At 68.8% G+C, this 226,252-nt stretch carries 195 protein-coding genes, 4 pseudogenes and 1 riboswitch (2 of these 200 running past the window's edge); of the genes and pseudogenes, 98 read left to right on the top strand and 101 right to left on the bottom strand.

Going from position 1 to position 226,252, the window contains the following annotated elements:
• The 5 genes from BO996_RS27715 to BO996_RS27695 form a co-directional block, all read left to right on the top strand.
• Window positions 1-106: the end of a carboxymuconolactone decarboxylase family protein gene (locus tag BO996_RS27715; protein WP_016448373.1), read on the top strand. Its footprint begins 479 nt before the window's first position; only the last 106 of its 585 coding nucleotides appear in the window; its start codon lies beyond the left edge, outside the window; it ends in the stop codon at window positions 104-106.
• Window positions 96-1,193 (top strand): acyl-CoA dehydrogenase family protein, encoded by a 1,098-nt coding sequence (locus BO996_RS27710; RefSeq protein ID WP_013800534.1) that lies wholly within the window; start codon window positions 96-98, stop codon window positions 1,191-1,193. Before BO996_RS27715 ends, BO996_RS27710 begins: the two co-directional genes overlap by 11 nt.
• Window positions 1,190-2,005 (top strand): ABC transporter ATP-binding protein, encoded by an 816-nt coding sequence (locus tag BO996_RS27705; protein ID WP_043821690.1) that lies wholly within the window; start codon window positions 1,190-1,192, stop codon window positions 2,003-2,005. The genes BO996_RS27710 and BO996_RS27705 overlap by 4 nt, the downstream gene beginning before the upstream one ends.
• Before the next feature lie 93 nt (window positions 2,006-2,098).
• Complete coding sequence (locus BO996_RS27700; protein ID WP_043821692.1) at window positions 2,099-3,340, top strand: ABC transporter substrate-binding protein; 1,242 nt, start codon at window positions 2,099-2,101, stop codon at window positions 3,338-3,340.
• Entirely contained in the window at window positions 3,337-4,089 is a 753-nt protein-coding gene (locus BO996_RS27695) for an ABC transporter permease (protein ID WP_170962118.1), read from the top strand. The genes BO996_RS27700 and BO996_RS27695 overlap by 4 nt, the downstream gene beginning before the upstream one ends.
• A 21-nt stretch (window positions 4,090-4,110) precedes the next feature.
• Here the strand turns inward: BO996_RS27695 and BO996_RS27690 are convergent, their stop codons facing one another.
• Complete coding sequence (locus BO996_RS27690) at window positions 4,111-5,037, bottom strand: LysR family transcriptional regulator (protein WP_071956903.1); 927 nt, start codon at window positions 5,035-5,037, stop codon at window positions 4,111-4,113.
• 165 nt (window positions 5,038-5,202) lie between these two features.
• On the opposite strand from BO996_RS27690, the gene BO996_RS27685 reads away from it, so the two are divergent.
• The 8 genes from BO996_RS27685 (at window position 5,203) to BO996_RS27650 (ending at window position 15,013) form a co-directional block, all read left to right on the top strand.
• On the top strand, window positions 5,203-6,219 hold the full coding sequence (locus BO996_RS27685) for a porin (RefSeq protein WP_071956902.1): 1,017 nt from the start codon (window positions 5,203-5,205) through the stop codon (window positions 6,217-6,219).
• Window positions 6,220-6,255: 36 nt separating this feature from the next.
• Window positions 6,256-7,233, top strand: coding sequence for a Bug family tripartite tricarboxylate transporter substrate binding protein (locus BO996_RS27680; RefSeq protein ID WP_083571234.1), 978 nt, complete (start codon window positions 6,256-6,258; stop codon window positions 7,231-7,233).
• 11 nt (window positions 7,234-7,244) lie between these two features.
• Window positions 7,245-9,104: a CocE/NonD family hydrolase gene (locus tag BO996_RS27675; RefSeq protein ID WP_071956901.1), complete on the top strand. Its 1,860-nt coding sequence runs from the start codon at window positions 7,245-7,247 to the stop codon at window positions 9,102-9,104.
• Between the two features lie 82 nt (window positions 9,105-9,186).
• Entirely contained in the window at window positions 9,187-9,999 is an 813-nt protein-coding gene (locus tag BO996_RS27670) for an SDR family NAD(P)-dependent oxidoreductase (protein ID WP_083571205.1), read from the top strand.
• A gap of 109 nt (window positions 10,000-10,108) precedes the next feature.
• Window positions 10,109-11,785 (top strand): VRR-NUC domain-containing protein, encoded by a 1,677-nt coding sequence (locus tag BO996_RS27665; protein WP_071956900.1) that lies wholly within the window; start codon window positions 10,109-10,111, stop codon window positions 11,783-11,785.
• Window positions 11,782-14,136 carry a helicase C-terminal domain-containing protein gene (locus BO996_RS27660; protein WP_071956899.1) on the top strand — a complete coding sequence of 785 codons (2,355 nt, stop codon included), beginning with the start codon at window positions 11,782-11,784 and terminating at the stop codon, window positions 14,134-14,136. The genes BO996_RS27665 and BO996_RS27660 overlap by 4 nt, the downstream gene beginning before the upstream one ends.
• 67 nt (window positions 14,137-14,203) lie before the next feature.
• On the top strand, window positions 14,204-14,557 hold the full coding sequence (locus BO996_RS27655) for an energy transducer TonB (RefSeq protein ID WP_012207609.1): 354 nt from the start codon (window positions 14,204-14,206) through the stop codon (window positions 14,555-14,557).
• Between the two features lie 66 nt (window positions 14,558-14,623).
• On the top strand, window positions 14,624-15,013 hold the full coding sequence (locus tag BO996_RS27650) for a VOC family protein (RefSeq protein WP_012207608.1): 390 nt from the start codon (window positions 14,624-14,626) through the stop codon (window positions 15,011-15,013).
• A gap of 33 nt (window positions 15,014-15,046) precedes the next feature.
• Here BO996_RS27650 and BO996_RS27645 read toward each other — a convergent pair whose 3' ends face one another.
• The gene (locus tag BO996_RS27645) at window positions 15,047-16,831 is read right to left on the bottom strand and encodes a monovalent cation:proton antiporter-2 (CPA2) family protein (RefSeq protein ID WP_071956898.1); all 1,785 of its coding nucleotides are present in this window, start codon (window positions 16,829-16,831) and stop codon (window positions 15,047-15,049) included.
• Window positions 16,832-17,107: 276 nt separating this feature from the next.
• On the opposite strand from BO996_RS27645, the pseudogene BO996_RS27640 reads away from it, so the two are divergent.
• The 4 genes and pseudogenes from BO996_RS27640 to BO996_RS27625 form a co-directional block, all read left to right on the top strand.
• Window positions 17,108-17,821, top strand: a pseudogene (locus BO996_RS27640) (ABC transporter ATP-binding protein); the annotation flags it as partial.
• Between the two features lie 5 nt (window positions 17,822-17,826).
• Window positions 17,827-18,678 carry an ABC transporter permease gene (locus tag BO996_RS27635; protein WP_071956896.1) on the top strand — a complete coding sequence of 284 codons (852 nt, stop codon included), beginning with the start codon at window positions 17,827-17,829 and terminating at the stop codon, window positions 18,676-18,678.
• A 5-nt stretch (window positions 18,679-18,683) separates the two neighbouring features.
• The gene (locus BO996_RS27630; protein ID WP_065347664.1) at window positions 18,684-19,499 is read left to right on the top strand and encodes an ABC transporter permease; all 816 of its coding nucleotides are present in this window, start codon (window positions 18,684-18,686) and stop codon (window positions 19,497-19,499) included.
• 335 nt (window positions 19,500-19,834) lie between these two features.
• Complete coding sequence (locus BO996_RS27625; protein ID WP_012207603.1) at window positions 19,835-20,305, top strand: RidA family protein; 471 nt, start codon at window positions 19,835-19,837, stop codon at window positions 20,303-20,305.
• Window positions 20,306-20,328: 23 nt separating this feature from the next.
• On the opposite strand, the gene BO996_RS27620 is transcribed toward BO996_RS27625, so the two are convergent.
• The 8 genes and pseudogenes from BO996_RS27620 to BO996_RS27590 form a co-directional block, all read right to left on the bottom strand.
• Window positions 20,329-20,538 (bottom strand): oxidoreductase-like domain-containing protein, encoded by a 210-nt coding sequence (locus BO996_RS27620; RefSeq protein WP_013800552.1) that lies wholly within the window; start codon window positions 20,536-20,538, stop codon window positions 20,329-20,331.
• 97 nt (window positions 20,539-20,635) lie between these two features.
• Window positions 20,636-24,901: an IPTL-CTERM sorting domain-containing protein gene (locus tag BO996_RS27615; RefSeq protein ID WP_071956895.1), complete on the bottom strand. Its 4,266-nt coding sequence runs from the start codon at window positions 24,899-24,901 to the stop codon at window positions 20,636-20,638.
• A 29-nt stretch (window positions 24,902-24,930) separates the two neighbouring features.
• A complete protein-coding gene (locus BO996_RS27610; protein ID WP_232240562.1) occupies window positions 24,931-25,314 on the bottom strand; it encodes a phage tail protein in 384 nt (127 codons plus the stop codon).
• 33 nt (window positions 25,315-25,347) lie between these two features.
• A pseudogene (locus BO996_RS29910) lies at window positions 25,348-25,473 on the bottom strand (phage tail protein); the annotation flags it as partial.
• A 28-nt stretch (window positions 25,474-25,501) separates the two neighbouring features.
• Window positions 25,502-26,002 (bottom strand): phage tail protein, encoded by a 501-nt coding sequence (locus tag BO996_RS27605; RefSeq protein WP_013800555.1) that lies wholly within the window; start codon window positions 26,000-26,002, stop codon window positions 25,502-25,504.
• Between the two features lie 18 nt (window positions 26,003-26,020).
• Complete coding sequence (locus BO996_RS27600; RefSeq protein ID WP_013800556.1) at window positions 26,021-26,542, bottom strand: phage tail protein; 522 nt, start codon at window positions 26,540-26,542, stop codon at window positions 26,021-26,023.
• Entirely contained in the window at window positions 26,539-27,381 is an 843-nt protein-coding gene (locus BO996_RS27595; protein WP_071956893.1) for a GNAT family N-acetyltransferase, read from the bottom strand. The genes BO996_RS27600 and BO996_RS27595 overlap by 4 nt, the downstream gene beginning before the upstream one ends.
• A 291-nt stretch (window positions 27,382-27,672) precedes the next feature.
• Window positions 27,673-28,593, bottom strand: coding sequence for a LysR family transcriptional regulator (locus tag BO996_RS27590; protein WP_071956892.1), 921 nt, complete (start codon window positions 28,591-28,593; stop codon window positions 27,673-27,675).
• Between the two features lie 83 nt (window positions 28,594-28,676).
• Between BO996_RS27590 and BO996_RS27585 the strand changes: the two genes are divergently transcribed.
• The 5 genes from BO996_RS27585 to BO996_RS27565 all read left to right on the top strand — a co-directional run bounded on the left by BO996_RS27585 (window position 28,677) and on the right by BO996_RS27565 (window position 33,775).
• Complete coding sequence (locus BO996_RS27585) at window positions 28,677-29,912, top strand: alpha-hydroxy acid oxidase (protein ID WP_071956891.1); 1,236 nt, start codon at window positions 28,677-28,679, stop codon at window positions 29,910-29,912.
• A gap of 59 nt (window positions 29,913-29,971) precedes the next feature.
• A complete protein-coding gene (locus BO996_RS27580; RefSeq protein WP_034400240.1) occupies window positions 29,972-30,649 on the top strand; it encodes an RraA family protein in 678 nt (225 codons plus the stop codon).
• Window positions 30,649-31,713, top strand: a complete 1,065-nt coding sequence (locus tag BO996_RS27575; RefSeq protein ID WP_071956890.1) for a hydroxyacid dehydrogenase — start codon at window positions 30,649-30,651, stop codon at window positions 31,711-31,713. Before BO996_RS27580 ends, BO996_RS27575 begins: the two co-directional genes overlap by 1 nt.
• Before the next feature lie 65 nt (window positions 31,714-31,778).
• Window positions 31,779-32,774, top strand: a complete 996-nt coding sequence (locus BO996_RS27570) for a tripartite tricarboxylate transporter substrate binding protein (RefSeq protein ID WP_043824367.1) — start codon at window positions 31,779-31,781, stop codon at window positions 32,772-32,774.
• Between the two features lie 44 nt (window positions 32,775-32,818).
• On the top strand, window positions 32,819-33,775 hold the full coding sequence (locus BO996_RS27565; protein WP_071956889.1) for a Bug family tripartite tricarboxylate transporter substrate binding protein: 957 nt from the start codon (window positions 32,819-32,821) through the stop codon (window positions 33,773-33,775).
• Window positions 33,776-33,852: 77 nt separating this feature from the next.
• On the opposite strand, the gene BO996_RS27560 is transcribed toward BO996_RS27565, so the two are convergent.
• Window positions 33,853-34,857: a fimbrial protein gene (locus BO996_RS27560; RefSeq protein WP_232240428.1), complete on the bottom strand. Its 1,005-nt coding sequence runs from the start codon at window positions 34,855-34,857 to the stop codon at window positions 33,853-33,855.
• A 285-nt stretch (window positions 34,858-35,142) separates the two neighbouring features.
• Window positions 35,143-35,547 (bottom strand): annotated as a pseudogene (locus BO996_RS27555) (aminotransferase class V-fold PLP-dependent enzyme); the annotation flags it as partial.
• Between the two features lie 229 nt (window positions 35,548-35,776).
• Here BO996_RS27555 and BO996_RS27550 point away from each other — a divergent pair.
• On the top strand, window positions 35,777-36,817 hold the full coding sequence (locus tag BO996_RS27550) for a S41 family peptidase (protein WP_232240559.1): 1,041 nt from the start codon (window positions 35,777-35,779) through the stop codon (window positions 36,815-36,817).
• Between the two features lie 26 nt (window positions 36,818-36,843).
• Here BO996_RS27550 and BO996_RS27545 read toward each other — a convergent pair whose 3' ends face one another.
• From BO996_RS27545 to BO996_RS27510, 8 genes are all read right to left on the bottom strand, one after another.
• Window positions 36,844-38,760, bottom strand: a complete 1,917-nt coding sequence (locus BO996_RS27545; RefSeq protein ID WP_071956886.1) for a family 2A encapsulin nanocompartment cargo protein cysteine desulfurase — start codon at window positions 38,758-38,760, stop codon at window positions 36,844-36,846.
• 12 nt (window positions 38,761-38,772) lie between these two features.
• On the bottom strand, window positions 38,773-39,705 hold the full coding sequence (locus BO996_RS27540) for a family 2A encapsulin nanocompartment shell protein (protein ID WP_013800566.1): 933 nt from the start codon (window positions 39,703-39,705) through the stop codon (window positions 38,773-38,775).
• Window positions 39,706-39,788: 83 nt separating this feature from the next.
• A complete protein-coding gene (locus BO996_RS27535) occupies window positions 39,789-40,061 on the bottom strand; it encodes a helix-turn-helix domain-containing protein (RefSeq protein WP_012207587.1) in 273 nt (90 codons plus the stop codon).
• Entirely contained in the window at window positions 40,058-40,972 is a 915-nt protein-coding gene (gene epsC / locus BO996_RS27530; RefSeq protein ID WP_071957232.1) for a serine O-acetyltransferase EpsC, read from the bottom strand. Before epsC ends, BO996_RS27535 begins: the two co-directional genes overlap by 4 nt.
• A gap of 12 nt (window positions 40,973-40,984) precedes the next feature.
• The gene (locus tag BO996_RS27525; RefSeq protein WP_071956885.1) at window positions 40,985-41,464 is read right to left on the bottom strand and encodes a rhodanese-like domain-containing protein; all 480 of its coding nucleotides are present in this window, start codon (window positions 41,462-41,464) and stop codon (window positions 40,985-40,987) included.
• 149 nt (window positions 41,465-41,613) lie between these two features.
• Entirely contained in the window at window positions 41,614-42,984 is a 1,371-nt protein-coding gene (locus BO996_RS27520) for an Nramp family divalent metal transporter (protein WP_071956884.1), read from the bottom strand.
• 47 nt (window positions 42,985-43,031) lie between these two features.
• A complete protein-coding gene (locus BO996_RS27515) occupies window positions 43,032-43,262 on the bottom strand; it encodes a hypothetical protein (RefSeq protein WP_071956883.1) in 231 nt (76 codons plus the stop codon).
• A gap of 91 nt (window positions 43,263-43,353) precedes the next feature.
• Window positions 43,354-44,325, bottom strand: coding sequence for a ferritin-like domain-containing protein (locus BO996_RS27510; RefSeq protein WP_065348051.1), 972 nt, complete (start codon window positions 44,323-44,325; stop codon window positions 43,354-43,356).
• A gap of 312 nt (window positions 44,326-44,637) precedes the next feature.
• On the opposite strand from BO996_RS27510, the gene BO996_RS27505 reads away from it, so the two are divergent.
• The gene (locus BO996_RS27505) at window positions 44,638-45,201 is read left to right on the top strand and encodes a fasciclin domain-containing protein (protein WP_013800571.1); all 564 of its coding nucleotides are present in this window, start codon (window positions 44,638-44,640) and stop codon (window positions 45,199-45,201) included.
• Window positions 45,202-45,242: 41 nt separating this feature from the next.
• Here the strand turns inward: BO996_RS27505 and BO996_RS27500 are convergent, their stop codons facing one another.
• The 4 genes from BO996_RS27500 to BO996_RS27485 all read right to left on the bottom strand — a co-directional run bounded on the left by BO996_RS27500 (window position 45,243) and on the right by BO996_RS27485 (window position 48,279).
• Window positions 45,243-46,202 carry a DMT family transporter gene (locus BO996_RS27500; RefSeq protein WP_232240427.1) on the bottom strand — a complete coding sequence of 320 codons (960 nt, stop codon included), beginning with the start codon at window positions 46,200-46,202 and terminating at the stop codon, window positions 45,243-45,245.
• A gap of 13 nt (window positions 46,203-46,215) precedes the next feature.
• Window positions 46,216-46,836: a GlxA family transcriptional regulator gene (locus BO996_RS27495; RefSeq protein WP_071956881.1), complete on the bottom strand. Its 621-nt coding sequence runs from the start codon at window positions 46,834-46,836 to the stop codon at window positions 46,216-46,218.
• A gap of 103 nt (window positions 46,837-46,939) precedes the next feature.
• Window positions 46,940-47,743 (bottom strand): helix-turn-helix transcriptional regulator, encoded by an 804-nt coding sequence (locus BO996_RS27490; RefSeq protein ID WP_071956880.1) that lies wholly within the window; start codon window positions 47,741-47,743, stop codon window positions 46,940-46,942.
• An 8-nt stretch (window positions 47,744-47,751) separates the two neighbouring features.
• Complete coding sequence (locus BO996_RS27485) at window positions 47,752-48,279, bottom strand: winged helix-turn-helix transcriptional regulator (RefSeq protein WP_043824381.1); 528 nt, start codon at window positions 48,277-48,279, stop codon at window positions 47,752-47,754.
• 160 nt (window positions 48,280-48,439) lie between these two features.
• On the opposite strand from BO996_RS27485, the gene BO996_RS27480 reads away from it, so the two are divergent.
• Together BO996_RS27480 and BO996_RS27475 are read left to right on the top strand one after the other, a co-directional pair.
• Window positions 48,440-49,246, top strand: coding sequence for an SDR family NAD(P)-dependent oxidoreductase (locus BO996_RS27480; protein ID WP_071956879.1), 807 nt, complete (start codon window positions 48,440-48,442; stop codon window positions 49,244-49,246).
• 71 nt (window positions 49,247-49,317) lie between these two features.
• A complete protein-coding gene (locus tag BO996_RS27475) occupies window positions 49,318-49,734 on the top strand; it encodes a tautomerase family protein (RefSeq protein ID WP_013800576.1) in 417 nt (138 codons plus the stop codon).
• A 15-nt stretch (window positions 49,735-49,749) separates the two neighbouring features.
• Here BO996_RS27475 and BO996_RS27470 read toward each other — a convergent pair whose 3' ends face one another.
• Window positions 49,750-50,739 (bottom strand): tripartite tricarboxylate transporter substrate binding protein, encoded by a 990-nt coding sequence (locus BO996_RS27470; RefSeq protein WP_012207573.1) that lies wholly within the window; start codon window positions 50,737-50,739, stop codon window positions 49,750-49,752.
• A 234-nt stretch (window positions 50,740-50,973) separates the two neighbouring features.
• On the opposite strand from BO996_RS27470, the gene BO996_RS27465 reads away from it, so the two are divergent.
• On the top strand, window positions 50,974-53,184 hold the full coding sequence (locus BO996_RS27465) for a rhodanese-like domain-containing protein (protein WP_071956878.1): 2,211 nt from the start codon (window positions 50,974-50,976) through the stop codon (window positions 53,182-53,184).
• 817 nt (window positions 53,185-54,001) lie between these two features.
• Here the strand turns inward: BO996_RS27465 and metC are convergent.
• From metC to BO996_RS27415, 10 genes are all read right to left on the bottom strand, one after another.
• Window positions 54,002-55,225 carry a cystathionine beta-lyase gene (gene metC / locus BO996_RS27460; protein ID WP_071956877.1) on the bottom strand — a complete coding sequence of 408 codons (1,224 nt, stop codon included), beginning with the start codon at window positions 55,223-55,225 and terminating at the stop codon, window positions 54,002-54,004.
• Window positions 55,222-55,893 carry a cysteine dioxygenase family protein gene (locus BO996_RS27455; RefSeq protein WP_071956876.1) on the bottom strand — a complete coding sequence of 224 codons (672 nt, stop codon included), beginning with the start codon at window positions 55,891-55,893 and terminating at the stop codon, window positions 55,222-55,224. The genes metC and BO996_RS27455 overlap by 4 nt, the downstream gene beginning before the upstream one ends.
• 26 nt (window positions 55,894-55,919) lie before the next feature.
• Entirely contained in the window at window positions 55,920-56,798 is an 879-nt protein-coding gene (locus BO996_RS27450) for an amino acid ABC transporter ATP-binding protein (protein WP_043823875.1), read from the bottom strand.
• Window positions 56,785-57,606, bottom strand: a complete 822-nt coding sequence (locus BO996_RS27445) for an amino acid ABC transporter permease (protein WP_071956875.1) — start codon at window positions 57,604-57,606, stop codon at window positions 56,785-56,787. The genes BO996_RS27450 and BO996_RS27445 overlap by 14 nt, the downstream gene beginning before the upstream one ends.
• The gene (locus BO996_RS27440; protein ID WP_013800583.1) at window positions 57,596-58,345 is read right to left on the bottom strand and encodes an amino acid ABC transporter permease; all 750 of its coding nucleotides are present in this window, start codon (window positions 58,343-58,345) and stop codon (window positions 57,596-57,598) included. The genes BO996_RS27445 and BO996_RS27440 overlap by 11 nt, the downstream gene beginning before the upstream one ends.
• The gene (locus tag BO996_RS27435) at window positions 58,342-59,607 is read right to left on the bottom strand and encodes an aminotransferase class I/II-fold pyridoxal phosphate-dependent enzyme (protein ID WP_071956874.1); all 1,266 of its coding nucleotides are present in this window, start codon (window positions 59,605-59,607) and stop codon (window positions 58,342-58,344) included. The genes BO996_RS27440 and BO996_RS27435 overlap by 4 nt, the downstream gene beginning before the upstream one ends.
• Complete coding sequence (locus BO996_RS27430; protein WP_071956873.1) at window positions 59,604-61,157, bottom strand: FAD-binding oxidoreductase; 1,554 nt, start codon at window positions 61,155-61,157, stop codon at window positions 59,604-59,606. The genes BO996_RS27435 and BO996_RS27430 overlap by 4 nt, the downstream gene beginning before the upstream one ends.
• The gene (locus tag BO996_RS27425) at window positions 61,154-61,972 is read right to left on the bottom strand and encodes a transporter substrate-binding domain-containing protein (protein ID WP_071956872.1); all 819 of its coding nucleotides are present in this window, start codon (window positions 61,970-61,972) and stop codon (window positions 61,154-61,156) included. The genes BO996_RS27430 and BO996_RS27425 overlap by 4 nt, the downstream gene beginning before the upstream one ends.
• Complete coding sequence (locus BO996_RS27420; protein WP_065347966.1) at window positions 61,969-62,883, bottom strand: transporter substrate-binding domain-containing protein; 915 nt, start codon at window positions 62,881-62,883, stop codon at window positions 61,969-61,971. Before BO996_RS27420 ends, BO996_RS27425 begins: the two co-directional genes overlap by 4 nt.
• 102 nt (window positions 62,884-62,985) lie before the next feature.
• Complete coding sequence (locus BO996_RS27415; RefSeq protein WP_071956871.1) at window positions 62,986-63,846, bottom strand: transporter substrate-binding domain-containing protein; 861 nt, start codon at window positions 63,844-63,846, stop codon at window positions 62,986-62,988.
• Between the two features lie 224 nt (window positions 63,847-64,070).
• Between BO996_RS27415 and BO996_RS27410 the strand changes: the two genes are divergently transcribed.
• Window positions 64,071-64,484, top strand: a complete 414-nt coding sequence (locus BO996_RS27410; protein ID WP_012207561.1) for a lysozyme inhibitor LprI family protein — start codon at window positions 64,071-64,073, stop codon at window positions 64,482-64,484.
• A 162-nt stretch (window positions 64,485-64,646) separates the two neighbouring features.
• On the opposite strand, the gene BO996_RS27405 is transcribed toward BO996_RS27410, so the two are convergent.
• A complete protein-coding gene (locus BO996_RS27405; RefSeq protein WP_083571203.1) occupies window positions 64,647-65,261 on the bottom strand; it encodes a TonB family protein in 615 nt (204 codons plus the stop codon).
• A 332-nt stretch (window positions 65,262-65,593) separates the two neighbouring features.
• Between BO996_RS27405 and BO996_RS29350 the strand changes: the two genes are divergently transcribed.
• Window positions 65,594-66,196 (top strand): energy transducer TonB, encoded by a 603-nt coding sequence (locus BO996_RS29350; protein WP_156898009.1) that lies wholly within the window; start codon window positions 65,594-65,596, stop codon window positions 66,194-66,196.
• Window positions 66,197-66,673: 477 nt separating this feature from the next.
• Here the strand turns inward: BO996_RS29350 and BO996_RS27395 are convergent, their stop codons facing one another.
• From BO996_RS27395 to BO996_RS27365, 7 genes are all read right to left on the bottom strand, one after another.
• A complete protein-coding gene (locus BO996_RS27395) occupies window positions 66,674-67,867 on the bottom strand; it encodes a fimbrial protein (protein WP_232240426.1) in 1,194 nt (397 codons plus the stop codon).
• A gap of 235 nt (window positions 67,868-68,102) precedes the next feature.
• A complete protein-coding gene (locus BO996_RS27390; RefSeq protein WP_232240425.1) occupies window positions 68,103-69,071 on the bottom strand; it encodes an ADP-ribosylglycohydrolase family protein in 969 nt (322 codons plus the stop codon).
• Window positions 69,068-69,649: an NADAR family protein gene (locus BO996_RS27385; RefSeq protein WP_071956868.1), complete on the bottom strand. Its 582-nt coding sequence runs from the start codon at window positions 69,647-69,649 to the stop codon at window positions 69,068-69,070. Before BO996_RS27385 ends, BO996_RS27390 begins: the two co-directional genes overlap by 4 nt.
• Window positions 69,650-69,677: 28 nt before the next feature.
• Window positions 69,678-70,289, bottom strand: coding sequence for an HAD family hydrolase (locus tag BO996_RS27380; RefSeq protein ID WP_071956867.1), 612 nt, complete (start codon window positions 70,287-70,289; stop codon window positions 69,678-69,680).
• The gene (locus tag BO996_RS27375; protein WP_047327826.1) at window positions 70,267-70,851 is read right to left on the bottom strand and encodes an RNA 2'-phosphotransferase; all 585 of its coding nucleotides are present in this window, start codon (window positions 70,849-70,851) and stop codon (window positions 70,267-70,269) included. The genes BO996_RS27380 and BO996_RS27375 overlap by 23 nt, the downstream gene beginning before the upstream one ends.
• A 56-nt stretch (window positions 70,852-70,907) precedes the next feature.
• Complete coding sequence (locus BO996_RS27370) at window positions 70,908-71,840, bottom strand: sugar kinase (RefSeq protein WP_071956866.1); 933 nt, start codon at window positions 71,838-71,840, stop codon at window positions 70,908-70,910.
• A complete protein-coding gene (locus BO996_RS27365) occupies window positions 71,827-72,900 on the bottom strand; it encodes an SPFH domain-containing protein (protein WP_071956865.1) in 1,074 nt (357 codons plus the stop codon). The genes BO996_RS27370 and BO996_RS27365 overlap by 14 nt, the downstream gene beginning before the upstream one ends.
• Before the next feature lie 87 nt (window positions 72,901-72,987).
• On the opposite strand from BO996_RS27365, the gene BO996_RS27360 reads away from it, so the two are divergent.
• Window positions 72,988-73,722 (top strand): NUDIX hydrolase, encoded by a 735-nt coding sequence (locus tag BO996_RS27360; RefSeq protein WP_016448794.1) that lies wholly within the window; start codon window positions 72,988-72,990, stop codon window positions 73,720-73,722.
• Window positions 73,723-73,747: 25 nt separating this feature from the next.
• On the opposite strand, the gene BO996_RS27355 is transcribed toward BO996_RS27360, so the two are convergent.
• Both BO996_RS27355 and BO996_RS27350 read right to left on the bottom strand, forming a co-directional pair.
• Window positions 73,748-74,710, bottom strand: coding sequence for a threo-3-hydroxy-L-aspartate ammonia-lyase (locus BO996_RS27355; RefSeq protein ID WP_071956864.1), 963 nt, complete (start codon window positions 74,708-74,710; stop codon window positions 73,748-73,750).
• A gap of 44 nt (window positions 74,711-74,754) precedes the next feature.
• A complete protein-coding gene (locus BO996_RS27350; protein ID WP_013800599.1) occupies window positions 74,755-75,396 on the bottom strand; it encodes a helix-turn-helix transcriptional regulator in 642 nt (213 codons plus the stop codon).
• 66 nt (window positions 75,397-75,462) lie between these two features.
• Here BO996_RS27350 and BO996_RS27345 point away from each other — a divergent pair, with 66 nt between their 5' ends.
• The 11 genes from BO996_RS27345 (at window position 75,463) to BO996_RS27295 (ending at window position 90,106) form a co-directional block, all read left to right on the top strand.
• Window positions 75,463-75,954 (top strand): YbaK/prolyl-tRNA synthetase associated domain-containing protein, encoded by a 492-nt coding sequence (locus tag BO996_RS27345; RefSeq protein WP_012207551.1) that lies wholly within the window; start codon window positions 75,463-75,465, stop codon window positions 75,952-75,954.
• Between the two features lie 69 nt (window positions 75,955-76,023).
• Window positions 76,024-76,905, top strand: a complete 882-nt coding sequence (locus BO996_RS27340; RefSeq protein ID WP_071956863.1) for a CHAD domain-containing protein — start codon at window positions 76,024-76,026, stop codon at window positions 76,903-76,905.
• Between the two features lie 38 nt (window positions 76,906-76,943).
• Window positions 76,944-77,224, top strand: a riboswitch (cobalamin riboswitch).
• Between the two features lie 129 nt (window positions 77,225-77,353).
• The gene (locus BO996_RS27335) at window positions 77,354-79,594 is read left to right on the top strand and encodes a TonB-dependent receptor (RefSeq protein ID WP_071956862.1); all 2,241 of its coding nucleotides are present in this window, start codon (window positions 77,354-77,356) and stop codon (window positions 79,592-79,594) included.
• Between the two features lie 10 nt (window positions 79,595-79,604).
• On the top strand, window positions 79,605-80,546 hold the full coding sequence (locus tag BO996_RS27330; RefSeq protein WP_071956861.1) for an ABC transporter substrate-binding protein: 942 nt from the start codon (window positions 79,605-79,607) through the stop codon (window positions 80,544-80,546).
• Window positions 80,543-81,565 carry a FecCD family ABC transporter permease gene (locus BO996_RS27325; RefSeq protein WP_071956860.1) on the top strand — a complete coding sequence of 341 codons (1,023 nt, stop codon included), beginning with the start codon at window positions 80,543-80,545 and terminating at the stop codon, window positions 81,563-81,565. Before BO996_RS27330 ends, BO996_RS27325 begins: the two co-directional genes overlap by 4 nt.
• Window positions 81,562-82,326, top strand: coding sequence for an ABC transporter ATP-binding protein (locus BO996_RS27320; RefSeq protein ID WP_071956859.1), 765 nt, complete (start codon window positions 81,562-81,564; stop codon window positions 82,324-82,326). Before BO996_RS27325 ends, BO996_RS27320 begins: the two co-directional genes overlap by 4 nt.
• 4 nt (window positions 82,327-82,330) lie before the next feature.
• Window positions 82,331-83,353, top strand: a complete 1,023-nt coding sequence (locus BO996_RS27315; RefSeq protein ID WP_071956858.1) for an LLM class flavin-dependent oxidoreductase — start codon at window positions 82,331-82,333, stop codon at window positions 83,351-83,353.
• A gap of 27 nt (window positions 83,354-83,380) precedes the next feature.
• On the top strand, window positions 83,381-84,430 hold the full coding sequence (gene cobW / locus BO996_RS27310) for a cobalamin biosynthesis protein CobW (RefSeq protein ID WP_071956857.1): 1,050 nt from the start codon (window positions 83,381-83,383) through the stop codon (window positions 84,428-84,430).
• A 29-nt stretch (window positions 84,431-84,459) separates the two neighbouring features.
• On the top strand, window positions 84,460-88,290 hold the full coding sequence (cobN, locus tag BO996_RS27305) for a cobaltochelatase subunit CobN (RefSeq protein WP_071956856.1): 3,831 nt from the start codon (window positions 84,460-84,462) through the stop codon (window positions 88,288-88,290).
• Window positions 88,287-89,435, top strand: coding sequence for an ATP-binding protein (locus BO996_RS27300; protein ID WP_071956855.1), 1,149 nt, complete (start codon window positions 88,287-88,289; stop codon window positions 89,433-89,435). The genes cobN and BO996_RS27300 overlap by 4 nt, the downstream gene beginning before the upstream one ends.
• A gap of 209 nt (window positions 89,436-89,644) precedes the next feature.
• Complete coding sequence (locus BO996_RS27295; RefSeq protein ID WP_082848303.1) at window positions 89,645-90,106, top strand: vWA domain-containing protein; 462 nt, start codon at window positions 89,645-89,647, stop codon at window positions 90,104-90,106.
• Window positions 90,107-90,124: 18 nt separating this feature from the next.
• Here the strand turns inward: BO996_RS27295 and BO996_RS27290 are convergent, their stop codons facing one another.
• Both BO996_RS27290 and BO996_RS27285 read right to left on the bottom strand, forming a co-directional pair.
• Window positions 90,125-91,198: an ATP-binding protein gene (locus tag BO996_RS27290; protein WP_013800609.1), complete on the bottom strand. Its 1,074-nt coding sequence runs from the start codon at window positions 91,196-91,198 to the stop codon at window positions 90,125-90,127.
• Window positions 91,199-91,232: 34 nt separating this feature from the next.
• Complete coding sequence (locus BO996_RS27285) at window positions 91,233-91,967, bottom strand: response regulator (protein ID WP_016448779.1); 735 nt, start codon at window positions 91,965-91,967, stop codon at window positions 91,233-91,235.
• A gap of 383 nt (window positions 91,968-92,350) precedes the next feature.
• Between BO996_RS27285 and BO996_RS27280 the strand changes: the two genes are divergently transcribed.
• Together BO996_RS27280 and BO996_RS27275 are read left to right on the top strand one after the other, a co-directional pair.
• Window positions 92,351-95,491 carry an efflux RND transporter permease subunit gene (locus tag BO996_RS27280; protein WP_071956853.1) on the top strand — a complete coding sequence of 1,047 codons (3,141 nt, stop codon included), beginning with the start codon at window positions 92,351-92,353 and terminating at the stop codon, window positions 95,489-95,491.
• 365 nt (window positions 95,492-95,856) lie between these two features.
• Window positions 95,857-97,482, top strand: coding sequence for an ABC-F family ATP-binding cassette domain-containing protein (locus tag BO996_RS27275; RefSeq protein ID WP_071956852.1), 1,626 nt, complete (start codon window positions 95,857-95,859; stop codon window positions 97,480-97,482).
• On the opposite strand, the gene BO996_RS27270 is transcribed toward BO996_RS27275, so the two are convergent.
• Window positions 97,479-98,186, bottom strand: coding sequence for a Crp/Fnr family transcriptional regulator (locus BO996_RS27270; protein ID WP_065348165.1), 708 nt, complete (start codon window positions 98,184-98,186; stop codon window positions 97,479-97,481). The genes BO996_RS27275 and BO996_RS27270 overlap by 4 nt on opposite strands.
• 126 nt (window positions 98,187-98,312) lie before the next feature.
• On the opposite strand from BO996_RS27270, the gene BO996_RS27265 reads away from it, so the two are divergent.
• The 3 genes from BO996_RS27265 to BO996_RS27255 all read left to right on the top strand — a co-directional run bounded on the left by BO996_RS27265 (window position 98,313) and on the right by BO996_RS27255 (window position 100,914).
• Window positions 98,313-99,974 carry an adenylate/guanylate cyclase domain-containing protein gene (locus BO996_RS27265; protein WP_071956851.1) on the top strand — a complete coding sequence of 554 codons (1,662 nt, stop codon included), beginning with the start codon at window positions 98,313-98,315 and terminating at the stop codon, window positions 99,972-99,974.
• A gap of 150 nt (window positions 99,975-100,124) precedes the next feature.
• Window positions 100,125-100,484, top strand: coding sequence for a DUF4148 domain-containing protein (locus BO996_RS27260; RefSeq protein WP_012207534.1), 360 nt, complete (start codon window positions 100,125-100,127; stop codon window positions 100,482-100,484).
• Entirely contained in the window at window positions 100,471-100,914 is a 444-nt protein-coding gene (locus BO996_RS27255) for a DoxX family protein (RefSeq protein WP_227468487.1), read from the top strand. Before BO996_RS27260 ends, BO996_RS27255 begins: the two co-directional genes overlap by 14 nt.
• A gap of 165 nt (window positions 100,915-101,079) precedes the next feature.
• On the opposite strand, the gene BO996_RS27250 is transcribed toward BO996_RS27255, so the two are convergent.
• From BO996_RS27250 to BO996_RS27235, 4 genes are all read right to left on the bottom strand, one after another.
• Window positions 101,080-101,754 (bottom strand): GntR family transcriptional regulator, encoded by a 675-nt coding sequence (locus tag BO996_RS27250; protein WP_012207532.1) that lies wholly within the window; start codon window positions 101,752-101,754, stop codon window positions 101,080-101,082.
• A gap of 71 nt (window positions 101,755-101,825) precedes the next feature.
• Entirely contained in the window at window positions 101,826-102,881 is a 1,056-nt protein-coding gene (locus BO996_RS27245) for a threonine aldolase family protein (protein ID WP_071956850.1), read from the bottom strand.
• A complete protein-coding gene (locus tag BO996_RS27240; RefSeq protein ID WP_071956849.1) occupies window positions 102,882-103,907 on the bottom strand; it encodes a tripartite tricarboxylate transporter substrate binding protein in 1,026 nt (341 codons plus the stop codon).
• A gap of 82 nt (window positions 103,908-103,989) precedes the next feature.
• Window positions 103,990-105,156: an ABC transporter substrate-binding protein gene (locus BO996_RS27235; protein ID WP_043825611.1), complete on the bottom strand. Its 1,167-nt coding sequence runs from the start codon at window positions 105,154-105,156 to the stop codon at window positions 103,990-103,992.
• Window positions 105,157-105,559: 403 nt separating this feature from the next.
• Between BO996_RS27235 and BO996_RS27230 the strand changes: the two genes are divergently transcribed.
• Genes BO996_RS27230 through BO996_RS27205 form a run of 6 tightly spaced genes read left to right on the top strand, consistent with a single transcriptional unit; the run spans window position 105,560 to window position 112,124 of the window.
• Window positions 105,560-106,309: a DUF969 domain-containing protein gene (locus BO996_RS27230; protein ID WP_012207528.1), complete on the top strand. Its 750-nt coding sequence runs from the start codon at window positions 105,560-105,562 to the stop codon at window positions 106,307-106,309.
• 1 nt (window position 106,310) lies between these two features.
• Window positions 106,311-107,264: a DUF979 domain-containing protein gene (locus BO996_RS27225; protein WP_043825613.1), complete on the top strand. Its 954-nt coding sequence runs from the start codon at window positions 106,311-106,313 to the stop codon at window positions 107,262-107,264.
• 16 nt (window positions 107,265-107,280) lie between these two features.
• Window positions 107,281-107,949, top strand: coding sequence for a pyroglutamyl-peptidase I (gene pcp / locus BO996_RS27220; RefSeq protein ID WP_013800620.1), 669 nt, complete (start codon window positions 107,281-107,283; stop codon window positions 107,947-107,949).
• Between the two features lie 34 nt (window positions 107,950-107,983).
• Window positions 107,984-108,742, top strand: a complete 759-nt coding sequence (locus BO996_RS27215; protein WP_012207525.1) for a LamB/YcsF family protein — start codon at window positions 107,984-107,986, stop codon at window positions 108,740-108,742.
• A 9-nt stretch (window positions 108,743-108,751) separates the two neighbouring features.
• Window positions 108,752-110,347: an urea amidolyase family protein gene (locus BO996_RS27210; protein WP_071956848.1), complete on the top strand. Its 1,596-nt coding sequence runs from the start codon at window positions 108,752-108,754 to the stop codon at window positions 110,345-110,347.
• Between the two features lie 49 nt (window positions 110,348-110,396).
• Complete coding sequence (locus BO996_RS27205) at window positions 110,397-112,124, top strand: acetyl/propionyl/methylcrotonyl-CoA carboxylase subunit alpha (RefSeq protein WP_071956847.1); 1,728 nt, start codon at window positions 110,397-110,399, stop codon at window positions 112,122-112,124.
• A gap of 775 nt (window positions 112,125-112,899) precedes the next feature.
• On the opposite strand, the gene BO996_RS27200 is transcribed toward BO996_RS27205, so the two are convergent.
• Complete coding sequence (locus BO996_RS27200; protein ID WP_071956846.1) at window positions 112,900-114,810, bottom strand: bifunctional metallophosphatase/5'-nucleotidase; 1,911 nt, start codon at window positions 114,808-114,810, stop codon at window positions 112,900-112,902.
• 148 nt (window positions 114,811-114,958) lie between these two features.
• Here BO996_RS27200 and BO996_RS27195 point away from each other — a divergent pair, with 148 nt between their 5' ends.
• Entirely contained in the window at window positions 114,959-117,478 is a 2,520-nt protein-coding gene (locus tag BO996_RS27195) for a heavy metal translocating P-type ATPase (protein ID WP_071956845.1), read from the top strand.
• Between the two features lie 13 nt (window positions 117,479-117,491).
• Here BO996_RS27195 and BO996_RS27190 read toward each other — a convergent pair whose 3' ends face one another.
• From BO996_RS27190 to BO996_RS29515, 3 genes are all read right to left on the bottom strand, one after another.
• A complete protein-coding gene (locus BO996_RS27190) occupies window positions 117,492-118,196 on the bottom strand; it encodes a riboflavin synthase (RefSeq protein WP_012207520.1) in 705 nt (234 codons plus the stop codon).
• Between the two features lie 100 nt (window positions 118,197-118,296).
• The gene (locus BO996_RS27185) at window positions 118,297-119,172 is read right to left on the bottom strand and encodes a hypothetical protein (RefSeq protein ID WP_026062924.1); all 876 of its coding nucleotides are present in this window, start codon (window positions 119,170-119,172) and stop codon (window positions 118,297-118,299) included.
• Between the two features lie 155 nt (window positions 119,173-119,327).
• Complete coding sequence (locus BO996_RS29515) at window positions 119,328-119,477, bottom strand: hypothetical protein (RefSeq protein ID WP_013800628.1); 150 nt, start codon at window positions 119,475-119,477, stop codon at window positions 119,328-119,330.
• A 196-nt stretch (window positions 119,478-119,673) separates the two neighbouring features.
• On the opposite strand from BO996_RS29515, the gene BO996_RS27180 reads away from it, so the two are divergent.
• Genes BO996_RS27180 through BO996_RS27170 form a run of 3 tightly spaced genes read left to right on the top strand, consistent with a single transcriptional unit; the run spans window position 119,674 to window position 125,140 of the window.
• Window positions 119,674-120,357 (top strand): DUF2760 domain-containing protein, encoded by a 684-nt coding sequence (locus tag BO996_RS27180; RefSeq protein WP_043782922.1) that lies wholly within the window; start codon window positions 119,674-119,676, stop codon window positions 120,355-120,357.
• 2 nt (window positions 120,358-120,359) lie between these two features.
• Entirely contained in the window at window positions 120,360-122,225 is a 1,866-nt protein-coding gene (locus BO996_RS27175; protein ID WP_071956844.1) for an Hsp70 family protein, read from the top strand.
• A 59-nt stretch (window positions 122,226-122,284) separates the two neighbouring features.
• The gene (locus tag BO996_RS27170; protein WP_071956843.1) at window positions 122,285-125,140 is read left to right on the top strand and encodes an Hsp70 family protein; all 2,856 of its coding nucleotides are present in this window, start codon (window positions 122,285-122,287) and stop codon (window positions 125,138-125,140) included.
• An 82-nt stretch (window positions 125,141-125,222) separates the two neighbouring features.
• Here the strand turns inward: BO996_RS27170 and BO996_RS27165 are convergent, their stop codons facing one another.
• On the bottom strand, window positions 125,223-127,175 hold the full coding sequence (locus BO996_RS27165; protein WP_071956842.1) for a trypsin-like serine protease: 1,953 nt from the start codon (window positions 127,173-127,175) through the stop codon (window positions 125,223-125,225).
• Between the two features lie 203 nt (window positions 127,176-127,378).
• Between BO996_RS27165 and BO996_RS27160 the strand changes: the two genes are divergently transcribed.
• Entirely contained in the window at window positions 127,379-128,821 is a 1,443-nt protein-coding gene (locus BO996_RS27160) for an NAD-dependent succinate-semialdehyde dehydrogenase (protein WP_071956841.1), read from the top strand.
• Window positions 128,822-128,878: 57 nt separating this feature from the next.
• On the opposite strand, the gene BO996_RS27155 is transcribed toward BO996_RS27160, so the two are convergent.
• The 4 genes from BO996_RS27155 to BO996_RS27140 all read right to left on the bottom strand — a co-directional run bounded on the left by BO996_RS27155 (window position 128,879) and on the right by BO996_RS27140 (window position 133,178).
• Window positions 128,879-129,412 carry a GNAT family N-acetyltransferase gene (locus BO996_RS27155; protein ID WP_071956840.1) on the bottom strand — a complete coding sequence of 178 codons (534 nt, stop codon included), beginning with the start codon at window positions 129,410-129,412 and terminating at the stop codon, window positions 128,879-128,881.
• A gap of 81 nt (window positions 129,413-129,493) precedes the next feature.
• Window positions 129,494-131,479 (bottom strand): FUSC family protein, encoded by a 1,986-nt coding sequence (locus tag BO996_RS27150; protein WP_071956839.1) that lies wholly within the window; start codon window positions 131,477-131,479, stop codon window positions 129,494-129,496.
• Window positions 131,476-131,937, bottom strand: coding sequence for a MarR family winged helix-turn-helix transcriptional regulator (locus BO996_RS27145; RefSeq protein WP_012207511.1), 462 nt, complete (start codon window positions 131,935-131,937; stop codon window positions 131,476-131,478). Before BO996_RS27145 ends, BO996_RS27150 begins: the two co-directional genes overlap by 4 nt.
• Window positions 131,938-132,092: 155 nt before the next feature.
• Window positions 132,093-133,178, bottom strand: a complete 1,086-nt coding sequence (locus tag BO996_RS27140) for a YeiH family protein (protein ID WP_013800637.1) — start codon at window positions 133,176-133,178, stop codon at window positions 132,093-132,095.
• Between the two features lie 132 nt (window positions 133,179-133,310).
• Here BO996_RS27140 and BO996_RS27135 point away from each other — a divergent pair, with 132 nt between their 5' ends.
• A complete protein-coding gene (locus BO996_RS27135; RefSeq protein WP_071956838.1) occupies window positions 133,311-134,216 on the top strand; it encodes a LysR family transcriptional regulator in 906 nt (301 codons plus the stop codon).
• A gap of 6 nt (window positions 134,217-134,222) precedes the next feature.
• On the opposite strand, the gene BO996_RS27130 is transcribed toward BO996_RS27135, so the two are convergent.
• From BO996_RS27130 to BO996_RS27120, 3 genes are all read right to left on the bottom strand, one after another.
• Window positions 134,223-134,705 carry a CreA family protein gene (locus BO996_RS27130; RefSeq protein ID WP_180318779.1) on the bottom strand — a complete coding sequence of 161 codons (483 nt, stop codon included), beginning with the start codon at window positions 134,703-134,705 and terminating at the stop codon, window positions 134,223-134,225.
• Between the two features lies 1 nt (window position 134,706).
• Window positions 134,707-137,280, bottom strand: coding sequence for a cyanophycin synthetase (cphA, locus tag BO996_RS27125; protein WP_063328360.1), 2,574 nt, complete (start codon window positions 137,278-137,280; stop codon window positions 134,707-134,709).
• A gap of 66 nt (window positions 137,281-137,346) precedes the next feature.
• Window positions 137,347-139,539, bottom strand: a complete 2,193-nt coding sequence (locus BO996_RS27120; protein WP_071957229.1) for a cyanophycin synthetase — start codon at window positions 139,537-139,539, stop codon at window positions 137,347-137,349.
• Window positions 139,540-139,757: 218 nt separating this feature from the next.
• Between BO996_RS27120 and BO996_RS27115 the strand changes: the two genes are divergently transcribed.
• The 3 genes from BO996_RS27115 (at window position 139,758) to BO996_RS27105 (ending at window position 143,149) form a co-directional block, all read left to right on the top strand.
• Complete coding sequence (locus tag BO996_RS27115) at window positions 139,758-142,052, top strand: cyanophycin metabolism-associated ABC transporter (RefSeq protein ID WP_063328359.1); 2,295 nt, start codon at window positions 139,758-139,760, stop codon at window positions 142,050-142,052.
• Window positions 142,053-142,055: 3 nt separating this feature from the next.
• On the top strand, window positions 142,056-142,559 hold the full coding sequence (locus BO996_RS27110; protein ID WP_071956837.1) for a cyanophycin metabolism-associated DUF1854 family protein: 504 nt from the start codon (window positions 142,056-142,058) through the stop codon (window positions 142,557-142,559).
• A 155-nt stretch (window positions 142,560-142,714) separates the two neighbouring features.
• Window positions 142,715-143,149: a hypothetical protein gene (locus tag BO996_RS27105; protein ID WP_012207503.1), complete on the top strand. Its 435-nt coding sequence runs from the start codon at window positions 142,715-142,717 to the stop codon at window positions 143,147-143,149.
• Window positions 143,150-143,173: 24 nt separating this feature from the next.
• Here the strand turns inward: BO996_RS27105 and BO996_RS27100 are convergent, their stop codons facing one another.
• The 17 genes from BO996_RS27100 to gspG form a co-directional block, all read right to left on the bottom strand.
• Window positions 143,174-143,653 (bottom strand): EF-hand domain-containing protein, encoded by a 480-nt coding sequence (locus BO996_RS27100; protein ID WP_013800644.1) that lies wholly within the window; start codon window positions 143,651-143,653, stop codon window positions 143,174-143,176.
• Window positions 143,654-143,715: 62 nt separating this feature from the next.
• Window positions 143,716-144,636: a 5'-nucleotidase gene (locus BO996_RS27095; RefSeq protein WP_012207501.1), complete on the bottom strand. Its 921-nt coding sequence runs from the start codon at window positions 144,634-144,636 to the stop codon at window positions 143,716-143,718.
• A gap of 16 nt (window positions 144,637-144,652) precedes the next feature.
• Window positions 144,653-145,879, bottom strand: coding sequence for a type II secretion system inner membrane protein GspF (gspF, locus tag BO996_RS27090; RefSeq protein ID WP_016448742.1), 1,227 nt, complete (start codon window positions 145,877-145,879; stop codon window positions 144,653-144,655).
• 144 nt (window positions 145,880-146,023) lie between these two features.
• The gene (locus BO996_RS27085) at window positions 146,024-146,668 is read right to left on the bottom strand and encodes a glutathione S-transferase family protein (RefSeq protein ID WP_071956836.1); all 645 of its coding nucleotides are present in this window, start codon (window positions 146,666-146,668) and stop codon (window positions 146,024-146,026) included.
• Between the two features lie 88 nt (window positions 146,669-146,756).
• Window positions 146,757-147,446: a helix-turn-helix transcriptional regulator gene (locus BO996_RS27080; RefSeq protein WP_013800648.1), complete on the bottom strand. Its 690-nt coding sequence runs from the start codon at window positions 147,444-147,446 to the stop codon at window positions 146,757-146,759.
• Between the two features lie 4 nt (window positions 147,447-147,450).
• Window positions 147,451-148,452 carry an LLM class flavin-dependent oxidoreductase gene (locus BO996_RS27075; protein WP_012207497.1) on the bottom strand — a complete coding sequence of 334 codons (1,002 nt, stop codon included), beginning with the start codon at window positions 148,450-148,452 and terminating at the stop codon, window positions 147,451-147,453.
• A gap of 85 nt (window positions 148,453-148,537) precedes the next feature.
• Window positions 148,538-148,822 carry a hypothetical protein gene (locus BO996_RS27070; protein WP_225971007.1) on the bottom strand — a complete coding sequence of 95 codons (285 nt, stop codon included), beginning with the start codon at window positions 148,820-148,822 and terminating at the stop codon, window positions 148,538-148,540.
• 63 nt (window positions 148,823-148,885) lie between these two features.
• On the bottom strand, window positions 148,886-150,247 hold the full coding sequence (locus BO996_RS27065) for a GspE/PulE family protein (RefSeq protein WP_034397094.1): 1,362 nt from the start codon (window positions 150,245-150,247) through the stop codon (window positions 148,886-148,888).
• 14 nt (window positions 150,248-150,261) lie between these two features.
• A complete protein-coding gene (gene gspD, locus BO996_RS27060) occupies window positions 150,262-152,625 on the bottom strand; it encodes a type II secretion system secretin GspD (RefSeq protein ID WP_071956835.1) in 2,364 nt (787 codons plus the stop codon).
• Between the two features lie 3 nt (window positions 152,626-152,628).
• A complete protein-coding gene (gene gspN, locus BO996_RS27055) occupies window positions 152,629-153,432 on the bottom strand; it encodes a type II secretion system protein N (protein WP_065346788.1) in 804 nt (267 codons plus the stop codon).
• 2 nt (window positions 153,433-153,434) lie between these two features.
• A complete protein-coding gene (gene gspM / locus BO996_RS27050; protein WP_043822084.1) occupies window positions 153,435-154,001 on the bottom strand; it encodes a type II secretion system protein GspM in 567 nt (188 codons plus the stop codon).
• A complete protein-coding gene (gene gspL, locus BO996_RS27045; RefSeq protein WP_013800654.1) occupies window positions 153,998-155,242 on the bottom strand; it encodes a type II secretion system protein GspL in 1,245 nt (414 codons plus the stop codon). Before gspL ends, gspM begins: the two co-directional genes overlap by 4 nt.
• Window positions 155,243-155,286: 44 nt before the next feature.
• Window positions 155,287-156,267, bottom strand: coding sequence for a type II secretion system minor pseudopilin GspK (gene gspK / locus BO996_RS27040; protein ID WP_071956834.1), 981 nt, complete (start codon window positions 156,265-156,267; stop codon window positions 155,287-155,289).
• On the bottom strand, window positions 156,264-156,971 hold the full coding sequence (locus BO996_RS27035) for a prepilin-type N-terminal cleavage/methylation domain-containing protein (protein ID WP_013800656.1): 708 nt from the start codon (window positions 156,969-156,971) through the stop codon (window positions 156,264-156,266). Before BO996_RS27035 ends, gspK begins: the two co-directional genes overlap by 4 nt.
• Window positions 156,972-157,370, bottom strand: coding sequence for a type II secretion system minor pseudopilin GspI (gene gspI, locus BO996_RS27030; protein WP_034397089.1), 399 nt, complete (start codon window positions 157,368-157,370; stop codon window positions 156,972-156,974). It abuts the gene before it with no gap.
• A complete protein-coding gene (locus BO996_RS27025; RefSeq protein ID WP_071956833.1) occupies window positions 157,367-157,822 on the bottom strand; it encodes a GspH/FimT family pseudopilin in 456 nt (151 codons plus the stop codon). The genes gspI and BO996_RS27025 overlap by 4 nt, the downstream gene beginning before the upstream one ends.
• Before the next feature lie 82 nt (window positions 157,823-157,904).
• A complete protein-coding gene (gene gspG / locus BO996_RS27020) occupies window positions 157,905-158,381 on the bottom strand; it encodes a type II secretion system major pseudopilin GspG (protein ID WP_012207486.1) in 477 nt (158 codons plus the stop codon).
• Between the two features lie 22 nt (window positions 158,382-158,403).
• On the opposite strand from gspG, the gene BO996_RS27015 reads away from it, so the two are divergent.
• Entirely contained in the window at window positions 158,404-158,877 is a 474-nt protein-coding gene (locus tag BO996_RS27015; protein WP_034397087.1) for a type II secretion system protein N, read from the top strand.
• Window positions 158,878-158,883: 6 nt separating this feature from the next.
• On the opposite strand, the gene BO996_RS27010 is transcribed toward BO996_RS27015, so the two are convergent.
• The 3 genes and pseudogenes from BO996_RS27010 to ilvA all read right to left on the bottom strand — a co-directional run bounded on the left by BO996_RS27010 (window position 158,884) and on the right by ilvA (window position 161,878).
• Window positions 158,884-159,486 carry a histidine phosphatase family protein gene (locus BO996_RS27010; protein ID WP_071956832.1) on the bottom strand — a complete coding sequence of 201 codons (603 nt, stop codon included), beginning with the start codon at window positions 159,484-159,486 and terminating at the stop codon, window positions 158,884-158,886.
• Window positions 159,483-160,295, bottom strand: coding sequence for an adenosylcobinamide-GDP ribazoletransferase (locus BO996_RS27005; protein WP_071956831.1), 813 nt, complete (start codon window positions 160,293-160,295; stop codon window positions 159,483-159,485). Before BO996_RS27005 ends, BO996_RS27010 begins: the two co-directional genes overlap by 4 nt.
• 30 nt (window positions 160,296-160,325) lie before the next feature.
• A pseudogene (ilvA, locus tag BO996_RS27000) lies at window positions 160,326-161,878 on the bottom strand (threonine ammonia-lyase, biosynthetic).
• 366 nt (window positions 161,879-162,244) lie between these two features.
• Here ilvA and BO996_RS26995 point away from each other — a divergent pair.
• Complete coding sequence (locus BO996_RS26995) at window positions 162,245-162,697, top strand: OsmC family protein (protein ID WP_071956830.1); 453 nt, start codon at window positions 162,245-162,247, stop codon at window positions 162,695-162,697.
• Window positions 162,698-162,805: 108 nt separating this feature from the next.
• On the opposite strand, the gene coq7 is transcribed toward BO996_RS26995, so the two are convergent.
• Entirely contained in the window at window positions 162,806-163,423 is a 618-nt protein-coding gene (gene coq7 / locus BO996_RS26990; protein WP_034397083.1) for a 2-polyprenyl-3-methyl-6-methoxy-1,4-benzoquinone monooxygenase, read from the bottom strand.
• 331 nt (window positions 163,424-163,754) lie between these two features.
• On the opposite strand from coq7, the gene BO996_RS26985 reads away from it, so the two are divergent.
• From BO996_RS26985 to BO996_RS26975, 3 genes are all read left to right on the top strand, one after another.
• Complete coding sequence (locus tag BO996_RS26985) at window positions 163,755-164,810, top strand: porin (RefSeq protein WP_071956829.1); 1,056 nt, start codon at window positions 163,755-163,757, stop codon at window positions 164,808-164,810.
• A 182-nt stretch (window positions 164,811-164,992) separates the two neighbouring features.
• On the top strand, window positions 164,993-166,141 hold the full coding sequence (locus BO996_RS26980) for a porin (RefSeq protein ID WP_013800664.1): 1,149 nt from the start codon (window positions 164,993-164,995) through the stop codon (window positions 166,139-166,141).
• Window positions 166,142-166,275: 134 nt separating this feature from the next.
• A complete protein-coding gene (locus BO996_RS26975; RefSeq protein WP_071956828.1) occupies window positions 166,276-167,502 on the top strand; it encodes a M20 aminoacylase family protein in 1,227 nt (408 codons plus the stop codon).
• Between the two features lie 15 nt (window positions 167,503-167,517).
• Here the strand turns inward: BO996_RS26975 and BO996_RS26970 are convergent, their stop codons facing one another.
• The gene (locus BO996_RS26970; protein ID WP_071956827.1) at window positions 167,518-168,120 is read right to left on the bottom strand and encodes a TetR/AcrR family transcriptional regulator; all 603 of its coding nucleotides are present in this window, start codon (window positions 168,118-168,120) and stop codon (window positions 167,518-167,520) included.
• Window positions 168,121-168,326: 206 nt separating this feature from the next.
• Here BO996_RS26970 and fabF point away from each other — a divergent pair, with 206 nt between their 5' ends.
• Window positions 168,327-169,652, top strand: a complete 1,326-nt coding sequence (gene fabF / locus BO996_RS26965; protein ID WP_071956826.1) for a beta-ketoacyl-ACP synthase II — start codon at window positions 168,327-168,329, stop codon at window positions 169,650-169,652.
• A 28-nt stretch (window positions 169,653-169,680) separates the two neighbouring features.
• On the opposite strand, the gene BO996_RS26960 is transcribed toward fabF, so the two are convergent.
• A complete protein-coding gene (locus BO996_RS26960; RefSeq protein ID WP_016448717.1) occupies window positions 169,681-170,526 on the bottom strand; it encodes a MurR/RpiR family transcriptional regulator in 846 nt (281 codons plus the stop codon).
• Between the two features lie 208 nt (window positions 170,527-170,734).
• Between BO996_RS26960 and tal the strand changes: the two genes are divergently transcribed.
• From tal to BO996_RS26945, 3 genes are all read left to right on the top strand, one after another.
• Window positions 170,735-171,688: a transaldolase gene (tal, locus tag BO996_RS26955; protein ID WP_012207472.1), complete on the top strand. Its 954-nt coding sequence runs from the start codon at window positions 170,735-170,737 to the stop codon at window positions 171,686-171,688.
• 4 nt (window positions 171,689-171,692) lie between these two features.
• Complete coding sequence (pgi, locus tag BO996_RS26950; protein WP_071956825.1) at window positions 171,693-173,315, top strand: glucose-6-phosphate isomerase; 1,623 nt, start codon at window positions 171,693-171,695, stop codon at window positions 173,313-173,315.
• A 231-nt stretch (window positions 173,316-173,546) separates the two neighbouring features.
• Complete coding sequence (locus BO996_RS26945; protein ID WP_012207470.1) at window positions 173,547-174,446, top strand: transporter substrate-binding domain-containing protein; 900 nt, start codon at window positions 173,547-173,549, stop codon at window positions 174,444-174,446.
• Here BO996_RS26945 and pdxR read toward each other — a convergent pair.
• On the bottom strand, window positions 174,431-175,957 hold the full coding sequence (pdxR, locus tag BO996_RS26940) for a MocR-like pyridoxine biosynthesis transcription factor PdxR (protein ID WP_071956824.1): 1,527 nt from the start codon (window positions 175,955-175,957) through the stop codon (window positions 174,431-174,433). The genes BO996_RS26945 and pdxR overlap by 16 nt on opposite strands.
• Window positions 175,958-176,199: 242 nt before the next feature.
• Between pdxR and BO996_RS26935 the strand changes: the two genes are divergently transcribed.
• The 7 genes from BO996_RS26935 to BO996_RS26905 are packed head-to-tail and all read left to right on the top strand — an operon-like array spanning window position 176,200 to window position 184,392.
• Window positions 176,200-177,795 carry an ABC transporter substrate-binding protein gene (locus tag BO996_RS26935; RefSeq protein ID WP_071956823.1) on the top strand — a complete coding sequence of 532 codons (1,596 nt, stop codon included), beginning with the start codon at window positions 176,200-176,202 and terminating at the stop codon, window positions 177,793-177,795.
• Window positions 177,796-177,812: 17 nt separating this feature from the next.
• The gene (locus BO996_RS26930; RefSeq protein ID WP_071957228.1) at window positions 177,813-178,790 is read left to right on the top strand and encodes an ABC transporter permease; all 978 of its coding nucleotides are present in this window, start codon (window positions 177,813-177,815) and stop codon (window positions 178,788-178,790) included.
• A 4-nt stretch (window positions 178,791-178,794) separates the two neighbouring features.
• Window positions 178,795-179,703 (top strand): ABC transporter permease, encoded by a 909-nt coding sequence (locus BO996_RS26925; RefSeq protein WP_043790046.1) that lies wholly within the window; start codon window positions 178,795-178,797, stop codon window positions 179,701-179,703.
• The gene (locus tag BO996_RS26920) at window positions 179,703-180,731 is read left to right on the top strand and encodes an ABC transporter ATP-binding protein (RefSeq protein ID WP_071956822.1); all 1,029 of its coding nucleotides are present in this window, start codon (window positions 179,703-179,705) and stop codon (window positions 180,729-180,731) included. Before BO996_RS26925 ends, BO996_RS26920 begins: the two co-directional genes overlap by 1 nt.
• Window positions 180,728-181,750: an ABC transporter ATP-binding protein gene (locus tag BO996_RS26915; protein WP_071956821.1), complete on the top strand. Its 1,023-nt coding sequence runs from the start codon at window positions 180,728-180,730 to the stop codon at window positions 181,748-181,750. The genes BO996_RS26920 and BO996_RS26915 overlap by 4 nt, the downstream gene beginning before the upstream one ends.
• Window positions 181,751-181,769: 19 nt before the next feature.
• Window positions 181,770-183,434, top strand: a complete 1,665-nt coding sequence (locus tag BO996_RS26910) for an amidohydrolase (protein ID WP_071956820.1) — start codon at window positions 181,770-181,772, stop codon at window positions 183,432-183,434.
• A 1-nt stretch (window position 183,435) separates the two neighbouring features.
• Window positions 183,436-184,392 (top strand): CobW family GTP-binding protein, encoded by a 957-nt coding sequence (locus BO996_RS26905; RefSeq protein ID WP_071956819.1) that lies wholly within the window; start codon window positions 183,436-183,438, stop codon window positions 184,390-184,392.
• On the opposite strand, the gene BO996_RS26900 is transcribed toward BO996_RS26905, so the two are convergent.
• A complete protein-coding gene (locus BO996_RS26900) occupies window positions 184,367-185,287 on the bottom strand; it encodes a LysR family transcriptional regulator (RefSeq protein ID WP_012207461.1) in 921 nt (306 codons plus the stop codon). The genes BO996_RS26905 and BO996_RS26900 overlap by 26 nt on opposite strands.
• A 166-nt stretch (window positions 185,288-185,453) precedes the next feature.
• Between BO996_RS26900 and hglS the strand changes: the two genes are divergently transcribed.
• Complete coding sequence (hglS, locus tag BO996_RS26895) at window positions 185,454-186,869, top strand: 2-oxoadipate dioxygenase/decarboxylase HglS (RefSeq protein WP_034397069.1); 1,416 nt, start codon at window positions 185,454-185,456, stop codon at window positions 186,867-186,869.
• Window positions 186,870-186,980: 111 nt separating this feature from the next.
• Entirely contained in the window at window positions 186,981-188,258 is a 1,278-nt protein-coding gene (locus BO996_RS26890; protein ID WP_071957227.1) for an aminotransferase-like domain-containing protein, read from the top strand.
• Window positions 188,259-188,367: 109 nt separating this feature from the next.
• On the opposite strand, the gene groL is transcribed toward BO996_RS26890, so the two are convergent.
• Complete coding sequence (gene groL, locus BO996_RS26885; protein WP_013800679.1) at window positions 188,368-190,011, bottom strand: chaperonin GroEL; 1,644 nt, start codon at window positions 190,009-190,011, stop codon at window positions 188,368-188,370.
• A gap of 46 nt (window positions 190,012-190,057) precedes the next feature.
• The gene (locus BO996_RS26880; protein WP_012207457.1) at window positions 190,058-190,348 is read right to left on the bottom strand and encodes a co-chaperone GroES; all 291 of its coding nucleotides are present in this window, start codon (window positions 190,346-190,348) and stop codon (window positions 190,058-190,060) included.
• Window positions 190,349-191,015: 667 nt separating this feature from the next.
• On the opposite strand from BO996_RS26880, the gene BO996_RS26875 reads away from it, so the two are divergent.
• The 5 genes from BO996_RS26875 (at window position 191,016) to BO996_RS26855 (ending at window position 198,707) form a co-directional block, all read left to right on the top strand.
• Window positions 191,016-191,582, top strand: coding sequence for an RNA polymerase sigma factor (locus BO996_RS26875; RefSeq protein WP_185070464.1), 567 nt, complete (start codon window positions 191,016-191,018; stop codon window positions 191,580-191,582).
• On the top strand, window positions 191,579-192,652 hold the full coding sequence (locus BO996_RS26870) for a FecR family protein (protein WP_013800681.1): 1,074 nt from the start codon (window positions 191,579-191,581) through the stop codon (window positions 192,650-192,652). The genes BO996_RS26875 and BO996_RS26870 overlap by 4 nt, the downstream gene beginning before the upstream one ends.
• Window positions 192,653-193,026: 374 nt before the next feature.
• A complete protein-coding gene (locus BO996_RS26865) occupies window positions 193,027-195,432 on the top strand; it encodes a TonB-dependent siderophore receptor (protein WP_071956817.1) in 2,406 nt (801 codons plus the stop codon).
• Window positions 195,433-195,498: 66 nt separating this feature from the next.
• The gene (locus BO996_RS26860) at window positions 195,499-196,716 is read left to right on the top strand and encodes an efflux RND transporter periplasmic adaptor subunit (protein ID WP_013800683.1); all 1,218 of its coding nucleotides are present in this window, start codon (window positions 195,499-195,501) and stop codon (window positions 196,714-196,716) included.
• Entirely contained in the window at window positions 196,713-198,707 is a 1,995-nt protein-coding gene (locus BO996_RS26855; RefSeq protein WP_232240424.1) for an ABC transporter permease, read from the top strand. The genes BO996_RS26860 and BO996_RS26855 overlap by 4 nt, the downstream gene beginning before the upstream one ends.
• Before the next feature lie 31 nt (window positions 198,708-198,738).
• Here BO996_RS26855 and BO996_RS26850 read toward each other — a convergent pair whose 3' ends face one another.
• The gene (locus tag BO996_RS26850) at window positions 198,739-199,317 is read right to left on the bottom strand and encodes a TetR/AcrR family transcriptional regulator (RefSeq protein WP_071957226.1); all 579 of its coding nucleotides are present in this window, start codon (window positions 199,315-199,317) and stop codon (window positions 198,739-198,741) included.
• An 85-nt stretch (window positions 199,318-199,402) separates the two neighbouring features.
• On the opposite strand from BO996_RS26850, the gene BO996_RS26845 reads away from it, so the two are divergent.
• Window positions 199,403-199,870: a nuclear transport factor 2 family protein gene (locus BO996_RS26845; RefSeq protein ID WP_013800686.1), complete on the top strand. Its 468-nt coding sequence runs from the start codon at window positions 199,403-199,405 to the stop codon at window positions 199,868-199,870.
• 71 nt (window positions 199,871-199,941) lie between these two features.
• Here BO996_RS26845 and BO996_RS26840 read toward each other — a convergent pair whose 3' ends face one another.
• Window positions 199,942-200,268, bottom strand: coding sequence for a hypothetical protein (locus BO996_RS26840; RefSeq protein ID WP_047326459.1), 327 nt, complete (start codon window positions 200,266-200,268; stop codon window positions 199,942-199,944).
• Window positions 200,269-200,408: 140 nt separating this feature from the next.
• Window positions 200,409-201,908 carry an efflux transporter outer membrane subunit gene (locus BO996_RS26835; protein ID WP_083571233.1) on the bottom strand — a complete coding sequence of 500 codons (1,500 nt, stop codon included), beginning with the start codon at window positions 201,906-201,908 and terminating at the stop codon, window positions 200,409-200,411.
• Window positions 201,909-201,997: 89 nt separating this feature from the next.
• Here BO996_RS26835 and BO996_RS26830 point away from each other — a divergent pair, with 89 nt between their 5' ends.
• From BO996_RS26830 to BO996_RS26815, 4 genes are all read left to right on the top strand, one after another.
• A complete protein-coding gene (locus BO996_RS26830; RefSeq protein WP_071956814.1) occupies window positions 201,998-202,615 on the top strand; it encodes a TetR/AcrR family transcriptional regulator in 618 nt (205 codons plus the stop codon).
• A 76-nt stretch (window positions 202,616-202,691) separates the two neighbouring features.
• Window positions 202,692-203,867 (top strand): efflux RND transporter periplasmic adaptor subunit, encoded by a 1,176-nt coding sequence (locus BO996_RS26825; RefSeq protein WP_071956813.1) that lies wholly within the window; start codon window positions 202,692-202,694, stop codon window positions 203,865-203,867.
• Window positions 203,860-206,928 carry an efflux RND transporter permease subunit gene (locus BO996_RS26820; protein ID WP_071956812.1) on the top strand — a complete coding sequence of 1,023 codons (3,069 nt, stop codon included), beginning with the start codon at window positions 203,860-203,862 and terminating at the stop codon, window positions 206,926-206,928. Before BO996_RS26825 ends, BO996_RS26820 begins: the two co-directional genes overlap by 8 nt.
• Before the next feature lie 76 nt (window positions 206,929-207,004).
• A complete protein-coding gene (locus tag BO996_RS26815) occupies window positions 207,005-207,592 on the top strand; it encodes a peroxiredoxin (RefSeq protein WP_012207449.1) in 588 nt (195 codons plus the stop codon).
• 18 nt (window positions 207,593-207,610) lie between these two features.
• Here the strand turns inward: BO996_RS26815 and BO996_RS26810 are convergent, their stop codons facing one another.
• The gene (locus BO996_RS26810) at window positions 207,611-207,985 is read right to left on the bottom strand and encodes a DUF779 domain-containing protein (protein WP_071956811.1); all 375 of its coding nucleotides are present in this window, start codon (window positions 207,983-207,985) and stop codon (window positions 207,611-207,613) included.
• Window positions 207,986-208,052: 67 nt separating this feature from the next.
• Window positions 208,053-209,576, bottom strand: coding sequence for an acetaldehyde dehydrogenase ExaC (gene exaC, locus BO996_RS26805; RefSeq protein WP_012207447.1), 1,524 nt, complete (start codon window positions 209,574-209,576; stop codon window positions 208,053-208,055).
• A gap of 322 nt (window positions 209,577-209,898) precedes the next feature.
• Here exaC and BO996_RS26800 point away from each other — a divergent pair, with 322 nt between their 5' ends.
• Window positions 209,899-211,854: a sigma-54-dependent Fis family transcriptional regulator gene (locus tag BO996_RS26800; protein ID WP_071956810.1), complete on the top strand. Its 1,956-nt coding sequence runs from the start codon at window positions 209,899-209,901 to the stop codon at window positions 211,852-211,854.
• A gap of 15 nt (window positions 211,855-211,869) precedes the next feature.
• Here BO996_RS26800 and BO996_RS26795 read toward each other — a convergent pair whose 3' ends face one another.
• Window positions 211,870-213,288 (bottom strand): RtcB family protein, encoded by a 1,419-nt coding sequence (locus tag BO996_RS26795; protein WP_034397062.1) that lies wholly within the window; start codon window positions 213,286-213,288, stop codon window positions 211,870-211,872.
• 163 nt (window positions 213,289-213,451) lie between these two features.
• Window positions 213,452-214,216: an IclR family transcriptional regulator gene (locus tag BO996_RS26790; RefSeq protein ID WP_043822117.1), complete on the bottom strand. Its 765-nt coding sequence runs from the start codon at window positions 214,214-214,216 to the stop codon at window positions 213,452-213,454.
• A gap of 70 nt (window positions 214,217-214,286) precedes the next feature.
• On the opposite strand from BO996_RS26790, the gene BO996_RS26785 reads away from it, so the two are divergent.
• Window positions 214,287-215,474 carry a M20 family metallopeptidase gene (locus BO996_RS26785; RefSeq protein ID WP_071956809.1) on the top strand — a complete coding sequence of 396 codons (1,188 nt, stop codon included), beginning with the start codon at window positions 214,287-214,289 and terminating at the stop codon, window positions 215,472-215,474.
• A 51-nt stretch (window positions 215,475-215,525) separates the two neighbouring features.
• On the top strand, window positions 215,526-216,530 hold the full coding sequence (locus BO996_RS26780; protein ID WP_046986376.1) for a tripartite tricarboxylate transporter substrate binding protein: 1,005 nt from the start codon (window positions 215,526-215,528) through the stop codon (window positions 216,528-216,530).
• A gap of 16 nt (window positions 216,531-216,546) precedes the next feature.
• On the opposite strand, the gene BO996_RS26775 is transcribed toward BO996_RS26780, so the two are convergent.
• The gene (locus tag BO996_RS26775; RefSeq protein ID WP_071956808.1) at window positions 216,547-217,401 is read right to left on the bottom strand and encodes a LysR substrate-binding domain-containing protein; all 855 of its coding nucleotides are present in this window, start codon (window positions 217,399-217,401) and stop codon (window positions 216,547-216,549) included.
• A 131-nt stretch (window positions 217,402-217,532) separates the two neighbouring features.
• On the opposite strand from BO996_RS26775, the gene BO996_RS26770 reads away from it, so the two are divergent.
• Window positions 217,533-217,946 (top strand): VOC family protein, encoded by a 414-nt coding sequence (locus BO996_RS26770; protein ID WP_012207434.1) that lies wholly within the window; start codon window positions 217,533-217,535, stop codon window positions 217,944-217,946.
• Window positions 217,943-218,914, top strand: a complete 972-nt coding sequence (locus tag BO996_RS26765) for a 2-hydroxyacid dehydrogenase (RefSeq protein WP_071956807.1) — start codon at window positions 217,943-217,945, stop codon at window positions 218,912-218,914. Before BO996_RS26770 ends, BO996_RS26765 begins: the two co-directional genes overlap by 4 nt.
• A 17-nt stretch (window positions 218,915-218,931) precedes the next feature.
• Here BO996_RS26765 and BO996_RS26760 read toward each other — a convergent pair whose 3' ends face one another.
• On the bottom strand, window positions 218,932-219,822 hold the full coding sequence (locus BO996_RS26760; RefSeq protein WP_071956806.1) for a LysR substrate-binding domain-containing protein: 891 nt from the start codon (window positions 219,820-219,822) through the stop codon (window positions 218,932-218,934).
• Window positions 219,823-219,978: 156 nt separating this feature from the next.
• On the opposite strand from BO996_RS26760, the gene BO996_RS26755 reads away from it, so the two are divergent.
• On the top strand, window positions 219,979-220,374 hold the full coding sequence (locus BO996_RS26755) for a RidA family protein (protein ID WP_016445482.1): 396 nt from the start codon (window positions 219,979-219,981) through the stop codon (window positions 220,372-220,374).
• 86 nt (window positions 220,375-220,460) lie between these two features.
• Here the strand turns inward: BO996_RS26755 and BO996_RS26750 are convergent, their stop codons facing one another.
• Complete coding sequence (locus BO996_RS26750) at window positions 220,461-221,405, bottom strand: LysR family transcriptional regulator (RefSeq protein WP_013800697.1); 945 nt, start codon at window positions 221,403-221,405, stop codon at window positions 220,461-220,463.
• Window positions 221,406-221,560: 155 nt separating this feature from the next.
• Between BO996_RS26750 and BO996_RS26745 the strand changes: the two genes are divergently transcribed.
• The 3 genes in view from BO996_RS26745 to BO996_RS26735 are tightly spaced (at most 14 nt apart) and all read left to right on the top strand, a layout consistent with a single transcriptional unit that may run on beyond the window.
• On the top strand, window positions 221,561-222,421 hold the full coding sequence (locus BO996_RS26745) for a fumarylacetoacetate hydrolase family protein (protein WP_071956805.1): 861 nt from the start codon (window positions 221,561-221,563) through the stop codon (window positions 222,419-222,421).
• 14 nt (window positions 222,422-222,435) lie between these two features.
• A complete protein-coding gene (locus tag BO996_RS26740) occupies window positions 222,436-224,532 on the top strand; it encodes a hydantoinase/oxoprolinase family protein (RefSeq protein ID WP_016450909.1) in 2,097 nt (698 codons plus the stop codon).
• Window positions 224,529-226,252, top strand: partial view of a hydantoinase B/oxoprolinase family protein gene (locus tag BO996_RS26735; protein ID WP_071956804.1) — the 5' portion only. The gene runs 67 nt beyond the window's last position; 1,724 of the gene's 1,791 nt are visible here — the first part of the coding sequence; its start codon is at window positions 224,529-224,531; its stop codon lies off the right edge, out of view. Before BO996_RS26740 ends, BO996_RS26735 begins: the two co-directional genes overlap by 4 nt.

Below are 226,252 nucleotides of genomic sequence, written 5' to 3'. Positions count from 1 at the left end.
GTGCAACTTTGCCAACAGCCTGGCGCAAAGCCCCGTCAACCCGCAGCTGCAGCCCTATCTGCCCGAACAGTTCCGACAACCGCAGGAGAACGCACATGCTGGCTGATTCGCTGCGGCAGTGGCTGGACGCCCATGCCGACTCCCTGGACGAAGGCCCCGCGCATGCGCACGAAGTGCTGCCCCGGCTGGCGCAGCACGGCCTGTTCGGCCTGGGCGTGCCCGTGGCCGAGGGCGGGCAGGGCGGCAGCCTGGGCGATGCGCTGGAGGCCATTGCCGGCGTGGCCGGGCATTCGCTGACGGCGGGCTTCGTGTTCTGGGCGCAGCGCGCCTTTGTCGAATACCTGCTGCAGTCGCCCAACGCGGCGCTGCGCCAGCGCTGGCTGCCGGGCCTGCTGCAAGGCACGCAGGCGGGCGCCACGGGCCTGTCCAACGCCATGAAGTACCTGGGCGGCATCGAGGCCCTGCAGGTCGAGGCCACGCCCGTCGGCGCTGTCGGCGCCGACAGCGCCGACGGCCTTGCACTGCGCGGGCGCGTGCCCTGGGCCACCAACCTGGTGCCGCCGGGTCGCTTCGTGGTGGCCGTCGCCGTCTCGCGCAGCGACGGTGCAAAGCCCTTCGTGGCCGCGCTGCCCGGCGATGCGGCGGGCCTGCAGCGCAGCGCCGACCTGGACCTGATCGCGCTGCGCGGCAGCCATACGGCGGCGCTGTCCATCGAGGGGCTGCAGATCGGTCCGGCCGATGTGATCCATGCCGACGCCAACCATTTCCTGCCGCGCGTGCGGCCCGCCTTCATGGGCCTGCAGCTGGGGCTGTGCATCGGCCTGGCGCGCGCCTCGCTGGCGGCGGCCTCGGCCCGTGCCGGCGCCGGGCGCGATGTGCTGGGCGGCCCGCTGCAGCAGCAGCGCCACGCGCTGGAACTGGCCACGGCCACGCTGCATGCCGGGCTGTCCGATGGGCGTTTTCTTGACCGACCTCAAGCACTGTTCCGCCTGCGCCTGGAATTGAACGACATCGTGCAGCAGTCCCTGCAGCTGGAGCTGCACGCCAGCGGCGGGCGCGCTTATCATCGCGACCAGCCGCTGGGATTTGCGCGCCGTTGGCGCGAGGCGGCCTTCATCCCCATCGTGACGCCCAGCGTCACGCAGCTACAGGGTGCGCTGGCTGGCGCGGCCCTGGCAACCACCAGTTCATGACCCAGACGGAAGCTTTCTCCCCTGACGCTCCCGCGCCCGTGCTGCAGGCACGCGGCGCGGGCTTTGGCTATGCGCCCGGCAAGGCCGTGTTCGAGGACATCTCCCTGAGCATTGCCCCGCGCGAGATCGTCTGCCTGCTCGGCGGCAGCGGCTGCGGCAAGTCCTCGCTGCTGCGCGTGCTCGGCGGCCTCGAATCGCCGGACGGCGGCGCCTGGAGCCGGGGCGAGCTCCAGTTCCTCGGCCAGCCGCTGACCGCGCCGCATCCGCGCGCGGGCTTCGTGTTCCAGCAGCCCAGCCTGCTGCCCTGGCTGGACGCGCGGCGCAACGTGGGCTTCGGCCTGGACTTCGAGCGCCAGCCGAAGCTGGAGGCCGAGGCCCGCAGCCAGCGCGTGGAGCAGGCGCTGCAGGCCGTGGGCCTGGGCGGCAGCGGCGCGCTCTACCCCTCGCAGCTGTCGGGCGGCATGGCCCAGCGCGTGGCCCTGGCGCGCGCCTTGGCGCGCGAGCCGCAGCTGCTGCTGGCCGACGAGCCGTTCTCGGCCCTGGACGCCATCACGCGCGCCGAGATGCAGGAGCTGATGGTGGACGTGGTCCACCGCTGGCACACGGCCGCGCTGCTGGTCACGCATGACATCGACGAGGCCATCCTCGTGGGCGACCGCATCCTGCTGATGGGCGGGCGGCCCGGCCACATCGTGCGCGAATGGCGCGTGGACATAGCGCGCCCGCGCGAGGACCAGGCCGCCGCCGTGACCGCGCTGCGGCTGGACATCCTCTCGGCCCTGCACGGCGTGCGCCATGCGGCCCAGGCCTGATCCGGCTCGCCTGCCTGCCTGCCCGCCTGCCGATCCGCCTGCAGATCCGCCATTTCTTCGACTTCAACCATGCTCTTCTGAAAGGTCTTTCGCATGAGCTTCCAGGACCACCCTTCCTACACCCACATCTGCGCCTCGTCGGACTGCGGCTGCGGCCTCACGCGGCGCGACATGCTGCGCCTGGGCGCACTGGCCACGGCCTCGGTGGCCGCGCCGCTGCTGGCCGCAGGCGATGCGCGCGCCCAGGCCTTCAAGGGCGATGACCAGCCCGTGAAGATCGGCTACCTGCCCATCACCGACGCCACGCCGCTGCTGGTGGCCCACGGCAACGGCCTGTTCGAGGCCGAAGGCCTCAAGGCCGAGGCGCCGCGCCTGTTCCGCTCCTGGGCCCAGATCGTCGAGGCCTTCGTCTCGGGCCAGGTCAACGTCATCCACCTGCTCACGCCCTCCACGCTGTGGGTGCGCTACGGCGCCAAGTTCCCCGCCAAGATCGTGGCCTGGAACCACGTCAACGGCTCGGGCCTGACCGTGCTGCCCGAGATCCAGAAGGTGCAGGACCTGGGTGGCAAGACCGTGGCGATCCCGTTCTGGTACTCCATCCACAACATCCTGCTGCAGGACGTGCTGCGCAAGGCCGGCCTCACGGCCGTGACCCGCGCGCGCGGCGGCGCCATTGCGGCCAACGAGGTCAACCTCGTCGTGCTGGCACCGGCCGAAATGGTTTCGGCCCTGGCCGGCAAGTCGATTGCGGGCTTCATCGTGGCCGAGCCCTTCAACGCCGCCGCCGAGATCGCGGGCGTGGGCAAGATGCTGCGCTTCTCGGGCGATGTCTGGAAGGACCACGCCTGCTGCGTCACCTTCCTGGCCGAGCGCGATATCGTCGACAAGCCCGAATGGGCCCAGCGCGTGACCAATGCCGTGGTCAAGGCCCAGCTGTGGACGCGCGACAACCGCCTGGCCGCCGCGCGCCTGCTGTCGAGCACCGGCGAGCGCCGCTACACGCCGCATCCGCAGCAGACGCTGTCCAAGGTGCTGGCCGCCACCGACTACGCCAGCTACGAGGCCAGCGGCGTGGTCGTCAACAAGGGCTGGCACCAGCGGCGCATCGACTTCCAGCCCTATCCCTATCCCTCGTACACCGAGCAACTGGTGCGCGCCATCAAGGCCACCAAGGTCGAGGGCGACACGCGCTTCCTCGACAAGCTGGAGCCCAGGTTTGCGGCCACCGACCTGGTGGACGACCGCTTCGTGCGCAAGGCCATCCAGGCCGTGGGCGGCCCGCAGGTCTTCGGCATTCCGGCCGATTTCTCGCGCCGCGAAACCATCGTGGTGTGAGCCAGGTGTTGCGACGTATTGGATTGCCGCTGCTGGGCGCGGCCCTGGTCCTGGCCCTGTGGTGGGTGGGCGGCGCGCTGCTGGCGCGCAGCACGCCCGTGGCTGCGGCCTTCGCGCCCTGGCCTTCGCTGCAGGCGCTGGGCCAGCTGCTGACGGGCGCCGACATCTGGATGCACACCCTGCTGAGCCTGCAGCGCGTGGCCGTGGGCCTGCTGCTGGCCTTCGTGGTCGGCGTGCCGCTGGGCGTGCTGGTGGGTCTGTCGCGTGGGTTCTCGCAGGCGTTCTCGCCCGTGTTCCAGTTCCTGCGCATGATCTCGCCGCTGTCGTGGATGCCCATTGCCGTGATGGTGCTGGGCGTGGGCGACGCGCCCGTGTACTTCCTGCTGGCCTTCGCCGCCGTCTGGCCCATCCTGCTGAGCACGGCGGCCGGCGTGGCGCAGCTGGACCGCAACTGGCTGCTGCTGGCGCGCAGCCTGTCGGCCACGCGCACCGAGACCGTGCTGCGCGTGGTGCTGCCCGGCATCACGGCCCAGATCCTCACGGGCGTGCGCCTGGCCATCGGCATCATCTGGATCGTGCTGGTGCCCGCAGAAATGCTGGGCGTATCGGCCGGCCTGGGCTACTTCATCCTCGACACGCGCGACCGCCTGGCGTATTCGGAGCTGATGGCCGCCGTGGTGCTGATCGGCGCCCTGGGCTATGCGCTGGACCATGCGGCGCGCTGGCTGCACCAGCGCTGGATGCACTGAGCGGCCGGCATCACCGGGGCATCAGGCCTTCGGCATGTCGCCCACCGGGGCGGCATGCCCGGTGGCCACGATGGCCTGGACCAGCAGGGCGATCAGCGTGTCCTGCAGGGGCGACGGCACCGCCGCCTCCAGCGAGGCAATGGCCAACTGGTAGCGGATGCGCGGCCTGAACGGGCGGCTGGACAGGGCGCCGGGCTGGCAGTAGCTGGCCAGCAGGCCGTTGACCATGGACACGCCCAGGCCCTGCGCCACATGGGCGCAGGCCTCGCCCACGGAATGCACCTCCACGGCCACGCGCGGCTGCACGCGCGCATGGCGAAAGGCCATGTCGATCTCCTGGCGGATCTCGCGCTGGCGGCCCAGCAGGATCAGCGGGGCGTCCACCAGATCTGACGGCGTCACCTCGTCCAGCGCCTGCAGAGCATGGCCTTTGGGCATGATGCAGACGGCCTCGGACTCCAGGCAGGCCCGCGTGCGCAGGCCGGGCATGGTCATGGGCAGGCGCACCAGGCCGATGTCGGCGTCGCGGCTCAGCAGGGCCCGCTCGGTCTCGGTATAGGAGCCCGACAGCACTTCCAGCACCACGTCGGGATGCGTCTGCATGAACTGGTGGGCAATGGCCGGCATCAGCGAGGTGGCCAGGGTGCCGGGCACGGCCACCTTGAGCAGCCGGCGCTTGAAGCCGCCCAGCCGCAACTGCTCGGCATGGCGGCGAAAGCACTGGGCCGAATCCATGAGCACCTGGGCGTCGTGCAGCAGGGCCTCGGCCTCCTGCGTGGGCACCAGGCGGCCTTTTTCGCGGATGAAAAGCCGCAGGCCCAGGTCCTGCTCCAGCTGGGCCAGCAGGCGGCTGATGCCGGGCTGTGACAGCCCCAGGCGCTCGGCCGCACCCGTGGTGGAGCCGCTGAGCATGATGGCCTGGAAGGCTTCGAGTTGCTTGAAATTCATGGGTTGTACAGGCGGTGCTTGCATGATGGCAGCGCGGCCGGGGGCGCGCACGGCGCATCACGAATCGCATAGGGTAATACGCGTCCGTCATACCGTTGTGGTGGATGCGGGGGCTCCTGAGAATCGGCGGCGTCAGAACACGCACAACACAAGGAGCAAGATTCCATGAAGGCCCTGCCAAGCATTGCCGCCGTCTGCAGCCTGTCCATCGCGGCCCTGGGCCACCCGATTGCGCATGCGCAGGACATGCAGGTCTACGGCCAGGTCCGGCTGACCGTGAACCACCTCAAGACCGGCAATGCCGGCTCCACCATGGAAGAGCGCGACAACGCCTCGCGCCTGGGCTTTCGCGGCAAGGAGGAGCTGGGCGGCGGCCTGCAGGCGCTGTTCGGCATGGAGATGGGGCTGGATGCGGACACGGGCTCGCTGACCACGCCGGCCTTTCGCAACAGCTACGTGGCGCTGCGCGGCAGCCTGGGCACGGTGGCCCTGGGCCGGCTGGACTCGGCCAATCCCACGGGCTCGCCGCTGTACTCGCAGGTCACGGGCATCACCTCGTTCGCGGCCAATGACGCCGGGGCCACGGCCATCGGCACCTCCATGCTCAATGCGCGCAACCGCACCTCCAACTCGCTGGGCTACCAAAGCCCGTCATGGGGCGGCACGGTGTTCCGTGCGCGCTACTACCTGCGCGGCGATGCCAAGGCCCCAGGGCTGGAGGACGACGCCAGATCGCTGGACCTGGGCCTGAGCTACGCCGCAGGCCCGTGGGCGGCCGGCCTGGGCTACGCCAAGGACACGCGCGCCGGGGGCCTGCTGGCCAACGAGTTCGACAGCAAATGGCAGATGGGACTGCGCTACAGCTTTGGTGCCATCGAGCCCTATGTGCTGCTGGGCCGCGACCGCTTCAACCACAAGCCCGGCGTCTCGCGCGCCGACGTGGACTACTGGATGCTTGGCACGCGGCTGCGCCATGGCGCACACGCCGTGGTGCTCAACCTGATGCAGCGCGACGTGCAGACCTCGCTGACCGGCAAGCGCAGGCGCCAGCAGCTGGCCTATACCTATGCGCTGTCCAAGCGCACCGAACTGCAGGCCTTCGTGGACCACGACGGCGTGGACTCCAGCCGCCCCAACGTGGCCGTGCGCGCCATCGGCGCGGGCGTGCGCCATGACTTCTGACCGTCCTGCACACCCGCATCAAGAATGGAGATTCCCATGACCCACTTCCAACGCTTCCTGTCCATGGCTTTCCTGGCACTGGGCCTTGCGCTGGGCCTGGCGCCCTTGCCCGGCCATGCGGCCGAATTCCCGGAAAAGCCCGTGCGCATCGTCGTGCCGTTCCCCGCCGGTGCCGCAGCCGATGCCGCCATGCGCGTGGTGGCCCGCAAGATGTCCGAGCTGTGGCGCCAGCCCGTGGTCATCGACAACCGCCCCGGCGTGCATGGCTTCCAGCTGGTGTCTTCCGCGCCGGCCGATGGCTACACCCTGCTGCTGGGCGCGGGCTCGGGCATGGTGACGGCGCCGCTGCTGTCCAGCAAGCTGTCCTACAACCCCTCGCGCGACTTCGTGCCCGTGGGGCGGGTGCTGATCAACGTGCCCATCCTCACCACGCACCCCAGCCTCAATGTGAGCACCGTGCAGGAGCTGGTGGCGCTGGCGCGCAAGAACCCCGGCGCGCTGAACTACAGCTCCAGCGGCAACGGCACGCCAGGCCATCTGTCCATGGAAATGTTCCAGGCTGCCACGGGCACGCGCATGCTGCAGATTCCCTACAAGGGCGGCGCGCCCGCCGTCAACGAACTGGTGGGCGGCCATGTGCAGCTGGGCATCAATGCCGTGCCCAGCGTGGTGCTGCAGATCAAGGCTGGCAAGCTCACGCCGCTGGCCGTGGCCAGCGCCACGCGCTCGCGTGCCCTGCCGCAGGTGCCCACCATGGCCGAGGCGGGCGTCAAGGACTTCGAATACGACATCTGGTATGCCCTGTTCGCGCCCACCGGCACGCCGCCTGCGGTGGTGACCAAGGTCAATGCCGCGCTGGTGCGCTCGCTGCAGGACCGTGAAGTGGCCAAGTCTCTGGAGGCGCAGGGCGCCGAGCCCGCGCCCACCACGCCCCAGGAGCTGGCGCGCTTCATGCAGGAAGACACGGCGCGCTGGGCCAAGCTGGTCAAGGAACGCAACCTCAAGCTCGACTGAGCGCCAGCAGCATGAGCAACACATCAATCACTCACCTGGGCGGCGTGGTCCGCCACAGCCTCGCCGTGCCCATGCGCGACGGCGTGCGCCTGGCCACCGACCTGTATCTGCCCGAGAGCCTCGGCCCCTACCATCCCGGCCCGCTGCCCGTGCTGCTGGAGCGCACGCCCTACGGCAAGAACGAGGAAACGCGCCGCGAGCGCAGCGCGGCCAACCCCCTTCCCATGCGCCGGGGCGAGGTGGCGGCCCGCTTTGCGCGCGAAGGCTATGCCGTGGTCGTGCAGGACTGCCGGGGCCGCTTCGGCTCCGAAGGCCAGTTCACCAAATACCTGGGCGAGGCCCACGATGGCGCCGACACCCTGCAATGGATCATGGAGCAGCCCTGGTGCAACGGCAGCGCGGGCACCTACGGCCTGTCCTACGCCGCGCACACGCAGACTGCGCTGGCCACGCAAAGGCCGCCGGGCCTCAAGGCCATGTTCCTGGAATGCGGCGGCTTTGCGAATGCCTACCGGGGCGGCATACGCCACGGCGGTGCCTTCGAGCTGAAGCAGGCCGTCTGGGCCCTGCGCAATGCGCGCAGCGGCAGCAACCACCTGGAGCCCGCAGCGCGCCAGGCGCTGGAGCAGGCCGACATCGGCCAGTGGTGCCTGCGCCTGCCCTGGTCGCGCGGCGACTCGCCGCTGCAGTGGGGGCCCGAGTACGAGGACTACCTGTTCAGCCAGTGGGAGCGCGGCAGCTTTGACGACTACTGGCGCCAGCCCGAGCTGTACGCCGCCGGCCACTACGGCGCCTTCGACGGCCTGGCCGTGATGCTGATGTGCGGCTGGTGGGACCCGTATGCGCAGACCACCACGGACAACTACCTGGGCCTGTCGCGCGGCGATGGCCGGGTCCGCATGGTGCTGGGCCCCTGGACGCATGGCGAACGCAGCGTCCCGCATGCGGGCGATGTGGATTTCGGGCCCGATGCGGTGCTCGACGGCGCACTGGCCGACGACTACGTGGCCATGCGCCTGGCCTGGTTCGACCACTGGCTCAAAGGCCGGCCCATGCCCGCGCGCCAGCAAGCCGCCGTGCGCTACTTCCGCATGGGCGGCGGATCGGGCGCGCGCACGGCCCAGGGCCGGCTGGACCACGGCGGGGCCTGGCGCAGCGCCGACCACTGGCCCGTGCCCGGCACGCAGCCCACGGCCTGGCACCTGCACGCCGACGGCAGGCTTGCCCGCGAGCCCGCGCCGCAGCCCGGTGTGCGCAGCTACCGCTTCGACCCGGCCTGCCCCGTGCCCACCCTGGGCGGCTCCATCACCTCGGGCGAGCCGCTGATGTTCGCGGGTGCCTACGACCAGGTCACGCACGAGAGCACCTTCGCCGCCCGCCCACCCTACGGCCCGCTGGCCGCGCGCGGCGACGTGCTGGTGTTCCAGACCGAGCCGCTGCAGCAAGACCTGGAGGTCACGGGCACCATCACCATCGAGTTGCAGGTGTCCTCGTCCGCGCCCGACACGGACTTCACCGCCAAGCTCATCGACCAGTACCCGCCCAGCGCCGACCATCCGCAGGGCTATGCGATGAACATCACCGACGGCATCCTGCGCTGCCGCTACCGCAACTCATGGGAGCAGCCCGAGCTGATGACGCCCGGCGAGGTGGTCTCCATCACCATCGAGCCCATGCCCACCTCCAACCTGTTCCGCAAGGGCCACCGCATCCGCCTGGACATCTCCAGCAGCAACTTCCCGCGCTTCGACGTGAACCCCAACACCGGCGCGCCCGAGGGCAGTGCGGGGCCAAGGCAGGTGGCGGTCAACAGCGTGCATCTGGGCGGCTGCCATGCCTCGCGCATCGTGCTGCCGGTGGTGGCGGTCTAGTCGGGGAACACGCGCGTTTGGCAGTCTGGCATGTTCTGCAATTTGGTTGTACCATGCAACCAAATTGCGAAGGAACATCGCCATGGACATGCAGCAGCGTCAGTTGGAACTGGCCGGCCCCCTGCCGGCCCTTGCACCATCGGGGCGGCTCCGGGGGCGTGTCTGCCTGGTGGTGGGCGCCACCAGCGGCATAGGCCGGGCCACCGCCTTGCGCATGGCCGAGGAGGGCGCCGCCGCCGTGGTGGTCACGGGGCGCCGCCGTGAGCTGGGCCTGCAGCTGGAGCAGGAAATCCGGCAGCGGGGGGCGGACGGCCTTTTCCTGGCCTGCGATGCAACGCGGCAGGAGGACATGGCGGCGGTGGTGGAGCAGGCCGTGGCGCGCTTCGGGCGGCTGGACGCGGCCTTCAACAATGCAGGCTTCCAGGAGCGGCGCGCCGCGCTGGCCGAGCAGGATGATGCGGTCTTTTCCCAGGTCTTCGATACGAATGTGCGTGCGGTCTTCCACGCCATGCGCCATGAACTGGCGGCCATGCTGGCCACGGGCGGCGGCACCATCGTGAACAACACCAGCGTCAGCGGCATACGCAATCCCAACCCGGGCCTGTCGCTGTACGGCGCCTCCAAGGCGGCGGCCCTGTCGCTGACCCGCGCCGCCGCCATGGAGTACGCGCCGCGCGGCATCCGCATCAATGCCGTTGCCCCTGGCCGCGTGGTCACGGACATGATGCTGGGCTCGGGCATTGCCGACATGCATGCCGTGGCGGCGGGCCTGCCGCTGCGGCGCATGGGCCATCCGCAGGAGGTGGCCACGGCCGTCGTCTGGCTGATGTCGGACGAGGCGGCTTTTGTGGTCGGGCACTGCCTGGCGACCGATGGCGGCTTCCTGGCCGGATGAGCCTGCCCGGGGCAAGTCCGTTGCGCGAAGTGAGCACTACCGGGTTTGATATGATGACTGTATAAAGATACAGTTTTCGAGCGGCCTGGCTGCCCGATCTGCCAGGCCCATGCTCCCTCCCCACCGCTTCTACTACCTGCACAACTTCCAGCGCGCGCTGGACTGGATTGGCCAGCGTTACGGCGATCTGCTGGACGCGCCCGAGCAGGCATTCCTCACCCGTTTCACGCAGCTGCCCCAGCCCTCGCAGGCGCTGATGGTGCGTTTGCTGATGCGGCGCGGGCCGTGGTTTCGGGCCGGCAAGCTGGTGTATGAAGAGATTCCCGGCATTGCCGAGGCAGCCGCGCCCCTGCTGGAGCTGGGCTGGCTGGACGCGGACCACCCCATGGCGCTGGAGGAGCTGTTTGCGCTGCACACCAAGCCCGAGCTGCTGCAGCTGTTCGCAGGCGCACCCGTTCACTCAGGCCTGCGCAAGGCCGAGCTTTTGCAGGCCCTGCAGCCCCTGCATGAGGCGCCCAGGCCCTATGCGCAATGGCAGCCCCAGGGCGCCGCAGCCGGCGAAGCCGCCTGGCGCGTGATGGTGGGCGCGCTGTGCGAGCGCTTTCGGCTGATGTTCTTCGGCAATCTCTACCAGGACTGGTCGGAATTCGTGCTGGCCGACCTGGGCGTGTTCCGCTACGAGGCCGTGGCCTTCGATGCGGCGTCGCGGGCCTTCCAGTCGCGTGCCGATGTCGATGGCTACCTGGCCCTGCAGGCCTGCCGCGCGGCGCTGGATGAGGGCGTGGAGATGGATGCGCTGCTGCAGCAGGTGGCCGGCTGCGCCAGCGGCAATGCCTGGCTGGAGCAGCGCCGCGCCAAGGTGCTGCTGCGCATAGGCCAGGCCTGCGAGCGCATGCAGGACTGGGAGCGTGCCGAGCAGGCCTATGCGCAAAGCCGCTACCCCGGCGCCCGCCACCGGCGCATGCGCGTGTACGAGCGCATGGAGCGCTTTGCCGATGCCATGGCGCTGGCCCAGGCCGCCCAGGCCCAGCCCGAGAGCGACGAGGAACTGCAGCGCGTGGCGCGCATGCTGCCGCGCCTGCGCCGCAGCCTGGGGCAGGGCGCGCGCGGGCGTGCGGCGGCGCTGGCGCCCGTGGTGGCGCAGATGCGCATGGACGTGGAGCTGGAACTGCCGGCGCGGCCCAGCTCCGTCGAGTACGTGCTGCGCGACCACTGGCACAGCGACGCCGCGCCGGTGTTCTACGTGGAGAACGCGCTCATCAACTCGCTGTTCGGCCTGCTGTGCTGGCCGGCCATCTTCGCGCCGCTGCCGGGCGCTTTCTTCCACCCGTTCCAGAGCGGCCCGGCCGACCTGTCCGCACCCGACTTCGTGCAGCGCCGCGCAGCCTTGTTCGAGGAATGCCTGGCGCATCTGGACGATGGCAGCTGGCGCGAGGTCATCGTGCAGCGCCATGCCGACAAGCAGGGCCTGCAGTCGCCCTTCGTGTTCTGGGGCACGCTGAGCGCGCCGCTGCTGGCGCTGGCGCTGGACTGCATTCCGGCCGCCCACCTCAAGCTGTTCTTTGCGCGGCTGCTGCGCGACGTGCAGGCCAACCGCACGGGCTTTCCCGATCTGGTGCGTTTCTGGCCGGCCGAGCGCCGTTACGAACTGGTCGAGGCCAAGGCCCCCGGCGACAAGCTGCAGGACAACCAGATCCGCTGGCTGCAGTACTGTGCCGAGCACGGCATTCCCGTGCGCGTGTGCCATGTCCAGTGGCGCGGCCAGCCGCTGGGAGAGGCCGCGTGAGCTACACCGTGGCCGTGCGCGCGCTGTGCGAGTTCACGGCACGCGCGGGCGACCTGGACCTGCGCTTCACGCCCGCGCCCAGCGCGCTGGAGGGCATGGCCGGCCACAGCCTGGTGCAGTCGCGCAGGGGCAAGGACTACGAGACCGAAATCAGCCTGGCCGGCGAATACGGCGACCTGCGCGTGCGCGGCCGCGCCGACGGCTTCGACGCCGGGGTTGGCCAACTCGAGGAAATCAAGACCTACCGTGGCCAGATCGAGGGCGTGCGCGCCCACCACCGCGCCCTGCACTGGGCCCAGGCGCGCATCTACGCCCATCTGCTGTGCCAGGCGCGCGGCCTGCAGCGGCTGCGCGTGGCCCTGGTGTATTTCAACGTGGGCAACTCGGAGGAAACCGTGCTGGTGCAGGAGGAAGACGCGGCCACGCTGCGCGCCTTCTTCGAGCAGCAATGCGCGCTGTTCCTGGACTGGGCGCGCAGCGAGGCCGCCCACCGCGCGGCGCGCGAGGCGGCGCTGGCCGCGCTGCGCTTTCCCATGCAGGGCTTTCGCGCCGGCCAGCGCGAGCTGGCCGTGGCCGTCTACCGCGTGGCGCGCGCGCAGCAGGGCGGCCAGTGCCTGATGGCGCAGGCGCCCACGGGCATCGGCAAGACGCTGGGCACCATCTTCCCCATGCTCAAGGCCATGCCGGACCAGGGCCTGGACCGGCTGTTCTTCCTCACGGCCAAGGGCACGGGCCATGGCCTGGCGCTGCAGGCGCTGGCCAGCGTGAACCGGCAGATCGCCGAGCAGCATCCGCCATTGCCTGAGGAGCCGGATGCGCCACAACCGCTGCCCTCGCCACCCGCGCCACCCGCAAGGCTGCGCGTGCTCGCCATCCTGGCGCGCGACAAGGCATGCGAGCATCCCGACAAGGCCTGCCACGGCGACTCCTGCCCGCTGGCGCGCGGCTTCTTCGACCGCCTGCCCGCCGCGCGCGCCGCCGCGCTGCAGCAGGCGCCCTGGGACCCACCTGCCGTGCGTGCCGTGGCGCTGGCGCACGACATCTGCCCCTACTACCTGTCCCAGGAACTGGTGCGCTGGAGCGACGTGGTCGTGGCCGACTACCACTACTTCTACGACAGCGCTGCCATGCTGTACGCGCTCACCCAGGCCCAGCAATGGAAGGTGGGCGTGCTGGTGGACGAGGCCCACAACCTGCTCGAGCGCGCGCGCCGCATGTACACGGCCGAGCTGTCGCAGTTCGCACTGGCCGCCGCCCGCAAGTCGGCCACCGGTGCCGTGCGCAAGGCGCTGGACCGGCTCAGCCGCAGCTGGAGCGCGCTGAACAGGGAGCAGACCGCCAGCTACCAGGCCCATGAGGAAGTGCCCGCAGGCCTGCTGGGCGCCGTGCAGCGCGCCGTGGCCGCCATCGCCGACGCCAATGCCGACAGCCCCATGCTGCCCGGCGACCCGGTGCTGGATTTCTACTGGGAGGCGCTGCAGTTCATGGCGCTGGCCGAGCAGTTCGGCGGCCATGCGCTGTTCGATGTCCACCTGCTGCCCGGGCGCTCAGGTCCCCGTCGCACGCCGGCCTCCACGCTGTGCATACGCTGCGTGGTGCCCGCGCCCCACCTGGCGGCACGCCATGCGGCGGCCCATGCCTCGGTGCTGTTCTCGGGCACGCTGAGCCCGCCGCACTTCTACCGCGACATCCTGGGCCTGCCCGAAGGCACGCACTGGCTGGAGGCCGACTCGCCCTTCCAGGCCGACCAGCTCGATGTGCAGGTGGCCGGCCACATCTCCACGCGCTACCGGGACCGCGACCGTTCGCTGCGGCCCATCGCCGACCTCGTGGCCGCGCAGTACGCGCGCCGGCCCGGCAACTACCTGTGCTTTTTCAGCAGCTTCGACTACCTGCAGCGCGTGGCCGAATGCCTGCAGCGCACCCATCCCGATCTGCCGGTCTGGCTGCAGACCCCGTCCATGGACGAAGAGGGTCGCGCGGCCTTCCTGGCCCGCTTCACCGAAGCCGGTCAGGGCGTGGGCTTTGCCGTGCTGGGCGGGGCGTTCTCCGAGGGCGTGGACCTGCCCGGCAAGCGCCTCATCGGCGCCTTCGTGGCCACGCTGGGCCTGCCCCAGGTCAATCCCGTGAACGAAGAGATGAAGCGCGCCATGGACCGCCAGTTCGGCGCGGACAAGGGCTATGACTACAGCTACCTCTACCCGGGGCTGCGCAAGGTGGTCCAGGCCGCAGGCCGCGTCATCCGCAGCGAGCGCGACCGCGGCGTGGTCTTTCTCATCGACGACCGCTATCGGCGCGGCGAGGTGCAGGCGCTGCTGCCGCGCTGGTGGCAGGTGGAGGGCATGCGATGATCCGGGGCCGCACCAGTCCACGACTGGCATCCCGTCCCCATCCCGTTCCCATCCAGGAGCCTTCCGAATGCCCCGCATGCGCTGCGCCATCCTTGCATTGACCCTGGGCCTGCTGGCCGGCGGCCCGGCTGCGGCAGGCGTGGTGCAGCCTGTGCCTGACAGGCAGGCCAGCGAGAACAAGATGCCGGCCTATCCCAAGGAAGCCAGGCGGCTGGAGCAGGAAGGCAAGGTGGTGCTGCGGGTTCTGGTGGGCGCCAGCGGAAAGGCACTGGCCGTGGATGTGGCAGACAGCAGCGGCTATCCTCTGCTCGACCAGGAGGCGCTGGACGCCGTGCGGACGTGGCGCTTTGTCCCCGGCACGCGCGACGGCGTGCCGGACAGCATGTGGACGCGCGTGCCCGTCACCTTCCTGCTGAAATAGCGGCATGCCGGTGGTGGCAGGTTTGTACCCGGTGCGTGCCCTGCGCAGCGACACAAGGAGCATTCCATGAAGATCGTCATCACCAGCGTGCTCGTCGATGACCAGGACAAGGCCCTGGCCTTCTACCGCGACGTGCTCGGCTTCGTCCTCAAGCACGACATTCCCATGGGCGGCGACGCGCGCTGGCTCACCCTGACATCGCCCGGTGATGCCGATGGCGTGGAGCTGCTGCTCGAACCCGACATGCACCCGGCCGCCAGGCCGTTCAAGACCGCTCTGCATGCCGACGGCGTGCCGGCCACCTTCTTCGGCGTGGACGACGTGCAGGCCGAGTACGAGCGCCTGAGCGCGGCCGGCGTGCGCTTCACCAGGCCGCCGACGCATCTGGGGCCGGTCACGATTGCGGTGTTCGACGACACCTGCGGCAATCTCATACAGATCAACCAGCGGCATTGAGCGGGGCCTGCGGCCCCTGCGGCCCTTTCGCGCTCAGTCCCTGGCGGTGGGCTTGTCGTGCCGGGGCGGATCGATGCGTTCGATGTTGCCCAGCAGCAGTGCGCGCCCCGCAAAATTGCCGCCGGCGGTCTCCAGCGCAAAGCGCTCGGTGTCGCGGCCGCGCACTTCGGCCTCCAGCGTCTGGGCCTCGTCCTCGGTGGCGCCCAGGGCCAGCACGGCATGGCGGCCCATGAGCAGGGCGGACTCGAAGCTTTCGCGCACGACATGGTCGGCGTCCTTCTGGATGAGCTCCAGCGCGTGCTCGCGGTCATAGGCGCGCACGATGAGGCGGGCGTGCGGGCATTCGTGGCGCACGTTCTCCACGATGCGCGTGGCGGCGGCCTTGCTGTCCACGCAGACCAGGATGGCGCTGGCATGGCTGGCGCCGGCAGCATGCAGGATGTCGGCGCGCGCGCCGTCGCCGAAGTAGACCTTGAAGCCGTAGGGCTCGGCGTTGCGGATCACGTCGGGGTCGTTGTCGATGATGGACAGCTTGGCGCCACGGGCCAGCGGCCCCTGGCTGGCGATCTGGCCCACGCGGCCGAAGCCGATGACCAGCACGTTGCCGCGCAGGTCCTGCGGCGCCTCCACGCCGTCCAGCGACACGGCCTCGGCGCCTGCCAGGCGCTTGTGCAGCACCACCACCAGCGGCGTGATGGCCATGGACAGCACGACGATGGCCGTCATGTTGGCATGCACCTCGGGGCTGAGCACCTTGAGCTTGAGCGCCTCGGCAAACAGCACGAAGGCGAACTCCCCGCCCTGGGCCATGAGGATGGCGCGGTCCAGCGCATCGGCATGGCTGCTGCGCGCCACGCGGGCCACGGCGTAGATGCACAGCGCCTTGCCCAGCATCAGCGCCACCACGCCCATGCCCACGATGCGCCAGTTCAGCGCCACCACCTCCAGGTTCAGCGCCATGCCCACGCCCAGGAAGAACAGGCCCAGCAGCAGGCCGCGGAAGGGCTCCACATCGGCCTCCAGCTGGTGGCGGAACGAGGATTCGGACAGCAGCACGCCCGCCACGAAGGCACCCATGGCCATGGACAGGCCGCCCATCTCCATCAGCAGGGCGGCACCCAGCACCACCAGCAGCGCGGCGGCCGTCATCACCTCGCGCGCCTTGGCCTTGGCCAGGATGCGGAACAGCGGGTTCAGCAGCCACAGGCCCGCGCCCACCAGCGCGCCCAGTGACAGCAGGGCCACGCCCGCGCGTTGCCACAGGGGTGAGGTGGCCACGGGCGCCGCATCGGCCGGAGCAAGAAAGGCCACCACGGCCAGCAGCGGCACGATGAGCAGGTCCTCGAACAGCAGGATGGAGACGATGCGCTGGCCGCGCGGCGCCAGGATGTCGCCACGCTCGGCCAGCACCTGCATGACGATGGCCGTGGAGGTGAGCACGAAGCCCGCGCCGCTCACGAAGGCCACCTGCCACGGAAAGCCGAAGGCCATGCCCACGCCCGTGAGCAGCAGCGCGCACACCACCACCTGCAGGCTGCCCAGCCCGAAGATCTGGCCGCGCAGATCCCAAAGGTGCGAGGGCTTCATCTCCAGCCCGATGACGAAGAGAAACATCACCACGCCCAGCTCGGCCACGTGCAGGATGGTCTGCGCGTCCGTCACCAGGCCCAGCCCGTAGGGGCCTATGGCCAGGCCAGCGGCCAGGTAGCCGAGCACGGCGCCCAGGCCCAGCCGCTTGAACAGCGGCACGGCCACCACGGCGGCCCCCAGCAGCGTGACGATTCCTACGAGCTGGCTTGCATTGCCTTCAGCTGCCATGTTGTGTTTCCTTTGTGCGTGCGTGCGTGCGGCAAGGCGGATTTCCATCCGCGAATTTGCGCGCAGGATAGCAAAGCCCGGTCCTGTGTAGAATCGCGCCCCCTCTGCGCCCCCTCACCGCCCAGCGCCATGCCTCAGATCCTCGTCCACGACCTCCGCAAGACCTACCGCATCCATGAACGCGACCCCGGCGTGATGGGCGCGCTGCGCGCGCTGGTGCGCCCGCGCCACCGCACGGTGCAGGCGCTGCAGGGTGTGTCGTTCGCGCTGGAGCGTGGCGAGCTGCTGGGCTTCATTGGGCCCAACGGCGCGGGCAAGTCCACCACCATCAAGATTCTGTCGGGCATCCTGCGGCCCGATGGCGGGCGCGTGGAGGTGGACGGGCGCGACCCCTTCGCCGACCGCCAGCGCCATGTGGGCCGCATCGGCGTGGTCTTCGGGCAGCGCTCGCAGCTGTGGTGGGACCTGCCCGTGGGCGATGGCTTCAACCTGCTGCGCGACCTGTACCGCGTCGATCCGCTGCGCTTTGCGCGCACCCGCGACGAGCTGGTGGCCATGCTGAGCCTGGAGCGCTTGCTGGACCAGCCCGTGCGCCAGCTGTCCCTGGGCCAGCGCATGCGCGCCGAGATCGCCGCGGCCCTGCTGCACGAGCCCGAGATCCTGTTCCTGGACGAACCCACCATCGGCCTGGACGCGCCCTCCAAGCTGGCCGTGCGCGAGTTCGTGCTGCGCGCCAACCGCGAGCGCGGCACCACGGTGCTGCTGACCACGCATGACATGCACGACATCGAGGCGCTGGCCCGGCGCGTCATCGTCATCGGCCATGGCCGCGTGCTGGCCGACTGCGCGGTCGATGCGCTGCGGGCCCAGGTCGTGGCGGCGCAGCGCGATGGCACGGTCGAAGGCGAGGGCGAGGGCGAGGGGCAGGACATGGCCATCGAGGCCGTGATCGCCCGCTTCTACGCCATGCATGGTGCCTCGGAGGTCTGAGCGCCATGGGACCGCACCACCGCCTGCGACACCTGCTGCGCCCCTACAAGGCCGCCTTCGCCTCGCGCTTTCTGCTGATGCTGCAGTACCGCACGGCCGCCTACGCGGGCTTTGCCACGCAGTGCTGGTGGGGCGCCATCAAGACCATGGTGCTGGCGGCGTTCTATGGCAGCGCCTCGGCATCGGCCGGCGCGCCCATCTCGCTGGAGCACGCCATCACCTACACCTGGGTGGCGCAGGGCCTGTTCGCGCTGCTGCCCTGGAGTGGCGACCCCGACGTGGCCCTGGCCGTGCGCACGGGCGCCGTTGCCTATGACCGGCTGCGGCCCGTGGATGCCTATGCGCTGTGGTTCGTGCGCTCGGCTGGCTGGATCGCCGCGCGCGTGCTGCCGCGCGTGGCGCTGATGGTGGCGTTTGCAGGGCTGGCCCTGCCGCTGATGGGGCTGGGCGCCTGGGGCTGGCAGCCGCCGGCCGGCTGGGCCGCAGGCCTGGGCTTTGCCGCATCCATGCTGCTGGCGCTGCTGCTGTCCACGGCACTGGTCATGCTGCTGAACGTTGCCGCCGCCGCCGCGCTCAATGAAAAAGGCATCAACACGCTGGCCGCGCCCGTGGTCATCGTGCTGTCGGGCAACCTGCTGCCGCTGGCGCTGATGCCCGATGCCTGGCAGACCGCGCTGCTGCTGCAGCCGCTGGCCGGCGTGATGGACATCCCTGCGCGCATCTACTTCGGACAGATGGCCGGTACGCAGATGCTGGCCTGCCTGGCGCTGCAAGCCCTGTGGATTGCCGTGATCGTGGCCCTGGGCCGCGTGGCCATGGCGCGCACCATGCGCGGCCTCGAAGTGCAGGGCGGGTGAGCGCCATGGCCAAGCAAAAAGGATCGCTGTCCATGTTCCTGCGCCTGGCGCTGGCCTCGCTGGGCGGGCAGGCGCGCTACCCGGCCTCGGCGCTGATGCTGACCCTGGGCCAGTTCCTGGTCACGGGCATCGAGGTCATCGCCGTCTGGGCGCTGTTCCACCGGTTTGGCGAGGTGCAGGGCTGGCGCATCGGCGAAGTGGCCGTGTTCTATGGCCTGGTGAACTGCATGTTCGCCCTGGCCGATGCGCTGGGCCGGGGCTTCGACGTGCTGGGCACGCAGTTCTTGCGCACGGGCGCCTTCGACCGCCTGCTGCTGCGCCCGCGCCCCGTGTGGCTGCAGCTCATGGGCCATGACGTGCGCATCAGCCGCCTGGGCCGCCTGCTGCAGGGCCTGATGGTGCTGGGCTTTGCCACGGCCCAGGGCGCCGTGGCGTGGACGCCGCAGGCCGTCGCCGTGGCGCTGTTCGCCGTGGCGGGTGGCGTGGCGCTGTTCCTGGGCATCCTGGTGCTGCAGGGTGCGCTCTCGTTCTGGACCGTGGAAAGCCTGGAGGCCGCCAATGTGCTGAGCTACGGCAGCGTCGAGGCCGCCCAGTACCCGCTGGCCCTGTACGCGCAGTGGTTTCGCCGCCTGCTGACCTTCGCCGTGCCGCTGGCCTGCGTGGCCTACTACCCGGCGCTGGCCGTGCTGGGCAAGCCCGACCCGCTGGGCGCACCAGCCTGGCTGGGCTGGGTCTCGCCGCTGGCCGGCTTTGCCTTCCTCTGGCTGGCCTCGGGCGCCTGGCGCATGGGGGTGAGGCATTACGCGTCCACGGGCAGTTGAAGCCGCCGCAGGCGCCGGTGCACCACAGGCTCTAGAGCGTGTCATGCACTTTTACGTGCCCGCGAAAGCCGGGAAAGGGGCCCGGAACGAGGCGTAGCACGCGCCGCGGTTGCCACACCGCAAGCGGGCTGCAACGAAGGGCCGGGCCCCTTTCCCGGCTTTCCCGGAGGGTTGGCTCTGCGCGCAGGCGCTCGCGGCGTTGCAGCGCTTGCCAAGGCATGAGCCTTGGCGGCGCACTGCGCCTTGCGATCACCAGCGCGCAGAACCAACGCGGGTACTTAAAAGTGCATGACACGCTCTAGACTGCGCGCTTGCCTTACTCCGGACACCAGACCATGACAGCAGATGAACGCTTCGCCCAGGCCGCCCTCGAGCTCGGCCACCGCTTCGATGGCGAGATCAAGATAGGCGGCAACTACAGCCCCGTCGTGCGCGACGGCCAGCAGCTGTTCGTCAGCGGGCAGATTCCCCGCGTGGGCGATGAAGTGCTCTATGTGGGGACGGTCGGCGCCGGGATCGACCTGGCATCGGCCAGAACGGCCGCCGCCATCTGCGCCATGCGCGCCCTGGCCTTCGTGCAGCGCGCGGCCGGCTCGCTCGATGCCGTGCGCGCCGTTGCACGCATCACCGTCTATGTGCGCTCGGCGCCCGATTTCACCCAGCAAAGCGAGGTGGCCGATGGCGCCTCCGACCTCATCGCCCGGGTGCTGGGCCCCGTGGGTGCCCACACGCGCACTTCGGTGGGCGTGCTGCAGCTGCCCAAGGGCGCAGCCGTGGAGCTGGACCTGATCGCCCGCGTGGACTGATCGCGCTACCCCTATCCCTATTCCTATCCCTGGCCCGCTGGCGTTTCGTTGCGCGCCTTCCAGGCCCGCAGCGCCTGGCGGTACTCGTCCATGGCCAGGTCATAGCTGTCGAAGATGCAGGGGTCGCAGCCATTGCCGCAGCAGGCGTCCAGGTCGGGCTGCTCGGGCGGCTGGGGCATGGGGTCGGCGGAGGCGGCGGGATCTGCGGAAACGGGAATCGGCGCGGTGGTCATGGGGGCGATTGTCTCGCGCCACGGGGCTTTCTGTAGAGCACCAAAAGCAAACCCGCGCTGCCGACATGCAGCAGCGCGGGTTGCTTGTTGACGCGTCTTAACGTCCGGTACGCTGCCTGCGCGCCATGCCCATGAAGCCGGCGGCTCCCGCCATCAGCGACAGCAGCAGCAGGCCCCAGCGGTCCAGCGTGGGGATGCTCTGCGCTCCTGCGGGGGCTCCAGGCAGGGCCAGGATGACGGGATCGACGAACTCGCCGTTGACCGTCTTGTCGTCATCGCGCAGGCCGCCGTCCACGATGGTGTAGCTGACCTGGTTGCCACTGATGGTGGGCGTGAAGGGCTGCCACTTGGGCGTTGCGGTGGCGTCGTACTTCATCAGCTGCGCGTTGGCGGGCACGGGGGACGCGAAGGTGAGGGTCACGGTCAGCGTGCTGCTGGGGGCGCACTGCTTGGCCGTGAAGTCCACGGCGGCCTGCGGGTAGGTGAACGCCGCCGGCAGCGGGCCCAGCGAGCCGGCCACGGCAGAAGGCGAGGTGAAGCTGGCCGCAGTCAGCGTGCAGGTGGGGCTGCTGTTGGCAATGCCCAGATCCACACCCGAGCCCGAGGCGCTTTGCCTGGCCTCGCGCGTCACCGTCACCACATAGGTTTTCTTGGTCGTGCCGTCCTGCGCCGTGACTTCGATGGACACGGTATTGCTGCCCACATTCAGCGCCACCGGGGTGGAGGCCGCTGCGCCGTTGACCAGGATCGTGGCGCCCGCATCGGCAGCGGTGGCTGTCACCGTGACGGTGCTGCTGGTGTTGGGCACGGTGGCCGTGTAGGCCAGGGTGCCTGCACCAAAGCCCGGTGCGAGCGTGCCGCTGCTCAGAGCCAGGGCGCTGAGGTCGGCGTTGGTGGAGTTCACCACCAGGGTGTAGCTGGTGCTGCCCGAGGTGAACGGAGCACCCGTGCCCGTGGAGGAGTCCGTGGCCGTGATGGTGAAGGTGAAGCTTCCCGCCGCGGTGGGCGTGCCGCTCAGAACACCGGTGCTGGCGTTGAACGTCATTCCGGTCGGCAGCGTGCCGCTGCTGGCGTAGGTGTAGGGCGCCGTGCCTCCGCTGGCAGTGAAGGTCTGCCCTGCATAGGCCGTGTTCAGCTTGGCAGCCGGCAGCGTGGAAGCTGCAGGCGTCAGCACCACCGTGGCTGCCGCCACGCTGCCACTGTAGGTGCGCTGGCCGCTGATGCTGCTGCTGTCGGTCGCCTGCACCGTGAAGCTGAAGGCCCCGGCCGCCGTGGGCGTGCCGCTGATCACCCCGGCGGGCGACAGCGACAGGCCTGTGGGCAGCGTGCTGCCGCCGGCCATTGCAAAGGTGTAGGGCGTTGCGCCGCCGCTGGCGGTCAGGGTCTCGCTGAACGAGACGCCTACCTTGGGCGTGCCGGCCAGCGTCGCGGGCGTCACCGTGATGGCCACATAGGTGAACTGGCCTGCCGCGCCGGTGGCGCTGGTGCCACCAGTCGTTGTGACGCGCACATCGACCGTGCCCGCCGATCCTGCAGGCGCTGTGGCCGTGATCTGCGTGGCGCTGTTGACCGTGAAGCCCGTGGCGGCCGTGCCGCCGAAGGTCACGGCCGTGGCGCCGGTGAAGTTCGTGCCGGTCAGGGTGACCGTGGTGCCACCAATCGAAGAACCGCTTGCGGGCGAGACGGAAGTCACCGTGGGCGCAGGCACATAGGTGAACTGGTCGGCCGCGCTGGTGGCGCTGGTACCGCCCACGGTGGTGATGCGCACGTCTACCGTGCCCGTGCCGGCAGGCGCGGTGGCCGTGATCTGCGTGGCGCTGTTGACCGTGAAGCCCGTGGCGGCCGTGGCGCCGAAGGTCACGGCCGTGGCGCCGGACAGGTTGGTGCCGGTCAGGGTCACCGTGGTGCCGCCCGCTTGTGGGCCGCTGGTGGGCGAGATGGAGGTCACCGTGGGCGCAGGCACATAGGTGAACTGGTCGGCCGCGCTGGTGGCGCTTGTACCGCCCGCGGTGGTGATGCGCACATCTACCGTGCCCGTGCCGGCAGGCGCTGTGGCCGTGATCTGCGTGGCGCTGTTGACCGTGAAGCCCGTGGCGGCCGTGGCGCCGAAGGTCACGGCCGTGGCGCCGCCCAGGTTGGTGCCTGTCAGGGTCACCGTGGTGCCGCCTGCCTGCGGGCCGCTGGTGGGCGAGATGGACGTCACCGTGGGCGTGGCCACGTAGGTGAACTGGTCTGCCGCGCCGGTGGCGCTGGTGCCGCCAGTCGTGGTGACGCGCACATCGACCGTGCCCGGCGACCCTGCAGGCGCGGTGGCCGTGATCTGCGTGGCGCTGTTGACCGTGAAGCCCGTGGCGGCCGTGCCGCCGAAGGTCACGGCCGTGGCGCCGGAGAGGTTGGTGCCGGTGATGACCACCGAGGTTCCTCCTGCGGCTGGCCCTGCCGTGGGCGAGACGGAAGTCACTGTGGGCGCGGCCACGTAGGTGAACTGGTCGGCCGCACTGGTGGCGCTGGTGCCGCCCACGGTGGTGATGCGCACGTCGATCGTGCCCGCTGCGTGGGCAGGCGCGGTGGCTGTGATCTGCGTGGCGCTGTTGACCGTGAAGCCTGTGGCGGCCGTGGCGCCGAAGGTCACGGCAGTGGTGCCGGAGAAGTTGGTGCCGGTGATGACCACCGAGGTTCCTCCTGCGGTGGGCCCTGCCGTGGGCGAGATGGAAGTCACCGTGGGTGCTGACACATAGGTGAACTGATCGGCTGCGCTGGTGGCACTGGTGCCGCCCACCGTGGTCACCGTCACATCGACCGTGCCAGCGCTGCCCGCGGGCGCAGTGGCTGTGATCTGGGTGTTGCTGTTGATGGTGTAGGTGGCGGTCGTGGCGCCGAAGCGCACGGCGCCGGTGCCTGGTGCTGCGGCGAAGCCGGTACCGGTGATGGTCACCGTGGTGCCGCCACCTGTGGGGCCTGCCGTGGGCGAGATGGAGGTGACCGACGGTGCCGCCACATAGGTGAACTGGTCGGCGGCACTGGTGGGACTGGTGCCGACGGAGTTGCTGACGCGGATGTCCACCGTGCCCGTTCCGGGCGGCGCCGTGGCCGTGATGCTGGTGGCGCTGTTGACCGTGAAGCCGGTCGCTGCCGAGGCGCCGAAGTTCACGCCCGTGGTGCCGATGAAGTTCGTGCCCGTGATGGTGACCGCCGTGCCGCCCGCCTGAGGGCCTGCCGTGGGCGCGATGCTGGTGATCGTGGGCGTTGCCAGGTAGCTGAATTGATCGGCCCCGCTGATGGCGCTGGTGCCGCCCGTCGTTGTGACGCGCACATCGACCGTGCCTGTACCCGCAGGCGAGGTGGCGGTGATCTGGGTGGCGCTGTTGACGACATAGCTGGCGGTTGTCGCGCCGAATAGCACGGCGGTGGCGCCGGACAGGTTGGTGCCGGTGATGACCACGCCGGTGCCGCCAGCCTGCGGGCCAAAGTTGGGCGAGACGGATGTCACCGTGGGCGCGGGCAGATAGGTGAACTGATTGGCTGCGGCAGTGACGCTGGTGCCGCCTGCCGTCGTGACGGTCACGTTCACCGTGCCCGATCCTGCCGGTGCCGTGGCCGTGATCTGGGTGGCGCTGTCGACCGTGAAGCTGGTCGCCGGCGTGCCGCCGAAGCTCACTGCGGTCACGATGGAGCTGCCGATCACGTTGGTGAAGTTGGCTCCGATGATGGTGACCGGATATCCGCCAGCGGCCAGGCCGCTCGTGGGCGACAGCGCCGTCGCCGTGGGTGTGGCAGGGGGGAAGGGGTCGACGGCCAGATCGTCGAAGGCGAAGTTGCCGCCTTCGCCAACCGTGGCATTGTTGGATACCCGTACTTCGTCCACATCCGCCAGCGCGCTCAGATCGATAGGGACGAATTGCTGCGTCATGGGAAACGTCTTGGTGACGGTCACGCTGGCACCGGACACGGGGCTGCCGCCGCGATAGCCCGTGAGTGTGAACTGGGTCATGGAGCCGTAGGCATGGATGCGCACCCGTGCGAGGCTGAAGCGGTCCGTGCCATTGGCCGCCTTGATGATGGCGTTGCCGTCAAGGGTGGCGGAGGTGATGGCGTCGCCGGACGTGATGATTCCCGGGCTGCCCGTCTGCAGGTCCGCTGCAGCGAAATAGGACCACTGGCCGGTGAAGCGAAGCCCGTTGTAGTCCGGGGCAACATCCGAGAAGGCGCCAGGCGCGGCTCCGGTCCCGAAGTCGATGATGGCCGAGTCCACTGCGGCATGGGCCGGAGCCGCCAGTGCCATCACCAACCCTATGAACCACGCAAACCACATGGACAGCATGCGTGAAGCGGACTTGGGCCTGGGGGTGTGGTTGGTGGGCATGGCGGGCAATGGCTGGAGGTGGAAGAACGTCAGGGCCTGACGGGGAATTCGCCGGACAGGCAGATGCAGAAATTCAGCGCCAGAACGGGTTGCATATTGCTGTGGGCCTGGTTGCCGCCGACGGGCAGCAGCGCTGTCGGCGCCATGGCCGAAGTGGCAGCTCCCGCTGCATAGGTGGGCCTGGCGCTGCCCCGGGGCGGTACGCCTTGCATGCCCTGCGCCAGCAAGTTGCCGCTGGGGATGGCCGCCGTGGCGCCGGCGCCCTGGGCGCTGATGCCGTGGCTGTGCGCCGGTATCTCCGCAAGGGTCAGCGTTTCGGTGGCTGTGCCCATGGTTTCACCGATGTCGCGGAAGCTCAGTCCAGGTCCCGTGCCGGCGCCCATGGCGGCCTTGCCCTGCAGATTGGGCAGCATGAAATTGGTGGTTCCGTTACCGCCGAACCGGTTTCCGATGATCGAAAAAAGCGCTGCATTCTGCTGTACCTGTATGGTCTGGCCTGCGCAAAAGGCCCAGTTGACAGGAGCGAAGGAGAAGCCGAATGCGCGGACCTCGCCGTAGAAGGGATCTGCCATATGGATGTTTCCTTGTGGGGAGGCTTGTTCAGTTGCGGGGCGGGAAGATCCCGGAGCTGGCGATGCACCAGTTGATGACCAGCGAGGGCTGCATGTTCTGATGAGGCTGGCTGCCGCCGCTGATGTCCACGGCGGTGGCAGCCATGAAGGAATTGGTGGGCGCGCCATAGGCAGACAGGCCATTGGCGGCCTCGGCCATCACATTGCCGCCGGGGACATTGGTGGTGGCCACCGCAGCGCTGGACAGCAGCTGGTGTGTGTGCTGGGGCATCTGGCTGGGGGTCAGCGTGACGTTTTCCGTACCGTCGATCAAGCCGAGCACAACGCCGCCGCCGTATCCAATGGGCGCGCGACCACGCAGATCGGGCAGGCCGAAGTTCGTCGAGCCATTGCCGCCGTATCGGTTGCCCAGCAGCGCAAACAAGGCCTGGTTCGTACTGATCGGCAGAATCGCTCCGTTGCACAGCAGCCAGCCCCTTGGGACCTGGCCAAAGGCGAATGCGCGGATCTCTCCGAGAAAGGGTTCCATGAAGTGCTCCTGTCCGTGCTATGTGAAGCTGGGGAAGATGCCCAAGAGGCAGATGATGTAGCTCAGCACCAGGCTGGGCATGACGTTGTTGTGCGGCTGCCCGCCGCCGACGATCTGCACCGAGCTGGGTCCCAGGGTGGCGGCAGTCGTGGCGGGTGAGGGGGCGTAGAGGTTGAACCCCGTGACGGCTGCCGGTACCTGCTGTTGCGGCTTGCTGGTGCTGGCGGCGCCGGCCGCCGAGAACGGGTGGGTGTGCCCGGGCAACTGGCTGATGTTCAGCGTTACGTCTTCCGCACCCATCTGCTGGCCCAGAAGGCGGTTGCTCCCGCCCGGCAACTGGCCTTGGCCAATAGGAAGTCGGCCCTGCAGGTTGGGCAGTGCGAAGTTGGTGACGCCATCGCCGCCATAGGTGGTACCCAGCAGCACGAAGAGTGCTTCGTTCTCGCTGATGGCAACCAGCCTGCCGTCGCACAATGCCCAGTTCTGGGGGGCAAAGTTGCCCGCAAAAAGACGGATTTCTCCAATATATGCCTCGCTCATGGCGTCTCCTCCTCCTTGATCGACGTGTTCATGCGTGTGATGAGTGCCTGGTAGCTGGTTTGCCCCGGCTCCGCATCCACGACGGGCCCCAGGAACAGAGCAAAGCGTCCCAGGCGTTCGTGGGAAAGCAGGTAGGTGTCGTGGGTCGGGCGGCCGATGTCAGGCCCCTTGAAACGCAGCGAGCAGCGCGAGGCCAGCAATCCCTGCGTGACCGTGGCCTTTTCCAGGCGCAGCGACACGGGCGCGGCACCGGGGCGCTGCAACGCGAAATCGGTGCCGACCAGGCCGGTGAAATCCTCAAGGCCTGGCATGCGCGAAGGCTGCGGCGCGCGGCGCATATACCAGTACACGCCGCGATCGGCTTCGGTGACAAAGCCCAGGCGCTGGTAGTGACCGAGGATGGGGTTGTTCTTCTCCACATGCAGGCCCAGGTCAATGCCCAGGGCATCTGACTCATCCGTCAAAGCCTGCAGCAACTGCTGCCCCACGCCCTGGCGACGGTGCCTGGGAAGCAGGGCGATATCCACCACGCGGATTTCCTGCGGGCTGCGGTCCACATACAGCCGGCCCGCTATCTCGCCATCGCGCAGCACCAGATCGAAACTGGGGTTGGCGTAGGCCGTCGAATACTGGGTGTGCTGCGCCATGAACTGCTGGCGAATGAAGGCATTCCATTGCTCCTCGGGCCAGCCGAATTGTTCGCGCTCCTGCTCGCGTGTGGAGGCGAAGATGGCCAGGAGAGCGGCTTCGTCGCCGGAACCAATGGGTTGAAGCGCCAGCGCACCGCAGGATTCGGCGTGAGGGCTGCGGAGACTGGTATGGGCAGGCGCAGTGCTCATGAATGGAAATCGACTGGAAACGCAGGAGTTCCAGTCGGGAATAATTGAAAAGAGTTGTTAAATCATAGGCAGGTTTTGCAAAGGATTGTCAAATTTCTTTGAGAAAGGATTTTCAATATGCCAGGAAATTCATGCGGAAGATGAGTGTTCCCATAGGGAAGGATCTGAATCGATTGATATTTGAAATTGACAATGCTCTATCAATGCATTGATGTTGTTTATTGTTGATATTGATTGTTCATTCAAATACTACAGGATTGCCATTTTGAATATCCCTGAAATCAGTGATATTCAACTCAAACAGCGCGGCGCCGGGAAATCGATCACGCTGCGGATGATCTCGCGCATTTCCGTGATCAGCGGCCGGGCATCGTCGCGGCGCCATTGCACGGTGTAGGTCAGCGGGGCCAGCGCGCTGTGCTTTGCGGCCTCGGCGCCGCCGTCCAGCACGCGCAGGCGGCCGCGTTCCTGCAGGGCCAGGGCCCATTGCTCGGGCATGTAGGTGAAGCCCAGGCCGTCCACCACCATGCCCACCACGGCGCCCCAGCTGTTGCAGGAAAGACGCCGCTCCACGGCCAGGCCGTGGCGGCCCAGCCAGTCGTCCAGCGTGCGCGTGGCGCCCGAGCCGGTGGGCAGAGCGATCAGCAGTTGCTCGCGCACCAGGCGCCGGGGCAGGCCGGTGCCGGCGCGGGCGATGAAGTCGTCGCTGGCGGCCCAGACGAAGCGCACCTGGGCGACCTGCTCGAAGGCCAGGCTGCTGCGCGAGGACGGCCCGGCGATGACCACGCAGTCCAGCTCGCCATCGACGATGCGCTGCTCCAGCACCTGGCCGATGTCGGTGTGGGGCTCCAGCTGCAGGTCGGGGTGCAGCTCGGCCACCCGCTGCACCAGCCGGGGCAGCCAGGTCAGGCCGCTGAGTTCGCCAAAGCCGATGCGGCAGCGGCCCTGCAGGCCCACGCTGCGGCCCGCCGCCTCGCGCAGCTGGGCGGCGCCGTGCAGCAGCTCGCGGATGCGCGGCAGCAGCTGTTCGCCCTGGGGCGTGAGTTCGGCGGCGCGGCCGCTGCGGTCGAACAGCTGCACGCCCAGCGAGGCCTCCAGCTCCGCAATGCGCTTGGACAGCGATGAGACCGACAGGTGCACGCGGTCGGCGGCCACGCTGAAGTTCAGGCAGGTGGCGGCCCAGTAGAAGGCTTCGAGCTGTTTGAGGGTCATGCCGACATTCTTCCAAAATCGAAATATCGATTCCTATTTATTTCGCTTTTCTTTGCAGGTTGGCCCTTCTACATTGGCCGGCAATGCCTGCCAACACCGTCCCCTCCACCACCGCTTCCGCAGCCGCTGCACCAGCCCCTGCCCGGCCGCCGCGCCGCCTGCGCCAGGTGCTGTCGCTCGATGATTTCGAGCGGCTGGCGCGGCGCCATCTGCCGCGCCCCATCCATGCCTACATCAGCGGCGCGGTGGAGGACAACGCCTCGCTGGCGGACAACCGCCGCGCCTTTGCCGAGCTGGCCTTCGTGCCGCGCGCGCTGGTGGGGGTGGCACAGCGCGATCCCTCCTTCGAGCTGTTCGGGCGCCGCTACGGCGCGCCCTTCGGCGTGGCGCCCATGGGCATTGCCGCGCTGTCGGCCTACCGGGGCGATCTGGTGCTGGCCCAGGCCGCACAGCAGGCGGGCGTGCCGGCCATCATGAGCGGCTCCTCGCTGATCCGGCTGGAGGATGTGATGGCGGCCGCGCCCCACACCTGGTTCCAGGCCTACCTGCCGGGCGACCAGGGCCAGATCGATGCGCTGCTGGACCGCGTGGCCGCCGCCGGCGTGCAGACCCTGGTGATCACGGTGGACACGCCCGTGGCCGCCAACCGCGAGAACAATGTGCGCGCCGGCTTTTCCACGCCGCTGCGGCCCGGGCCGGGCCTGGCCTGGCAGGGCATCAGCCACCCGCGCTGGCTGTTCGGCAGCTTTCTCAAGACCCTGTGGCGCCACGGCATGCCGCATTTCGAGAACAACTATGCGCACCGGGGCGCGCCCATCCTGTCGGCCAGCGTGATGCGCGATTTCTCGGACCGCTCCCACCTGGCCTGGCCGCATCTGGCCGCCATCCGCCAGCGCTGGCAGGGGCAACTGGTGGTCAAGGGCATTCTTTCGGCCGCAGACGCCGTGCTGGCGCGGGACCACGGCGCCGACGGCCTCATCGTCTCCAACCACGGCGGGCGCCAGCTCGACGGCGCCGTGGCACCGCTGCGCGTGCTGCCCGGCATCGTGCGCGCCGTGCCCGGCCTGCCGGTGATGCTGGACAGCGGCGTGCGACGGGGCACCGACGTGCTCAAGGCCCTGGCCCTGGGCGCGCGCTGCGTGTTCGTGGGCCGGCCCTTCAACTACGCGGCCTCGGTGGCCGGGCCGGCGGGCGTGGCCCACGCCATGGCCCTGCTGCGTGAGGAGGTGCTGCGCGACATGGCCATGCTGGGCGCCACGCGCCTGGACCAGGTCACGCCGGCCTGCGTGCGCCATGCGCAGGCCTGGGATGCGTTCTGAGCGGCAAGACAACGGTATCGACACAGACAACAGACACAGACACAGACGGAGACACAGCAGTGAGCAAGATTCCCGGATTCCATATCCACGCCCGGCCCGAGGCCGCCCTTGGCGATGCGCTGCTGCAGCGCTATCGCGGCTTTCCGGTCGCCAATGTCAGCGACGCCATGAGCCGCACCACGGGCACCTCGGCGCTGCGGCCCTTCCATCGCCGCCAGGGGCCGCTGGTGGGCCGTGCGCTGACCGTGCGCACGCGGCCCGGCGACAACCTCATGGTGCACCAGGCCATCGACATCTGCGGCCCCGGCGACGTGATCGTGGTGGACGCGGGCGGCGCCGGGCCCAACGCCATCATTGGCGAGATCATGCTGGCGCTGATGATGGCGCGCGGCGCGGCCGGCATCGTCATCGACGGGCTGATCCGCGACAGCGACACCATCGGCCAGCATGAGCTGCCCGTGTATGCGCGCGGCGTCTCGCACCGTGGCCCCTACAAGGACGGCCCCGGCGAGCTGCATGTGCCCGTGAGCATCGACGGCATGGTCGTCCACCCGGGCGACCTGGTGCTGGGCGATGGCGACGGCCTGCTGGCCGTGCCCGCCGCCGAGGCCGCCGCCATTGCCGACCGCGTGGAGGCCATACAGCGCGACGAGGCCGACGTGCTCGCCGCCATTGCCGCAGGCCGCGCCGACCGCTCCTGGGTGGCGCGCACGCTGGCCGCCAAGGGGGTGCTGTGATGGACCGCCGCGTTGTCCGCTTCGACTACTGGCTGGATGCAGCCTTTGACCGCATCGTCTCGGCCGCACCTGGCGTGCAACTGATCACCTGCCGGCGCGAGGGCGACGATACCGCCGCCTGGCAGGCCCTGGCCGGCGCACAGGTCTACCAGATCACGGCCGCCAAGGACGAGCTGCCGCGCCACTGGTTCGCCACGGCGGACCTGCTGGCGCGCTGCCCCGATCTGCTGGCCGTGTCCTCCAGCGGCTCGGGCTGCGACACCATCGACATCGAGGCCTGCACGCGCGCCGGCGTGGCCGTGATGAACCAGTCGGGCGGCAACGCGGATTCGGTGGCCGAGATGGCCATCGGCCTGATGCTGTCCGTGCTGCGCCGCATCAACGAATCCGACCGCCTGCTGCGCGCCCCGGGCCGGGGCTTCAGCCGCGAGGACGTGATGGGCCACGAGCTGCGCGGCCGCACCCTGGGCCTGGTGGGCGTGGGCGAGGCCGGCAGCCGCGTCGCGGCCCTGGGCCGGGCCTTCGGCATGCAGGTGATCGGCTGCGACCCGGCCTATGACGCGGCCGGCCTGGCAGCGCGCGGGGCCGAGGCCGTCGGCTTCGACGAGCTGCTGCGGCGCGCGGACATCGTCTCCCTGCACTGCCCGCGCGATGCCTCCACGCTGGGGCTCATGAACGCCGCTGCCTTTGCGGCCATGAAGCCGGGCGCCATCTTCGTGAGCACGGCGCGCGGCGGTATCCATGACGAGGCCGCCCTGCACGCCGCCCTGGCCAGCGGCCACCTGGCTGGCGCGGGGCTGGATGTCTGGGACCAGGAGCCGCCGCCCGCCTCCCATCCGCTGCTGGCCCTGTCCCAGGTGGTGGCCACCTTCCACACCGCCGGTGTCACGCACGAGGCCCGGCGCAACAACGCCGAGCTGGCCGCCACCCAGATCGTGCAGTTGCTGGCCGACGGCCAGCGGCCCGCGCGCCTGGTCAATCCGGAGGTCTGGCCGCATGCGCGCGAGCGCATCGCCAGGGCCTTGGACCCGTCCCGTTCCCTGTCCTTTTTCCCGTCCCGTTAGCCGCTTCCTTCACCATGACTACAAAGCCTCTCAGACCACTGCAAGAGGCGACCCAGGAGACAAAGATGACACAGCAAGCAAGGCGCGCATTGTGCGCAGGCCTGGCCGCCGCCTGCATGGCGCTGCCGGCCCTGGCCCAGGCCCAGACTCAGGGCGAGGCCCCCTATCCCTCGCGCAACATCGAGATGATCGTGGCCTACGGGCCCGGCGGCGGCACCGACCTGGTGGCGCGGCTGCTGGCCCGCCATCTGGAAAAGAAGCTGGGCGGCAGCGTGGTCGTGCTCAACCGCCCCGGCGCGGGCGGCGGCATCGGCTTTGGCGAGCTGGCGCGGGCCAAGCCGGATGGCTACACCATCGGCTTCATCAACACGCCCAACGTGCTGACCATCCCCATCGAGCGCAAGAGCAGCTTCCACTGGAGCCAGTACGACCTGCTGGGCAACCTGGTGGACGACCCGGGCGGCTTTGCCATCCACAACAGCAACGCCATCACCACGCTGGCCGGCCTGGCCGCCTACGCCCGGGCCAACCCCGGCGCCGTGACCGTGGGCACCACGGGCACGGGCTCGGACGACCACCTGGCCATGCTGCTGTTCGCCAAGGCCACGGGCACGCAGCTCACCCATGTGCCCTACAAGGGCGCGGGCGAGGTGCGCGCCGCCGCCACGGGCCAGCAGATCACCATCGGCGCCATCAACGTGGGCGAGGTGCTGGCCTACCAGAAGGGCGGCACTCCCATCCGCCTGCTGGGCCAGATGTCGGCCGCGCGCAGCTCGCTGGCGCCGCAGGTGCCTACGTTCAAGGAGCAGGGCATCGATATCGAGCTGGCCTCCCTGCGCGGCCTGGCCGCGCCCAAGGGCTTGCCCGAAGGCGTGCGCAAAAAGCTGGTCGATGCCGTGGCCGCCATCGCGGCCGACCCGCAGTTCAGGCAGCAGGCCGAGGCCATGTACGCGCCGCTGCGCTATCTGGCGCCACCGGCCTACGCGGCCGAGCTGGAGCGCACCGAGGCCGGCTTTCGCAAGCTCTGGACCGAGATGCCCTGGCAGGACGGAAAGCCCTGAAGGCCATGCCCATGCCAACCTTTGAATTCACAAGGACGACCGCCATGCACTGTCTGTCGCGCCGCAGCCTGGCTGCGCTGGCCCTGTGCGCCCTGGCCCTGCCGGCCCTGGCGCAAGGCCCCATCACCCTCATCGTGGGCTGGCCTGCGGGCGGCCCTTCCGACAACGTGGCGCGGCTGGCAGCCACGCGCATGAGCGAGGCCCTGGGCCAGCCCATCACCATAGACAACCGGGCCGGTGCAGGCGGCAACCTGGGCAGCGACGCGGCGGCCCGCGCAAGGCCCGATGGCAACACCATCATGCTGGCCACCGTGGCCTCGCACGGCCTGAACTCCGCGCTCTACGCCAAGCTCAACCACGACCCGCTCAAGGACTTCGCGCCCATCGGCATGATCACCACCTCGCCCAGCGTGCTGCTGGTGCCCGTGGCCTCGCCGCTGCGCTCGGTCAACGATCTGCTGGAGGCGGCGCGCGCCAGGCCGGGCCAGCTCAACTACGGCTCGGGCGGCGTGGGCTCCAGCCAGCACCTGGCCGGCGCCAGCTTCAAGCAGCTCACGGGCGTGGATGTCACCCACATCCCCTACAAGGGCACAGCCCCGGCCATGACCGACCTGATGGCGGGCCGCGTGGACTTCGTGCTCACCACCGGTGCCATCCCCTTCATCCGCTCGAGCAAGCTGCGCGCCCTGGCCGTGGCCTCGCGCCAGCGCCTGCCGGCCCTGCCCGATGTGCCCACCTTCGAGGAAGCAGGCGTCAAGGGCTTCTACACCGACTCCTGGTACGGCTTGGTTGCCCCGGCCGGCACGCCACGCGCGGCGCTGGAGCGCCTGAACGGCGCATTGGCCACGGCGCTGCGCAATCCCGAGGTGCAAAAGCAGTTCATCGACCAAGGCTCGCTGCCCGTCAAGCCCATGGGCGTGGACGCGTTCTGGCGCTTCGTGCGCGAGCAGATGCCCGTGGCGGCCGAGCAGGTGCGGGTGTCGGGGGCCAGAGCCGAGTGAGCGCAGCCGGGTGCGGCAGCGCAGGATCGGCACGGTCGCCTGCACGGCCGCAATGCAGCCAGCGTGTCACTGGCAGGTCACTGGTAATTGAGCGTGAAGGTGGCCCGTCCGTTGGCCAGGCCCGTGGTGACGGAGGGCTGGGTCTGGACATAGCGCGCCGTCAATGGAATCACGTGGTTGCTGGTGTTTGGGGTGATGATGCCCGCCTGCCACTGGTTGGGATTGCCGAAGTTGGCGGAGTCCTCGCCGTAGCTGATGACCTTGTCGCTGCTGCGGATCTGGATGCCGATGCCGGCAGCCCCTCCGGTCACCGTCAGCACATCGGAGCGGTTGGCGGCATCGTTGGCATCCGTGAGCGTGACGAACGGGCGCAGGGTGGAATTGGCTTCGCCCCCGGTGCAGATCAGTTCCAGATCGAATGACTGGGGCGCGGAGGTAGCGCCTATCCCGTTGAACTGTGACCTGTTGACTCGCTGCAGGTTCACGGCGATGTTGCTCGTCTTCACCCGGCAACTGGCGCCTGTGCGCACCACGGTGCTGCCGGCCGCCATCACGGACCAGATATTGCAAAGGCTATTGCAGTCAAACCGGGCGGTTGCATAGCTGCTGACGCTGAAAGTTCCCGATTGAACGGCGCCTGTCTTGATGAGTTGCATCCATATGGTTTGCTCATGTACATCATCCTTTTGCCATCCCGTGGCTCCTGAATTGTTGGACGTAGTGGTGATGGACATGGTTTTGCCATTGGGGAAATTCCTGGCTTTCCATGTGGCACGCCAACGGATTCCTATTCCGCGCAAAGATGTGGAGTAGATATCGCCGTCCAGCGTAGTGGGGTTCATGATTTGGGGCCATATTTCTGAAGATGGCCCCGAAAGCACACTGTAGGAAATTGTGTCGAGAGTGGATTTGACCATGGGCGATTCCCATAGCACCGATCCATTCATGATATTTCCTGCGGGAACGTTGATGATTTCCGGTAATTGGACGATGGATACTGCCGGGGTAAACATGCCTCCATAAATGGAGCTTACAGAAAAGCAAAGCGTTGCCGGAATGAGAAAATATCTGATTTTTTTCATATGAATGAAACCGGAAACGATGCAGGAGAGTTTGATGGGCGTGCTCCAAAGTCTATTCCTATGATTTATGAAAATCCATAGGATCATTCTTATTTTGGCAATGCTTTTTCATGACTCCAATGCCGTGTTCCGTCCGCTGCCGTGGCGCGGCATGGCCACCGGGGCCGGCATGCGGCACACCTGGCGCAAGCGGCGCCAACGACGTGGCGGCCGCCTGGGCACGGCCACCTGGGCACGGCCACCATGGGCGACGCCTTTGCAAGACGCCTGGGCTGAGCCCGGGGCTCAACCCCGCCTGCGCGCCGCCAGCCCCTGCACCACGGCCGCCAGCCGGTCGATTTCCTCGGTGGTGTTGTAGAAGGCCAGCGAGGGCCGCACCGTGGTCTCCACGCCGAAGCGCCGCAGGATGGGCTGGGCGCAGTGGTGGCCGGTGCGCACGGCGATGCCTTCAGCGTTGAGCGCCTCGCCCACCTCGGCCGTGGTCCAGCCCTTGAGCACGAAGGACAGCACGCTGGCCTTGTCGGCCGCCGTGCCGATCAGGCGCAGGCCGGGGATAGGCGCCAGCGCCTGCGTGCCGTACTGCAGCAGATCGTGCTCGTAGCGCGCGATGCGCTCCATGCCCAGGGCCTGCACGTAGTCGATGGCGGCGCCCAGGCCCACGGCGTCGGCAATGTTGCCTGTGCCGGCCGAGCAGGTGCGGGTGTCGGGGGCGCGCGCGGAGTAGGCTGCAAGGCCGTCAGCGGATGCCGGACAATCGCCCCACATTCATCTGGAGCGAGGAAGGTAGAACATGGAATGCACCACGGTTGTCCGCAGCATGTGTGCGACGGTTTTGGCGTCAATATCGTTGGTAGGCTGCGCACAGCCTTCCAGGCCTCTTCCAAAGGAAGAGCTGGCGAATCTGGCCACCGTGTACCAGATGCTGCAGGACGATCTCATCCACAAGACAAATGGCCGTGATCTGATCATCGCTGCCACCAAGGGAATGGTCCGCGGTGCCGATCCTGGCGCGGGTGAATACTTCTCCATCGAGGAGTACGAGCGTTTGCGCATTGGCATACCGACGCCGCAGGCGGCTCTGGGTCTGGTGCTGAGTTTGCGCGAGGGCAAGATGATGCTCAAACCCATCAAGGGTGGGCCGGCCATGGAGGCCGGCGTGCGCGCGGGGGACCAGTTGATCGCCCTGGATGGCGTGGGCGTGGTGGGCTCGTCGCTTGAATCCCTGGTCCGCGGCCTCGGTGGGGCGCTGGACAGTACCGCCACCTTGACGGTGGCTCGGGAATCCAGCATGTCACTGCACAATATCCAAGTGGCGCGCAAGCCCATCAAGAAAGCGGCCATAGAGGCAGACCGTCCGGTGGCCGCTGTCATGAGGCTGAAGCTGCCCGACTTCCAGACCAAGTCCCTGGATACCGTGGCGGAGATCTTGAGGAGTGCCTGGAGCGACCAGCCGTTCAAGTCGCTCATCCTCGACCTGCGCGGCAATCAGGGCGGCCTGGTGACGGAGGCCATTGGCGTCGCCGCCATGTTTCTTGCGCCCGATGCCGTGGTCATCCGCTCCGAGGGATCGGCACAGTCCGAACGCCGCGAGTACCGGGCGACGGTGTCCGAATACGCGGCATCCGGTGCGTCCGATCCTCTGGCGAAGCTGCCTGCCGAAGTGCGTGCCCTGCCCCTTGCCGTTCTGGTGGACGAGGACACAGCCTCGGGGGCGGAAATCGTTGCGGCCGCGCTGCAGGACCACGGGCGTGCATCCATCGTCGGACGCAAGACCTTGGGCATGGCCTATATCCGCACCCTCAGGCCCGTACCTCGCGGGGTAGTCAAGTACACCAGTGGCTACTGGGTGTCCCCTTTGGGCAGCAATCTGGAAGGAAAGGGCGTGACGCCCGATGTGGTGGTGCAGGAGCGCGATGACGCATCCATCCTGCGTGCGGCCCTGGCCAGGCTGGCCGGCTAGCGGCCCGCCAGCCTGGCGGCAGGCAATCAACCCCGCCTGCGCGCCGCCAGCCCCTGCACCACGGCCGCCAGCCGGTCGATTTCCTCGGTGGTGTTGTAGAAGGCCAGCGAGGGCCGCACCGTGGTCTCCACGCCGAAGCGCCTGAGGATGGGCTGTGCGCAGTGGTGGCCGGTGCGCACGGCGATGCCTTCGGCGTTGAGCGCCTCGCCCACCTCGGCCGTGGTCCAGCCCTTGAGCACGAAGGACAGCACGCTGGCCTTGTCGGCCGCCGTGCCGATCAGGCGCAGGCCGGGAATGGGCGCCAGCGCCTGTGTGCCGTACTGCAGCAGATCGTGCTCGTAGCGCGCGATGCGCTCCATGCCCAGGGCCTGCACGTAGTCGATGGCGGCGCCCAGGCCCACGGCGTCGGCAATGTTGCCGGTGCCGGCCTCGAAGGTGTTGGGCAGGGGCTGGTAGACGGTTTTCTCGAAGGTCACGTCGGCGATCATGTTGCCGCCGCCCTGCCAGGGCGGCATGTCCTCCAGCACCTCGCGCCGTCCCCAGACCACGCCGATGCCCGTGGGGCCGAAGACCTTGTGGCCCGAGAACACGAAGAAGTCCGCGCCGATGGCCTGCACGTCCACGGCCATGTGCGAGACCGACTGCGCGCCATCGACCAGGGCCCGGGCGCCCGCCTGGTGGGCCAGCTCCACGATCTGCTGCACGGGCACGACCGTGCCCAGCGCGTTGGAGACCTGGGTGACGGAGACGATCTTGGTGCGCGGGTTCAGCAGCCTGCGGTATTCATCGATGAGCACCTGGCCCGAGTCGTCCACCGGGATCACGCGGATCTTCGCGCCCTTGGCGGCCGCCAGTTGCTGCCAGGGCACGATGTTGGCGTGGTGCTCCAGGTGGGAGACGATGATCTCGTCGCCCTCGCCCACATGCTGCCAGCCCCAGCTCTTGGCCACGAGGTTGATGGCCTCGGTGGTGCCGCGCACGAAGATGACCTCGTTCACGTCGGGCGCGTTGATGAAGCGGCGCACGCGCTCGCGCGCGCCCTCGTAGGCGTCGGTGGCGCGCGCGGCCAATTCATGGGCTGCGCGGTGGATGTTGGAGTTCTCGTGTTCGTAGAAGTGGCGGATGCGCTCTATCACCGCGCGCGGCTTGTGCGTGGTGGCCGCGTTGTCCAGCCAGGCCAGCGGACGGCCGTTGACGCGCTCGGACAGGATGGGAAAGTCCCGGCGAACGGCATGCACGTCGAAGGGCGCCTGCACGCCGGCCGTGCCATGCCTTGCCCCGTGCGAAGCCTGCTGGCGCTGCAGCGGATGGGCCGGCGTGGTGTAGCCGGCGGGCAGCACTACGGGATCGACAAAGTAAAAGCGCGGCTCGGCCGAAGGCACGGTGGACGCAATGCCGGGCCCTTCGGTGGGCACGCCGATGCGCGGCACGGCGGGTGACGCAGGTGCAGCAGGTGCAGCAGGTGCAGCAGGTGCCGTGAACGGGAGCGCGGCCAGCGCATCCAGCGGATCGCCCTGGCGCTGGGGCACGCCCAGCACCTGCGATCCCAGGCGCGGCTCGTAGGCGGGCAGGGCGCTCACGACATGGTCGGGCATGCCGTTGCCTGCCTGGGCATGGGGCAGCAGCGCGGGCGCGCGGTGGGCCAGCGAGGCCAGCGGCGCGGGCGAGGCCGGCAGCAGGTTGCTGCCCGGCGCCTGGCCCTGCGGGATGGGCGTGCCCGGCACGCCGGGGCCCAGGCCTGCGGGGCTGGCCAGCGGCGAGCCGGGCGGCGCCACGTTCACGGGGGCCTGCACGCCAGCAGGCAGGCCGGGAAGACCCGGAAGACCCGGCAGGGCAGGAGCCGATCCCGGTGCGGCGGAGAACAAGGCGTTGGCCATGCGCGCCAGCGCCTCGGGGTCGAAGGGCGCCTGGGGCGCCACGGAGGTGATTGCAGACACGGTCAACGCCCGGCCTCTTTACTTGTAGGTGTCGGGATAGTCGTGGTACTTGCCGATCTCGACATCGTCGAGCACGGCCAGCGCGTCGGGCGTGAGCACGGCCAGCGAGCAGTACAGCGAGATCAGGTAGGACGCGATGGCATGGTTGTTGATGCCCATGAAGCGCACCGACAGGCCCGGGCTCTGCTCGCCCGGCAGGCCGGGCTGGTACAGGCCGACCACGCCCTGGCGCTTGTCGCCCACGCGCAGCAGCAGGATCTTGCTCTTGCCATCGGCCACGGGCACCTTGTCCGAGGGGATCAGCGGAATGCCGCGCCAGGTGATGAACTGCGAGCCGAACAGGCTGACCGTGGGCGGCGGCGTGCCGCGGCGCGTGGCCTCGCGGCCGAAGGCGGCAATGGCCAGCGGATGGGTCAGGAAGAAGGCGGGCTCCTTCCAGACCTTGGTCAGCAGCTCGTCCAGGTCGTCGGGCGTGGGCGCGCCGGTCAGCGGGAAGATGCGCTGCTCGTCCGTGACCTGGGCCAGCAGGCCGTAGTCGGGGTTGTTGATCAGCTCGCTTTCCTGGTTCTCCTTGATGGTCTCGATGGTCAGGCGCAGCTGTTCCTTGATCTGGTCATGCGGGCTGCTGTAGAGGTCGGAGATGCGCGTGTGCACATCCAGGATGGTGGAGACGGCGTTGAGGAAGTACTCGCGCGGCTGCTCCTCGTAGTCCACATAGGTGCGCGGCAGCTGGTTGTCTTCCTGCTTGGCCGTGCAGGTGACCTTGATGGCCTCCGGGTTCTTGACGCGGTTGAGGCGGTAGATGCCCGCCTCCACCGGCGACCATTGCAGCAGGTGCGTCAGCCAGCGCGGGCTGATGGTCGAAAGCTGGGGAACGGTTTTGGTTGCGTTGGCCAGTTGCCGCGCGGCGTTGTCGCCTAGCGCGGTCGTGCCGCCCACTGTTGCCGACATGTGCAGACTCCGTGATCAGTTCAGGAAAAAGGGAAGGGGAAGGAGGGAAAACAGGGCCAGTGTCCCGGCCCGCGCACATGTCTTCAACATGCTATAGCCGCCAAGCGCAGGCCGCGCACCAGCTGGTCGTGGGCCACGGTCTCGCCGCGCATGACCAGGGCCGAGGGCTGCACGCCCAGCGAGACGGCCAGCTTCTCCACGGTCAGCAGCGAGGCGATGACGCGGCCGCGCTCTATCTCGCCCACGTAGGAGCGGTTCAGGTCCGAGTGCTCGGCCAGCCGCTCCTGCGACCAGCCATGGGCCTCGCGCGCCTGGCGCACGGCAATGCCGAAGCTGGTGACAAGACGGGTGCTCATAGGGCCACCTCCCGGGGCTGCTGCGCGTGCTCGCGCGCATGGGCCTGGGTGACATGGGCGCCGGGCGGCACGTCCTCGGTCACCCAGACATTGCCGCCGATGACGGCGCCGCGCCCCAGCGTGACGCGGCCCAGGATGGTGGCGCCCGCGTAGATGACCACGTCGTCCTCCACCACCGGATGGCGCGCCAGGCCCTTGCGCAGGTGGCCGTTCTCATCGGTGGGAAAGCGCTTGGCGCCCAGGGTGACGGCCTGGTACAGCCGCACGCGCTCGCCGATCACGGCGGTCTCGCCGATCACCACGCCCGTGCCGTGGTCCATGAAAAAGCCCCGCCCGATCTTCGCGCCCGGGTGGATGTCGATGCCCGTCTGCGCATGCGACAGCTCGGCCACGATGCGCGCCAGCAGCGGCTGCTCCAGCAGGTACAGCTGATGGGCCAGGCGGTGGTGGATCATGGCCAGCACGCCCGGATAGCACAGCAGCACCTCGTCCACGCTGCGCGCGGCGGGATCGCCCTGGAAGGCGGCCAGCACATCGCTGTCGAGCAGGCGGCGGATCTGGGGCAGGGACTCGGCAAAGGCGCGTGCGATGTCCAGCGCCATGGCATCGGCGCCCGCTGCCGTGTGGGGCGCGGACAGCCGCAGCTCCAGCCGTATCTGGCCCAGCAGCGCATGCAGGGCCGAGTCCAGCTGGTGGGCCACGAAGATGTCCTCGCTTTCCTGGCGCAGGTCGTGCGGGCCCAGGCGCATGGGAAACAGGGCTGCCTTGAGCTGGTCGATGAGGGTGGAAAGCGCGTCGCGCGAGGGAAACTCGCGCGCCCCGGGCTCCTGGGTGCGGCCGTGGGCCTCGCGCCACTCGCGGCGCGCCGCATGCAGGTTCTGGGTGAGTCCGGCAATGTCGAAACTGGCCATCTGCATGCTCCTTCAGTCTTGAATCCAGGGCAGGCCGTGGAAGCGCCAGCCGTCGTTTTTGCCGCGCTGCTGCCGCGCGTCGATCTCGCCCTCGAAGCCTTCGAGCACGTTGAACACATGGGCGAACCCGGCCTGGGCGGCCACCTGGGCCGCCAGCACCGAGCGCTTGCCGCTGCGGCACAGCAGCAGGGCCACGGCCTCCTTGCCGCCGTGCGGTGCCAGGCGCGCTTCCAGCTCGCGGGCAAAGCGCGGGTTGCGCGTCAGCGCCGTGCCCGTGGCCCAGGGCACGTGCAGGGTATCGGGCACCTGCCCGACGAACTTGCGTTCCTCGGCCGTGCGCACATCGACCAGCACGGCCTGGCCAGCCTGCACCAGCGCCCAGGCCACGGGCGGGCGCACGCCGCCTGCGTGGCCCAGCCCCTGTGCGCGGGCGTGTTCCTGCGCCTCTTCCAGAGCCTGGGGCAGGGCGGTTTCCAAAGTGAGGGCTGTCATGTCGTCGTCCTTGCGGAGAATTCGCGGGTTGGTGGCTATAGGCACCAATCTAAGAACTTCGCGGCAAGCCACCAACGAACAAGAGCGGCGTTTGATAGAAGCAAAACGTCTATGAAGGCGCCGCGTGGCGCCATGCCCGCTTCGGGCGATCAGGCCGTCAGCAGCCGCTGCAGCATCCACAGGTTCAGCGACACCACCAGGGCCGCGCAGCCCCACAGCACCGCCGACATCCTGGGGCCAAAGGCCAGCTCGCCCAGCGCCTTGCGCCGCGTGGTGAACAGCAGCAGCGGCACGATGGCAAACGGCAATTGCAGGCTCAGCACCACCTGGCTGAACACCAGCAGGGCGCTGGCGCCGGTGCTGCCGTACCAGGCGGTGGCCACCACGGCGGGCACGATGGCAATGCAGCGCGTCAGCAGGGCGCGCAGCGCGGGCGACAGGCGGATCTGCAAGAAGCCTTCCATCACGATCTGCCCGGCCAGCGTGCCCGTGACCGACGAACTCAGCCCCGAGGCCAGCAGCGCCACGCCGAACACCGCGCTGGCGATGCCCACGCCCAGCAGCGGGGACAGCAGGTGGTAGGCGTCCGACAGCTCGGTCACCGGCGCCTGGCCGGGCCGGTTGAACGCGCCGGCCGCCACCACCAAGATGGCGGCGTTCACGAACAGCGCCAGCCCCAGCGCCACCGTGGAGTCCAGCGTGGCCAGGCGGATGGCCTGGCGCGTGCCCTGGGGCGTGGTGTCATGCCGGCGTGTCTGCACGATGGACGAATGCAGGTAGAGGTTGTGCGGCATCACCGTGGCCCCCACGATGCCCACGGCCAGGTACAGCATCTGCGGATTGGCCACGATCTCCATGCCCGGCAGCAGCCCGCGCAGCACGGCCGCCACGGGCGGCTGCAGCCACACGAGCTGGGTGGCAAAGCACAGGCCGATCACGGCCACCAGGGCGATCACCACCGACTCCAGGCAGCGAAAGCCCCGGCTTTGCAGCGCCAGGATCAGCATCACATCCACCACCGTGATGCACACCCCGGCCACCAGCGGCAGGCCGAACAGCAGGTTCAGGCCGATGGCCATGCCCAGCACCTCGGCCAGGTTGCAGGCCACGATGGCGATCTCGCAGAAGAACCACAGCACCAGGTTGATGCGCGGGGAAAACTGCGCGCGGCAGGCCTGGGCCAGGTCCCGCCCGCTGGCCAGGCCCAGGCGCACGGCCGCCGCCTGGAACAGCATGGCCATCAGGTTGGAGGCAAAGATCACCGCCAGCAGCGAGTAGCCGAACTGCGAGCCGCCCGCGATGGAGGTGGCCCAGTTGCCCGGGTCCATGTAGCCCACGGCCACCATGTAGCCGGGCCCGGCAAACGCCAGCACGCGGCGCGCGTTGTCCGAGCGGCCGGCGCCGCGCGGCACGGCAATGCTGCGATGCACCTGCGGCAGGCTGGGCGTGCCCGCGTGGCCGTTGTCCGGCTCGATGGCGCCGAGGCGGCCCTGTTCAGCCGCAAGCACGGTGTCGTTCATGGGGGCCTTTCCGCCGGCGGGGGGGCACACGGTTGCAGGGGGGATGCCTATCGAGCGGTCGGCACCAGGCCGCTGGCGGGCGCAATGGCTGCGGCGGCGGGTGCGGCATCGGTGCCTGCGCCGCGCCACAGCGCCACGAGATCTCCGGTCACGATGACCGCGCCGGCCAGCACAATCAGGCTGCCCACGCAGCGGCGCGCCACGGTGGCAGGTTTCAGGCGCCGTGGCGTGCGGGCCGGAGTGCGGGGGGCGGATGAGGAAGGCAGAAGGGACATCATGGCAACTCCTTGGCAGGGGAACGCTTGTCTCGGGCCAGCCCCGGGGAAGCCCGCCTGCCCCGGCCGGCGCGGGGCAGGCGGGCGGTCCGCGTCAGGCGTAGGCGCTGCTCATCACCAGCGAGCCGTTCACGCCGGCCGGGAAGAACCCGCCCTTGGTCGCCGTGTCCTTGGTCAGGTACACGATGTTCAGCACGTCGCCCGGCGAGCGGCTGTAGGCGATGCCGTTGGCATCCAGCGGCACGATGTTGGACGTGGTGGCGTCCCCCGTGATGCCCTGGTCCACGTCGGTGGAGCCGTCCAGGCTGTCGCGCGCATCCGAGATGGCGCCTGCCGCCGTGCGCAGCGCGGGCGTGGCCAGGCCCTTGGCGTACAGCACCGTGCGCACCAGACCTGCGTGGTAGGCCTCGGCGGCCAGGATGCCGGCGGCTGCCTCCAGATAGGTCTTGTTGGTGATCAGCGGCGATGCGCCCTTGTAGGCGGTGACGCCCACGTCCTCGAAGATGAAGGCCCCCAGCAGGAAGTTCTCGTCACTCGCATAGGGATCGAAGGCCGTGCCCGCGCCCACCAGGCCGGCCGCTCGCGCCGCCACCGAGAAGGCTCCGTTCGGGTCGGTTCCGCCGATGTCGATCTGCGGCTGCGCCACCGCGGCCGAGCCCAGCGCCGCGCGCAGGAAGGCCACGTGGGCGATCTCGTCCTGGGCGATCTCCTTGGCGTACTGCGCCACCACGGGGTCCTTGAAGGCCACGGCACGGCCGCCCGTGATGGCGCCCTGCGTGCCCACGCCCGACTGCAGGTTGGCGGGCAGGCCGGTGCCGAACACTGCGTAGTGATAGAACTGCGACTCCAGATACTCCAGGTTGAGGGCGAAGTTCAGGATCTCCGCATCCGTGGGCCCGTTGGCCTGCGCATTCGCATCGCCCCCGCCACCGCCGCAGGCGGACAGGATCACCCCGCCCGCCATGCCCACGGCCACGCCGCTGGTCTTGCGGAAGAACTGGCGCCTGTCCTCCAGCTTCTTGGCACGTTTTTGCAAAACCCCGATCAACACTGATTCGTCGGACATGATGGTTCCTCTCGGTTCGCGGCAGGCGCGAACGGTCAACGTGAAGAATGCGCCTCCGGCCGAAAGCACACGGGTGTGGCGAAAGCGCGTTCCACTGAAGAGGTGGCCACCTGCTCCAGGGGAATGGGATGCGTCCCCGCTATCCGGCAGTACGCAGGCCGCGCAGGTCTGGATGTGCCGCAATTGAAAGCGCAGGTAACGGTTTGCGGATGCAGCCGTTTCTTTTTCTTTTTTGAATCCAGACCCCGCTGCGCTGCGTATCCAGATCAGCCGGAATCGTTCGGCTTGTCATCAACCCGCTAGGAGCATTCCATGGTCTCGATTCAAAACACCCGCAAGCTGGCCTCGTTCGGCCTGGCCATCGTGATGTCGGCTGCCTCCGTGGCCGCCATGGCCGATGTGATGGTGGGCGGCGCACCCATGCTGCCGTCCAAGGACATCATCGACAACGCCGTCAACTCCAAGGACCACACCACCCTGGTCGCTGCCGTCAAGGCGGCGGGCCTGGTCGATACGCTCAAGGGCCCGGGTCCGTTCACCGTGTTCGCGCCCACCAATGCCGCCTTCGAGGCCCTGCCCGCAGGCACGGTGGACACCCTGCTCAAGCCCGAGAACAAGGGCACGCTGACCACGGTGCTGACCTACCACGTGGTGGCCGGCAAGTGGGATGCGGCGGCGCTGTCCAAGATGATCAAGGACGGCAAGGGAATGGCCAGCATCAAGACCGTCAGCGGCGGCACGCTGGTGGCCAAGTCCAGCGGCTCCAAGATCATGCTGACCGATGAAAAGGGCGGCACGGCCACGGTGACCATCCCCGACGTCTACCAGTCCAACGGCGTGATCCACGTGATCGACAAGGTGCTGCTGCCCAAGTGAGCGGCACAGGCAGCGAGCGGGCCGGCCGCTGACCGCCGTGGTCAGTGACCGGAGCCTTGCGCCTTCGCCATGCGCCTTGCGGGCGCGCCGCCAGAGGGCGCACCGCCGGAGGGCGCTCCGCCATAGGTCGATCCCGCATAGATGGCCGCCAGCGTCAGCGCCATGCCGGCCAGCGCCATCGGGGTGGGCCGGGCGGTGAAGAACAGCACGTCGATGGCATAGGTGCCTATGGGCTCGGCCAGCAGGATGAGGCCGGCCAGCGAGGCCTTCACATGCGGCACGGCCGTGCTCACCATGAGCCAGGCCACGCCCTGCACCAGCAGGCCGTACAGCAGCAGCGTGCCGAAATCGGCCCCACTGGCAATGGCCAGCGATTCGCCCTCCAGCCACGCGGCTGCCAGCAGGCAGGGCGCGGCGGCGGCGCACAGCACGGCCATGTTGACGGCCGGATGCGTGGCGTGCGGCGGGGTCTGCCCCTTCTTGATGAATACCACGCACAGCGCATAGGCCGCCGCCGAGGCCAGGCCCAGGGCCACGCCCAGCCAGTGCTCGGACGCCGAATCCGGGACTGAGGCCACGGGCAGGCCCGCACCCGACACCATGAGGATGCCGGTGGCCGCCAGCACCAGCGCCACGAAGTAGACGACCGTGATCCGCTCGCGGAACACCGCCCAGGCCAGGCCCGCCAGAAAGAACGACTGGCAGTTGGTCAGGATGGCGCCCAGGCCCGGCCCCACCATGCGTATGCTCTTGTGCCACCAGTACAGGTCCAGCGCCAGCGCGGCGCCGGCCAGGCAGGCGTACAGCAGGGCCTGGCGCGTCATGCGCCAGCGCAGGCCCCGCCAAAGGGCAAAGCCGGCCAGCCCCAGGCCGCCCAGCAGCATGCGGTAAAAGCCCATGGCGCTGGTGCCCATGCTGCTGAAAGCCACGGCCACACCGGACAGGCTCAGGATCAGCCCGCCCACGGCCAGCAGCGCCAGGTAGCTTGTCTTTCCGTTCATGCGCATGGCCCCGTCACGCTTGCCGGTCGGCGGCATTGCGCCGCCGGTATTCGAGCTGGCGCGCCGTCTCGGCCGCGACCTCCGCGCCCAGCAGGCGCTCCACCAGGTGCAGGGCCATGTCGATGCCCGCCGCAAACCCGCCCGAGGTGACGATGGCGCCCTCATCGATCCACAGCCTGTCGGCGCTCACACGGGCGGCCGGCGCAATGGCGCGCAGGTCTTCCGTGTCCTCGAAGTGCGTGGTGGCCTCGCGCTGGTCCAGGAGCCCTGCCCGCCCCAGCAGGAAGGAGCCCACGCAGACGGAGCCCGTCACCTCGCTGCTGCCGGCCACCTGCCGCAGCCAGACGGCGACCTCGGGCGCGGCCAGTTCGGACTGCAGCGCGCCGCCGGCCACGATCAGCAGGTCCAGCGGGGGATGGTCCTGCAGGCTGGCCTGCGCCTGGATGCCCACGCCTTCGCGCGTGCGCACGGCGGCGCCGCTGCGGCTGATCACCACGGGCTGAAACGGGGGCGAGGCCGCCAGCCCGCGCCGCACCGCCACGCGCGCGGCCACATCGAACACCTGCAGCGGCCCTGCAAACTCCAGCAGCACCACGCCATCAAAGACGAAAAATCCAACGGTCCGGGTCTTCATCCACCACTCCTGTCTGTCGAGGAGTGGCAGCTTAGGCAGGCCGCAGCGCGCGGTCTTGGACGGAATTGATCAGGCCGGGCCGCTCAAGGCCGCTCAGGGCCGCTCAGGGCCGCATGGCCTGGCGATACTGCGAAGGCGCCACGCCGTGCGCGCGGCGGAACCAGTTGGAGAAATGGCTCTGGTCGTAGAAGCCCAGCGACAGTGCCACCTCGCTCAGCGCCAGCGTGCCGCGCAGCAGGCCGCGGGCGCTTTCGGCGCGGCGGGCCTGGTGGTAGGCATGGGGCGTGATGCCGTAGTGGCGGCTGAAGCTGCGGATGGCGTGCTCGGGACTGAGCCCGCAGACGGCGGCCAGCCGCGCGGCGCCCAGCTCCTGGTCCGCATGGGCGTCGATGAACTCGCGCAGCAGCGCCGCGCTGGCGCCATCGGGCGCATGCGGCCGGCCGGGGCTGTGCACCACGCGGCGCAGCAGCGCCAGCAGGGCCTCGTCGGCGGCCAGGCCGTCCTGCGGGCCTTGCAGCAACTGCCGGGCGCAGGCCCGGGTCTGCGGGTCGCGCAGGCTGACGGCGTCGAACCAGCCATCGCGCACGCCCAGCAGCGCGTGCATGCGGGCGGGCTCGACATGCAGCATGTCGTAGGTCCAGCCCTGCTCGCCGCCCGGGCGCCCGTCGTGGATCTCGCCGGCGTTGAACAGCGCGATATCGCCACCCGTGAACTCGCGCTCGGCGCCCCGGCTCCAGCACAGCTCGCGGCCGCCGTGGATGACGGCAATGCCCATGGTGTCGTGGAAGTGGCGCGGATAGCGGTGCTGCACCGCATGGCCGCTGAGGATTTCCACGCCGCCCAGCGCGCAGTGGCGGCGGTAGGTCAGGGCGCGTTGCGGGCGCTTGCCGGGTATGGGCGCGGCCATGGCCGGTCTCAATCCGCGCCGGGGGCCGCTGCCGGCGTCCTGGCCTGCGCGGCCAGCTTGGACAGCCGCCAGCGCGTCAGGTCGTCCGCGCCGGGGCCGGCCTCAACGCGCAGCTCGGAAAAGGGCACGCTGCGGCCCGATTCCTCCTCCACCAGCGCCAGCCGCAGGGGCGTGCCCGATTGCGCACGCACAAAGCGCATGGGCGGCTGGGCCTGCTGCTGCAGGCGCCACCGATCGCCGACCTGGGCCAGCGCCTGGATCACCAGGGACAGGTCGCGGCCCTTGGGCGTGAGCAGGTACTCGTAGCGGTCCGGGCCGCTTTGGTAGAGGCGGCGCTCGACCAGGCCGGTCTGCTCCAGCTGGCGCAGGCGGTCGGTCAGCGTGGCGTTGGTGATGTCCGTGGACTTTCTCAGGTCGTCATAGCGGCTCAGGCCCAGCATCAGGTCGCGCAGCACCAGCATGGCCCAGCGGTCGCCTACGGCCTCCAGCGCGGTGGCGATCGAGCAGGCCATGCCCTCGAAGCTCTTGGATCGCATGGGGTTTCCCTTGTGTGTTCGCGGTTGTCGCAGGCCTGGAGTGTCTCAGCAAAACGCAAGCCCGGCCCGCAAAGGTGGATTGCGTGCTTGTAACTCTAATGATTGGAGTTTATATTTGGAGCCACTATCAACCACGGCTTTTCAAGCAAGGACTTCCTCCATGAGCACGCATCAAGGCACCGCCATCGTCACTGGCGCCTCATCCGGCATTGGCGCCGTCTACGCAGACCGCCTGGCCGCCAGGGGCCATTCCCTGATCCTGGTGGCCCGCCGCGAGGACCGGCTGCAGGCGCTGGCGCAGCGCCTGCGCAGCGCGCATGGCCGCGAGGTCGAGGTGGTGGCCGCCGACCTGGCCGACGCCGCCGGCCTGCAGCGCGTGGCGGCGCTGCTGTCGGGTGAGCGTGACATCCGCATGCTGGTGAACTGCGCCGGCCTGGGTGCCCTGGGCCCGGCCGCCCAGGTGGATGCAGGCGAGGTCGATCGCATGGTCATGGTCAACATCCATGCGCTGACACGGCTGTCGCTGGCGGCGGCGCGGCTGTTCGCCACGCGCGGCCGGGGCACGCTGATCAACATCGGCTCCATCCTGGCCGTGATGCCGGTGCCGGGCGCCTCCAGCTACGGCGCCTCCAAGGCCTATGTGCTGAACTTCACGCGCTCGCTGCAGGCCGAGCTCGCTTCCAGCGGCGTCATGGTGCAGGCGGTGATGCCCAGCCTGGTGCACTCCGAATTCTTCGGCGGCAAGCCCGCGCCGTTTCCCGCGCACCTGTTCATGTCGCCCGAGACCTTGGTGGATACGGCCCTGGTCGCACTCGACCAGGGCGAGGCCATCTGCTTTCCCACGCTGGGCAGCACGACCGCCTGGCTGGACTTTGACCAATCGCGCGCCAATCTCGTCAAGGCGCTGACGCTCAGCGGCGTGCCGGCAGCGCGCTACCAGGGTGCGGATGCAGGCCAGCCCGCCTGACGCCTGACGGCCCGCCGCGTCGCCAGCCCGGATTTCCCGAAACCTCCTCTTTTTTGCACCCGGAGAAAACCATGCCCCTGTGGAAGATCTACCACCCCGAAAACGCCTTCAGCGATGAAGACAAACAGGCCATCGCCCAGCGCATCACGGCCGTCTACGGCGACCTGCCGCGCTTTTACGTGGGCGTGGTGTTCGAGGCCGTCGCGCGCACTTCGTTCTTCATCGGCGGAGAGCCTGCCGACGATTTCGTGCGCATCTCCGTGGACCACATCGCGCGGCAGATCCGCGACGAGGAGACCAAGACACGGTTCCTCGAAGGCGTGCGGCGGCAGCTGTCCCCCTTCATCGCCGACCGGGGCCTGCGCTGGGAGATGCATGTGGACGAGACACCCTTCAGCCTGTGGAGCATCCAGGGCCTGCGCCCGCCCGTGCCGGGCACGCCCGAGGGGGAGAAATGGCGCCTGGACAATCGGCCCTCTCCCCTCTGAGGACCTGCCTGCACCTCAGCGCAGCGACAGCCCCGCCGACTGGATCGCGCGGGCGTAGCGCGGGCGCTCGCTTTGCAGGCTCTGGCCCAGGTCGGCCGGTGAGCCGCCCGCCACCTTGAAGCCCATGTGCTCCAGTTGGGCGCGCACATCGGGGGCCTGCAGCACGGTCTGCAGGTCGCGGTTGATCTTGGCGACGATGGGCGCAGGCGTGCCGGCCGGCGCGAAGTAGCCCTGCCAGCTTTCCACCGAGAAGCCGGGCACGCCGGCCTCGGCCATGGTGGGTACCTGGGGCAGGGCGTCGGAGCGGTAGGGCGTGGTCACGGCCAGGGCGCGCAGCTTGCCGGCGCGCACGTACTCGGTCACGGCGGCCAGCGTGATCAGCGTGGCGTCGGTATGGCCGCCCAGCACGTCCAGCGAGGCCGGGCCACCGCCCGGGTAGGGGATGTAGTTGACCTTGGCGCCCGTCTCCTGCGTGAGGATTTCATGCGCCACATGGGCAATGCCGCCATTGCCGGGCAGGCCCAGGCTGATGCTTTGCGGCTTGGCCTTGGCGCGGGCCAGGTAGTCGCCCAGCGTGTTCAGGCCCGTGGCGGGGTTGACCACCAGCACCTGCGGATTGACCACGGCCTTGATGATGGGCGTGAAGGCCTTTTGCGTGTCGTAGGGCAGCTGGGCAAACAGCAGGCCGTTGAGTGTGAGGCCCTCGCCCTGCTGCAGCAGGGTGTAGCCGTCGGGCGCGGCCTTGGCCACCTTGGCCGCGCCGATGGTGCCGCTGGCCCCGGCCACGTTCTCCACCACTACCGACTGGCCCCACAGCGCGGCCAGCTTGTCGGCCAGCGTGCGCGTGAGCTTGTCGGCGCTGCCCCCGGGCGCCACGGGCACGATGATGCGCACCGGCTTGTTCGGAAAGCTGTCGGCCGAGGCCAGGGCCGCAGGTGCGTGCAGCGCCAGGGCGGAGAACAGGGGAAGCAGCAGTGCGCGCAGCGCAGACGGGGTGCGGATCATGGGAGTGCCGGAGTGCAGAGAGTCGATGCCCGCAGTCTGGGAGGCTCCTGGCGCGGCGTGAACTAAGCATTGCGGCTATGCATATGCGGCTGCGGCACAACGTGCGTCACGCTTGCCCCACGCATGCGCGCGCAGTGCCCAAAGCTCATATCCATATCTGCAATGCGTCGTTGGCGCCGGGGCGGGAGAGGCCTAACTTCGTGTCCTCCCGCGAACGTCCTCCCAGGCACTCCCATGACACAGACCCATCTCTCCATCGACTTCAGCGGCAGCGACGTGGCCAGCCGCCGCGCGGCCGCCATCACCGGCTTCATCGCCACGGCCCGGCGCCTGCTCCCCGACCCGGAGCACGCCACGCCCGAGCAATTGCAGGCCGTGGCCCGCGAGCTGGAGGCGCTGGGCCTGCAGCGCGAACTGTTCCCGCACGCGCACTTTCCTGTCTCGGCCAGCAACCCGGCCCAGGTCTACCGGCTGGGCGAAGACCTGGGCGGGCGCTATGCGCTGTACCTGTCCACCGGCCTGCCGGGCAAGTCCCAGCCGCCGCATGACCACACCACCTGGGCCATCATCGCGGGCGTCGAAGGCGTGGAGCGCAACGTGTTCTTCACGCGCGGCAAGACCGACGACCCGCTGCGCGACACCCTGGCGGTGGGCCGCAGCGTCGATGTGGGCAGCGGAACCTCGGTGGTGCTCACGCCCACCGACGTGCACACCATCGAGCTGATCGGCGAGGAACCCGGCCTGCACCTGCACTTCTACGGGCGCGGCCTGGAGCGCATGCCCGATCGCGTGGTCTTCGAGAGCCTGGAGGGCGGCAGCTTCCGCACCTTCGGCCCGCCCAAGTCGATTCGCCATGCGCTGGTCACGCCCGCTGCGCTCCGGCAGGCCCTGGCCGACGGCGAGGAAATCGCCGTGCTCGACGTGCGCGAGGCCGGTGTCTTCGCGCACCGCCACATCCTGTTCGCGGCGCCCGCCCCGGCCTGGCGTCTGGAGCAGCTCATCGACCGCCTGGTGCCGCGCCGCGGCACGCGCATCGTGCTGGTGGATGGCGACGGCACGCTGGCCCATGAAGCCGCCGCCAAGCTCGTGCGCCTGGGCTGGCCCAATGTCTCCGTGCTCGAAGGCGGCACCGAAGGCTGGGCGGCCGAAGGGCTGGAAATCTTCAGCGGCACCAACGTGCCCAGCAAGGCCTTCGGCGAAGTCATCGAGCATGAAAAGCACACGCCCTGGATCACCTCGGACGAGCTGGGCGCGCGCGTGCAGCGCGGCGACAACATCGTCGTCGTCGACAGCCGCACGCCCGAGGAATTCGCGGCCTTCAGCCTGCCCTTTGCCCTGAGCGTGCCGGGGGCCGAACTGGTCTACCGCATCGGCGAAATCGCCCCGGACCCGCAAACCCTGGTCGTCGTCAACTGCGCGGGCCGCACGCGCTCCATCGTGGGCGCGCAGACCCTGATCGATGCCGGCATTCCCAACCCGGTCGTCTCGCTGCGCAACGGCACCATGGACTGGCTGCTCACCGGCCGCAGGCTCGCCCATGGCCGCCGCACCCCGCTGCCCGAGCCCGGCGCCGTCGCCCTGGCCACCGCACGCGAGCGCGCAGCCAGCGTGGCACAGCGCGCGGGCGTGCAATCCATTGATGCGGCCGAACTGGCCCGCTTCGAGTCCGAAGCCACCGAACGCACGCTCTACCGCTTCGACGTGCGCACCCGCGAGGAATACCAGGCCGGCCACCTGCCCGGCTGGCGCTGGGCGCCGGGCGGCCAACTCGTGCAGGCCACCGACGAATACGCGGCCACGCGCGGCGCACGCATCGTGCTGGCCGACTGGGACGGCGTGCGCGCCCTCACCACCGGCGCCTGGCTGGCCCAGCTGGGCTGGGAAGTCTTCACCTACGTTCCGCCCACGCTGGCCACTCTGGAGGTCGGCGCCGAACCCGTGCGCGTGCTCGCCTCCCACGCGCCTGCGCCCCAGCTGTCCGTGCAGCAGGCGCAGGAACTGCTGGGCGAAGGCCGGGCCATCGTCTTCGACGTGGACAGCCGGCCCGCCTTCGAGAAGCAGCACATCGCCGGTGCGCGCTTTGCCGTGCCTGATCGTCTGCCCTCCTTCGTGCAGGCCCTGCCGCCGGCCCAGGTCGTGGTGCTGACCTCGCCGGACGGCGTGCTGGCGCGCAGCGTGGCGGCCGAACTGGCGGCGCGCACGGGGCGCGATGTGCGTTCCGTCGTTGGTGGCACTTCTGCCTGGGCTGCTGCCGGGCTGCCGCTGGGGCAGGGGGATGCGGATGTGCTGACGGGGGATGATGACCAGTGGTACAGCCCTTATGCGCATCGGGATCTGGGGTTGAGGGATGCGGGGTTTCGGGCTTATCTGGATTGGGAGCTTGGGTTGGTTGAGCAGTTGGAGCGGGATGGGTGGGCTTCTGGGATTCGGCTGGTGCCTGTCTGAGTTGCTTTTTTTGTCCCTGCCGGGTGGTTGTTTTTCGAGGCCGGGTCTCGCCCCGGCAGGCGACCCACTTTCTTATCGCGCGATAAGAAAGTGGGCAAAGAAGCGCGCCCCGCACTGCCCACGACCCTTCGCTTCGCTGCGGGCGACCTGCGTTGGGCGGGATGCGGGGTGTGCCGCAGAACTCGCTTTGCGCTTCGCGCGCCGCTCAAACAACTGCGGCAAGTCAGATGACGAAGCAAGCCTGTCCTTCGGCAGGCTTGCCACCCCGCATCCCGCCCAACGCAGGCGTGGGCAGAAGGGGGAGGCTGGGGAACAGCCAACAGCCAACAGCCAACAGCCAACAGCCGGCGCCATCACTGCGTTCGGCTTCAAACCAGGGGCCGAGCGAAGCGAAGGCCCGGGCAAACTCCCCGTATGTCAGCGCCTGCGGCGTGGTGGTTGCGGGGTTGCAGTCCTGCCGAAGGACAGGACTGCTTCGTGATCTGACTCGCTGCGGTTGTCTGAGCGGAGTTCACGAAGTGAACGCAGCGAGTTCCGCAGCGAACCCCGCAACCGCCACGACGCAGGTTGCCCCGCAGCGAAGCGAAGGGGTCGCGGACATTCGGGTCGCCTTTGCTTTGCCTACTTTCCTTCGGCCGGCGTACCGGTGGCGAAACAAAGGAAAGTAGGTCGGCCGCCGGGCCGAGACCCGGCCTCGAAAAGAAACCCCCCGGCAGGGCCAGAACCAGCAAGCGCAGCAACACGCAGCAAACGCAGCGCACGCAGCAAACGCAGCAAACGCAGCAAACGCAGCAAACGCAGCAGAGCCCAAAAAATCTCAGGCAGCCAGCCTGAACCGCTCCACCACCCCCCCAAACCCCCTCTCCAGATCCGCAATCAGATCCAAAGGATCCTCCAGCCCCACATGCAACCGCACCACAGGCGCAGTCCCCGTCCACACACTGTGCTCCCGCAACCGCTCAGGCTGCGCCACCAACGCCAGGCTCTCGTACCCGCCCCACGAAGCCCCCTGCGCAAACTGCCGCAACGAGTCAACGAACACGGCGCCGGCACCGGCATCCACCCCTTCGGCAAACGCGAATGACACCAGCCCGCTGGCCCCGCTGAAGTCCCGCTTCCACAGCGCATGGCCGGGATCGGACGGCAGGGCCGGGTAGAAGACGCGGCCGACCTGGGGCTGATGCTCCAGCCATTGCGCGATTTCGGTGGCGTGGCGCTGGTGCTGGGCCAGGCGCACGGGCAGGGTGCGCAGGCCGCGCAGTGCCAGGTAGGCGTCGTCGGCGCCTATGGTCAGGCCCAGGGCCTCGTAGGCGGTGGATATCTTCTTCGACAGCGCGGGGCCGTCGGTGATGACGATGCCCTGCATCACGTCGGAGTGGCCGGCGATGTACTTGGTCGCGGCCTGGATGGAGAGGTTGGCGCCGTGCTCCAGGGGCTGGTAGAACCAGCCGCCGCTCCAGGTGTTGTCGGTGGCCACGGCAATGCCGTGCTGGCGCGCCACGGCGGCCAGGGCGGGCAGGTCCAGCACCTCGTAGAGCAGGGAGCTGGGCGATTCCAGGTAGACCAGGCGGGTGTTGGGGCGGATTTTGCCGGCCAGATCGTCGCGCGAGGGCGAGAAGTACTCCAGCGTGATGCCCAGGCGCTGCAGCAAGGTGGCGTCCACGCGGCGCACGGGCGAGTAGACGCTGTCGGCCACCAGGGCATGGTCGCCGGGCGAGAGCAGGGCGATGAGCACCAGGGTGATGGCGGACAGGCCCGAGGGCGTGAGAAAGGCGCGGTGCCCGCCCTCCAGCGCGACCACGGCGTCTTCCAGCGCGCGGTGCGTGTCCAGGCCGTGGCGGCCGTAGGAGGCCACACGCTCGCCGGCCTCGCGGCGGTGGTGCAGGTCGGCGTAGGCGGCGCTGTCGGCAAAGCGCACGGTGCTGGTGCGCACCACGGGCACGTTGACGGGGCCGGAGCCGCCCTGCAGCGGCGGCGTGCCTGCGTGCAGCAGGCGGGTCGACGGGCCCAGGGGCCGTTGCTTGTCTTGGGGGATGCTCATGCCACGGCCTCGCTGGGACGGAAGTAGGCGGCGTTGTAGTTCTTGACTTCGCCGGTGTCGGGGTCGATGGCCACGCGGCCGCTCAGGGTTTCCAGCGGTTGGCCGTAGAGATGGAAGTGCAGCGTGGGCTGCTCGCCCACGACGGCAATGCTGTGGATGTCATCGGGCAGGAAGGCGATGGAGGCGCCCGGCTGCACGGTGAATTCGCGCGCCAGGTGGATGCTGGCGCGTGCGGGGTTGCTGCGGTCGTCCGTGCGCTCGTAGAGGCGGTTGAGCTCCTGGCCTTCGACGGCAACGATCACGGCCCAGGTCGTGTGGTTGTGCGGCGCCGTGGTCTTGCCGGGGTTGATGGAGTTCAGGTACAGGGCCAGGCCCGCATCGCCATCGGCCGGGTTGAGGCGGTAGCGCGTGGAGGCGCCCACGCCTTCGGTCTGCGCGGGCGGGGGAAAGTCCGCGCGGCTGAACAAGGCCTTGTGCGCGGCCAGCTGCTCCAGGCGTGCGGTGATGGCCGACAGGATGCTGCGGTCGGGCGCGCCGGCCTGCAGCAGCTGGCGCACGTCGGCCAGGGCGGCGTCCACGGCCTGGCGGCGCAGTGTGGTGGCGTCTGTATGGGTGCCTGTATCTGCGCCTGTGCCGGCCGGGGTTTCAGTCGTTGTTTCTGCGGTCATGGGGATGTGCTCCTGGAGGTGGGGGATCAAAGGGCAAAGCGCAGGCTGTTGAAGGGCAGCGGCGTTGTGGCCGGGGCGGCTGGCGCAGGCCTGGACCGTGCACCATCGCCCAGGGCGCGCTGCAGGAATTCGCGCGTGCGCTCGCTGCGCGGGCTGCCGAAGATCTGGGCGGCCGGGCCGTGCTCGACGATGCGGCCGGCCTCGGTGAAATACACCTGGTCGCTGACCTCTTCGGCAAAGCGCATTTCGTGCGTGACCAGCACGCAGGTCATGCCGTCCCTGACCAGGTCGCGGATCACGGTCAGCACCTCGCCCACGGTCTCGGGGTCCAGGGCCGAGGTCACTTCGTCGAACAGGATCAGCTCGGGCCGCATGGCCAGGGCGCGCGCAATGGCCACGCGCTGCTGCTGGCCGCCGGACAGCTCACCGGGGTAGGCGGATTCCTTGTGGTCCAGGCGCACCTTCTGCAGCAGGGCGCGGGCCTCGCGCTCGGCCGTGGCGCGGTCGCGGCCGACCACGCGCGTGGGGGCGATGACCAGGTTCTCCAGCACCGACAGATGGGGGAACAGGTTGTACTGCTGGAAGACGAAGCCCACGCGCTTGCGCAGGGCGATCAGCTCGGCCTCGGTGCGCAGCTGGTCCACGCGCGTGCCCGCCACCGAGATGGCGCCGCGCTGGGGCCGCAGCAGGCCGGTGATGCAGCGCAGGATGGTGGACTTGCCCGAGCCCGAGGGCCCGATGATGGTCACCGCCTCGCCGCGCCGCACCTGCACGTCGATGCCTTGGAGCACCTGGTTGTCGCCAAAGGACAGGTGCACATCCTGCAGGTGGACCAGGGCGGGCGCCGTGCCCGCGGGGGCATCGGCCGTGGCAAGTTGGGAGAGAAAGGAGTCAGTGGCGTTCATGGCGTCGCTCCAGGCTGCGCGTGGCGCGCGCAATGGGATAGCAATAGGCAAAGAAAAGCGCGAGCAGCGTGAAGTACACAAGGATGGTGAAGTCCGTGCGTGCCACGGTGTTGCTGGCGATCTGGGCGGTGTCCACCACGTCGTGCACGCCCACCAGCGAGGCCAGCGAGGTGCTCATGGTGATGCTGGCGTAGAGGTTCATCCACGGCGGCAGCATGCGGCGCACGCACTGCGGCAGCACGATGAGGCGGAAGATCTCGCTGCGGCGAAAGGCCAGCGACTGGGCCGCCTCCCACTGCGCGCTGGGAATGGACTGGATGGCGCCCCGGAAGATCTCGGCCACGTTGGCGCTGGTAGGCAGGGCCAGGCCCAGCACCACCTTGACCCAGTCGGGGAACGGAAAGGTCCAGCCCACCAGCTTCAGCTCGAACGGGAACACATAGGTGGTGAAGTAGATGAGCACCAGGATGGGCGCATTGCGAAACAGCTGCACATACCAGCGCACGCCCGTGCGCACGGCCGGCGTGGGCGACAGCGACAGGGCGCCCAGCACCAGGCCGGCCACGGTGCCGATGGCCACGGCCAGCACGCTGATCTCGATGTTGACCAGGAGGCCGCGCAGCAGCGCGGGCAGCCATTTCCACAGGTGCACGAAGGCGGGCGGGGCGCTGTCCGTGGCGGCCCAGCAGGCGCACAGGGCCAGCAGTGCGGCGCCCGCGATCAGCCAGGGGCTGCGCGCCGCGCGCAGCAGGGCGGCGGGCAGCGGACGGGGCGCGGCGCCGGTGTTCAGGGTGGCTTCATTGGCCATAGCCGGGCATCCTCAGGTGTTGTTCCAGCCAGCGGCCCGCCAGGCTGACCAGCCAGGTCAGCAGGCCGAACCACAGCAGGATGAGCAGCAGCAGCTCCAGCACGTTGTCGCGCTGCGACCAGATCATGATGGACTCGTAGGTCACGTCGCCCACGGCAATGGCCGAGGCCACGGCCGTCATCTTCACCAGGTCCACCAGGTTGTTGGTCAGCGAGGGCAGGGCAAAGCGCACGGCCAGCGGCAGCTGCACGCGCACCAGCAGCTGGCGCTGCGAAAAGCCCAGCGAGCGTGCCGCCTCCAGCGTGGTGGCGGGCACGGCCTCGATGCCGGCGCGCAGCGCCTCGGCATGGAACACGCCCTTGTGCAGCGAGACCACGATCACCACCCAGACAAAGGGCGTGAGCGGGTTGTTGCCCGCGCCCCAGTCGCGCAGCTGCTGGGTGATCAGCATGTTGAGCACCAGGAAGGCGCAGTACAGCTGCACCAGCGTGGGCGTGTTGCGCGTGACCTCCACAAAGGCGCGCGCAGGCCGTGCCAGCCAGGCACGGCCCGAGGTCAGGGCCGCCGCCAGCGCCACGCCGGCCGCCAGGCTGCCGGCAATGGTCAGCAGGGCCAGCTGCACGGTCACGAACATGCCGCGAACAAAGGCCTGGCGCTCGGCCACGTCCAGCACGAAGGCGTAGTTCAGGCCCAGGCCCTTGAGCGCTTGCACGCCCTGGGCAAGCAGGCTGTCGTTCATGGCACGGCCTCCAGGGCGGCCGGCTGTGCATGCGCTTGCGCAGCGGGGTCTTTCAGCGCGGCCACGGCGCGTGCGATGCGGGCCGTGGCCTCGGCCAGCACCTCGTCGCTGGCGGCGGTGGAGATGCGGAAGTACGGCGACAGGCCGTAGGCCCCGCCATCCACGGCAGCCACGCCTTCGGACTCCAGCAGCCATTCGGTCAGGTCGGTGTCGCTGGCGATGGGCTGGCCGTCCGGGCGCAGGTGGCCTATCAGCGCGCCGCAGTGCACAAAGGCAAAGAACGATCCGCCCGGCGGCAGCAGGGCCAGGCCCGGCACCTGGTCCAGCGCCTGGGTGACCCGTTGCGCGCGCCGCGCATAGGCGTTGCGGGCCTGCTGCACAAAGCTCTGGTCGGGCGACTGCAGCGCCGCCGCGGCTGCGGCCTGGGCCACGGAATTGGGGCCTGACGAGGCCTGCGACTGGATCACCACCATGGCCTGCACCAGCGCGGCCGGGCCTGCGCCCCAGCCGATGCGCCAGCCGGTCATGGCATAGGTCTTGGAGACGCCGTTGACCAGCAGCGTGCGCTCGCGCAGGTCTGGGGCCACGGCCAGCCAGTGCGCGGGGGCCTGGGGCGTGAACCAGATGTGCTCGTACAGCTCGTCCAGCAGCACCAGAACCTGCGGGTGCTGGCGCAGCACCTGGGCCAGGGCGGCCAGTTCCTCGCGGCTGTAGACGGCGCCCGAGGGGTTGCCCGGCGTGTTCAGCACCAGCCAGCGCGTGCGCGGCGTGATGGCGGCCTGCAGCGCGGCCGGCGTGAGCTTGAAGCCCTGCTCAATGCCGCAGTCCACGATGACCGGCGTGCCGTCGTTCACGCGCACGATGTCGGGAAACGAAGGCCAGTACGGCGCGGGCACGATGACCTCGTCACCCGCGTCCAGCGTGGCCGCCAGCGCGTTGTAGATCACCTGCTTGCCGCCGTTGCTGACGATGATTTGCCCGGCGTCGAAGTCCAGCCCGTTCTCGCGCCGGTACTTGGCGCTGATGGCCTGGCGCAGCGCGGCCGTGCCGGGCGTGGGCGTGTACTTGGTTTCGCCACGGGCCAGGGCCGCGATGGCGGCCTGCTTGATGGGCTCGGGCGTGTCGAAATCGGGCTCGCCCGTGGTCAGCGCAATGATGTCGCGGCCCTGGCGGGCCAGGGCCGTGGCCCGCGCGCTGGCCGCGGCATTGGGCGAGAGCCTGACGCGCTGCACGCGCTGCGAAAGGGGAAAGGGCGTGGTCATGGCGTGGGGCCTTCCTGGAATGCGGCGGCTGGCGTTGGAGAAACCTGCGGCAAGTCGTGCGGCAAGTCATGCGGCAAATCGTCCGGCAGGGCTTGCAGCACCTTGCCGGGATTGAGCAGGCCCAGCGGGTCGAAGGCCTGCTTGAGACGCCGCATGAGCTGCAGCTCCACGGCGCTCTTGTAGCGGGGCAGCAGGTCGCGCTTGGTCTGGCCCACGCCGTGCTCGGCGCTGATGGAGCCGCCATGGGCGTGCACGCTGTCGTGCACCACCTCGTGGATGGCGTCTTCCTGGGCAAACAGCTGCGCGGGCGTGCTGTCCGGCGCGTGCGACACGTTGTAGTGCAGGTTGCCGTCGCCCAGGTGCCCGAAGGCCACGGGCCGCACGGCGCCAAAGCGCGCCTGCAGCAGCGCGGCCGTGGCCGCAAGAAAGTCGGGGATGCGCGAGATGGGCACCGACACGTCGTGCTTGATGTTGCGGCCGTCGCGCCGCTGGGCCTCGCCCAGGGCCTGGTCGCGCAGCCGCCACAGGGCCTGGCTTTGCTGCAGGCTCTCGGCAATGGCGGCATCGGTGACCAGGCCGTCCTCGAAGGCCTGGCCCACCACGCACTCGAAGCGCTGGCGCGCATGGTCCTCGCCCTCGCTGTCGGACAGCTCGATCAGCGCAAACCAGGGCGCGTTGAGCGCCAGCGGTATTGGCTGCTCGGGCACATGGCGGGCTATCAGGCCCAGGGCCGTGTCCGACATCAGCTCGAACGCCGTCAGGCTGGCGCCGAAGCCCGCCCGCGCCTGGCTGAGGAAGGCCACCGCATCGCGTATGCAGCCAAAGGCCAGCAGGGCCGTGTGCTGGGCGCGGGGCAGCGGATGCAGGCGCAGCGTGGCCGCCGTGATGATGCCCAGCGTGCCTTCGCTGCCCACGTACAGGTCGCGCAGCGCATAGCCGGTGTTGTCCTTGCGCAGCCCGCGCAGGCCGTCCCAGATGTCGCCCTCGGCCGTCACCACTTCCAGGCCCAGCACCAGCTCGCGCGCGTTGCCGTAGCGCAGCACCTGGGTGCCGCCCGCGTTGGTGGACAGGTTGCCGCCAATGGTGCAACTGCCCTCGGAGCCCAGGCTGAGGGGAAACAGCCGGTCCGCATCGCGCGCTGCCTGCTGCACATGGGCCAGCACGGCGCCGGCTTCCACGGTCAGGGTGTCGTTGTCGGTGTCGATGGCGCGCACGCGGTTCAGGCGCGCCAGCGACAGCAGCACGGCGTGGCCCGAGGCGTCGGGCGTGGCGCCGCCCATCAGCCCGGTGTTGCCGCCCTGGGCCACGATGGGCGTGCGGTGGGCGCGGCACAGGCGCACCAGCTGCGCCACCTGGGCCGTGTCGGCAGGCCGTGCCACGGCCAGGGCCTGGCCCGTGAGGCGGCCATGCTGGTCGGTCAGGTAGCCGGCCGCATCGGCACCCGTGAGCACATGGGCATCGCCCAGGGCGTGGCGCAGCGCGGTGACCAGGTCGGCGGGGCCGGTGATGTGGCCGCTGGTGTTGGTGCTGGTGTGGGTGTGGGTGCTCATGCGGGCGCCTTCCTGAACTTGTCGTGCAGCTGGTGCAGCAGCGGCGTGGGCGTCATGCCGTTGCGCTGCTCCACCTCGATCAGCCAGCCCGTGCGGTGCCAGTCCTGCACGATGCGGTCGATGGCCGCCTGCGTGTCGGACTCGCCCTTGCGCAGCCAGATCACCGAGGGCGAGGGAATGATGTCGGCGGGCGAGACGATCTCGTAGTCCTTCCAGTCCGCATTGCTGGCCACGAGTTCGCGCAGCGTGGGGCTGACATGCACGGCGGCCGCGCAGTTGCCGCCCTTGAGGGCCAGCAGCGACTCGGGCTGGCCCCGGAAGGCCTTGATCTGGGCGCCGTATTGATCGGCCAGCGGCTTGGTGAAATTGCTGCCCTGCGACACGCACACGGGCTTGCCGCGCAGGTCGTCCCACTGGCGCACGCCGCTGCCCTTCTTGGCGATGGCGGCGCCGCCGACTTCCTCGAACGGCGTGGGCACGAAGGACAGGATCTCGCTGCGCTCCTGCGTCCACTGCATGTTGGCGATCAGGATGTCCACCTTGCCCTGCTGCAGGAACTGCACGCGGTTGGACGGCTGGACCTGCACGGTCTCCACCCCCACGCCCAGGCCCTTGGCCACGCCTTCGGACAGCTGCACGTTGTAGCCCACGTGCCTTTGCGTGACGGGGTCGATGGTGCCGAACGGCGGCCCCGAAAGCATCACCCCCACCACGATCTTGCCGCGCTGCTTGATGCGGTCCAGCGTGGCGTCGGCATGGGCTGCCAGGGCCGTGAGGGCGAGCAGGGTCGCCAGTGCGGTGCGACTCGGCTTCATGGCCTGGCTCCCTTGGCGGCGGCCTGGGTTGCCTGCGCATCGGCCTGCGCTGCCGCATACACCGCGAAGTCGTAGGGCGCGCGGTCGAACTGGCCCTTCAGCGCGCGCTCGTGGCGCTCGGCGATCCAGGTGTCGGGCACGCCGCTGGCGCGGGCCACCTTGAGCAGAAAGCCCGTGCGGTGCCAGTCCTGGATGGCCTTGTCCACGAAGGCCTGGGTGTCAGCCTCGCCGCGGCGCGTCCACACCACGGTGGGCGAGGGAATCAACTGGTCCTGCGTGCCCAGCTCGAAGTCCTTCCACTCGGCCGCATTCGGGCCGGTGAGCTTTTCATAGAGCGCGGGCTGGATATGGACCGAAGCCGCGCAGGTGCCGCCCTTGAGCGCCAGCAGCGACTCGGGAATGCCGCGCAGGCCCTTGACCACGGCGCCATAGCTCTCGGCCAGGGGCTTGGCGAAGTTGCTGCCCTGCGACACGCAGGCCACCTTGCCGCGCAGGTCTTCCCAGCGCTTGATGCCGCTGGCCTTGGCCACCAGGGCGCCGCCGCCGATCAGGTCATAGGGCGTGGGCGCGAACGAGAGGATCTCGCTGCGCTCCTGCGTCCACTGGATGTTGGCGATCAACAGGTCCACCTTGCCGCTTTGCAGGAACTGCACGCGCGTGGAGGCGGTCACGGGAACCGTCTCCAGCGGCACGCCCAGGCGGCGCGCGATGTCGGCGGCCAGCTCGGTCTGGTAGCCGCCGGTCTTGCCTGTGGCGGGGTCCAGCACGCCGAACGGCGGGCTGGCGCCATCAATGCCCACGGACAGCTTGCCGCGTTGCTTGATCTTGTCCAGCGTGGCATCGGCGTGGGCGGCACCGGCGCCCAGCAGCAGGGCCAGGGCGGCGGCAAGGGGGGGAAGAAGGCGGGGCATGCGTGAATCCATCAGGGAACGGAAGGCCCGGCCCCGTCTTGCGGGGCCTGGGCCTGGGTGGTCGGAAAAAAAGAAGGGGTGGACCGCCGTGGCGGCCGGCGGTCAGCTGGCGGACTTGAACTTGGCCTGCAGCTCGGGCAGCAGCGGGTTGGCCGGCTCTATGCCCACGCGCTTTTCGGCGGCGATCAGCCAGCCCGTGCGGTGCCAGTCCTGCACCACCTTGTCCACGGCGGCGATGGTGTCGGCCTCGCCCTTGCGGGTCCAGACCACGGAAGGCGCGGGCAGCACCTCGCTGGCGATGGGGGCCGAGTACTGCGCCCATTCGGGGTTGCTGCGCAGCAGCGGGTAGATCAGCGTGCTGTCATGCACGGCGGCCACGCAGTTGCCGCCCTTGAGCGCCAGCAGCGAGTCCGACGAGCTCTTGTAGCCATGCACCTGGGCGCCGTATTCGCTGGCCAGCGGCTTGGCAAAGCTGCTGCCCTGGGACACGCACACGGGCTTGCCGCGCAGGTCTTCCCACCTGGCGATGCCGCTGCCCTTGCGCACGGCGGCAATGCCGCCCACGCGGTAGAAGGGCGTGGGCGCGTAGCCCAGGGTCTCGGCACGGTCGGGGTTCAGCTCCATGGAGGCGATCAGCAGATCCACCTTGCCGGCCTGCAGGAACTGCACGCGCGTGGCGGTCTGCACCTGGACCAGCTCGGCCTCCACGCCCAGGCCCTTGGCCAGGGCGCGTGCCAGCTCGGGGTTCCAGCCCACCAGCTGCTGGGTGGACGGGTCGATGGAGCCGAAGGGCCCGCCATTGACCAGCACGCCAATGGTGACCTTGCCGCGCTGCTTGATCTTGTCCAGCGTGGCATCGGCCCGGGCCTGGGTGCAGGCCAGGGCCAGCGCGGCGGCGATGAAGGTCAGGGATGCGGGAAGGGTGGCGCGGGGCTGGCGGCGCAGGGTGGGGCTTGTGTGCATGGCGGGAGCGGGGCGGTCGGGACGAACGAAAGATGCGTACGCCCGCATCTTCTGGCCGCCCTTGACCCACGGCAACAAAGCTTTGGGAGCATGTTTATGCGCTTTGCGTCGCTGCATCAGGGTGATCACCAGGGGAATGTGGGCCCGAGGCAGGGCGGGTCGATGGTGTAATCGCGACGGCCGGGGTGCTGCACCCACCGGCACCTCCCAGCGAGCCCTCTTCCATGCACCAAGCCCTAGCGTCCCTACTCGCCCCTCTCGCCTGCGCCGCCCTGCTGTGTGCCAGCCCCGTGGCCTGGGCCGCCAATCCCACCAGCTCGGGCAATTGCGAGGAAAGCTCCACCAACATGTCCGAGGTGCGCGCCTGCCTGCACGAGCAGAACGTGGCCATGGTCAAGGCCGCCTACGTCTCGCTGTCGCTCAAGCTCAAGGCCCGCATGCCCCAGGCGTCGGAAGAGCTGGAAGTGGCGCAGAGAAACTGGGTGCAGTACGCGCGCAGTGCCTGCGAGTTCCTCTCTGAATTCAATTCGGCCAGCTTTGCCAAGGACGATGCGCGCGCCAACTGCTGGAGCGACTTCGCCCGCGCCCGCGCCAAGCAGCTCAAGTCCTGGGAAATGCAGCTGGACAAGAAGCCCTGAGACCTGTCGCAGACGAATGAGGCCCTGGGGTTGACTTCTTGCATGGCGAGCGGCCGACAAGCTGGCGACTGGCGTGGATTGGATCGACCCGAAGCGGCCGCTCAACACGCTCGCGAGCAATGGAATCGATCTTATTGCGGCAAGCTCGTCGAGCCGTGATATTCACGGCATGGGCCTGAAGTTGATGTATATGACGGGTGGGACCCTATTTTCCGCGTCAAGCGGAATGGAGCCAGCCTTGCTTACAGCATTTTGCGCTGCCATATCCCAAACCGGGTTGCCGCTGCTTTTGACTACCTCGATATTTATTATTTTTCCGTCAGGTTGGGTGGTAATCTTGATTTCTACAGATGGATTGCCTTCAATTGGCTCAGTTGGTGCAATGTGTGGTTGAATTGCTTTTCGTATTTTTTGGGAATAGGTTTGAGGCACCTTTCTCTCAAGAGTAAAACGATAAGGGGCCGTTACACAACTATCAATACTCTTTCCAGAGGCTGTTTTGGCCGATTGGAATTTTGATCTCTTTACCGCATCAATGGCAGAAGCATCAAGCTCCGCGCTCCCTGAACTCTTTTCGATAGCGATGTTTTCAACCTTGCCGTCAGCTCGCACGCAATAGCTTACGTGAGCGACGCCTTCGATACCGTGCCGTCTGGCAGACATGGGATAAGCCGGCGCTGCCGAAGTCAAGGCAATTGCTTGTTGCTCGACAACATCGGAAGATGCGGCACACCCGGCCAACATCGTGGTAATCAGAAAAGATAAAATTGGACGCATGTCAGCTGAATATGGTTTGAACAGTAAGTTCGAATGATAAACTGGATGGCAGGTTTATGCCGTATCTGAGTTCATGCATGGGTCATTTCGTACAGGGACGATTGCAAAACTGAAGTCCTCAAGCCTTTACAAGTGATAGATCGTTGAACAATCCGCTCGCGCTGCTTGAGTTGCTAACGCCCGGGTCTGGTGTGTACGCATTTATGGCTGAAAAATTTCTACGGTGGCGTCAGATATATGCTGAATACCTCAGCAGAAGCCGCCACACTTTGAACTGTGTTGGATTCCTGGGTGCCGCAGGTCCGCTTAAGAGTTTTCCTGGTAGATTTGACATGCAATCAGACATTAACTTTCATCGCCGCTTTGCCGTTCTTGCAGCGCTACTTGCCTTGACCTTGACTGAACGCTCGCCTGCTTTGGCACAAGGTCTGTTCCAGCTTTCACCCAAAACGAATGCAGAGACGATGAAGGCTGACGAGAGGGGTAAGCGACAAGCCCTTGTTGTCGCACTTGCAGAGCTGGAAATAAGGACTCATGCGAACGGTAATCTCTATCTTCCTCCCAACGCATTGATGACCCGTGAGATGAATGAGTACTATCGGAAGATGGTGCGAGCAATAGAATTCTGTGGCTTCAGGTTCTTCCCCAAGGAAGGAGGAGTCAGCATCTATGGCAAAGGTGCGATGGCCATCTTCGTGGACAAACTAGGGAACCTGGTTGGGACTGAAGTGGTGGCTTCTTCCGGCAAGCAATCATTAGACAGACATATGGCAGACATCGTGAAACTGGCGGCTCCTTTTGGCCAGCTGCCTGAGCGTGTTCTTGCGGCAGGCGACGATCCATTTCACCTTGTCGTGGCACCAGTGATCTTCAACTTCTCAAGGAGCGAGTCAGATCGGGTGGTAGACGAGAGCGCAAGCTGCAGTGGCGGGTAGTTGCCTGGTCAAAATACCGCAAAGACATTCTCCGGAGCAGTTTTGTGAATAACCTGGATTTGCCGGAAATAATGGTTTCAATCCAGCTTTGTTTATCGCGGAGAAAATGGCGCGGAGGTCACCCGCTTCATCTTCACGCCGAAGCACTGCGAAACGGTCATCAAGAGACCATGGCTTGTCATCCCTTTCTGCCGGAATATGAAGACGTTTGCTCAAGCCACAAGCTGGGCCGCTTTGGGTTTAGTGCTTTGATAACGCAGCCTGGAGGGGGTAAGTTCACGGAAGGAAGCACCAACTTTGTCGCTCTGTCAGAGCAGATGGAGGCGGTCTCAGTGCCGGCGCGCAAGGTACTCCGTCCTGACCGGAGGGATCTTTTGTGCAATCCCGGTACGCACGAAACCAAAGTGACATGGCTCGCGAGAGTGCCTGATGCAAGCGGCCTGAAAGCCCTTGCGGGCTGACCGGCATGCCTCTTTGTCACTGGTAGTTCAGCGTGAAGGTGGCCCTGCCGTTGGCCTGCCCCGTCGTGACTGCCGCAGCGGTCTGCACGTATTTGGCAGTCAGCGGGATCTTGAACTGGGCAACGCCCTGGACGATGGTTCCCGCACTCCATTGGTTGGTGTTGCCAGGCACGTTGGAGTCGGGGCCGTATCCGAGAGCGGTGCCATCCTTCAGTATCTGTATGCCTATTCCCGTGGCAACCGGCTTGCCGTCTGGCGCGGTCTGGCTCAAGGTCAGGACGGTGCTCTGATTGCTGGTGTCATTGGCATCGGTGAGCGTGATGTGGGGACGCAGAACGCTTTCGGGCGCGCCGCCCTTGCATTCCAGCGTGATGTCGAAGTGCTGGGGGATGGAGGTGGATTGGAGCCCCGTGAATCGCAGGATGGGCACAGCGCCCATGGGTACGGAGATGGTCGAGGCGGCCACCGAGCAGGAGGGACCGACCACCACCCTGGTGCGGCCGGACAGGTTGACGTTTCCTGCGGTGCAGCTGGGGCACTGGAATCGCATCTCGACGTTCATCCCGGAGCCCGTTAGCGTGCCAGCGGAAACGTTGCCGGTTTTCACCAGCTCGATCCAGACATCCTGGGGATGTGAACTGACATTCCAGAAATAACCCAGCGCGCCCGAATGATTTTCTGATTCGGTGGTAATGGGCATGGTTCTGCCACTGGGAGCGCTGGGGCCGCGCCATGTTGCCCACCAGCGGATTCCAATGCCGGGAATATTGGTGCTGTAGACATTATTGTATCCGGGCGTCTTGTTTCCGGATTGAACATTGGCGGCTACAACGGCGTTGGAAACATCGTACTCGAATGCCGTGTTCAGCACTGCTCGAAGATTAAATACGGTTGCCGTAGACTTCCATAGCGTAGATCCGTTGGAGTAATTTCCGGGTACTGTTATTTCCTCGGGCAGTGAAATGCTGGAGCTGGTGGGGGAGAATACGCCCCCGGCAAAGGCATTGGTGTTCATCGTTGCCGCTGAAAAGGCGATGAGAAATGGAAGGGCGATCAATGCAAGGCGGCGTACTTGCGAGAAAAATGAGGGAATGAAAGAAAAATGCATGATACTGATTCGCTCCATTGCTGAAGTATGATTCTCGAAAATATCACGCAATAGTTTTATTGAACTTTTGAGTGAATAATGAGGGGCTGGAAATGAAAGCATCGAATCATTCGATGGGTGGCCTCTTTAGTATTTCGCACTCTACGCCGAAGATATGAGGTGATGCAATCAGACTGCTCTGAAAATGGAGCGTGGCTCACCAAAAGCCGACCATGCACGCCATTCGTAAAGAGCAAGGCCTGCGTGTCACGGAGCCCGTGTGCGCGGGAGGTCGCGCAGACAAGCCTGGTTCAGTCCGCTCGCGGCCCCGGCGGCTGTCGTGAGCGCGCCAGGCCGCTCAGGTACTGAGAGGTACGGTCGGAGAAGCGTCCCTGGCACCTCTGGCGGCTTGCCAGAGCGCATCGGCCAGGGCTGTGATCTCAGGGGCCAGGTGCAGGCGTTCCAGCCAGCGGTCCGCAATGCCGCTGGCGCCGTGGAGGGCTCCGGCCAACTGGCCCGTGATGGCTGCCGTGGTGTCGGCGTCATCGCCCAGGTTGGCGGCCTGCAGTACCGCGCCTTCAAAGCTGTCATGCCTCGCAAAGCACCACAGGGCCGCCTCCAGGCTGTCCACCACGTAGCCGCTGCCGCGTATCTGTGCGGCTGGCTTGTCGCGATAGTCGCCACGGGCAATCTCCCGCAGGCGTGGGCTGGCGCAGTCTTGCAGAACGCCGCCCAGGTCCAGAACCTGCGACCGGGGCAGTCCCTGCAGTGCCCGGCACAGCGCCACGGCGAACAGGCGGCAGGCCTGCAGGCATTCAGGTGCCGCGTGGGTGGTGCGTGAGCTGAGTTCAGCCATGCGCTGCACCAGGTCCTCGTCGGGGCCGAAGAACATGGGCACGGGCGCCAGCCGCATCAGGGAGCCGTTGCCGGCCTGGTCCGGGTCGGGCGACCCGGCCAGCGGATCGCCGGTGGCCAGGAAGCGCTGGATGGCCGCCCTGGTGGCCATGCCGATATCGAAGCAGTTGCCGGTGGAACTCCAGTAGCCCCATTCGTACCAGTTGGCATAGCGCGTCATCTGGTCCCGCAGGTCGCAGCCGCCGCGCTGGAGCAGGCTTTCGGCCAGACACAGGGCCATGGAGGTGTCGTCGGTCCACTTGCCTGCGGGCAGCGAGAACGGGCCGCCGCCGACCATGTCGGTCAGCAGCGCAAAGCTGCCGCGCGGCTGGAATTCCAGCGTCGTTCCCACGGCGTCGCCACAGGCCAGGCCCAGCAGGGCGCCACGGTATCGGTCCAGCGTGTCCATGGCCATGCCTGTGCTCCCGCTCATGGTCGGTCAGGAGCGGTGCTGCGCAGCCGCGCGCGCACCTGCATGAGGGCAAAGCCCAGAAGGTTCAGGCCTTGCCAGCGCGCGGGGTCGGTGGCGCGCACATCGTCGGCGGCCAGGCCGATGCCCCAGATGGTGTCCGCGGGGCTGGCCTCCACCAGAACCCGGTCGCCCGTGTTCAGCAGATAGCCGGCCAGGGCCGGGTTCTGGGAGAACTTGGCCTGGTTGGCGCGCACCACGATGCCCATGCGCGCGGCCACCCAGGCCGCTTCATCGAAGCCCTGGATGCCACGCCCCAGCTTCTTGGCCTCGCCCGGCGTGCGGCAGCGCACGATGGCCGCGTGCGCCGCCTCGTCGCCAAACAGCCGTGCCTTGCCCGCCATCATGAAATGCTCGGCCGTGGGGTAGTGCTGGCCATCGACCTCGAAGCCCGCCTCGAACCACTGGCTCATGCAGGTCTTGCCGATGGAGCCATCGGCCGCAGGCTGGTGGCCCCAGAACGGCAGGAAGCGCGGGGTGAGACCCTGGGCCATGGCGTTCTGGAGGTCTTGCAGGGAGGCGATGTGGTCTGTCGTAGTCATGGGCTGTCTCGTTGCCGTGTGTGCCGTTTCAGGAATGCGATGGAGCTTGCTGCAGCCACCACTGGCTGAAGGCCATCAGGTCTGCGTGCTGCGAGTGGGCGTGGACCAGGTCCGGCCCGGTGTTGGGCGTGCCGTTCGGGCCGCGGCACACCAGGGCCGCGTGAATGCCCGGGCCAATGTCCCGGAGGTAGGGCAGATAGTCGTCCACGAAGGCGACCGGGCCGAGCCGCTGCAGGGCGTCTGCCTTGGGGCTGCGCAGGCCGGTGGTCCGGCCCGTGGCGATCACGCGGTCGATGGGAAAGCCGAGGTCGCGCAGGTTGCCCAGGCGTGCCTGCTCGAAGCGCGCCGCCAGGGCCGTCACGCAGACCAGTTCGTAGCCGGCGCCCTGCAGGTCGTGGCAGGCCTGCAAGGCATTGCCCAGCGCGGGAATGCTGCGCCAGAAGTCGTCGTCCATGCAGGCCCTGAACTGTTGCAGGCGCTCGCCGTCCAGCGCCTGCACGGCCCAGCGGTCCATGGCCCAGTAGGCATGGGGGTCGGCCTCGGCGGGGCGCTGGCCGAACGCGCGTTCCCAGGCTCCGGCATAGGCGCTGTTGTAGTCCAGCAGCACGCCATCGGCGTCAAGGGCAATGATGGGTTTCATCGTGTTCCTCTTCGGCCAGCACGCGCAGGTAGTGCGGTGCCACGCTGTCCGTGAGCCAGACGCCGTTGTCCGAGCGGTAGAACAGGCAGGCATCGGCATGCATGCGCGCCGCATCGATCTCCAGCAGCACCACCCGGCCATAGCGCTGGCCCACGGAGCGGGCCGTGGCCAGGTTGTCGGTCAGGTGCACGTGGTGGCGGTTGCGCCGGTCCAGGCCGGTGCGCAGGATGGAGTCCAGAAAGCGCGTGGCCGTGCCATGGTAGAGGCGCTGCGGCGGCACGCTGGCCTGCAGGCCCAGGTCGATCTGCACGGAATGCCCCTGGCTGGCGCGGATGCGCAGGCCGTCGGCGCTGATGGCAAAGCGCTGCTTGGGGCAGCTTTGCACCACCTCCATCAGCAGTGCGGGTGAGATGTTGCGGCCGGCCGCCTGGGCGCCGCGCAGCAATGCGTCTATGGAGACCCAGCCCTGGGCGTCCAGTGCGAGCCCGGCGCGGCCGGGGTTGTGGCGCAGGACCAGGCTCATGAATTTGCTGGTCGATGTCAGTGTGTTCTTGTTGTTCATACGGTCCATTTCCATGGATTTTCTTGTTGTGTTGATGATTGTCCGTGCTGCGGGCTTCACACCACCAGGCAGCCCTGCCGATCCGACAGGCCGATGGTGGCCTGCATGCCCGCCGTGAACTGCAGGTAGTCGGCCTCCATGCCGTCCGAGAAGATGACGCCATGGTCGGGCATGCGCGAGCGCAGGGTCAGCGGCTGGCCGGCCGTGACCTGGCCGTAGACCAGCTCGGCCGTGGAGGAGCGGCTGGGAAAGGGCTCGCGCACGGCGAAGTCCAGGCGTGGCGCATCCCAGGCGAAGGGCTGGTAGTCGAAGTCGGTGGATGCGCCGCGCACGGCGCGGGCAATGCCCATCGATCCCGTGACGATGCTCTTGATCCAGGCGGACGAGCCCAGCCCCGTGGCGACGATGAGGCCGGAGGACGACTGGGATTCGCGCCGCTCGCCCAGCGTGATGTCGTACAGGGCCGAGGTATGGCTGCGCGGGCCGATGAACAGGTCGTTGGCGGCGCGCAGCACCTGGCCGTCGCTCAGGCGCGCTTCGGCCAGGGTGACGGCGCGCGTGGGGCGGCGGTTGGCGGCCACGTCGCCCAGCAGGGCGGCCAGGTCGGCGGGGGCGAAGGGCAGCAGCAGGCCGTCCCAGCGCGCGGGCTCGGGGTTGACGCCGATGAGCGGCTGGCCGTCCAGGTATTTCATGGTGTTGGCCACCATGCCGTCCTGGCCCAGTGCCACCACGATGTCGTCGGCGCCGAAGACGAAGTTGGGCACCAGGGCGCGGTCCACGATCTGGTAGCGGCCGCGTGCCTCCAGCGCCTGCACCACGGCCTGCAGGGCGGCGGCGTAGGCGGCGCTTTCGCGCAGGTAGTCGCCGAAGTCGGCACCCAGGTGCTCGATGTAGAAGCGCGCCTGGGACAGCGTGTGGTACCTGGCCACCAGCTCATCGAGCCGCGTGCGCCGCACCACCAGCACGGTCTTGCGTTCATTGGCGTTCACGGCGGCTCCTTGCGGGTTCGGGATCGGCCACGGCGGCTGCAGGGCCTGCACCGGCGCCCATGAGCGACTGCAGCAGCTCGGGCGAGACGTTGAGCTGGCCGATGCGCTCGGCCTTCTCGGCAATGCCGCCAAAGGCCTGGGCGATGAGCTGGCCCGGCTGCATGCCCACGGCGGCCAGCGATTGCACGATGCGCGGGTCGGCCTTTTCCAGGGCCTGCATGACGGCGCCCACGCGGTAGGCCTCGGCCTCGGCCAGGGTGCGGCTGTTGGCGGCCTGGCCTTCGACGAAGTCGCGGCGGCTGGTCTCCAGCGCCACGTCGGCGGACATCTGTTCGGCGCGCAGCTCGTTTTCCTTGCGCATCTGGGCAGCCTTGGCTTCCAGCTGGGCCTCGCGGATCTGGCGCTTTTTCTTTTCCACGGCCACGTCGGTATCGAGCTCGTTCTGGCGGATGGCGCGCTCGTTTTCCACGGCAGCCATGCGGCGGGCATAAACGGCGTCGTCCGCGGCCTTGAGGTTGGATTCGCGCGCCTCCGCCTCCAGGGCGCGGGCGATGTCGGGCGTGGGTTTGACGGCCATGACCGAGACGCCCAGGATTTCCAGCCCCAGCGCCTCGATCTCGGGCTGGGCGGCCAGCTCCTGCTGGGCCGTGCGCGCAATGAGCGCCGAGGAGCGCAGCGCCTGCTTGAGCTCCAGCGCCTGCACGGCCTGCTGGATGATGACCTCGGCCTGCATGGTCACGCGGTCGCCCAGGCGCTGCGGGTCTTCGGACAGGTATTTCTGGCCATCGCGCGCCAGGGAGAAGTCCATCAGCGTGGCGGTCTGGCGCGGTGTGCTGATGCGGTAGGTGACCTGGCCCTGCACGGTGACGCTCTGGAAGTCGGCCGTCACCAGCTCCAGCATGAAGTGGCAGTCCTGGCTGCCCACGGGCACCGCGACCAGGGTGGTGGTGGGCGCGTAGTAGAAGAAGGACTGGCCCGCGCCCTCGCGCACCACCTTGCCGGCGCGGAACTGCATGAGGTGGACCGTGGGTTGGGACTTGATGAAACGGATGCCGAACATGGTGCTTCTCCTTTAAGTTGCTCTGTGCAACTTATATGGGTTGCATAGTGCAACTTAAAATCCGGCACGTCAAGCACAATCCATCCCATGGCTGAAAAAAATTCCCCATCCCCGCAGGGCGCGCTGGACTTCCCGCGCCCGTTCACCACGGTGGACGTGGTCATCTTCACGGTGGCAGACGATGCCCTGCAGGTGCTGCTGGTGCAGCGCCCCACGGCGGGCAGCGAGCCCTTCCCGGGGCTGTGGGCGCTGCCCGGCGGCTTTGTGGATGTGCGCCAGGACGCGGACCTGCTGGCCTGCGCGCGGCGCAAGCTGCTGGACAAGACGGGTGTGGACAGCCCCTACCTGGAGCAGCTGGGAAGCTGGGGCGGCGCGGCGCGCGACCCGCGTGGCTGGTCGGCCACGCATGTGTATTTCGCGCTGATCCCGGGACACGACCTGATCCTGGCCAAGGGCGCGAATGCGGCCGATGTGTCGTGGTTTGCCGTCGATGAACTGCTGCGCGCGCCTGCGCTGGCCTTCGACCACGGCGAGATCCTGCGCGCAGCGGTGGAGCGGCTGCGGGGCAAGGTGGAATACACCTCGCTGCCGGCCTTTCTGCTGCCCGAGCCCTTTACGCTGCCGCAGCTGCAGCAGGCCTACGAAGTGGTGCTGGGCCGCCCCGTGGACAAGAGCGGTTTTCGCACGCGCATGATGGCGGCCGGCTTTCTGGTGGAGGCTGGCCAGGTGGAAGGCACGTCACGCCGCCCCGCCATGGGCTACCGCCTGGCCGACCGCAGCGCGCCCGTGGTGTTTCCGCGCACCTTCAGCCCGCGCGGGTGAGGGCGGCCTTCGATCAGGACCAGGATCAGGCGCCAAGCAGGCTGCAAAAGCGCTGCATGTCCACATTGCCGCCGCTGAGGATGATGCCCACGCGCCGTCCGTGCAGCTCTTCGCCTTTCTGGCGCGCGGCGGCCAGGCCCAGGCAGCCGGTGGGCTCGACCACGAGCTTCATGCGCGTGGCCAGGAAGCCCATGGCGTCGACCAGCTCGGCATCGCTGGCGGTGAGGATGTCGGTCACGTCGCGCTGGATGATGGGGAAGGTGATGCCGCCCAGGTGCTGGGTCTGGGCGCCGTCGGCAATGGTCTTGGGCGTTTCGATGTGGACGATGCGGCCCGCGCGCAGCGACTGCTGGCCGTCGTTGCCGGCCTCTGGTTCCACGCCGTAGAGCGCGCACTCGGGGCTGAGCGCGCGCGTTGACAGCGCGGTGCCTGACAGCAGGCCGCCGCCGCCCAGCGGCACGAAGAGGGCGTCCAGCGGGCCGGTTTCCTCGAACAGTTCCTTGGCGGCCGTGCCCTGGCCGGCCAGCACGTCGGCGTGGTCGTAGGGCGGGATCAGGGTCAGGCCGTGGCGCTCGGCCAGGTCGCGGCCGATCTGCTCGCGGTCTTCGGTATAGCGGTCGTAGACCACCACCTGGCCGCCATAGGCCTTGGTGGCCGCCACCTTGGCGGCGGGCGCGTCATGCGGCATGACGATGGTGGCGGGAATCTCCAGCAGCCGCGCTGCCAGGGCGATGGCCTGGGCGTGGTTGCCCGAGGAAAAGGCCACTACGCCGGCCTTGCGCTGCGCGGCGCTGAAGCGAGACAGGGCGTTGAAAGCACCGCGGAACTTGAAGGCGCCCATGCGCTGCAGGTTCTCGCACTTCAGGAAGACACGGGCGCCCAGCGCATCGTCCAGCGTGCGCGAGGTGAGCACGGGCGTGCGGTGGGCATGGCCCTGGATGCGTTGGGCCGCTGCGGCCACGTCGTCATAGGTGGGAAGGCTTGTCATCGGTACGGGAGAGAAGGGGTTGCAGACCGGCGGGGTGCCGGGAGCTATTTGGCGTAGCTGTAGACCGTGGCGCGCGACACGCCCAGGTGGGCGGCAATGGTCTCCATGGAGCGGCGCACATCGAGCAGGCCGGCGCCCTTGAGTTCGCGGACCAGGGCACGGCGCTCCTCGGGCTTGAGGGCGCGCGGCGTGGTCGCCAGGCGGGCCGCGAACTGGTCGATGCGGGCACGCACCGTGTCGGCGCCTGCGCCGGCGCCCGTGGGGTCCAGCATTTCGCGCGCGGGGGTGTCGCCGCTGACGGCAGCAAAGCGGTTGAGCATGCCCTGGAAGCCCTGGAACATCGTCAGGTCCACATTCATGCACAGGGCGGCGATGTAGCGGCCCTCGGAGTCGCGGATGCCGATGGACGTGCTCTTGGCCTGGCGGCCATCGGCGAACTGGTTGGGGTAGTTGGCGATGACCTGCTCGTAGCCGGGGTCCAGGATGCGGGCCAGGCCCAGCTCCGTCGCGCCCTGGCCCACCTCGCGGCCCGACAGGTTGTTGTGGATGGCCAGCACCGCATGGGACGGGTCGAGCAGGTCATGCACCACCACCTCGCAGAACGGGGCAAAGGTCTGGCCCAGGCCTTCGGCGATCTGGGCCAACTGGTCCAGAAGCTGGCGCTGTTCAGGGGTTCGTTGGGTCATATTGGACATTTTGTTTTGAATTGGACAAAATGTCAAAATCCAGACGACTTCTCTGCGCTTTCCACCATGTTCGACACCCTCGTAGACCTGCTGCAATCCCAGGGCGCGCGTTTTCGCGTGCTGGAACATCCGGCCGAAGGCCGCTCTGACCTCGTCGCCGAAATCCGGGGCACCGCCCCCGGCCAGGGCGCCAAGGCCATGCTCTGCAAGAGCCGCGATGCGGCCGGTGCGGGCGATCCCCAGCTGTTCCTGGCCGTGCTGCCCGGCGACCGCAAGCTGGACTTCAAGCGCCTGGCCCAGGCCGTGGGCGTGCGCAAGGCCACGCTGGCCTCGCCCGAGGAGGCCCAGGCCGCCACGGGCTGCGTGATGGGATCGGTGCCGCCGTTCTCCTTCAACCCGCAGGTGCGCCTGGTGGTGGACCCGGCCCTGGTCGAGCGCTTTGGCGAGATCGCCTTCAACGCGGGCCGGCTGGACCGCTCCATCGTGCTGGACTCGGCCGACTATGTGCGCATTGCCCGGCCCGCGCTGCACAGCCTGAGCGGGGAGGGCGCCGATTGACCATGGATTGACCCTGGCGCGGGGCTGCACCCACAATCGTCGGCAACGTCCACATCTCCTTGCCTGACCATGTCCACCCCTGCGAAGCAGCACCCTGACCGGCCCGATGCGGCCGGCTTTGTGCGTGCGGCGCTGGCTGCTGCCCTGGCCCAGGTGCAGTCGCATCTGGCGGTCTTGGAGGGCGGTGGCAGCGATGCCGAGACCATCCACCAGCTGCGCGTGGCCCTGCGGCGCCTGCGCACCGTGCTGCGTGAGTGCGCAGGGCTGGCGCCCGGCATGCGCGCCGAATGGGATGAACCCCTGGCCCAGGCCTTTGCGCAGCTGGGCACGCTGCGCGATGCCGATACGCTGGCCGATGTGGTGCGCCCGCTGCTGCAGGCCGCCCATGCGCCCCTGTGCGACTGGCAGGCGCCGGCGGCCGTGCAGGCGGATGCAGCCGCTGCCGTGCGCGAGCCGCCATTCCTGCACGCGCTGGCCGAGATCCAGGCGCTGGCGCAGGCACCGCAGGGAGAGCCATCGGCCCGTTTTGCCGATTTGTCCGCCGCAGGCACGCGCAAGTACCTGGCACGGCGGCTGGCGCGCCTGCACCGCCAGGTGCTGCGCGATGGCCTGCACTTCGACCGCCTGCCGCTGGCGCAGCAGCACCGCGTGCGCAAGCGGCTCAAGCGCCTGCGCTACCTGGCGGACTTTGCCCGGGAATTCGCGCCCGGAATGTGGCCCGGCAAAAAGGGCCGGCGCTTTGCCGAGGCGCTGGTGCCCGCCCAGGACGCGCTGGGCCTGCACAACGACATGGCCGTGGCGGCCGCGCATTTTCGTGACGAGGCCGGCACGGATCCGCGCGCCTGGTTTGCCGCCGGCTACCTGCAGGCCCGCCTGGCCACCAGCGCGCGCAGCAGCCGCCGCGCGCTGCGGGCGCTGGCCCGGGTGCCGGGCTTCTGGGCTGGGCGATAATCCGCCGCTGGCGCACCGCCGCAGCCCCTGGGCCGTGGCGGTGCGCTGTTGCTGAAGGTGCCCCATGCCGTTCACCGGCCAGGGGTTCAACGGGAAGCAGGTGCGCGATGCCATCGAGGTGGCCGCTCGCAATGCCTGCGCTGCCCCCGCAACGGTCAGCGGAATACAACTCCCCACGCGGACGCGCCCCAAACCACGCGCCGCAAGCCACTGTGTCCTTCTCGGGCATGGGAAGGCGGGGATGCCTGCCGCAGCGCGCCCACCCTGCGCGCCGCAGCGTTCCGCAAGCCCGGATACCGGCCTTCTGCATTGCTTTCGGACGCCGCGGGAGTGCGCCTGTCCGGTCCGGCCCCAGCCTGCGCTGCCGTGGCCGGCTCCGGCGTGCGCGCTGTGCGGCGTGGTTCAGACGATAGGCCCCACGGGTGAGTGGGGCAGTTGGGTTCAACGCATGCGCTTCGCTTCTTCGGCCGCCGATTCCTCCGGCCTTCTCTCTGTTCTCCCTCTTGTCTCCAGCCTGCGGCCCGTAGCAGCCGCCGTCCTGCTGGCCAGCTGCGCTGCAGCGGCCGGCGCCGCGCAGGAGCCGGCTTCGGGCCGCTCCACGGACTCCGCCGACGATGCGCTGGACGCCGTCTTCGTGACCGCCACGGCGCGGCCCGAGGCGCGCAGCCGCATCGCGGGCACCACGCAGACCATCGACCGCGAGGCCATAGAGCGCTCCAGCGCGCGCTCGGTCACCGACCTGCTGGCCGAGAACGCCGTGGGCTTTCTCAGCGAATGGACGGCGGCCCAGACCTCGATGAACCTGCGCGGTGCCTCCACCGACGGCCAGGGGCGCGACTTCCGCAGCCAGGTGCTGGTGCTGGTCAACGGCCGGCGCGCGGGCACGGCCAACCTGTCCAAGCTCAGCCCCTCGGATGTGGAGCGCATCGAGATCGTGCGCGGCCCGTCCTCGGTGATCTACGGCAGCCAGGCCATGGGCGGGGTGGTCAACATCATCATGAAAACCGGGGCTACCGCGCCCGGCACGCGCGCCCAGGTCCAGGCCGGTTCATGGGACCTGTGGCGCACCGATGCGCAGACGGCCGGCGCCAATGACCGCTTCGACTGGTACTTCGGCGTGAGCGCAGGCGGGCGCGGCGACTACGAGTCGGGCGACGGCGGCACGCGCATGGAGAACACGGGCTGGAAGCGGCGCGGCGCCAGCGGCGCCCTGGGCTGGCAGCTGCACGAACTGCACCGCGTGGAGCTGCAGCTGCGCACGGACGGCATCTACAACGCGGGCTTTCGCGGATCTGGCGCCAACATCTACAGCCGCGACAACCGCAGCAACCGCTCGCTGGACCTGACCTACGAGGGCGCACTGCCCGGCCAGCGCCTGAGCTGGACGACCCACCTCTACAGCCTGGTCGATACCGATGAGTTCAACTGGGCCTCTCCCGTGATCCGCTCGGGCAACAGCGCCGTGCCCGGCACGGCGCGCGACTACAACCACCGCCAGCTGGACGCCACGGGCCTGCGCTTTCAGCCGCGCCTGCGTGTCAGCCAGACCAATGACCTGCTGATGGGCTTTGACTGGGAGCGCAGCAAGCTGCGCTCCGACCGCCTGCGCGTCGCCATGCCCGGCGGCCCGGCGGGCCAAGTTGCGCCCTACGACAACAACCAGACCGAGCAGGTGCACGCGCTGTACTTCGAGGACGCGCAGACCCTGTTCGACGACCGCCTGACCCTGCGCGCCGGCCTGCGCAAGACCTGGGGCACGACGCGTTTCGACGAGACGCCCAACCTCGCCCTGGCCCAGGCCAGCACGCGCGACTACGACAACCACACCTGGTCGGCCGGCGCCACCTGGAAGGCCACGGACCGGCTCACGCTGCGCGCTGCGGCCTCCACGGGGTTCCGCGCGCCCACGGCCACGGAGCTGGCCTCGGACTTCACGGCCGTCGGCGGTGGCCGCACCTTCGGCAACCCCAACCTCAAGCCCGAGACCAGCCGCCAGATCGAGGTCGGCGCCGCGCTGCAGCAGCCCGGCTGGCGCGTGGATGCGGCCCTGTTCCAGAACACCATCAGCGACCGCATCATCACCGTCTCGCGCGGGGCCACGACCAACACCTCGGACTACGCCAACAACGCGGCCGACATCGTGGCGCGCGGCCTGGAAATGCAGGCCGACATGGACCTGGCGCGGGCGCTGAACCTGACGGGCCACCAGCTCAAGGCCTGGGCTGGCGGCTACTACCACTTCAGCATGCGCGACAAGGGATCGCCAGCCTCGGCCAATACCGACAAGGTGCAGCGCATGTACCGCTACGAGGCCTCGGCCGGCGTGCGCTACGGCCAGGGCAGCGGGCGGCTGCAGGGCGACTGGAGCCTGCAGCTGTCCACGCTGCTGCGCGGTCCCATGTGGTACGACACGGAAGAGGCGCTGCTCATCCCGCAGGGCGAGCCCAGCAGCACCTTCATCCACCGCAAGGGCGCCTTCACCATCTGGAACCTGCGTGCCGACTACCGCGTGTCGCCGGGCGTCAAGCTGTTCGCGGCCGTCAACAACCTGTTCGACCTGAACCGCCATCCCATCTTCATCGCGCTGGACCGTGCGCCCTGCATCGCCAACCCGGCGTACCAGAACGGCGGCTGCGGAACGTCGATGGCCGGGCGCGAACTCATGGTCGGCCTGCAAGCAGAGTTTTGAGGACCATGGCATGAGGCAATCCAGCACCACGCGCCGCCAGTTGTTGCGCCAGGGCGCGGCGGCGGCCCTGGCCTGCGGCCTGCCCGCGGCCTGGGCCGACACCGTCGCTGCAGGCGGTCCGGTGGTGCTGCAGGATGCGCTGGGCCGGCGCGTGGAGATTGCCGCGCCGCCGCAGCGCATCGTCTCCATCTTTGCCTCCAACACCGAGCTGGTGGCCGCGCTGGGCCTGCTGGACCGCGTGGTGGGCGTGGAGGATTTCACGCGCTTTCCACCGGGCGTGGAGCGCATTCCCAAGGTGGGCGGGCGGCTGGGGTTCTCGGTGGACGCCGTGGTGGCGCGCCAGCCGGACCTGGTCATCGTCACGCCCGCGCGCCAGGCGGCGCACCAGCTGGTCGATCCCATGGAGCGCATCGGCGTGCCAGTGATGGTGCTGCTCAGCCGCTCGCTGGCCGAGGTGATGGACAACCTGCGCCTGGTGGCCCGCGCCACGGGCGTGCAGGCGCGCGGCCAGGCGCTGGCCCTGGCGCAGGAGGCGCGGCTGCTGCGCGTGGACCGGCTGGTGGCCGGCCAGCCCCGGCCGCGCGCGCTCATGGTCACGGGCCGGCTGGGCAACGGCATGCTGCTGGCGGCACGCCCTGGCACCTATACCGGCGAGGCCATGGTGCGCGCGGGCGCCGCGTTCGCGCTGGACGGCCTGGGCACCGTGCCCCAGGTCTCGCCCGAAGCCGTGCTGGCCGCCGACCCCGACGTGCTGCTGTTCGCAGGCACGCAGGAGGCCATGCAGGACCTGATCGGCCAGCGCGGCTGGCGCGACCTGCGTGCCGTGCGCGGCGGCCGGGCCACCACGGTGGCGCGTGCCGAGTTCCTGATTCCCGGGCCGCGCACCTTCGGCGGCGTGGAAAAGCTCTCGCGCTGGCTGCACCCTGCGGCCTGGGCCGGGGAGGCCGCATGAATTCCCTTTCACGGACACCCGCGTGGCGCCCCTGGGCCGGTGCGGTCCTGCTGCTGCTGGCCAGCCTGCTGATCGCCGCCTGCGCGGGCCACCAGTGGGCCAGCCCGGCCGACCTGCTGGCCGCGCTGGGCGGCGAGGACAGCCTGCGCAGCCGGCTGCTGCTGCAGTGGCGCGTGCCGCGCGTGCTGGCAGCCGCCCTGGTGGGCGCGCTGCTGGGCCTGTCGGGCGCCATCTTCCAGGGCGTGTTCCGCAATCCGCTGGCCGAGCCCTATCTGCTGGGCGCCTCGGGCGGCGCGGCGCTGGGGGCGACTGTCGCCCTGCTGGTTCCCATGCATCTATTGTTCGGCCTGCCCCAGGCCTGGACGCTGCCCGTGCTGGCCTTTGCGGGCGCCTGGGGCTCGACCATGCTGGTGCTGGCCGTCTCGCGCGTGGCCGGTGCCACCGATGCGGCCGGCATGCTGCTGGCCGGCGTGGCGCTGGCGGCCGTGCTGGGCGCGCTGCGCTCGTTCCTGATGCTGGCGCTGTCCGATGAAACCGTGAGCCTGCAGGTGGTGCTCAGCTGGGTGCTGGGCGGCATACAGACGCCGTCCTGGAGCGGGCTGGGCCTGCTGGCGGGCGCCTCCCTGGCTTGCCTGGCCGGGGCCATGGCGCTGGCGCGCGGGCTGGACCTGCTGGGCCTGGGTGCCGATGCGGCCCAGGGCTTCGGCCTGGACGTGGCGCGCTTCACGCCGCTGGCCGTGCTGGCCGGCTCGCTGGTGGTGGCCGTGGCCGTGGCCTATGGCGGGCTGGTGGCCTTCGTGGGCCTGGCTGCGCCGCACATCGCGCGCTGGATGGCGGGACCGCTGCACCGCGCGGCCCTGCCGGCGTCGGCGCTCACGGGCGCCATCATCGTCACGCTGGCCGATGCGATTGCGCGCAGCGTGCTGCCGCCGGCCGAGATCCCGCTGGGCCTGGTCACGGCCGTGGCGGGCGGGCCCTTCTTCATCGTGCTGCTGGCGCGCAGGCTGAGGTCCGCATGAACGGTGCCATCCCTTGCGCCACACCGCGCCTGCAGGCCCGGTCCCTCACGCTGCGCCACCGTGGCCGCAGCGTGCTGGACGCCGTCTCGCTGCAGCTGCCCGCCTGCGGCGCCGTGGCCCTGGTGGGGCCCAATGGCGCGGGCAAGTCCAGCCTGCTGTCCCTGCTGGCGGGGCTGCAGGCGCCCGCATCCGGCAGCGTGCTGCTGGACGGGCAAGACATTGCAACCCTGCCCGTGGCCGAGCGCGCGCGCCGCGTGGGCTACATGCCCCAGCGCTTTGCGCCGCACTGGGACCTGACGCTGGCCGAGCTCATGCACATGCGGCTGGCGGGCCGGGGTGATGTCGAGGCGGCCATTGCAGGCGCCGGGCTGCAGGATTTCGCGCGCAGGCGCTGGTCCACGCTGTCGGGCGGCGAGCAGGCGCGTGCCCTGCTGGCCACCGTGCTGGCCACCGACCCGCCCGTGCTGCTGGCCGACGAGCCCGGCGCCGCGCTGGACGTGCGCCACCGCCTGGCCCTGGTGCAGGCGCTGGCGCAGCGCGGGCGAGAGCGGCTGGTGCTGGTGGTCATGCATGACCTGGACCTGGCGCTGGCGCACTTCGGGCGCGTCATCGTGCTGGACCAGGGGCGCATTGCGCTCGATGGGGCCCCTGCCGAGCTGCTGCATGCGCCGGGGCTGGATGCCGTCTTCGGCGTGGATTTCGAGCGCATCGACGCACCTCCGCAAACCTTGCTGCGCGCGCGGCTGAAACAGGAGAACTGAACCCATGCGCATCGATCTGGCCGGCTGGACGCGCGACGCCACGCGCGGCGGGCACCGTGAATTCCTGGCGCTGTTCGAGCGCGCCGAGCGCCTGGGTTTCCAGGGCGTGTGGTTCAACGAATTCCGCGTGCCCGATACCGCCTGGCCCTATCCCTCGCCCCTGCTGCTGGCCGCCGCCGTGCTGGCGCGCACCGAGCGGCTGCGCGTGGGCACCTCGGTGCTGGTGCTGCCGCTGCACCATCCGCTGATGCTGGCCGAGGAGATTGCCCAGCTGGACCTGCAAAGCGCCGGCCGCATCGACGTGGGCGTGGGCCGGGGCACGGAGCCGGCCGCGCTGCGCGCCCTGCAGATCGATGCGGACAGCACGCGCGAGCGCTTCGAGCAGTCCTGCCGCATCCTGGTGGAGGCGCTGTCGGGCAGGCCCATCGCAGCGGGGCAGGGGCCGTGGCGCTTCGAGGACCGGCCCGCCCTGCCTTCGACCGTGCAGCGTCCGAATCCTCCCTTGTATGTGGCCGGCTCCACGGCAGAGACCCTGGGCTTTGCCGTCGATCAGAATCTGCCCCTGCTGCTGAGCCTGGAGCCGCCCGAAGGCATGCAGCTGGAGCGCCTGGAGGCCGCTGCCCTAGAGCGCGGGCGCGATGCCGCCGCGCTGCGTGCGCGTTCATCGCTGGCGCGCTATGTCTGCATCGGTGCCGATGAGGCCGCCGTGCAGGCCCAGCTGGCCACGCTGTGGCCGCAGCTGTACCAGCGCCGCGTGTACTTTGCGGGCAAGCGCGGCGTGCCGGCCGACCAGGTGCTGCCCATCGATGTGCCGCGCGTGCTGGCCGAGCAATTCATCCATGGCACGCCCGAGCAGTGCCATGCGCAGATCACCGCCTTGCGCGAGCGCACGGGCATTGGCCAGCTGCGCTGCGTCTTCAACGCCAACGGCCTGTGGAGCGATGCCCAGGCCCTCGCCGGCATGGAACTGTTTGCGCAGGAGGTTCTCCCTTCATTGCGCAGCGCCGTGCCTTTCGCCACCGTCTGACTTCCTCTTTTTTCTGGAGAACCTTCCATGCAAACCGCCAAGATTCCCGCCACCATCGTCACCGGCTTCCTGGGCAGCGGCAAGACCACGCTGCTGCGCCACATCCTGGACAACGCCGATGGCCGGCGAATCGCTGTGATCGTCAACGAGTTCGGCGAGCTGGGCATCGATGGCGAGATCCTCAAGGGCTGCGGCATCGGCTGCGACGACGAGGGCAACGAGCGCGAAGGCGCGCTGTACGAGCTGGCCAACGGCTGCATGTGCTGCACGGTGCAGGAAGAGTTCTTCCCCGTGATGCGCGCGCTGGCCGAGCGCCGCGACCAGATCGACGCCGTGATCATCGAGACCTCGGGCCTGGCCCTGCCCAAGCCCCTGGTCCAGGCCTTCCAGTGGCCCGAGATCGCCAACGTGTTCACCGTGGACGCGGTGGTCACCGTGGTGGACACGCCAGCGGCCGCCAGCGGCCAGTTCGCCGCCAATCCCCAGGCCGTGGACGAGCTGCGCCGCGCCGACCCCAACCTGGACCATGAATCGCCGCTGCACGAACTGTTCGAGGACCAGCTGGGCGCGGCCGACCTGGTGGTGCTCAACAAGACCGACCTGGCCGATGCCGATGCCCTGGCGCGCGTGACCGCCCTGGTGCGCGAGGAGCTGCCGCCCGAGGTCAAGATCGTGCAATCGTCCCAGGGCCGCCTGCCGCTGGACGTGGTGCTGGGCCTGGCCAAGGCGGCCGAGACCACCATCGACCAGCGCGTGAGCCACCACGACCACGACGAGGACCATGACCACGACGACTTCGACTCCTACGTGATCGACCTGCCCGCCGTGGACCGCGACCGCCTGCTGGCCGCACTGGAGACGCTGGTGGAGCAGCACAGCATCCTGCGCGTCAAGGGCTTTGCCGACATCCCGGGCAAGCCCATGCGCTGGCTGCTGCAGGGCGTGGGCCGCCGCTTCGACCACCATTTCGACCGCGCCTGGCGCGAGGGCGAGCAGCGCGGCACGCGCCTGGTGTTCATCGGGCAAGACCTTGACGAAGCAGCGCTGCGCAAGGGCCTGGAGAATGTGGCCGCCTGACCTTCCGATTCCGCACTGAAACCTGTTCCATGCACCTGCTGTCCACGCGCCCCGGCGGCTTCGTCGAGGACGAGAGCATCGTCACCCGCCTCGACCAGACGCCGGCCGACATCGTCATCCTGAGCTCGGCCGACACCACGCTGGCCCTGCTGTCCTCGGCCGTGGCCGCGCTGGCCGGGGCGTCGGCGGACTTTCCCTCGGTGCGGCTGGCCAATCTGCTGTACCTGCGCCAGCCGGCCTCGCTGGACCTGTATGTGGACGAGGTGCTGCGCCATGCGCGCGTGGTCATCGTGGACCACCTGGGCTCGGAATCGGCCTGGCCCTACGGCATCGAGCAGATCGGCTCGCTGGCGCGCCGCAAGGGGCAGCGCCTGGCCATGTTCTCGGGTGACCTGCAGGAAGACCCGCACCTGCTGGCGCGCAGCACGCTGCCGGCCGCCGCCTGCCGCCAGCTGTGGCAGTACCTGCGCTCGGGCGGCGCGGCCAATGCGCGCGAATTCCTCAAGGCCACCGTCTACCACGGGCTGGACCGGGGCGATGCGCCGCTGCCGCCGCGCACCCTGCCGCAGGCGGCTGTCCACGTTCCCCCGGCGCTGTTCGCTGCCAGGAGCCATGCCCAGGTCCAGGCCCAGGTCCATGCCCATGAGGTGGCCGGCATCGACGACCTGCAGCGCGCCTGGACGCCGGGCGCGCCCACCGTGGCCCTGGTGTTCTACCGCTCCCACCTGCTGGCGGGCAACACGGCGGCCTTCGACGCCATGGCCCTGTCGCTGCAGCAGCGCGGCATGAACCCGCTGCCCGTGGCGCTGGACTCGCTCAAGGACCCGCTGTGCCTGGCCACGCTGCGCCAGCTCTGCGAAGACCATGCCGTGCAACTGGTGCTCAACACCACGGCGTTCTCGGCGCTGGAATCGGGCACGGCCCTGGCCGGCGATGCGCCCGTGCTGCAGGTCATTGCCAGCGGCGGCAACCGCGAGGACTGGTGGGCCGACAGCCAGGGCCTGCGCCCGCGCGACATCGCCATGCAGGTGGTGCTGCCGGAGATGGATGGCCGCATCATCACGCGCGCCATCAGCTTCAAGGGCCTGTCCCACCGCTGCGCCTTCACCCAGGCCGACGTGGTGGCCTACCAGCCCGAGCCCGACCGCGTGGACTTCGTGGCCGACCTGGCCTGGCGCTGGTGCCGCCTGCGCAGCCTGCCCGCGCGTGACAAGCGCCTGGCCCTGGTGCTGGCCAACTATCCGGGCAGCGAAGGCCGCATCGGCAGCGGCGTGGGGCTGGATACGCCGGCCTCGGTGATAGCCATCCTGCAGCACCTGGCTGCCGAAGGCCATGAGCTGGGCGACCCCGCGCAGCTGCCCGCCGATGGCGAGGCGCTGATGCACACCCTGCAGCAGGGCATTGCCAACGACCCTGCCCAGTGGCCGCTGCGCCCGGCCTGGCAAAGCTATGCGCTGGACGAGTACCTGGCGCGCCTGGCCGCGCTGCCGGACGGCATGGCCGACGCCATCACGGCGCGCTGGGGCGCGCCCGAGGCCGACCCGCTGCTGCGCCAGGGCCGCTTCATGATCGCGGGCCTGCGCCTGGGCCATGTCTTTGTCGGCATACAGCCGGCGCGTGCATTGGTCGGTAAAGGCATGGGCGCGCAGGACTATGCGAGCTACCACGATGCCGAGCTGGTGCCGCCCCACAGCTACCTGGCCTTCTACTTCTGGCTGCGCGACCGCTTTGCCGTGGACGTCATGGTCCACGTGGGCAAGCATGGCAACCTCGAATGGCTGCCGGGCAAGAGCCTGGCGCTGTCGGGCGCGTGCTGGCCCGATGCCATCCTGGGCCCACTGCCGCACCTGTACCCCTTCATCGTCAACGATCCCGGCGAAGGCGCCCAGGCCAAGCGCCGCAGCCAGGCCGTGATCATCGACCACCTGATGCCGCCGCTGACGCGCGCCGAAAACCACGGCCCGCTGCAGGATCTGGAGCGCCTGGTGGACGAGTACTACGACGCCCTGCTGGTCGATGCGCGGCGCGGCGCGCTGCTGCGCCGCCAGATCCTGGACATCGTGCGCCGCCAGCACCTGGACCAGGAGCTGGACCTGGCGCCCGGTGCCGCGCAGGACGACGATGCCGTGCTCGAACGCATAGACGCCTACCTGTGCGAGCTCAAGGAAACCCAGATCCGCGACGGCCTGCATGTCTTCGGCGCCTCGCCGCAAGGGCGCCAGCGCCGCGACACGCTGCTGGCGCTGGCGCGCTTCCCATCGGACGAAGGCCAGGGCCTGATACAGGCGCTGGCCGCCGACCTGCTGGACAGCCCCGGTTTCGACCCGTTGCGCATGGAGCCCGCACGCCCCTGGACCGGCGCGCGCCCCGCCGCACTGCAGGCCGTGAGCGACGAGCCCTGGCGCCATGAGGGCGACACGCGCGAGCGCCTGGAGCTGCTGGCGCAGCAGTTGCTGGAGGGCGAGACCGAAGCCCATGACTGGCCGCAGACCCAGGCCGCGCTGGCGCAGGTGCACGCCGTGCTGGCGCCCGCGCTGGACGCCTGTGGCGGCGAGGAACTGCGCCAGCTGCTGCGCGGGCTGCAGGGCCGCTTCGTGCCGCCCGGGCCCAGCGGATCGCCCTCGCGCGGGCGGCCCGACGTGCTGCCCACGGGGCGCAATTTCTACACGCTGGACACGCGCGCCATTCCCACTCAGGCCGCCTGGGAGCTGGGCCAGCAGGCCACGCTCAGGCTGCTGGAGCGCTATCTGCAGGAGCACGGCGAGTACCCGCGCACCCTGGGCCTGTCGGTCTGGGGCACGGCCACCATGCGCACGGGCGGCGACGACATCGCCCAGGCCTTTGCGCTGATAGGGGTGCGCCCCAAATGGGCGCCCGGCAGCCAGCGCGTGGTGGACTTCGAGGTGGTGCCGCGCGTGGGCATGGGCCGGCCGCGCGTGGATGTCACGCTGCGCATCTCAGGCTTTTTCCGCGACGCCTTTCCCGGCGCCGTGCAGATGTTCGACGCTGCCGTGCAGGCCGTGGCCGCGCTGGACGAGGACGCTGAGGACAACCCCATACGCGCGCGCATCCTGGCCGAGGCCGAGCAACTGCAGGCGCAGGGCATGGACGCCGCGCAGGCCCGCCTGCAGGCCGGCTGGCGCGTGTTCGGCGCGCCGCCCGGCCACTATGGATCGGGCCTGGGCGGACTGTTTCAGAGCGGTGATTGGCAGGGCGATGCCGACCTGGCCCAGGCCTACCTGGGCTGGAGCCAGCACGCCTACGGCCAGGACGCCGAGGGCGTGCCCGCAGGCGATGCGCTGCGCCGCCGCCTGGGCGAGCTCGACGTGGTGGCCCACAACCAGGACAGCCGCGAGCACGACATCCTCGACTCGGGCGACTACTTCCAGTTCCAGGGCGGCATGGCCTCGGCCGTGCGCCACCTCTCGGGCCGCCAGCCCGCGCTCTACCACGGCGACCACGCCAACCCGGCCCAGCCGCGCGTGCGCTCGCTCAAGGAAGAGATTGCGCGCGTGGTGCGCTCGCGCGTCACCAATCCCAAGTGGATGGACGGCGCCAAGCGCCACGGCTACAAGGGCGCCTTCGAGATGGCGGCCACGGTGGACTATCTCTTCGGCTTCGACGCCACCACGCAGCAGGTGGGCGACCACCAGTACGCCCTGGTGGCCGACGCCTATGTGCTGGATGCGGCCACGCGCGACTTTCTCGTGCAGCACAATCCGCAGGCCCTGCGCGACATGCTGGAGCGCCTGCTCGAAGCCATGCAGCGCGGCCTGTGGGAGCAGCCCGGCGACTATCGCCAGCAGCTGGAAGACCTGCTGCTGGAACATGAAAACCATCTCGAAGGATTGCGCGGATGACCGCCTCCCCTGACCTGGGCAGCGGCGCCCAGCCCGCGCTGCCGCCGCTGTTTCCCTTTGCCGCCATTGCCGGCCAGCCCCTGCTGTGCCAGGCGCTGCTGCTGGCCGCCATCGACCCGCAACTGGGCGGCGTGCTGATCGAGGGGCCGCGCGGCACGGCCAAATCCACGGCCGCGCGCGCGCTGGCCGAGCTCATCGATGCCGCGCCCTTCGTCACGCTGCCACTGGGCGCCTCGCTGGAGCATCTGGCCGGCTCGCTGGACCTGGGCCAGGCCATGGCCGGCCATGCGCTCAAATTCGCGCCCGGCCTGCTGGCGCGCGCCCATGGCGGCGTGCTCTATGTGGACGAGATCAACCTGCTGCCCGATGCCCTGGTCGATGTGCTGCTGGATGCGGCTGCCAGCGGCGTCAACGTGGTCGAGCGCGACGGCATCTCGCACCGCCACGCGGCGCGCTTCGTGCTGGTGGGCACCATGAACCCCGAGGAAGGCCAGCTGCGCCCGCAGCTGCTGGACCGCCTGGGCCTGTGCGTGCGCCTGGCCAATGTGGAGGATGCGGCCCAGCGCCAGGCCATCGTGCGCGCGCGGCTGCTGTTCGATGCCGACCCGGCCGCCTTCCGCGCCCGCCATGCAGGCGCCCAAGCCGCTCTGGCCGCGCAGCTGCGCACGGCACGCGAGCGCCTGCAGCCGGCCGGCGCGCTGCCCTGGTCCGACGCGGTGCTGCAGGCCGCAGGCGCGCTGTGCATTGCCGCCCAGGTGGACGGCCTGCGGGCCGACCTGGTGCTGCTGCGCGCCGCCCGTGCCTGGGCCGCCTGGCTGGGCGATGCCGAGGTCAGGCCCGACCATGTGCAGGCCGTGGCCGAGCTGGTGCTGGTGCACCGCCGCAAGCCGGGGGCGCCGCAGCCGCAGCCGCAGCAGCAGCAGCCATCCCCACAGCAAGCGCCATCGAATCCGCCTTCGCAGTCGCCGGCACAAAGCCGGCCGCCTGCAGAATCCACGGCCAACGGCGCAGGCGACAGCCCGCCATCCGAGGCTGACTGGGGCGCCATGCCGCCTGAGCCCGTGGGCCTGCTGCGTGTCGCCGTGCCCTCATTGCTGGCCCGCGAGGCCGCAAAGGCGGGAGCGCCCGCCACAAAAAAAGCCTGAGCCCCCGCGGCCCCGCGCCACAGGCAAGGGCTGCGGGGGCGGGCCAGCAGGCGACCGGCCAGCCCCGGCTGGCCCAGGCGCAAGGCGGGCCGCCCACCGGCAGCTGGGACTGGCCGCGCACGCTGGCCGCACGCGGCGCCCAGGCGCTGGCGCCCGAACATCTGCAGCGCCGCCGCGAGCCGCCGCAGGCCACGCGGCTGCATTGCTTTGTGCTCGATTGCTCGGCCTCCATGGCCGGCAGCGGCGCACTGGCGCGGGCCAAGGGCGTGCTGCTGTCGCTGATGGAAGAGGCCTACCGCCGCCGCGAGCAGGTGGCGCTGATCTGCTTTGCGGGCACGCGCGTGGAATTGCGCCTGCCGCCGCGCAAGGCAGCGGCCTGGAATGACGACTGGATCGCTCCCATTGGCGGGGGCGGCGGCACGCCGCTGCAGGCGGCCGTGGAACAGGCGGGCCAGTTGCTGCAGCGCCATTGCGGCGCAGACGCCTCCTGCCAGGGCTGGCTGTGGCTGCTCACCGACGGCCGCACGCGCGAGCGGCCTGCGCGGCCTGCGGCGGCGCAGGAGGCGGGCATCGTGGACTTTGAATCAGGCCGCGTGCGCCTGGGCCGGGCGGCTGCGCTGGCTGCCGCCTGGGACGCACGCCATGTGCGGGCTGATGATTTCGCAGGCTGATATGCGGCTCTGACGAGATCAGGCCGGCCAGCTCAGCTCGAACAGCGCGCCGCCACGCTCGCCCGGCAGGCACTGCGCCCGCCCGCCGTGGGCCTGGGCAATGGCCTGCACCACGGCCAGGCCCAGTCCGCTGCCGTTGCCTGCACCCACGCTGGCATTCCTTCGGCTGCGGGCGCCTTCACCGCGCTGGAAAGCGTCGAAGATGCGCGGCGCAAGGTCGGCCGCCACGCCGGGGCCGCTGTCTTCCACGCGCACGGTGCACAGGCCGTGGCGCACGCGCGCGGCGACCAGCAGGGGGCCGGGCTGGGCATATTGCATGGCGTTTTCCAGCAGGGCCAGCAGGGCCTGGCGTATGCGCACGGGGTCGCAGACCACGGGCTGGTCATCGAGCTCCATGGCCAGCTGCAGGCCCGCCTGCTCCAGCGCCGGTCCCACGGCCAGGGCCACCGAGCGCACCTCGCCCGCCAGGCAGGTCTGGCGCAGCTGCAATTGCAGATGGCCGTTTTCCTGCAGGCCCAGCAGACGCAGGTCGTCGATCAGGCGCGTCAGCCCCTCGACCTGGGTCATCAGGCTGGCCAGCATGTCCTTGCTGGGCAGGAAGACGCCGTCGGACAGGCCTTGCAGCCGCCCGCTGAGAATGGTCACGGGCGTGCGCAGCTCATGGGCGATGGCCGCGCTCCAGAAGGCGCGCTCCTGCGCCATGCCTTCCAGGCGCCGGGCCAGGCTGTTGAAGTCGTGCACCAGCTGCGCGGCCTCGTGCAGCGCGCTGTCGTCCGTGCTGGCGCGCGCCGACAGGTCGCCCTCGGCCAGCTGGCGCAGGCTGATGGCCACCGAGTCCAGCGAGGGCAGGATGCGCCGCGACAGCCGCGTGGCCACGAAGATGGCGATCAGCATGGCCACCACCAGGGTCAGCAGCACCCAGGCCAGCTCCACGCTGGAGGGCATCCAGCCGTCGGAGACACTGGCCGGGTGAAAGGTCAGCAGCAGCGCATAGAAGGCGTACGAGCCCAGCACGCACAGCACCACCACGGCCAGCGTGACGGCCGACATGGTCAGCACCACCTGCCGGCGCAGGCCGGCCGCTGCGCTCATGACGGCACTCCCCGGCCTGCGGCCTGTGCGGCGCTCATGGGTCCATCCCCAGCCGGTAGCCCACGCTGCGCACGCTGTCGGGCATGCCCTGCAGGCCCAGGCCTTCGAGCTTCTTGCGCAGCTTGCTGATGTGGCTGTCCACGGTGCGCTCCAGCGTGTGGCCTTCGGGCAGGCAGCTCAGCAGCAGCTCGGCGCGGCTGAACACGCGCCGGGGCGAACGCACCAGGCTGGCCAGCAGGTTGAATTCGGTCACGGTGAGTTCGGGCACATGCGTGGCGCCCTGCACCTGCACGCTGACCTCGCGGCTGTCCAGGTCCACGCGAAAGGGGCCGGCCTGCAGCAGCTTGGTATCGCGGAGCCGGCCCTGGCCGCAGCGGCGCAGCACGGCCTGCACGCGCGCCACGACCTCGGCCGCGTTGAAGGGCTTGCCCACGTAGTCGTCCGCGCCAATGCGAAGGCCGATGAGCTTGTCCACGTCCTGGTTGAGTGCGGTGAGCATGATGACGGGCGTGTCGCCGCGCCGGCGGATTTCGGACAGCACCTGCCAGCCGTCGAGGCGTGGCATCTGCACGTCGAGAAGAACGAGATCGGGTTTCAAGTGGTGGTGCAGTTCAAGGGCCTGCTGGCCATCGGCGGCATGCACGGTGCGCAGGTCGCTGCGGGCCAGGTAGGCGCACAGGATGTCTGCGATCTCGGGCTCGTCCTCGGCGACGAGGATGAGCGATGTCGATGGCTGGAAAGGCAAGGGCTGGGCAATGATAGAAGCCATTTTGGGGTCGCGGCGGGGGCTGTGTTCATCTCCATCGTTCTTCCACATTTCCCGGGCCGAAATGCCATCGAAAGAACGCAAGCTGTTTCCCTGTGCCGCCGCAATTGGCCGGCATGCGAAACAAATCCCTGAATATGAAGTCACAGCGGCAATGCCGTATGAGCGGGTGGGAGAGCTGTTAGCTTTGCAGCGGCTCCATGGATGAATGGCCCTGGCGGCAACACGCCGCAGGCCGAAGCCGCACCGGCAGGAGTTTCCTCCATCCCCATGCCTCCTGGCAATCTGGATTTGCATCCGGATGGCCCCTCAGATGTGTCGGCGCCAGGCGCCGTATTTTTTCCGCAGCGCGCCCTGGCGTGCATTGAAAACCAGACCTCGCGTCCATGCCACAGTTCTTCATTCATCGGCCCGTCTTTGCCTGGGTCATCGCGTTGTTTATCGTGCTGCTGGGCGTGCTTGCCATTCCGCAATTGCCGATCTCGCGCTATCCCACGGTGGCGCCACCCACGGTGAGCCTGTATGCCACCTACCCGGGTGCCACGCCCAAGACGCTCAATGACTCCGTGGTCTCGCTGATCGAGCGCGAGCTGTCCAGCGTCCGCCACCTGCTGTACTTCGAGTCCTCGGTGGACACCTCGGGCTCGGCCGAGATCAAGGCCACCTTCAAGCCCGGCACCAACCCCGAGCTGGCCCAGGTGGATGTGCAAAACCGCATCAAGGCCGTGGAGCCGCGCCTGCCGCAGGCCGTGCGCCAGAACGGCCTGCAGGTGGAGTCGGCCACGTCGAGCTTTCTGCTGCTGGTGGGCCTGATCTCGCCGGGCGGCGAGTTCGACGAGCTGGCACTCAATGACTACATGGCGCGCAATGTCGTCGAGGAGCTGCGGCGCATCGAGGGCGTGGGCCGCGTGCAGCTGTTCGGCACCGAGCGCGCCATGCGCGTCTGGGTCGATCCGGCCAAGCTGATCTCCTACGGGCTGTCCATGGGCGACCTCACCCAGGCCATCCAGCAGCAGAACATGCAGATCGCCCCGGGCCGCGTGGGCGATGCGCCCATCGCACCGGGCCAGCGCGTGACCACGCCGCTCACCGTGCAGGGCCAGCTGACCTCGCCCGAGCAGTTCGCGGCCATCGTGCTGCGCGCCCATGCCGACGGCTCCCGCCTGGTGCTGGGCGACGTGGCGCGCGTGGAGCTGGGTGCGCAGTCCTATGCCTTCTCCAACCGTGAGGACGGCAAGCCCGCCACCAGCGCCGCCGTGCAGCTGTCGCCGGGCGCCAATGCCGTGCGCACGGCCGCCGCCGTGCAAAAGCGCATGGCCGAGCTGGCTTCCATCCTGCCGCGGGGCATGGAGCACACCATCTCGTTCAATACCGCGCCCTTCGTCAAGATCTCCATCGAGAAGGTGGTGCAGACCCTGGTCGAGGCCATGGTGCTGGTCTTCCTGGTGATGTACCTGTTCCTGCAGAACCTGCGCTACACGCTGATCCCGGCCATCGTGGCGCCCGTGGCGCTGCTGGGCACCTTCGCCGTGATGCTGGTGGCGGGCTTTTCCATCAACGTGCTGACCATGTTCGGCATGGTGCTGGCCATCGGCATCATCGTGGACGACGCCATCGTCGTGGTCGAGAACGTGGAGCGCCTCATGGCCGAGGAAGGCCTGTCGCCGCGCGATGCCACGCTCAAGGCCATGAAGGAGATCACGGGCGCCATCATCGGCATCACCCTGGTGCTGACGGCAGTGTTCATTCCCATGGCGTTCGCCAGCGGCTCGGTGGGCGTGATCTACCAGCAGTTCACGCTGTCCATGGCCGTGTCCATCCTGTTCTCGGCCTTCCTGGCCCTGAGCCTGACGCCGGCGCTGTGCGCCACCTTGCTCAAGCCGGTGGCGGCAGGCCACCACGAGAAGAAGGGCTTCTTCGGCTGGTTCAACCGCGGCTTCGAGCGGCTGACGAACCGCTACGAGGCCCATGTCACGGGCCTGGTCCGGCGCACGGGCCGCATGATGCTGCTGTTCGCGGCCATCGTGGCCATCCTGGTGTTTGCGCTGCGCCAGCTGCCATCGGCCTTTCTGCCCGAGGAGGACCAGGGCTACTTCATGGCGTCCATCCAGCTGCCGGCCGATGCCACGGCCGAGCGCACGCTGGACGTGGTCAAGCGCTATGAGGAGCATGTGGCGCAGCGCCCCGGCATTGCCTCCAGCATCTCGGTGCTGGGCTTCAGCTTCGCGGGCTCGGGCCCGAACGCGGCCATGGCCTTCACCACGCTCAAGGACTGGGACCAGCGCAACGGCGCCACGGCGGGCGAGGAAGTCTCGCTCGCGCAAAAGGCCATGGAGCATGCGCCCGAGGGCGCCATCATGGTGCTGCAGCCCCCGGCCATCGACGAGCTGGGCACCTCCTCGGGCTTCACCATGTACCTGCAGGACCGCACGGGCCAGGGCCATGCCGCGCTCAAGTCGGCCACCGACCAGTTGCTGGCGCTGGCCGGCAGCAGCAGCGTGCTGGGCTCGGCCTACCAGGACAGCCTGCCTTCGGGCACCAGCGTGCGGCTGGAGATCGACCGCCAAAAGGCCCAGGCCCTGGGCGTGGGCTTTGCCGCCATCAGCGAGACGCTGTCCACGGCCATGGGCTCGCTGTACGTCAACGACTTCCCCAACGCCGGGCGCATGCAGCAGGTCATCGTGCAGGCCGACGCGCCCGCGCGCATGCAGGTCGATGACGTGCTCCGGCTGAATGTGCGCAATGCCTCGGGCGGCATGGTGCCGCTGGCCGAGTTCGCCACGCCAGTGTGGTCGGAGACGCCGCTGCAGCTGGTGCGCTACCAGGGCTTCCTGGCGTCGCGCATCTCGGGCACGCCTGCGCCCGGCACGTCCAGCGGCGCGGCCATGGCCGAGATGGAGCGGCTGGCGGCCCAACTGCCGCCCGGCTTTGCCGTGGCCTGGACCGGCCAGTCGCTGCAGGAGCGCCAGTCGGCCGCGCAGGCGCCGCTGCTCATGGCCCTGTCCATGCTGGTGGTCTTCCTGGTGCTGGCCGCGCTGTACGAGAGCTGGTCCATCCCGCTGTCGGTGATGCTGGTCGTACCCCTGGGCCTGTTGGGCGCGGTGGCGGCCGTGCTGCTGCGCGGCATGCCCAACGATGTGTTCTTCAAGGTGGGGCTGATTACCATCATCGGCCTGTCGGCCAAGAACGCCATCCTGATCGTGGAGTTCGCCAAGCAACTGCGCGAGGAAGGCCAGGACCTGCGCGAGGCCGCCATCAAGGCCGCACGCCTGCGGCTGCGGCCCATCCTCATGACCTCGCTGGCCTTTGCGCTGGGCGTGGTGCCGCTGATGCTGGCATCGGGCGCCAGCGCCGAGACCCAGCACGCCATCGGCACGGGCGTGTTCGGCGGCATGGTCAGCGGCACGGTGCTGGCCGTGTTCTTCGTGCCTGTCTTCTTCGTCTTCGTCCTTGAATGGCAGCGGCGCATCGCCGGGCCGCGCGGCAGCGCGCGCCGGCCGCCGCCTGCTGCCGACCCCGGAACCTGAACCATGCCTCTCTGGATCGCGCTCAACGCCCTGTGCTTTCAGGGCCGCCCGCCGGCACAGTCTTCGAACCCTTGCGCGCCATCGGCGCCTGCAGCCCCTAAGCGGCAGGCCGGGCCCACCGGACCCGAGCCGCCGCGTGCAAACGCAGGTGCGCATGTTGGCCGCCGTGGCGCCGGTGGCGCCCCCTCCGGCACGGCCAGCACGTCCGTCCCATGATTTCTATAATGGCGGCTTCGTTCGCCATTGCAGGAGGTATTCGTCCCATGCGCCATTGATGCTGCCGCTGTCCCAGCGGCCCGCTTTTCCCGACCCTGCCCACCGCACGCGCAATGCATGCAAAGCGGCAAGGAACTGCGTTGGCATCCATGAACTGCGATATGACGAATACCACGATCACGCTCGACGGCGTTTCCTGCGTGCTGCCCGATGGCAGCCCCCTTTTCTCCGATCTTTCCGAGACTCTTGACCACCGCCGCACCGGCCTGGTGGGGCGCAACGGCGTGGGCAAGTCGCGGCTGGCGCGCATCCTGGCCGGGCTGGATGCGCCCTCGCAGGGCCGCTGCCTGCGCTCGGGGCAGGTGCTGTACCTGGCCCAGCGCACGGACTGGCATGACCAGCCTTCGGTGGCGGCGCTGGCCGGGCTGCAGCCCGCGCTGGAGGCGCTGGCGCGCATCGAGGGCGGCAGCTGCGATGCCCGGGACTTCGAGCGGCTGGCCGACCGCTGGGATCTGCGCCAGCGCCTGCAGGCCCAGCTGGAGCTGGCGGGCCTGGGCCATCTGCGTGCCGATACGCCGGGCCACGCCCTCAGCGGCGGCGAGGCCATGCGCGTGGCCCTGGCGGGCGCGCTGCTGTCGGGCGCCGACCATCTGGTGCTGGACGAGCCCAGCAACCACCTGGACCGCGAAAGCCGCCAGGCCCTGGCCGCGCAACTGCAGCGCTGGCCCGGTGGCCTGGTCGTGGTCAGCCATGACCGCAGTCTGCTGCAGGGCATGGAACGCATCGTGGAGCTGTCGCCGCAGGGGCTTCGCAGCTACGGCGGCGGCTACGCCTTCTATGCCGAAGCCAAGGCGCGCGAGATGGCCTCGGCGGTGCAACTGCTGGAGCAGCGCAAGCTGGAGCGCCGCCGCGAAACGCAGCAGCTGCGCGAGCAGCAGGAGCGCCAGCAGCGCCGCGAGGCACGCGGCCGCCGCCAGGGCCAGGAGGCCAACCAGGCGCGCATTCTGCTGGACCGGCAAAAGGAGCGCAGCGAGGCGTCGGCCGGCCGCCTGCGCCGCCAGCATGCAGACACGCGCGAGGCGCTGGACCAGCGCGTGCGCGAGGCGGCGCGCCAGATCGACCTGCAGGCCGGCATCCGCATGCAGGCGCCGCCACCGGCCGGTGCTCCCTGCGACGTGGTGGCGCTGCTGGACGATGTGCTGCTGCCGTTTTCGTTTTCCACGGGGCCGCGCCTGAACCTGTCTCTGTACGGTGGCCAGCGCCTGGCCGTGACCGGTCCCAACGGCTGCGGCAAGACGCGCCTGCTCGATGTGCTGTCGGGCCGCCTTGCGCCCCAGGCGGGCGAGGTGCGCCGCATGCAGGCCTGTGCCTACCTGGACCAGCGCCTGTCCCTGTTGCAGCCCGGGCGCACGGTGATGGAGCAGTTGCAGGACGCCTGCCCCGGCACCCCCGTGGATGTGTTGCGCACGCGCCTGGCCTGGCTCGGGCTGGCGGCCCGGCAGGTGGAGCAGCCTGCGGGCCGGCTCAGCGGCGGCGAGCAGCTCAAGGCTGCCCTGGCCTGCGCGCTGCATGCCGAGCCGCCCGCGCCCCTGCTCCTGCTGGACGAGCCCTGCAACCACCTGGACCTTCCTTCCCTGCAGGCGCTGGAGGGCATGCTGCGCGGCTACGCCGGCACGCTGGTCGTGGTCTCGCATGACGAGGATTTTCTGCAGGCCATCGGGCTGACCGACCGCCTGGTGTGGTCGCCGCAGGGCTGGCGAATGGAGTCCGCCTAGCTTTCCTGCGCTATCAGCGCCTGCAGTGCGCGCACATCGGTCACCAGCAGCGCCTGGCGCCCCTCCTTGCGCAGCAGGCCGCGCCGGGTGAGGGCGCCCAGCTCGCGCGTGACCTGCTCGCGGTTGGTGCTGATCTTGCTGGCCAGCACCGAGTGCGAAGGCACGGGGCAGATGAGGGCCGTGTGCTCGGGCGAGACGCCCGCCTCCCGCGCCAGGCGCAGCAGCTCCATGTGCAGGCGCGTGGGCACGCCGAGGGTGCTCAGTTCCATGACGCGGTCCGTCAGCCGGCGCACCAGGCCGGCCAGGCCCTCCATCATGCGCAGGGCGATGGCGGGCTCGCGCGCCAGCAGGGCCAGGAAGTCCTGGCGCGAGAGGCTGGCCAGCAGCGAAGACTCCAGGGTGACCACATCGGTGGAGCGGGCCTGGCCGTCAATGGCCGCCAGGTCGCCGAAGTGCTCGCCGGGCCCGTAGTCGCGGAAGCTGACCTCGCGCCCGCCCGGCGAGTAGGTGGTGATGCGCACGCGCCCGCTGACCAGGAAGAACACGTCGCTGCCCGTGGAGCAGCGGCTGAACACGGGCTGGCGGGCCTGCAGCGGGCGCCATTCGCAGTCGGCGGCGATGCGGTCCAGGCTGGCGCTGCCCAGGCCCTCGAACAGGGCGATGCCGCGCAGGGCGAAACTGGAGGGCTGGGTGGGGTGGGCCATGGAACCAATAGCGGGCGTAAGGTACAAAGATTCTGGATCGGCCAGGCCCGGCCTAAGTTCCTTCAAGCTGCCGTTCTTCCGGTCTTCTCCTGTCTTCTTCCGCCGTCGGGCGCATCATCGCTTTCCATGGCCCGTGTCCCTCATCCGGCTTTGCCGGCTCTGCCGTCCCTGCGCAGCCTCCACTGGTCCACCGGCCTGGTGCTGTGGACCTATGCGGCGCTGCACCTGTCCAATCACGCCCTGGGCCTGGTCTCGCTGGGCACGGCCGAGGCCGTGCGCGAGGGGGTCCACGGCGTGTGGCGATCCCTGCCCGGCAGTCTGCTGCTCTACGGCGCGCTGGCCGTGCACATGGGGCTGGCGCTGCAGGCGCTGGCGCGGCGGCGCAGCCTGCGCATGCCGGCGCTGGAGGCCGTGCGGCTGCTGCTGGGACTGGGCCTGCCGCTGCTGCTGGCCCTGCACGTGCCGGCCACGCGGCTGGCGCAGGAGGCCTGGGGCGTGGACCCCTCGTATGCGCGCATCGTGCGTTCTTCCTGGAATCCGTCCAGCATGTCCATCCAGCTGCTGCTGATGACGGCCGCCTGGACCCATGGCTGCATGGGCCTGCACATGGCCCTGCGTGCGCGCGGCTGGTGGCGGCGCTGGCAGCCGCTGCTGCTCACGGCCGCCGTGCTGCTGCCCGTGCTGGCGGCGCTGGGCATCGTCTCCATGGCGCGCGAGATCGCGGCGGCCGGCCTGCCAGCGCCGGCCGGCCCCTCGTCCGAGGCATCGCAGTGGCTGCGCGCGCTGACGACCGGGCTGCGCCAGGGCTGGCTGGCCTGCCTGGCCGCGCTGCTGGCCGGCCCCTGGCTGTGGCGGCGCATGCGTCTGCGCGGCGCCCGCCAGGTGCTGCTGCACTATCCGGGCCGCACCGTGCAGGTGGCCCAGGGCATGAGCGTGCTCGAAGCCAGCCGCGAGCATGGCATTGCCCATTTGTCGCTGTGCGGCGGCAGGGCGCGCTGCTCCACCTGCCGGGTGCGCGTGTCCGGCCCGGCGGCCCACCTGCCTGCGCCGGGGCGGGACGAGCGCCTCACGCTGGAGCGCGTGGGCGCGCCGCAGGACGTGCGGCTGGCCTGCCAGTTGCGGCCCACGGGCGATGTGCAGGTGGCGCCGCTGTTCCGCTCGCCGGCAGCCGCCCAGGCCGGGCGAGGTGACGGGCAGCGCGAGGTCCGCGAAGTGCGCGCGGTGGCCATCCTGTTCGTGGACCTGCGCCGCTGGTCGGGCCTGGCCGAGCGGCAATGGCCCGTGGACCTGTCCTGGGTGCTGGACCAGTATTTCGAGCGCGTGGGCCAGGCCGTGCACGACAGCGGCGGCATGGCCAACCAGTTCATCGGCGACAGCGTGATGGCCATCTTCGGGCTGGATACCGACCTGGACACGGCCTGCCGCCAGGCCGTGCAGGCCAGCGCCCTCATCGACCGGCGCATGCAGGAATGGAGCCACACCTTCGAGGCGCAGTTCGGCCAGCCGGTGGATTTCGGCATGGGCCTGCATGCGGGGCGCGCCGCCGTGGGGCGCGTGGGCTTCGAGCACACCACCACCTTCACGGCCGTGGGCGAGGTGGTCAACACGGCCAGCCGCCTGCAGGAATACACCAAGAGCGCCCGGGCGCGGCTGGTGCTGTCGCTGGAGGTGGCGCGCCGCGCGGGCGTGGCCGATGGCCTGGGCGAAGTCCGGCAGGTGCAGGTGCGCGGGCGCTCCGAGCCCCTGCAGGCTCTGCATGTGGCGCGGCCCGGCCTGCAGTGGCCCTGAGCGTGGATGGTGGACGTGGACGGTGAGCGCGGGAACCGGAGAGTTTGCGCAAAGCTGTGCGTTTAGGCACTGACGCGCAGGCGGGCGAAGACGAGACTGCAGCCATGCAGAACGCAATCACGCGCTGCAGGATTTGACAAAGGATTCGCCATGAAGCACGCAAAGACCCTCTTCGCCATCGTTTCCCTTTCCTCCGCCTTGTGGTCGGGCATGGCCTCGGCCGCACCGGCCGCCACGGTATCTGCAGAAACCTGGTTCGGCGCCGAGCCCGTCGCCTCCGGCCCCGCGCTGTCGCGCGCCGAGGTTCAGGCCGACCTGGCCCTGTGGAACCGCGCCGGCCTCAACGTCTACCGCGAGTCCGACGTGAACCACTGGGATGCCGACTACCAGCAGCGCCTGGCCCAGTACCAGCGCATGCGCAGCGGCCCCGAGTACCTGGCCGAAGTGCAGCGCCTGGGCGGCTCGGTGAAGGCGGCCGAAGGCCAGGGTTCCGGCCGTGTCCCGGGCTGATGCGATGACGCGCGCCGCCACGCATCGCGCTGCCCACGCCGCAGCATCGCCCTGGGCCGACTTCGCACCGCTGCTGGCCCGGGTGCTGCTGAGCCTGCTGTTCATCTACAGCGGCATCGGCAAGCTGATGGGGCCGGAGGGCACCATGGCCTATATCGCCAAGGCGGGCCTGCCGCTGCCCATGCTGTCGTATGCCATGGCGCTGGTGGTGGAGCTGGGCGTGGCCACGGCCCTGCTGCTGGGCTGGCGCACCCGCGAGGCCGCGGCCGTGATGGCCGTGTTCAGCGTCATGTCGGCGCTGATGTTCCACAACCAGTTCGGCGACAAGGGCCAGCTGGTGCAGTTCCTGAAGAACCTGGCGATCGCCGGCGGATTCGTGCAACTGATGCTGGCGCCCGTGGCGCGCTGGAGCCTGGACGCACGGCGTTGAATGCGAGCCAGTGTTGTGCACTGAACACTGCCAATGAAACCGGCGCTGCCCAAAGCCGGGGACACCGAGGTAGGGCCGCCCCGACCCGAGGGTGTCGTCCCCCTCCCTCGCGAAGCGAGTAGAGAGGGGGAAGCGGCGTCAGCCGCTCAGGGGGTGCCGCCTGTTTCACACCTTGATGCCCTTCTCAGCCAGGCGTCGGGCGTAGGCGGCCAGGATCAGCCGCTCCGAATGCACCAGGTAGTCATTGAGCGCGGCAGCGGCCTCGGCCGGCTTGCCGTCCTCGAATTGCTGCAGGATGCGCGCATTCATGTCCACATAGGGGGCATGCAGGAAGTGCGGGTCGCGCAGCAGGCCGAAGGCCAGCCGCAGCTCGGCCAGCAGGTGCTCGAACATGGTGTCCAGGCGCTCGCTGTCGGCCAGCTGCACCACGGCCTTGTGGAAACTCATGTTGGCCGTGCCCACGCCCGACCAGTCCTGGGCCTCGCGGTGGCGCTGCGCTGCCTCCACGGCTTCGCGCATCAGGCTGCGAGCCGGGTGCATGGGATAGGCCTGGGCCAGCGCCTGGCACTCCACCATGCGGCGCACGCGGTAGATGTCGATGATGGAGGCGATGCTGGGCGCCGCCACCGACACGCCCTTGTTGGGCTCGTGCACCAGCAGCCCCTCCTTGGTCAGCAGCCGGAAGGCCTCGCGCAGCGTGTTGCGCGAGATCTGCAGGCTTTCGCTGAGTGAGGCCTCCGACAGCTTTTGCCCGGGCTCCCAGGCACCATCGATGAGCTTGCTGCGCAGCTGCTCGGTCACGCGGTCGGTCAGGTTGAGGATATCGGTGCTGCGGGTCATGGTGATGGGGGATGCAAGGGTCGATGGGCAGTGTAGCCAGGGCCGGCACTCCTGCCGGCCTCGCGTGGTGCTCAGTTGTCGTGATGCAGCCGCGTGAAGGCCTGCAGGGTGCTGTCCACGGCCTCGTCGTCAATGTGGCGGTGCGTGACCAGACGCAGCAGGCCCGCGCTGCCCGTGCGCACCAGCACGCCGGCTTCGGCCAGGCGTGCCTCCCAAAGGCGCGCCTCGGCCGCGCTGTTGCCCACGCGCACCTGCACGATGTTGGTCTGCGGCAGTTCGGCCGCGCACCATGCCGGGTGGATGGCGCGCAGGCCCTGGTGCAGGCGGCGGGCGCGTGCGTGGTCCTCGGCCAGGCGATCGACCATGTGCTCCAGCGCCACCAGGCCCGCCGCCGCGATCACGCCGGCCTGGCGCATGGTGCCGCCCAGCATGCGCCGTATGCCGCGCGCCCGCGTGATGAAGTCGGCCGGGCCCATGAGCACCGAGCCCACCGGAGCCGACAGGCCCTTGGACAGGCAGACGGTGACCGAGTCCGTGTGCGCGGCGATCTCGCGGCAGGACAGGCCCAGTGCCACGGCGGCATTGAACAGGCGCGCGCCATCGGTATGCACGGGCACGCCATGGCGGGCGGCCAGGGCATGCAGGGCTGCCAGCGACTCAGGCGCCGCCACGGTGCCGCCCCGTGCGTTGTGGGTGTTCTCCACGGCCACGAGGGCGCTGGGGCAGCGCGCGGATGCCGAGGTGTCCAGCGCCGCCTCCAGCGCGGGCAGGGCGATCAGGCCGCCGTCGCCGGGCAGGCTGCGGTAGTGCATGCCGGTCAGGCCCGCGGCTGCGCGCTCGGCGTTCAGCAGATGGCTGCCGGCCTCGGCCAGCACCTCGCCGGGCATGCGGCCATGGGCGAGCACGGCCACGAGGTTGCCCATGGTGCCGCTGGCCACGAACAGGCCTGCGGCCTTGCCAAAGCGCTGGGCGGCCGTCTCTTCCAGCGCACGCACCGTCGGGTCGCCGTCCAGGCCGTCGTCGCCCAGCGGGGCGCAGGCCATGGCTTCGAGCATCTGCGGCGTGGGGCGCGTGACGGTGTCGCTGCGCAGGTCAACGGCGTCGTGGTGATGGTGCAGGGAGGGCATTCAGTCCGCCTTGATGTTGCGTTCCTTGATGACGCGGGCCCAGCGTGCGGCGTCGGTCTCCATCTGGGCGCCGAACTCCGCTGGAGTGCGGGGCGTCAGTTCCAGCCCCAGGGATTGCAGCTTGGCCTGGAGTGCGGGCGTGGCCATGGCGCGGGCCACGGCATCGTGCAGCGCGGTCTGTATGCCGGGGGGCAACCGGGCAGGCGCCAGCAGGCCGAACCAGTGCAGCACGGTGAGGCCGCGCACGCCGCTTTCGGCCATCGTGGGCACCTGGGGCAGGGCCGGCGAGCGCTGGGCACCCGTGGTGGCCAGGGCGCGCAGCGCGCCGCTTTTGATATGGGGTATCACGGTGGGGGCCGAGGAGAACATGCTCTCGGTATGGCCGGCCACCACGTCGGCGACGGCCTGGCCCGAGCCCTTGTAGGGAATGTGGGTGATGAAGGTGTCCGTCTGCTGCTTGAACAGCTCGCCTGCCAGATGCGTGGCCGTGCCCGTGCCGCCCGAGGCGAAGTTGATCTGGCCGGGCCGTGCCCGGGCCATCGCAATGTATTCCTTCACGCTTTGCGCCTTGAGCTTGGGGTTGACGGCCAGCACCAGCGGCGAGGAGCCGATCAGGGCCACGGGCGTGAAGTCCTTGAGCGCGTCGTACGGTGTCTTGTAGAGACTGGGCGTGATGGTGTGCGGCATGTCGGCCAGGAGCAGCGTGTAGCCGTCGGGCGCGGCGCGTGCCACCAGCTCGGCGCCCAGCATGGCCGAGGCGCCGGGCTTGTTGTCCACGACCACGGGCTGGCCCAGTTCGCGCGACAGCTCCGTGCCCAGCGCGCGGGCGATGTTGTCCGAGCCGCCTCCGGCCGTGTAGGGCACGACGATGCGCACGGGCTGTGCGGGCCATTTCTGCGCCAGGGCAAGACCGGGCAGGGCAGCCGCTGCCAGGATGAGCAGGCGGCGCTGCAGGCCCCGGTGCGAAGCGGGATGTGCAGCAGGGTGCAAGGCGGGGTGCGGAAGTGGGTGACGTTCGGCAGGCATGGCGAAGGCTCCTTGGTGCAGCGACAGGAAGAAACGATGGGCCGATCCGCCAGCGGCCTGGCCCGCAAGCCACCCGCCTTCATCAACCGATGAAGCGCCCCGCATTGCCCAGCACGCCCAGGTCGATGAAGCTGGAGCCGACATGGGGCGTCTGGCCGCTGTAGTCGATGACGAAGCCGCCCATGTCCCAGTTGCGGATGCCGGCCAGCGCCGAGCGCAGCTTGGCCTGGCTGGGGTCGCGGCCTGCGCGTTCCAGGCCCTCGGCCAGCACGCGTGTGTTCACATAGGCTTCCAGCGTGCCCAGCGAGAACTCCTGCTGCCCGTGGGCGCGCATGGCGGCCTGGTAGTCGCGCACCACCTGCAGCTTGGCCTGGTGCGGCGCGGGAACGACCATGGTCAGGGCAATGCCCCGGGCGTCCTCGCCCAGCGGCTTGAGGCTGTCATTGGGCAGGGTCACGCTCAGGCCGGTGAGCAGCACGCCGGGCGCGCTCTTGCGCAGGCCGCGCACCAGATCGACCGACACCGTGCCAGCCGTGGCCAGCAGCACGGCCGAGGGGTGGGCCGCATCCACTTTGTTCAACACATCGGCCAGATTCTTGCCATCGGTGGCGATGGCCGCCTGCACGGCGGGGGCCATCTTCTCGGCCTCCAGGGCGCGCGTGGCGTCCTCCAGCATTTCGCGGCCGTAGGCGTTGTCCAGGTAGACGATGCCAATGCCCTTGAGCCCCATGCCCGCAAGGCGCTGGACCAGGCGGCGGACCTCGGTGGTGTAGCTGGCGCGCACATGGAAGACGTTGCGCGATCCCTTGCGCAGCGACGAGGCGCCCGTGAAGGGTGCCACATAGGGAACGCCGGCTTCCTCGATCAGCGGGATGACGGCGGCGTTGTTGGGCGTGCCCACGCAGGACAGCAGGGCAAAGGCCGTGCCCTTGGAGAGCATCTGCCGCACGTTGTCGGCCGAGCGCTGGGGCACGTAGCCGTCGTCAACCATCTGCAGCTGCAGCGTGCGGCCCTGGATGCCGCCACGTGCGTTGATCTGCGCCATGGCCGCTTCCGTGCCCAGCTTGATGTCGGAGCCGAACCCGGCCAGCGGGCCGCTCATGGCGGCCGAGCAGCCGATGGTGATGGTCTTGGCGGACAGGCCTGCCTCATCGGCGAAGGCATTGCGCACGAAGGCCGGCGCCAGCGCGGGAACCGCTGCGATGGCTGCAGCACGGGGAAGCAGGGAAACAAGTTGACGGCGTTGCATGGATTCAGAGCTCGGACAAAAGGGATGGGAGCAGGAAGGTGCCATTCACGCCGACTGCCACGCGTGCGCCGCAGGCCGGGAGGGCGGCCCATTGTAGGAGGCGGCCTCGTCACAGGCGATACCGGGGCAGGGGCATTGTTGTGTTCATGCCTTCTATGGATGTTCAATATCCGATAGTTTTTGGCATTTGGAAACCCCGTGCGTGCTCAATCCTTGGGCAACGATATGCGGGTTTGTACTATCAGCATGCGCTGATTGTCTTATTCACAATTCGTTTCTGTAAGACAAATTCTTTGTTTTGTTGAACAAAACCAGGTTGGCAGCGCACTCCACGCCACCGGGTTGGGCCTGCGGGGTGGCTTGACGGCCGCACCGCACCGCGGGGTGTGAAGGGGGAATCAACATGCTGACTGACGTCAATCTCTGGCCGCTTATCGGAGTGGCCATCATCGTTGCGGGCTTCGTGCTGCGCTTCAATCCCATGCTGGTCGTGATCGTCACGGCCATCGGCACGGCACTGGCGGCGGGCTTCCCCGTCGACAAGGTGCTGGCCACCATTGGCACGGGCTTCATCAAGACGCGCAACCTGCCGCTGATCATCCTGCTGCCGCTGGCCGTGATCGGCCTGCTGGAGCGCCATGGCCTGCGCCAGCACGCGCAGAACTGGATCAGCTCCATCAAGTCGGCCACCGCAGGCCGTCTGCTCATCGTCTACCTGGCCGCACGCCAGCTGACGGCCGCCGTGGGCCTGACCAGCCTGGGCGGGCATCCGCAGATGGTGCGCCCGCTGCTGGCGCCCATGGCCGAAGGTGCGACCCAGTCGCGCTTCGGCATCCTGCCCGCCAAGGTGCGCGACAAGCTGCGCGCCTACTCGGCCGCCACGGACAACGTGGGCCTGTTCTTCGGCGAGGACATCTTCGTGGCCTTCGGCGCCATCGTGCTGATGACCACCTTCCTGAAGGAAGCCGGCATCGAGGTCGAGCCCATCCACGTCGCGCTGTGGGGCATTCCCACGGCCATCTGCGCCTTCGTGATCCATGCCTGGCGCCTGCGCCGCCTGGACCGCATGCTGGAGCGCGAACTGGCCCAGTACAAGGCCGGTGTCGAAGCCGACGCAGCCAACGCCAACGCCACCCAAGCCAAGGGAGCCTGAAATGACGCTGACCATCCAACACCTGTACTACCTGGTCGGCTTCGTCCTGGCCGTCACGGCCGTGATGACGCTGCGCGATGCCAGCAACCCCAAGCGCTGGTCCAGCGGCCTGTTCTGGGCGCTGTATGCAGCCGTCTTCCTGGTGGGCAATGAACTGCCGCCCGTGGTCGTGGGCGTGATCGCCGTGGCCATGGCCCTGATCGCCGGCTTCGGCGGCGTGGGCAGCGGCCGCCATGCGCCGCGCAGCGATGCCGAGTACCTGGCCAGCGCCAAGCGCCTGGGCAACAAGCTGTTCGCACCGGCCCTGGCGATTCCGCTGATCACCATGGTGGGCACGCTCAGCGCCTCGCACCTGGTCTTCGGCGGCACGCCCCTGCTGGACCCCAAGGCCACCACGCTGGTGAGCCTGGGCGTGGGCTGCGTGCTGGCGCTGGGCCTGGCCTGCTGGCTGACCCGCGAGACGCCGGCCCAGGGCATGCGCGAATCGCGCCGCCTGACCGATGCGCTGGGCTGGGCTCTGGTCCTGCCCCAGATGCTGGGCATGCTGGGCCTGGTGTTCTCGGACGCCGGCGTGGGCAAGGCCGTGGCCTATGTGACCACCACCTATATCAACATGGACATCCGCTTCGTGGCCGTGGCCGTCTACGTGCTGGGCATGGCGCTGTTCACGGTGGTGATGGGCAACGGCTTTGCCGCCTTCCCCGTGATGACGGGCGGCGTGGGCGTGCCCATCCTGGTCGGCGTCTACCATGGCGACCCGGCCGTGATGGCGGCCATCGGCATGCTCTCGGGCTACTGCGGCACCCTGCTGACGCCCATGGCGGCCAACTTCAACCTGGTGCCCGCCGCGCTGCTGGAGATCGACAAGAATGCCGTGATCCGAGCCCAGGTGCCCACGGCCCTGGCCCTGCTGACCGCCAATGTCTTCCTGCTGTACTTCCTGATGTTCCGTTAAAGGACGGACTGTTGCCATGACCGATTCCACTTCCCCGCGCATCCTGGTGACCGGCTTCGAGCCGTTCGAGCAGGACCCTGTCAATCCCTCGTGGGAAGTGGCGCGTGCCCTGCATGGCGAGACCGTGGCCGGCGCCACCGTCCACGGCCTGCAGCTGCGCTGCGTGTTCGGCGAGTCGCTGCGCCAGCTGCAGGAGGCGCTGGCGCAACTGCAGCCGGTGCTGGTCATCAGCCTGGGCCTGGCCGGCGGCCGCAGCGAGTTCACGCCCGAGCGCGTGGCCATCAATATCGACGACGCCCGCATTCCAGACCATGCGGCGCGCCAGCCCGTGGACCAGGTGGTGATCCCGGGCGCGCCCGCCGCGTACTTTTCCACGCTGCCCATCAAGGCCGTGGTCCACAACCTGCGCGCGCGCGGCATTCCGTCTTCCGTGTCCAACACGGCGGGCACCTTTGTCTGCAACCACGTGTTTTTCGCGCTCATGCACTGGCTGGCCCAAGGCAAGGCGGCGCCGGGCGCGCGTGGCGGCTTCATCCACGTGCCGGCCCTGCCCGAGCAGGCAGCGCGCAAGCCGGGCATGCCCAGCATGTGCCTGGCCGACCAGGTGGCTGCCGTGCGCGAGACCATTCGCACGGCCCTGACCGTGACCCAGGATCTGAAGGAAAACGCCGGCCAGCTGCACTGAGAGCCTGTGCACCGAGTCCGGCGAGGAGAGAACGATGAAAATTGACCTGAACAGTGATCTTGGCGAGAGCCTGGGCGGATGGCGCATGGGCGACGACGCCGCCATGCTCGACATCGTCAGCAGCGCCAACGTGGCCTGCGGATTCCATGCCGGCGACCCGGCAGGCATCCTGGAGACGCTCAAGGCCGCCCGCGAGCGCGGCGCCATGGTGGGCGCCCATGTGTCCTATCCCGACCTCGTCGGCTTCGGCCGGCGCAACATGGATGTGGCCAGCGCCGACCTGGTGGCCGGCGTCATCTACCAGATCGGTGCGCTGCAGGGCCTGGCCCGCGTGGCCGGCACCGAGGTGCGCTACGTCAAGCCGCACGGCGCGCTATACAACACCATCGCCCACGACAGGCGCCAGGCCACCGACGTGATCACGGCCATGCGCGCCATCGACCCCAGCCTGGTGCTGGTGGCGCTGGCCGGCTCGCCCCTGATCGACTGGGCGCGCGATGCGGGCCTGACCGTGGTGGCCGAGGCCTTTGCCGACCGCGGCTACACGCCCGAGGGCACCCTGGTCTCGCGCCGCGATCCGGGCGCCGTGCTGCACGATGTGGACCAGATCGCCGCGCGCATGCTGTCCCTGGTGCGCGACGGCGTGGTCGAGGCCGTCGATGGCAGCCTGGTGCGCATTGCCGCCGACTCCATCTGCGTGCACGGCGACAGCCCCGGTGCCGTGGCCATTGCACGCCACCTGCGCGAACGTTTCGAGCAGGAGGGCGTGCGCATTTCCTCCTTCGTGGGCTGAGGGCACACCATGCGTTTTCTACCCGTCAACCGGCAGGCCCTGATGGTGGAGCTGGCCGATCTCGATGAAACCCTGGCCCTGCTGGGCTCGCTGCAGCGCGAGCCCATCGATGGCGTGCAGGAGCTGGTGCCGGCCGCGCGCACCGTGCTCGTGCAGTTCGCTCCCGCCAGGCTGGGCGTGGCCGAGCTGGTGCGCCGCATTGCCGCGCGCGACCTGGGCCAGCGGGCCGAGCGCAGCAATGTGCTGGTCGAGATTCCCGTGCACTACGACGGCGAGGACCTGGCCGATGTGGCGCAGCTGCTGGGCATCACGCCCGAGGAAGTCGTGCGCCGCCACACGGGCAGCGAGTACGCCGTGGCCTTCACGGGCTTCGCGCCCGGCTTTGCCTACCTCAGCGGGGGCGATCCGATCTTCAACGTGCCGCGCCGCACCACGCCGCGCACGCGCGTGCCGGCCGGCTCGGTGGCGCTGGGCGGCACGTTCAGCGCCGTCTATCCCCAGGCCAGCCCGGGCGGCTGGCAACTGATAGGCCGCACCTCGGCCCGCATGTGGGACCTGGCGCGCGAGCTGCCTGCGCTGCTGCAGCCCGGCTACCGCGTGCGCTTTGTCGATGCGGCCGGCATGGCCCAGGTGGATGAGGCGCCCGCGCCCGCCGTGGCGCAGGCCGCGCCGCATGAAGGCAACGCGCTGCGCGTGAAGGCGACGGGCCTCATGACGCTGTTCCAGGACCGGGGCCGCCTGGGCCAGGCCGGGCAGGGCGTCTCGGCCTCGGGCGCCATGGACCAGGCAGCCTTCAAGGCCGCCAACCGCCTGGTCGGCAATGCCAGCGACTTGGCCGTGCTGGAGACCGTGGGCGGTGGCCTGTCGCTGCAAAGCCAGGGCGAGACCGTGGTCGCCATCACGGGCGCCGATGCGCCCCTGACCGTGACCACCGGGTCCGGCCAGCGCTGGAGCGTGCCGCGCTACCAGGCCGTGGCCCTGGCCGATGGTGACCAGTTGACCGTGGGCCAGCCCGTGGCCGGCGCGCGCTGCTATGTGGCCGTGCGCGGCGGCTTTGCCGTCACGCCCGTGCTGGGCAGCGCCTGCACCGACACCCTGGCGAATGTCGGCCCTGCCGCCCTGGCCGTGGGCCAGGTCCTGCCCGTGCGGCCTGCAGACCGCAAGGCCGTGGCCGCCCCCGAGCTGCCGCCCGAATCCCTGCCCACCACCGGGCAGGACGTGGTGCTGGACGTGGAGCTGGGCCCGCGCACCGACTGGTTCACGCCCGAGGCCGTGGCCCTGCTGGCCGCGCAGCGCTGGCAGGTCACGCCGCAGTCCAACCGCGTGGGCCTGCGCGTGGCGGGCGAGCAGCCCCTGGAGCGCGCCGTGGCCGGCGAGCTGCCCAGCGAAGGCACGCCGCTGGGCGCCATCCAGGTGCCCCCCAGCGGCCAGCCCGTGCTGTTCCTGGCCGACCATCCGCTGACGGGCGGCTATCCCGTCATCGGCTGCGTGGCGCCGCACCACCTGGATCTGGCCGGCCAGATTCCCGTGGGCGCCTGGATCCGCTTCAACCCCATCCGCGCCTTCGAGGAATACAGCCCCGGCGCGCAAGGCTCCAAGAACTGAACGCGGGGAGCGCCCGGTGGCGCCTGCCCGCAACTGAAAGAAGCTGATCATGAAAAAAGTCCTGATTGCCAACCGTGGCGAGATCGCCGTCCGCATCGCCCGCGCCTGCGCCGACTACGGCGTGAAATCCGTGGCCGTCTACGCCGATGCCGACATCGACGCCCTGCACGTGCGCATGGCCGACGAGGCCTATGGCCTGGACGGCGAGCGCCCGGCCGACACCTACCTGAACATCGCCAAGCTCATCGCCATCGCGCACAAGAGCGGCGCCGACGCCGTGCACCCCGGCTACGGCTTCCTGTCCGAAAGCGAAGCCTTTGCGCGCGCCGTGCTGGATGCGGGCCTGCGCTGGATCGGCCCCACGCCCGAGACCATCGCCAAGCTGGGCGACAAGGTCGAGGCGCGCAAGATCGCCCTGCAGGTGGGCGCTCCCCTGGTGGCCGGCACGCCCGACCCCGTCAAGGATGCCGGCGAAGTGCTGGCCTTTGCCCAGCAGCACGGCCTGCCCATCATCATCAAGGCCGCCTTCGGCGGCGGCGGGCGCGGCATGAAGATCGCGTGGCGCATGGACGAGGTGGAGGAGCTCTTTCACTCGGCCGTGCGCGAGGCCGTCACCGCCTTCGGCCGCGGCGAATGCTTTGTCGAGCAATTCCTGGACCGCCCCCGCCACATCGAGGCCCAGGTGCTGGCCGACACCCACGGCAACGTGGTCGTGCTGGGCACGCGCGACTGCTCGCTGCAGCGGCGCAACCAGAAGCTGGTGGAAGAGGCCCCGGCGCCCTTCCTCAGCGACGATCAGCGCGCCCGCATCCACAGCTCCGCACGCGACATCTGCGCGGCGGCCGGCTACGTCAGCGCGGGCACGGTGGAATTCCTGCTGAGCCAGACAGGTGCCATCTCCTTCCTCGAAGTCAACACGCGCCTGCAGGTCGAGCACCCTGTGACCGAGCAAACCACGGGCGTGGACCTGGTGATCGAGCAACTGCGCGTGGCCGACGGCCTGCCGCTGTCCATCACCGAAACCCCGGCGCCGCTGGGCCACTCCATCGAATTCCGCATCAACGCCGAAGACGTGGGCCGGGGCTTCCTGCCCACGCCAGGCCCCGTGGTGCGGTTCGACCCGCCCTCGGGCCCCGGCGTGCGCCTGGACACGGGCGTGCAGACCGGCTCGGTCGTGCCCGGCAGCTTCGACTCGCTGATGGCCAAGCTCATCGTCAGCGGCGCCACGCGCGAACAGGCCCTGGCCCGCGCACGCCGCGCGCTGGCCGAGTTCCGCATCGAAGGCCTGTCCTCCGTCCTGCCCTTCCACCGCGCCGTCATCGGCCATGCCGACTTCGTGGGCAACGACGGCTTCAAGGTCCACACGCGCTGGATCGAATCCGACTTCGCCGAACCCCTGGCCGCCGCCGTGCGCGCCGAGCCGCTGCCCGACGCCAGCCTGGTGCGCTGCGCGGTCGAGATCGACGGGCGCCGGGTGTCGCTGGGCCTGCCTGCGGTGCTGCTGCAGGGGCTGGCATCGGCTGGCGGCGGTGTGGCTGCCGCGCCGGCTGCCGAATCTGCAGTTGACCCCGCTGCCGTCACCTCACCCATTGCAGGCAATCTGCATGCGTGGAAGGTGGCGGATGGCGATACCGTCAAGGAGGGCGATGTGATTGCCGTCATGGAGGCCATGAAGATGGAGATGCAGGTGACTGCGCATCGCAGTGGGGTGGTGGCGTTGGTGGCTGAGGCGGGGAAGGCGCAGGTGTTGGGGGCTGTGATTGCTCGGATTGGCTGATTTCTGTTTGACCTGTTTTTGATTCTGTTGTGCCTTTTGCGGCAGAGGCCGGGTCTCGCCCCGGCAGGCGACCCACTTTCTTATCGCGCGATAAGAAAGTGGGCAAAGAAGCGCGCCCCGCACTGCCCACGACCCTTCGCTTCGCTGCGGGCGACCTGCGTTGGGCGGGATGCGGGGTGTGCCGCAGAACTCGCTTTGCGCTTCGCGCGCCGCTCAAACAACTGCGGCAAGTCAGATGACGAAGCAAGCCTGTCCTTCGGCAGGCTTGCCACCCCGCATCCCGCCCAACGCAGGCGTGGGCAGAAGGGGGGAGGCTGGGGGCAACAGCCAACAGCCAACAGCCAACAGCAAAATGCCAAAGGCCAGAAATGCAAACAGCCGACGCGCCACCGCTGCGCTCGGCTGTTTTCTCATAGAGGCCGAGCGAAGCGACGGCCCGGGCAAACTCCCCGTATGTCAGCGCCTGCGGCGTGGTGGTTGCGGGGTTGCAGTCCTGCCGAAGGACAGGACTGCTTCGTCAACTGACTCGCTGCGGTTGTCTGAGCGGAGTTCACGCAGGGAACGCAGCGAGTTCCGCAGCGAACCCCGCAACCGCCACGACGCAGGTTGCCCCGCAGCGAAGCGAAGGGGTCGCGGACATCCGGGTCGCCTTTTCTTGGCCTACGTTCTTTTGGCGAAGCAAAAGAAGGTAGGTCGGCCGCCGGGCCGAGACCCGGCCTCGAAAAACAACCCCCCGGCAGGGATCAAAACAGATCCCTGAACCCATCAGGAAGACTCAGCGCCCACCCTGAAAACTACGCGTGCTGTACAGATCCATCGGCAGCCGCGACAGCAGCGGCAGACCAGACACCGCATCCACCGGCTGCCTCTCGATGTAGTTGAAGAACACATCGGAATCGAGCACGCCAATGTCCAGACGGCGCGCATCAGGCACGGCCGCCAGCGTCTTGTAGCCATCGCCACCCGTGGCATTGAAGCTCAGCACGAACAGCTTGTACGTGCGCGCCGTATCCAGCGGCTTCCACGTCTTGCTCGCGTTGTCATACACCTCGATGCCCGACACGCGCTGGCCGGCCGCCGCTGCCGCATTCACGTCAAAGCGCAGGCCGCCCGTGTAGGGGTAGGGGCCGGTCGTGCCGCTGGGGCCGTAGACGGCCTGCAGGCCGTCCTCAAGCATGCCCTTGACTTCCGTGCCGGTGATGTCCAGGCGGAACAGCTTGTTGCCGAAGGGCAGGACCTGGATGACCTGGGCGGCCGTGGTCTGGCCCAGCAGCGGGATGCGCACGCCGCCGCCGCTTTGCAGGGTGATGTCGGCGCCGCCGTAGTGGCGGTTGGCTTCTTCCAGGTAGGCCTGGGCCACGAGCTGCTGGATGTCGCCGCCGCGCACGCTGACGCTGCCTTCGGCATTGCATGCGGCGCTGGACTGGCTGTAGTTCATGGTGCCGACGCCGCCGGGCACGCGGCGCGAGCACAGTTCCTGGGGCACGGTGGCGACCTGCTTGAGGTTGAACTGGGCGACCTTGTCCTTGAAGGGCTGCAGCGCGGCGGTGGCCTTGGCCGAGGGCGTGGTCACGCGCAGCACGCCGGTGGCGGCGGCACTGGCCTTGAGCGCGGTCTTTTGCGCATCGGTGGCGGCCTTGCCGGCGATGGTGAAGCTGTCGCCGATCAGCACATGGGGCGTGCCCGTGCACTGGGTGACGCGGCCGTCGGCGTCGAACTGGACCTTGAGGTCGCCGACGACCTGGGCGTACTCCCAGGCCTGGACCACGCAGACGGGGCTGCCGTCCTTGTCGGCCAGGCGCGTGGGGTAGGCGCCGCCGGGCGTGCCTACGCCCGTGGTGTTGAGCACGTCGGGGCCGAGCAGGGTGTGCGAGTCGCCGCCCACGACCACGTCCACGCCGCTGAGCTTGGGCACGATCTGGCGGTCGTACTCATAGCCCACGTGGCTCATGACGATGATCTTGTTGATGCCCTTGGCGCGCAGCGCGTCGATTTCGCGCTGGGCCGCCGTGGCCTCGTCCTCGAAGGTGGTGTCGGCATCGGGGCTGGACGATGCCTTGGTCTTGCCCGCAATGGTCAGGCCGACGATGCCGATCTTCTGGCCGCCGCGCTCCACCACGGTGGAGGGGTTCACATAGCCGGGCGCCTTGGCCGCGCTCAGGGCCGAGTTGGCGCCAAAGCGCACGTTGGCGCTGAGCACGGGCGTCTTGCATGTGCCTGTGCGCAGGCGGTCCAGGAAGGACTTGAGGCCGCTGTCGCCCTTGTCGAACTCGTGGTTGCCCAGCGTGAAGGCGTCAAAGCAGACGGTGTTCATGAGGGCGGCATCGGCCTCGCCGTCGGCGCCTGCGCGGTTGAAGTACAGCGTGCCGGTGAGCGCGTCGCCAGCGTGCAGCTTGAGCACGTTGGGCGACTGCGCGGCCAGCTCCTCGATGGCCTGGGTCACGCGCGCAAAGCCTGCGGCGTCCACGGCCACGGCTTCGGCCTTGCCCGTGCCGGCGTCCAGCTGCAGGGTCTTGCTCTTGGACTCCAGCGTGGAGTGGTGATCGTTGATGTGCAGAATGCGCAGCTCCAGCGGCTGGCCTGCGGGCGTGTCGTTGCCGGAGCCGCCGCAACCGGCGATCAGGGCGGAGGCAGCCAGGGCCACGGCCAGCGGGCGCAGGGCGGGGCGATGGGAGGTCAAGGACATGAACGGGTTCTCTCTGTATCGGTTTGTCACGGCCGCCGATGCTGGGCAAGGCTGATGACACGGCGATGAAATCGCCTTGCAGGGGGCTTGACCTTGACATGGTGGCAATCTCTAAAGTGCCTGCATGCGAGAACAAAGGAGTCAGGCAATGAATGCATCGACCAAGGCCGGCATGGCCATAGACCTGCCCGTTCAGGGCATGACCTGCGCCTCCTGCGTGGGGCGTGTGGAACGCGCGCTCAAGAAGCTGCCCGGCGTGCAGGAGGCCGTGGTCAACCTGGCCACCGAAAAGGCCAGCATCCGCTTCGAGGGCGCGGCCGATCTGCCGGCCGCCATTGCAGCCATCGAGAAGGCCGGCTACGAAGTGCCCCAGTCTAGCGTGGAGTTGGAGGTGGAGGGCATGACCTGCGCCTCCTGCGTGGGCCGCGTGGAGCGGGCGCTGAAAAAGGTGGAGGGCGTGCAATCGGCCAGCGTGAACCTGGCCACCGAACGTGCAGTGGTGACGCTGGCTGGCAGTGCAGATGTGGCGGCCCTTGTGGCAGCTGTGCACAAGGCCGGGTACGAAGCGCGGCCGCTGGGCGCCAGCGCGAACCCGGCCAGTGAAGGCGGCGCTGCGCAGTCGCCGGCCGAAGACGGCACGGAGCAACGCCAGGCGCGCGAGCGGGCCTCGCTCAAGCGCTCGCTGATCGTGGCCACGGTGTTCGCGCTGCCGGTGTTCGTGCTGGAGATGGGCGGCCACATGGTGCCGGCCTTCCACCACTGGGTGGGGCAGGCCATCGGCACGCAGAACAGCTGGTACCTGCAGTGCCTGCTGTCGGCCATCGTGCTGTTCGGGCCGGGCCTGCGCTTTTTCCAGAAAGGCATTCCCGCGCTGCTGCGCGGCGCGCCCGACATGAATTCGCTGGTGGCCGTGGGCACCTCGGCGGCCTTTGCCTATTCGCTGGTGGCCACCTTCGTGCCGCAGTGGCTGCCGGCCGGCACGGTGAATGTGTACTACGAGGCGGCGGCCGTGATCGTGGCGCTGATCCTGCTGGGCCGCTTCATGGAGGCGCGCGCCAAGGGCAATACCTCGGAGGCCATCCGCCGCCTGGTGCGACTGCAGGCCAAGACGGCGCGCGTGCGCAAGGACGGCGCCGTGCAAGAAGTGGACATCGCCGCCGTGCGTGCGGGCGACACCATCGAGGTGCGGCCCGGCGAGCGCATTCCTGTCGATGGCGAGGTCATCGAGGGCAGCAGCTTCGTCGATGAATCCATGATCAGCGGCGAGCCCGTGCCGGTCGAGAAAACCCCGGGTGCCGAACTGGTCGGCGGCACGGTGAACCAGAACGGCGCTCTGGCCTTTCGCGCCACCAAGGTGGGCGCGGACACGCTGCTGGCGCAGATCATCCGCATGGTCGAGCAGGCCCAGGGCTCCAAGCTGCCCATACAGGCGCTGGTGGACCAGGTCACCATGTGGTTCGTGCCGGCCGTGATGGCCGTGGCCCTGCTGACCTTCGGCGCCTGGCTGGCCTGGGGGCCGTCGCCCGCACTGAGCTTTGCGCTGGTCAATGCCGTGGCCGTGCTCATCATCGCCTGCCCCTGTGCCATGGGCCTGGCCACGCCCACTTCCATCATGGTGGGCACGGGCCGGGCCGCGCAGATGGGCGTGCTGCTGCGCAAGGGAGAGGCCCTGCAGACCTTGAAAGACGCCCGCGTGGTGGCCGTGGACAAGACCGGCACGCTGACGCGAGGCCGCCCCGAACTGACCGACCTGGTGCTGGCCCCGGGCTTCGAGGGCGAGCGCAGCCGCGTGCTGGCGCTGGTGGCGGCCGTGGAAGACCGCTCCGAGCACCCGATTGCACGCGCCATCGTGGATGCTGCCAAGGCCGAGGATCTGCCGCTGGGTGCTGTTGATCGCTTTGAATCGGTGACAGGCTTTGGCGTGCGCGCCCAGGTGGACGGCGTGCGCGTGGAGATCGGTGCCGACCGCTTCATGCGCGAATTGGGCCTGCAGGTGGACACGCTGGCAGACGAGGCCGCGCGCCTGGGCGACGAAGGCAAGACGCCGCTGTATGCCGCCGTGGACGGACGCCTGGCCGCCATGATCGCCGTGGCCGATCCCATCAAGGACAGCACGCCGGCCGCCATTGCCGCCCTGCACGCCCTGGGCCTGAAGGTGGCCATGATCACCGGCGACAACCGCCGCACGGCCGAGGCCATCGCCCGCCAGCTGGGCATTGACGAGGTGGTGGCCGAGGTGCTGCCCGGCGGCAAGGTCGATGCCGTCAAGCGCCTGAAGGCCGAGCACGGCACGCTGGCCTATGTGGGCGACGGCATCAACGACGCGCCGGCCCTGGCCGAGGCCGATGTGGGCCTGGCCATCGGCACGGGCACGGACATCGCCATCGAGGCGGCCGACGTGGTGCTGATGTCGGGCGACCTGGGCGGCGTACCCAATGCGATTGCGCTGTCCAAGGCCACCATGGCCAACATCCGGCAGAACCTGTTCTGGGCCTTTGCCTACAACGTGGCCCTGATCCCCGTGGCCGCTGGCCTGCTGTACCCCGTCAACGGCACGCTGCTGTCGCCCGTGTTCGCGGCCGGGGCCATGGCGCTGTCCAGCGTCTTCGTGCTCAGCAACGCGCTGCGCCTGCGGCGTTTCAATCCGCCGCTGGCGGCAGGGCGCTGAACGACGAAGGGCGTCAGCCGGGCAGCTTGGGGACGTCTATGAAGTCGTCCAGGCTCAGGCCCTTTTCTTTCAGCAGGGCCTCGAGCACGGGCTGCAGGCGGCCCAGGCTTTGCTGCACGGTCTCGCGCACCGTGTCCACCACGACCTGGGTGCTGCGGTCGATCTCCACATTGAGCAGGTCGCCCACGCCCTTGGACTCGAACACGGTCATGCGGCGCGTCTCGGGGATCAGCCAGACCTCGAACCAGCCGGCCTGGCGGTCCACCTCGGACACCGTGAGGCTGGCGCCGTTGATGGCGATGTAGCCCTTGGCGAACACGTAGTGGCGAAAGCCCTCGGGAATGCCGAAGCGGATGCGGTGGTTGGTGTCGCTGGAGGCCACTTCCAGCACGGGCGAGGTGAAATCCACATGGCCCGACAGCGGGTGGCCGCCGATCTCGGCGCCGTCCTTTGCCGCGCGTTCCACATTGACGCGCCCGCCCACGGCATAGCCGCCCAGCGTGGTGATGTTCAGGCTTTGCAGCATCACATCGAACGTGGCGCGCGTGGGCGAGAGGATCTCCGTCACCGTCAGGCACACGCCGTCGGTGGAGACGCTGGCGCCGATGGCCAGGTCCTGGCAGAAGCCTTCGGGAAAGTCGAGGGTGAAGGTGCGCAGGCCGTTCTGGTCGCGCAGCGCGGCAATGCTTGCCACGGCCTGGATGATGCCGGTGAACACGATGTGGGATTCCTTGGAGCCGCCCGGGCGGCGGCGAAGCGGGTATTTTGCATCGCGGCGCTGCGCTGCGGGGGCGCAGGCCGGCGTGTCCCTGCGGGCATCAGGCCGGTGCCGCTGCCTCTTCCCACCAGCCGCTGAGCAGGGCTGGGGGCCGCTGCGCCGCATGCACCCAGGCACAGGACGGCCAGGCATCCTGCTGCACGTTCATGCCCGCATAGATGCCATAGCCGGGGCCGGCCGCGATCTCGCCTTCGGCATGCAGGGTCTCGCCCGCGCGGATGCTGCAGGCCGCACGGATGTCGCCCAGCGCACGCATGCCCCAGTCCACCTCGATATGGCTGCCGCCTTCCACGTCGGCGCCAGCGTACAGGCCATGGCCCAGCTCGATCAGGCCGCTGGCGCGGATGCTGCCGCCCGCGCGCAGGCCCTTGCCGCAGCGGATGGCGCCCTGCACCTCGATGTCCTGGCCGGCCTGTGCCCCTCCGCCCAGGCGCAGGTCGGCGCCGCAGCGCAGCTCCCAGCCGGCGCGCACGTCTTCGGCGCGCAGTTCCTCGTGCACGTCCACGCTCCAGGCGGCCTTGACCAGGCCGCCGGCCTGCAGCGGGCCGCTGCAAAAGATGGCGCCGCCGCTGTGCAGGTCCTGGCCGGCCTCGATGCGGCCGGCGTGGATGCCGGCGCCGGCCTGCAGCGTGCGGCCCACGGCCAGCAGGCCGGGTACGCGCAGCTCGCCATGCACGACGACGCTGCCCGAGAACACCAGGGCATCGGCCTCCAGGTGATCGACCTCCAGCACGGCGTCGGTGGGTCCGAACTGGTTCATGAGCCAGCGCGCGTCCTCGACGCGGCCATCGCCCACCAGGGCGTCGAGCACGCGCTGGTAGTCGTTGCCGTCATGGCGGTTGCGCACGAACCAGCGAAAGCCCGCCGCGCAAGGGCTTTTGGCACGCAGAAAGTTTTGGGAGAGTTCCATGTCCATCATCGGCTCCGGGGTCAAGGCGGCTGCGCCATGCGGCGGCGCGGCCGAAAAGGCGTGCAGGCCAGGGAGATGCGGGGCGTGGGCCGGCAGCTCCTGGCATGCGCTTCGCATGCGGGATTCGCTGCGGGGGCCGTGCGGGAAGCTGGGGGTGGACCTCAGGCTTTCCGCACGGCGGCGGAAAGCAGGGCCGTGAAGCCGCACAGGCTGATGAAGGCCGTGGGCACGCCGTGCACGCGCTGCGGCCGCTGCGCGCGCAAGGCGGTGCAGCGGGTCGGGGCGTGGCGGAAAAGGCGTGTATGGGCCATGGACAGGGGCAGGAGCAGCCGCGATTATGCCGCGAGGCCATTTGCGCACGGGGGCATGGGGCCGTGTACAGGACGGGGCTTCGTTGCTTTGGGTAACATCACGGACCCTGCGGGCGCCCGGTGGAGGACCATCGGCGCCCGGTTGCCCTGCTGCGCGGCGATCGGCCCGGCAGGGTCCTCTCGCCAAGAGAAGCCCATGAATTCCAAGACTCCCCCCTCGTTCCTGAGCCGCATCGCCATCGCGATCGGCAGTTTCTTCGCCATCCTCGGCAACGGCCGCCTGGCCGCCGATGTGTCCCGCCTGCGCGACGGCGAGCCGCTGGCCGCCGACGTGCCGCCGCCCGCACCCAAGGAGGTGCGCGTGGAGGTGCCCGTGGACCGGATCGTCGAGGTCCGTGTCGAGGTGCCTGTCGAAAAGGTGGTCGAGAAAGTGGTTGAAAAGCGTGTCGAGGTGCCGGTCGAGAAGATCGTCGAAAAGACCATCGTGGAGCCGGCCGCACCCGCTGGCACCGCCGCCCTGCAGCTGCTGGGCCTGCTGCAGCGCGAGGCGCGCTTTGTGGACTTCGTGCAGGAAGACGTGGCCGGCTATGCCGACGCCGAGATCGGCGCCGCAGCGCGCGTGGTGCACGAAGGCTGCCGCAAGGTGCTGCGCGAGCATTTCAGCATCGCCCCCGTGCGTGCCGAGGCCGAAGGCAGCCGCGTCACGCTGGCCGCAGGCTTTGATGCCGCCGCCGTGCGCCTGACGGGCAACGTGGTCGGCCAGGCACCCTTCACGGGCACGCTGGGCCACCGCGGCTGGCGCGTGGACGATGTCCGCCTGCCCCAGCTCACCGATCACAAGGCTGCCGCCATCGTGGCCCAGGCCGAGGTGGAGCTGTGAGCATGGACCAGTCCCGTCAATCCTCCCAGGCGCGCTACAGCATCGGCATCGACCTGGGCACCACGCATTGCGCGCTCTCCTATGTGGACCGCCAGGCCAGCGATGGCGAGAAGGTGGAGCAGGGCGTGCTGGACATTCCCCAGCTCACCGGCCCCTCCAGCGTGGAGGCGCGCCCGCTGCTGCCGTCCTTCCTTTACCTGCCGCATGAAAGCGAGCTGACTGCGGCCGACATGGCCCTGCCCTGGGGCGCCAGCCAGGACTTCGTGGTGGGCGAGTTCGCGCGATCGCGCGGCGCGGCCACGCCGATCCGGCTGGTCTCCAGCGCCAAGAGCTGGCTGTGCCATCCGGGCGTGGACCGCCGCTCGCCCCTGCTGCCGGCCGATGCGCCCGAGGAGGTGCACCGCGTCTCGCCCCTGACCGCCTCCATCCGCTACCTGTCGCACCTGCGCTGGGCCTGGGAGCAGGCCCATCCCGAGGCACCGTTCGACGCCCAGGACGTGACGGTGACCATTCCCGCCTCGTTCGACCCGGCCGCGCGCGAGCTGACGGCCGAGGCCTGCCGCGCGGCGGGCTTCCAGAAGCTCACGCTGCTGGAGGAACCCCAGGCTGCGCTGTACAGCTGGATCCAGGCCAGCGGCGGCCAGTGGCGCAAGCAGGTGCAAAGCGGCGAGATCATCCTCGTCGTGGACGTGGGCGGCGGCACCACCGACCTGTCGCTGATCGCCGTGCTGGAAAAGGACGGCGGCCTGGAGCTGCAACGCGTGGCCGTGGGCGAGCACATCCTGCTGGGCGGCGACAACATGGACCTGGCCCTGGCCTACGGCGTGGCGCGCAAGCTGGCCCAGGAGGGCAAGCAGCTCGACGCCTGGCAGACCCGCGCCCTGGCCCATGGCTGCCGCCAGGCCAAGGAGCAACTGCTGGCCGACGCCTCGCTGCAGTCCGTGCCCGTGGTCGTGCCCAGCCGGGGCAGCAAGCTCATCGGCGGCAGCATCCGCACCGAGGTCACGCGTGACGAAGTGCTGCAGATGCTGGTGGAAGGCTTCTTCCCGCGCGCCGCCGTCTCCGACAAGCCCCAGACCCGCGCGCGCGCCGCGCTGACCCAGCTGGGCCTGCCCTATGCGCAGGACGCGGCCGTCACGCGCCACCTGGCGGCCTTCCTCTCGCGCCAGGCCGGCGCCACCGAGCAGATCGAAGGCCTCAAGGGCACGCAGCCCGAGGGCGCATCCTTCCTGCATCCCTCGGCCATCCTGTTCAACGGCGGCGTGCTCAAGGCGCCGCAGATCGAGCAGCGCATCCTGGAAGTCGTCAACGGCTGGCTGGCCGGCGAGGGCGCGCAACCCGCGCGCCTGCTGGATGGCGCCAACCTGGACCTGGCCGTGGCGCGCGGCGCCGCCTACTTCGGCCATGTGGCGGCTGCGGGCCGTGGCGTGCGCATCCGTGGCGGCACGGCGCAGAGCTATTACGTGGGCGTGGAAAGCAACATGCCCGCCATCCCCGGCATGGAGCCGCCCATCTCGGCCCTGTGCCTGGCGCCCTTCGGCATGGAAGAGGGCACCGAGGTGGCGCTGGACACCCAGGAATTCGGCCTGGTCGTGGGCGAGCCCGTGCGCCTGCGCTTCTTCGGTTCCTCCGTGCGCCGCGCCGACCAGGTCGGCACCGTGCTGGACTTCTGGGGACCCGAGGAACTGGTCGAGCTGCAGGAAATCGAGGCCCACCTGCCCGCCGAAGGCCGTGCGCCCGGCGAGATCGTGCCCGTCACCCTGCATGCACGCGTGACCGACATCGGTACGCTGGAGCTCAACGCCGTGCCCGTGGGTGGCGAAGAACGCTGGAAGGTGGAGTTCGACGTGCGGGCCGATGTAGCGTAGCCCGCCCCGGCGGCAGGCCCGGTCCGGGCCGCGCACCGTGCCATGTATTGACTGCCGATATGCCTGATACCGCCGCCTCCGAATCTTCCGCCCCCGCTCCCGCGTCCGGTGCAGCCCACATCGTGGGCATCGACCTTGGCACCAGCCACACCGTGGTGGCGCATGTGCCCGTGGGCGGCACGGCGGCCGACATCGCCTTGCTGCCTGTGGCGCAGCGCGTCTCGGCCAGCGAGGTCGCCGCCCAGGTGCTGCTGCCTTCTGCGCGCTACCAGGCGGCGCCCGGCGAACTTGGCGATGCCTGGGAGCAGCCCTGGCCGGCGCTGGGCGCGGATGCGCAGGCGCCCGCCGTCAATGGCCGCTGGGCGCGTGACCTGGGCGCGGCCGTGCCGTCGCGCCTGGTGGCCAGCGCTAAGAGCTGGCTGTCGCATGCGGGCGTGGACCGCACGGCGGCCATCCTGCCCTGGGGCGCGCCCGAAGAGGTGGCCCGGCTGTCGCCGCTGCAGGCCTCCTCCAGCTACCTGGACCATGTCCGGCATGCCTGGGACCGCACGCACCCCGGCGCGCCGCTGCGGGACCAGCTGGTCGTGCTGACCGTGCCGGCCTCGTTCGACGAAGGCGCGCGCGCACTGACGCTGGAGGCCGCTCAGCTGGCCGGCCTGCCTGCGGTGCAATTGCTGGAGGAACCCAAGGCCGCCTTCCACGACTGGCTGGTGCTGCAGGGCGAGCATCTGGCGGCCGAGCTGGCGCACTGCCGCCTGGTGCTGGTGGTGGATGTGGGCGGCGGCACCACCGACCTGACCCTGATCCGCGTGCAGCCCGGTGAAGCTGGAGGCCTGCCCGTGCTGACACGCACTGCCGTGGGCGAGCACCTGATGCTGGGCGGCGACAACATGGACCTGGCGCTGGCCCATCGGCTGGAGCCGCAGTTCGCCCCGCCCGGCGAGCGCCTGCCCGCCGCACGCTTCGCCCAACTGGTGCAGCGCTGCCGCACGGCCAAGGAACAGTTGCTGGCCGACGATGCGCCCGAGTCCGTGGCCGTGACCCTGCTGGGCGGCGGATCGAAGCTGCTGGCGCAGACGCGCACGGCCACGCTGCGCCGCGACGAAGTGCGCGAGGCCGTGGTCGAAGGCTTCATGCCGCTGGCCGGCCTGCAGGATCTGCCCACCCGGCGCCAGGGCGCTTTGCGCGGCCTGGGACTCCCATATCCTGCCGATGCGGCGATCACGCGGCACCTGGCGCAGTTCCTCGCGCAGCACGCGGCTGGGGAGTTGCCCGATGCGGTCCTGCTCAATGGCGGCGTCTTCCACGCCCATGCACTGGCCCAGCGGCTGGTGGCGCAACTGCAGGCCTGGCGCGGCCAGCCGCTGCGCCTGCTGCACAACCCGCATCCCGACTGGGCCGTGGCACGCGGCGCAGCGGCGCATGGCCTGGCCATGCATGTCCAGAGCCGTCCGTCTGAGGATCTGCCGGAATCGGAAGATGCCCGGACGGTGCCAGCCCCGGTACCGCGCATCGGCGGTGGCTCGCCGCGCAGCTACTGGCTGGTCCTGCCCGAGAAGGCGGGTGCCGCACCACAGGGCATCTGCCTGCTGCCGCGCGGCACGGAAGAGGGCGTGCGCATCGTGCTCTCCGGCCGGCGCTTTGCGCTGCGCCTGGGCCAGGCCGTGCGCTTTTCCCTGGTGGCCAACAGCCTGGCGGCCGCGCCTGCGCAGGCCGGACGCATCGCGGCGCTCGACGGCGAGGGCTGGGTCGAGCTGCCCGCCCTGTCCACCGTGCTGCCTGCGCCCGAGGGCCGGGACAAGGCCCAGGTCGAGGTGCAACTGCAGGCCTGCATGACCGAGGTCGGCACGCTGGAGGTGCGTTGCGTGGCCGTCGACGATGCGCAGCGCCAGTGGCTGCTGCCGTTCAGCGTGCGCGGTGCGCTGGCCGCAGATGCGCAGGACACCGGCGATCGTTCTGCCCGGCAGGGCCGGCTGGCCGACGCCGTGGCCCTGATCGAGCGCATCTTCGGCAGCCAGGCGCAGGAGGTGACGGCCAAGGAGGTCCGCCAGCTGCGCCAGTCGCTGGAGCGACGGCTGGGCCCGCGCGAGGACTGGGACCTGCCGCTGCTGCGCGCACTGTTCGACGCCTTGCTGGCCCGCGCCAGGCGCCGCCGCCGCACGGCCGAGCACGAGCGCGTCTGGCTGAACTTGGCCGGCTGGTGCCTGCGCCCCGGTGTGGGCGCCGAGCTGGACGGCTGGCGCATGCAGCAGGTCTGGCAACTGCATGGCCAGGGCCTGGGCCATGGCGGCGAGGCGGCCAACCGCACCGAATGGTGGGTGTTCTGGCGCCGCGTGGCCGCGGGCCTGGATGAGGCCCGGCAGATGGAGCTGCTGGAAGAGGTTGCCGGCCACATGCAAAAGGCCGTGCAGCAGTCCACGCAGCGCAGCCAGGGGAAATCCGCCCATGGCAGCTACGACGACATGCTGCGCCTGTTCGCCGCCATGGAGGCCGTGCCCTGGCAGTACCGCCAGGAAATGGGCCAGTGGATGCTGCAGCGGCTGAAGCACCCTGGTGAATCCGTGCAGACCTGGTGGGCCATAGGCCGGCTGGCCGCGCGCATGCCGCTGGCCGCCAACGCCCACCGCGTCATGCCGCCCGAGGCCGCGCAGGAGTTCCTGGACGCCACCCTGGCCCAGGACTGGCGCCGCAATGAAACCGCCATGTTCGCCGCCGTGCAGATGGCCCGCATGACGGGCGACCGTGCGCTGGACCTGTCCGATGCCCAGCGCTCCCTGGTGCTGGAGCGGTTGCGCGGCGCCGGTGCGCCGCAGCGCTGGATCGACCTGGTGGAACAGGTCCAGCAGATGGACGCCCAGGATGCGAAGCGCAGCTTTGGGGATAGCCTGCCGCCGGGGCTGGTGCTGGTGGGGTGAGGGCTGTTGTCCCAAGAAGAAGGCCCCGCAGTGCGGGGCCTTCTTCTTGGGGAGGCACTGGAGCAAGTGCAGTGCGCTGTGCTTACTGCGAGTTCCAGACGTAGTAGGCGACACCTTCGTACTTGAAAACGGGATAGCTGGCGATCACGAAATCACGTTCGGCCGCGTTGACGGTGTAGAAATGCGCGCCTGTCTGCAGGTTGAAGAAGCGGAACATGGGCACGGTGCCATTGCCGGCAGCCGTCTGTGCGTACCAGGACGTGCCCTCGCTCTTGAAGCTGGGGTAGGTTGCGATCACGTAGTCACGTTCAGGCTGGCTGATGGTGAAGAAGTGTGCGCCGGAGGCCGTGTTGAAGAAACGGAAGACCGGGTCCAGGCCCTGCTGAGGCTGGGTGGACGCATAGAAGGCCACGTTCTCGTACTGGAAGGCCGGATAGGTTGCCACCACATAGTCGCGCTCGAAAGCGCTGGCGGTATAGAAGTGAGCGCCGGTCTGGCGGTTGAAGAAGCGGTAGATGGCCGTGCGGGCCTGTCCTGTGCCGGTGTCGACGCCGCCCGTGCCCGTGTCTGCAGCAAGCCACTTCTGCACATTGGGGAAGAGCAGATCAAAGCGCCCATAGATCGAGTTGCCACCCGTGCGCGAGCAGGTCTGGTCGTCGCCTCCATAGAGCGTGCCGACCAGCAGGCCATTCAGGAACAGGCCAGAGCCGCTGCTGCCCGGCTGTGTCAGCCCCTGGTCCCAATTCACGCTGAGGTAGCCGCCATCGCGGTACCGGCAGGTCATGGTGGCATCGCTGGAGGGTTCGCAGGCCAAGGAGCGGTCATAGGTGCCGAAGCTGATCTTCTGCAGGTCGCCACGCGGGTGGTGTATGCCTACCACCTTGGCGCCACTGGTCAGGGCCTGGGTGGACCAGCCGGCAAAGACGGCGCCTGCAGGGGCGGCTTCGTTGAGCCGAAGCAAGCTGCCGTCATAGGTGGCTGTGGCGTACAGCAGGGTGGCGCCGTTGCGCAGCGTGCGCGAGGCCGACGACAGCGTGCGGCTGCCGCACGAGGGCGTGCGGTAGAACCACGAAGTCTCCAGCGTGGAGGCCACGGTCTGGGTGCTGATGCAATGGTTGGCCGTGATGAAGTAGGGCGTGCCGGAGCCTGCCTTGTCGTTGATCAGCGTGCCCGAGCACACATAGCCCTGGCCGTTCTGGACATAGAACATGCGCGCCACGGCGTTGCGCTGCGCGCTGTAGGCGTCATAGCAGGTGGAGTCCAGGTGGCATGACAGGGACTCGTTGAGCTGGGCCGAGAACACGTTCTCGCCCTCCAGCGGCAGCGACAGGTTCTCGTACACGTGCATGACGCGCGGAATGGCCAGTCGCAGCGCGTCGGCGGGCGTGCCGGGCGGCAGGTCGATCTCCAGGGTGACCTCGTCACCGCCGCTGTCGGGCGTCCACCAGGTGCGGCCATCGGCGCTGGCATCGCCTGCGTCCTTGTTGGCCTGCAGCAGCTGCAGCACGCGCTGGCCCGAAATTTCATAGGCACCGGCGCGGTCGCCCTGGGCATAGATGCGCAGCAGGGCGCTGCCGGGCAACTGTTCGATTTCCACGCCCAGGCGAATGCCGTAGGCACCTTCGGAGCGCACGCTGACTGCGGCAATCAGCCCGCCGTCGGCCGAGGTCTGCCATTGCAGTTGCCCGCTCAGGGCCTGGGTGGTGGCGGTCTGGCTGCTGGGGCGCTGTGCGCCCACCTGCAGGGCGCCGCCCACAGCGGCCGAGGCGGCTCGCACATCCTTCCAGGTGCCCAGTTCCACGCGCAGCGGCGTGGGGGTGACGGCCGCACGGGAAGACATGCTGCGTGAAGCCAGGAACTCCCGAGGCGTGTCCTGCGGCTGGACGCGCGAGTCCACGCTCATGCGGGGTATGAACTGCGGCGCGTCGCTGGCCGGCGCCTGTCCCCATGCCAGTCCCAGGCTGCCTGCCAGGGCGAGCGCCAGCGCGACGCTGCGCAAACCCCTGCGCGCAGTGGTGTCGAAAAGATCGGTCATGAGCTCCCTCTCAACGGATTGGTGGATATTGCGAAACCCGGGCATTTTAGGTGTTGTGTGCGTGACAGCCCGGTGACGGCACCGCCGTCCGGCGCTTCCTAGAATGGTCGCTGCGCTGCAGCGGCAGCCGGGTGCGGACACTGCGAGCGCCGTGCCTGCCCCACACATCTGCCCCCTGTCATCTACCAAGGATCTGATCCAGCATGAGCCATTCCTACTCCGACACCCAACTCCTGATCGACGGCCAATGGCAGGACGCCGCCAGCGGCAGGAAGATTCCCGTGCGCAACCCGGCCAGCGGCGAAGTCATCGGCCATGTGGCCCATGCCGACGTGGCCGACCTGGACCGTGCGCTGGCCGCAGCGCAGCGCGGTTTCGAGGTCTGGCGCAATGTCTCCGCCCATGAGCGCGGCGCCGCCATGCGCCGTGCCGCCGCCCTGCTCAAGGAGCGCGCCGACGAGATCGCCGCGCTCCTGACGCAGGAGCAGGGCAAGCCCGTGGCCGAGGCCAAGGGCGAAATCCTGGCCGGCGTGGGCATCATCGAATGGTTTGCCGACGAGGCGCTGCGCGTGTACGGCCGCATCGTGCCCTCGCGCCGCCCCGAGGTGCAGCAACTGGTGATCAAGGAGCCCGTGGGCCCCGTGGCTGCCTTCACGCCCTGGAACTTCCCCGTCAACCAGATCGTGCGCAAGATCGGCGCGGCGCTGGCCACGGGCTGCTCCTTCCTGTGCAAGGCGCCCGAGGAAACGCCGGCTGCGCCCGCAGCCCTGTTCAAGTGCTTTGTCGATGCCGGCGTGCCGGCCGGCGTGGTGGGCCTGGTGTTCGGTGATCCGGCCCAGATTTCCTCCTACCTGATCGCCCATCCCGTGATCCGCAAGGTCACGTTCACCGGCTCCACCGCAGTGGGCAAGCAGCTGGCGGCGCTGGCCGGCCAGCACATGAAGCGCTCGACCATGGAGCTGGGCGGCCACGCGCCGGTCATCGTGGCCGAGGATGCCGACGTGGCCCTGGCCGTGAAGGCCGCAGGCGCGTCCAAGTTCCGCAACGCGGGCCAGGTCTGCATCTCGCCCACGCGCTTTCTGGTGCACAACAGCGTGCGCGAGGAATTCACGCGCGCCATGGTCGCGCATGCCGAAGGCCTCAAGGTCGGCGATGGCCTGGCCCAGGGAACGCAGATGGGCCCGCTGGCCAATCCGCGCCGCGTCACGGCGCTGTCCCATCTGATCGAGGATGCGCAAAAGCAGGGCGCCAAGCTGCTCACGGGCGGTGCCTCGCTGGGCGGCGCGGGCAACTTCTTCGCTCCCACGGTGCTGGGCGACGTGCCGTTGAGCGCCGAGATCTTCAACCAGGAGCCCTTCGGCCCCGTGGCCGCCATCCGCGGCTTCGACGATCTGGGCGAGGCCATTGCCGAGGCCAACCGCCTGTCCTACGGCCTGGCGGCCTATGCGTTCACGCGCTCCATCAAGACGGCCCACCAGCTGGCCCAGCAGGTCGAGACCGGCATGCTGTGGATCAACCAGCCGGCTGTGGCTTCGGCCGAGATGCCGTTTGGCGGCGTCAAGGATTCGGGCTATGGCTCCGAGGGCGGCCCCGAGGCGCTGGAGGCCTATCTGGTCGCCAAGGCCGTGTCGATCGCGGCGGTGTAAGACAGGCATCTGCCCCATGGACTAGGCCGTCCCACTCGCGTGGGACGGCCTTTGTTTTCATGAGGCGGCAACGCCCGACGTGGCGACCCCTGGTATGCGGTAGACGACGAGCACGTACTTTGAAAGGCTCTGGCGCTCAACCTCCACGCCACCCAGCCCCTGGGCAATGCGCCGGCTGGCGGTATTGGGCTCGGCCACCGGGTAGCGCAAGGACTGTGGCGCAAAGGTCGCTCGGGTCCATGCTGCCAGCGCGGCCACGGCTTCGCGGCCGTAGCCCTGGCCATGCACGTCCTCGCGTATCCAGATCCCGAGTTCGGGCTCGGCGTCGCGCGCGCCGTGCAGGCCCAGCAGGCCGGTGAATCGGCCTGACGTGCGCTCGCGCAGCGTGAAGTTGAAGTCCGTGCCGGCCGCGATCTCCTGCAGCCATCCGCGCCAGACCGCCTCGAACTCGGCAGGCGTCGACGCCGGCTCGAAGGACAGGTAGCGCGTCAGCGTGGGCGTGATGCAGGCAAAGGCCTCATCGGCATCGGCGGCAGTGAAGGGGCGCAGCGCCAGGCGCTGTGAGGTGATGGTGGTGTCGCTCCACGACATGGATGCTTTCCTTGCAACAGGGGGACAGAGAGCGTGGGGCGCTGCCGGCCTGGGCTGGCCATTCTGGCATGGGTCCGTGCTTCAACCGGCGTTGCGGAAGAAGGCTTCGTGCTGCGCGATCTCATGCGCGGCATGGCGCAGCTGGCGGGCCTGGTCGGGATGGCGTTCGGCCACGCGCTGCGCCAGCGCGCGCAAAAGCGGCGGGCACTGGCCGGGCGCCTGCTGCAGCCGCTGCAGGCGCAGCAGCGCGGCGCGCACGGCGCGGGCGGTGCCGTCGCCAAGCGCGGCTTCCTCGGACAGCTGATGCAGCGCCTGGATGGCGCGGCCCACATGCAGTGCGGCCAGGCCGCACTCCGCTGCCTGCGCACCCAGTTGCCCTCCGGCCTGCTCCGACATGCGCACCAGGCGCAGCAGCCGGTGGTACAGGCGGGCGCGCCAGATGCGGCCATCGCGCGCATGGCCCGGCGTGGCGGCCATGTCCTGCAGCTCGTGGACCATCATGGAGCGCAGGCTTTGCAGCCGGCCCTGCAGCGTGACCGGCAGGATGAAGCGGTAGGCCGCCCAGCCGGCCAGCGGCCCGGACACCACGGCCAGCCCCAGGGCCAGCGCATGGCCGAAGCTGGCCGTCTGCGGGTAGTGGGGCTGCAGCAGGAGCAGCAGCACCATGTTGCAGTCATAGCCCGAGAGCGCGGTGCGCTGGTGCGAGAACAGCAGTGCGCCCACGTAGACAAAGGGCAGCATCAGCCACACCAGGCCCGCCTGGCTGCCGGCGAACGGCCAGACCAGCCACTGGCAGGCCAGGGCCACCAGCACGCCCATGGCCTGGCCCAGGGTCACATGGCGCATGGTGGCCGACGGGTTCTCGAAGCCCGAGAACACGGTCAGCATGATGGACATGCCCAGCAGCATGTAGGCACCGCCGCTCCAGCCCGTCACCACCCACAGCAGGCCCACGATGGCGATGGCCGCGCTGGCACGCAGCATGGCGCGGCGCGCGCCCAGCCAGTCGCTGTGCAGCACCACGGGCCATTGGCGGGCGCGGTGGCCGGGCGGCAGGGCCACGTCATGGGTGGCGGCCAGGTGGGCCTGCAGCGCAAAGCCCATCGGGGCCAGCATGTCGGCTGCGCCGGGCCAGGCCACGGCGGCCTCGCGTGCGCGCACCAGGGCCGCCGCGGCCTCGTGCAACTGCACGCGCGTCTCCAGCGCCACGGCGGCTTCGCGCAGCGCCTGCGCGGCAGCCAGTGCCTGCGCGTCGCCAAAGGCAGCGGGCGGCTCCTGCGATGGAGCATCGCGCAGCCACAGCAGGGCCGAGATCTGGGCATTCATGAGCCGGCGCAGCGCGTGCACGGCCTCGCGCGAGCGCTGCGAACCGGCGGCGTGCGGGTCCAGCCCCTCCTCGATCACGGCCATGGCCAGCAGGCGGGCAGCGATCTCCTGCGAGCCCAGTGACGAACGGCCGCGCGCCTGCAGGCTGTCGGCCAGGTCGCGCAGCAGTTGCGCGAACAGCTGGCGCACCTCGGCATTGCCGGGAATGCCGCTGCCCTTGGGCGTGAACAGCCAGCCCACGAGCAGGGCTGCGAATACGCCGGTCAGCGCCGTGAACAGCCGGTCCCATCCCAGGGCGAAGACCTGGTCGGGATGGGCGAAGTCCAGCAGCGCGACCATGGCCGCCGAATAGCCGGACAGCATGGTGCCGTAGGCCACGAAGCTGCGCTGCAGATTGCCCACGCCCGCGCACAGGCCCAGCCACACGGCCAGGCCCAGCACCAGCCACAGCAGGTTTCCCTGGGCCAGCAGCACCAGGCCCACGCCCACGGCCGTGCCGGCCACGGTGCCTGCGACACGGAAAAAGCTTTTTTCGAGCAGTTGCCCGCGCAGCGGCTGGGATGCGGCCCAGGTGGCCATGGCAGCCCACTGCGGATGCTCCAGCCCCAGCTGCCAGGCGGCCAGCAGCGCCAGGCAGGCGGCAAAGGCCGTGCGCAGATGCTGGCGCAGGCGCACGGGGTCGAAGCCCCAGCGGACCGAGGCCTGCAGCAGGCGGCCATAGGCATCGTGGAGGGCGCTCATGGCGCGCCTTCCGTGCGCAGCGCGGCCATGCGCGCCTGGATCTTGGCCATGCCGGCCAGCATGGCCTCGACCTCGGCATCGTCCAGGTCTTGCAGCATGGCCAGCTCGGCCTGCAGCATGGTGGCGCGCACGCGGTCCACGGCGCCGTTGCCTTCATCGGTCAGGAAGATGCGCTTGCTGCGCCGGTCGCCGGGGTCGGCGCGGCGTTCCACCCAGCCGTGGCCTTCCAGAATATCGAGCAGGCGCACCAGGCTGGAGCCGTCCAGCCCCACGCGCTCGGCCAGTTCCTTTTGCGTGACGCCGTCGCCCCAGGCGCGCAGGTGGATCAGCGGTGCCCAGGTGGCATCGGTCAGGCCGTCGGCCAGCAGTTGCTCCTCGACCTGGCGGCGCCACTGGCGTACCAGGGTGACCATGAGAAAGCCGAGACGGGCGCGGGGAGGGGCAGAGGCAAAGGACATGCCTCGATTATCTTTGCAATGCAATTAATTTGCATTGCAAATTAATTGTGTCTGCATTTGATTCAAGGGTATTCCCTTGTTCAGGGGCGGGTAGTCCATGAAAAAGGCCCTGCAAGACGATGCTTTGCAGGGCCGGTCGATGGATGCTGGCAGCTTCAGAGCAGGCCGGGCACCCAGCGGTTGAAGAGCAGGCCCGCTACCAGCAGCCATGCGAAAAGCAAGGCGGCCAGCAGCAGGGGCTTCGTGCCTGCGGCACGCACGGCGCGGACATGGGTGGTCAGGCCCAGGGCCGCCATGGCCACGGCCAGCAGGGCGTTGTCCAGCTGCACGCCCACCTGCACCACGGCAGCAGGCAGCACACCCAGCGAGTTCACGCCGGCCATGGCGACGAAGCCCAGCGCGAACCACGGAATGGTGATGCGGCGCGGCTGGCCGTCGCTCACCTGGCTGCTGCGGTTGCCGCGCGCCACCGCCATGGACAGCAGCAGCAGGAAGGGGGCCAGCATCATCACGCGCACCATCTTGGAGATCACGGCCACGTCGGCGGCTTCGGGCGCAATGGCTTCGCCGGCGGCCACGACCTGGGCCACCTCGTGCACGGTGGAGCCCACGTACAGGCCGTACTGCGCAGGCGACATGTCCAGCCAGCCGTGGGCGGCGTTCCAGTGGAACAGCGCGGGGTAGAGGAAGGTGCCCACGGTGCCGAAGACCACCACGGTGGCCACGGCCACGGCCACGTCTTCGGCGCGGCCCTTGATCACGGGTTCGGTGGCCAGCACGGCAGCGGCGCCGCAGATGGAGCTGCCCGCGCCGATCAGCACCGTGGTGCGCGCATCCAGCCCGAAGACGCGGCGGCCCAGCCACTGCGCCAGCAAGAAGGTGCTGCCCAGCACCAGGGCATCGACCACCACGCCAGCCATGCCCACATGGCCTATGTCCTGGAAGGTCAGCCGCAGGCCGTAGAGCACGATGCCCGCGCGCAGCAGGCGCTGCTTGGCCAGGCCCACGCCGGCATGGCAGCTGGGCGCCAGGCGCGGATAGACGGTGTTGCCGATGACCAGGCCGATGCAGATGGCCAGCGTCAGTGCACTCAGGCCCGAGCCGGCCAGCAGGGGCTGGCGTGCGCCCCAGGTGGCGGCTGCGGCAATGGCGCCGGCCAGCAGCAGGCCGGGCGCAAGCTCGGTCAACTGGCGCAGCCAGCCGGACGGATGGGAGGAGCGTGGGAGGGATGTGGTGTTCATGGTGCCTGCGCGCCGCGTCAGGAGCGCGGTGCATGGGAGGCACTTTAGATTTCTTGGCTATATTCGTATAACGAATAGTTTTTGTAGCACCAACCGGGGAAACAGGTTGATGCCTCGTTCAGACTGCACGCCATGCTGCACCTCACCCTGCGCCAACTTGAAATCTTCTGCGCCGTCGCCCAGGCGGGCTCCACCGTGGCCGCGGCCGACGCCGTGGCCCTGTCGCAGTCGGCCACCAGCGCCGCGCTGCAGCAGCTGGAGCAGGCCATGGGCGCCCAGCTGTTCGAGCGCGTGGGCCGGCGACTGGCGCTCAACGACGCGGGCCGCGCCCTGTTGCCCGAGGCGCTGGCGCTGCTGGAGCAGGCCAGGGGCATAGAGCAGGCGTTTTCGGTGCGGGCCGCCAGCCTGCCCGTGCGTCTGCGCGTGGCAGCCAGCACCACCATAGGCACCTATGCGCTGCCGGCCGTGCTCGCGCACCTGGCGCGCAGCCATCCGCACCTGAGCGTGGACCTGCAGATCGCCAACACGCGCGAGGTGGGTCAGGCCGTGGAATCGCTGGACGTGGACCTGGGCCTGATCGAGGGCACCAGCCACTGGCCGGGGCTGGAGGTCGAGCCCTGGATGCGTGATGAACTCGTCATCGTGGCTGCAGCACAGGACCCGCTGGTGCAGGCCGCAGGCCAGCGCCCGCTTGGCGTGGCCGCCTTGCGCGGTGCGCGCTGGCTGCTGCGCGAGCCGGGCTCGGGCACACGCGAGATGGTGGAGCATGCCTTGCTGCCGCATCTGCACCAGCTGCCGGCCGCCGCCACGCTGGGCAGCTCCGAGGCCATAGCGCGCTGCGTGGCCCAGGGCCTGGGCATCAGCTGCCTGTCGCGCGTGCTGGTGCAGGCCCTGGTCGCCTCGGGAGAGCTGGCCGTGCTGCCGACCACGCTGCCGCGCATGTGGCGGGATTTCTCGCTGGTGCAGCGGGCGGGCAAGCGCCGCTCGCCGGCGCTGGCGGCCTTTGTGCAGGCCTGCCGCCAACACGCCCAGGACTGAGGCGGGTTATTTGCCCATCGGAATCGGCGTGCTGCGCGGCACGGGCACGGCGGTGACGCTGTTTTGCGGCGAGCCTTCGATCACGCGGTCCGAGTAGGTCATGTAGACCAGGGTGTTGCGCTGCGCATCGACCATGCGCACCACGCGCAGGCGCTTGAACAGCAGCGAGATGCGTTCGGTGAACACCTCGTCCTGCTGCTTGAGCGGCGCAGGGATCTGGATGGGTCCGGTCTGCACGCAGCTGATCGAGGCTTCGGCGCGGTCCTCGGCCAGGCCCAGGCCGCCCTTGATGCCGCCGGTCTTGGCGCGCGAGACATAGCAGGTCACGCCCGCCACCTTGGGATCGTCATAGGCATCGACCACGATCTTGTGGTCCGGGCCTATGAACTTGAACACCGTGTCCACCGCGCCGACCTGCTCGGCGCGCGCACCGCAGGCGCCCAGCAGCAGCGTGGCCAGAGCGGCCGTGAGCAAGGCCCGGCCGTTCATGTCAGGCCTCACCCGCCACATGGCGGCGAAGATGCTCCAGAGCTTCCTCGACCTGGTCCACCAGCACCAGGCACAGGTCGCCGGGCGTCAGCCGCGCCAGCGCATGGTCGATGGCGTTGAACTCACCCTGGATCTGGGTCACGTAGTCGGTGCGCGGTGCGCCTTGCAGGCCTTGCTGCAGCAGGGCCAGGACTTCACCGTCGGCGCGGCCGCGCTGGCAGGCATCCTGGTAGAGGATGACGTCGTCGAAGGCCTTGCCCAGGATCTGGGTCTGCTCGGTGATGTCCTGGTCGCGGCGGTCGCCCGCGCCGCTGATGACCACGCTGCGGCGCTGGGCCGGCATGGCGTCCACGGCCTGGACCAGGGCGCGGATGGCGTCGGGGTTGTGGCCGTAGTCGGCGATCAGTGTGGCGCCACGGTAGTCCATGACGTTGAAGCGGCCCGGCGCGTTGTCGCTGTCGTTGACGAAGCCGGCCAGCCCGCGGCGGATGGTCTGCCAGGGCATGCCCACGCCCCAGGCGGCGGCGATGGAGGCCATGACGTTCTCCACCTGGAAGCTGATGGTGCCGTTGCGCGTGATGGGGATCTCGCGCAGTGCGATGGTCTCGCGCCACGAGCTTTCGGCCGCGACGATGCTGTCGCCGTCCACGTAGACCACGCGGTTGCCCTGGGCACGGTGCGTGGCCATCACGGGGTGGTGGCGGTCGGCCGCGAAATAGATGACCTTGCCCGGCGAGGTGGAGGCCATGGCGGCGACCAGCGGATCGGCCGCGTTGAGCACGGCATAGCCGTCGGTGGCCACGTTCTGCACGATGACGCGCTTGAGCACGGCCACGTCTTCCACCGTGGTGATGTAGTTCAGGCCCAGGTGGTCGCCCGCGCCCACGTTGGTGACCACGGCCACCTGGCAGCGGTCGAAGCCCAGGCCTTCGCGCAGGATGCCGCCGCGTGCGCATTCGAGCACGGCCGCATCGGTCTCGGGGTGGGCCAGGGCGTTGCGCGCGCTGCGCGGGCCCGAGCAGTCGCCGCTGTCGATCTGGCGGCCGTTGACGTAGACGCCGTCCGTGTTCGTCATGGCCGTGCGCCAGCCATGCGAGGTGAACAGGTGGGCGATCAGGCGCGTGGTCGTGGTCTTGCCATTGGTGCCGGTGACGGCCACCAGCGGGATGCGGCCGTCCTGGCCCGGCGCGAACAGCTCATCGACCATGGGCACGCCCACGTTGCGAGGCTTGCCGAAGGAGGGAGCCAGGTGCATGCGCAGGCCCGGTGCGGCGTTGACTTCGACGATGCCGCCGTTTTGCTCTTCCAGCGGGCGCAGCATGGTCTCGCAGACCACGTCCACGCCGCAGATGTGCAGGCCGATGGTCTGGGCGGCCTCCACGGCGCGCGCGGCGATGTCGGGGTGCACGTCGTCCGTCACATCGGTGGCGCTGCCGCCGGTGGACAGGTTGGCGTTGTTGCGCAGCACCACGCGCTGGCCTTGGGCCGGCACGGATTCGGGCGTGAGCCCTTCGGTGGCGATGCGCGCGATGGCGATGTCGTCCAGGCGGATCTTGGTCAGCGCCGTGCCGTGGCCCGAGCCGCGGCGCGGGTCCTGGTTGACGATGTCCACCAGCTCGCGGATGGTGTGCTGGCCGTCGCCCAGCACCTGGGGCGGCTCGCGGCGCGCAGCGGCCACCAGCTGGCCGCCGACCACCAGCAGGCGGAAGTCATGGCCGGGCAGGAAGCGCTCGACCATGATGTCGTCGCCGAATTCCGAGGCGGTGGCGAAGGCGGCCTTGAGCTGCTCGTGCGTGGTGATGTTGACCACCACGCCCTTGCCCTGGTTGCCGTCCTGGGGCTTGACCACCACGGGCAGGCCCACTTCCTGGGCCACGAGCCAGGCTTCTTCCACATCCTTGACGGGGCGGCCCAGCGGCACGGGCACGCCGGCGGCGTGCAGCAGGCGCTTGGTCAGGTCCTTGTCCTGGGCGATGGACTCGGCCACGGCGCTGGTCTGGTCCAGCTCGGCGGCCTGGATGCGGCGCGCCTTGGAGCCCCAGCCCAGCTGTACCAGCGAGCCCGAGGTCAGGCGGCGGATGGGAATGCCACGCGCCACGGCCGCATCGACGATGGAGCCGGTGGAGGGACCGATGCGCTCGTCCTCGTCGAGTTCGCGCAGCTGGGCGACCACCTTGTCGGCGTCGAAGGGCGTGTCGGCCAGGGCCGACTGCAGCAGCTCGCCGGCCTGTTCCATGGCCAGGCGGCCGACGGCCTCTTCGGTGTACTCCACCACCACCTGGTAGGTGCCGGTTTCCACGGTTTCATGCGTGCGGCTGAAGGTCACCGGGCAGCCGGCCTGGGCCTGCAGCGACAGGGCCGCGACTTCCAGCACCTGGGCCAGCGACAGACGCTGGTCGGCGCCGTGCGGCTGCAGCGTGCCGATCTTGGGAAAGCGCGCGCGCAGCCGGTCCTCGAAGCCGGGCAGGGCCGAGTAGTCGCACTCGCCGGGCTCGCATTGCACGATGGCTTCGATGGCGGTGCTGCGGGTCCAGAGATTGGGGCCGCGCAGGGCTCGGATGCGGGTGATCTGCATAGTGTCTTCTTTCGGAGGGCAGGCCCGCGTCGCCGGGCCTGCCTGCATGTCATCGTGTGGTCGGGCTCAGGCGGCGGTGGCTGCGGCGGCCGGCGTGTAGTCGAAGGTCTTGATGCCGGCGACGATGAGGTCGGGGGCAATGTCCATGGACCACGCGGCGGCAATGGCGGCCAGCAGGGCCGGCGTGTCCGGGCGCAGGCCGCCGGGCAGGCTCAGTGCGTCCAGCGTGCCCAGCATGCGCTCGGCCGCGCCCGTGGCCAGGATCACCTGGTTGCCGCGTACGAAGACGGCACGGCCTTCGCTCTCGGAACGGTGGGCCGCGACCACGGGGCTGTCTGCCTGCATCGAATAGAACAGCACTTCGCCGTCGCACAGGCGGGCCAGGTCGGCCACCTGCTCGATGTCGGCATTGAGGACGCCCGCGCCTTCGTCCAGCACCACGTCGATCTGGGTGCGCATCACGCGCGTCATCTGCGACTGCTCGTGCACGTCATGGTCGGGCAACTGCTCGAAGCCGTCCATGTCGGTGACCACGCCGACCAGGCAGCGGTCGTAGGCCAGGCCTTCCTCCAGGATGGAGCGGGCCGTGGTCTGGATGACGGCGGCCTGGGCCAGGCGGTTGGTCAGCAGGCGGTGGGCACCGGCCCAGTTGGCGGTGTTGGTCTTCTGGGTCTGGCGGTTGGACAGGAACATGCCCTCGCTGCTGGCCACGCCCGTGAGCTTGCCCGAGAGCTGCAGCAGCCAGCCCACCAGGCGGGCCGTGAAGCCGTTGTTGCGCGTGCCGGCAATGCCCACCAGGGGGATGCGGCCTGCGCCCGTGCCCTCTTCGGTGCGCGGGAACAGGTGGTCGGCGATGGCCATGCCCACGGGGCGCGGCGCGCCGCTGGTGGGCTTCAGGTGCATCAGCAGGCCGGGGCCGGCGTTGACTTCGAGGATGGCGCCGCCCTGCTCCTTCATGGGACGCGAGACGTCCTGCAGGATCATGTCCATGCCCGCGATGTCCAGGCCCACGATCTTGGCGGCCAGCGTGGCCATGTAGGCCACTTCGGGGTGGACCTCGTCCGTGCAGTCGATGGCCATGTTGCCGTTGCGCTGCAGCAGCACGCTGGTGCCCTGGGCGGGAACGCTGTCGGGCGTCACGTTCTGGCGCTTGAGCTCCAGCTTCACGGCCGGGGCTTCGAGGTTGATCCAGTCCAGCGGGTATTCCTGCTCGGGGCCGCGGCGCGGGTCCTGGTTGACCACGGCGACCAGCTCGCGCAGCGTGGACTTGCCGTTGCCGGCCACGCTCACGGTCTCGCCACGGCAGGCCGCCACGACCTTGCCGCCCACCACCAGGATGCGGTGCTCGGTGCCGTCGATGAAGCGCTCGACGATCACGTCGGAGCCTTCGGGCTGGGCCAGCGCAAAGGCGGTCTTGATGTCGGCCTCGTCGCGCAGGTCCAGCGTCACGCCACGCGCGTGGTTGCCGTCCGAGGGCTTGACGGTGACGGGAAAGCCGATGTCCTGCGCCACTTCCCAGGCTTCTTCGGGGCTGTTGACGATCTGGCCTTCGGGCACGGGCACGCCGCAGGCGGCCAGCAGGCGCTTGGTGAAGTCCTTGTCCTGGGCAATGCCTTCGGCAATGGCGCTGGTCTGGTCGCTCTCGGCGGTCCAGATGCGGCGCTGCGCGGCGCCATAGCCGAGCTGCACGAGGTTGCCGTCATTGAGGCGGATGTGGGGAATGCGGCGCTCGCCTGCAGCATCGACGATGCAGCCCGTGCTCGGGCCCAGGTAGCGGTCGTTGATCTCGGTCTTGATGGCCTTGACGGCGGCCTTCAGGTCGAAGGGCTCGTCGTTGATGGCGGCCATGATCAGCCGGTGGCCGTAGGCCAGGGCCGTGCGCGCCACGGTTTCCTCGGGGCAGCGGAAGACCATGCGGTAGATGCCGCGCTGGGAAATCTCGCGCGTCTGGCCAAACTCGGCCGGCATGCCCGCCAGGTTCAGCAGCTCGATGATGATGTGCTCCAGCACATGGCCGCACCAGGTGCCGCCTTCCAGGCGCTGGATGAAGCCGCCGCGCTCGCCCACGCCGCAGTGGTGCTCGATCAGGTCGGGCAGCCAGGCCGTCAGGCGCTCGTTGAAACCGTCAAGCTTGTTCGAGGGATAGTCCTCCAGCTCACCAAGATCCAGCCAGACCTCCAGCACGGGACGGTAGGTCCAGACGCTGGGTCCACGCAGGTAGGTGGTGCGCAAGAGTTGGATGTCTTTGAATTTCGCCATGTCGATCAACGGGTAAGCGTGAGCGACGACCCGGGTGCGGATCGCCGGAGAATGGGAGAGGATTGTGCGCTCAGAAAGCCCATGCGCAGTGCTGTCAGCCTAAACCAGGGTTGGCGCGTTGAGCAGGGTATGCCGTGCAAAGCGCGGGATATCCACCGGGGAGCTGCGGTTGCCCGCATGACACCAGGAGCCGCCAGGGGCGGGAAAAACAACTCAACATGCAAGAACACCATTCTGTGGACGTTTCGGCCTTCCTTGCCAGCCCCCGCGGGGCTGGGCTGCGAGCCAGGCTCGCTTCCAATGAAAACGTGCTGGCCCTCGTCCCGGTTGACCTGACCCTCGATATGCGCTTCGGCGAAGGCTGGGTTGTGCTGACCAACCAGCGGCTCCTCGCCTGTGATCCTGCAGATCAGCAGTGGAGTGAGTGGGCACTATCAATTGATCAGAATCTGCGCACGCTGGACCACGGCGGCGTGGGCAACCTCGAACTGCACGGCCCTGCGGCGCGGCTGGCGCTGTGGCGCTTCACGCTGCGCCACCAGGCGGCCGTGCTGCGCCTGCTGCAGCAGTTCGACCACGAGCGCGAGCGCCTGGCACGCGGCGAGGACTTTGCCGAGCCCGAGGACGACGTGCCCCGCTGCCCGGCCTGCCAGGCCGAGCTGCCGCCCGAGGCCGACGAATGCCCGGCCTGCGCGCGCCAGCAGGGTCCGCAGACCTCCACCTGGGTGCTGCTGCGCCTGTGGCGCTTTGCCCATCCCTACCGGCACCAGCTGCTGCTGGGCTTTCTGCTGACGCTGGCCTCCACGGGCGCCACCCTGGTGGCGCCCTACCTGACGATTCCCATCGTGGACAAGATCCTGATCCCGTTCCAGAACGGGCAGCAGATCGACAGCAGTCTCGTTGTCTTCTACCTGAGCGGGCTGCTGGCGGCGGCGCTGGTGGCCTGGGGCCTGGGCTGGGCGCGCACCTTCGTGCTGGCCAAGGTCTCCGAGCGCATTGGCTCGGACTTGCGCACCACCACCTACAACCACCTGTTGACGCTGTCGCTGGACTACTACGGCAGCAAGCGCACGGGCGACCTGATGGCGCGCATCGGGGCGGAAACAGATCGCATCAATTTGTTTCTATCCTTGAATGCGCTGGATTTCGCCACCGACGTGCTGATGATCGTGATGACCTCGGTCATCCTGTTCTCCATCAATCCGTGGCTGGCCCTGGTCACCCTGGTGCCGCTGCCCTTCATCGCCTGGATGATCCACCTGGTGCGCGACCGCCTGCGCACGGGTTTCGAGAAGATCGACCGCGTCTGGTCCGAAGTGACCAATGTGCTGGCCGACACCATCCCCGGCATCCGCGTGGTCAAGGCCTTCGCCCAGGAAAAGCGCGAGGCCGACCGCTTCGCCCAGGCCAACCTGGTCAACCTGCAGGCCAACGACAAGGTCAACAAGACCTGGTCGCTGTTCACGCCCACGGTGACGCTGCTGACCGAGATCGGCCTGCTGGTGGTCTGGGGCTTCGGCATCTGGCTGGTGGCTGGCGGCCAGATCACGGTCGGTATCCTGACGGCCTTCATCGCCTACATCGGCCGCTTCTATAGCCGCCTGGACTCGATGAGCCGCATCGTCTCGGTCACGCAGAAGGCGGCGGCCGGCGCCAAGCGCATCTTCGACATCCTCGACCACGTGAGCAACGTGCCCGACCCGGTCAACCCGGTCAAGCTGCCGCGCGTGCAGGGCGCCATCACGCTGGACAACCTGAGCTTCCGCTACGGCAGCCGCGCCGTGATCAAGAACCTGGATCTGCAGATTCGCCCGGGTGAAATGATCGGCCTGGTCGGCCACAGCGGCTCGGGCAAGAGCACCCTGGTCAACCTGATCAGCCGTTTCTATGACGTGAGCGAGGGCTCCATCCAGCTCGACGGCGTGGACATCCGCAGGCTCAAGGTCTCGGACTTCCGCAGCAACATCGGTCTGGTGCTGCAGGAGCCCTTCCTGTTCTTCGGCACCATTGCCGAGAACATCGCCTACGGCAAGCCCGATGCCACGCGCGAGGAAATCGTGGCGGCGGCCCGCGCTGCCCACGCCCATGAATTCATCCTGCGCCTGCCGCACGGCTACGACTCCCTGGTGGGCGAGCGCGGCCAGGGCCTGTCGGGCGGCGAGCGCCAGCGCATCTCCATTGCGCGCGCACTGCTGATCGACCCGCGCATCCTGATCCTGGACGAGGCCACCTCGGCCGTGGACACCGAGACCGAGAAGGAAATCCAGAAGGCGCTGGACAACCTGGTGCAGGGCCGCACGACGATTGCCATTGCCCACCGCCTGTCCACGCTGCGCAAGGCCGACCGCCTCGTGGTCATGGACCGGGGCGAGATCGTGGAAGTGGGTCCGCACGACGAGCTGATGGAAAAGCAGGGCGCCTACTGGCGCCTGTACCAGGCCCAGGCGCGGCGCGCCGAAGAGGATGCCCAGGCCGCAGGCCTGACCCTGGCCGCAACCACCATCGAGGAATAAGCCATGTCCAACGCCCAACATTCCGCTGCCGGCGCCGATCTGAGCGGTGTGCGCATGGAGCGCAACGCCCATGGCCGCCTGGTGCTGATCCTGGCCGACGGCACGCGCCACGAATCCGTGGTGCCCGTGCGCGCCTTTCCCATTGCCGCACCGCTGGAAGGCCTGTCCCTGGTCTCCGTCGATGGCAAGGAGGCGCTGTGGGTGGACCACATGGCCCACCTGACGGCGCAGGCCCGCACGCTGATCGAGGAAGACCTGGCCGTGCGCGAGTTCGTGCCCGTCATCCAGCGCATCCACAAGGTGTCCAGCTATTCCACGCCCAGCACCTGGGACCTGGAGACCGACCGGGGCCCCGTGCAGCTCGTGCTCAAGGCCGAGGAGGACATCCGGCGCCTGTCGGGCCGCACGCATCTGATGATCACCAGCCAGGACGGCGTGCAGTTCAGCGTGCCCGACAGCACGGCGCTGGACCGCACCTCGCGCAAGCTGCTGGAGCGCTTCCTCTAGCGCCTGGTCGGGGTGAATAAGGGGTTTACCCTTGGTTTGAGGCAGGCCGAAGCGTCTTTCAAAAAAAGCGCTTCAGTTCTTTCAGCTTCTGTCGATGATGAGGCGACGGCGGGAAATTCCCGCCCACAGCACACATCCAGCAAGAGGGTCGAGCCATGCCAATTCCACCTGTTGACCGATCACCCATACCGTGGCGCCCGCAAAGCGCCGATCTGTACTCCACCGGTGCGTCGGGCGCGGTGCCCGTGCGTCCTGTGAACGCCACCAACGCCGTCGAATCCACGGACCGCATCGGCGAAGGCCGGGTGGTGCGCGATCCTGAAAAGCCGTCCGTGGTGGACCAGGAAAACCGCGACTGGACGCTGGCCGAGGAGATCAAGCAAAAGGAAGAGGTTGAGGAGCCGCCCAAGGAGCCGATCTCCAAGCAGCTCATCGAGTTCATCCAGTCCATGTGGCGTGCCAGCGCCATGGCGGTGGAGCAGGCCCAGGAGGTCAGCAAGGCCGACGATGTGGCTCGCAACAAGATGCAGGTGCGCGACGAACCGTTGACCTATTCGGAACCCAAGGTCAAGCGTACCGGCGGTCTTTGAGTGTCAGGGGCCGGGCAAGAAGTCTCAGTCCTTTGAGCCTTCGCCTTCCTTCTTGTCCCTGGCAGCGGGTGCGGCTGCGGCATGCTCGGCTGCCGCACGCTCGGCGGCCTTTGCCTCTTCGGCCTGCGCCTTGGCCTTTGCCTTGTCGCGTTCGGCGCGGTACTTGACGGCAAAGGCCTGCACTTCCGCATAGGAGACGTAGCCGTCCTTGTCGGTGTCGGCCTCGTCGAAGGCCGCCGACAGGCGCGGGAACAGCGCCACTTCAGCACGGCTGAGCTTGCCGTCCTTGTTGAAGTCCAGCATCTTGAATTCGCGCTGGGCCTTGATCTCCCCCTTGGTCAGCGGCGCCGGGCTGGCCGTTGCCTGCTCGGTGGCTGCGTTTTCTGCCGCCTGCGCGCGCGCGGCGGGCAGCATGAAGGCGCTGGTCAGCAGCACGACGACGGCGGCCTGCAGCAGCGGTGGCCGGCGCAGCAGGGCAGAGCGGTTCATGAGGGGAAAATGCATGGGCTTTATTTGGGCACGGAACCGGCATTTGCAAGCACGGCCGGCCCGCCCTTTGCAATTGTTTACTTCGGCGGATCGGCGTCCGGATTGGAGATGCCGCTGCTCACATGGCCTGCCGGCACGTGGCGCGCGGCCGAGTTGACATGGCCGGTCTGGTCGTCGAAGAAGAAGTCCGGCTCGAACTCGCGCAGGAACGGGCCCTTTTCCAGGCCACCGAGGAACATGGCCTCGTCCACCGCAATGCCCCATTCCAGCAGCGTGCGGATGGCGCGCTCGTGCGCCGGTGCGCTGCGCGCCGTCACCAGGGCCGTGCGAATGCGCATGGTCTGGGACGAGTCCGCCTGCTGCTGCAGCCGGTGCAGCGCCACCAGCAGCGGCTTGAACGGCCCTTCCGCCAGCGGCGTGGCGGCATGGGAGACCTCGTGGCGCAGAAAGGCCGGCAGGCCGCCTTGCTGGTAGACGCGTTCGGCCTCGTCGGAGAACAGCACGGCATCGCCGTCGAAGGCAATGCGCACCTCCTGCGGATAGCGGTCGCCTGCGGGCGTGGAATCGACCATCACGCGCGCGGCAGGAAAGCCGATGGACAGCGCCCTGCGCACATCGACCTCGTTGGCCGAGAGAAACAGGTGCGCGCCCAGCGGCCGCAGGTAGGAAAACGGATCGCGCCCGCGCGTGAACACGCCGCGCTCTATGTGCATGTCGGCCGCCTTGGCCGAGGCAAAGACCCGCATGCCGCTGGCCGGGTCGTTGCGCGACAGCATCATCACCTCCACGCGCTGCACCTCGGGCGTATTGAAGGCCAGCAGCTTGCGCACCAGCGGGAAGGCGATGCCCGGGCGTGCGGGCTGGTGCACCAGGTCCAGCTGGCGGCGCATGTAGGCCTGCTCGTCACCGGCGTCGAACAGCCGGTTCTCCTCCTCGAAGTCGAACAGCGCCCGCGAGGAGATGGCGACGACCAGCTTGTCTTGCAGGGTCACGGGCATGGCTTGGCGCTTTTCGCTATTTGACAAACTGGTTGAGCTGGATGATGGGCATGAGCACGGCCAGCACGATCAGGGCCACGACCATGCCCATGGCCACGATCAGCAGCGGCTCCAAGATGGTGGCCAGGTGCATGGCGCGGCGCTGCACCTCGGTGGACAGCTGGTTGGCCGCGCGCTGCAGCATCACGGGCAGCTGGCCGGTCTGCTCGCCCAGGCGGGCAAACATGGAGATCAGGCCCGGGAAGCGCTTTTTCTGCGCCAGGGCCGAGGCCAGCGGCGCGCCTTCGCGCACCAGGGCCAGCGCGTCCATGGCATCGGCACGCAGCGCGCGGTTGCCCAGCGTTTCGGCTGCGGCCTGCAAGGCCTTGAGAATGGGCACGCCTGCGCCCGCCAGCATGGCCAGCGTGCCGGCAAAGCGTGCCGCGTTGTAGTTGCGCGCCAGCCGGCCGATCAGCGGCAGGCGCAGCCACCAGGCGTCGAAGCGCTCGCGCAGCACGGGGTTCTTCATGGACAGCCGGAATCCCACGGCGCCCAGCACCAGGGCGATCAGCGCGGCCCAGCCATAGCTGCGCACGAAGTCGCTGAGCGCAAGCATGGCCACGGTGAGCCAGGGCAGGGCGCGCTTGGTGCCGGCGAACACGCTGGCCACCTGGGGCACCACGTAGCTGACCAGGAACAGCACGATGACGATGGCCACCAGGGTCACGATGGCCGGGTACAGGGCTGCGCCGATGAGCTTGGACTGCAGGGCCTGGCGCGATTCCAGATCGTCGGCCAGCCGCTCCAGCACCGGGCCCAGGCTGCCGCTGGCCTCGCCGGCGCCGATCACGGCGCAGTAGATGTCGGAAAACTCGCGTGGATGCTGGGCCAGGGCGCGGGCAAAGGTGGAGCCTGCGTTGACCTCGGCGCGCAGCGCGGCCACGAGGTGGTGCTGGCGCGGGTCGTCGGCTTCTTCGGACAGCGCGGCCAGGGCGCGCTCTATGGGCAGGCCTGATCCGACCAGCCCCGCCATCTGGCGCGTCCAAACGGTGAGCCCTGTGGAGCCAAGGACGGGACGGGTCAGCCAGCGCGAGGCGCCGCCCTGCGGGCCGGACGCGGAACCCGAGGCCACGATCTCCACGGCCATGGGCACCAGGGCCTGGGCCCGCAGCTGGCTGCGCGCGGCGCGCGCGTTGTCGGCTTCGATCGTGCCCTTGCGGGTCTGACCTTGTGCATCCAGGGCTTCGAAGGAAAAGGCAGGCATGCGCGGCGGGAGTCGGGAAGGGCTGGGAAAGGGATGGCGTTCAGGAAACGCCAGGCGGCGATCCAACCCCCGATGGTAGCCGCTGCCGGTGACGGCTGGATGGCGAGGCCGCCGCCGCGGTCGGCGGCAGCCCCTGCCTGGTCCTTATGCCGGCTGGGCCGCGAGGTCCGCTTCGTTGAGCTGGATGGAGCGCAGCGAGGCCGGGCGTTCCATCAGCGGCTGGCCGTAGTCGCTGAATTCGGGCAGCGCGGGCAGCAGCTTCATCATCGTGCCCCAGCGCAGGTAGCTGGCCATGAGCACGTCGGCCGCGGTGAACTGGTCGCCGCACAGGTAGCGCCTGCCGGCCACGGCCTGGCGCAGCGTCTGCACCACGTCGTCATAGCGGCCATAGCCGGCGGACATGGCCTGGTCGGCCGTCTGCTGCTCCAGGTGGCCCTGGCTCTTGGCAGTCATCAAGGCGTCGACGGGGCCGGCCAGGAAGAACATCCAGCGTTGGTAGACGCCGCGCAGCGGGCTGTCCACGGCCGGTGCGAGCCTTCGTTCGGGGAAGATGTCGGCCAGATAGGCAAGGATGGCGGCCTGTTCGGTGATCACGGTCTCGCCGTGCACCAGGGCGGGGACCTTGCCCATGGGGTTGACAGCTAGGTAGTCGGCAGCCTTCATGGTGCTGCCGTATTCCAGCCGCACGGGCTCATAGCGGGCGCCGCATTCCTCCAGCATCCAGCGCGCGATGACGGCGCGCGAGCGGGGGTGGAAGTAAAAGCGCAGCGGCTTGATCGAGTCGTTCATGAAGGCTCCCAGTGGTTTGAATGCATGGCGAGAAGGCCATGGGAGCGACTGTAGGAGGCCATGCTGACAGTTTTTGTCAGCAGTGGTGTCAGCGGACCGTGTAGCCCAGTTGCCGCGACCAGCGTTCGATCAGGCCGCTGCGGTGGTCGGGATAGCGTTCCTGCAGATCGGTGACTGAGCGCACGCGGTCGGCACGGAAATGGCGGAAGTCCTGGCGCAGTTCGCACCAGGCCGCAAGAATGCGCCGCTGGTCGAAGAAGGCCATGGCAAAAGGCCAGATCTGGCGCTCGGTCGGCTGGCCCTTCTCATCCGTGTAGTGCAGCAGCACCCGGTGCTGGCGCCGTATCGCCAGGCGAAGCGCGGTCTGCCAGGGCTCGGTCACGGACTCGTGGCAGATGGGCGGCACCAGCAGGCCGCTGGTGTCCACCTCGATGCGCAGCTCCAGCGGCAGCGCGCTGCGTATGCGGTCCAGCGCGGCGGTGGCGGCCTGGGCGAGCTCGGGGTCGGCCTGGCGGCTGGCCCAGCGCGCGCCCAGCAGCAGGGCTTCCAGCTCATCGGGCGTGAACATCAGCGGCGGCAGCAGAAAGCCGGGCCGCATCTCGTAGCCCACGCCCGGGTCGCCCGCAATCGCGGCACCCTGCTCGCGCAGGGTGGCAATGTCGCGGTAGAGGGTGCGCAGGCTCACGTCCAGCTGCCGGGCCAGCACCGGCCCGGCCTGGGGCAGGCGCGCGCGGCGCAGCAGGTCGATCAGCTGCAGCAGCCGGGCGGAGCGGCTCATGCCTTCAGCGGCCCATGACGCCGGCCGTGATCTCCAGCGAGCGCAAGCGCAGGTCGCGGTCATACACGTCGCTGACCAGGATCAGCTCGTCGGCCTCGGTGTCGGCCTGCAGCTTTTGCAGGCGCGTGCGCACCTTGTCCGGGCCGCCGATGGAGGCCACGGCCAGGAAGTCGCCGATGGCGCGGCGCTCCTGCTCGCCGAGCTGGGCCGCATAGTTCTCGATGGGGCGCGGCAGCAGTCCGCGCCGGCCCGTGATGATGCCCAGCACGCGCTGGTAGGTACTGCTGGCCAGGTACTCGGCCTCGTCATCGGTGGGCGCGGCGATCACGGGTGCGCCGACGATCACGTAGGGCTTGGCCAGTTGGGCCGACGGCTTGAACAGGCTGCGGTACAGCTGCACGGCCTGGTAGAGCATGCGCGGCGCGAAGTGCGAGGCAAAGGCGTAGGGCAGGCCCAGGTGGGCGGCCAGCTGGGCCGAGAACAGGCTGGAGCCCAGCAGCCAGATCGGCACGTTGGTGCCCGCGCCAGGCGTGGCCACCAGCTTTTGCTCGGGCGTGGCCGGGCCCAGCAGGCGCTGCAGCTCCATCACGTCGCGCGGGAAATCCTCCTCGGTCTCGACGCGGTCGCGGCGCAGGGCGCGCATGGTGGCGCCATCGGTGCCTGGCGCACGGCCCAGGCCCAGGTCGATGCGGCCCGGGTACAGCTCGGCCAGCGTGCCGAAGGCTTCGGCGACCACCAGGGGCGCATGGTTGGGCAGCATGATGCCGCCCGAGCCCACGCGGATCTTCGAGGTGCCGCCTGCGATATGGCCGATCAGCACGGCCGTGGCCGAGCTGGCGATGCCGGGCATGTTGTGGTGCTCGGCGAGCCAGTAGCGCTCGAATCCCAGTTCCTCGGCCTTGCGGGCAGTGGCCAGCGCAATGTCCAGGGCCTCGGCGACGGTGCCGCCTTCGCGCACGGCCACGAGGTCGAGCATGGACAGACGGACTTCATTGAATGATGTCATGGCAGGTTCCAACTTCCAGTTCACGGTGGGTGGGGGCGGCGCGGGCCTTGCCGCGCCAGGGCATTCCTAGTGCGCGTTCGCGCACTCAGTTTCTTCTGGACATTTCCCGCGCGCAGGTGATGCCCAGCACCACGCACCAGACCAGGGGGAGGATGGCAGCCGCCAGATGATTCTCGCCCTGCTGGATGGCCAGCCAGGACAGCGGCAGCGCCACCAGCGCCGACAGGCGGATGACGCGGCGCAGCTGGTTGGTGGACAGTCGGGACTTGAACCACCACAGGGCGATGTAGCTGATCAGGCTCAGCGTGGCGACCCACAGGAACAGGTCGCCGCCATAGGGAGCGCTCCAGGCGCGTAGGGATTCCAACATGCCGACCATTGTGGCAAACGGGGATGCCCCGTGCTGCGCAGGGTCTGGCGTGGCCGCCTGCGCCTAGTCGCGCGTGACGCGCAGCACTTCCTCGGGCGTGGTGATGCCCTCGCGCACCAGGCGCTCGCCATCGTCGCGCATCAGGCGCATGCCCGAGGCCAGCGCGGTGTCGCGGATCTCGGCCTCGCTGGCCTGGCGATGGATCTGCGCGCGGATGGTGTCGTCCACCACCAGCATCTCGAAGATGCCGGTGCGCCCCCGGTAGCCGCTGGGCTCGGTGGTGTCGATCTTGCGCACCAGGCGCTGGGCCAGCACGCCCAGCAGGGAGGACGACAGCAGGAACGGCTCCACGCCCATGTCGATCAGGCGCGTGACGGCGCTGGAGGCGTCGTTGGTGTGCAGCGTGGCCAGCACCAGGTGACCCGTCAGCGAGGCCTGGATGGCGATCTGCGCGGTCTCGAAGTCGCGGATTTCACCGATCATGATCACGTCCGGGTCCTGGCGCAGGATGGCGCGCAGGGCCTTGGCGAAGGTCAGGTCGATCTTGGCGTTGACCTGGGTCTGCCCCACTCCGGCCAACTCGTACTCGATGGGGTCCTCCACCGTCATGATGTTGCTGCGGCTGGCGTCCATGCGCGACAGCGCCGCGTACAGCGTGGTGGTCTTGCCCGAGCCCGTGGGGCCGGTGACCAGCACGATGCCGTGGGGCTGGGCCGTCATGTGGGTGAACCGCCTCAGCGTCTCGCCCTGCATGCCCACGGCCTCCAGGCTGAGCTTGCTCTCGCTCTTGTCCAGCAGGCGCAGCACGGCGCGCTCGCCATGGGCGCTGGGCAGGGTGGAGACGCGCACGTCGATGGCGCGCGTGCCCAGGCGCAGGCTGATGCGGCCGTCCTGGGGCAGCCGCTTTTCGGCGATGTCCAGGTCGGCCATGATCTTCAGGCGCGAGATCAGCGCCGCGTGCAGGGCCCGGTTGGGCTGCACGACCTCCCGCAGGTCGCCGTCCACGCGAAAGCGCACGCTGGAGTGGCGCTCGTAGGGCTCGATGTGGATGTCGCTGGCGCCGTCGCGCGCGGCCTGCGTGAGCAGGGCGTTGAGCATGCGGATGATGGGCGCGTCGTCCGCAGTCTCCAGCAAGTCCTCGACGGCGGGCAGCTCCTGCATCATGCGCGAAAGGTCGGCGTCGGACTCCACCTCGCTGACCACCAGGGCCGCGCTGGATTCGCCCTGCGAATAGGCGGCGCTGATGCGGTGCGCCAGCGTGCCCGCATCCAGCATCTGCCAGCGCTGCACCGCATGCTTGCGCTGGACTTCGGACAGGGCCTGCCAGTCGGGCGAGGGGCCGTGCCAGAGCAGGGGCTCGTGGCCGTCGTCCTCGATCAGCAGCTGGCTGGTGCGCGCAAACGAATAGGGCAGGGGATAGCGCATGGGGCCTTCCTGCTTCAGAGCGCGCCGGGGGCTGCCGGCACGGCGGGAGCGGCGGGCTGCGGCTGGGTGAAGTCGATCAGCTCGGGCTTTGCGCCCGGCACGTTGACGATGGCGGCCGGGTTGGTGAACGAGCCGGGGTCCGGCTGCGGCGTCAGCGTGGGCAGCACGGGCGCGGCATTGACCGAGCGCAGCAGGGCGCTGGGCTCGGGCTGCAGGCTCTGTTGCTGCGCGCGGATGGCTTCGTAGCGCTCGGAAGAGACCTGATTGGTCGCAGTCGCATCGCGCATCACCACGGGGCGCAGGAAGACCATCAGGTTGGTCTTGTTGCGCTTGCGGTTGGTGTTGCGGAACAGGTTGCCGACCACGGGGATGTCGCCCAGCAGAGGCACCCGGTCCTCGGCCTGGGAGTAGTTGTCGTCGATCAGGCCGCCGAGCACGACGATGTTGCCGTCCTCGACCAGCACGTTGGACTCGATGGAGCGCTTGTTGGTGGTCAGGCCGTTGGTGTCCTTGCGCGTGGACTCGTCCACCGAGGAGACCTCCTGGAACACGGCCAGCTTCACCGTGCCGTTCTCGTTGATCTGCGGGCGCACGCGCAGCATCAGGCCCACGTCCTTGCGCTCCACCGTGGTGAACGGGTTGACCGTGCCGCCCGTGGAGTTGCTGGCGTAGGAGCCCGTGACCATGGGCACGTTCTGGCCCACGATGATGCGCGCCTCCTCGTTGTCCAGCGTCATCAGGTTGGGCGTGGACAGGATGTTGGCGTCACCGCTGTTTTGCAGGAAGTTGGCCAGAAAGCCCAGAGTGTCCTTGCCGTTGACGCGCTGCGTGAAGCCGAGGTTGGTGCCCCTCAGGCTGGTCAGCGTGTCGCCCGTGATGGCACTGCCGTCGAGGCCTCCATCCTTGACCAGGCCGAGCAGGTTCAGGATGTTGGCGCCCGCCACATTGGAGTTCGTGCCCAGGGTGCCGATCACGCGGCCGTTGTTGCTGAGCATGGCCTGCCACTGGATGCCGAACTGGGCCAGCCGGTTGTCCTTGATTTCGACGATCAGGCTTTCGATCAGAACCTGGGCGCGGCGGCCGTCGAGCTTGTCGATCACGGCGCGCAGTTGGCGATAGACGGGCGGCGGGGCCGTGATGATCAGCGAGTTGGTCGAAGGATCGGCCTGGATCATGCCGCCCGTGGAGGGTTGCTGGGCCACGCCCAGGGCGCCGCCGCCACCGCTGCTGCCCAGGCCCGAGGACGAGCCCATGCCCATGGATGCCGTGCCGCTGGAGTCGCGCGAGACCACGGGCTGCGAGGTGGGAATGGAGGACATGCCGCCGCCCTGCGACGTGGTGCCGCCCGCACCGGGCTGGCCGCTGGCCGTGCCCGCGGCCGTGGCCTGGGCGCCTATGGCCGCGCGCAAGGTGGCTGCCAGCGCCACGGCGTCGGCGTTCTTCAGATAGACCACATGGATGTTGCCCTGGTCGCCGCCGCCGTTCATGGCGGGCTGGTCCAGCCGCGCGATCAGCGAGCGCACCTGAGCCAGGCGTGCGGGGTTGGCCGCGCGCAGCACGATGGAGTTGCTGCGCGGCTCGGCCATCAGCGAGGTCTTGAAGGCGTTGTCGCTCTGGCCCGGAATATTGGCGCCGCCGGCGGTCACGGTGAGGCCGCCGGGGCTGGCCGTGCCGCCTTCGATCAGGCGCGAGACCAGGGCCACCATGTCGGTGGCCACGGCATGGCGCAGGGGGATGATTTCGACATCGGTGGCGTTGGACACATCCATGGTCGCCACGATGCGCGAGATGCGCTGCAGGTTGTCGGCGTAGTCGGTGATGACCAGCGAGTTGTTGCCCGGGTTGACGTTGATGGTGTTGTTGGGGCTGATCAGCGGGCGCAGCACGGGAACCAGGTTGGCCGCGTTCTCGTAGTTGAGCTTGAAGATCTGGGTGACGATCTGGCTGCCCGCGCTGCTGCGGCTCGCGCCCACGGCCACTTCGCTGGCCTGCAGCTTGGCGTCGGCTTCGGGGATGACCTTGTACAGGCCGGCCGATTCGACAATGGTGAAGCCCTGCAGGCGCAGCGCGGCCAGGAACTGCTGGTAGGCGGTGGCAGGCGGCACGGGCCTGTCGGTCAGCAGCGTGATCTGGCCCTTGACGCGGGGGTCGACCACCACGTTGCGATTGGTGATGGCGCCGATGGCGCGCGAGACGGCCTCGATGTCGGCGCCCGAGAAATTCAGTGTCACAGGTTCGCCGGGGCGCAGGCTGGGCGTGGCGCCGGCCGGTGCGTTGGTCTGAGCCTGGGTCGTGCCAGCGGTGCAGGCCAGCATGGCGCTGACGGCCAGCGTGTGCAGGGTGTTGCGCCAGAACGGGGTCGTGTGCTGCTGAGTCATGGATCAACCAAAGGAAATGATGGACCGGGGCCCCTGGCGCCGTCCCAGAATGTTGAGCAGGTTGGACAGCGCGGTTTCGCGCTCCGGGCTGGCCGAGGCCTCGCCCTGGAAATGCAGCCGCTGGCCCACCCATTGGCCCTGGCCGCTCAGGCGCAGGTCGCCGGTCAGGGTACTGAGCTGCAGCTGCGGACTGTCGCCCCCGAGGATGTCCAGCCGGTAGCTGCCCAGCGGGCGCAGCGGTGACAGGCGTGAGGATACGGCCAGCGCCTCCAGGCGCGTGCTGCCTTCGCTGCGCCAGCGGCCCGATTGCCACAGCAGCTGCAGTTGCAGGGCCTGCGTGGCCAGCCGCAGCTGGCCTTGCAGGTCCACCGTGTTCCATGGCGTGCCCAGACCGGACAGCAGGGAGGCAGGCCAGCGCGTGTCGCTGTCATGCACCACGGCGCTCAGGCCCTGCCAGCGGGGCAGCAGGTCCAGCACCACGGGAGTGGGTGTGCAGCATTCGCTGCGCAGTTGTATGCGGGCGCCGTCCAGGCGCGGGCGCAGCGTCCATTCCAGCCGTGTGGGCAGGGCCGTGCGGTCGCGGCTGCCGGCGCCTCCGGTGAAGACCAGGGAGGCCGAGCCATTCCACAGCGTGCCGCGCGGCTGCTGCAGCAGTACCTGGCCCTGCGTGGCCGAATCCACGCCGCGCGCCAGCCAGGCGGCGGGCGCCCAGACGACGGTGGTGGCCACCAGGCCGCACAGGGCACCGGCCAGCGCCCAGCCGCGCGGTGCGCGCAGGGCCGGCTGGGAGCGGGGCTTGCGTTGCATGCTCAAGGCGCCCGCGACGGATCGACGGGCAGGTCCAGCACCAGGCTGCCATCCCAGCGCACGGCATCGGCAGCGCCTGCGCCTGCTGCGCCGGAGGCGGCGGCAGTGCTTGCAGATGCACTGCGGGCCAGCTTCATCTCGGCCGGAACGGCGTGGGTGTTGCTGCGGACCTGGGCCAGCCAGCGCGCCAGCGCGGCGGCGGGCGCGGCCTTGAGCGTGATCTGTGCGCGGTCGCCCATCCAGTTCAATTGGGCGGAGGCGCCCAGTTCGGCGGACAGCGAGCTTTGCAGCAGCGCCTTGGCATCGCCGACCACGGGGCGTGCGTTGCCGCGCAGCTGCTCGGCCTCGGCCTGCAGCAGCTGCATCTGGCGCAACTGGCGGTCGGCCTGGGCATGGCGTTCGGGCGCGGTGCGCAGGCTGTGCAGGGCGGGGGCCAGTGCCACCCACCACAGCAGGGCCAGTGCCACCACGCCACCGGCCAGCAGGGTCATGTTCTGTTCACGCGGCGCCAGGGCATTCCAGCGCGCGCGCAGGGGTGCCAGGCTTTGGCGGGATGCGCGCATGTTCATGGCCGGGCCTCCTGGGCAAGCAGCAGGTCGGCGCCGTCACGCTGCAGTCGCAGGCCGCTGCCGGCCAGATGTTGTTGTGCCTGCTCCAGTGCCTCGGCCTCCAGCGAGACGCCCTTGAGGCGCAGCTGCCGGTCCTGGTAGTCCATGGCCTGGGGCAACTGTCCAGCGGGCAGGGCCCGGGATGCGGCGGCCAGCAGGGGCTCCAGGTCGCCCTGCGTCAGCGCGCCGGCGGTCTGGCGCAGCGTGGCGACTTCGCGCTGCATTTGAACGGGCGCGTCGACGATGACGGGCACGCGGGGAAAGCTGGTGGCCAGCGTGGAACGCACCTGGACCTGCTTGGCCGCGATGGCGCGGTTCTCGGTCCAGGCCCAGGCATTGAGGCCCACTACCTGGGCCAGCAGGGCGAGCACGGCGCCCCAGCGCGCGGCCTTCCATTGCGGCGCGCGCAGAAAGCTTTGCCAGCCGTCGAGCATGCGCCGCCGTGTGCGGCTGCCACCGCCCAGATCCAAGTCGAACTGTGCCAGATCCCAGCTTTGTGCGCGGGCCGCCAGGCCGCGCTGGGCGTCCGTCAGCAGGCTGACGGGGCGCTGCAGGGCCTCGGCGGCGCGGGCCAGCGCCGGGTCGGCCTGGATCGGGGTGTCGGGGGGCAGGGCCTGAAGCAGCGCGGCCAGCATGGCCGGGTCGGCACTGTCGGTGCGCAGCGGCAGGCAGGCCAGCGAGTCCATGCCCTGCGGTGCGGTGCTCAGGCCGGTGGCCAGCAGCCAGGCCGATTCGGGTGAGCCCACGGCCCAGAGCTGGGGCGTGGCCTGGGGCGGACATTCCGGCACGATGCGGCCCACGGGCCGCCCTGCGGATTCCAGGGCCTGCAGGTGGGCATGGAGCCAGGCCTTGTTGCAGGCGGCAACCCAGCAGGGCTCGCCTGCGCGTGCCTGCGGCTGCAGGGCCAGGTGCAATTGGGAGGGCTCGTCGAGCAGGCGCTCTTCCAGCAGCCCGTCGAGCACGGCGCGCAGGCGCACATGTCCGCGCCGGCTTCCCGTAGGCACGCCATGGGGGAGGCTGACCAGATGCCAGGACAAGGCCTGGTGCGGCACCACGGCAACCGTCTGGCCGGTGCGGCCAGGATCGGGCAGCAGGCCTGCGGCGGCGTGGCCATGCCGGTCGGCGCGCAGGCCGTCACTGCTGAGTGCGTAGGCGTATTCGCCAGCGGGGCCCGCAGGCAGATGAAGAATCAAGGTGCTCATGGGCGGAAGCGGGCATTGTAGGGGGCGAGTGTGACAGCCATCTGTCATGGCGCGGGAGCTTCGGGCAATCCCCAGTCCCCCCTCTCACGCCAGATGGTAGTGACTGTCATGTTGTTGCGACGCAACATGGAGCGTTCGCTGGCCACGATCTCGCCCAGGCGCATGCGGCCACGCGCCTCGAAGAAGCTGGTGGCCACCGACAGGTTCTGTCCTTCGAATTTCTGCGGCAGGCCCAGCGCGTTGGAGGCATCGGCCAGGCTGCGCAGCGGGCGCGATGCGCGCAACTGCACCAGCTGGCTGGCCTGGGACCAGGTCAGGTCCTCCACGCTGGCCCAGATGACTTCGGCGCTGGCGGTGTTGAGGTTGACGGGCGTGTTCTCGGGCAGCAGGGTGATGTAGGGCTCCAGGCGCGCGACGACCTCGGGCGGCAGGCCCAGCCAGCCGAACTGGCGCAGCGTGCGCGGCATCAGCAATTGCGCGCCCTCGCCAGGGGTGGCGGCTGCGCGCAGGGCCTGGACGATCTGCGTGGCATAGGCAGGGGGCAGGTTCAGGCGCTCCAGCAGGCGGGACAGCGGGCGCAGGGTTTCGGGCTTGTCGGGGGCACTCAGCAGGTTGCGCAGGTTCAGGCGCGACTGCAGGTCGATGATCTGGCCCGAGAGAAAGGCGTCCTGCATGTCGGCCATGCCGTCATCGACCTGGCTGACGTTGTTCTGCGCCGCCAGAAACGTGGACAGGCGCGCCTCCTGCAGCGGCACGGCCCAGGGTTCGGCCAGATGGTCCACCTGCAGGCTGGTGCGCGCATCCTCGGCCAGCACCACGCGCGACCAGTCCAGCGCACCCAGCAGAATCCAGGCGGCCTGCATGCGGTTGCGCTCGGCGGTCTCGACCTCCACGCTGCGCCACTGCTGCCACAGCGCGGTGGCGGCGAACGTGGCCACCAGGGTCACCGTGAGCATGGCGGCCAGCAAGGCCACGCCACGGTGGCGGCGGCGGCGGCCGGGCAGGGGGCGGGGTGTGCGCATCATGATCGGCTGTTGGAGCGCAAGGGGTTGACCCAGTCCATGGTGACGCGGCCAGGAATGGCGCTGTCGGGCGGCAGGGTCAGTTCGACGCGGATGCCGTCGGGAATCGTGGGCAGCTGCGCGCTGCTGTTGGTGCCGCCGGACGGCGGGTTGACCGTGCCCGTGCCGTTGTCCGAGCCGCTGGACTGCGGATTGCTCCAGGCGTTGTCGCGGTAGTAGTACAGGCGCCATTGGTCCAGGGGCATCAGCACGGTTTCGCGCCGGCGCTGGTCGTCCGAGGGGTTGCGCCCCCATTGCGATCCCTGGTTCCAGGCATCGCGCCACTGTGCGCGCGTGCGCAGCGGCGGCGACTGCCAGCGCAGCCACTGATCGCGCCCGGCCGTCTGGCGGCGCGCCCAAGCGACGACCACGGCGCCGTCGTCCACGGCGGCGCTGCTCTTGCGGGTCATGCGCAGCACCTGGCCGTCCCAGTCGATGACCTGCGTGTTTTCAAGCGGCATCAGCGCTTCGAGGTCGGCATTCCATTGGGCGATGACGGTCTGCAGCACCATCTGCTGCTCGTTGCGGGCCCGAATGGTCTCCTGCGAGCGCACCATGCTGTCCAGCCCGCGCCAGCTCACCAGGGCCAGAAGGGCCATGACGGCGATGGCCACCATCAGCTCCACCAGGGTGAAGCCGTGCGTGCGGGAAGGGTGGCGCAAGCGCATTCAGAAGCGTCCCACGATGGTGGATACGCGCAGCACGGGATGCTCTGCCGTGACCACCAGGGCATCGACACGGCGGAAGCTGGGATTGGGCGTGGGCCGCACGCTGAGCCGGACCTGCAGTTGCCGGCCGCCCTGCTCGCAGGTCAGGCTGTTGTCGCCCACAGGCGGCATCTGGCGCGACAGGCGCATGCGTACCAGCTCGTTTTGCGCGCACAGCTGGGCCAGCAGCACCTCGGACTGGCGCTCGGCATTGAGTGTCAGGGCCGATGTGGCCTGCAGACCGGCCATGAGCGCAATGCCCACGATGCCCAGGGCCACCAGCACCTCGATCAGCGTGAAGCCGCGTGCCTGGCGCCTGGGGGCGCCGTGCTTTCGGCGCGGTCCGTGGAGGGCTGTCATGGCAGGGACTGCACGGCAAAGGGCCGCAGTCCATCCGTGGCCACACGCAGCGGCGGGCTGGTGGAGTCGCGCAGCGTCAGCGTGACGGACTGGGGCGGAATCAGTGGCTCGGGGCCCAGCACCAGCGGCGTGGCCGGCTGCGCCTGCACACCGGGCTGCAGCCACTGGGAAGGCAATTGCGCGCTGGCCGGCAGTCCCTCGAAGCGAAAGCCCTGCGGCATGGGCCGCCAGCGCACGGGCACGCCGTTTGCACGGGCCTGGGCTCGGGCCGACTCCAGCAGCGCGGCCAGGCGTTCGGCCTCGCGCTCCAGCTGAGCCTGTCCGCTGTCGCGCAGCGACAGGCTCACGCCTGCGGCGGCAATCGCCATGATGCTGATGACGACCATCAGCTCCAGCAGGGTGAAGCCGCGCGAAGGGGCGGACAGGGAGGAGGGAGCGGTCTGGCGGGGCATGAGAGCAGGCAGGCCCGCTGGGAGTGCGGGCCTGTGGTGCGGTGCGGCGCGGCCCCTGCGGGCCGTCGCCCGGGCCATCGACTTATTGCCAGCTGCCGATGTCGGCATCCTTGCCCTCTCCGCCGGCCTGGCCGTCGGCGCCAAAGGACATGATGTCGATGGGGCCCTTGATGCCAGGATTCAGGTACTGGTAGGGGCGGCCCCATGGATCGTTGGGCAGCTTTTCCAGGTAGGGCTTCCAGTTGTTGGGCAGCGGTCCGCTCGTGGGGCGGACGATCAGGGCCTGCAGGCCTTGCTCGGCCGTGGGGTAGCGCTGGTTGTCCAGGCGATAGAGCTTGAGCGCCTGGGAGATGTTGGTGATGTCGGTGCGTGCAGCCGTGACGCGGGCATCGTCGGCGCGGTCCAGCACATTGGGAACGATCAGGGCCGCCAGCACGCCGATGATGACCAGGACCACCATCAGCTCGATCAGCGTGAAGCCGCGCTGGACGGCAGTGCGCAGGGCAGGCAACGGACGGCGGGGAAGGCTGGTCATGGAACGGTGCAGCAAATTGGACATATCGCTCCATCATAATCGCGCGATGGTGACACTTTCATTGAACCGCGGCCAGGCCCGGACCTGGCATGTCAAGGCGGCCACATTCGTGCTCTGGCTGCTGGCTGCCGGCGTCGTGGCTTTCTGGGCCATGCGCCTGGGCAACGGCGGCGCGGGAGCGCCCGTGCCACCCGCGCCCGCCGAGCCCTTGCAGGTCGATGCGCCCGCGCTGGCGCAGGCGCTGGGAGGCGTGGCGGCCGCGCAGGGCGCCGTCGCCCCCGCTGCAGCGCCTGTGGTCTCGCGCTATGCGCTGGTCGGTGTGCTGGCCGGGCGCGACAGCGGCGGCGGCGCGGCGGTCATCGCCGTGGGCAACCAGCCGGCCAAGCCCTTCCGCGTGGGGCGCGCCGTGGAAGACGGCGTGGTGCTGCAGTCGGTGTCGGGCCGCGAGGCGCGCCTGGGCCCCAGGGTCGATGGCCCGGCTTCCATCACGCTGCAGATTCCCCTGCCCGACAAGCGCTGATCCCGGTCAGCGCGGCAACGGCAGGTCCAGCACCAGCCAGCCGCCAAAGTCAGGCGCGGGCAGCGTCCATTGGGCCGCCTGGGGCAGGGCGCTGCCTTCGCGCATCAGCCATTGCACGCAGCGCGCCACGCCGGCATGGGTGATCCAGACGGTGTCGCGTGCGGCGCCATCGCCCACCGAACCCCTGCTCGCCTGCTGCAAGGCCTCATCCACCCTGCGCAGCATGGTCGCCAGGGACTCTCCCCGGCCCGGCGCGTGCCCGGCAAGGTCTGCCGCCCAGGCATCGATGGCGCTGCGGTCCAGCGCATCCCAGGGCTGGCCTTCCCACTCGCCGAAATCCATCTCCAGCAGGCGGCTGTCCGCCGCCGATGCCAGGCCGGGCCGCAGTGCCTGCAGGGCCCGGGCCAATTGACGGCATCGGCGCAGGGGCGAATGCGCCAGCAGGCAATCCGCAGGCAGGGCGAGGTGCAGGGCCTGCGCCGCATCGGCAGTGGCCTGGGCGTCGGCTTGCATGTCAAGCCGGCCATAGCAGATGCCGGGCGCCACCAGGGGGCGAGCGTGGCGTACCAGCCAAAGGCGTGGTGCCGGGTTGGCGCAGACGGAGTTCATGGCACGCGCACCAGCACAGCGGCAGCTCCCAGCAGCATGGCCAGTTCACAGACCTGCTGGGCAGCGCCCAGGCAATCCCCCGTCATGCCGCCCAGCCGGCGGCGCAGCCAGCGCACCATGGCGGCCGTGGCCAGGGCGCCGGGCAGTACCAGGCCGATGACGAGCGGCAGGCCGCCCAGCCAGCCTGTCAGCGCCAGGGCGGGCAGGCACCAGAGGATTGCCGCGACCAGGCCCCTGGCAGCCAATGGCCGACCCGCGGCGTGCAAGGCCTTGGAGTGGGCGGCCTGGCCCACATAGGGAAGGCATTGCATGAGGGCCAGCGGCGCCATGCGCGACAGCACATGGATGCTGCACAGCAGCAAGGCCGCCCATTGCACGTGGATGTCGACCAGCAGCGCGACCAGGGATAGCTTGGCCAGCAGCGCCATCACCAGGGCCATGGCGCCGTAGGCGCCCAGGCGCGAATCCTTCATGATTTCCAGCGCGCGCTCGGGCGGGACAAAGCCGCCCAGGCCGTCGGCCACATCGGCCAATCCGTCTTCGTGCAGTCCCCCGGTCAGCCACAGCGTGGCCACGGTGGAAAGAACGGCGGCAACCAGCGGCATCCAGGGGCTGGGCGCCAGCAGCCAGCCCGTTGCCATCAGGCACGCTGCGCCCCATGCGCCCACCAGCCAGCCGACGCCGGGCAGATGGGCAACGCTGGCGTGCTGCAGCTGGGGGCTCCAGCCAGCCCAGGCGGCCAGCCGCCCCGTGACCGGGATGCGGCTGAAGAACTGGACGGCCAGGACAAAGTGGCGAAGCGGCTGCATGGGCGTGTCAGTGCCGGCCCGCCAGGTCCGTCACTTGAGGAAAAGCTGGTAGGCCGGGTTGGCGGTTTCCTCGACCCAGGGGTAGCCAAGATTGCTCAGGAAGGCGTCGAATTTCTTGCCATCCTTGGCGGGCACCTGCATGCCGACCAGGATGCGGCCGTAGTCGGCGCCCTGGTTGCGGTAGTGGAACAGCGAGATGTTCCAGGTCGGCGCCATCAGGCTGAGGAACTTGAACAATGCGCCGGGGCGCTCGGGAAGACGAAGCGCAGCAGGCGCTCTTCCTGCGCCAGCGGCGAATGGCCACCGACCATGTGGCGCAGATGCTCCTTGGCCATGTCGTCGAAGGTCAGGTCCAGCGCCTCGAAGCCCTGCTTCTCAAAGTTCCTGGCGATCTTCTCGGACTCGCCGCGTGCCGCCGTGGTCAGGCCCACGAAGACGTGGGCCTTGTTCTCGTGGCTGATGCGGTAGTTGAATTCGGTCACGTTGCGCGGGCCGCCGGGCAGCTTGCCCACCGCTTCGCAAAAGCGCTTGAAGCTGCCGCGCTCCTCAGGGATGGTCACGGCGAACAGGGCCTCGCGCTCCTCGCCCACCTCGGCCCGCTCGGCCACGAAACGCAGCCGGTCGAAGTTCATGTTGGCGCCGCACAAAATGGCGGCATAGGTCTCGCCCTTGGTCTTGTGCTTGGCAACGTACTGCTTGATGGCCGCCACGGCCAGGGCGCCGGACGGCTCGACGATGGAGCGCGTGTCCACGAAGATGTCCTTGATCGCGGCGCAGACGGCATCGGTATCGACCACCACGTAGTCGTCCACCAGGCCCTGGGCGATGCGGAAGGTCTCCTCGCCCACCAGCTTGACGGCCGTGCCGTCGGCGAACAGGCCCACGTCGGCCAGCTCCACGCGGTGGCCGGCACGCACGGACTGCAGCATGGCGTCCGAATCCTTGGTGTGCACGCCGATCACCTTCACGTCGGGGCGCACGGCCTTGATGTAGTTGGCCACGCCCGAGATCAGGCCACCGCCGCCGATGGCGACAAAGACCGCGTCCAGACGCGGGCTGCCCAGCTTTTGCAGCTGGCTCAGCATTTCCATGGCAATCGTGCCCTGGCCGGCGATCACGTAGGGATCGTCGAAGGGGTGCACAAAGGTCAGGCCCTTTTCCTTTTGCAGCTTGACGGCGTGCTTGTAGGCGTCGGAATAGCTTTCGCCGGCCAGTTCCACCTCGCCGCCCAGCGCCTGCACAGCATCGATCTTGACCTGGGGCGTGGTAGTTGGCATCACGATCACGGCGCGGCAGCCGAGCTTGCGTGCGCCCAGGGCCACGCCTTGCGCATGGTTGCCGGCCGAGGCGCAGATCACGCCCTTTTCCAGCTGCTCGGCCGACAGGTGCGCCATCTTGTTATAGGCGCCGCGCAGTTTGAAGCTGAACACCGGCTGCTGGTCCTCGCGCTTGAGCAGCACCTTGTTGTGCAGGCGGCGGCTCAGCGCCTTGGCGGGCTCCAGGTCCGACTCCACGGCCACGTCATAGACGCGCGCGGTAAGGATCTTGGTCAGGTAGTCGGCAGGGGTCAGGGGGTGGTTCATCGTCGGCGAAAGGCTGGAGAGCAGCAGGCCGGGAGGCGGCCCGTCGGTGTCAGGCGGCCATCATAGGCGCTTGTGAATCATGCTGCAGTGCAGCGTCCTGCACAGGCCGGGAGCGACGAAACCAAAAAAAAGCCCCAGGCTGTAAAGCCGGGGGCTGAATCCACCAATAGAGGAGGTGGAGGAGACAACTGGTGCGATGCAGAGCGAAGTTGGTTCACAATCTGCAGTCCATCTGGAGGGGTGTCCGGGTTAACCCTTCAGATAACGCTTGGGTGCATTGTATGCACGGCAGGTGCTGCGTTGCAACAAAATCAGGGTTTTTGTGTAGTTGATGCAAAATAGCAACAGTTTTTTGAGGACGCAACAATGGAATGCACAGTGAGTTGGACAGGCGGCACGACCGGCATGCGCTCGGGCATGGGCTTCGTGGCGGAAACGGGCAGCGGCCACGTGGTCAATATGGATGGGGCGCCGGATGCGGCCAACCCCGCCAACGGAGGGCAGAACCAGGCACCCCGCCCCATGGAGATGCTGCTGGCCGGCGCCGGTGGCTGCACGGCCTATGACGTGGTGCTGATCCTCAAGCGCGGCAGGCATGCCGTCAAAGGCTGCAGCGTCAAGCTCACCTCGGATCGCGCCGATGCGGACCCCAAGGTGTTCACCAAGATCCACATGCAGTTCACCGTCAGCGGTACGGGTCTGCCCACGGGTGCGGTGGAACGTGCCATCGCCATGAGCCATGACAAATACTGCTCGGCCACCATCATGCTGGGCAAGACGGCCGAGATCACCACGGGATTCGACATCGTCGAGGCCTGATGCCGCCGATGGCTGGGCTTGCGCCTGGGCGCGGCCCTCCTGAAATGAAGAAAGCGGGCAAGGCCCGCTTTTTTTGGATGGAATGCTGTTTCAGATGTTTCTGAAGGTTCAGATGCGGTGGGCGGTTGTCGTCATCACCTTGGCTGCCAGGCGCATCAAGGCGCGGGCGGGGGGCGGCAATTCCAGGGCTCCGGCTTCACGCGCAGCGGCGGCATGGCGTTCCTCGTCATCCTTCATGCGGGCCACCACGGCCAGCGAGGCGCGGTCTTCCTCGGGCAACAGGTCCAGATGGGATTCCAGATGGGCGGACACCTGCTCCTCCGTCTCCACCACAAACCCCAGGCTGGCCGCGTCGCTGATCTTGGCGGCCACCACACCGATGGCGAAGGCGCCGGCAAACCACAGCGGGTTCAGCAGGCTGGGCCGGTCGCCCAAGGCGTTGAGCCGGTCGCGGGTCCATGCCAGGTGGTCGGTCTCCTCGCGCGCCGCCTCCAGCAGGTGCTCGCGCAGCACCATGTCGCGCGTCACCATGGCCTGGGCGTTGTACAGCGCCTGGGCGCAGACCTCTCCGACGTGATTGACGCGCATCAAGGCGCCCGACAGCCGACGCTGTGCCTCGGTCAGCTCTCCCTCCGCGATGCCGGCGGCCGGGGAGCGTTCGGCGGCGGAAGGCTGTGCAAACAGGGTGCGAAGCGCCGCATCGGCGGCAGTCAGTATCTTGTCCATGGGCGGTCCCTAGAGCGGAAAATCTTGGCAAATTCAGGGTCTGAACGGTACACCAGGACGCCATGCCCTCTCTTTGTGCAAGCGCAACAAGGCCGGCGCGATGTTCGGGTTGGGCCTGATTGTGTTGGCTTGCAGGTTTGTTGCGGCAGTGCAACGAAAAACGGGGGGTAATGCCCGTTTGTGGGTGAATTTCTTTGCATGGGCAGCGGTGGTCTGGTGCAATAGGCCCTAACTTCCCCACCAGGAGGTTGGCGCGGGAAACCGGTGGAGCATCAGGCCAAGCCTCTCTTCCTCACGACCGGCGCCCTTCTAAACCTTGGAGTAACTCGTAATGAAAAAATCTCTGATTGCCCTGGCAGTGCTGGCTGCTTCCGGCGCCGCAATGGCTCAATCCTCCGTGACCCTGTTCGGTATCGTGGACACCAACGTTGCCTACGTGAACAAGGACGCAGCTGGCGACAGCCGTTACGGCCTGGGCACCAGCGGCGCTTCCACGAGCCGTCTGGGCCTGCGCGGCACGGAAGACCTGGGTGGTGGTCTGAAGGCTGGCTTCTGGCTGGAAGGCGAAATCTTCGGTGACGATGGCAACGCCAGCGGCTTCAACTTCAAGCGTCGTTCCACCGTGAGCCTGTCGGGCAACTTCGGTGAAGTGCGCCTGGGCCGTGACCAAGTCCCGACCTTCCAGAAGCTGACCTCCTACGACCTGTTCAGCGCCACCGGTATCGGCCAATTCATGGGCTTCCGTAACTGGGCAGCTGGCCAAGGCGCCGACGACAACGGCATCCGCGCTAACAACCTGATCTCGTACTACACCCCCAACTTCGGCGGTTTCAACGCCGGCTTTGGCTACGCTTTCGACGAAAAGCAAACCATCGGTACTGCTGACAGCGTCGGCCGTTACATCGGCGGTTACGTTGCATACGACAACGGCCCCCTGAGCGCCAGCCTGGGCCTGGCCCAGCAAAAGACTGCCGTTGGCGGCCTGGCTACCGACCGTGACGAAATCACCCTGGGTGCTTCGTACAACTTCGGCGTTGCCAAGCTGAGCGGCCTGCTGCAACAGACCAAGTTCAAGCGTGACATCGGCGGCGACATCAAGACCAACTCCTACATGCTGGGCGCTTCGGCTCCCGTCGGCGGCGTGGGCGAAGTCAAGCTGCAATACGCTCTGTACGACCAGAAGGCCATCGACTCCAAGGCTCACCAGATCACTCTGGGCTACGTCCACAACCTGTCCAAGCGCACCGCTCTGTACGGCAACCTGGCGTTCCTGAAGAACAAGGATGCTTCGACCCTGGGCCTGCAAGCCAAGGGCGTGTACGCTGGTGGCGTGCAAGCTGGCGAAAGCCAGACTGGCGTGCAAGTCGGCATTCGCCACGCTTTCTAATGAACGGCTGGCGTAAGCCAGTTGCCATTTGAAGCAAAAAAGAGCCAGTCTTCGGACTGGCTCTTTTGTTTTGTGCTAGGGAAAGACCTGTGTTGTGCTTGTGCCAACGGTGACGAGGCGGGAAAAGCGTTTCTAGAATGAAATTTCCACCAACCAATCGTTAACAAGAGAGAGACAACACAATGAATTCTTCATTCGTGAAAAAGAGCGTGGCACTGGCGGTGTTGGCAGCAACGGCACCCTTGGCAGCATTCGCCCAGCAAAGCAGCGTGCAGCTGTACGGCATCGTCGATGCCGGCGTGCGCCACACCACCAATGAAGGCCCGACCAAGAGCGGCAAGACCCAGATGATCGGCGGCGGCATGTCGCAAAGCCGCTGGGGCATCAACATCACCGAGGACCTGGGCGGCGGTCTGGCAGCCATTGCCAACCTGGAAGCCCGTTTCCTCACCGACACCGGCGAGCAGGCTGCAGCCAGCTACTTCCAGCAATCCTGGGTGGGCCTGCGCAGCAAGAGCTTTGGCCAGGTCACCCTGGGCCGCCAGTACAACATGCTGTTCGACCTGGTGACTTCCACCTATGCCTCCTTCCCGTACTCGCCGTACATGGAGGCCTACAAGCCTGAAATCGGCATGTCCATGGGCGCGCGCGCCAGCAACATGGTCAAGTACCTGGCCGAGTTCGGCCCCGTGCGCGGCGCCCTGCAGTATTCGTTCGACGAGAACAACACCTTCGACAAGGTCGGCACCGGCGTGGCCCCTGGTGGCGCCATCAAGACGGCCGGCGGCTATCTGCGTTATTCGCAAAGCGGCATCTCCGCAGGCGCCGGCTACCTGGGCACCACGCTGCCGGCCGGCACCAAGGTCGATGCCTATACCCTGGGCGGCTCGTACCGTGTGGGTCCCTGGTACGTCAACCTGGGCTACGGCCTGAACAAGCGCAAGGACGCGTTCCCGGCGGCAACCGCAGGCGGTGGATTCGACCAGGCCATCCTCAACTCCTTCTGGACGGGCTCGTCCAACGGCGGCTTCGTGGCCGGCGACGCCAACAAGCGCCAGATGTACAAGATGGGCTTCGGCTACCAGATCACGCCCCAGATCAATGTGGGCGCGCATTACTACCATGCCAAGCAGTCGGGCTCGGGCACGGGCAATTTCAATGGCAAGGCAGACTTCCTGGTGGCGGTGGTCGACTACGCCTTCTCCAAGCGTACCGATGCCTATGTGGCCCTGGACCACACCAAGACCAGCGGTGGCTCGGGCGTGATGCTGGACGCCAATGGCGCCACCAAGCGCACGGGCTTCACCGTCGGCCTGCGCCATCGCTTCTGAGCACGCGGCGTCTGCGCAACGAAAGGCCTCCTTCGGGAGGCCTTTTTGTTTCCTGTCGATGGGCTGACGGTGGGCGGGCGTGATTTCCTGCGTTAAGGTAATGCGCAGGCCAACGAAGCGAAAGAACCAAGGCTATGGAAGCCACTCGATACAAGGCAGGCGGTCGGGCCTTTGCCCAGATCGCCCAGTACCACCCGGAGCTGACGGCGCTGCGCCGCGAGCTGCATGCGCATCCGGAGCTGGGATTCGAGGAGCGCTTCACGGCGGCGCGCGTCAAGGAGGCCTTGCGCCAGTGTGGCGTGGACGAGATCCATGAAGGCCTGGGCACCACGGGCCTGGTGGCCGTGATCCGCGGGCAGGGCCACAGTTCGGGCGCCATGGTGGGCCTGCGTGCCGACATGGACGCACTGCCCATGGTCGAGCACAACGAGTTTCCCTGGAAGTCCGGCAAGCAGGGGCTGATGCACGGCTGCGGGCATGACGGCCATACGACCATGCTGGTGGGCGCCGCCCGCTACCTGGCCGCGACGCGGCGCTTCGATGGCTCGGCCGTGCTGGTCTTTCAGCCTGCCGAGGAAGGGCGCGGTGGCGCGCGGGCCATGATTGCCGATGGCCTTTTCGACCGCTTTCCGATGCAGGCCGTGTACGCCATGCACAACTGGCCTGCCATGCGTGCGGGCACGGTCGGTATCAACATGGGCGCGATGATGGCGGCTGCCGACCGCATCACCATCGAGATCACGGGGCGCGGCGGCCATGGTGCGCATCCCTACCAGACGGTGGACGTGGTGCTGGCGGCCGCGCACATCACCACGGCGGTGCAGAGCATCGTCTCGCGCAATGTGCGCGCCATCGACAGTGCCGTCATCAGCCTGTGCGCCGTGCATGCCGGGGACCTGGGTGCCTTCAGCGTGATGCCGGGCACGGCAACGCTGGTGGGAACCGTGCGGACCTTCGACCCCGCCGTGCAGGACCGTGTCGAGCAGCGCCTGCAGGAGTTGTGCAGCGCGGTGGCGCTGGGGCTGGGTGCCACGGCCAAGGTCAACTACGAGCGCATCTATCCCGCCACCATCAACTCCCCCACGGAGGCCGCCTTTGCTGCCGACGTGGCCCAGGCGTTGGTGGGCGTGGAGAACCTGGACCGGCAGCTGGAACCCAGCATGGGGGCCGAGGACTTTTCGTTCATGCTGCAGCACAAGCCCGGTGCCTACCTGCGCCTGGGGCAATCCACGGGCGCCCAGCCCGGGGTGCCGCTGCACAGCAGCCGGTATGACTTCAACGACGAGGTGCTGCCGCTGGGCGCTGCCCTGCACGCCAGCCTGATCGAGCAGGCCATGCCGCTGCATTCGCAGGACGTATAGCGCAGACGGAGCGGGTCAACGGGCCTGGCTCTCGGGCGCAAGAAGGTGGGCCTGCACCGTTTTCAGAATCTCGTCGGACAAGGCTGGATTGGCCGCGACCGTGGCGCGTGCCAGGACCAGGGCGCCCACCATGCTGCTGAGCATGGCCATGGCCTGGGCGCGCTGTGCGGCATCGGGTGCCTGATCGTCGCCAAGTGTGCCGATCACGCGCGCAAATCTGCCGATGTTGCGTTCCACCCCTTCGGCGAACACCGCTGAAAGATCGCCGCCTGCCCGGGCCACGTCCACGGCCAGCGCTGCGGCGGGGCAGCCCTCGCCGGGGCTGTCGCGGTGCTGTGGCGACAGATAGGACTGCACGCGCGCGGCAAGGCTGCCGGCCTGTTCACCCTGCAGGCCGTCCAGCGGCGCGATGGACCAGTCGAAGGCGCGTGCGCAGGCCTCCCGCACCAGCGCATCCTTGGATTCGAAATGGCGATAGAGCCCGCCGTGCGTGAGCCCCGCGCCGCGCGTCACCTCGGCCACGCCGACGCCGTCCAGCCCGTGCTCGCGGTACAGCCGTGCGGCGGCTTCGAGGATGTCCTGCCGGTTCTGCGCGGCCTGGGCTTTCGTGACTTTCATGTGTGCTGTCCAATGATTGTGGTCGTTATCAAAACGCGTTTATGATGACGGCCATCATCATAAATCAGCCCCTGCCATGGCCTGTGCGCCATGTTCTGCAGGGGCTGTGCACTCTACAGGGAAGAACCGATGAATGCCTGTTCACTTCTGCGCAGCCTGTTGCCTGGGCCCGCTCCGACCTCCGCAAGGTGTGCCAGGAGCGGCTCATGAATACGGCCCATACGGCGCATACGTCCCAAACGTCCCATACGGCTGCCCACCTGCCTCGCCGCGTGGTCATCACGGGCATGGGCATGGTCTCGCCGCTGGGGCGGGGCACTGAATTGGCCTGGCGCCGGCTGCTGTCCGGCGCATCGGGCCTGAGCCGGCTGCCCGAGGATCTGGCGCCCGATGTGCCGGGCCAGGTGGCAGGCCAGGTGCCCGACCTGGCCCGCGACCCGGAAGACGGCTGGGACATCGATGCCGTGGTCTCGCCCAAGGACCAGCGCAAGATGGACCGCTTCATTCCGCTGGCGCTGGACGCATCGGACCAGGCCCTGGCCCAGGCCGGCTGGCAGCCGGCCAGCGAGCAGGAACGCACGCGCACGGCCTGCATCATTGCCTCGGGCATCGGCGGCTTTGGCGCCATTGCCCAGGCCGTGCGCACCACGGACAGCCGGGGGGTGTCGCGCCTGTCGCCCTTCACCGTGCCGTCTTTCCTGGTGAATCTCGCGGCCGGCCATGTGTCGATACGGCATGGACTCAAGGGACCGCTGGGTGCGCCGGTCACCGCCTGCGCAGCCAGCGTGCAGGCCCTGGGCGACGGCCTGCGCATGATCCGTTCGGGCGAGGCCGATGTGGCGCTGTGCGGCGGCGCCGAGGCTGCCATCGACCGCGTGAGCCTGGGTGCGTTCGCGGCGGCCAAGGCCCTTTCCACGGGATACAACGACCGCCCCGAAGAGGCCTCGCGCCCCTTCGACACAGGCCGCGACGGCTTTGTGATGGGCGAGGGCGCGGGCGCCCTGGTGCTGGAGGGGCTGGACCACGCCCTGGCGCGCGGCGCCGTGCCGCTGGCGGAAGTCGTTGGCTACGGCACCAGCGCCGATGCCTATCACATCACCTCTGGCCCGGAAGATGGCGACGGCGCGCGCCGCAGCATGGCGCAGGCGCTGGCCATGGCCGGGCTGTCGCCGGATCAGTTGCAGTACCTCAATGCCCACGCCACCTCCACGCCCGTGGGCGACCGGGGCGAGCTGGCGGCCATGCGCTCCCTGTTTGGCGAGGGCAGCGGCGTGGCGATCAGCTCCACCAAGTCGGCCACGGGCCATCTGCTGGGCGCGGCGGGCGCGGTGGCGGCCATCTTCACGGTGCTGGCGCTGCGCGACCAGATGGCGCCGGCCACGCGCAATCTCGTGGAGCCCGATCCCCTGGCCCAGGGGCTGGACCTGATCGCCGGCGCGGCAAGGCCCTGGGCCATGGAGCATGCCCTGGTCAACGGTTTCGGCTTTGGCGGTGTCAACGCCTCGCTGGTGCTCAGGCGCTGGCAGGGCTGAACGAGGCGGGTGGGCCTGGGGGCCGGTGCTACGTGTAGCGCTTGGCCCGCAGGTTGTTCTTCATCTGCTCCAGCGCAGGCTGCAGGGCCGGGCCGATGCGCAGCGCCACGCAGGTGGCCAGCACGTCGATGACCAGCAGGTGCAGCAGGCGCGACACCATGGGGCTGTAGCGGTCGTAGCCCTCGGGATGGTCGGCGGCCAGATGGATGTGGCAGGCCGAGGCCAGGGGCGAGCCACTGGCGGTGATGGCAATCGTGGTGGCGCCGTTCTTGCGCGCAATGTCGGCGGCGTCCATCAGGTCGCGCGTGCGGCCCGAGTTGGAAATGATCACCGCGCAGTCGCCGGGTCCCAGCAGGGTGGCGCTCATCACCTGCATGTGGCCGTCGCTGGTGGCCAGGCTGGTCACGCCCAGGCGAAAGAACTTGTGCTGTGCATCCTGCGCCACGATGCCCGAATTGCCTGCACCGTAGAACTCGATGCGCCGCCCCGTCTGCCAGGTCGAGGCGATGGCCTGCGCCGCCTGCTCTATGGCCGTGGTGCTGGCGGCATTGCGGTACTGCAGGAAGGCGGCCACGGCGTTGTCCACCACCTTGACCATCACGTCGCTGGTCTTGTCGTCGGTGTCCACGCTGCGGTGGATGAAGGGCACGCCCTCGCTGACGCTGCCGGCCAGCTTGAGCTTGAAGTCGGCCAGGCCGTCGTAGCCCATGCTGCGGCAAAAGCGCACCACCGTCGGCTTGCTGACATGGGCGCGCTCGGCCAGTTCGCGCACCGGCTGCCGTGCAAAGGCCCGTGGATCGGCCAGCACCAGGCGGGCCACGCGTTGTTCGGCGGGAGCAAGCGAGGGCAGCGAGGCGGTGATGCGGTCCAGCATTAGGCGGTGGGCGTTGTTCTGTGGGTAAAGGGAAGCGGTTGCCGCAAGGCAGGTCCAGCGCGCATTTTGCATGAGCGGCAGCCTTCGCTTACTTTCCTGACGCCAATGCAAACCATGCGCGCGCATACACTCGGAGGATTTGCCGGTACAACCGCACCGCCCTGGTGCGATGCCGCCCCTCGCCAGGCTCCCGCCCAAAGGATGTTCCATGAACCAGCTTGATGCGCTTCGACAGTACACGACCGTGGTGGCCGATACCGGCGACTTCCACCAACTGGCCCAGTTCCAGCCGCGGGATGCGACCACCAATCCCTCGCTCATCCTCAAGGCGGTGCAAAAGCCCGAGTACGCACCGCTGATGCGTGCCACCGTGGCCCAGTACAAGGGCCGCAGCCTCGACGAGGTCATGGACCGCATGCTGGTGCGCTTCGGCTGCGAGATCCTGAACACCATTCCGGGCCGTGTCTCCACCGAAGTCGATGCGCGCCTGTCCTTCAATACCTCGGCCACCGTGGCGCGTGCCGAGCGCCTGATCGAGCTGTACCAGGCAGAAGGCGTGCACATCGACCGCGTGCTCATCAAGATCGCCTCCACCTGGGAAGGCATCGAGGCGGCGCGCCAGCTGGAGCTGCGCGGCATTCACACCAACCTCACGCTGCTGTTCTCGTTCTGCCAGGCCGTGGCCTGCGGACAGGCCAAGGTGCAGCTGATCTCGCCCTTCGTGGGCCGCATCTACGACTGGTACAAGAAGCAGGCCGGCGCCCAGTGGGACGAGGCCGCCATGGCCGGCGCCAACGACCCCGGCGTGCGTTCCGTGCGTGCCATCTACGAGCACTACAAGCACTTCGGCATCGCCACCGAGGTCATGGGCGCGAGCTTTCGCAACACGGGCCAGATCGTCGCACTGGCCGGCTGTGACCTGTTGACCATTGCCCCCGAACTGCTGGCCCAGCTGGGCGCCAGCGATGCGCCCCTGTCGCGCGCCCTGGACCCCGAGGCGGCGCGGACCCTGGAGCTCGATCCCGTGCACTACGACGAGGCCGGGTTCCGCCTGGCCCTCAACGAGGACGCCATGGGCACCGAAAAGCTGGCAGAAGGCATTCGCGCCTTTGCTGCCGACACGCGCAAGCTCGAAGCATTGATGCAGCAGGCCGCAGACTGATTGGATGAAGACCTTGCCCGTTCTGTGCAATACCTTGCCGGCATGGCCGGCACTTGAAATCCATTTCCACGAAGACATCCAGACCCTGGATCTGCGCCAGGCCTTTGCCGCGGACGCGGGCCGGCTGGACGCGCTGAGCCAGCAGGCGCCCCATGTCTTTGCCGACCTGTCCAAGAACCTCTGGACCGAGCGCACCGAAGAGCTGCTGCGCGAGCTGGCGCAGCAGGCCGGCGTGCTGGCCCAGCGCGACGCCATGCTGGCCGGCGAGCCCGTCAACTGCACCGAGGGCCGTGCCGTCATGCACTGGCTGCTGCGCATGCCGCGCGACGGCGGCCAGCTGCGCCACTGCGCCACCGTGCAGCAGTGGCAGCCGGCCATGCACGAGGCGCTGGGCCAGGTGCACGAGACGCTGGACGCCATGCTGGCCCTGGCCGAGCAGGTGCGTGGCGACGAGGGCATCACCGACATCGTGAACATCGGCATCGGCGGCTCGCACCTGGGCCCCGAAGTGGTGGTCAATGCGCTGGAGGACTGGGTCGATGCGGGCAAGAATTTCCATTTCGTCTCCAACGTCGATGGCCATGAGCTCGGCCATGTGCTGCGCCGCGTGCGCCCGCACAGCACGCTGTTCCTGATCGCCTCCAAATCCTTCACAACGGCCGAGACCATGCTCAACGCGCACTCGGCGCGCCGGTGGTTCCTGGAGCAGGGCGGCAGCGAGGATCCGCAGGCCGCATGCTCCATCGACCGGCACTTCGTGGCGCTCACCACCAATGTGCAGGCCGCAGCCGACTTCGGCATCCGCCGCACGCTGGGTTTCTGGGACTGGGTGGGCGGCCGTTTTTCGCTGTGGTCGGCCATCGGCCTGCCGGTGGCCATTGCCATCGGCGCGGCGCAGTTCCGTGCGCTGCTGGGTGGCGCCCATGCCATGGATGCGCATTTCTTTTCCTCCGGCGTGGAGGGCAACCTGCCGCTGCGCCTGGGCCTGCTGGACGTCTGGTACCGCGATTTCTGCGGTTTCTCCAGCCGCTGCATTGCCCCCTACAGCCATGGCCTGCGGCGGCTGACCGCCTACCTGCAGCAGCTGGAGATGGAGAGCAACGGCAAGGGCGTGACGCGCGACGGGCAGACACTGCCCGTGCGCACGGCGCCCGTGATCTGGGGCGAGCCCGGCACCAATGGCCAGCATGCCTTCTTCCAGATGCTGCACCAGGGCCAGGACGTGATTCCCGTGGAGTTCATCGCGCTGCGCGACGGCGGCAAATACCTGGGCGCCCACCACCAGAGCCTGGTCGTCAACGCCATTGCCCAGGCCCAGGCCCTGATGGAGGGGCGCCACGGAGAAGAAGGGGCAGAGCGCCATTGCGCGGGCAACCGGCCCAGCAGCTTCCTGCTGCTGCAGCAGCTGGACCCGGCATCGCTGGGCGCACTGATCGCGTTGTACGAGCACCGTGTCTTCTCGGCCGGTGCGGTCTGGGGCATCAACAGCTTCGACCAGTGGGGCGTGGAGCTGGGCAAGCACCTGGCGCGCCAGCTGCATGCGCGCCAGGACAGCGGCGACTGGCAGGGCGTCGATGCCTCGACGCAGGGCCTCATGCACCGGCTTGCGGCAGGGTCGGCCGGCTGACCGGGCGCGGCGGGCCTGTGGCTCCCGCGGCGCACCAGCAGGGTGCCGGGTCATGTGGGTGGAGCATGACCTTCTTCCATTTCATCGTTATGCACAGGCGCCTGATTGCTCGATAGTTGATGCAATCGCCTTGACGGCGGCCCTGCCTGGAGGCAGCCGGTGACGGCGGCACGGCAGGGTGGAGGCGCAGCGCGCCTTCGGACCTGCAACAACTATCCAAGGAGACCCTCGATGCGATTCGTACTGGCCCATGTGGCGATGGCATGTGTGGTGGCGGCAACTGGCGCTGCCCATGCACAGGAGGCGGCCGGCACGCTGGACAAGATCCAGAGCACAGGCAAGGTGGTGATGGGCGTGCGCGAAAGCTCGGCGCCCATGGCCTATGCCTTCGGCACCACGCAGAAGTACGTGGGCTACCACGTGGAGCTGTGCGAGAAGGTGCTGGCGCAGATCGTGCCCAAGGCCAAGATCGAGTACATGGCCCTGACCTCGCAGAACACCATGCCCCTGGTGCAGAACGGCACCGTGGACATCGGCTGCGGCCCGACCACGAACAACCTCGCTCGCCAAAAGCAGGTGGCCTTTGCCGTGACCACCTACGTGAGCCAGGTGCGCATGGCCGTGCGTGCCGACTCGGGCATCACCTCCTTCAAGCAGCTCGACGGCAAGCCCGTGGCGGCCTCGGCCGGCACGACCGCCGTGCAGCTGCTGCGCAAGTACGGGCGCGACAATGGCGTGAACCTGCCCACCTCGCTGGGCAAGGACCATTTCGAGAGCTTTCTGATGCTCGAATCGGGCCGTGCCGATGCCTTCGTGCTGGACGACAACCTGCTGGCCGGCGTCATCGCCAACTCCAAGAATCCTGCAGGCTTCAAGATCGTGGGCGAGGTGCTGGGTTCCGAGCCCATTGCCATCCTGTTCCGCCGCGATGATCCCGCCTTCAAGAAGGCCGTGGACGACGTGCTGGTGGGCATGATGGCCTCGGGCGAAGTGGCGAAGATCTACGACAAGTGGTTCGTGCAGCCCATTCCGCCCAAGAATGCCCCGCTGAACCTGCCCATGAGCGACCTGCTCAAGCAGCTGCTGCAAAAGCCCAACGACAAGCCGCTGGAATCCTACGCGCAGCAGTGATTGCGGGCTGAGTCCAGCTCCATCACCGCCCGCGCCAGCGCCTGGATGCCGGCATCGATCTGATCGATGGCAATGGAGGACAGGCGCAGCCGGAAAAAGGGGCAGGGCTGGCGCGGCGTCGCAAAGAACGCGCTGCCTGCCTCGATCAGCACGCCGTGGCGGCGCGCCACGGCGGCCAGCGCATCGGCATCCAGCCACGCCGGCGCCTGCACCCACAGCGATGCGCCGCCCTGGGGCTGGCGGAAGATGAAATCCGGCAGGTGTGCGCGCAGCGAGCGGTCCACCTGCGCCACGCGTTCCAGCATGGCCTGGTTCACGCGGCGCGCATGGGCCTCATGGTGGCCCAGCGACAGGAACAGCGCATAGGCGTGCTGCAGAAAGGCGCTGGGGTGGCGCACCATGGCATGGCGCAGCACGCGCAATTCATCGATCAGCGCGCGCGGCGCGACGATATAGCCCAGCCGCAGCGCGGGCGACAGGCTCTTGGACAGCGACCCCACATAGATCACACGCCCGCTCTTGTCCAGGCTCTTGAGCGCGGGCATGGGCGTGCCCTGGTAGAGGTTCTCAGCCTCGTAGTCGTCCTCGATGATCACGAAATCGCCCTGCTCGGCGCGGCGCAGCAGCTGCTCGCGCCGCTGCAGGCTCAGCGTCACGGTGGTGGGGCTCTGGTGCGAGGGCGTGACGAACAGGTAGTCCAGCGGCGGCAGGCCATCGACCACCACGCCTTCCTCGTCCACGGCCACGGGCACCCAGTGGGGGCGGCGCAGCGAAAAGGTGTTGCGGGCATGCGGGTGGCCGGGCTCCTCGAAGCCCAGCCGCTGCGAGGGGGCCAGCAGCGCGTCGGCCAGCAGGTAGAAGGCCTGCTGCGCGCCCACGGTGACCAGGATCTCTTCCTTGAGCGCGAACACGCCGCGCCGGGGCAGCAGGCGCAGGCGGATCTGCTCGATCAGGTCGGGAACGTCGTCTGTCTCGAAGTCCGGCGTCCAGTGCGGCAGCTGGGCGCGCGCCAGGCTGCGCGTGCAGCATTCCCGGAAGCCTTCGGTGGGAAACAGCGCGGGATCGTGCATGCCGTAGACGAAGGGGTAGGGGTACTCGCGCCACTGCAGCGGCTTGGACAGCGTATGCCTGTCCGTCAGCGAGCGCAGCACGCGTGCAGACCAGTCCGGTGCGGGCTCCCCGGGACTTGTCGCAGGCAGGGCCAGGGCGCCGTCCACACCAGCCAGGCGCGAATCCCGGGCCACGAACACGCCGCTGCGCGGGCGGGCTTCCAGAAAGCCTTCATCCACGAGCTGCTCGTAGACCGTGGTCACGGTATTGCGCGACACCTCCAGCAGGCGCGACAGCTCGCGCGAGGGCGGCATGGCCGCGCCGGGCGGCAGGCGGCCTTCGAGGATGGGCTGAACCAGGGCCAGGCGCAGGCGGTCCTTCAGGGGAAGGCCGGGCTGCTCGGGCAGCGCGAACAGGCGGGCCCACTGGTGGCGTGGGTCTGTGGCGGAAGGGGTGCTCATGGCGCAACGGAGGCAATCGGGGGGCGTTCTTGGCGCGGCGGGGCAGAGGGCGCGCGGTCGGCGCCATGTTGCGGTGCGGGTGCGGGCAAGTAAAGGTTTGGGCCGGCCGACGCGGGTAAACACCGGGCCTCTGGCTCCTACGTTTGGACGGCTGTGGCCCCCGCGGCCCGCGCCCTTGTTGCGTATTCTGGATTGAAGGCAGCGAGCCGCGCGGCCTGGCGATCCAACGAGGGAGACAGTCCATGCACACCATCACTTTCCGACGCCGCGCCCTGGCGGCCCTGGCCCTGGCCGGCGCGCTGGCGGGCCTGGCGGCCACGCCGCTGCAGGCCCAGGAGCCGCAGCGCGGCGGCACCCTGATCGTGGGCAGCACCCAGGTGCCACGGCACCTGAACGGTGCCGTGCAATCGGGCATTGCCACGGCCATGCCTTCCACCCAGCTGTTCGCCAGCCCGCTGCGCTTCGATGACCAGTGGAAGCCCCAGCCCTACCTGGCCGAATCCTGGAAGCTGGCCGAGGACGGCAAGTCGCTGACCCTGAACCTGCGAAGGAATGCCGTGTTCCACGACGGCAAGCCCATCACCTCGGCCGACGTGGCCTTCTCCATCATGGCCATCAAGGCCAACCACCCGTTCCAGACCATGCTGGGGCCCGTGGAGAAGGTGGACACGCCCGACCCCTACACGGCCATCATCCGCATGAACGCGCCGCATCCGGCCATCCTGCTGGCCATGAGCCCGGCGCTGGCGCCCATACTGCCCAAGCACATCTATGGCGACGGTGCCGACCTCAAGACCCATGCGCGCAACAGCGCCGACGTGGTGGGCTCGGGGCCGTTCAAGCTGACCGAGTTCCGCGCGGGCCAGCGCATCGTGATGGAGCGCTTCGACAAGTTCTTCCTGCCCGGCCGGCCCTATCTGGACAAGCTGGTCTTCAACATCGTGCCCGACTCCTCCAGCCTGCTGCTGAGCCTGGAGCGCGGCGACGTGCAGATGGTGCCCTACCTGCAGGCCTCCATCGACCTGAAGCGCCTGTCCACCAATCCCCAGATCACGTTGACCGGCAAGGGCTTCGAGGGCATAGGCTCGATCAACTGGCTGGCCATCAACACCGACAGGAAGCCGCTGGACGATGTGCGCGTGCGCAAGGCCATTGCGCATGCCATCGACAAGAACTTCATCACCAAGGCGCTGATGGGCGGCTTCGCCACCGTGGCCGACGGCCCCATCGTGGCGGCCAGCCCCTTTGCCTCGGCCGACCTGGTGCGCTATCCGCTGGACCTCAAGAAGTCGGCCGCTCTGCTGGACGAGGCCGGCCTCAAGCCCGCCTCCAACGGAGAGCGCTTCAAGATCAGCATCGACTACCTGCCGGGCACGGACGAGCAGCAAAAGAACGTGGCCGAGTACGTGCGTGCCCAGCTCAAGAAGGTCGGCATCGCCGTCGATGTACGGGCCTCGGCCGACTTCCCGGCCTGGTCCCGACGCCTGGCCACGCACGACTTCGACCTGTCCATGGACATCGTCTTCAACTGGGGTGATCCGGTCATCGGCGTGCACCGCAGCTACCTGTCCACCAACATCAAGCCCGTGGTCTGGACCAACACCCAGTCCTACCGCAATCCCAAGGTGGACGAGCTGCTGAACACGGCCAGCAGCACGCTGGACACGGCCGAGCGCAAGAAGCTCTATGCGGCCTTCCAGAAGACCGTGACCGACGAGCTGCCGGTGATCTTCATCAACAACTCGCCCTACCACACGGCTGCGCGCAAGAACGTGGGCAACCTGCCGACCACGGTCTGGGGGCCGGCCTCGCCCTATGACGAGATCTTTCTGAAGTAGTCGGGGAGGTGCAGTCCATGGCTTTTCTTCGCACACTCCTCAAGCGGCTGCTTCAGGGCCTGGCGCTGGTGCTGGCCGTGGTGGTGCTGAACTTCATGCTGGTGCATGCGGCGCCCGGCGATCCCGTGGAGACCATTGCCGGCGCCAGCGGCGGCATGGAGCCCGAGCTCATGGCCGAGCTGCGCACACGCTACGGGCTGGACCGGCCGCTGCCCGTGCAGCTGGGCATCTACCTGGCGCGCGTGGCCAGTGGTGATCTGGGCTACTCCTACTTCTTCAACCTGCCGGTGGCGCAGATGATTGCCGAGCGCGTGCCCGCCACCTTGCTGCTGGTGCTGGCCGCCGTGCTCACGGCCTTCGTGGTGGGCACGCTGCTGGGCGTGCTGTCCTCGCGCCGGCCCAACGGCCTGTTGTCGCAGTGCATCACCGTGCTGTCCCTGGTGGGCTTTGCGGCGCCCGTGTTCTGGACCGGCATGCTGCTGGTGCTGGCCTTTGCCTCCTGGTGGCCCGTGCTGCCGGTGTCGGGCATGCGCTCGGCCGATGCCGCAGGCGGCGCAGGCCTTGCCGACCTGCTGGACGTGGCCCGGCGCCTGGTGCTGCCTGCGCTGACACTGGCCCTGGTCTACCTGGCGCAGTACAGCCGGCTGTCGCGCTCGTCCATGCTGGACGTGCTGGGCGCCGACTACATCCGCACGGCGCGCGCCAAGGGACTGGCCGAGCATGTGGTGCTCTACCGCCATGCGCTGCGCAACGCGCTGCTGCCCGTGGTGACCATGCTGGGCCTGCAGTTCGGCAACGTCATGGCTGGCGCCATCATCGTGGAGACGGTCTTCAACTGGCCGGGCCTGGGCCGGCTGGCCTTCGACTCGGTGCTGCGGCGCGACTACCCGACCATCCTGGGCGTGCTGCTGTTCTCCTCCATCGTCGTGGTCGTGATGAACCTCGTCACCGACCTGTGCTACCGGCTGATCGATCCCCGCATCAAGGCGGCCTGAGACCATGAATGCCATCACACCACCTTCCGTGTCCGTGCCGAGCGTCGCCGCGCCGCAGGCCGCAGCCCATGCCGAGCACCCGGCGCGCGAAGCGCTGCGCATGTTCCTGCGCAACCCCTCGGCCATTGCCGGCATGGCCATGCTGCTCATCGTGCTGCTGGTGGCCATCGCCGGTCCCTGGATCTGGCCTGCGGACCCGTTCGAGATCCGCACCATGCCGCTGAGCCCGCCGTTCAGCGAGGAGGCCTGGCTGGGCAGCGACCAGCTGGGGCGCGACGTGCTCACGGGCATCATCCACGGCGGCCGCGCCACGCTGATGGTGGGCGCCTTCGCGGCTTTGCTGTCGGTGTGCATCGGCGTGACGCTGGGGGCGATGGCCGGCTACTACGGCGGCCGCGTCGATGCCCTGCTGATGCGCGTGACCGAGTTCTTCCAGGTGCTGCCTGCGCTGCTATTCGCCATGGTGGTGGTGACGCTGTTCTCGCCCTCGCTGGTGACGGTCACGCTGGCCATCGGCAGCGTCAGCTGGCCGGCCACTGCGCGGCTCACGCGGGCCGAGTTCATGCGCATCCGCCAGCTTGAATTCGTGCGCGCGGAGAGCGCCATCGGCGCGCGCCACGGCCGCATCATCTGGAAGGTGATCCTGCCCAATGCGCTGCCGCCGCTGGTGGTGTCGGCCACGCTGGCCGTGGGCGCCGCCATCCTGTTCGAGGCCGGCCTGTCCTTCCTGGGCCTGGGGGACCCCAACCAGATGAGCTGGGGCCTGATGATCGGGTCGGCCCGCCAGTACCTGCTGTCGTGCTGGTGGGCCGTGGCCTTTCCCGGTGCCGCCATCTTCGTCACCGTGCTGGCCGTCAGCCTGATCGGCGACGGCCTCAACGATGCACTCAACCCCAAGCTGAGGGAGCGCTGATGGACACCGACACCCCCCTGTTGCAAGTGAGCGGCCTGCGCGTGGCCTTCCAGGGCCGGCGCGGCCAGGCGACGGTGCTCAACGGCGTGGATTTCGATCTGCGCGCGGGCGAGACCCTGTGCGTGGTCGGCGAATCCGGCTGCGGCAAGAGCATGACGGCGCTGGCGCTGCTGCGCCTCATTCCCTCGCCTCCGGGCCGCATCACGGGCGGGCAGGTGCGCTTCCAGGGCGAGGACCTGGTGGCCGCCGGCGAGGCCCATATGCGCCAGGTGCGCGGCAACCGCATCTCCATGATCTTCCAGGAGCCGATGACCTCGCTGAACCCGGTGCTCACCGTGGGCGAGCAGATCGCCGAGCCGCTGCGCCTGCACGCCGGCCTGGACGCGGGCGCCGCGCGCCAGCGCGCGGTGGAGATGCTCCGGCAGGTCGGCATCCCCGCGCCCGAGCGGCGCGTGCACGAGTACCCGCACCAGCTGTCGGGCGGCATGCGCCAGCGCGTGATGATCGCCATGGCCCTGGCGTGCCGGCCCGACATCCTGATCGCCGACGAGCCCACCACGGCGCTGGACGTGACCGTGCAGGCGCAGATCTTCGACCTGCTGCGCGAGCTGCAGCGCGAAAAGGGCACGGCCATCGTGCTGATCACGCACGACATGGGGGCCGTGGCCGAGATGGCGGACCGCGTCATGGTCATGTATGCGGGCCGCGTGATCGAGCAGGGCCGCTGCGAGCAGGTGCTGTCGGCGCCCGCCCATCCGTACACGCGCGGCCTGATCGCCTGCCTGCCCGAGCTGGGCAGCAGCCAGGCAGGCGGGCGCACCGAGCTGCCCGAGATCCCCGGCGTCGTGCCCTCGATCTGGGAGTTGGGCAGCGGCTGCGCCTTTCGTGCGCGCTGCCGCGAGGCCCAGCCGCGCTGCGCCAGCGAGGCGCCGCCGCTGACCGCGCTGGATGATCCATCCCACGGCGTGGCCTGCTGGCTGCACGCTCCCGCTTCCCGCATCCGCGCCCACACGGAGGCCCTGGCATGAACGCACGCATGGACGATACCCTCTTGCAGGTGGACGATCTCCAGGTCCACTTTCCGCGCCCGGGCAAGGGCCTGTTCGGCAGGCCCGAGGTGGTCAAGGCCGTGGACGGCGTGTCCTTCAGCCTGCGGCGCGGCAGCACGCTGGCCGTGGTGGGCGAGTCGGGATCGGGCAAGACGACCACGGCGCTGGCCGTGATGCGCCTGGCGCCCGTGACGGCGGGCCGCATGCAGCTGGGCGATACCGACCTGGGCGGCCTGTCGGGCGAGGCCCTGCGCCAGGCGAGGCGGCGCATGCAGATCGTGTTCCAGGACCCGTTCTCCTCGCTGAATCCGCGACAGCGCGCGGGCGATGCGGTGCGCGCTCCGCTGGACCTGATGGAGGTGGGCACGCCAGCCGAGCGCGAGGCGCGCGTGGCCGAGCTCTTCACCCAGGTCGGCCTGCGGCCCGAGCAGCGCCAGCTATTCCCGCACCAGTTCTCGGGCGGCCAGCGCCAGCGCATCAACATCGCGCGCGCCCTGGCCACGCGGCCCGAACTGGTGGTCTGCGACGAACCCGTGTCGGCGCTGGACATCGCCATCCGCGCGCAGATCCTCAACCTGCTGGCGCGGCTGCAGCGCGAGCTGGGCCTGAGCTACCTGTTCATCTCGCACGACATGGCCGTGGTCGAGCACATCTGCGACGACATCGCCGTCATGTACCTGGGCCAGATCGTGGAGCGCGCACCGCGCCAGGCCTTCTTCGCGCGGCCGCTGCATCCCTACAGCGTGGCCCTGATGTCGGCCGTGCCCACGGTGCGCGGCGGGCGTGAGCGGGCGGCGCGGCGCATCCGGCTGGCCGGCGATCCGCCCAGTCCTATCGACCCGCCTGCGGGCTGCCGCTTCGCCGGGCGCTGCCCCGTGGCCGTGCCTGCGTGCTCGGCCGAGGCGCCACCGCTGCGCGAAGCCGCCCCCGGCCACTGGGTGCGATGCATCCGCGTGGACCACATCGATGGCGTGCCGCGCGCGCCCCTGGCCCTGTGAACCCGGAGCACCCGCCACCATGAGCATCACCGTCTACGCCGCCCGCAAGATCATCACCATGAACCCCATGCAGCCCGAGGCCACGCACGTGGCCGTGCGCGACGGGCGCATCCTCGCGGTCGGGGACCTCGCGCGCTGCACGGCCTGGGGCGAGTGCCGCATCGACGAGCGCTTTGCCGACCAGGTGCTGCTGCCCGGCCTGGTGGAGGGCCACTGCCACCTCAAGGAAGGCAGCATGTGGGATTGGACATACACGGGCTGGTTCGACCGGCGCGACCCCGACGGAAAGACCTGGCCCGGCCTGCGCTCCATGGATGCCGTGGTGGACCGCCTGGCCGAGGTGGCGGCGCGCATGGATGCGCAGGGCCTGCCGGCCGGCCAGCCGCTGATCGCCTGGGGGTTCGATCCCATCTACTTTGGCGGCGAGCGCATGACGGTGGAGCACCTGGACCGCGCCGCCGCAGGCCGTCCCGTCGTCATCTCGCACGCCAACGGCCATTTGATGAACGTCAACAGCGCCATGCTGCGCCTGGCCGAGATCACGCGCGACAACGAGGTCGAGGGCGTGGTGCGCTTTGCGCCCGGCCACGCCCTGGCCGGCGAGCCCACGGGCGAGCTGCAGGAGCCGGCCGCCATGTTCCTGGTGCTGCGCAAGATCGGCAACGCCGGCCTGCTGGCGCCCATGACCGAGGCGGGCGTGCGCTCCTTCGCGCGCCTGGCCTGCCGCCAGGGCGTGACCACGGCCACCGACCTGGTCAACAGGCTGGGTGAGCAGGACTGCCGCGTGCTGGAGGCCGCGCTGGCCGATGATCAGGTGCCCATCCGCATCCTGCCTGCCTTCCAGGCGTTTCACGGCACGCATGGCGCCGAGGCCGGTGCCGAGCATGTGCGCACGCTCATGGCGCGCAACACCGACCGGCTGCGCTACGGCCTGGTCAAGATGATGTTGGACGGCTCCATCCAGGGCTTTTCGGCGCGCCTGCGCTGGCCCGGTCACTACAACGGGGCGCCCAACGGCATCTGGGTCACCGCGCCCGCGCAGTACGAGGCCGATTTCGAGACCTATCACCGCGCAGGCCTGCTCATCCATACGCACACCAATGGCGACGAGGCCAGCGAGGCCGCCATCGACGCCATAGGCCGCGTGCTGGCCCGCGCCCCCCGGCCCGACCATCGCCATACGCTGCAGCATGGCCAGATGATCGATGCGCCGCTGTTTCGCCGCATGGCGGCGCTGGGCCTGTGCGCCAACCTGTTCGCCAACCACCTCTGGTACTGGGGCGACCAGCACTACGAGATGACCATGGGGCCGGACCGGGCCATGCGGCTCGATGCCTGCGCCAGCGCGCTGGCCGCCGGCGTGCCGCTGGCCATCCATTCGGATGCGCCCGTCACGCCGCTGGGGCCGCTGTTCACCGCCTGGTGCGCGGTCCACCGGATCACGCCCAAGGGCCGCGTGCTGGGCGCGGCCGAGCGCCTGACCGTGGCCCAGGCCCTGCATACCGTCACGCTGGGCGCGGCCTGGACACTGAAGATGGACCACGAGATCGGCAGCATCGAATGCGGCAAGCGCGCCGACTTCTGCGTGCTGGAGGACGATCCGCTGTCCCTGGACCCCATGGTGCTCAAGGACCTCAAGGTCTGGGGCACGGTGCTGTCGGGGCGCGTCTTCAAGGCGGCATGACATGGGACAGCGGCTGCCGTTCACGGTCATCGGCGGTTTCCTGGGCGCCGGCAAGACCACGCTGCTCAACCACTGGCTGGGCCATGCGGATGGCCAGCGGCTGGCCGTGCTGGTCAACGACTTCGGTGCGCTCAACATCGATGCAGGCCTGATCAAGGCCCACAGCGGCGACACCATCGCGCTGACCAATGGCTGCGTGTGCTGCCAGATCGGCGATGACCTCTCCATGGCCCTGATCGGCGTGCTGCAGCAGCGCGAGCGCTTTGACGCCGTGGTGGTCGAGGCCAGCGGCGTCTCCGATCCCTGGCGCATTGCCCAATTGGGCCTGGCCGATCCCGCATTGGCGCTGGACGGCGTCATCGTGGTCGTCGATGCCGCTGCCCTGCCCGGGCAGGCGGCCGATCCGCTGCTGGCCGACACGCTGCAGCGCCAGGTGGCCCGGGCCGATCTGGTCATCGTCAACAAGACCGATCTGGCCGATACCCGGACCCTGGAGCGCGTGCACCGCTGGATAGCCAGCCACGCGCCAGCCGCGCAACGCTGCGATGTGCACGAAGCCCGGGTGCCCGTGGAGCTGCTCAGTGGCGCAGCCCTGCTGCGTGGCGTGCGGGAGGTTTCATGGGGTACCGGCACTGCGCGCCCCATGCATGGCCGGCAGTTCGAGACCTGGTCCTGCCAGCCGCCCGGGATGCTGTCCGAGACGGCCCTGCAGGCGTGGCTGCAGGCCATGCCGGCTGGCGTGCTGCGGCTCAAGGGCGTGGTGCAGACCGGGGCGGGCCATTGGAGCGAGCTTCAATTTGCCGGGCGCAGCGGCCGGCTGCGCGCCGCATCAGCGCCCGTGCAGCGGCAGGTGCCCGCCATCGTGGCCATCGGCCTGGCCGGGCAGCTTCCGGTGGCCGCGCTGCAGGCGCTGGTGGCAGGCGCTGCGGGCGTCAGGGCTGCGGGCCGTCCCGCATGAAATCCTGGGCTGCCTGCTGCAGCCACTCGCGCAGGCTTTGCAGCGGCGGGTAGTTGCCGCGGCTCGTGGGCCAGGCCAGGTAGTAGCGCTCGGCGCTTTCCATCTCGGGCAGATGGGGCAGGGCACGCACCAGATCGCCCTGGGCCAGTTCCCGCTCGATCAGAAAACGCGGCAGCAAGGCCACGCCCACGCCGGCGATGGCGGCCTGGGCGGCGGTGGCGAACTGGTCGAACAGCATGCCCTGGCCCTCGGCCATGGGCGCATGGTGCACGGACAGCCAGCGCTGCCAGGCATCGGGGCGCGATGCCAGGTGCAGCAGCGGCGCCTGCAGCAGGTCCTGGGGCTGGGCAAAGCCATGCTGGGCCAGCAGGGCGGGGCTGCAGGCAGGCACCACGGTCTCGCTCATCAGAAAGGCCAGCTCGGCGCCCGGCCAGTGCGGCAGGCCGAAATGGATGGCGGCGTCCACGGCTTCGAGCTGGAAGTCGAACTGGGACAGCCGCGTCGTCAGGTTGATGGTGATGCCCGGGTGGGCGCTGAAGAACTGCGGCAGGCGCGGCGCCAGCCAGCGCGTGCCGAAGGTGGGCAGGATGGCCAGGTTCAGGCTGCCGCCGCGCGGGTTGGCCCGAAAGCCCAGCGTGGCGGTGGAGATGCGCATCAGCGCGCCGCGTATCTCCTGGGCATAGGCCTGGCCGGCCGGACTGAGCCGCACGGTCTGGCGCTCGCGCACAAAGAGCTCCGCCTCCAGCCGCTCCTCCAGCGCGCGGATCTGGCGGCTGACGGCGCTTTGCGTCAGGTGCAGCTCGGCCGCAGCTGCCGTGAAGCTCTGGTGCCGGGCCGCCGCCTCGAAGGCGCACAGCAGGGACATGGGGGGCAGGAAACGGCGGGACAGCAGCATGGCAGAGGGCGGTGGGGCAATCGTGGGAGGGGCATTCTGTTTGGGAATGACCTATGGGCCTGATTATCGTTTGACCAGGCTCAAGGCGCAGACCTAGCATGCGTGCCAGGAATCCACCCCGCCGCAGGGCTGCCCTGTGGCTCCAACTTCAGTCCCCACGAGCACCATGTCCTCTACGCCTGCCCACACCTTCGTGCCCTCCGACGAGATCCGCGCACGGTTTTCCAGCGCCATGTCAGAGATGTACCGCGATGAAGTGCCCCAGTACGGCACGCTGATCGAACTCGTGGCCGACATCAACCAGCGCACGCTGCAGGCCGAGCCCGCGCTGCTGGCCCGGATGCAGCGCAGCGGCGAGCTGGCCCGCCTGGGCGTGGAGCGCCACGGCGCCATCCGCGTGGGCACGGCGGCCGAGCTGTCCATGCTGCGCCGCCTGTTCGCCATCATGGGCATGGAGCCCGTGGGCTACTACGACCTGTCGGTGGCCGGCGTGCCCGTGCACTCCACGGCCTTCCGCCCCGTGGGCGATGCGGCGCTGCTGGCCAACCCTTTCCGCGTCTTCACCTCGCTGCTGCGCCTGGACCTGATTGCCGACGAGGCGCTGCGGGCCCAGGCGGGCGCCATCCTGGCGCAACGCAGCATCTTCACCGAACGCGCGCTGGCGCTGATCGCCCAGGCCGAAGCCCATGGCGGCCTGGCCGACGCCGATGCCGACGCATTCGTGCGCGAGGCACTGGAGACCTTCCGCTGGCACAGCGAGTCCACCGTGGACGGCACCACCTACGATGCGCTGCACAAGGCCCACCGCCTGATCGCCGACGTGGTCTGCTTCAAGGGCCCGCACATCAACCACCTGACGCCGCGCACGCTGGACATCGACGCCGCCCAGGCCGCCATGCCCGCACGCGGCATGGACGCCAAGGACGTGGTCGAAGGCCCCCCGCGCCGCGCCTGCCCCATCCTGCTGCGCCAGACCAGCTTCAAGGCGCTCAAGGAGACCGTGCGTTTTGCGGGCGATGCCACGGGCGCGGGCTCGCACACGGCGCGCTTCGGCGAGATCGAGCAGCGCGGCGTGGCGCTCACGCGCAAGGGCCGCGCGCTCTACGACCAGCTGCTGGCCCAGGTGCGCGACATGGGCAGCGCAGGCAGTGCCGCGCCGGACTACGGCAGCCGCCTGGCCCAGGTCTTCGAGGCTTTCCCCGACACCCATGAGCAGCTGCGCCGGCAAGACCTGGCCTTCTACCGCTTCACGCTGAGCGACGAGGGAGCCGCCCTGGCCGCAGGCGAGGCCGCAGCGGCCGCCGCCTCGGACCTGGACGCCCTGATCGCCCGCGGCCTGGCCCAGGCCGAGCCCATCGTCTACGAAGACTTCCTGCCCGTGAGCGCGGCCGGCATCTTCCAGTCCAACCTGGGCGGCGAAGAGCAAAAGCAGTACGCGGCCCATGCGGCCCAGCAGGCCTTCGAGGCCGACCTGGGTGCCCGCGTGCATGACGAGATCGCGCTGTACGAGCAGGCCCAGCAGCGCTCCATCGACCAGCTGCGCAGCGCGCTGCGCGGCCAGGCCACCAAGGTCGCTGCATAGGCGCCGACCCGGGCTGAGCCCGCCGCCGTTGATCCCCTTCCCCGGGGCGCATGCACAGGCGCCAGGCCTGCGCGTGCGCCCCTTTGTTTTTGCCATTTGCCGGAGGCCTTCATGAGCACCGCAGACCAGGGCGCGTCGTCGCCCACCGCCCATCTGTTCAACTCGCTGTTCGCACAGCCCGAAGGCTCGCCGATCCGCGAGCTGTTTCCGTACCTGAGCCGTCCCGGCATGCTCTCGCTGGCCGGAGGCTATCCCTCGCCCAGCCTGTTCGATGCCGAAGGTTTGCAGCAAGCCGCCATGGCCGCGCTGCAGCAGGATGCCGCCACCAGCCTGCAGTACGGCGCCAGCGAAGGCCAGCTTGCGCTGCGCGAAGCCCTGGCCGCGCTGTGCGCCACGCGCGGCATTGCCTGCACGCCGGCCGACATGATCGTGACCACGGGCTCGCAGCAGGCCTTCGACCTGCTGGTCAAGGTGCTGGTCGAGCCCGGCGACCCGGTGCTGGTCGAGGTGCCCGCCTACCCGGCCACGCTGCAGACCCTGAAGCTGGCCCAGGCACAGGTCGTTGCCGTGCCCACGGACGAGCAGGGCCTGGACACCGAGGCCCTGGCCCGCCTGCTGGCGCAGTGGCCCCATGCGCGTGCCCCCAAGCTGCTCTATACCGTGCCCAGCTTCTCCAACCCGGGCGGCACCCTGCTGCCCGCGGCGCGGCGCACGGCCCTGGTGGCGCTGGCACGCGAGCATGGCTTTGTCATCGTCGAGGACGACCCCTATGGCGAGCTGCGCTTTGCCGGCCAGCGCGAACCGTCGATCTACGAAACGGGCCTGGCGCTGTGCGGCGCCCAGGCCAATCCCGTGGTCTACCTGTCCAGCCTGTCCAAGACCGTGGCGCCTGCGCTGCGCATCGGCTGGATGCTGGCCGACGCCCAATTGCTGCGCCGCTGCACCATCGCCAAGCAGACGGCCGATCTGTGCACCTCGCCGCTGGCGCAGATGATCGCCGCGCACTATCTGCGCTCGGGCCGCTATGCGCCCCAGCTGGCCCAGGCCAGCGCCGAGTACGCGGCGCGCATGGATGCGCTGTGCTCTGGCATGCAGTCGGCCCTGGGCGATCAGATCCGCTTCGTGCGGCCTGCGGGGGGCATGTTCGTCTGGGCCCAGCTGCTGCCGCCGCAGCGGCTTGCGGGCGACTCCCAGGCCCTGGCCCGTGCGCTGTTCACGGCAGCGGTGGAGCAGGGCGTGCTCTATGTGCCGGGCAAGGCCTTCTTCCCGGCCGATGCGGCAGACAAGGCCGGCCTGTGCATGCGCCTGTCGTATGCGGCGCCCACCGTGCCCCAGATCACCGAGGCCGTGGCACGCCTGGGCCGGGCCTGGGGCCAGGCCGTGTCCTGAAAGACATAGGCAAAAGCGTTCATGCAATGACAAAGGCCGCCCGAGGGCGGCCTTTGTCTTGCTGGGCAAACCGGGCATGGCGCAAGGCCTGCCCGGTTGCGGCGGGCAATTACATGCCCATGCCGCCCATGCCACCCATGCCGCCCATGTCGGGCATGGCAGGGCCGCCTTCAGCCTTGGGAGACTCGGCGATCATGGCTTCGGTCGTCAGCAGCAGCGATGCCACGGAAGCGGCGTTCTGCAGGGCCGTACGCGTCACCTTGGTCGGGTCCAGGATACCCATTTCCAGCATGTCGCCGTAGGTGTCGTTGGCAGCGTTGAAGCCGTAGTTGCCCGAGCCGTTCAGCACGGCGTTGACCACCACCGAGGGCTCGCCACCGGCGTTGGCCACGATTTCGCGCAGGGGCGCTTCGATGGCCTTCATGATCAGCTTGATGCCGGCGTCTTGCTCGGCATCGCCGGTCTTCAGGTCGCCCACGGCTTGCTTGGCACGCAGCAGAGCCACGCCGCCGCCGGCCACGATGCCTTCTTCCACAGCAGCGCGGGTAGCGTGCAGGGCGTCTTCAACGCGGGCCTTCTTTTCCTTCATCTCGACTTCGGTGGCAGCGCCAACCTTGATCACGGCAACGCCGCCAGCCAGCTTGGCCACGCGCTCTTGCAGCTTTTCGCGGTCGTAGTCGCTGGTGGCTTCTTCGATCTGGATGCGGATCTGCTTGACGCGGGCTTCGATTTCAGCAGCTTGGCCAGCACCGTCGATGATGGTGGTGTTTTCCTTGCCGATTTCGATGCGCACTGCCTGGCCCAGGTCTTCCAGGGTCACCTTGTCCAGCGCCAGGCCCACTTCTTCAGCGATGACCTTGCCGCCCGTCAGGATGGCGATGTCTTCCAGCATGGCCTTGCGGCGGTCGCCGAAGCCAGGAGCCTTGACAGCCACAACCTTCAGGATGCCGCGGATGGTGTTGACCACCAGCGTTGCCAGGGCTTCGCCTTCGACGTCTTCTGCAATGATCAGCAGGGGACGGCCGGCCTTTGCCACGGCTTCCAGCGTGGGCAGCAGGTCACGGATGTTGCTGATCTTCTTGTCGAACAGCAGCACGAAGGGGTTGTCCAGCAGGGCAACCTGCTTTTCAGGGTTGTTGATGAAGTAGGGCGACAGGTAGCCGCGGTCGAACTGCATGCCCTCGACGACGTCGAGTTCGTTGGCCAGCGACTTGCCTTCTTCAACGGTGATCACGCCTTCCTTGCCGACCTTGTCCATGGCTTCGGCAATGATGCTGCCCACGGATTCGTCGGAGTTGGCGGAGATCGAGCCGACCTGGGCGATTTCCTTGGAGGTGGTGGTGGCCTTGGATTGCTTCTTCAGCTCTTCCACCAGGGCGGCGACAGCCTTGTCGATGCCGCGCTTGAGGTCCATGGGGTTCAGGCCGGCGGCCACGTACTTGGTGCCTTCGCGGACGATGGCCTGTGCCAGCACGGTGGCGGTGGTCGTGCCGTCACCGGCGATGTCGTTGGTCTTGGAGGCCACTTCCTTCACGAGCTGGGCGCCCATGTTCTGCAGCTTGTCCTTGAGTTCGATTTCCTTGGCGACCGAGACACCGTCCTTGGTCACGGTGGGGGCGCCGAAGGAGCGCTCCAGCACCACGTTGCGGCCCTTGGGACCCAGGGTGACCTTGACCGCGTTGGCCAGGATGTTCACGCCTTCAACCATGCGGGCGCGTGCTTCGCCGCCGAAAACTACGTCTTTTGCTGCCATTTCAATTCTCCGGATTCAGTTGGAAAGTGCGGTTTCGAAGCGCGGATTACTTTTCGACGACTGCGAACAGGTCGTCTTCCTTCATCACCAGCAGTTCGTCGCCATGGACCTTGACGGTCTGGCCGCTGTACTTGCCGAACAGAACGCGGTCGCCGACCTTCACGTTCAGAGCGATCACTTCGCCCTTGTCGTTCTTCTTGCCGGGGCCCACTGCCAGCACTTCGCCCTGGTCAGGCTTCTCGGCGGCATTCTCGGGGATCACGATGCCCGAAGCCGTCTTGGTTTCGTTCTCGAGGCGCTTCACGATCACGCGATCGTGCAGGGGACGCAGGTTCATACCAACTCCTAAATCATCAACAAAGTTGAAACAAAGACTTGCCGGCCCGGCGGGCCGGCATTCGAAGCAATGTGGGACAGAGGACTGTTAGCACTCATACCCAACGAGTGCTAATAATAAGGCAATTCGGCCAGGATTCAAGGGGTAGGGTCGGATGTGCCGCAGTGTGTAACCACGCCTCACATGCTTTTGCGCCACGGATTTCCGGTGGGTGTTGGCTCGGCGCTCGGCCAGCACCATGGCAAGAAGTGGCATCTGCGGAGCCCGCGCCGATGGAGTTCCTGCGGCGCGCCGCTGGGGGCCGGAGTCCTGGTTGCAGGATGTCCAGGCGCTAGAATGGGAATGAATCTCATTCATCTATTCATGCGATCTGCGCACATGGCCAGGGCGCCCCTTCCCGTCGTTGTCCATCCGATGCGTGGGGCCCCCGGCGCCACGCATCGGTTGCCCATCTGCGCGTTGTGCCTCACCTCCAGACTTTCATCACTGACGAATGCAGTGCCCTTGCGGGTTCACGGTCGGCTGCTGCATTCCTCCCGGGCGCAAAGGCTAGGGGATGAAACGCAATCCGGTCTCCGCAGCGCGGGGTGAGCCGATACCTGGACGCCAGACTCCAGAGGCTCCCCTGGTTGCGCTCTATACGCGTTGGCGCACGCCTGTGATGCGCATGTTGCGCCGACACTTTCGAACCACTGCAGCGGTCGAGGACGCGGCGCAGGAAGTGTTCGCACGGGTGGCCGCCACGGGCAGGAATCTCGAGCCCGGGCAGGAGCAGCCCTATCTGCGGCAGACCGTGCGCAGCGTGGCGGCACGCGACTGGGAAAAGGGCCCGGAGGCGCACGGGCTCCAGAGTGTTCCGTATGACGACTGCCAGCAAGAGCTGCTTGCCATCTCTGCCGAGGGCTTCGGAGACACCGAGCGTCAAGCCGAGAGCCGCCAGCGGCTGACGCGGCTGCACGAGGCGATCCAGGAACTGCCGCCGCGGCAGCGCGAAGCCTTCATTCTTCAACGGATCGAGGGGCGCACCGTTGAGGAAACCGCCGATTGCATGGGGATCAGTACACGGATGGTGGTGAAGCACCTGGGCCGGGCCGTCGGCTATTGCGAGACGCGCATCCTGTTCGCAAGTGCCACTCAGATGAGGCGCCTGCAGGCCCTGCAGGGCACACTGGACGCCGAAGAAGACAACGACGACGAATGCGCCGCCCCACCGGCGCAGGGCAAAAGAGCATGAGCGCAGAGCCAGGCCATTCCCGGTTGCAGGACCTCCCGCCCGAGCAGGTGCTTGGGCTCAACCATCGCGCGGGCGAGTGGTATGTGCGTCGCCAGCAGCCCGGCTGGTCGGGCGCGGACGAGCGCGCTCTCGACGAGTGGCTGGCGCAGGACCCGGCCCATCGCGAGGCCATGGACGGTGTCGGCCGCGCCTGGCGTGAAGCGGAGCAGCTCAAGGCCATGTTCCCGGCCGTCTACGGGCGCAACCCGCCAGCGGCTGCCGCCCGCGAAGCGCCGCGCGCCCGCAGGCCGGCGCCGCAGCCACGCAGTGCTGCAGGGGCCACGGACCGGCCGCGCAGACCCGCCATGGCATCGGCCTTCGCCGCAGCACTGTTCGCCGTGGTCGCCGCCGGGTACGGCTGGCACCGCTGGGACAACACCGCCAGCTATGCGGTCGATATCGCCACCGCTCCCGGCGAACTTCGCCGCATCGACCTGCCCGATGGATCGCAGGTGGCGCTCAATGCCAACAGCCGCCTTCAGGTGCGCTACTACCCCCGCCGGCGCGAAATCGTACTCGACCAAGGCGAGGCCTTCTTCAAGGTCGCGGCGGATGCCGGCAAGCCCTTCACCGTGGACAGCAGCGGCAGCCAGGTGCGCGTCGTCGGCACCGCATTCAATGTGCGGGCAGCCCCGCCGGAATTCGTGGTGCAGGTGCAGGAAGGGCGCGTCGAGGTGCGCTCAAAGACCCATCCCGAAGCCCCCGTGCTCGCCATGGGCCCGGGTGCGGGTGTGGCCATCGATCCCGCCAGCGGGCGCCGCCGCAGCCTTTCAGTGGCAACGCAAGACGTTGCGCAATGGCGGACCGGGCAGATCTACTTCAAGCGCGCCACGCTTCGGCATGTGGCGGATGAACTGTCGCGCTACCTCGGCCAGCCAGTGGAGATAGAGAGCCCTGCGCTCCAGGCCGTGACTGTTTCGGGCCTGCTTGCGCTGGAGGAGCCGGAACGCTTCCTCCTGGCCCTGCCCAGCGTAGCCAGCGTGCGCGTGCAGCGGCGCGCCGAGGGTGGCTGGCTGATCGGTTCTCGTTGAGATACAAATTGTTTCATTTTGCCGGGTTCTCTGGTTTTGCCTTTTCCTGCTTCTTCATGGGTAGGGGCGAGGAATTTCTGCGCCCCGGGGCTGCCAGCCACGGAAATGAGCAATCACCGCTTTCTGATTGATTCCCAGCCAACGGCCGCAAGCAAGCGGCATCCCCGCGCAGTTGGCTGTCCTCTACGCCCCCGCCTGATCTGGCAAGCGGGCGTACCCGCCTTCCTGCCCTGGGCCTGCCGTCGTCGTACGCACAAGGAATCCAGGAGCTACAGGTCATGTACCAAGGTCAGACGAGGGAACGTTTCGAGAACAACAATGGGAAGCTGGCCGCGCACCGTGCGCGGTCTGTCCGCACACAGGAGTGCGGCCCTGTGCTGCGGCCCAGCCTGGTGGCGGTGCTCGTGTCGGCAGCGGTAGCCGTGATGGCCGTCAGCCCCGGCGAGGCGCTGGCCCAGCCCGCCGCCGCCATGGAAACCCGCCAGCCCTTTCACATCGCGGCCCAGCCCCTGCTTGAAGCCCTCAAGGCATTTGGCCGCCAGACGCAAGCGCAGGTGCTCTTTGATGACGGGCTGGTCGAAGGGCGCCAAGGCGCAGCAGTCAGCGGCAATCTCAGTGCACGCGAAGCCTTGGCAAGACTGCTGGCTGGAACGGGCTTGGCCGCCGTCAGCACGCAGCCCGGCACCTTCACCATCCAGACAGCAGCGGCTGCGGCTTCCAAGGTGACTTTGGCGGAAGTGACGGTGACGGCGCAAGCCGATGCCAATGGAGCGACCGAAGGCACCGGCTCCTACACCGCGGACCGGGTGCGCACTGCCACCAAACTGGACCTGTCCATCCGCGAGACGCCGCAATCGGTCAGCGTGGTGACGCAGCAGCAGATGCGCGATGCCAACATGCAGTCGCTCGACGACGTGACCGATGCCCTTGTGGGTGTCACCTACAGCCAGCTGGGCACCGAGCGCTCGTACTTCTATTCCAGGGGCTTCCAGGTCACGGACCTGCAGATCGATGGCTTGTCCACCAGCATGGCCGAGAGCTTTTCGGCCGACGCCATGTCGCTCAACAACATGGCGATCTACGACCGGGTGGAGGTGGTGCGCGGCGCCAACGGCCTGCTCCAGGGCTCGGGCAACCCGTCGGCCGTCATCAACCTGGTGCGCAAGCGGCCGACGCGCGAGTTCCAGATGAGTGCCGAGGTCGGCGCCGGCTCCTGGGCGGACTACCGGGCGCAGTTCGACGTATCCGGCCCGCTCAATGCCCAAGGCACCGTGCGCGGCCGCGCCGTCCTGCTCAACAACCAGTCCAACAGCTTCAGGCAGGGCGCCGAGGCCGACAACCGGATGCTCTACGCCATCGTGGAGACCGACCTGGGCGCCGCCACGACGGCCAGCCTCGGCTTCAGCGCGCAGCGCGACAACCACCAGGGCTATGACTGGGGCGGCTTCAACACGCGGGAAGATGGCTCGTTCTACCCCCTGGACCGCTCGGCCTCGCAAGCAGGTCCCGACGCGCACCTGAACCGGGACAACTACACCGTCTTCGGCGACGTGAAGCACCGCCTGGGCAACGGCTGGAACCTGGCCGCCGCCTTCAACGCGGTGCGTTCCAAGGCCAGCTTCGTTGCCAATTACCCCGCACGGATCTCGGGCGGCAGCCATGCCCTGACCTGGGTGGACGCGGAGTACACCGACAAGCAGTTCGCCTTCGACCTGCATGCCACAGGCCCCTACACCCTGTTCGGCCGCCAGCATCAGCTCATGCTGGGCCTGAGCACCCGCAGGGACAACTTCGACTACGACATATACGCGCCCCGGGGCTCGCAGACGATAGACGTCACCGGCTTCGACTTCTCCTCGATCCGGGTGCCGGGCTTCAGCAGCACGCCCTCCGTCTATGCGCTGGAGCGCAACGAGAAGGGCGCTTCCATCGCCACCCGTCTGCGCGCCACAGAGGCGCTGAGCTTCATCGTCGGCAGCCGGTTGAGCTGGTCGGGCTATTCCTCCCGCAGCCCGTACACCACCGCCTCGTTCGACTCCGGCCGGCAGTTCATCCCGTATGCGGGCGTGGTCCATGACCTGAGCCCTGCGCATGCGCTCTACGCCAGCTACACCGACATCTATTCGATCCAGCAGTACTACAGCCCGAGCGGCCTGCTCGACCCGGTGAAGGGCAAGAACTACGAAGCCGGAGTGAAGAGCCAGTTCTTCGACGGCCGCCTGCAGACTGCGCTGGCGGTGTTCCAGACCGACCAGCTGAACCTGCCGGTGGCCCTGAGCATGGCCTCGACCTGCGGGCTCAGTGGCGGCGCCCGCTGCTACACAGAGGGCGCCAAGGTACGCAACCGTGGCATCGACCTGGAGGTCACGGGCTCGCCCGCACCAGGCTGGAACGTTGCCGCCGGCTTCACCTTCAGCGACCCGAAGTACGTGGCCGGCCCCAATGCGGGCAAGCACTACAACACCACCTTGCCGCGCAAGGTCTTCAAGCTGTCCACCGACTACCGCCTGCCCGGTGGACGGTGGCGTGTGGGCGGCAGCGTGCAGGCACAGAGCGCCATGTCGCACGACGGTGCCGGGTTTCGCATCCAGCAGGGCGGCTACACGCTGCTGAACCTGCATGCGGGTTACCAGTTCACCAGCCGCCTGCGGCTGCAGGTGAACGTTCGCAACGCACTGGACAAGCACTACTACCAGACCATCCCGACCAACAACAACTACGGTGGCGTCTTCGCCGGCACGCCGCGCAGCTTCGCGGTGACCCTGCGCTATGACTACTGACCGGCGGGACGGAAAGCACGACGACATGCGCCGTAACGCCACATCGAGTTGCGAGGCTGCCCGGTGATGCCGCCGCACTCCACGCAGCGCCGGTGGCGGCCCGGCGCGGGCAGGCTCGCCCTGGCGATCCTGATTCCGGCGGCCGCTGCCGCGGGTTGGCTCCTGCTGCGGCCGGATTCATCGCCGCGATGGCAGACGGCCACGGTCGGCCGCGGCGACATCGAATCGAGCGTCGCGGCCATCGGCACCTTGCAACCCGTGCGTTCGGTGGACGTGGGCGCCCAGGTATCAGGCCAGATCACCCATATCCACGTGCAGCCGGGCGATACGGTCCGCAAGGGCCAGTTGCTGGCCGAGATCGACGCCAGCGTGCTGGCGGCCACCGTGGAGGCCGGACAGGCCCGGATTGCCAGCCTGCGTGCCCAGCTGGACGATGCACAGGCCCAGGCGGAGCTGGCCGGCCAGCAGTACAGCCGCCAGCAGCAGATGGCGCGTGATGGAGCCACCCGGCTGGAGGACGTGCAGACGGCCGCCGCCATGCGGCGCTCGGCGCGGGCCAAGGTGGCGCAGTACGAGGCCACGATTCGCCAGACGGCGGCCAGTCTGCGCGCCGACGAGGCGCGGCTGGGCTACACGCGCATCTACGCACCCATTGAAGGCGTGGTGACAGGCATCGACGTCAAGGAAGGCCAGACGCTGAACGCCACCTACCAGACGCCCGCGGTGCTGCGCATTGCCGACCTCTCGCGGATGACGGTGTGGACTGAGGTGTCCGAGGCCGATATCCGCCATGTCAAGGTGGGCCAGGCTGCCTACTTCACCACGCTCGGAGGGGACAGGCGCCGATGGAGCGGCAAGGTGCGGCAGGTGCTGCCGGCCCCGCCCGTGCAATCCGGTGCCGGTGCCGCCGGTGGCAGCGGCGCTGCTGCGGCGCCCGCCATGAAGGCCGTGCAGTACACCGTGCTGTTCGACGTGGACAATCCCGACGGCGCCCTGATGCCGCAGATGACGGCCCAAGCTACCGTGGTGGCTGCGGCGGCCCAGGGGGTGCTTGTCGCTCCGCTGGCCGCCTTCAAGACCGCCAGCGACCTGCACACCGACAAGACGCACGAGGTCCGCCTGCTTGCCGAGCGGTCACCCGACCAGGTCGTGGAAGTCCGCCGTGTGCGTCTGGGCGTGAGGGACCGCCTTCAGGCGGAGGTGCTGGAGGGGCTGGCCGAAGGCGACCGGATCATCACCGGTGAGACGGCCCCGGCCGCAGGCCCCAGGAGATTGCGGTGGTGACCCCGCTGATCGAACTGCGGGGCATCCGCAAGCGCTATGGCGGCGCCACCACGGGGCGCCCCGTGGTGGAGGTGCTGCACGGCATCGACCTGGCCATCCATGCCGGGGAATTCGTCGCCATCGTCGGCCAGTCCGGCTCGGGCAAGTCCACGCTGATGAACCTGCTGGGCTGCCTGGACCGGCCGAGTCAAGGCACGTACCGCTTCAACGGCCGTGACGTGGCCGACCTGGTCGCCGACGAGCTGGCCTGGCTTAGACGCGAGGCCTTCGGCTTCGTGTTCCAGGGCTACCACCTGATCGCCACCGACTCCGCGCAGGAGAACGTGGAGATGCCGGCGATCTACGCCGGCAAGACCGGGGCCGAGCGCGCAGAACGTGCAGGCGTGCTGCTGGGACGCCTGGGGCTTGCCGGCAAGCTGCACCTGCGACCCAACCAGCTGTCCGGAGGACAGCAGCAGCGCGTCTCCATCGCCCGGGCGCTGATGAATGGCGGGCGCATCATCCTGGCCGACGAGCCCACGGGCGCGCTGGACAGCCAAAGCGGCGCCGAGGTCATGGCGCTGCTGCACGAGCTGGCGGATGCCGGCCACACCATCATCCTGATCACCCACGACCGCGAGGTGGCGGCACAGGCCCGGCGCGTCGTGGAGATCCGCGACGGGCGCATCGTCGGCGACGTCCGGGAGAGCCGCGCTGCGTCAGGCCAGGCCGCGTCAGGCCGAGCCGCGTCAGACCTCGCGCTCGCGGCCATCCCCGCGCCCGGCGGGGCACGGGCGCGGCTGGAGCCGGGCACGCCGCTGCTGCCGGACCTGCGCGAGGCGCTGCGATCGGCCTGGCGCTCCATGCGCATCCACCGCTCGCGCACCGCACTGACCTTGCTGGGCATCGTCATCGGCGTGGCCTCGGTCATCGTGATGCTGGCCGTGGGCATGGGAGCGCGCGAGGACGTGGTCGCGCGATTGGGCGCGATGGGCTCGACCGTCATGTACATCAACAACCGCCCGCCACCGCAGGGTGGTCCGCAGGGCGTGACGACCCTGGCCGACCTCGAAGAGATAAAGAAGCTGCCGGAAGTGGCGCACGCCATGCCCGTGGCGCGCGACCCGGCCATGCTGCGACATGGCAACTTGGCCTGGCAGGCGGACACCATCGCGGCCACCCATGCATGGCCGTCCATCCATCACTGGTCGGTGGCAGAAGGCCGGTTCTTTACCGAGGCGGAGGACGAACAGCTGGCGCCGGTGGTCGTGATCGGGCAGAAGGTGCGCGAGCGGTTCTTCGAAGATGAATCGCCGCTGGGCAGGCAACTTCTCATCGGCAATACGCCGTTCCAGGTGGTCGGCGTCATGGCGGCCAAGGGCGCTGGCGATGGCGGCAGTTCGCAAGACGACCTGGTGGTGGTGCCCTACCGCTCGGGCATCCTGCGCGTTTTTCCGAACGGTCGCAGCTTCGATCCGCACTACACGGTGGTCCAGGCGCGGGATTCGCCGAGCGTGCTGCCGGCGCAGGCGGCCATCGAGGCGTTGCTGCGCTTGCGCCACGGACGCGAGGATTTTTTCGTCGCCAACGCAGCCGCGCGTTTGCAGGCGCAGGCCCAGGCACAGGATTCGATGACGACGATGCTCAGCCTGATCGCCGCCGTGTCCCTGCTGGTGGGCGGCATCGGCGTGATGAACGTCATGCTCATGGCGGTGAAGGAGCGCACGCGCGAGATTGGCATCCGCATGGCCACCGGGGCGCGCCAAAGGGACATCCAGCGACAGTTCCTCACCGAGGCCGTGCTGGTGACCATGGTCGGCGCAACCGCCGGCGTCGTGGCGGGGGTGGCCATCGGGGCGGGTCTCATCGTCTGGGGCAGCGAACTGGTCTTCTCGGCGAGAGCCATGCTGCTGGCCTTCGGCTGTGCGGTGGCGACGGGCCTGGTGTTCGGCTTCATGCCGGCCCGACAGGCGGCAAGGCTCGATCCTGTCGTTGCGCTGGCAGGGGAGTAACGAGGCCCGGTGCGGAACTTGCGCAACCTCCTCAAGACCCGGGGCGGCTCACAACCCCCTCGGCCGCTGCCTTGAAGTTCTCCATGACTTCATCGATCGGCTGACCCATCTGCGCATGGACGATGGCGCCGTCCGCCACCAGGGTGAGCGCAGCGCCCACGGACACGGGATGGCCACCGAACAGGCCATCCAGCACGGACGACATTTCCTGCTTGTGCCGCCGGACCGTCGCCAGGATCTCAGGGTCGGACGAGCCCAGTTCGGCAGCGGCATTGAGAAAGGCGCAGCCCCGAAAGTCGGGCTGGCCGAACCAGCTCCTGAGGGTGGCGGACAGGGCATCCAACGCGGACGAGCCCCGGGCGGTCGCCTGCGCCAGGCTGGCCTGGAACCAGGAAATCCACCGTTCATGGCGGTAGTCGAGGTACGCCCGGATCAGGTCGTCCTTGCTGGCGTACTGGCGGTAGAAGGTGACTTTGCTGACCGACGACCGCTCGATGATCCGGTCCACACCCGTGGCCCGGATGCCCTCTGCGTAGAAAAGGCCATGGGCTGCCACCAGGATGCGCTCGCGGGGCGGCAATGACTCGAAGGATGGCTCGGGAGTTTTCATGAAGACATTGTAGACAGATCGTTCCACATCCGTTAGAGTGATGCATGTAGACAGATCGTTCTACATCTCTTCAAAAGGTCACATCATGGAAACTCGCCCACCCCTGCCCCCGTTCTCGCTCGCAAGCGCCGTCCAAAAGGTCCGTCTGGCCGAGGATGGATGGAACACACGCGATGCGGCCAAGGTTGCGATGGCCTATACCCTCGACACGAAATGGCGCAACCGGGCAGAGTTCGCCAACAGCCGCGCCGAGGCCCAGGCCCTTCTTGAGAGGAAGTGGAAGAAGGAGCTGGACTACCGGCTGATCAAGGAGCTTTGGCTGTACGGAGAAAACCGGATCGCAGTCCGCTACGCCTATGAGTGGCACGACGATGCCGGGAACTGGTTCCGGTCGTACGGCAACGAGAACTGGGAATTCGAGGCCGACGGTCTCATGCGCCGGCGCTTCGCATGCATCAACGACATGCCCATCCAGGAGTCGGAGCGCAAGTTCCACTGGCCGCTGGGGCGCCGCCCCGATGACCACCCCGGTCTGTCCGACCTGGGCCTGTAGGCAAAGCCCCGGGCCACGTCCCCAGGCAGCCAGCCGCTGCAGCGATGGCCTGGGCGGGAAGGCGCTCCGCCTTACCGACTCAGCGCCTTGCGGACCTCCGCCTGGAACGCCTCGCTGTTGCGAAGGCGCAGGTACTCCTGGTATGCGGCCCGATATTCCTGCGTTTCGACTCCGTAGGAGATCGATATCTCCGCATGGCGGTCCAATCCGGCGCGGCGCCAGAGTGCGAGATCGGCGATGACTTCGGCGCGGGAAAGCGCTGCGTCCGATGTGGCTGCCGAGGCGTCTTGCGGCTGCGAATGGGCTGCGAAGCAGGTCGAGAAGGCGATGGCCGCAAGCGCCGGCTTCAGGATGCGTGCGGCTGCAGCAACGGTGGGGGAGGGGGTTGTGTTTGACATGGTTTGACGGATGGGGGTGGGTGGAGCCGGGCCATGGCTTCGGCCGCCTGCTTGGGCAGGTCGCCTGGGCCGCATGTCCCGCAGGGGTGTTCGGTTTCTTTGCTGTGTGGAAAGGGGGCTCCTTTCGGGAAGTGGCGGGTTCAGGGGGCAACGCTGGCGGGCAGACCGTGGCTGGCGGCTGCCAATGCCCTGGAAGGCTCCGGCGTCCAGCCGCCGCCCAGTGCCTTGAAGATCGCGACCGTTGATCGCGCCGACTCCGTCCGGGCCAGCGCCTGTGCATCGAGCACGCCCAGCAGGCTTTCATCTGCCTGCAGTACCTCGATCAGGCTGATCACGCCCTTGTCGTAGGCGGCGCCTGCGGCCTGCCGGGCCCGCGTGAGCGCATCCGCACCCCTGGCGAGCACGGCCATCAGCTCCTGCCGCTTGTCCAGCGAGACCAGGGCGTTCTCCACCTCTTCCGTGGCGCGCAGTACCGACTGCCGGTAGGCGGCAAGGCTTTCCGCCTCCTGTGCCTGCGCCTGGTGGATCTGGGCGTTGATGCGTCCGAAGTCGAACAGCCGCCAGCGCAGGCCGCCCACAACGCTGGCCTGCGACGCGCCGGCGCTGAAGAGATTGCCTGCGGAGATGGAGGTGGCGCTGCCGATCAGGCCGCTGATCGATAGCTTCGGGTAGTACTCGGCGATCGCCACGCCGATGCGTGCGTTCGACGCTGCCAGGCGCCGCTCCGCCGCGATGAGGTCCGGGCGTCGCCGCAGCAGATCGCCGGGTGCCTCTGCGAGAGAAAGGGTGGGCAATACGGGGACCGGGCGGGGATCGGCCAGCTCTGCCCGGTGCGTGCCGGGTGCCGTGGCCAGCATCACGTCCATGGCGTTGAGCGCGGCCTCGAGCGCATTTTCCAGCGGCGGGACGGTGGCTTGTGCCCGTGCAAGCGCCCCCTCGACCTGGCGCAGCTGAAGCTCCGGTGCCAGGCCTTTGCCAAACCGCAGTTCGACGATGGAGCGCAGTTGCTGCTGGGTTTGCACTTGCGAGCGTGCCACTGCCAGCCGCGCCTGCAGGCCGCGAATCTGGATATAGGTGTCCGCAGTCTGGGCGGCCACCGCGAGCCGCACGGCAGTGGCGCCGGCTTCCGATGCCTGGTACTCGGCCAGGGAAGCCTGCCTGGCCCTGCGCAGGCCACCGAAGAGATCAAGCTCCCAGCTGGCTCCGAGGTTGGCCTCCTGGGCGCTTCCGTAGCGATCGAACCCCGGCATGGAGTCGAGCACCCGGCCCAACGGAGTCTCGACCGACTGATAGCTCCTGGCCGTTTGCGCCGAGATCTGGGCCGACGGCAGCAGGGCGGCTGCCGCCGCATCCAGCCCGGCGCGTGCCTGAAGCACGCGGCCAGCGGCCTGGGCAACATCCAGGTTTTGCTGCAGTGCCGCCGTGACGAGGCGCGCCATCTGCGCATCGCCAAAGGCTGCCCACCAGGCCGCAAGGTCCGTGGAGGAGTCCGGCGAGGGCGGCTTGGTCTCGCCCAGAACGCGGCTGCCCATGTAGGCCTGGGGCAGGGTCGTGGCGGGTGGCTGGTAGTCAGGGCCTACCGCACACCCTGCACAGAGGCTGGCGAGCATCAGAAAGACGGGGGCGGCAAGACGCGGCATGTTCAACAGTCAGAAGCGTGGTGACGCTGTGACTATATTCCAAAATGGTCACTTGCATAGTATTTTTTTGATGGAGTAAGCTAGGCCGCATGAGCACCACCAACGTCTATCCGACCTCTGCGCGCGGCCCGGTCGAACACGATGTCCGGCAACAGATCGTGACTGCGGCGAAAGAGCATTTCAGCCGCTATGGCTACGAGAAAACCACGGTGTCCGACCTTGCCAAGGCCATCGGCTTTTCCAAGGCCTACATCTACAAGTTCTTCGAGTCCAAGCAGGTCATCGGAGAGATGATCTGTTCCAACTGCCTGATGGAGATGGAGGCGGAGATCCGCCAGGCCGTCGCCAGCACGGATACGCCTCCCGAGCAGCTGCGGCGCCTGTTCAAGGCGATCGTCGCTGCCACGCTGCGGCTTTTCTCCGAAGACCGCAAGCTGTACGAGATCGCCATTTCCGCGTCGGCCGAGCGCTGGCAGGCAGCGCAGGCCTATGAGGAACGCATGCATCAGCTGCTGCTGCAGATACTCGATGCCGGGCGCCAGCGGGGCGACTTCGAGCGCAAGACGCCACTGGATGAAACCGGGCGTGCCATCTTCCTGGTCATGCTCCCCTATCTGAACCCGGTGATGCTGCAGCACAGCCTCGACCATGCGGACGAGGCGCCGGCACAACTGGCCGGATTGGTGCTGAGAAGCCTGTCGCCCTAAAATCCGCAGTTGTGACCATTGACATATATGGTCACTAATCACAGAATCGGGTCCTGCTCATTGATCGGGACCCCTCATGCTTCGGCACCGCCATCTGTCCATCGCCGCTGTCGGCGCACTGTCACTTGCACTCGCTGCCTGCGGCAAAAGCACGCCGCCGGATCCGCGCACTCAGCCACCCCTCGTTCGTACCACCCTGGTAGCGCCAGGCAATGCTTCCGAGCGCGTCTTCACCGGCACCATCGCGGCCAGGGTGCAGGGCGATCTTGGATTTCGCGTGGCCGGCAAGGTGCTCGAGCGCCTGGTGGATACAGGCCAGACGGTCAGGCGCGGCCAGGCATTGCTGCGCCTCGACCCGGTGGACCTGAAGCTGGCCGCCCATGCCCAGCAGGAGGCCGTCGCAGCCGCCAGGGCACGTGCGCAGCAGGCCAGCGACGAGGAGCAGCGCTACCGTGACCTGCAGGGAACGGGTGCCGTTTCGGCCTTGGCCCATGAACAGATCAAGGCGGCCGCGGATTCCGCCCGCGCCCAGCTCAGGGCGGCCGAAGCGCAGGCCGCCGCAGCGTTGAACGCCAGCCGCTACGCCGAACTGCTGGCCGATGCCGATGGCATCGTGATGGAAACACTTGCCGAGCCTGGCCAGGTCGTCAGTGCCGGCCAGGTGGTCGTGCGCCTCGCCCATGCCGGCAGGCGCGAAGCGGTCGTACAGTTGCCCGAAACACTGCGCCCGGCGCTGGGCTCGGCGGCCCAGGCCCGCCTGTTCGGCAGGGAGGATGTGGTCATCCCCGCCAGACTGCGCCAGCTGTCCGATGTGGCCGACCGGGCCACCCGCACCTTTGAGGCCCGCTATGTGCTGGACGCCGGCGCGGCGGCCAGCGCCCCGCTGGGCAGCACGGTCACGCTCAGGATGGGCGGGACATCGACAGCAACAGCGACATCGACATCTACAGCGACAGCGGGCAAGGCAACCCTGCAGGTCCCCATCGGCGCCATCCTCGACGAGGGCAAGGGCGCCGCTGTCTGGGTGGTGCAGGGCGATCAGGTGAGGCGCCAGCCCGTCACCGTGGTTCAGGTACAGGACGGCAATGCCCAGGTGGTGGGTGCGCTGGGCCTTGGGGAGCGGATCGTCGCGCTCGGCGCGCATTTGCTGAGCGAGGGCGCGCAGGTGCGGCTGGACAGCGAGGCGCCGGCGCCTTCAACGGCAACAACGTCCACGGCGTCCTCCGTGTCCACGGGAGCGTCCCGTGAGTGAAGGCCGTTTCAACCTATCGGCGCTTGCCGTCCGTGAGCGCTCCATCACGCTGTTCCTGATCCTGCTGATTTCGCTGACGGGTGTCTTTGCCTTCCTGAAGCTGGGCCGGGCGGAAGATCCGGCCTTCACCGTCAAGGTCATGACGATCATCACGGCCTGGCCTGGCGCCACCCCGCAGGAAATGCAGGACCAGGTGGCAGAGAAGCTGGAAAAGCGCCTGCAGGAGCTGCGCTGGTATGACCGCACCGAAACCTTCGTCAGACCGGGGCTGGCCTTCACCACGCTGACCCTGCTCGACTCCACGCCCCCCGGCGAGGTGCAGGAGGAGTTCTACCAAGCCCGCAAGAAGCTCGGTGACGAGGCCCGCAACCTGCCGGCGGGCGTGATCGGCCCGATGGTGAACGACGAGTACGCCGACGTGACCTTTGCGATCTACGCCCTCAAGGCGCGCGGCGAGGAGCCCAGGGCGCTGGTGCGCGATGCCGAAGCCTTGCGCCAGCGTCTTTTGCATGTGCCGGGCGTCAAGAAGGTCAACATCGTCGGCGAGCAATCCGAGCGGATCTACGTGGAGTTCTCGCACGAGCGCCTGGCCACGCTGGGCATCAGCCCGCAGGACGTCTTCGCGGCATTGAACAACCAGAACGCACTCACCCCTGCCGGGTCGGTGGAGACCCAGGGACCGCAGGTGTTCATCCGCATCGACGGGGCGTTCGACGCGCTCCAGAAGATCCGCGACACGCCCATCGTGGCCCAGGGCCGCACGGTCAAGCTGTCCGACATCGCCACCGTACAGCGCGGCTACGAAGACCCCTCGACCTTCATCATCCGCAACGGTGCGGAGCCGGCCTTGCTGCTGGGCGTCGTCATGCGCGACGGCTGGAACGGGCTGGACCTGGGCAAGGCGCTGGACAGGGAGGTGGGCGCCATCAACGCAGACATGCCGCTGGGCATGGGTCTGACCAAGGTGACGGACCAGGCTGTGAACATCAGCGCCTCCGTCGATGAGTTCATGCTCAAGTTCCTGGCCGCGCTGCTGGTCGTGCTGGTGGTGTGCTTCGCCAGCATGGGCTGGCGCGTTGGCGTGGTGGTGGCTGCAGCCGTGCCGCTGACGCTGGCGGCCGTGTTCATCATCATGGCCGCCACGGGAAAGAATTTCGACCGCATCACGCTCGGCTCGCTGATCCTTGCGCTGGGCCTGCTGGTGGACGACGCCATCATCGCCATCGAGATGATGGTGGTGAAGATGGAGGAGGGCTACGACCGCGTCGCCGCGTCCGCCTACGCCTGGAGCCATACCGCGGCGCCCATGCTGTCCGGAACGCTGGTGACGGCGGTGGGCTTCATGCCCAACGGGTTCGCCCGCTCCGCTGCAGGCGAGTACACCAGCAACATGTTCTGGATTGTCGGCATCGCGCTCATCGCGTCCTGGGTGGTGGCCGTGGTGTTCACGCCCTATCTGGGCGTGAAGATGCTGCCCCCTCTCAAGAAGGTCGAAGGCGGACATGCGGCGATGTATGGCACGCCCCGCTACGAGCGCCTGAGGCGCGTGCTGGGCAAGGTGATCGCCCGCAAGGGCATGGTGGCCGCAGTCGTGGGCGGGCTCATGGTGGCTTCCGTGCTGGGCATGTCCATCGTGAAGAAGCAGTTCTTTCCCATCTCCGACCGGCCCGAGGTGATGGTCGAGGTGCAGATGCCCTACGGCACCTCCATCGGCCAGACGAGCGAGACCACCCGCACGGTGGAAGCCTGGCTGCTGCAGCAGCCCGAATCGGAGATCGTGACCGCCTATATCGGCCAGGGCGCACCGCGCTTTTTTCTGGCCATCTCGCCTGAGCTGCCCGACCCGTCGTTCGCCAAGATCGTCGTGCGCACCGCCAACCAGGCGCAGCGCGACGCGCTCAAGCTGAAGCTGCGCGAGGCCGTCTCCCAGGGACTGGCTCCGCAGGCGCAGGTGCGCGCATCGCAGATCGTGTTCGGGCCGTACTCCCCGTTCCCCGTGGCGTATCGCGTCTCCGGCCCCGACCCGCAGCGGCTGCGCGACATTGCCGGCCAGGTGCACCAGGTGCTGCATGACAGCCCGATGATGCGGACCGTGAACTCCGACTGGGGCGTGCGCACCCCTGTCATGCGCTTCACCCTGGACCAGGACCGGCTGCAGGCCATGGGCCTGACCTCCGCGGCGGTCGCGCAGCAGCTGCAGTTCCTGCTCAGCGGCGTGCCCGTGACCACCGTGCGCGAGGACATCCGCACCGTGCAGGTGATGGCGCGTTCTGCGGGCGGCACCCGCCACGATGTGGCCAGGGTCGGCGACTTCACGCTCACCAACGCCACTGGCCAGCGCATACCGCTGTCGCAGCTGGGCGAGGTCACCGTGCAGATGGAGGAGCCCGTCATGCGCCGCCGCGACCGCATGCCCACCATCACGGTCCGCGGTGACATCGATGACAGCCTGCAGCCGCCCGATGTGTCGGCGGCCATCACCCGGCAGCTGGAGCCCATCAGGAAGGCGTTGCCTGCGGGCTACCGCATCGACGAGGCCGGCTCCATCGAGGAATCCGGCAAGGCCATGACGGCCATGCTGCCCCTGTTCCCGATCATGATCGCCATCACGCTGATCATCATCATCTTGCAGGTGCGGTCGATATCGGCCATGGTCATGGTGTTCCTGACAAGCCCCCTGGGATTGATCGGCGTGGTGCCGACGCTCATCGTCTTTCAGCAGCCCTTCGGCATCAATGCACTGGTGGGGCTGATCGCGCTGTCGGGCATCCTGATGCGCAACACGCTGATCCTGATCGGGCAGATCCAGCACAACGAGCAGGAGGGGCTTGCGCCGTTCCAGGCGGTGGTGGAGGCCACCGTCCAGCGCGCCCGGCCCGTGATCCTGACCGCGCTGGCGGCGATCCTGGCCTTCATCCCGCTGACCCAATCGGTGTTCTGGGGAACGCTGGCCTATACGCTGATCGGCGGCACGCTCGCCGGCACGGTGCTGACGCTGGTCTTCCTGCCCGCCATGTACTCGATCTGGTTCAGGATCAGGCCCGGCGAAGCACGGCGCTGATGCACGGCACACGCGCCCAGGGCTTTGGCCGATTGGCCACAATGGGGCATCCCGTTCCAGGCTCAGGAGGCCATGCATGTCCGATATCCGCTGCGGCGATTCCATCCACCCACGCGCATCCCTGGGCCGCCGCTGCGCGCGTGCCGCCGCTCCCCTGCTGGCGGCGCTGCTGCTGTCGCCGCTGGCCCAGGCCGCGCTCAAGGTGGGCGACAGCGCGCCGCGTTTCACCACGCCGGCTGCCGTGGCGGGCAAGGCCTTTGATTTCGACATGGCCGCCACGCTCAGGAAGGGGCCGGTGGTGCTGTATTTCTTCCCCAAGGCCTTCACCCAGGGCTGCACCATGGAAGCCCACGCCTTTGCCGAGGCCACGCCGCGTTTCGCGGCCATGGGCGCCACGGTGGTGGGCATGTCGCATGACGACATCGATACGCTCAAGCGCTTTTCCACCGAGGCCTGCCGCGACCAGTTCGCCGTGGCATCGGACCCGCAGGCGCAGACCATCCGCGCCTACGACGCCTCGGCCGCCGCCGACCCCCAGCGCGCCGACCGCATCTCCTACGTGATCGGCCAGGACGGCAAGGTCCGCTTCGTGCACATCGGCTCGGACCCGGACGAGCATGTGCGCCAGACCGAGGCCGCGGTCAAGCGGCTGACCGGAAAGTAGCCCGCCGCGCGGCCCCTGTCAGGGGCCGTTGCCCTCGCTGGCCAGGATCTCGGCGTATTCCTCGTCCGTGAACAGCCTGGAGCGTGTGTGGAAGGCCTTGCCCGTGCTGCCCTCCAGCGAGAAGGTGCCGCCCTGGCCCTCGATCACGTCGAGGATGAGCTGGGTGTGCTTCCAGTATTCGTACTGCGACTTGCCGATGTAGAAAGGCGCGCCGCCCACCTGGCCCAGTAGCACGTCCTGGGCGCCTATCGTCAGCTCGCCGGGCAGGTAGCAGTTGGCGGCGCTGTTGTCGCAGCAGCCCCCGGACTGGTGGAAGAACACCGGCCCGTGCTGCGCCTGCAGGTCGGCGATCAGCGCCAGCGCGGCCTCGGTGGCAATCACTTTGTCAACCATGGGTTGGTCCTTTCCTGGGCGGCCGGCCGCGCTGTGCGCCGCCGGCCGCATTCACCTGGGAAGAACTTCAGAAGAAGCCCAGCTTGTTCTCGCTGTAGCTGACCAGCAGGTTCTTGGTCTGCTGGTAGTGGTCCAGCATCATCTTGTGGGTTTCGCGGCCGATGCCCGATTCCTTGTAGCCGCCAAAGGCCGCGTGCGCCGGGTAGGCGTGGTAGCAGTTGGTCCACACGCGCCCGGCCTTGATGGCGCGGCCCATGCGGTAGGCCACGTTGCCGTTGCGGCTCCACACGCCGGCGCCCAGGCCGTAGAGCGTGTCGTTGGCAATGGCCAGGGCCTCGGCCTCGTCCTTGAAGGTGGTCACGGCCAGCACGGGGCCGAAGATTTCCTCCTGGAAGATGCGCATCTTGTTGTGGCCCTTGAACAGCGTGGGCTGCACGTAGTAGCCGCCTTCCAGGTCGCCGCCCAGGTGGGCCTGGCCACCGCCGGCCAGCACCTCGGCGCCCTCCTGCTTGCCCAGGTCCAGGTACGACAGGATCTTGGTGAGCTGCTCCTTGGACGCCTGCGCGCCCATCATGCTATCGGTGTCCAGCGGGTTGGCATGCCGGATGGCGGCCACGCGCTGGAGCACGCGCTCCATGAAGCGGTCGTAGATGCTTTCGTGGATCAGCGCGCGGCTGGGGCAGGTGCAGACCTCGCCCTGGTTGAAGGCGAACAGCACCAGCCCTTCGACGGCCTTGTCGAGGAAGGCATCGTCCTTGTCCATCACATCGGCGAAGAAGATGTTGGGCGACTTGCCGCCCAGCTCCAGCGTGGCCGGTATCAGGTTGTTGGCCGCGGCCTGGGCGATCACGCGGCCCGTGGAGGTGGAGCCCGTGAAGGCGATCTTGGCGATGCGCTTGCTGGTGGCCAGCGGCATGCCGGCCTCGCGGCCGAAGCCGTTGACGATGTTGAGCACGCCGGGCGGCAGCAGGTCGGCAATGAGCTCGGCCAGGATCAGGATGCTGATGGGCGTGGACTCGGCCGGCTTGAGCACCACGCAATTGCCCGCACCCAGCGCGGGCGCCAGCTTCCAGGCCGCCATGAGGATGGGGAAGTTCCAGGGAATGATCTGGCCCACCACGCCCAGCGGCTCCTGGATGTGATAGGCCACCGTGGTCTCGTCGATATGGCTGAGCGCGCCTTCCTGGGCGCGCACGCAGCCCGCGAAATAGCGGAAATGGTCCACGGTCAGCGGGATGTCGGCATTCAGCGTCTCGCGGATGGCCTTGCCGTTGTCCACGGTCTCGGCATAGGCGAGCAGCTCCAGGTTGGCCTCGATGCGGTCGGCGATCTTCAGCAGGACATTCGCACGCTCGGCCGCGCTGGTGCGGCCCCAGGCGTCGCTGGCGGCATGGGCGGCGTCCAGCGCCAGTTCGATGTCCTCGGCCGTGGAACGCGCGGCGCGGGTGTAGACCTTGCCGCTGATGGGGGTGACCACGTCGAAGTACTGCTCCTTGACCGGAGGTACGAACCTGCCGCCGATGAAGTTGTCGTAGCGGGCCTTGTAGGCGATCTTGGCGCCAGCGGCGCCGGGTGCTGCGTAGACGGTCATGCTGCTTGTCTCCTGAGGATGCTTATGGGTCTGTTGTGATCGGGTGTGGATCGGGATATCCGGCCATGGCCGGACGGCAGACATGATTCAAAAGCCGTGCCAGCCTGCAGGCCGCAGGGCAGGTGCCCGCAAAGGCACGCGGGACGTGGCTGCTGCGGGTATTCCCGTGCGCGTTCGCCCTGTGCCGTGACGTTGCGCAACAGGACAACTGTCCAGAAATGGAACAGTCGGGCGCCTGGCCTGCCACTTGGCTTGCCCGGTGCCCGCCGGCCCCGCATACTGGTCTGCAACGCGGCGCAATGACGCCCGAGCAGGAGACAGCATGCAATCGAGAGCCTCCCTTGTGGCCTTGCGCCAGGCCCGTCACAGCCTGATGGAGTCAGGCCTGTGCCCCAGCGGCCTGGTGGACGAGCGCCTGGCGCGCTCGTGGCAGCGCTGCATCGAGCAGGGACTGCGTCCCACAGGACGGCTGGGCGCCGCCGACAACCTGGAGCAGCACGCGCTGGGCGTGCTGCGCAGCCGCCACCATGCGCTGCTGGCGCATTCACGGCCCGTCATGGAATACCTGTCCGAGCAGGTGCGCGGCAGCCAGAGCGTGGTGGTGCTGGCCGGCCCCTGCGGCACCCTGGTGGATACCTGCGGCGACCCCTTCTTTCTGGGCAAGGCCGAGCGCGTGGCCCTGGCCAGCGGCGCGTCCTGGCATGAGGCGCAGCGCGGCACCAATGCCATCGGCACGGCACTGGCCGAGATGGACTCCATCGAAATCCAGGGCGGCGAGCATTTCCTGGAGCGCAACGGCTTTCTCACCTGCGCGGCCGCGCCCATCCTGTCGGGCACGGGCCAGCTGCTGGGCATCCTGGACATCTCCAGCGAACATGGCCGGGGCAGCCCGCACACGCTGGGCCTGGTCGGCACGGCGGCCCGCATGATCGAAAACCGCCTCATGGCCTGCGACGGCCAGCGCCACATCCGCCTGCACCTGCACGCGCGGCCCGAAGGCATTGGCACGGTGGCCGAAGGCATTGCGCTGATCTCCGCGGACGGATGGCTGGTGGGCGCCAACCGCGCCGCGCTGGCCCTGCTGCGCCTGTCGCGGGCGCAGCTGGGCAGCGTGTCGCTGGAGCAGGTGCTGGACGCGGGCCTGGAGGAGCTGCTGTCACGCCAGCACCGCCAGCCCGATGCGGCCCAGCCGCTGCGGCGCCATGACGGCACGGCGCTGTTCGGCCAGCTGGTGCCGGACCGGCGCACGGTCCGGTCCTCGGTCGTGGAGCGGGTTGCAGAACAACAGCAACAGGCGCCGCAGCAGCCGGCGCGCGATGCGCTGGCGCGGCTGGACACGGGCGATGCGCGCTGGCGCACGGCGGCCGACAAGGCCCGGCGCGTGCTGGGCAAGCCCATTGCGCTGCTCATCCAGGGCGAGTCCGGCGTGGGCAAGGAATGGTTTGCGCGCGCGGCCCACGACAGCGGGCCGCGCCGCGACGGCCCCTTCGTGGCCATCAACTGCGCGGCCATGCCCGAGTCGCTGATCGAGGCCGAGCTGTTCGGCTACCGCCAGGGCGCCTTCACGGGCGGGCGGCGCGAAGGACAGGCGGGCCTGCTGCGCCAGGCGCACGGCGGCACCCTGTTCCTGGACGAGATCGGCGACATGCCGCTGTCGCTGCAGACCCGGCTGCTGCGCGTGCTGCAGGAGCGGCAGGTGGTGCCGCTGGGCGGTGGCACGCCCGTTGCGGTCGATTTCGCGCTGGTCAGCGCCTCCAACCGCAGGCTGCGCGAGGATGCCGACCAGGGGCGTTTTCGTGCCGACCTGTACTACCGCATCAACGGCCTGGCCGTGGAGCTGCCTCCGCTGCGCGAGCGCGGCGACTTCGAGGCGCTGGCCGCGCGCATGCTGGCCGACATCGAACCCGCGCGCCCGCTGCGCATGGCACCGGCCCTGCTGGCGCAGCTGGCCGGCCATGGCTGGCCCGGCAATCTGCGCCAGTGCGCCAGCGTGCTGAGAACGGCCTGCGCCATGCTCGATCCCCATGAGGACTGCTTGCAATGGCAGCACCTGCCCGATGACTTCCAGGCCGAGCTGGCGCAGACCGCCCGCAGCGGCCCCCGGCTCGACGCTGCGCCGCAGAGCCTGGATGAACTCTCGCGCTCGGCCGTGCGGCAGGCGCTGGAGAACTGCCGGGGCAATGTCACCCAGGCCGCGCGCATGCTGGGCATCAGCCGCCAGACGCTGTACCGCAAGCTGGCCCAGGACCGTGCGGCGGACGGCTTGCGGCTGCAGTGAGGCGCCTGCCGGTGCTCAGGCCTTGAAGGTGATCCAGGGCCTGAGCTTCACGGCGGCGTGGATCAGGCCGGCGGCCTCCTGCGACTCGATGACCGGGCCGATGGGCTTGTAGGCTTCGGGCGCCTCCTCGATGCGCCGCTCCTCGCGCAGCGTCACGCATTGCCAGCCCTGCTCGCCCGCATGGCCTGCGCGGGCCTCGGGGCGCAGTGCGCGCACGGCCTGGCGGCGCATGCGCCGCCCCGCGCCATGGCTGCAGGACCAGAGCCAGTCGGCCGCGCCCAGGCCCGTGACCAGGTAGGAGGCATCGCCCATGGACCCCGGGATGAGCGCGAAGTCGCCCTCGTTGGCCGGCGTGGCGCCCTTGCGGTGGATGTTCATGCCGCCTTGCTGCAGAACCACGTTGTGCGGCACATCGACCACCAGGCGCGAATCCGCTGCGCCCACGATCTGCTCCAGGTCCTTGCGCACCAGCTCGGCCAGCACCACGCGGTTGGCCCAGGCATAGCGCGCCGCCACGCCCATGGCCTGCAGGTACTCGCCGGCCAGCGGACCCGACAGGCCGTACAGGCCGCTGGCAGGGTGCTTCACGCCTTGCGGCCACTCGGCCCGGGCTCGGTCCATCCAGGCCTGGCCCACGTAAAAGCCCAGGTCGCGCGAGCCGCTGTGGATCATCACCACCACGTCGCCCGCGCGCAGTCCGGCGCGGTAGGCCGCGTGGCGGTCCAGCACCTCGTCGACCACCTGCAGTTCCACGAAATGGTTGCCCGATCCCACCGTGCCCAGGCACGGGTCGCGGAACACGGCATGGCGCTCCTGCAGATAGGCATGGGGCGCGTGGCGGGCGCTGCCAGCGAAGCTGTCCAGGCCGATGCAGGCGGCCAGCTCGCGGTGCAGGCGGTCCCTGTCGACATGGCCCCACAGGCCCTGGCCGCTCAGCCGGTCCACAAAGGCGGCCGGCCCGTGGTCGAACAGCGCGCGGAAGGCGGCCGTGGTCACGGGCACGTCGCGCCCGCTGCCCAGCAGGCTGGCGGTCAGCAGTTCCACCAGCCGGCCCTTGTGCGGCGCCAGCTGGTCCAGCCGGGCACCCGTGGTCAGCAGGCGCACGCTGCAGTTGATGTCCGTGCCGATGGCGGCCGGAATGACGAAGTCCGATGGCGTGGCCACCACGCTGCCCACGGGCGCCACCGTGCCCGGATGGAAGTCGGGCGTGGCGCAGGCGCGGCAGACGGCGCCGTGGCTGCCCTGGCCGTCATGCCGGCGCACGGCCGCAAAGGCCAGAAGCTGGCGCACGGCCTTGTCCTCCAGGGGAAGGCTGTCGGGAAGAAGAATGTGGGCCTCGGCCTGGCCATCGCGCACGTGGTAGATGCCGTCGCGATAGTCGAGGGAGATGCCCGTGCGTGCAAAGGCACGCTGGAGTCGTTGAGGAGTGCTCATGGCTGCAGATCCGCGAGGCCTGGTTGGCGCTCGCCGCGTCCGATGGGTGTACGGACGATGAAAGACACCCGGGCGGCAAAGGCCCGGAAAACGTCTTTCCTGCAGCAGCTCGTTCAAGAAAGAAGGGGCGCAGTATAGCGGGATCCGCGCTGGACGGCAGGCGCTACGCGTTGCGCCGCTCGTACTGGGCGATGGCGTTGAGCAGCAGGGGCGAGAACTTCTTCGCGTAGTCGGCACCGCTCCACTGGCTTGACGATCCGCTCAGGTGCAGGGCGCCCAGCGGCACGCCGTCGGCATCGACCACGGCGGCGGCCAGCGCGACCTCGCCCATGATGAATTCATCGACCACCATGGCGTAGCCGCGCTCGCGCACCTTCTTCAGTTCCGCCTGGACGGCCTTGGCCGTGGTCAGCGTCCGGGGCGTGCTGGCCAGCAGGCGGCCGGGGGCCAGCAGCTGCTCCACCTGCGCCTCGTCCAGCCGTGCCATCACGGCGCGCCCGCCTGCAGTGCATTGCAGGGGCACGCGCCGGCCCACGAGCGAGGCGTGGTAGTGCTCGGTGCTGGTCTGGTGGCGCAGCACGTGCACCAGCCAGTCGCCGTCGCGCAGCGACAGGCTGATCTTCTGCTCCGTGTCCTTGGACAGCTGCAGCAGCAGGGGGTTGAGCGCCTCGGCCAGCGCATGGGTGCGCAGGAAATGGAAGGTCAGGTCCAGCACGCCCGGGCCCAGCCGGTAGCGGCGGGTCTGGCTGTTTTGCTGCAGGTAGCCCTCGGCGCTGAGGGTGTAGGCGTAGCGCTGGGCGGCGCTCTTGTCCAGGCCGCTGCGCTCCATGATTTCCGTGAGGCTCAGGTCGCCCGCCGCGCCCTTGAAGCAGTCCAGCACGCGGAATGCCTTGCCCACGGAACCCACATACAACGCGTTTTCGATCATCGTTTTACCTGATTGTGAATCTGAAGTATTAAATAACAATACCAAGTATTGAAAAATACGGAGGCAGCGGATGCCACAGCAAGCCATTGTCAGTGCGGACCGGGCGGTCGGCGCGTCGGAGTGGATCAAGGGCCAGCGGGAGAACATGCTTTCGCTGCTGGCCGACATCGTCAACATCGACTCGGGCAGCTTCGACAAGCCTGGCGTGGCGCGCGTGTTCCGGCGCCTGGAGGCCTTCTTCCTGGGCCAGGGGCTGCAGGTCAGCCCGCATTTCGTCGATGGCGTGGAGGCCGCGATCTCGGTCACCGTGAACGCGGGCAGCACCGTGGGCAGGCCCGTGCTGCTGATGGGGCACTGCGACACGGTCTTCCCTGAAGGCGAGGCCGCGCGCAGGCCGTTCCGCATCGAAGGCGGCAGGGCCTACGGCCCGGGCGTGGCCGACATGAAGTCGGGCATCGTCATGAACGCCTTCCTGCTGGCTGCGCTGGCCCACAGCGCGGAGCCTGCGCCCGAGGTCACGGGCCTGTTCACCTGCGACGAGGAAATCGGCTCGCCCCTGAGCAAGTCCGTCATCGAGCCCTTTGCGCGCAAGGCGGGCTTTGTCTTCAATGCGGAGCCGGGCCGGCCTTCGGGCAACGTGGTCACGGGCCGCAAGGGCGGCGTGTTCTTCGGCGTGGAGATCGAGGGCAAGGCGGCGCACTCGGGCGCCAACTTCGCCGAGGGCATCAGCGCCATCTCGGAGCTGGCGCACAAGGTGGTGGCGCTGGACGCGCTCACCGACCTGGACAAGGGCGTCACCGTCAACGTGGGCCTGGTGTCGGGCGGCCTGTCGGTGAACACGTCGGCGCCGTCGGCCAAGGCGGCCATCGACCTGCGCATCTTCGACCTGGACCAGCGCGAGTCCCTGGTGGGCCGCATCCGCTGCATCTGCGACAAGTCCTTCATCCAGGGCACGCGCTCCACGCTGAACATCACCGGCGAGTTCCGCCCCTTCGTTCCCACGCCGCAGTCGCAGCAATTGTTCGAGCTGTACCAGGCCGAGCTGGGCGCGCTGGGCCACAAGGCCGAGGGCGAGTTCAGCGGCGGCTGCGCGGACTCGGGCGTGACCTCCAGCCTGGGCGCCATCACGCTGTGCGGCACCGGCCCCGTGGGCGGCAAGTTCCACACCACCGACGAGTACTGCGAGGTGGACACCATCGTCCCGCGCGGCCTGGCGGTGCTCCACACCATTGCGCGCCTGCCCCTCGCCCGGTGGTAGGGCGCGCCTGATTCCCGCCTTCCCCCTCAAGCCACTGCCTGGTGCACTTTCATGAATCCACTTGCCTTGCCCACACGCCGCTCGCTCCTGAAAATCGCCGCCGGCCTGCCGCTGGCGCCCCTGCTGCTGCAGCCTGCCGCGGCCTCGGCGCCCGGCCCGGTCAGCCTGATGGTGCCCTACCCGGCAGGCGGGCCCAGCGACGTCAGCGCCCGCATCCTGAGCAAGCCCATAGGCGAGGGACTGGCGGCCAAGGTGATCGTGGAGAACCTGGGCGGCGCCACGGGGACGATTGCCGCATCCAAAGTGCTGGGCGCCAGGGCCGATGGCAGCATGTTCTTCCAGGGCACGCAGAACGAACTCATCCTGCCGCCGCTCACCAACAAGGCCGTGCGCTACCAGCCCGATGCGTTCGAGAACCTGCAGTACATCACCGTCACCCACCTGGTGCTGCTGGTGCGTTCGGGCCTGCCGGCCCGGGACATGCAAGAGTTCCTGGCGCTGGCGCGCTCGCGCAACGAAAGCAATTCGCTGACCTACGGCTCGGTGGGCGTGGGCTCGCTCTACCACCTGATCACCGAGTACATGGGCAAGGTGGTGAAGGTGCCGTTCACCCACGCGCCCTATGCGGGCACGGCACCCGTGATCCAGGACCTGGCCGGCGGCCAGATCGACTTCAGCATCATGCCGTTCCAGGCGTCCATGCTGGAGATGATCCGCACCGGCCGCTTCCGGGCGCTGGCCGTGCTGTCGCGCAACCGGCCTGCCGTGCTGTCGGCCGTGCCCAGCATCACCGAAGTGCCGGCGCTGCGCGATTTCGAGTACGCCAGCCTGGCGGGCTACTTCGTCAAGCGCGGCACGCCGCAGGACGTCAAGCAGCGCCTGAACCAGGCCATCGGCCAGGCCCTGCTGGACCCGCAGGTCATCGCCAAGCTGGAGGCCGACGGCCGTGATGTCGCCAAGCCCATGGGCCTGGACGATGCAGCGGCCGCCTATGCGCGCGAGATCGCCAAGTACCGCGAAATGATCCGCGTCACGGGCTACGTGCAGGCGGATTGAGAACGAAGGCCGCAACCTACGCGAGTGCGCCCTCCAGCAGCTCGGCCATGCGCGGCAGGTCGGGATAGGCGCTGGTCACCAGCAAGATGGCGCGCTCATAGGCGGCGCCCGCAATGGGCAGCATGCGGCAGTCGCCCATGAAGCGCTCCAGGCCCGTCCAGTGCGGCACCAGGCCCACGCCCATGCCGTCGGCGGCCAGCATGGCAATGGCCTCCAGCGCGTCCAGGTCGCACAGCACCGCGGGATCCAGCCCCTGGTCGGCCAGCCAGTCGGCCGCATGGCGGCCTCCCCAGGCATCGGGGTCGTAGCGTATGTAGGGCAGGCTGCCCAGCAGCGCGGCAGGCCGGCCGCGTGCGTTGGGCGGGGCCAGCAGCACCAGCGGCTCGCGGCGCAGCTGCACGCTGCGCAGCGCCTTGGGCAGTTCAAAAGGGGGCGCCACGATGACGGCGGCATCGAGCTCGCCGGCCTGCAGCATCTGGAACAGCGCGCGCGAGGTGCCCGGCACGATGACGGGCCGGCACTGTGGCGCCGCCTGCGTGAGCTTGCGCAGCGCAGCCGGCAGCATGCCCGTGAGCGCAGTCGAGATGGCGCCGATGCGCAGCGTGCCGGCCAGGCCATCGGCGCTGGCATCGCTGCCCAGCAGCGCGGCCTCGCGCACCAGGCGCCGCGCGCGCGGCAGCAGGGCCACGCAGGCCTGGGTGGGCCGGGCCGCATGGCCGCTGCGCGAAAGCAGGGCAAAGCCCAGCTCGCGCTCCAGCGCCTGCACGCGCTGACCCACGGCGGCGGCCGTCAGGTGCTCGGCGCGCGCCGCATCGGCGATGGAGCCGCTGTCCACCACGGCGATCAGGCTCTTGAGATAGCGGGTCTCCAAAAGATTTCCTTGGGGATTGCAAAGAAATCAACGCTATCACTTTTGAAAAGCCTCTGCTAGGCTCGCGCCACCCACGGCAGGCCACGGCCTGCGAGCCTGCCTGCACCACAAGCACAACCAAAGGATCAGCCATGCGCACCAGCTTCCACCTTGCCTACCATGTCCGCGATCTGGACGAAGCGCGCGCCTTCTACGGCACGCTGCTCGGCTGCCAGGAAGGCCGCAGCACCGAGACCTGGGTGGACTTCGACTTCTTCGGCCACCAGATCTCGCTGCACCTGGGAGAGCCCTTCCCGGTCACGAACACCGGCCGCGTGGGCGACCACATGGTGCCCATGCCCCACCTGGGCCTGGTGATGGCCATGGACGACTGGAAGGCCCTGGCCGCGCGGCTGTCCGGCGGCGTGGTGGACTTCGTGCTGCAGCCCGGCATCCGTTTCGAGGGCGAGCCCGGCGAGCAGGCCACCATGTTCTTCCGCGACCCCAGCGGCAATCCCATCGAGGTCAAGGGCTTCGCCGATCTGGACAAGGTCTTCGCCAAATGAGCGGTTCGCTGTCTCCTCGCGCCTCGCTCCCCCCGCTTCCTTTCGTCTGCGCACCCGGCTATCCGGCAGCCCAGGCCTGGCTGCAGGCCCTGCAGGCCGCCCTGCCCGAGGAGCGCGTGGTCGCCCTTGATGCGCTGGATGCCGACCAGCGCGCGGCCTGCGAGGTCGCCATCGTCGCCAACCCCCAGCCCGCCGACCTGCGCACGCTGCCGCGCCTGCAATGGGTGCACAGCGTCTGGGCCGGCGTGGAGCGCCTGGTGGCCGACCTGGGCGATACCGACCTGCGCATCGTCCGCCTGGTGGACCCGCAACTGGCCGACACCATGGCCGAGGCCGTGCTGGCCTGGACCCTGTACCTGCACCGCGACATGCCGCGCTATGCCCGCCAGCAGGCCGCGCGCCAATGGCTGGCGCATGACGGCGTGCGCGCGCAGGACAGGACGGTATCGCTGCTGGGCCTGGGCGCACTGGGCAAGGCCGCCGCGCAGCGGCTGCTGTCGGCAGGCTTCCAGGTACGCGGCTGGAGCCGCACGCCCAGGCACATGGAAGGCGTGCAATGCCATGCGGGTGATGCCGAGCTGCCCGCCATGCTGGCGCAGACCGACATCCTCGTGTGCCTGCTGCCGCTCACGCCGCAGACGCGCGGCATCGTCGGCGCGCAGGCGCTGGCCGCGCTGCCCGCCCATGCCTCGCTGATCAACTTTGCGCGCGGCCCCATCGTGGACGATGCCGCGCTGCGCGCCGCCCTGGACAGCGGCCGCCTGGCCCATGCCGTGCTGGACGTGTTCGACCAGGAGCCCCTGCCAGAATCGTCCTGGCAGTGGGCGCACCCCGCCGTGACCGTGCTGCCCCACATCTCGGCACCCACGGACCGCGCGACGGCATCGGCCATCGTGGCGGGCAACATCCGGCGCTGGCGCGCCAGCGGCGAGCTGCCGCAGGCGGTGGACGCGGCACGGGGCTATTGAGGGCGGCTACGGTACGGCTACGGCAAGGCCATGGACTGGCTTCTGAGCCAGTCCATGACGGCGCGCACATGGGGGCCCGGCTTCCGTTGCTCGCCCACGGCCAGATGGTAGGTATGGCCAGTGATCGAGGGGCCGAAGGGCTGCAGCAGGTGGCCGGCCGCAATGTCCTCGGCCACCAGGGCCAGGCTCACCAGGGCAATGCCATGACCGGCGATGGCCGCCTGGATGGCATGGCCCTCATCGGAAAAGCGCAGTTGCCCCGCCGGTGAATTCCAGGCCAGGCCTGCCTCGTCAAACCAGCGCTCCCAGGTGGGATTGCTGGCGTGCGCCGTCTTCCAGTCAAAGCGGATCAGCGGCAGGCGGGCCAGGTCGGCCGGACCCAGCACTCCCAGCCGGGGATTGGCCACGGGCGCGAAGCGGTCGCTGAACAGGGGCTCGGCCACCAGGCCCGGATAGGGGCCGCGCCCGTAGCGCACGGCGATATCGACGGCATGGGAGCGCAGGTCCACCACATCGTCCGAGGCTTGCAGTTGCAGGTCCACCTCCGGGTGCATCGCGCGGAAGCTGGCCATGCGCGGCACCAGCCATTTCACGGTGAACGCATTGGTGGCCGAGATGCTGACCTGGGCGCGCAGGCGCTTTTGCAGCAGGCGCTCCAGCGTGGCGGCAAAGGCGTCGAAACCGTCGCGCAGCACCGGATAGAGCTGGGCGCCGGCCTCGGTCAGCACCACCTTGCGTACCTGGCGATCGAACAGCGCCAGGCCCAGCTGTTCCTCCAGCGCGCGGATCTGGTGGCTGATGGCCGTGGGTGTCACTGCCAGGTCGTCGGCGGCCTGCTTGAAGCTGCCCAGGCGTGCGGCGGCCTCGAAGGCGCGCAGTGCGGAAAGCGGCAGCTGGTTGCGTTGCATGAGGGCTGGAGGACGCAAGGGTCGGGTGAGGAATGGGGTGAGGAAAACTCATCTTATGCCTGACAAATGAACCTTTGTCGCAATCATCCGGCTTGCCTATCGTCCACCCATGCCCCAAGCGCGATCCTGCCGGGGATGGATGAAGGAAATGAAACCATGCTGCACCGTGTCACCACGCAACCCGACCCCTACGAGCCGTTTTTGCTGTCGCAAGGCATTCGTTTTGGCGAGCTGCTGTTCATCTCCGGCCAGGCCGGCGCCGGAGACGATGGCCGCATCGTGCCGGGCGGCTTCCTGGCCCAGGGCCGGCAGGCGTTTGCCAATCTGCGCCGCGCGCTGGAGGCGGGCGGCTCCAGCCTGAAGGACGTGATCAAGGTCACCATCTTCGTCACCGACATGGGCCACTTCGACGAGGTGGTCGCCCTGCGCCGCGAGTTCTTCGGCGCCCCCTATCCGGCCGACACGATTGCCCAGATCCAGGCGCTGTACGACCCGGCGGCCATGATCGAGATCGAGGCCATTGCAGCCGTGCGTGATGGTCAGGCCCGCTGACATGGTTGCGGCCGTTCTGTTCCGATGGCCTGGCCACGGCGTGCATGGCCGACGACTGGAGCCGATAGGGCCGATATCTGATGCCTTCAACCGCCGAGCAGTCCCGAGGTGCTCAGCGGCCCCGGCGACAGCTGCTGCCCCCAGGCCTGCGTCAATGCCTCGATGGCATCGCCCACCACGCGGCAGGCCTGGGTGAGCTTGCCGTGCCGGGGCAAGGCCAGCGTCACATGGCGCACCAGACCGGGGTTGACCAGGCGGCTGGCCTGCAGCCGGCCCTGGCGCAGTTCGGCATCGATGGAGTACGGGCCGATCACCGAGTAGAGGCCGGGCGCGTGGGCCACGAGTTCCTTTTGCACGGTCAGCGAGTCGGCCTCGGCGGCCGCCGCGAGCCGAAAGCCGTGGCTGTGCGCGGCCTCATCGAGCGCATCGCGCCAATGGCTGGGGCGTCGCGGCAGCACCAGCTGCAGGCCGTCGAGCGCGGCGAACTCCGTGGTGGGCGCCAGGGTCAAGGGGTCGCCAGGGCGCGACACCAGATAGCTGTGCGCGGTGCTCAGCAGCCGCTCATCGCCGCCGGCCGGGCGCGCGAAGCGAAAGAGGATGGCCAGGTCCACGGCGCCGCTGTCCAGCAGCGCGTCGAGCTCCGTGCCCTGGGCCTCGGTGATGTTCAGGCGTATGCCGGGGTGCTCGCGCTGCAGCCAGTCGAACACATGCGTCATCAGCGGGTGCGCGGCCGAGGGCACGATGCCCAGCCGCACCTCGCCCCATAGCTGGCCTGCGTCCGCACGCAGCGTTTCCTGCAATTGCTCGGTTTCCTGCAGCCAGCTGCGCAGCCGCAGCGCGGCCCGCGCGCCCAGCGGCGTCAGCGTGACGCCCCGGCCCGTGCGCCGCAGCAAGGGGCCGCCCAGCGACGCTTCGAATTCGCTGATCTGCCGGCTGATGTGCGACTGCACGGTGTGCCGCCGTGCCGCGACCTTGCTGATGCTGCCGGCTTCGGAGACCTCGAGGAAGAGCTTGACGCTGGGCAGGTGCATGGTGGTTACCCGGTTGAGGTATGCCTGATGAGGCAATTCTGAAAGCCTGAAATTCTATCTATTCAGATATCAACGGGATTTCTACAGTGCAGTCATGCCTTGCCAGCGGCCTTGCCTTGGCAGGTTTTCCAGACACCGAACCTAAGGAAAATCCGTTGAAACTCGCCAGCTTCATCCATGCCGGACAGCCCCGCTACGGGCAGGTTCTGGCCGAGCGCTTCCTGCAGCCGCCCGCCGACTTTCTCGCCCGCCATCCCGACCTGCTGTCCGTGCTGCGCGCACAGGCGCTGGGCGAGCTGGAGCAGGCCCTGCAGGCCGGCGCCGTGTCCGTCGATGCGGCGCAGACCCAGGCGCTGCCCGTCATCCCCAACCCCGGCAAGCTCATATGCGTGGGCCTGAACTACAAGACCCATGTGGCCGAGACGCGGCGCGCCGACAGCGAGCACCCGTCGCTGTTCCTGCGCTTCAACGACAGCCTGGCCGCCGATGGCGACGAGCTGCTGCGCCCGGCCTTTTCGGAGCGTTTCGACTGGGAGGGCGAGCTGGCCTTCGTCATCGGCCGGGGCGGGCGCCACATTGCAAAGGAATATGCCTTCGACCACATCGCCGGCTATGCCTGTTTCAACGATGTGAGCGTGCGCGACTGGCAGCGCCATACGCACCAGTTCACGCCCGGCAAGAACTTTCCCGGCACGGCGCCCTTCGGTCCCTGGCTGGTCACGCGCGACGAGGTGGCCGACGTGCGCAGCCTGGCGCTGCAGACGCGCCTGAACGGCAGCGTGATGCAGCAGGCCAGCCTGGGCGACCTGATCTTCGACATCCCCACCATCGTGGCCTATGTGTCGCGCTTCACGCCGCTGTCGCCCGGCGACGTGATCGCCACGGGCACGCCGGGCGGCGTGGGCGACCGCCGCGAGCCGCCTCTGTACATGAAGCATGGCGATGTGGTCGAGGTCGAGATCACGGGCCTGGGCGTGCTGCGCAATCGCGTCGGCACTGATAGCGCTGCCGTCTGACTCCGGAGAAATTCATGGATAACCAACAAGCGATTTCGCAGCGGCCCCGGTTGCGCATTGCCGTCGATATCGGCGGCACCTTCACCGACATGGCGGCGTTCGACGAGGCCAGCGGCCGGCTGCTGTTCGGCAAGGCCCTGTCCACGCATGGCGAGCTGGTCAACGGCATCCAGGCCACGATAGACAGCGCGGGCATCGACTGGCGCGACGGCCATCTGTTCCTGCACGGCTCCACCATTGCCATCAACACGCTGCTGGAGCGCAATGGCGCCCACACCGCGCTGCTGATCACCGAGGGCTTTCGCGACATCTACGAGATCGGCCGCGTGAACCGGCCCGATGCCTACAACCTGTTCTTCAACAAGCACCAGCCGCTGGTGCGGCGCTCGCTGCGCCATGAGGTGTCCGAGCGCCTGCGCGCCGACGGCAGCCTGCACAAGCCGCTGGACGAGGCGGCCGTGCGCGAGCTGGCCCGCGAGCTGGCAGGGCAGGGCGTGGAGGCCGTGGCCGTGCTGCTGCTGCACTCCTACCGCAACCCGGCGCACGAGCAGCGCGTCAAGCAGATCCTGCAGGAAGAGATGCCGGGCGCCTTTGTCTGCGCCTCGCACGAGCTGTCGCAGGAGTACCGCGAGTTCGAGCGCGTGTCCACCGCCGTGGCCAATGCCTACGTGGGGCCGCGCGTGTCCCAGTACCTGGGCCAGCTGGAGAACCACCTGGGCGGCAAGGGCTTCGAGGGCGACTTCTACATCGTGCAGTCCACGGGCGGATTGTTCCCGGTCGAGCATGCCAAGGTGGGCTGCGTGCGCATGCTCGAATCGGGTCCGGCGGCCGGCGTGATCGGCGCCCAGGCCATCTGTGCGCAACTGGGCATGGGCGACGCCATCGCCTTCGACATGGGCGGCACCACGGCCAAGGCCGGCGTGATCAGCGAAGGCCGGCCGCTGACCACGGGCTCGGCGCTGATCGGCGGCTACGAGCAGGCCCTGCCGATACAGATCCCGATGATGGACATCCACGAAGTGGGCACGGGCGGCGGCTCCATCGCCCGCGTGGAGACGGGCAATGCGCTGCGCGTGGGCCCGCAGAGCGCCGGCTCCATCCCCGGCCCCGTGGCCTATGGCCGTGGCGGGCTGGAGCCCACGGTGACCGACGCCAACCTGGTGCTGGGCCGGCTGGACGCGGAGCATTTCCTGGGCGGCGAGCTGCAGCTGGACATGGATGCCTGCCAGCGCCAGATGGCCGAGCGCGTGGCGACCCCGCTGGGCCTGGAGCCCACCGAGGCGGCCGACGGCATCCTGCGCATCGCCGTGACGCAGATGTCGCATGCCGTGAAGGCCGTGACCACCGAGCGCGGCCTGGATGCGGGCAGCTTCACCATGGTCGTCTACGGCGGCGCGGGGCCGCTGCACGCCTCGGCCATTGCGCGCGAGATCGGCATCCGCAAGGTGCTGATTCCCTATGCGCCCGGCTATTTCTCGGCCTACGGAATGCTGTTCTCCGACCTGCGCTACGACTACGTGCGCTCGGTGTTCCGCAAGCTGGGCGAGGTGTCCTTCGAGGAGATCGAGGCCGCCTACCAGAGCATGGAGGACGAAGGCCGCGCCGCGCTGGCGCAGTCCGGCATCGCGCCGGACGGCATCGTGATCGAGCGCGCCGCCGACATGCGCTACGTGGGCCAGGAGCATGCGGTGACCGTGGACTTGCCCATGGCCTTCTTCGAGGGACGGGACCGCTCGGCCATCAAGCGCCAGTTCGACGAGCTGCACAAGGTGCGCTACGGCACCTCGGCCCCGCAGGAGCCGGCCGACCTCGTGAGCCTGCGCGTCACGGTGCTGGGCACGATGAAAAAGCCGCCCAGGCACAGCGTGGAGCGCGGCAGTGCCGAGCCCAGCCGTGCCTCCGTGCGCACGGTCAAGCCCGTCTATTTCCGCTCCAGCGGCTGGGTGGACACGCCGGTGCATCTGCGCGAGCGTTTGCTGGCAGGCAACGAGATCGCGGGGCCCGCGCTGATCGAGGAACACGCATCCACCACCGTCGTGCAGCCCGGCGACCGGCTGCGCGTGGACGAACTGGGCAATCTGCAAATCGACATCGGGAGCGACCGCACATGAACCACCCCACTGACTCCAGGCCCGTCGATCCGGTCACCGTCGAGATCATCCGCAACGGCCTGTACGCCGTCACGGAGGAGATGAAGACCAACCTGACGCGCACGGCCTACAACCTCATCATCTACGAGGCGCTGGACTTCACGGTCGGCCTGTTCACGCGCGAGGGCGACACGGTGTCCATCGGCCTGGGCCTGCCCATGTTCATCCGCGGCATGTCGGAGACGGTCAAGGCCAAGATCCGCCACTTCGGCTACGAGAACATCCTGCCCGGCGACATCCTGGTCACCAACGATGCCTACACCACCGGCAGCCACCTGAACCACTTCACGTTCACCATGCCGGTGTTCCATGAGGGCCGGCTCGAAGGCTTCACCTGCTGCATGGCCCACTGGCTGGACGTGGGCGGCACGCTGGGCAACGTCACCACGGACATCTTCAGCGAGGGGATACAGATCCCCATCATGAAGTACCAGCGCCAGGGCGAGGTCAACCAGGACCTGATCGACATCATCGCGATGAACGTGCGCCTGGCCGAGCGGGCCCTGGGCGATCTGCGCGCGCAGATCACGGCCATCACCACGGGCGAGCGCCGCTACGTGGAACTGTTGCAGCGCTATGGCGTGGATGCGGTCAACGGCGCCATCGCGCAGATCATGGATTCCAGCGAGGCCGTGGCGCGCAAGAACACGCTGTCGATTCCCGATGGCGTGTACGAGGCCGAGTCCTTCATGGACGACGACGGGCTGGACATCGGCAAGCGCATTCCCATCCGCGTCAAGGTCACGGTGCAGGGCGATGAGATGACGGTGGACCTGTCGGACGTCTCCAAGCAGGTGCGCGGCTTCTACAACTCCGGCTTCACCACGGGCATCGCCTGCGCGCAGGTGGCCTACAAATGCCTCACCACGCCGACCGACTACCCGGTCAACGACGGGAGCTTTCGGCCGCTCAAGGTGATCATGCCCATGGGCACGGTCATCAGCGCCGAACGGCCCTATCCCATGCGCGTGTGGATGACCTTCCCCATGACGGTGATCGACACCATCTTCAAGGCGCTGGCGCCGGCGATTCCCGACCGCTCCATCGCGGGCCACCATGCGGACCTCGTGTTTCCCAACATCCATGGCATCTCGCCCGAGGACGGACGGCTGTTCATCGTCGGCATCGGCCCGCTGGGCGGCGGCTGGGGCGCGAAGAGCCGTGAGGACGGCGTGTCCGTCACCGTCTGCATCAATGACGGCGACACCCACAACAGCCCCACCGAGCAGCTCGAGGCCAAGTACCCGGTGCTGGTGGAGAAGTACGAGATCCGCCAGGACTCGGCCGGCGCGGGCCAGTACCGGGGCGGCCTGGGCGCGGAGATGGTGGTGCAGGCGCTGTCGCCCTTCACCGTCACCACGCGCATCGACCGCGTGCACTGCAAGCCCTGGGGCCTGGAGGGCGGCGGCGACGCCATGGGCAACGGCCTGGCCGTGCGCCACAAGGGCGAGTGGAAGACCGACCATGCCAACGCCAAGATCTTCAACGTGCGCCTGGAACGCGGCGATGCCTACCGCATGCTGTCGGGCGGCGGCGGGGGCTTTGGCGACCCGCTGGCGCGCGAACTGGACAAGGTGGCCGAGGACGTGCGCGAAGGCTATGTGAGCGCCCAGGTGGCCCGCGAGGTCTACCGCGTGGCGCTGGATGGCCAGGGACAGGTGGACCACGACGGCACGCAGGC

Source organism: Delftia sp. HK171 (genome assembly GCF_001886655.1).
Classification (GTDB): domain Bacteria; phylum Pseudomonadota; class Gammaproteobacteria; order Burkholderiales; family Burkholderiaceae_C; genus Comamonas; species Comamonas acidovorans.
This window is presented reverse-complemented; position numbering and strand designations above follow the sequence as displayed.

Excerpts from the sequence above, each read along its gene's own strand:
- BO996_RS27710 (WP_013800534.1), top strand. The coding sequence starts at position 96 with ATGCTGGCTGATTCGCTGCGGCAGTGGCTGGACGCCCATGCCGACTCC.
- BO996_RS27705 (WP_043821690.1), top strand. The coding sequence starts at position 1,190 with ATGACCCAGACGGAAGCTTTCTCCCCTGACGCTCCCGCGCCCGTGCTG.
- BO996_RS27700 (WP_043821692.1), top strand. The coding sequence starts at position 2,099 with ATGAGCTTCCAGGACCACCCTTCCTACACCCACATCTGCGCCTCGTCG.
- BO996_RS27690 (WP_071956903.1), bottom strand. The coding sequence starts at position 5,037 with ATGAATTTCAAGCAACTCGAAGCCTTCCAGGCCATCATGCTCAGCGGC.
- BO996_RS27685 (WP_071956902.1), top strand. The coding sequence starts at position 5,203 with ATGAAGGCCCTGCCAAGCATTGCCGCCGTCTGCAGCCTGTCCATCGCG.
- BO996_RS27680 (WP_083571234.1), top strand. The coding sequence starts at position 6,256 with ATGACCCACTTCCAACGCTTCCTGTCCATGGCTTTCCTGGCACTGGGC.
- BO996_RS27675 (WP_071956901.1), top strand. The coding sequence starts at position 7,245 with ATGAGCAACACATCAATCACTCACCTGGGCGGCGTGGTCCGCCACAGC.
- BO996_RS27670 (WP_083571205.1), top strand. The coding sequence starts at position 9,187 with ATGGACATGCAGCAGCGTCAGTTGGAACTGGCCGGCCCCCTGCCGGCC.
- BO996_RS27665 (WP_071956900.1), top strand. The coding sequence starts at position 10,109 with ATGCTCCCTCCCCACCGCTTCTACTACCTGCACAACTTCCAGCGCGCG.
- BO996_RS27655 (WP_012207609.1), top strand. The coding sequence starts at position 14,204 with ATGCCCCGCATGCGCTGCGCCATCCTTGCATTGACCCTGGGCCTGCTG.
- BO996_RS27650 (WP_012207608.1), top strand. The coding sequence starts at position 14,624 with ATGAAGATCGTCATCACCAGCGTGCTCGTCGATGACCAGGACAAGGCC.
- BO996_RS27645 (WP_071956898.1), bottom strand. The coding sequence starts at position 16,831 with ATGGCAGCTGAAGGCAATGCAAGCCAGCTCGTAGGAATCGTCACGCTG.
- BO996_RS27635 (WP_071956896.1), top strand. The coding sequence starts at position 17,827 with ATGGGACCGCACCACCGCCTGCGACACCTGCTGCGCCCCTACAAGGCC.
- BO996_RS27630 (WP_065347664.1), top strand. The coding sequence starts at position 18,684 with ATGGCCAAGCAAAAAGGATCGCTGTCCATGTTCCTGCGCCTGGCGCTG.
- BO996_RS27625 (WP_012207603.1), top strand. The coding sequence starts at position 19,835 with ATGACAGCAGATGAACGCTTCGCCCAGGCCGCCCTCGAGCTCGGCCAC.
- BO996_RS27620 (WP_013800552.1), bottom strand. The coding sequence starts at position 20,538 with ATGACCACCGCGCCGATTCCCGTTTCCGCAGATCCCGCCGCCTCCGCC.
- BO996_RS27615 (WP_071956895.1), bottom strand. The coding sequence starts at position 24,901 with ATGCCCACCAACCACACCCCCAGGCCCAAGTCCGCTTCACGCATGCTG.
- BO996_RS27610 (WP_232240562.1), bottom strand. The coding sequence starts at position 25,314 with ATGCTGCCCAATCTGCAGGGCAAGGCCGCCATGGGCGCCGGCACGGGA.
- BO996_RS27605 (WP_013800555.1), bottom strand. The coding sequence starts at position 26,002 with ATGGAACCCTTTCTCGGAGAGATCCGCGCATTCGCCTTTGGCCAGGTC.
- BO996_RS27600 (WP_013800556.1), bottom strand. The coding sequence starts at position 26,542 with ATGAGCGAGGCATATATTGGAGAAATCCGTCTTTTTGCGGGCAACTTT.
- BO996_RS27595 (WP_071956893.1), bottom strand. The coding sequence starts at position 27,381 with ATGAGCACTGCGCCTGCCCATACCAGTCTCCGCAGCCCTCACGCCGAA.
- BO996_RS27590 (WP_071956892.1), bottom strand. The coding sequence starts at position 28,593 with ATGACCCTCAAACAGCTCGAAGCCTTCTACTGGGCCGCCACCTGCCTG.
- BO996_RS27585 (WP_071956891.1), top strand. The coding sequence starts at position 28,677 with ATGCCTGCCAACACCGTCCCCTCCACCACCGCTTCCGCAGCCGCTGCA.
- BO996_RS27575 (WP_071956890.1), top strand. The coding sequence starts at position 30,649 with ATGGACCGCCGCGTTGTCCGCTTCGACTACTGGCTGGATGCAGCCTTT.
- BO996_RS27570 (WP_043824367.1), top strand. The coding sequence starts at position 31,779 with ATGACACAGCAAGCAAGGCGCGCATTGTGCGCAGGCCTGGCCGCCGCC.
- BO996_RS27565 (WP_071956889.1), top strand. The coding sequence starts at position 32,819 with ATGCACTGTCTGTCGCGCCGCAGCCTGGCTGCGCTGGCCCTGTGCGCC.
- BO996_RS27560 (WP_232240428.1), bottom strand. The coding sequence starts at position 34,857 with ATGAAAAAAATCAGATATTTTCTCATTCCGGCAACGCTTTGCTTTTCT.
- BO996_RS27550 (WP_232240559.1), top strand. The coding sequence starts at position 35,777 with ATGCTGCAGGACGATCTCATCCACAAGACAAATGGCCGTGATCTGATC.
- BO996_RS27540 (WP_013800566.1), bottom strand. The coding sequence starts at position 39,705 with ATGTCGGCAACAGTGGGCGGCACGACCGCGCTAGGCGACAACGCCGCG.
- BO996_RS27535 (WP_012207587.1), bottom strand. The coding sequence starts at position 40,061 with ATGAGCACCCGTCTTGTCACCAGCTTCGGCATTGCCGTGCGCCAGGCG.
- epsC (WP_071957232.1), bottom strand. The coding sequence starts at position 40,972 with ATGGCCAGTTTCGACATTGCCGGACTCACCCAGAACCTGCATGCGGCG.
- BO996_RS27525 (WP_071956885.1), bottom strand. The coding sequence starts at position 41,464 with ATGACAGCCCTCACTTTGGAAACCGCCCTGCCCCAGGCTCTGGAAGAG.
- BO996_RS27520 (WP_071956884.1), bottom strand. The coding sequence starts at position 42,984 with ATGAACGACACCGTGCTTGCGGCTGAACAGGGCCGCCTCGGCGCCATC.
- BO996_RS27515 (WP_071956883.1), bottom strand. The coding sequence starts at position 43,262 with ATGATGTCCCTTCTGCCTTCCTCATCCGCCCCCCGCACTCCGGCCCGC.
- BO996_RS27510 (WP_065348051.1), bottom strand. The coding sequence starts at position 44,325 with ATGTCCGACGAATCAGTGTTGATCGGGGTTTTGCAAAAACGTGCCAAG.
- BO996_RS27505 (WP_013800571.1), top strand. The coding sequence starts at position 44,638 with ATGGTCTCGATTCAAAACACCCGCAAGCTGGCCTCGTTCGGCCTGGCC.
- BO996_RS27500 (WP_232240427.1), bottom strand. The coding sequence starts at position 46,202 with ATGAACGGAAAGACAAGCTACCTGGCGCTGCTGGCCGTGGGCGGGCTG.
- BO996_RS27495 (WP_071956881.1), bottom strand. The coding sequence starts at position 46,836 with ATGAAGACCCGGACCGTTGGATTTTTCGTCTTTGATGGCGTGGTGCTG.
- BO996_RS27490 (WP_071956880.1), bottom strand. The coding sequence starts at position 47,743 with ATGGCCGCGCCCATACCCGGCAAGCGCCCGCAACGCGCCCTGACCTAC.
- BO996_RS27485 (WP_043824381.1), bottom strand. The coding sequence starts at position 48,279 with ATGCGATCCAAGAGCTTCGAGGGCATGGCCTGCTCGATCGCCACCGCG.
- BO996_RS27480 (WP_071956879.1), top strand. The coding sequence starts at position 48,440 with ATGAGCACGCATCAAGGCACCGCCATCGTCACTGGCGCCTCATCCGGC.
- BO996_RS27475 (WP_013800576.1), top strand. The coding sequence starts at position 49,318 with ATGCCCCTGTGGAAGATCTACCACCCCGAAAACGCCTTCAGCGATGAA.
- BO996_RS27470 (WP_012207573.1), bottom strand. The coding sequence starts at position 50,739 with ATGATCCGCACCCCGTCTGCGCTGCGCGCACTGCTGCTTCCCCTGTTC.
- BO996_RS27465 (WP_071956878.1), top strand. The coding sequence starts at position 50,974 with ATGACACAGACCCATCTCTCCATCGACTTCAGCGGCAGCGACGTGGCC.
- metC (WP_071956877.1), bottom strand. The coding sequence starts at position 55,225 with ATGAGCATCCCCCAAGACAAGCAACGGCCCCTGGGCCCGTCGACCCGC.
- BO996_RS27455 (WP_071956876.1), bottom strand. The coding sequence starts at position 55,893 with ATGACCGCAGAAACAACGACTGAAACCCCGGCCGGCACAGGCGCAGAT.
- BO996_RS27450 (WP_043823875.1), bottom strand. The coding sequence starts at position 56,798 with ATGAACGCCACTGACTCCTTTCTCTCCCAACTTGCCACGGCCGATGCC.
- BO996_RS27445 (WP_071956875.1), bottom strand. The coding sequence starts at position 57,606 with ATGGCCAATGAAGCCACCCTGAACACCGGCGCCGCGCCCCGTCCGCTG.
- BO996_RS27440 (WP_013800583.1), bottom strand. The coding sequence starts at position 58,345 with ATGAACGACAGCCTGCTTGCCCAGGGCGTGCAAGCGCTCAAGGGCCTG.
- BO996_RS27435 (WP_071956874.1), bottom strand. The coding sequence starts at position 59,607 with ATGACCACGCCCTTTCCCCTTTCGCAGCGCGTGCAGCGCGTCAGGCTC.
- BO996_RS27430 (WP_071956873.1), bottom strand. The coding sequence starts at position 61,157 with ATGAGCACCCACACCCACACCAGCACCAACACCAGCGGCCACATCACC.
- BO996_RS27425 (WP_071956872.1), bottom strand. The coding sequence starts at position 61,972 with ATGAAGCCGAGTCGCACCGCACTGGCGACCCTGCTCGCCCTCACGGCC.
- BO996_RS27420 (WP_065347966.1), bottom strand. The coding sequence starts at position 62,883 with ATGCCCCGCCTTCTTCCCCCCCTTGCCGCCGCCCTGGCCCTGCTGCTG.
- BO996_RS27415 (WP_071956871.1), bottom strand. The coding sequence starts at position 63,846 with ATGCACACAAGCCCCACCCTGCGCCGCCAGCCCCGCGCCACCCTTCCC.
- BO996_RS27410 (WP_012207561.1), top strand. The coding sequence starts at position 64,071 with ATGCACCAAGCCCTAGCGTCCCTACTCGCCCCTCTCGCCTGCGCCGCC.
- BO996_RS27405 (WP_083571203.1), bottom strand. The coding sequence starts at position 65,261 with ATGCGTCCAATTTTATCTTTTCTGATTACCACGATGTTGGCCGGGTGT.
- BO996_RS29350 (WP_156898009.1), top strand. The coding sequence starts at position 65,594 with ATGCAATCAGACATTAACTTTCATCGCCGCTTTGCCGTTCTTGCAGCG.
- BO996_RS27395 (WP_232240426.1), bottom strand. The coding sequence starts at position 67,867 with ATGCTTTCATTTCCAGCCCCTCATTATTCACTCAAAAGTTCAATAAAA.
- BO996_RS27390 (WP_232240425.1), bottom strand. The coding sequence starts at position 69,071 with ATGAGCGGGAGCACAGGCATGGCCATGGACACGCTGGACCGATACCGT.
- BO996_RS27385 (WP_071956868.1), bottom strand. The coding sequence starts at position 69,649 with ATGACTACGACAGACCACATCGCCTCCCTGCAAGACCTCCAGAACGCC.
- BO996_RS27380 (WP_071956867.1), bottom strand. The coding sequence starts at position 70,289 with ATGAAACCCATCATTGCCCTTGACGCCGATGGCGTGCTGCTGGACTAC.
- BO996_RS27375 (WP_047327826.1), bottom strand. The coding sequence starts at position 70,851 with ATGAACAACAAGAACACACTGACATCGACCAGCAAATTCATGAGCCTG.
- BO996_RS27365 (WP_071956865.1), bottom strand. The coding sequence starts at position 72,900 with ATGTTCGGCATCCGTTTCATCAAGTCCCAACCCACGGTCCACCTCATG.
- BO996_RS27360 (WP_016448794.1), top strand. The coding sequence starts at position 72,988 with ATGGCTGAAAAAAATTCCCCATCCCCGCAGGGCGCGCTGGACTTCCCG.
- BO996_RS27355 (WP_071956864.1), bottom strand. The coding sequence starts at position 74,710 with ATGACAAGCCTTCCCACCTATGACGACGTGGCCGCAGCGGCCCAACGC.
- BO996_RS27350 (WP_013800599.1), bottom strand. The coding sequence starts at position 75,396 with ATGACCCAACGAACCCCTGAACAGCGCCAGCTTCTGGACCAGTTGGCC.
- BO996_RS27345 (WP_012207551.1), top strand. The coding sequence starts at position 75,463 with ATGTTCGACACCCTCGTAGACCTGCTGCAATCCCAGGGCGCGCGTTTT.
- BO996_RS27340 (WP_071956863.1), top strand. The coding sequence starts at position 76,024 with ATGTCCACCCCTGCGAAGCAGCACCCTGACCGGCCCGATGCGGCCGGC.
- BO996_RS27335 (WP_071956862.1), top strand. The coding sequence starts at position 77,354 with ATGCGCTTCGCTTCTTCGGCCGCCGATTCCTCCGGCCTTCTCTCTGTT.
- BO996_RS27330 (WP_071956861.1), top strand. The coding sequence starts at position 79,605 with ATGAGGCAATCCAGCACCACGCGCCGCCAGTTGTTGCGCCAGGGCGCG.
- BO996_RS27325 (WP_071956860.1), top strand. The coding sequence starts at position 80,543 with ATGAATTCCCTTTCACGGACACCCGCGTGGCGCCCCTGGGCCGGTGCG.
- BO996_RS27320 (WP_071956859.1), top strand. The coding sequence starts at position 81,562 with ATGAACGGTGCCATCCCTTGCGCCACACCGCGCCTGCAGGCCCGGTCC.
- BO996_RS27315 (WP_071956858.1), top strand. The coding sequence starts at position 82,331 with ATGCGCATCGATCTGGCCGGCTGGACGCGCGACGCCACGCGCGGCGGG.
- cobW (WP_071956857.1), top strand. The coding sequence starts at position 83,381 with ATGCAAACCGCCAAGATTCCCGCCACCATCGTCACCGGCTTCCTGGGC.
- cobN (WP_071956856.1), top strand. The coding sequence starts at position 84,460 with ATGCACCTGCTGTCCACGCGCCCCGGCGGCTTCGTCGAGGACGAGAGC.
- BO996_RS27300 (WP_071956855.1), top strand. The coding sequence starts at position 88,287 with ATGACCGCCTCCCCTGACCTGGGCAGCGGCGCCCAGCCCGCGCTGCCG.
- BO996_RS27290 (WP_013800609.1), bottom strand. The coding sequence starts at position 91,198 with ATGAGCGCAGCGGCCGGCCTGCGCCGGCAGGTGGTGCTGACCATGTCG.
- BO996_RS27285 (WP_016448779.1), bottom strand. The coding sequence starts at position 91,967 with ATGGCTTCTATCATTGCCCAGCCCTTGCCTTTCCAGCCATCGACATCG.
- BO996_RS27280 (WP_071956853.1), top strand. The coding sequence starts at position 92,351 with ATGCCACAGTTCTTCATTCATCGGCCCGTCTTTGCCTGGGTCATCGCG.
- BO996_RS27275 (WP_071956852.1), top strand. The coding sequence starts at position 95,857 with ATGAACTGCGATATGACGAATACCACGATCACGCTCGACGGCGTTTCC.
- BO996_RS27270 (WP_065348165.1), bottom strand. The coding sequence starts at position 98,186 with ATGGCCCACCCCACCCAGCCCTCCAGTTTCGCCCTGCGCGGCATCGCC.
- BO996_RS27265 (WP_071956851.1), top strand. The coding sequence starts at position 98,313 with ATGGCCCGTGTCCCTCATCCGGCTTTGCCGGCTCTGCCGTCCCTGCGC.
- BO996_RS27260 (WP_012207534.1), top strand. The coding sequence starts at position 100,125 with ATGAAGCACGCAAAGACCCTCTTCGCCATCGTTTCCCTTTCCTCCGCC.
- BO996_RS27250 (WP_012207532.1), bottom strand. The coding sequence starts at position 101,754 with ATGACCCGCAGCACCGATATCCTCAACCTGACCGACCGCGTGACCGAG.
- BO996_RS27245 (WP_071956850.1), bottom strand. The coding sequence starts at position 102,881 with ATGCCCTCCCTGCACCATCACCACGACGCCGTTGACCTGCGCAGCGAC.
- BO996_RS27240 (WP_071956849.1), bottom strand. The coding sequence starts at position 103,907 with ATGCCTGCCGAACGTCACCCACTTCCGCACCCCGCCTTGCACCCTGCT.
- BO996_RS27235 (WP_043825611.1), bottom strand. The coding sequence starts at position 105,156 with ATGCAACGCCGTCAACTTGTTTCCCTGCTTCCCCGTGCTGCAGCCATC.
- BO996_RS27230 (WP_012207528.1), top strand. The coding sequence starts at position 105,560 with ATGCTGACTGACGTCAATCTCTGGCCGCTTATCGGAGTGGCCATCATC.
- BO996_RS27225 (WP_043825613.1), top strand. The coding sequence starts at position 106,311 with ATGACGCTGACCATCCAACACCTGTACTACCTGGTCGGCTTCGTCCTG.
- pcp (WP_013800620.1), top strand. The coding sequence starts at position 107,281 with ATGACCGATTCCACTTCCCCGCGCATCCTGGTGACCGGCTTCGAGCCG.
- BO996_RS27215 (WP_012207525.1), top strand. The coding sequence starts at position 107,984 with ATGAAAATTGACCTGAACAGTGATCTTGGCGAGAGCCTGGGCGGATGG.
- BO996_RS27210 (WP_071956848.1), top strand. The coding sequence starts at position 108,752 with ATGCGTTTTCTACCCGTCAACCGGCAGGCCCTGATGGTGGAGCTGGCC.
- BO996_RS27205 (WP_071956847.1), top strand. The coding sequence starts at position 110,397 with ATGAAAAAAGTCCTGATTGCCAACCGTGGCGAGATCGCCGTCCGCATC.
- BO996_RS27200 (WP_071956846.1), bottom strand. The coding sequence starts at position 114,810 with ATGTCCTTGACCTCCCATCGCCCCGCCCTGCGCCCGCTGGCCGTGGCC.
- BO996_RS27195 (WP_071956845.1), top strand. The coding sequence starts at position 114,959 with ATGAATGCATCGACCAAGGCCGGCATGGCCATAGACCTGCCCGTTCAG.
- BO996_RS27185 (WP_026062924.1), bottom strand. The coding sequence starts at position 119,172 with ATGGACATGGAACTCTCCCAAAACTTTCTGCGTGCCAAAAGCCCTTGC.
- BO996_RS29515 (WP_013800628.1), bottom strand. The coding sequence starts at position 119,477 with ATGGCCCATACACGCCTTTTCCGCCACGCCCCGACCCGCTGCACCGCC.
- BO996_RS27180 (WP_043782922.1), top strand. The coding sequence starts at position 119,674 with ATGAATTCCAAGACTCCCCCCTCGTTCCTGAGCCGCATCGCCATCGCG.
- BO996_RS27175 (WP_071956844.1), top strand. The coding sequence starts at position 120,360 with ATGGACCAGTCCCGTCAATCCTCCCAGGCGCGCTACAGCATCGGCATC.
- BO996_RS27170 (WP_071956843.1), top strand. The coding sequence starts at position 122,285 with ATGCCTGATACCGCCGCCTCCGAATCTTCCGCCCCCGCTCCCGCGTCC.
- BO996_RS27165 (WP_071956842.1), bottom strand. The coding sequence starts at position 127,175 with ATGACCGATCTTTTCGACACCACTGCGCGCAGGGGTTTGCGCAGCGTC.
- BO996_RS27160 (WP_071956841.1), top strand. The coding sequence starts at position 127,379 with ATGAGCCATTCCTACTCCGACACCCAACTCCTGATCGACGGCCAATGG.
- BO996_RS27155 (WP_071956840.1), bottom strand. The coding sequence starts at position 129,412 with ATGTCGTGGAGCGACACCACCATCACCTCACAGCGCCTGGCGCTGCGC.
- BO996_RS27150 (WP_071956839.1), bottom strand. The coding sequence starts at position 131,479 with ATGAGCGCCCTCCACGATGCCTATGGCCGCCTGCTGCAGGCCTCGGTC.
- BO996_RS27145 (WP_012207511.1), bottom strand. The coding sequence starts at position 131,937 with ATGTCCTTTGCCTCTGCCCCTCCCCGCGCCCGTCTCGGCTTTCTCATG.
- BO996_RS27140 (WP_013800637.1), bottom strand. The coding sequence starts at position 133,178 with ATGAACACCACATCCCTCCCACGCTCCTCCCATCCGTCCGGCTGGCTG.
- BO996_RS27135 (WP_071956838.1), top strand. The coding sequence starts at position 133,311 with ATGCTGCACCTCACCCTGCGCCAACTTGAAATCTTCTGCGCCGTCGCC.
- BO996_RS27130 (WP_180318779.1), bottom strand. The coding sequence starts at position 134,705 with ATGAACGGCCGGGCCTTGCTCACGGCCGCTCTGGCCACGCTGCTGCTG.
- cphA (WP_063328360.1), bottom strand. The coding sequence starts at position 137,280 with ATGCAGATCACCCGCATCCGAGCCCTGCGCGGCCCCAATCTCTGGACC.
- BO996_RS27120 (WP_071957229.1), bottom strand. The coding sequence starts at position 139,539 with ATGGCGAAATTCAAAGACATCCAACTCTTGCGCACCACCTACCTGCGT.
- BO996_RS27115 (WP_063328359.1), top strand. The coding sequence starts at position 139,758 with ATGCAAGAACACCATTCTGTGGACGTTTCGGCCTTCCTTGCCAGCCCC.
- BO996_RS27110 (WP_071956837.1), top strand. The coding sequence starts at position 142,056 with ATGTCCAACGCCCAACATTCCGCTGCCGGCGCCGATCTGAGCGGTGTG.
- BO996_RS27105 (WP_012207503.1), top strand. The coding sequence starts at position 142,715 with ATGCCAATTCCACCTGTTGACCGATCACCCATACCGTGGCGCCCGCAA.
- BO996_RS27100 (WP_013800644.1), bottom strand. The coding sequence starts at position 143,653 with ATGCATTTTCCCCTCATGAACCGCTCTGCCCTGCTGCGCCGGCCACCG.
- BO996_RS27095 (WP_012207501.1), bottom strand. The coding sequence starts at position 144,636 with ATGCCCGTGACCCTGCAAGACAAGCTGGTCGTCGCCATCTCCTCGCGG.
- gspF (WP_016448742.1), bottom strand. The coding sequence starts at position 145,879 with ATGCCTGCCTTTTCCTTCGAAGCCCTGGATGCACAAGGTCAGACCCGC.
- BO996_RS27085 (WP_071956836.1), bottom strand. The coding sequence starts at position 146,668 with ATGAACGACTCGATCAAGCCGCTGCGCTTTTACTTCCACCCCCGCTCG.
- BO996_RS27080 (WP_013800648.1), bottom strand. The coding sequence starts at position 147,446 with ATGAGCCGCTCCGCCCGGCTGCTGCAGCTGATCGACCTGCTGCGCCGC.
- BO996_RS27075 (WP_012207497.1), bottom strand. The coding sequence starts at position 148,452 with ATGACATCATTCAATGAAGTCCGTCTGTCCATGCTCGACCTCGTGGCC.
- BO996_RS27070 (WP_225971007.1), bottom strand. The coding sequence starts at position 148,822 with ATGTTGGAATCCCTACGCGCCTGGAGCGCTCCCTATGGCGGCGACCTG.
- BO996_RS27065 (WP_034397094.1), bottom strand. The coding sequence starts at position 150,247 with ATGCGCTATCCCCTGCCCTATTCGTTTGCGCGCACCAGCCAGCTGCTG.
- gspD (WP_071956835.1), bottom strand. The coding sequence starts at position 152,625 with ATGACTCAGCAGCACACGACCCCGTTCTGGCGCAACACCCTGCACACG.
- gspN (WP_065346788.1), bottom strand. The coding sequence starts at position 153,432 with ATGCAACGCAAGCCCCGCTCCCAGCCGGCCCTGCGCGCACCGCGCGGC.
- gspM (WP_043822084.1), bottom strand. The coding sequence starts at position 154,001 with ATGAACATGCGCGCATCCCGCCAAAGCCTGGCACCCCTGCGCGCGCGC.
- gspL (WP_013800654.1), bottom strand. The coding sequence starts at position 155,242 with ATGAGCACCTTGATTCTTCATCTGCCTGCGGGCCCCGCTGGCGAATAC.
- gspK (WP_071956834.1), bottom strand. The coding sequence starts at position 156,267 with ATGATGCGCACACCCCGCCCCCTGCCCGGCCGCCGCCGCCGCCACCGT.
- BO996_RS27035 (WP_013800656.1), bottom strand. The coding sequence starts at position 156,971 with ATGCGCTTGCGCCACCCTTCCCGCACGCACGGCTTCACCCTGGTGGAG.
- gspI (WP_034397089.1), bottom strand. The coding sequence starts at position 157,370 with ATGACAGCCCTCCACGGACCGCGCCGAAAGCACGGCGCCCCCAGGCGC.
- BO996_RS27025 (WP_071956833.1), bottom strand. The coding sequence starts at position 157,822 with ATGCCCCGCCAGACCGCTCCCTCCTCCCTGTCCGCCCCTTCGCGCGGC.
- gspG (WP_012207486.1), bottom strand. The coding sequence starts at position 158,381 with ATGTCCAATTTGCTGCACCGTTCCATGACCAGCCTTCCCCGCCGTCCG.
- BO996_RS27015 (WP_034397087.1), top strand. The coding sequence starts at position 158,404 with ATGGTGACACTTTCATTGAACCGCGGCCAGGCCCGGACCTGGCATGTC.
- BO996_RS27010 (WP_071956832.1), bottom strand. The coding sequence starts at position 159,486 with ATGAACTCCGTCTGCGCCAACCCGGCACCACGCCTTTGGCTGGTACGC.
- BO996_RS27005 (WP_071956831.1), bottom strand. The coding sequence starts at position 160,295 with ATGCAGCCGCTTCGCCACTTTGTCCTGGCCGTCCAGTTCTTCAGCCGC.
- BO996_RS26995 (WP_071956830.1), top strand. The coding sequence starts at position 162,245 with ATGGAATGCACAGTGAGTTGGACAGGCGGCACGACCGGCATGCGCTCG.
- coq7 (WP_034397083.1), bottom strand. The coding sequence starts at position 163,423 with ATGGACAAGATACTGACTGCCGCCGATGCGGCGCTTCGCACCCTGTTT.
- BO996_RS26985 (WP_071956829.1), top strand. The coding sequence starts at position 163,755 with ATGAAAAAATCTCTGATTGCCCTGGCAGTGCTGGCTGCTTCCGGCGCC.
- BO996_RS26980 (WP_013800664.1), top strand. The coding sequence starts at position 164,993 with ATGAATTCTTCATTCGTGAAAAAGAGCGTGGCACTGGCGGTGTTGGCA.
- BO996_RS26975 (WP_071956828.1), top strand. The coding sequence starts at position 166,276 with ATGGAAGCCACTCGATACAAGGCAGGCGGTCGGGCCTTTGCCCAGATC.
- BO996_RS26970 (WP_071956827.1), bottom strand. The coding sequence starts at position 168,120 with ATGAAAGTCACGAAAGCCCAGGCCGCGCAGAACCGGCAGGACATCCTC.
- fabF (WP_071956826.1), top strand. The coding sequence starts at position 168,327 with ATGAATACGGCCCATACGGCGCATACGTCCCAAACGTCCCATACGGCT.
- BO996_RS26960 (WP_016448717.1), bottom strand. The coding sequence starts at position 170,526 with ATGCTGGACCGCATCACCGCCTCGCTGCCCTCGCTTGCTCCCGCCGAA.
- tal (WP_012207472.1), top strand. The coding sequence starts at position 170,735 with ATGAACCAGCTTGATGCGCTTCGACAGTACACGACCGTGGTGGCCGAT.
- pgi (WP_071956825.1), top strand. The coding sequence starts at position 171,693 with ATGAAGACCTTGCCCGTTCTGTGCAATACCTTGCCGGCATGGCCGGCA.
- BO996_RS26945 (WP_012207470.1), top strand. The coding sequence starts at position 173,547 with ATGCGATTCGTACTGGCCCATGTGGCGATGGCATGTGTGGTGGCGGCA.
- pdxR (WP_071956824.1), bottom strand. The coding sequence starts at position 175,957 with ATGAGCACCCCTTCCGCCACAGACCCACGCCACCAGTGGGCCCGCCTG.
- BO996_RS26935 (WP_071956823.1), top strand. The coding sequence starts at position 176,200 with ATGCACACCATCACTTTCCGACGCCGCGCCCTGGCGGCCCTGGCCCTG.
- BO996_RS26930 (WP_071957228.1), top strand. The coding sequence starts at position 177,813 with ATGGCTTTTCTTCGCACACTCCTCAAGCGGCTGCTTCAGGGCCTGGCG.
- BO996_RS26925 (WP_043790046.1), top strand. The coding sequence starts at position 178,795 with ATGAATGCCATCACACCACCTTCCGTGTCCGTGCCGAGCGTCGCCGCG.
- BO996_RS26920 (WP_071956822.1), top strand. The coding sequence starts at position 179,703 with ATGGACACCGACACCCCCCTGTTGCAAGTGAGCGGCCTGCGCGTGGCC.
- BO996_RS26915 (WP_071956821.1), top strand. The coding sequence starts at position 180,728 with ATGAACGCACGCATGGACGATACCCTCTTGCAGGTGGACGATCTCCAG.
- BO996_RS26910 (WP_071956820.1), top strand. The coding sequence starts at position 181,770 with ATGAGCATCACCGTCTACGCCGCCCGCAAGATCATCACCATGAACCCC.
- BO996_RS26905 (WP_071956819.1), top strand. The coding sequence starts at position 183,436 with ATGGGACAGCGGCTGCCGTTCACGGTCATCGGCGGTTTCCTGGGCGCC.
- BO996_RS26900 (WP_012207461.1), bottom strand. The coding sequence starts at position 185,287 with ATGCTGCTGTCCCGCCGTTTCCTGCCCCCCATGTCCCTGCTGTGCGCC.
- hglS (WP_034397069.1), top strand. The coding sequence starts at position 185,454 with ATGTCCTCTACGCCTGCCCACACCTTCGTGCCCTCCGACGAGATCCGC.
- BO996_RS26890 (WP_071957227.1), top strand. The coding sequence starts at position 186,981 with ATGAGCACCGCAGACCAGGGCGCGTCGTCGCCCACCGCCCATCTGTTC.
- groL (WP_013800679.1), bottom strand. The coding sequence starts at position 190,011 with ATGGCAGCAAAAGACGTAGTTTTCGGCGGCGAAGCACGCGCCCGCATG.
- BO996_RS26880 (WP_012207457.1), bottom strand. The coding sequence starts at position 190,348 with ATGAACCTGCGTCCCCTGCACGATCGCGTGATCGTGAAGCGCCTCGAG.
- BO996_RS26875 (WP_185070464.1), top strand. The coding sequence starts at position 191,016 with ATGTTGCGCCGACACTTTCGAACCACTGCAGCGGTCGAGGACGCGGCG.
- BO996_RS26870 (WP_013800681.1), top strand. The coding sequence starts at position 191,579 with ATGAGCGCAGAGCCAGGCCATTCCCGGTTGCAGGACCTCCCGCCCGAG.
- BO996_RS26860 (WP_013800683.1), top strand. The coding sequence starts at position 195,499 with ATGCCGCCGCACTCCACGCAGCGCCGGTGGCGGCCCGGCGCGGGCAGG.
- BO996_RS26850 (WP_071957226.1), bottom strand. The coding sequence starts at position 199,317 with ATGAAAACTCCCGAGCCATCCTTCGAGTCATTGCCGCCCCGCGAGCGC.
- BO996_RS26845 (WP_013800686.1), top strand. The coding sequence starts at position 199,403 with ATGGAAACTCGCCCACCCCTGCCCCCGTTCTCGCTCGCAAGCGCCGTC.
- BO996_RS26840 (WP_047326459.1), bottom strand. The coding sequence starts at position 200,268 with ATGTCAAACACAACCCCCTCCCCCACCGTTGCTGCAGCCGCACGCATC.
- BO996_RS26835 (WP_083571233.1), bottom strand. The coding sequence starts at position 201,908 with ATGCCGCGTCTTGCCGCCCCCGTCTTTCTGATGCTCGCCAGCCTCTGT.
- BO996_RS26830 (WP_071956814.1), top strand. The coding sequence starts at position 201,998 with ATGAGCACCACCAACGTCTATCCGACCTCTGCGCGCGGCCCGGTCGAA.
- BO996_RS26825 (WP_071956813.1), top strand. The coding sequence starts at position 202,692 with ATGCTTCGGCACCGCCATCTGTCCATCGCCGCTGTCGGCGCACTGTCA.
- BO996_RS26815 (WP_012207449.1), top strand. The coding sequence starts at position 207,005 with ATGTCCGATATCCGCTGCGGCGATTCCATCCACCCACGCGCATCCCTG.
- BO996_RS26810 (WP_071956811.1), bottom strand. The coding sequence starts at position 207,985 with ATGGTTGACAAAGTGATTGCCACCGAGGCCGCGCTGGCGCTGATCGCC.
- exaC (WP_012207447.1), bottom strand. The coding sequence starts at position 209,576 with ATGACCGTCTACGCAGCACCCGGCGCCGCTGGCGCCAAGATCGCCTAC.
- BO996_RS26800 (WP_071956810.1), top strand. The coding sequence starts at position 209,899 with ATGCAATCGAGAGCCTCCCTTGTGGCCTTGCGCCAGGCCCGTCACAGC.
- BO996_RS26795 (WP_034397062.1), bottom strand. The coding sequence starts at position 213,288 with ATGAGCACTCCTCAACGACTCCAGCGTGCCTTTGCACGCACGGGCATC.
- BO996_RS26790 (WP_043822117.1), bottom strand. The coding sequence starts at position 214,216 with ATGATCGAAAACGCGTTGTATGTGGGTTCCGTGGGCAAGGCATTCCGC.
- BO996_RS26785 (WP_071956809.1), top strand. The coding sequence starts at position 214,287 with ATGCCACAGCAAGCCATTGTCAGTGCGGACCGGGCGGTCGGCGCGTCG.
- BO996_RS26780 (WP_046986376.1), top strand. The coding sequence starts at position 215,526 with ATGAATCCACTTGCCTTGCCCACACGCCGCTCGCTCCTGAAAATCGCC.
- BO996_RS26770 (WP_012207434.1), top strand. The coding sequence starts at position 217,533 with ATGCGCACCAGCTTCCACCTTGCCTACCATGTCCGCGATCTGGACGAA.
- BO996_RS26765 (WP_071956807.1), top strand. The coding sequence starts at position 217,943 with ATGAGCGGTTCGCTGTCTCCTCGCGCCTCGCTCCCCCCGCTTCCTTTC.
- BO996_RS26760 (WP_071956806.1), bottom strand. The coding sequence starts at position 219,822 with ATGCAACGCAACCAGCTGCCGCTTTCCGCACTGCGCGCCTTCGAGGCC.
- BO996_RS26755 (WP_016445482.1), top strand. The coding sequence starts at position 219,979 with ATGCTGCACCGTGTCACCACGCAACCCGACCCCTACGAGCCGTTTTTG.
- BO996_RS26750 (WP_013800697.1), bottom strand. The coding sequence starts at position 221,405 with ATGCACCTGCCCAGCGTCAAGCTCTTCCTCGAGGTCTCCGAAGCCGGC.
- BO996_RS26740 (WP_016450909.1), top strand. The coding sequence starts at position 222,436 with ATGGATAACCAACAAGCGATTTCGCAGCGGCCCCGGTTGCGCATTGCC.